This is a genomic window from Blautia sp. MSJ-19 (assembly GCF_018918125.1).
Lineage (GTDB): Bacteria > Bacillota > Clostridia > Lachnospirales > Lachnospiraceae > Blautia_A.
This window is the reverse complement of record NZ_JAHLQA010000035.1, coordinates 1-178005: the sequence shown is the minus strand read 5'-3', so window position 1 is coordinate 178005 and position 178005 is coordinate 1. Positions and strand designations below refer to the sequence as shown.

Sequence of the window (178005 nt, the reverse complement as noted above, 5' to 3'; positions counted from 1 at the left end):
CAACGCTCGATTCCATCCAACTTTTCATAATAAGAATTATCCCGTCTATAAATGATAGATTCTTGCTTATTTCGCTTGATTTTTCCTTCTTGAATCAGTCGCTCTTTTTCTGCTCGAATACGTTCCAAAAGGATAGAAGCTGGTTCATCTGACGGATCTTGTGGAACAAGTTTCCCGCGTATTGCCTCTTGTAAAATTGATTTCTTTAAAAGTTCAGGGAAAGACTTATTTAATAGAGATACTGCGGAATAAACTTCTTCATATTTTTTTATAAGAGGAAGTAATTCTTTGATTTTTGTAACAATACGATGCTGTTCGGTTAATGAAGGCATGGGCATAAGGGTCGCTACAATTTTTTCTTTTGATATATTGGGCTGTGCACCACCTTCACCTTGTTTTACGAATGCAGCTCTTTGAGACATTAAAAAATAAAATAAGTATTCATTGAAAATCTCAATAGGTAAACATGCACAACAAGCTTGATTTGTGGCAGCAGGAAATGTCAACATTCCTACTTTACCAATCGTTGCACCATACATAGCAATTAGAACAGAACCCGCTGGATTCAGCCTGACAGATGTTTTTTCTAATGCAAGTTTACTTATATTTTCTGGAATATAATTGATATAGCTATCATTCAAATCACCAGTTTTTAGCCAAGGAATATCTCCATCATAATATTCTGGAACAGATCTACTTGGTGTAGCACCTGAGCTCCAATTACCAATACTTCCTAATCGTACCCACTCCCAGCTTTCTGGAATCTCAAATGGCACATCATCCGCTATGCACACAGGCTCATTCTTGCCGACTTTCTCATAAGGCAAGTTATCGGCAGTAGCAGTATCTTTTTTGTGTCTATATTTAGTAATAAATACCACAAAATTAATAACTTCTCCAAATTGAAAATTCGGGAAATTTATCCTTCACCTTGCCATTACTAAGGGCAGATGATAAGATAAACATAACGATCTTTTGAAAGGAGCAGGACCATGACATATGGAAAAAAACTTCCCATTGGTGTGGATGATTTTGAGAAGCTGATACGAGAAGATTTTTACTATGTAGATAAGACTGGGATGATCGCAGACCTGTTGAGAAACTGGGGTGAAGTGAATTTTTTTACCCGTCCGCGTCGTTTCGGAAAAAGTCTTAATATGAATATGCTTAAATCTTTTTTTGAAATTGGCTGTGATAAAAATCTGTTTCAGGGTCTAAGTATTTCAAAAGAAAAAGAACTATGTGAAAATTATATGGGTCAGTTTCCTGTGATTTTTATCAGCTTGAAAGGCGTAGAAGGATTATCTTTTGATGCTGCCTGTAAAGGTCTGGCAAATATCATAGGTATGGAAGCACTGCGTTTTTCTTTCTTGAAAGACAGTCAGAAACTGACAGAAGATGAAAAAGCACTGTATTCCGGATATACAAATGTAAAAGAAGGGAATTTCGTAACTGCTTTTAATATTGACAGTTTGGTGACCTCTCTTAAGAGACTTTCCGCATTATTAGAAAAGCATTATGAAAAAAAAGTTATTCTTCTGATTGATGAATATGATGTTCCGTTGGATAAAGCTTTTCAGTATGGTTATTACGAGGAAATGGTCTCTCTGATGCGAAACCTGCTTGGGAATGTACTGAAAACCAATTCCAGTCTGTATTTTGCAGTGTTGACAGGCTGCCTTCGTATATCAAAAGAAAGCATCTTTACAGGACTTAACAATTTAAAAGTGCTGTCCATTACCAATGCTCAGTTCGATGAGTATTTTGGGTTTACAGATTCCGAGGTAAAAGAAATGCTGGAATATTATGGCCTTTCGGAGCATTATGATTCTGTGAAATCCTGGTATGATGGATATCGATTTGGTAATGAAGATATTTATTGTCCCTGGGATGTAATCAGCCATTGCGATAATCTGCGGGCAGATCCGAATGCCAGACCGGAAGATTATTGGTCAAATACGAGCAGCAACAGTATTGTGCGTCGTTTTATTGATAAAGCAAATGGAAAAACAAAAGATGAAATTGAAAGGCTGATTGCCGGAGAAACTATCGTCAAGGAAATCCGCCAGGAACTCACATACAGTGAACTGGACAGTTCTATAGATAATCTGTGGAGTGTACTTTTTACAACAGGCTATTTGACACAACGAGGAACAGTTGGAGATGATAAATATTATCTGGCAATTCCAAACTATGAAATCAGAAAATTATTTATCCGTCAGATTAAAGAATGGTTCAGCAAAAAAACCAGAAATGATGGAAAAACACTGGAGCAGTTCTGTAATGCATTTTCAGATGGGAACTCTGCAATAATAGAAGAAATGTTTAATGATTATTTGTGGAATACCATCAGTATTCGAGATACCGCCACACCGGAAGAAAGAAAAGAAAGTTTTTATCATGGACTTCTTCTGGGGCTTCTGGGATACAAAGATGACTGGATTGTGAAATCCAATGCGGAATCCGGTATCGGATACAGTGATATTCTGATTGAAATACGAGAGAATCGAATTGGTATTGTTGTTGAAATGAAATATGCGGCGAATGGTAAATTAGAGGCTGCATGTCAGGAGGCTCTAAGCCAGATTGAAAACAGGAAATATGAAGCCAGATTAAAAGAAGACGGTATGAAAAACATCATAAAATACGGAATTGCATGTTATAAGAAAGAATGTAAAGTCGAAAAAGGAGATGCGTGAGCACCTCCTTTTTTACTGTGGATATTATAAACTTTATCTTCGTTCGACGATATGATAATACGATCTTGCAGTCATAAGATAGATCAGGCCATATACCAGTGCAAAGATCAGCACCGTACCGGCGGTACAGCCGATGAACAGCCTGGTATTTGTCATGCCGAACAGCAGGAGCATCCGGCGGATCAATGGAAATGCCATGGAAATATGAAGCATTGCCATAAGCAGAGGAAGGAAAAATACCATCAAGATCTGACGACGGATCGAACTTTTGACTTCGCGGTGGCTCAGTCCTACTTTCTGCATAATCTCAAAACGCTTCTGGTCTTCGTATCCTTCGGAAATCTGTTTGTAGTAAATGATCATGGCAGTTCCCAGAAGGAAAAGTGATCCCAGGAAAATTCCAATGAATAAAAGTGATCCATTATCTGCGTAATAGGAATCGTATTCCTGGGCACGGATTCCGGAAGTAATCCAGGAATTATCCGACAACTGTCCATTATCTTTCAATCCACGGATTGCTTCCAGAACCGGTGTGCCGTAGGCAGTCTTGGTTGAATCAGAACCTGTGATATCCAGACCGAGATGAACGGTCAGATCCTGTCCGGCAGGAGCAGATGAGGTATCTTTATACATTTCTGTTCGCATCTCATCGAATTTTTCAAAATCAGAATCAGTGACAACAAATACTGCATTTCCATAGACAATATCACGACCGCAGGTCAGAGGAGAATCCTCCAGCCATTTTTTTACAGAAAAGACGGAATCATTGACTGTGAGGGAATCTGATTTTTGAGTCATGTTTGAAGCCCATGCAAGGATTTCTCCATCCTGCAAGGCAGGATCTGTTCCGGTAAGTTTCGCATATTCAGATTGCCGCAGAAGGGAAAGGGTCAGTACAGAACCGGAATCACTTAAGGTGTTTGGCTCTGCAATCTGAATCTGTCCATGATCTATATGACTGATGATCGTCAGATAAATTTCTTCTGCTTTTTTATCTACAGGGACTTTGTTATCGGAAACTGCTTTTTCGAATGTTTTGATAGCAGTCTGACATTCTTCTTCGTTGACACCGGTAATGGAGATATCGGTATCGTATGGGTAACGGTTTACCATAATATCATTCATACCAAAATAGATTGAAACCGTCATAGAGATCATCAGCAGAACACCGGTACTTAAGATACAGATACTTGCCAGACCGATGGCATTCTGTTTCATTCTATAAAGCATACCGGAAATACTGATAAAGTTGCCTGTTTTGTAGTAAAAGCTTTTTCTGTGACGAAGGAATTTCAGTATTACGATGCTGCCTGCAGTAAAAAGCAGATAAGTTCCTGCCATAACAAGGATTACAGCAAGAAGAAAAATGGAGATCGCACTGATTGGAGATTCCGTTGTAATGGCAAGGTAATAACCGATACCAAGACAAACAAAACCAACCAGTGCCATAAGCCATTTGGCTTTTGGTTCTCGTTCTCCCGTGTTGTTACCATGAAGTAATTCTACCGGACGGCTTAAGTGAATTCTTCTGAGATTCAGGAGAAGGATCAACAGGAAGATGCCACCAAACATTGCCAGACATACAAGAATTCCTTTTACAGAGATATAGAATCCGAGTACTGCGGGAATATGAAGTAATCTCAGTAGAAGTAAAAGTGCCAGTTTGCTGGCAAGTATTCCGGCTGCGATTCCACCGGCAAGAGAAAGAATCGTTGTAAGGATTGTTTCAAGAAATAAAACAATGCTGATATGATTTCTTTCCAGTCCAAGAATATTGTAAAGACCGATTTCTTTTTGCCTTCTTTTCATCAGGAAACTGTTGCTGTAGATCAGGAAGATTATACAGAAAATTACAACAACAACTTCTCCTGTGGAGAGAATCATTCGTACTTCTGCGGCATGGCGAACAGCCTGATCCAGTGTCGGACAGTCGCGTAAAAATTCCATCATATAGATCATGGCAATGCAAAAGATACAGGTGATCATGTAAGGAATGTAGGTGCTTTTGTTATTGCGGATGTTCTGAACTGCCAGTTTTGAGAAGATTCCTTTACGCATGATATTCACCGCCTGTCGTCAGTATGGTAAGTGTATCTGCGATCATCTGATACATCTCCTGGCGGGATTTACTGCCTTTATAAATTTGGTGAAAGACTTCTCCGTCTTTGATAAAAAGAACTCTGGATGCGTGGCTGGCAGCCTGTGCACTGTGCGTGACCATCAGGATCGTCTGGCCTTCGTCATTGATCTCGCCAAACATGGAAAGCAGGGCAGATGCAGCCTTGGAATCGAGTGCTCCCGTCGGTTCATCAGCAAGAATCAGTTTCGGATCTGTGATCAGAGCTCTGGCAACAGCTGCACGCTGCTTCTGTCCGCCGGAAACTTCATAAGGATATTTATCCAGAAGTTCTGTGATGCGAAGAGCCTGTGCGATTGGTCTGATTTTCTGCTCCATCTCCCGGTAATCTTCACCGGCAAGAACGAGTGGAAGATAAATATTATCTCTTAAGGAAAAGGTATCCAGCAGATTAAAGTCCTGAAAAACAAAGCCGAGATTCTTTCTTCGAAAAGCTGAGATTTCTTTTTCTGTAAGGTGTACGATGTTTTTTCCTTCGAGGAGAACTTCTCCGGAGGTCGGACGATCCAGAGATGCCAGAATGTTGAGTAATGTGGTTTTTCCAGAACCGGATTCTCCCATGATCGCGACAAATTCCCCTTCTTCTACAGAAAAAGTGACATTGGAAAGTGCCTGCACTTTGTTTCCTCCGAAACGGGTACTGTATATTTTTTTGATATTTGTTACTTCTAGTAAAGCCATATCCGGGCTCCTTTCTTTTAATTGATAAGGTAAGTATAGAAATTTTTCCCGGCTTCTGCCATCGAAGCAGGTTACAATATACGAAAAAACCTTACATTTCTGTAAGGTCGTTTCGAAGAGCACCATAAGCTACTCGGATATTTCGTTTAATACATTGTCAGGTCATTCTGGGAAAATTCCAGAAATACTTTTGTTCCTTTGCCTTCTTCGGAGGCTACATAGATGCGATGCCCGAGACGGTTCATGATCTTCCTGCAAAGATACAGGCCGATTCCGGTTGCACGGTTGCTTTCCCGTCCATTGACTCCGGTGTAGCCTTTTTCAAAGATACGTGGAAGGTCTTCTTCGCGGATACCGATGCCGGTATCTTCGATTATAAGTGTAACGGGAGATGGGCTTATCATGTTTGAAACATCCTCTGTACTTTGTGAGTTACCGGGGACATCTTTCAAAGAAATACGAATCCCGCCGGTGCGGGTGTATTTGAGTGCGTTTGACAAAATCTGTCCAATCACAAAACCAAGCCATTTTTCATCGGTCAGGACATTCTCTGAAATTCCTTCATAAGTCAGGGACAGTTTTTTTGAAATAAAGATTCCGGCATATTTATGTATCTGTTCACGGATGATCGAATCAAGTGCACAGCGTGAAAGTTTCAGATCCGAGGACATATCTTCTGTGCGCAGATAACCCAGAACCATTTCTACATACTGTTCAATCTTAAAAAGTTCAGTGAGAGCTTCTTTATTCACTGTCGGATTTTCCTGAAGGAGCAGACGCAGAGCAAAAATCGGTGTCTTGATCTGGTGAGCCCACATCGTGTAATAATCAGTCATTTCTTCCAGTGTCTTCTGGTTAGCAGTTTCAGCATCTATTCGCATTCGGTTCAGGCTGTGCATGATCTCCTGCTGAAGAGCGGCGGCTTCGTTGGAAGGAGCATCCATACGGGACAGATTAATATCCGGTGCTGCAGAGATAATCTGAAGATCACGAATGGTCTTCTGGTAGTTATGAAAGCCGAAAGCACACGCACCAAGCCCGGTCAGAATCCAGAGGACCGCAATATACAGAATTGGCTCCAGTGGAAGCTGATACAGAAGGAAGATGATTCCTGTAAGTATCGTCGGAAAAAGCATCAGTAAGATTTGTAGTTTTATTTTGTTCAGATAATCCAGAAATAATTTCATAAAACAGTCCTTTGTATGAGGGATTTCAGATCACATATCATACCATGTAGCCAAGTCCTTTTTTGGTAATGATAAAGTCTTTCAGACCTTCACCTTCCAGCTTTTTGCGCAGACGGGTGATATTTACAGTCAGTGTATTGTCATCCACAAAGCTGTCGCTTTCCCAGAGTTTTGTCATGATTGCATCTCTGGAGACGGCTTTCCCGGCATGTTCCAGAAGTATCTCGAGAATGCGGAGTTCATTTTTCGTCAGATCAATATCATGGCCGTTCCAGGTCAGGGTACAGCGGGAAGGATTCAGGACAGCACCCTTATGTTCCAGTACATTTCCGGGAGTTCCAAAGGAATAGGTGCGGCGCAGGATTGCCTGAATCTTGGCTGTCAGTACATCCAGGTCAAATGGTTTGGCAATGAAATCATCAGCACCACGGCTCATTGCCATGACCATATTCATGTTGTCGGATGCAGAAGAAATAAAGATGATTGGCACCTGGGAGATCCGGCGAATCTCCTCGCACCAGTGGAACCCGTTATAAAAAGGCAGCTTCAGATCCAACAGGACAAGCTGTGGATCGAGACGGGCAAATTCCTGTATGATATTGGAAAAATCTTCTGCACAGGATACATCATATCCCCAGGAACAGAGATTCTTTTTCAGAAGGTTGGCGATGATCTCATCATCTTCTACGATAAAAATACGGTACATGGAAAGTCCTTTCTGGTGGGGATTACAAGTTATGTTAATCATAACATGTCTTTGAAAGATTGCAACAAAATTCACTTTGTGGCATTATAAGAGCAGGAAATTATTTGATGTGTATAATAGAAGACTATGAATAACAACAGAAGGGAGATTTTTATATGGATCTTGTGAAAGAGGCAATTTTCCTGGGATTTTCGGGAGCGGCCGTTATGGATACAAAAGAGCTTGTTTTTGTGCCGGAATACAGGATGTTCTGTGAAGAAAACTTATGTGGCTGTTATAATGTAAATCCAGCCTGTCCGCCTGAGAGTGGCACGGCAGAAGAGATGAAGCAGCGTGCACTGCAGTATGAGAAAACACTGGTGTTGCAGACCATGCAGGAAGACACTCACGATTCCGCACAGTACAAGAAAGACAAGCTTCTGCAGAACAAAATGACAGAAGAACTTGCAGAAAAAATGAAAACAGAGGGCAAAACAGATATCCTGATCATGAGTGCCGGACCGTACAAGCATAATTCCTGTATGTCTGCATATTGCGTGGATGCACAGAAGATGGCGGATGCGGCAGGGATGCTCTGCTGGACGGATGACGGAATGGTACGGTATTTTTCGCAGATTCTGTTTCATGAATGAAAGAACTTTTAAAAAGATATGACAGGTAATATTTTACCGTGAATCAAATTGTATTACGAATGCAGATGTGATAAAATCAGTATCAGAAAATTTGATTTTATAAAACCAGGTGGAAAGCCTGGCACAAACACATATGACAGGAGGTTTTTTTATTATGGAGAGACATGCATTTGCAATGAAAGTAAAAGCCGGCAGAATGAATGACTACCGCAAAAAACTTGGAGAGATCTGGCCGGAACTGACCGCATTTCTTGATCGTAATAAAGTAAAGAATTTCAGTATCTGGAATGCAGAAGACCTGATTTTCGGATACTATGAAAACGAAGACGGAGCGAAATTAAGCACTGAGGAAGATGCAGCAAAAGATGCAATCACAGCAAAGATTGATGATACATTTGACTGGATTTCCACACCGGGTAAAGATATGCGTCTGATGTACCACAACTTTGGTATCGTAAGAGAAAACAAAGAACTGATCCGTCACAGAATGTTTATGACCAAACTGAAAGATGGATGCGAAGAAGAATATAAAAGACGTCATGATGGACTGATCGCGCAGAGAGGCGATACTGTGGATCCGGGTCCGGACAGCAACTTCAGCATCTGGTGTGCTGGTGGATATATCTTTGGATATGACGAGATTGATACAACGATGGAAGTAGAAGAGACAATCGAATCAAGAGAGCAGACGGTTGAATGGGAAATGCGTCAGCTGGGAATCATGGACTGGATCACAAATGATGTAGACTGGATGACGGGAGATGTTCATGCAGATGTAAAACGTCTGGCATGGCATAACTGATTCAGATATATTAAAATAGAACCTATATAAAAGAGAACCCTGTGGATTTCGACAGAGACAGAGGAGATAACTGAAAACAGATCATCTCATCTATCTCTGCAGAGTCATACAGGGTTCTTGTGCGTATAATCGTATTATATAAGATTTATTTCTGCATGTCCAGATATCCCTGTGTAGTATCTTCGATCAGACGATAGGTCAGTCGTGCAATCTGTTCAGGAGAGTCGGTTTTCGGACTGGAGAGCCATGTCCGGATAAGTCCTACACATCCATTCAGAATAAAGGCATAAGGATATTTGATATTTGGGTCATTTTTTGGAAAACGGTTTGGAAGCTGTTTCAAAAATGTCTCCGCAAGAAGGTTTTCAATCTGTTCTACAAATGCCATATCTCCGTGTGGACCTAAGAGGGCCAGACAAAGATCTCTGTCATTATCCATGATAGAAAAGAACTGGACAATAAATTGCAGTATAGAATCCGGGTTGTCCGGGTCAATCGGATATTTTTTCAGAACATTTGTAATGTTCTGCATTGCATCTTCTTCAATCTTCTGCAGCATCTGGTAGATATCCGCGTAGTGAAGATAAAAGGTGGAACGGTTGATGTCGACTTCATCTACCAGCTCTTTTACGGAAATTTCTTTGATACTTTTCTGTTGCATGAGTCGGGCAAGTCCCTCCCGAAGCTGCGCTTTTGTTTTTCGGACGCGTCGGTCCATTTTTTCTGCCATGTAAAAATCCCCCAATCTTTTTACCAAAAACAAACAGGTTTTATATAAAATGTCAAATTTTGACATATAATAGACAAATCCCTCTAATGTGTCTATTAATATACAAAATACCAAATGTTTGTCGCTTGTAACTGTTTCATGTGTTTAGTATAATACGGACTGCAAAGAAAAGCAACATGATGTTGAATAATAGAAATGAAAACTATTAATAGAACATTGTCTATTGTTAATATAATGTTTAGTTCAGAGATAGAATTCATTTAAATCAGCATGTTACGATCATATTTACATTACAGAAAAGAAAGGGGCACAATTATGATCAAAAATGAGTGGAAAAGCTTATGGAATAATAAGATTCTGATCATTGTCGTGATGGCGATCATTGTTATTCCGGTGATCTATGCGGGACTGTTCCTGAAATCCATGTGGGATCCATATGGAAATCTCGATAAGCTTCCGGTAGCAGTCGTTAATAATGACAAATCAGTAGAATATAATGGAAAGACGTTGAGTGTCGGTTCGGATATGGTAGATGAACTGAAAGACAACGATTCACTGGATTTTCATTTTGTAGACAGTGAAGAGGCAGAGCAGGGGCTGAAAAACGGAACTTACTATATGGTAATTACGATTCCGGAAGATTTTTCCTCAGATGCCTCTACACTGATGGATGAAAATCCAAAAAAAATGGAACTGAAATATGAAACAAACCCGGGAACCAACTACATTGCATCTAAAATGAGTGAGAGTGCTCTGGCAAAGATTCGAGAAGCAGTTGCTTCCAAAGTAACAGAAACCTACACACAGACAGTGTTTGATCAGATCGGAACAGTAGGAGACGGTATGCAGGAAGCCGCAGACGGATCTACAGAAATCAAAGATGGTTTGACAAGTGCGTCTGATGGAAACAAGACGATTACCACTAATTTGAAAAAACTTGCAGACAGCACACTGACTTTCAAAAGTGGTGCAGAAACACTGACTGAAGGGCTGAAAGAATACACCGACGGCGTCTCACAGGTAGACAGCGGTGCAGCGCAGCTTGATGAAGGTGTCAGTACACTTACAGATAAAGTTCCGACACTGACAAGTGGTGTGAATACATTAAATGACGGAGTCAAAAGTTATACAGATGGAGTTGCAACACTGAATGCCAATTCCGCACAGATCACATCCGGTGTCAGCAGTCTGGCATCCGGGGCAGAAAGTCTGCAGACGGGTCTGGAGACATTAAAGAGTGGTACAACACAGTATGTCAGCGGTGCAAATACACTGGCCGATGGAGTAACACAATATGTTGCCGGAGCAGAGCAGCTTGCGGCAGGGGCGAAACAGTTGTCCGCTTTGGAAAACCTGGATCAGGTTTCCGCAGGTATTTCTCAGTTGAATGCAGCTGTCTCTGATGGAAGCAGTTCTCTTACAAGTGGAACACAGCAGTTGGAGGCAGGACTTGGACAGTTATCCACTCAGTTAAATACGCTGGCAGAAAGCACAACGTCAGAGAGTATCAAACAGCTTGCAGCTGGTCTGAATACGGCAAAAGCAGGAATGGAAAATGCAAGCAGCGGAATGACAAGCGCTGCAGATGGTATGAATCAGGCAGCAGCCGGAATGAACACTGCGGCTGATACGATCAGCACAGTCAGTGCAGGAATTTCTCAGGCAGCATCCAGTCTGCAGGGAGCAACGCAGCCAGTAGCGGCAGCAGCGAATAGTATGACAGAGATTGTTCAGCAGTGTGCACAGGATGCCAATAACCAGATCGGCGCAGCGAATGCACAGGTGCAGGCTGCCAATGACCAGACGGCAGCAGCGAATGCGACAATTGCAAATGCCGCCGCAGCATTAAGTGCACTGCAGGGACAGGCGGATGAGAATGGAATGATTTCCGCAGAAAGTCTCAGTGCAGTAATCGGTTCTCTTTCTCAGGCAGATGCAGGAGTGTCTGGTGTTGATGGAATCAGCGCAGACAGCTATACAAGTCAGGCACAGGCAGTTGTCAGTGCAGTTTCTGATCAGCTGGCATCTGCACAGACAGCTCTGAATGATACAGCTTCTCAGCTGGATCAGGCAGCAGCCGGTCTGAACAGTGGAGCAGATACATTAAAGACAAAATCTTCTGATATGAGTAATGGGGCTTCTCAGATGAGTGCCGGAGCAAAACAGATGGAAGCCGGAGTTTCTTCTATTCCGGAAGTACCTTCTGATCCGATCAATACGGTAACGGCAGCTGTGAATCAGCTTTATGCCGGGGCACAGAAGGTGAATGCAGGAGCGGGAAGCGTTTCTTCCGCACTGGATACGCTGGAAGCGGGAACTAAAGATTTTCCGAAGGCAGCAGCCGGTGTAAAGGCATTAAATGCAGGGTTTGAAACTCTGACAGCAAATGATGAAACTCTGACAGCAGGAGCAGCAAGTCTGAAAGCTGCCGGAAGCAGTGTGACATCTGGTATCAGCCAGTTAAGCGCCGGTGGTAAGACACTTGCATCCGGTGTGACAACGCTCAGTACCGGGCTGAAAACTTACACAGACGGAGTTGCAACTCTGGCCGGAAATAACAAGGCGCTGACAAGCGGAACACAGCAGCTTGCAGATGGAGCAAAAACACTTGCAGATGGAGCCGAACAGCTTGCTTCCGGTACACAGACACTTCATGAGGGAACACAGAAGCTGGTTTCCAACAACAGCAAGCTTAACAGTGGTGCTGACCAGCTTGCAGATGGAGCCGGACAGATTCAGGATGGTTCATCCAAGCTTTATGATGGCTCCAAAGAACTTGGTGATGGAATCACAAAACTGGAAGATGGTTCCAGTACACTTGCAACCAGTCTGAATGACGGTGCAAAAGAGGTAAAAGAAACAAAAGCATCTGACGATACGGTCAGTATGTTTGCGACACCGATCACAGATGAAGAAACAAAGATCACAACAGTAGAAAATAACGGTCATGCAATGGCACCATATATGATGTCTGTAGGTCTCTGGGTCGGATGCCTGGCATTCTGCCTGATGTATCCTCTGACTGAATATAAAGGAAAACTGAAATCCGGATTTGCATGGTGGGCAAGCAAGGCTTCTGTTCTGTATCCGGTGGCAATCCTTCAGGGCGTACTTCTGATTCTTCTGCTTCATGTATTTGATGGATTTACTCCGGTAGAAATGACGAAGACGATCTTGTTTGCAGCACTGACAGGTGCTTGCTTTACATCTATCATGTATTTCTTCAATATTACCTTTGGTAAGGTAGGAAGCTTCCTGATGCTGATCTTCATGGTCGTTCAGCTTGCAGGATCTGCCGGAACCTATCCGGTTGAGATCTCACCGTCCTTTGTAGCGAAGATACATTATTACCTGCCGTTTACATATACAGTAAACGCATTCCGCAGCACGATCTGTGGAGGAGAGAGCATCCGCCAGGCAGTGATCGTTCTGATCGGACTGACGATCATCTTCTCGATTCTGACAATTCTTCAGTTCAGCCATATGGCAAGAAGAAAGAAACAGGGTAAACTGGTTCTTCTTGACTGGCTGGAAGAAAAAGGGGTTGCATAAAACAAGTTTTACATGCATACTTAAAGAGTGTTCTGATTATATAGGAGTCACATCTGCAAAAGCAGGTGTGGCTCTTTTTAGATATGGTTACTGTCAACGGAAGATGAAGTTTCCAGAATTAACAATTTCATCACATTTTTCCCACAAAGTAAACACAAATCATCCCTATACTCTTAAGCATAAAAAGAAAACAGAAACAGAGATAGCTATTCACGGGAATTGATTTATGAAGTGAACAGTAATGATCCTAAGGAGGGGATTTTGATGAGCGATAAAAATAACAACGTAATGATGAACAATGATATGAATAATAACGATAACGATCCAAAAGAAAGAATGAGAAAAAAAGTAAAGAAAGCAGCAGGTATCGCCCTTTGTGCAGTACTTGCCGGCGGACTTGCCGCAGGTTCTTTTGAGGGAATCAATACACTGACCGGATGGAACAGCAGTACAGTAGAAGCTGCATCCAGCAAAGATAATACAACACTTCTTCAGACAAAGGCAAAGAAGAACAAAGACAGTTCCGATGAAAAATCAGAAGACAGTACAGACGAATCTGATTCAAAGACGAAAGGAAGTCTGGATGTTTCTGATATCGCAGCAGAAGGAATGAAATCGGTTGTATCTATCACAACAAAATCAGTTCAGGATGTACAGAACTATCTTGGATATTATGGATTTGGCGGAAGCCAGGGATATACCACACAGCAGGAAGTTGAAGGAAGCGGCTCCGGTATCATTGTCGGCAAGAACGATGACAATCTTCTGATCGCGACCAACTATCATGTAGTAAGTGGTGCAGATACTGTATCTGTTACCTGTATTGATGGAGAAACTTATGCAGCAACTGTAAACGGATATGATGAAGATAAGGACCTTGCAGTTGTTTCCGTTCCGTTGTCTGATATTTCAGATGATACGATGGATCAGATCGAGGTTGCTACGATTGGAAGTTCTGATGATCTGAAAGTCGGTGAACAGGTTGTTGCCATCGGTAACGCTCTTGGTTACGGACAGTCTGTAACAACCGGTATCGTCAGCGCAAAGAACCGTAAAATGAATGATCAGGGTATCGAGCAGGATGAAGATTCTGATGCTACAAACCTGATTCAGACAGATGCAGCGATCAACCCTGGTAACAGCGGTGGAGCTCTTCTGAATATGGACGGAGAAGTTGTTGGTATCAACTCTGCAAAACTTGCCTCCACAGAAGTTGAAGGTATGGGCTATGCAATTGCAATCTCTGATGTAACAGATACTCTGGAACAGCTTATGAACGAAACACCTAGAGATAAAGTAGATAACCATGGTGTACTTGGTATCACAGGTATGTCTGTAAGTGATGAGGCTTCTCAGTATTATGGAGTTCCGGAAGGCGTTCTTGTTTCAGAAGTAACTGAGGGCGGAGCAGCAGATGAGGCCGGAATCAAAGCAAAATCTATCATCACAGAATTTGATGGTAAGAGAGTTCGCAGCATTGATGAACTGGTAAGCCGTCTTGAGTACTATGAACCAGGTGAAGAAGTTGAAGTGACACTGGAAGTTGCAAATGGCGATTCCTATAAAGAAAAGAAAGTTACAGTAACACTTGGTGAAAATCCAGATGCAGATTCCAGCGATTCAAAAGACAGCTCTAAAGATGCATCCGGGGATGATGCACAGGAAGATACAGAGGATCAGGGAGATCAGAACACAGACAGTCTTCTGCAGGATTTTGAAAATCAGCAGGCTGATGGAACTGCATATGAACAGTTCTTTGGATTTCTTAACTGATCGTTATTAAAACAGGTTTCTTACGGAAATCAGTATTCCGTAAAAATATAATAAGTATAAGCAGAAGAGACCGGTACAGAGAATTGTGCCGGTCTTTTTCTGCTTATATTGAAAGAAGGGGAATGGTCTGTTATACTAGACAACAGAGTAAAATCAGACCGTTATCGTATCGAAAAGAAAAAGAAGGAAATACTGTATGAACTATATTGTTTTTGACCTGGAATGGAATCAGAGTCCCGGTGGAAAAAAGTATTCCAACAGTCGCCTGCCTTTTGAGATCATTGAGATTGGTGCAGTAAAGATGAATGAGCAGAGAGAAGTGGTGGATGTTTTTCAGAGACTTGTGAAACCGCAGGTATATAACTGGATTCATGACAGCATACACGAAGTGATCCATGTAGATTACAAGGATCTGGCAGACGGCATCTTTTTTCAACAGGCAGTCAGAGAATTTCTGGAATGGTGCGGAGAGGAATATGTTTTCTGCACCTGGGGAAACCAGGATGTGATGGAAATCCAGCGGAATATGAAGTATTATGGAATGCTTTCTTTGCTTCCGGGACCGGTTACGTATTATGATGTGCAGAAAATTTATGGAATCTGTCACGAAGAAGCAGGTGGACGCAGAAGTCTTGAATTTGCCATTGATCAGATGGGAATTCCGAAAGCACAGGATTTTCACCGGGCACTGACAGATGCACGTTATACCGGAGAAATATTTAAAACAATGGATTCTGCGACAGTTCGTGTAAATTCATCTATCGATGTTTATCAGAATCCAAAAAGCAGAAAAGAAGAAATTTTCATTTCTTATCCAATGTATGATCAGTATGTATCGCGTGAATTTGCAGATAAAGAAAAGGTAATGAAAGACCGTGAGGTAACGAGTACCCGCTGCCCGGTCTGCCATATGCCGGCAAAACGTAAGATTCGCTGGTTTATGAACAATTCCCGCGCATATGAAAGCGTTTCACTTTGTCAGAAACATGGATATATAAAGGGAAAAGTACGAATCCGTCATACAGATGAAGACGGATATTATGCGATTAAGACACTAAAACGAATTGAAGAAAAAGATGCGGAAGAAATCCATGAAAAAAGGGATTCCCTCCGCAAGAAAAGACAGGCGAAACGTCAGTCAGAGAAGCTGATCTGAAAGAGACCGTGTCTGATAATATCTGGCAGTTCCAACCGGATGATCGTTGTACGTATAAGTGACGGTCACGAGGGGAAGACCTGCCGGATTTTTTGTTATAGAATAAGATTTTTTGAGGGTACTGAGATCTTTGCCGGATGGAAGAGATACACTTGCGGTCCGACGGGTTTCAAACAGTGAAGAATCTCTGTAATCTCTGATCAGATATTTTTCAGCAGGCAGATAGGTGGCTGAAATTTTGTCAGGAAGATCTTTAACTGCAGTTCTGGAGAAATTGTCAAATCCGTAATCCAGAAGACTGGCAGTATCTGCATAAGCTCCGTTTACAGACTGCAATACGACTGCGACCAGATAGGTGTTGTCGTTCTTTGCATAGGTGACAAGCGTATTGCCGGCAGCTTCGGTGTAACCGGTTTTGCCGCCAAGGACACCGTCATAGGCATATGCCTGACTTTTCATCATCTTGTGGTGATTCAGAAGATAACGGGTTTCGGCAAATTTGTTGGTTGGTGGAATCTCATAATAGAGAGTCGAGGCAAATTTGCGAAATGTGGGATTGAACCATGCAGCACGGGCAATCTTCGCCATATCAGAAGCAGTTGTATAATGTGTTTCATCCGGAAGTCCGTTTGGATTGTTAAAATGTGTATTGGTGCATCCAAGCTGGCGGGCCTTGAGGTTCATCTGTTCCACAAATTTTTTGGCGCAGCCGGAGGTCAGTTCGGCGACTGCCAGAGTCATTTCATTAGCAGACTGGAGCATAACAGCCATCAGGGCCTGTTCGATCGTGAATTCTTCTCCTGTATCAGCATAAATACTGGAACTGTTAGAATCAGAGATTCCGTAGGCAGCCGATTCTGACATGGTGAATTTCTGGCTTGGGTCCAGGTTCTCACATCCAAGGAGTGCGGTCATAATCTTGGTAATGCTGGCAGGATACTGTGCTTTGTCTGCATTTTTGGAATAAAGGACTGCACCTGTAAACATATCGACAAGGATTGCGGATTCTCCCTCAATCTGAGGCCCTTTTGTCCAGTCTTTGATGGAATCCGTGTCTGCCGGCTGTTTATAGTAAGCAGTATGCGGATCCGGCGTCGGGGTTGCTGTTACAAGAGGTGCACCATATTCATCCGTGGCGAAAACGGGCACAGCCTGTGTGACGATTACAGCGGAACAGAGAACACCGGTCAGAATCCGCCGGAAAAATTGTTTCTTTTTTATATTCATGTAGTTACCTTTCTGCGCATATTTTCTTACAGTATATCATTCTTTACAATTATACTGTAATCATTTTTCTCATACAAGGGTTAAAACGGTGCAAAATCCGTATAAAACCTTGTAATTCTGGCAAAAAGACCTTGACATATGGAAAAATATAACCTTATAATAAAACAGCACATATAGAAATAAGTAAAAACTTTGATGGAGACAGTAGATCGGAACAAAATCCGCAGAGAGCCGGGATAAGGTGGGAGCCTGGTGAGAGTAATTTCGATGGAAGATCACTCCGGAGTTTCTTTCCTGAAATTAAGTAAGGGAGGACGGTGTTTCCGCCGTTAAAGGGAACATGTATCGGCGTTTTATTACTACCGGCCCGTACAATGTAACAGGTGGTGCGAATGTGGAAATTGCTTTCGTCCTTTTACAGGACGGAAGTTTTTTTATTTTTATGGAAAATTTTCCCGAGAGAATTTAAAGGAGGAATTGTTGTGTATCAGAAAGTAGATACGAACCTGAATTTTGTAGACCGTGAAAAACAAGTAGAAAAATTCTGGAAAGAAAATCATATCTTCGAAAAAAGTATGGAGGACCGCAAAGACGATCCTACTTACATGTTCTATGATGGACCGCCGACAGCAAACGGCAAACCGCATATCGGTCATGTACTGACACGTGTTATCAAAGATATGATCCCGAGATACCGTACTATGAAAGGTTACATGGTACCTCGTAAAGCTGGATGGGATACCCACGGACTTCCGGTAGAGCTGGAAGTAGAGAAGAAACTTGGTCTGGACGGCAAAGAACAGATCGAGGAATATGGTATGGAACCATTTATCCAGCAGTGTAAAGAGAGTGTCTGGAAATACAAAGGAATGTGGGAAGACTTTTCTTCAACCGTTGGTTTCTGGGCTGATATGGAGAACCCATACGTTACTTACCATGATGACTATATCGAATCAGAATGGTGGGCACTGAAAGAAATCTGGAACAAGAAACTCCTGTATAAAGGATTCAAGATCGTTCCTTACTGTCCGCGTTGTGGTACACCACTTTCCGCACAGGAAGTTTCACAGGGTTATAAAACAGTCAAAGAACGTTCTGCAATCGTTCGTTTCAAAGTTGTCGGAGAAGATGCATACTTCCTGGCATGGACCACAACACCGTGGACACTGCCATCCAACGTTGCACTCTGCGTAAACCCGGATGAGACATACTGCAAAGTAAAAGCAGCAGACGGCTATACTTACTATATGGCAGAAGCTCTGCTTGACAAAGTCCTTGGCAAACTTGGTTCCGAAGAGACACCGGCATATGAAGTTCTTGAGAAATATGTTGGTAAAGATCTGGAATATAAAGAATATGAGCCACTTTTCGCATGCGCAGGAGAGGCAGCAGCAAAACAGAAAAAGAAAGCTCATTTTGTTACAGCAGATAACTATGTAACTATGAGTGATGGTACTGGTATCGTTCATATTGCACCTGCATTTGGTGAAGACGACAGCCGTATCGGACGTAATTATAATCTTCCGTTTGTACAGTTTGTAGATGGCAAAGGTGATCTGACAGCAGAGACTCCATATGCAGGAATCTTTGTAAAGAAAGCTGATCCGCTTGTACTTCAGGATCTGGACAAGGAGGGCAAACTCTTTGATGCTCCGAAATTCGAGCATGATTATCCACACTGCTGGAGATGTGATACACCACTGATCTACTATGCACGTGAGTCCTGGTTCATCAAGATGACGGCAGTTAAGGATGACCTGATCCGTAACAACAATACTATCAACTGGATTCCGGAGAGCATCGGTAAAGGACGTTTCGGCGACTGGCTGGAAAACGTTCAGGACTGGGGTATTTCCAGAAACCGTTACTGGGGAACACCACTGAACATCTGGCAGTGTGAATGCGGACATATGCATTCCATCGGAAGCCGTCAGGAACTGTTCGAGATGAGCGGTGATGAAAGAGCCAAGACAGTGGAACTTCATCGTCCATATATCGATGAGATCACACTGAAATGCCCGGAATGCGGTGGAACCATGCATCGTGTACCGGAGGTTATTGACTGCTGGTTTGACTCAGGAGCAATGCCTTTTGCACAGCATCATTATCCATTTGAAAATAAAGAACTCTTTGAAAAACAGTTCCCGGCAGACTTTATCTCTGAAGCTGTTGACCAGACAAGAGGATGGTTCTACTCCCTGCTTGCTGAGTCCACGATCCTGTTCAACCAGGCTCCATATAAGAACGTTATCGTTCTCGGACATGTACAGGACGAAAATGGCCAGAAGATGAGTAAGTCCAAAGGAAATGCAGTTGATCCGTTCGATGCACTTGAGAAATACGGTGCAGATGCGATCCGCTGGTATTTCTATATCAACAGTGCTCCGTGGCTGCCGAACCGCTTCCATGGAAAGGCTGTTCAGGAAGGTCAGCGTAAGTTCATGGGTACTTTGTGGAACACTTATGCATTCTTTGTTCTTTATGCAAATATTGACAATTTCGACCCGACAAAATATACTTTAGATTATGACAATCTTCCTGTTATGGATAAATGGCTGTTAAGCAAGCTGAATTCTGTAGTGAAGACTGTCGATGACTGCCTTGCAAACTACAAGATCCCGGAAAGCGCAAGAGCTCTTCAGGAGTTTGTAGATGAGATGAGTAACTGGTATGTAAGAAGAAGCCGTGAGCGTTTCTGGGCTAAGGGCATGGAGCAGGATAAGATCAATGCTTACATGACTCTGTACACTGCTCTGGTAACAATTTCCAAAGCAGCAGCTCCGATGATTCCGTTCATGACAGAAGAAATCTACCAGAACCTTGTAAGAAGCGTTGACAAAGACGCAATCGAGAGTATTCATCTCTGTGACTTCCCGAAAGTCGAAGAAGCATGGATCAACAAAGAGCTGGAAGACGATATGGAAGAACTTCTCAAGATCGTTGTTCTTGGACGTGCAGCAAGAAATACTGCAAACATCAAGAACCGTCAGCCAATCGGTACAATGTACATCAAAGCTGACAAAGAAATGGGTGAGTTCTATACAGATATCATTGCAGACGAGCTGAATGTCAAAGAAGTGAAGTTTGCAAATGATGTAGAGTCCTTCATCTCCTACAGTTTCAAACCGCAGCTCCGTACAGTAGGACCGAAATACGGCAAACTCCTGAACGGTATCCGTACAGCACTTGCTGAGATCAACGGAACAGAAGCGATGAACGAGCTGAGATCCACAGGTCTTCTGACACTGGATATCAATGGAAACAAGGTAGAACTTTCTGAGGAAGACTTATTGATCGAGACCGCACAGACAGAAGGTTATGTAACAGAAGCAGACGGTGATATTTCTGTAGTTCTTGATACAAATCTGACACCAGAGCTGATCGAAGAAGGATTCGTCCGTGAGATCGTCAGCAAAGTACAGACAATGAGAAAAGAAGCTGGTTTTGAAGTTATGGACAAGATCCATATCTATGCAAAAGATAATGACAGGATTCTTGAACTCATGAAGAACCACAAAGAAGAAATCATGTCTGAAGTACTGGCAGAGGATATGACTCTGGGCACAACCGATGGCTATGTAAAAGAATGGAACATTAACAAAGAGCCAGTTGTTCTTGGTGTTGCAAAAATGTAATGAGCTCATGCCCGGTAAATATACCGGGCATGATTTGCAAAAATTGGGGTAATTAAAGATGCACAGCAATACTGTGCGATTAAGGAGGAAACGCGATGATCGACAAGCAGTTCAAAAAAGAAGCTTTCAAAGAGAGCGTAAAGGAAAACGTTAAATTCCTTTATCGTAAAAAACTCGAAGAAGCTACACAGGAGCAGATTTTCCAGGCTGTATGCTACACTGTAAAAGACGTTATCATTGATAACTGGCTTGAGACACAGAATGCATACAAAGAGCAGGATCCGAAAACCGTGTACTATATGTCCATGGAATTCCTGATGGGTCGTGCACTTGGAAACAACCTGATCAACCTGACTGCATACAAAGAAGTAAAAGAAGCTCTGGATGAGCTCGGACTTGATATCAACGCAATTGAGGATCAGGAGCCGGACCCGGCACTTGGAAACGGTGGTCTGGGCCGTCTGGCAGCATGCTTCCTGGATTCTCTTGCAACGCTTAACTACAGTGCATATGGATGTGGTATCCGTTATCGTTATGGTATGTTCAAACAGCAGATCAAAGACGGATATCAGGTAGAAGTACCGGATAACTGGCTGAAAAACGGATATCCATTCGAACTTCGTCGTCCGGAATACGCAAAAGAAGTTCACTTCGGCGGATATGTTGATGTTGAATATGATCCGGCAACAGGATCCAATAAATTTGTTCACAAGGGATATCAGGCAGTAAAAGCTGTTCCGTTTGATATGCCGATCGTAGGATATAACAACAAGATCGTAAACACTTTAAGAATTTGGGATGCAGAACCGATCGTAGACTTCGAGCTTGATTCCTTTGACAAAGGTGATTACAAAAAAGCAGTTGAGCAGGAAAACCTTGCCCGCAATATCGTAGAAGTTCTTTATCCGAACGACAACCATATGGCAGGTAAAGAGCTGCGTCTGAAACAGCAGTACTTCTTCGTATCTGCAAGTCTCCAGGCTGCTATCGACAAATACAAAAAGAACCACAAAGATATCATGAAGCTGCACGAAAAAGTTACTTTCCAGATGAACGATACTCATCCGACAGTAGCTGTAGCAGAACTTATGCGTATCCTTATGGACGAAGAAGGACTTGGATGGGATGATGCATGGTCTGTAACAACCAAATGTGTTGCTTACACAAACCATACCATCATGGCTGAGGCTCTTGAGAAATGGCCGGTTGAGCTGTTCTCCAGACTGCTTCCACGTGTATACCAGATCATCGAAGAGATCAACCGTCGTTTCATTCTTGACATTCAGGCAAAATATCCTGGAAACTATGACAAGATCAAGAAGATGGCAATCCTCTATGATGGACAGGTAAAAATGGCTCACCTTGCAATCGTTGCAGGCTACTCTGTAAACGGTGTTGCAAAACTTCATACAGAGATTCTTAAGAAACAGGAACTGAAAGACTTCTACGAAATGATGCCGGAGAAATTCAACAACAAGACAAACGGTATCACTCAGAGACGTTTCCTGCTTCACGGAAACCAGCTGCTTGCAGACTGGGTAACAGATCATATCGGACCGGAATGGATCACAGATCTGTCTCAGATCAGCAAACTGAAAGTTTATGTGGATGATGAAAAAGCACAGCAGGAATTCATGAACATCAAATATCAGAACAAAGTCCGTCTGGCAAAATACATTCTGGAGCATAACGGAGTAGAAGTAAATCCACGTTCTATCTTCGATGTACAGGTTAAGAGACTTCATGAGTACAAACGTCAGCTTCTGAACATCCTGCATGTAATCTATCTGTATGACCAGATCAAGAAACATCCGGAAATGGATTTTTATCCAAGAACATTTATCTTCGGTGCAAAAGCATCTGCAGGTTATGCACGTGCCAAGAAGATCATCAAACTGATCAACTCTGTAGCAGATGTTGTAAACAATGATGCATCTATCGAAGGCAAACTGAAAGTTGTATTCATCGAGAACTATCGTGTATCCAACGCTGAGATGATCTTTGCAGCAGCAGATGTTTCTGAGCAGATCTCTACTGCAAGTAAAGAGGCTTCCGGTACAGGTAACATGAAGTTCATGCTGAATGGTGCACCGACTCTGGGAACCATGGATGGTGCGAACGTTGAGATCGTTGACGAAGTTGGTAAAGAAAACGCATTTATCTTCGGTCTGAGCGCAGATGAAGTTATCAATTACGAAAACAATGGCGGATATGATCCGAGAGTCATCTACAACACAGATGATGAGATCCGTCAGGTACTGACAGAGCTTGTCAATGGAACATTCTCTTCTGATACAGAACTGTTCCGTGACCTGTACAACTCACTCCTCAACCAGAATGGTGGAGAGAGAGCAGACCAGTACTTCATTCTTGCAGACTTCCGCTCCTATGCAGCAGCACAGAAGAAAGTAGAAGAAGCATACAAAGATGAAAAAGGCTGGGCTCGTATGGCTATGCTGAACACAGCATGCGCAGGTAAATTTACATCTGACAGAACAATTGAAGAGTATGTAGAGGATATCTGGCATCTGGACAAAGTATTCATCAAATAAAAACTTTCATCAAATCGTTCTTTATGATTTATGCAGATGGGACGTGATTCGTCCCATCTGACTCTGAAAAAGCTCATGGCAAATGCTGTGGGCTTTTCTTATTTTTTCCTTTAATGGCCAGCGGGCATCGTGCTGGATAACTATGCTGTTTCTCGATGTCTGATATGCCTATTATATTAAGCCGTCAGCATCGATTTATGGGGATGCTCTATTCCCGGTGCTGGAATCAAGTGTTATGTCAACTTATTGACATCGAATCTGACGTACAGTACATTTTTTCGATGCAGAAAAAGAAGGTGTTGAAGAAAACATGACAGGCATAAAATGGAATAACGGTGTTTGCTAAGAGGCGGGAGTATGACATATCTCTGGGGTGGAATGATCATAATTGGAATCATATATGGGACGCTGACGGGAAATTTGGATGGGGTTTCAAAGGCATTAGTCTCGTGTGCGGGGGAGGGAGTGAATCTCTGTATTTCGATGGCAGGAATTACTGCGATGTGGACCGGCATGATGAAGATTGCAGAAAATTCCGGACTTGTGACGGCTCTTGCAGGACGGATGAGGTGGATCATTTGTTTTTTATTTCCGGAACTGGAGACAGATTCAAAAGCAGCGCATTATATCTGCCTGAATTTTCTTTCAAACATGCTGGGACTGTCCTGGGCAAGTACGAGTTCTGGATTGTGTGCAATGGAGGAACTTTCTGTTCGTTCTCCTGGCAGTACTGCAAGTAATGAGATGTGTACATTTCTTATCATTAACGTCTCTTCGCTGCAACTCATTCCAGTCAACATGATCGCCTATCGTGCGAAATACGGAAGCACAGATCCGACGGCGATCGTTGGCCCGGCAATCCTTGCCACTGCCGTAAGCACCGCAGTGGCAGTGATTTTCTGTAAAATCATGCAGAAGATAAAAATGCAACAAGGATGACAGGATTCGACAAAAATAAAGTACGATATGTGCTATCCTGAAAATGTTACCGCTTCCCACAGGTGCGGGAAGGAGGGAAAATATGGACAGCATTATAAGTTTTATAATCGCCGTTATGGCTGGTGTAGTGTGTCACTGCATCAACAAATGGTTGGATGGCGATAAATAGTTGGTGACCAGCCTGTGGTATAAGCCATCACATAAAAAACGGAATAGAAAAACCCTCGGATGGCACTCCGAGGGTTTTTCGTTTCTTTTAGGTACTTGGACAGTATCATTATAAGTTTCTGATGACATTATAGCATATGCATGTATTGCTTACAATATACAAAAACAAGAATCGTTTGACAGGATTCGACAAGATATGACAAATTGTGTGTATATTAAATCCATTCACACCCCGGCGCATTATGAATAAACTCTGCAAGGTGAGTACGAATCTGTTCCATCTGTTGCTGGGTATCGGGATTGCTGTATGGAATCCGGTCGATAATCTTGTTCAGGTAATCGTGTTCCTCGATGATGTCGAAACTGGCACGGAAATAAATATCGCAGAAATATGCGACATAGGATACCCAGTAATCCATCCTGGTGATGCGGTCGGGGGAATAGATACACTGGTTTTTGAAAACCGTATCATAAACAACTGGAGTGATCTCCTGTGCACCGATTTCTTCTCCGGATGCACCCATAAAGACCAGGAGGTCGTCATGTAGTTTGACACGGCAGTTGTCCAGCTTATCGGCATCACGGATCAGGCGTGCATGAAGCAGAGTACGGGAATCGTTGATTCCCTCCAGTTTGAAATCACTGTGTTTTGCAATTGCTGTGAGGATAATTTCATCCCAGGTATTTTCAGGGACGAAACGGCGGATCATGCCTTCGTCAAATAAGACTTTTACACCATAAGCTGCATGGTCCATGGTTGTCGGTTCAAAACTGTCAAAGCGTTTTAACTGCTCGAAACGTCCGATATCATGAAGCAGAGCAATGATGCGTGCGAGTTCCGTATCTTCTTCTGAGAGATGCATACGGTGGCAGATTTCTTCCATGGCATGCACAACTCCATAAGTATGGATGATTTTCAGACGGACTTTGTCGTTTGTGCGGTCATAACCGTCCAGATAATTTTCAAATTCTTTTTTGGCATCTTTATAATTCATAGAGCGTTATCTCCTTAAGTTTTCTTTTTATATATAAAGATTATTTTAACAGATTTTTCCGGTATTCTCTCGGGCTGCAGCCCTTTATCCTTGCAAATACTTTGGAATAGTAATTTGAATCGGAAAACCCTGTTTTTTCGGCAATATTGCTGATGGATTCTCTGGTGCTCAGATATTCCAGGCTTCGTTCGATACGATATTCCTGAAGAAAGGAAAAGAGCGTTGTGTTCATATGCCGTTTGAACAGCCGTGTGCATTCACTTTCGCAGAGATGAATATGCTCAGAAATATCTGCAAGTGAAATCTGATTCATATAATTTTTTTCCACGTAGGAAAGGATTTTGCGGATCCGTTCGTATTCTGTAAGGTCAGATGCGGACGTGATTGGCTGATGCGGAAGATGTTCTGCCAGCAACTTCCACATGATCTGCATGCGTATGGAGATGTCCAGCTCATAGAAATCAGGCTGCTTTTTGTCGAGATCGATAACTTCCAGCATTCGATCACGAAAAACTTTGTGCCAGTCTTCGCTGTAATCAATATGTACAGCACATACGGCAAGATTCTGAATGACAGGCTCCACGTACTTGGTGCATATTGTGCTCTGAAAGAATCCGTAGATCAGTTTGGGATCAAATGTAATCGGAATATAGGAACAGTCCTTTTGATTTTCCATTTCACCGGAATGCAGTGCATTGGAATTACAGAAAACAATGTCCCCTTCTTTCAGATGAAAGGAGCGATTGTTGACCCGATAATGCATACAGCCCTTTTTTACATAGGTGATCTCGATTTCCGGATGACAGTGCCACAGAAAAGAATTGGAATCATATTCCGACAGACACTGATAGCTGACCAGAAATGGAAAATGGTCGCTGCCATGCTTTTTTAATTCTTTCTGAAACTGATTTGTGATAATCTGCATAAAAAAGCCTTTCTATAACAAATAAAACATAGATAGTAGATCAAAATGTATTGCGTAAAATTTTAAACGCAGAAAATTACCTTTATTATACATGAAAAATCAATAAAAACGCAAGATTTTACCTGTTTTTCGCAGATTTATCAAGGTATTTTATTGAAAAAGCAGTATAATGAAATTATCAACAGCGTACGGGCAGTGAGATAATGTATAAATATAATGTAAAAGGAGAACAGGGGCATGAATTTACCAGAAACAGCAAAACTTCAGGAAATCTACGGTGAAACAGAAATCAGCGGCGCACGATTCAAAAATCTTGCAGATAATTTTGTAAAGATTTACAAACAGGATAAAGCAGAGTACTTTACTGCAGCAGGAAGAACAGAGATTATCGGAAATCATACAGACCATAATGGTGGAAAAGTAATTGCAGGAAGTATCAATCTGGATACGATCGGAGCTGCGTATCCGAATGGAACACAGGTGATTCATATTACAAGTGAGGGATACAGAGATGAGATCGTTGTAGATCTTACAAAACTCAGCAAAAACAACTACAAAAAAGGTACTGCAGCCCTTGTAGCCGGAATGATGGAAGGTGCTCAGAAGAATGGATTCAAGACAGGTGGATTTGATGCATATGTAAGCACCAATGTAATCGCAGCAGCAGGAGTCAGCTCTTCTGCATCTTTTGAAATGCTGATCTGTACCATCGTGGATTATTTCTTCAATGAAAGCAAGATGTCCTTTAATGATTATGCAAAAGTTGGCCAGTACGCAGAGAACGTATACTGGGACAAAGCCTCTGGAATGATGGATCAGATGGCATGTGCGGTCGGTGGTCCGGTGCTTTTCGATTTTGCGGACAGAGATAATCTGGAGTACAGCAAACTGGATTTCTCTTTTGGTAAATTCGGTTACAAACTGGTTATCGTAAATACAGGAAAAGGTCATGCAGATCTCAGCCAGGAATATTCTGAAATTCCGGGTGAAATGAAAGCAGTTGCGAAAGTACTTGGGGTAGAACTTCTTCATGAGACAAATGTGGATGCGCTTCTTGAACATTGCAATGAGATTGAAGATGACAGAGCAGTTCTGCGTGCCCTTCATTTCTTTGGTGAGACTTCCCGAGTAGAAGAAGCAGCAGATGCAATTCATCGTGATGATTATGATAAATTCCTTGAACTGATCGATGAATCCGGAAGATCTTCATGGGAACTTCTTCAGAACTGTTATACTATGAAAGATTTCCATGAGCAGAAGATTACAAGAACTCTTGCACTGACACAGCTTTTCCTTAAGAAGATCGGCGCAGGTGTATGCCGTGTCCATGGTGGTGGATTTGCAGGTGTGATTGCAGCGATCGTACCGGAAAAAGAGCAGGACAACTATGTAGAATACATTTCCAAATTTGTTGGCAGAGAGAATGTTTATCCGATGGATATTCGTGCAGTCGGAGCTACACATATCGGCTGATAACAGAATAAACCAATATGGACAGAAGAAAAACGACAGTAGTTGTTTATGGCTGATTCTAATTGGCGGGAAATTAAATACGATTCATACATAAATCAGGTATGAAAAAACATAAGGTATCATAAATACAGATTTCAGGAGAATCAGATGAAGATTATTTCCTATATTTCTGTGTTTATGATACCTTTTTTAATTCTTTATGTGATTGGATATGGACTGTCAACCAGAAGGAATATTTACAGTGACTTTCTGGAAGGTGCAGAAGAGGGGCTGAAGATTATCTGGAAACTGATACCGACGCTGATCGGACTTATGACAGCAGTAGGTGTTTTGCGGGAATCCGGGTTTCTGGACTTTCTGGGAAGGATGCTTTCCAGAGCATCCGGACTACTGGGAGTTGATCCGGAATTATTTCCACTGGGACTGATCCGACTGTTTTCTTCCAGTGCGGCAAATGGGCTGTTGCTGGATATTTTCAAACAGTATGGAACGGATTCGCCAACAGGACTGATGGCAGCATTGATGCTTAGTGCGACTGAGAGTGTCTTTTATTGTATCAGTGTGTATTTTGGAGGGGCAGGAATACAAAAGCCCCGCTATACATTAGCGGGGGCTTTACTTGCATCACTGGCAGGGATGGCAGCATCCGTCTGCATTGTGAAATTTCTGTTATAAATTATACCAGTGTTTTATTTTTTTCAAGCATCTCATGGATAATATTTTGGGTATATGCTCCGAGATGTTTCTGATCTTCTCTGGAAAGATCTTTTACATAAATCGGTTTGCCATATTCCAGAACAACGTGAGTAGATTTTATTTTTGGCATATGTGCTTCAAAGATTTCCTGAGTATTGTTCATTGCCATCGGAATGATCGCACAGCCGGATTTGCTGGCAATCTTGAAGCTTCCCTCATGGAAAGGCAGAAGTTCCAGCTCATCCTTGTTTTTGTTTCGTGTACCTTCCGGGAAGATACAGATGGAGATGCCGGATTTTACCTTCTCAATCGCAGTGAGGATGGTCTTCAGGCCCTGTTTGATATCCTTACGGTCAAGGAACAGACAGTGCAGGTAGCGCATCCAGTTGGAAAGAAGCGGGTAACGTTCCATTTCTTTTTTGGCAATATAGCCGGTACGGATTGGACAGCGGCTGTAGGAAAGCACGATGTCAAAATAACTTCTGTGGTTGCCGATATAAAGAACGGGTGTATCTTTTGGCACATTTTCTTCACCAATTATGGTAACTTTTGTACCGGCTTCCCAGAGAATAAGCTTGAATACCGCCTGAATAATGCGGAGAGAACTGATTTCTTTGGTTCTGGGAGAGAATTTTCCGATGATCCATTCCACAAAAAGGACAGGGATGGATAAAATCAGAAATCCAATGACCGTAACAGCAACGATAATTAAACGAATCATGATGAATTCCTCTTTCTTTTAAATTAAAGATCTCCTGTAAAACAGGACTCTGGTACAAGTATAAGTGATTTTTGAAATACATGCAATAAATCTTTTGGGGGCTGCATAGAATACATACTGAGGAAATGAATTATCGGGAAATGAGACTGGATTTATGAAAAAAATACTTGCTTTGCTGGGTCTGGCGGTACTTTTTTTTACACTTTGCGGATGTCGTGCAGTGCGGATCGAGGAGGGAAACAGAACACCGCTTTCTTATACGGTTGCAGAATTCTCTCAGATTCCAGAAGAGGCACAGGAGCTGATCAGGGAAAAAAAGGAATCAGAATTTCAGCTTGCCTATCAGAGAGGTGAGGATTTGTTTCTGATCAAAGGATATGGCAGACAGATGAGTGGCGGATACAGCATTCAGGTGAAGGAGCTTTCAGCATCATCGAATGCCATTTTTTTTGAAACAAAACTGATAGGTCCATCCGAAGAAGTTCAGGGAGGAGAACCCTCTTTCCCGTATATTGTTATAAGGACAGAGTACCGGGATGTGCCGGTACAGTTTCAGTGAGACAGGAGGCAGAACTTTGGAATTAAGAAAAGAAGATATTCAGATGCTGCGTACAAAAAGCAGGGCGTCCAGTCAGGTGACTTTTGATACCGATTATAATGTGCCGGATGTAAAGCCGGATATTGGACGTATGATACAGAGCAAAGGCGATGTGACGGTAGAAGAAGTACGGTTGAATGACGGGCATGCATTCCTGAAAGGAAAACTTCAGGCAGATCTTCTTTATGTCGGAGAAGAAGATGGCAGAGTGTACAGTCTTTCCGCAGTACTTCCTATGGAAGAGACATTGAATCTTGATGGAATTGCAAACGGGGATAAATTGAGGCTTCGATGGGAAATTGAGGATCTGAGCATTCATATGATCCATTCCAGAAAACTGAACATCAAGGCAGTGGTGACTTTTTTTGCCTCAGTTGATGAACTGGCAGGAATCCGGCTTCCGGTATCGACGGATGATGAGTCCGTGTCCGTACAGAAAAAACAAATGCGGCTTTTGAGTCTTGCGATACATAAAAAAGATACTTTGAGGCTGAAAGAGGATATTACATTGGTATCCAATAAACCGAACATTGCAGAACTCATCTGGTATACGGTGGAAGTACGGGGGCTGGATCTGCGGCCGGAGGAAAACACAGTAAAGGCAAAAGGTGAAATCTTTGTATTTGCACTTTATACCGGGGATGATGAAGGTGGAACGCTGCAATGGATTGAACATTCAGTGCCCTTTAATGGGGAAGTGGAATGTGCGGGCTGTAGTCCGGATATGATTCCGAACCTCGAGGCATCTGTGCTCAATCAGACATTGGAAGTAAAACCGGATGTTGACGGCGAGGAAAGACTTTTGCTGGTAGATATGGTATTGGAGTTGGATATGAAACTCTACCAGGAGGAAGATCATGATGTGCTCATGGATGTCTATACACCATTTCGGCAATGCATTCCAAAAGGAAAAAATGAAACGCTGGAAAGTCTTCTGATCCGGAACTTTTCAAGATGCAGACTGTCTGACAGGATTGAGGTAAAAGAGACGCAGGGAAAGATTCTGCAGATCTGCCATAGTCAGGGACGGATCAAAGTGGATAAGACCAGAATCGTCAGAGACGGAATTCAGGTAGAAGGAATCGTGCGGCTGAAAGTTCTTTATATCATTGGAAATGATGAGATGCCATTTTATTCCATGGAAGCAATGCTGCCGTTCAGTCATGTGGTGGAAGCACGAGGAATCACAGAAGAGAGTGTGTATTATCTGCATACAGATCTGGAACAACTTTCCACAACGATGGCAGACAGCAATGAGATTGAGGTCCGGGCGGCAATAGGGTTGAATGTACTGGTAATCCAGTGTATGCCGGAGATGATTCTGGAAAAAATAGAAGAGCAGCCGCTTGATCAGGAAAAAATCCGCAGTATGCCGGGAATCACGGTTTATATTGTCAAACCGGAAGATACATTGTGGAACATTGCAAAAAAATTTTATACAACGGTGGAGGAAATCCAGACAATGAATGAGGTGGAAGGCGATGAACTGACTGCCGGAACTCCGCTTCTTCTGGTAAAAAAAGTGGAAGAATGAGTCTTGAAATTCATTGTAAAATCGGATAAAATATAGCCATATCAGTTTTGTATACAAAGTACAAAGAGAACAAAAATACAAAGGATGGAAGGTGTATATATGCGTTTACGTGCAATGGCCAAAATCAATCTGGGGCTGGATGTGCTTCGCAAAAGAGAAGATGGATATCATGAAGTCCGGATGATCATGCAGACAATTCAGATGTATGATCTGCTTGAGATCCGCAGGAAAGCAGAGCCGGGAATATCATTGTCCACCAATCTTCCATATGTGCCATCAGATGAAAGAAATCTGGTATATAAAGCAGCAAAGCTTCTGATGGATGAGTTTGATGTCAGAGAAGGAATTACCATGAAACTGACCAAATCTATTCCGGTAGCTGCCGGTATGGCAGGAGGAAGTTCGGATGCTGCAGCAGCATTTGTCGGAGTGAACCGTATGTTTCGGCTGGGACTGAGTGAAGAAGAGTTGATGAAACGTGCTGTTCAGGTAGGGGCGGATGTTCCGTATTGCATCATGCGTGGAACTGCTCTTGCAGAGGGAATCGGAGAAAAACTGACCAGACTTCCGGGGCTGCCGAAGTGTTATATACTGGTAGGAAAACCGGGAATCAATGTTTCTACAAAGCTGGCTTATGAAAATCTGCATCTGGATCAGATCCAGACACATCCGGATATAGATGGAATGTTGAGAGATATCGAGAATCAGGATCTTATCAGCCTTACATCCCGGATGGAAAATGTCTTTGAACCGGGAATCATCGGACAATATCCTGTCATTCAGGAGATCAAAGATCTTATGGAATCCAAAGGGGCTCTCAAGGCCATGATGAGTGGAAGCGGGCCAACTGTATTTGGAGTCTTTGATGACCGGAGTAAGCTCAGAGAGGCTACAGAGGCGTTGCGTGCGAGTCGTCTGGCAAAAACTGTATTTGCTACGCAGATTTATAATAACAAAGAGAAGAACAATGCATAACAGATGATATGTGCAGGAAAGGGGAAGATACTTATGATAAATGATTTTTCTGTAGATATGAATGAATATCTGCCGCTGCGAGATGTTGTATTTAATACACTTCGCAAAGCAATCTTAAAAGGAGAACTGAAACCAGGAGAAAGACTTATGGAGATCGCTCTGGCAGAACGACTTGGTGTAAGCCGTACACCTGTGAGAGAAGCAATGCGTAAGCTGGAACTGGAAGGTCTGGTTGTTATGATTCCCCGCAGAGGTGCACAGGTTGCAAACATCACAGAGAAGGATCTGAATGATGTTCTTGAAGTTCGGATCGCACTGGAAAATCTTTCTATCGAAAATGCATGTGCACGGATGACAGAAGAGCAGCTGGAGGAATTATGGAAAGCAGCCAAGAATTTTGAGGCAACTATGGCAGAGGGAAATCTGGTAAAGCTTGCAGAAGCTGATGTGGCTTTTCATGAGGTAATCTATAAGTCTTCTGACAACAGAAGACTCAATCAGGTGTTAAATAATCTCCGTGAGCAGATCTACCGTTATCGGGTAGAATATCTCAAAGATGAAGAAACAAGAAATCTGCTGGTCAAAGAGCATGAAGAACTTTATGAAGCAATCCGTAATCGTGACGTGAAGCGTGCACAGGAAATTTCCTATCAGCACATTGAAAACCAGCGTGAAGCAATCATCCGTTCCATCCGTGAGGAAACGCAAAATCGTCAGAACCATAAATAATCTGATAAAAATTGGTTATTCTAAAAGAGATGCATGATATATGTGTCTCTTTTTTTGTACGAAAAAATCAGGATGTATTTTGTGGAGGGAAGGAAAATAATGGAAGAAATAAAAAGGATTTCAGCGAATTTGCGTGACAATGAAAAATATATCAGGAAACGATGTGAAGACTGTGCTGATATTCTGATCCGCCCTATGCGTCTTGGTGAAGAACGCAAAGCTGACTGCCTCATGGTTTACATTGAAGTTGCAGTTTCAAATATGATGCTGGATGATTCCGCTTTGGGTAAGATGATCAATCATTTCTGGGAAATTTCTCCTGAAAAGATTCCGGAATTCCTTCGAAACAACAGTCTGGGAATCGCAGATGTGCAGCAGCTGCAGACGATGGATGAAGTATTTGGTGCAATTCTTTCCGGAAATGCTGTGTTTTTTATAGATGGCTATGACCGGGCAATGAAGATATCCAGTAAGGGTTATCCGGACATGGGGGTATCGCAGGCGGAATCCGAGAAAGTTCTGAGGGGATCCCGGGAAGGATTTTCGGATTCTGTAAAGACAAATTCTGCATTGGTGAGAAAAAGACTCCGGGATACCAGAATGAAAGTAGTGGAGAGTCAGAGTGGCGTTCGTTCTAATACGGTCGTACAGGTGCTGTACATGGAAGATCTGGTACAGGAAGAACTTCTGGAACAGGTAAAAAACAGACTGAAAGAGTATAAAGTGGATGGCATTCTGGACAGTGGAATGTTGGAGCAATTGACTGAGGAACCATGGTATTCTCCTTTTCCACAATATCAGGTGACGGAGAGACCTGACCGGGCAGCGCAGGAGCTGCTGAACGGGAAAGTAGTGATTTTGTGTGATAACTCTCCGTCGGCATTGATTCTGCCGGGTGCATTCAGTGGGTTTATGGAAAGCAGTGAGGACTGGTATCATCACTTTGAAATGGCTACATTTCTCAGAGTGCTTCGCTATCTTGCGTTGTTGACAGCAACATTGCTTCCGGGACTTTATCTGGCGGTGATACGGTTTCATACACAGATTCTTCCGACGAATCTTGTGCTTTCTTTTGCAGAGGCCAGAGGAGGCGTACCGTTTTCGAGCGTGGCAGAACTGATTTTGCTGGAGCTTGCTTTTGAACTGATCAGGGAAGCCGGAGTGCGGGTACCAGGAGCACTGGGAAATGCAATCGGCATTGTGGGAGGACTGATCATCGGTGATGCTGCAGTCAGTGCAAATCTTGTCAGCCCGATCGTGGTTATGATCGTTGCTCTGACAGCTCTGGGATCCATGGTGATTCCAGATGAAGAATTTGCTGCTGCATTTCGCCTGCTGAAATACGGTTTTTTGTTGTTGGGAGGTTTTCTGGGAATTTACGGAATTGTTTTGGGAATGTATCTCACTGCGGCTCATCTTGCAGGACTGCTGAGTTTTGGCGTACCATATCTGGTTCCATTCGTCCGGAAACAGCCAATTCGCAGGGTAGGAGACGGTATGATCCGCATTCCTTTTAAAACCAGAAAATATCGTCCGGTTTATGCCAGAAAGGAGCAGAGTCTGCGCTTGAGAAAAACGCGGGCATTTGAAGCGGGCAGTCAGAATAAAAAGGAGACGGACAGATGAAATACGCAGAAAATAATCGTATATCGCACAGACAGCTATATCGTCAGATCGTGCTTTCTTTTGCGGCACCATTTCTGATCTGCATTCCCGGAAAAAATGGGGTGCAGGGAGTGAATGGAGCGTTGGGGATTGGAATGGCGGTTTTGATCCTTCTGGTGTTTGTATTTTGGATGCTGCGGAGTACAGGTGGCTACACGGATCCGGTAAAATATCTCGGGAAGACTGGTGGAGGGATCCTTGGGCTATTTTTTATGGTGTATCTGATCATGAGTGGAGCATATCTGCTTACACTGATCGAACAGATCGTTCCGATATGGCTGATTTCCGGTATCTCGGGGAAATGGCTCTCTTTTCTGGCAGTGGCGGTATGTGCTTATGGAATGGATCGTGGAATGCAGCGCAGAGGACGGCTGGCGGATGTATCTGGAGGAATGTTTCTTCTGATCATTCTGCTTATCCTGCTTCTTTGTATTGGACAGGGAAAGACGGAATATCTGCGGGAGACATGGAACGAAGCAGGATTGGACGGAACGTATATTATGAGGGATGCGTATGGTTTTCTGTGTGCTTTTTCCGGTATAGGTTTACTTCCCTTTGCAATGAAGGATATTGAGAAAAAAGGAAGTACCGGAAAACCGATTTTTTACGCGATTTTGACAGTTGGGGGAATTCTGATGTTTGTGCTTTTCCTTCTTCCGGCTGTACTTGGGTGGAAGCGTATCCAGAAAGAAGTATATCCAATTCTTCCGCTTCTGGCAGGAGCGGATCTGCCGGGAAATGTACTGGCAAGATTTGATGTTCTGTGGATGGGATTTTTATTATACGGAATTCTTTTTGCGCTGGGAAGTCTGTTTCACTATGGAAATCAGATTCTGGATGCAGTACATCTTGGAAGTGGAAAATACTGGATGCCACTGGTGGTTTATCTGTTTTTTGCTGTTTCATGGAAAGGAATGCGTCCGGTGGATTTTTACGGAAGATATCTTGGATATATTTTTGTGCCGGGACTGCTTCTTATACAGATCTGGATGTATCTGAGGGGAAGTCACAGGAGGAGAAAAAAAGCTGCCGCAGCCATCGGCCTCCTGTTGGTCCTCACTATGAGTGTCAGTGGATGTGCCGGTATTGAACCGGAAAAAAGGATGTACCCACTCGCTATGGGAATAGATCTGGAAGAGTTGAATTATGTGCTTTCCTATGGAATGCCCAATCTGCCGCAGGCAACGGGACAGGGGAAAGATACAGAGGAAAATGCAGAGGTGCTGACACTGCGTGGGAACAGTTTTGAAGAGATGCAGGCACTTTATGAGCGTTCGCAGGAAAAGTATCTGGATATCGGACATTTGCAGATACTGGTTGTGGGGGCTGCATTACTGGATTCTGACAGATGGGAGGAGTTTTTGGAATATTTGAAGAAGGAGCCACTGGCGGGGGAAAACATTTATCTGTTTCGGGCGGAAAAGGCAGAAAACATCCTGAACTGGAGCAACAGCGATACCTCCCTGGGAGAATATCTGACCGGTCTTATGGAAAACCGGACATCCGGACAGCAGAAAAAGGGAGTGACACTGAGAGAGGTGTACCATCAGTGGTATCAGTATGGAACAGTACCAGCTCTGCCGGAGATTATTCTGACAGGAGAAGAAATCCAGGTTTATCTGAATGAAACGGAAAAAAATGTCAATACTTCTGGTGAGATGCAGACACCGGACAGAATGGGATGACTGACCGGTACTGGAACACAGGAGGCGAAATGATATGATGAAACGATTAAAAAAGGCAGAACACAGATTTTTTCTGTCTGTACTGATGGGGATGGTGGCAGGAACTTTGCTGATCGGATATCCGACGGGAACGGGACAGGGAAACGTGCTGGCATGGTGGGGCAGTATTTATCCGGAATTTTGTTTTTCTGAAAAAGTAGAAACAGGAGATGATTTCGGAGTCGAAAAAAATCAGACAGTTCAAAAACCAAAGATCTCCTTCTGGCTTGCGAAAGCCTTTGAGAGGTGGTAAGATGTTAGATAAGTCTGGAAAGGCGGTGCTTTTCCGGATACATAACACAGAACTGGAGAGTTATATATGAAGATAGATAGAGATGCACCTATTGGTGTGTTTGATTCCGGAGTAGGAGGTCTGACGGTTGCCCGTGAGATCATGAGAAATCTTCCTTCGGAAAAGATCGTTTATTTTGGTGATACTGCCAGAGTGCCTTATGGAAGCAAATCCAGAGATACGGTAATCCGCTACTCCAGACAGATCATTCATTTTCTGAGGAACCAGAATGTCAAGGCGATCGTGATCGCCTGCAATACAGCAAGTGCGTTTGCACTGGATGCGGTGAAGGATGATCTGGATATTCCTGTTCTGGGTGTGATCGGAGCAGGGGCCAAAGTTGCCGCACAGGAAACAGTAAATAAGCGGGTTGGTGTGATTGGTACTCTTGGTACGGTAGGAAGTGGAATCCATGAAACATACCTCAAGAAACTTGATCCGGAAATCACAGTGATCGGCAAGGCATGTCCGTTGTTTGTTCCTCTTGTAGAGGAAGGATGGCTTCACGATCCGGTAACGCTGGAAGTTGCAAACAGATATCTGCAGGAAATGAAAGACAAAGAAGTGGATACGCTGATTCTTGGATGTACGCATTATCCACTGATTCGTTCCACGATCAGGGAAGTTATGGGAGAAAAGGTTCGTCTGGTAAATCCGGCATATGAGACGGCACTTGAGCTGAAAAATCTGCTTGAACAGACAGATATGCTCAGTACCGGCAAACAGCAGGAAGAATTTCCTTATCGTTTTTATGTCAGTGATCTGGCAGATGAATTTAAAGAATTTGCAAATTCGATTCTTCCGTATGATGTGGAGATGACAAAGAAGATTGATATTGAAAAATATTAGGAGAAACAGATGAAAAAAGATGTGCTGATACATGTACGGGGACTTCAGATGATGGACCCGGAGGAAGAGCAGGAACCGATTGAGATTGTTGTTCCTGGACAATATTATTTTCGAAATGGGAGCCATTATCTCCGTTATGAAGAAATGATGGATGACACGGCAGTACCCACGGTTAATTATATCAAGATGTCCGCACAGGGTGTAGAAGTCCGGAAACAGGGGCAGGTAAATGTACATATGGTTTTTGAACAGGGAAAGAAAAATATGACTTTTTATTCCACACCGTTCGGAACACTTCAGATGGGTATCGCAGCGACCGGTCTGGAACTCGAGGAAGAGGATGATAATATCCGGTTAAAAGTAGATTATGCCCTGGATATGAATGAGGAACATGTGGCTGACTGTTATCTTACCGTGCAGGCGCAGTCCAGAGATTCTGAAGATTTTATTTTATAAATAAAACAGATCTGAAAAAATGCCCGGAAGGAGATCAAACCTTCCGGGCATTTCTGCATTGCGATATTATTTGTTGCGTAATCTTTTGAAGAAGCCTTTTTTCTTAGGTGCCGGTGTTTCAAGGGAACCACGGATACCTTTTACACCAACGATGTATAAACCGCTGACTTCGGCTTTTACTTCTTTTTTGACAGGAATCAGATCAAAGACTTTTTCGTCTGCGATCAGAATGGAAATCTTTGGTCCGACCTTTGCTTTAACGATTGGCAGTTTGGAACGACGCATAAGCTTTGGAGCCTGGTCGATCACCATCTGTGGAAGACCGGATTCTTTTAACGGAAGCCGTTTCTTATCAATGATCAGCATGGAAACTGTCTGTTTAGCTGCTTCAATCTGGGCCTGCTGTTCTTCTTGCTTTTTCTGAGCCTTTTTTCCAAAGAAATAAAGAGCGATCAGGGCACCGATCAGAATGACCAGAATCACAAGAAGGACGATGGTAAGTGTACTCATAGATACCCTCCTCAATATGTAATTTACAAATATTGTTATGCGAAATATATTCTAACATCATTTATTACAAAAGGCAAACAAATTCAGGAAAAATCACTAAAGAACAGGAAAAGCAGTGGCAAAGATTAAAGGAAATCGGTATAATAGAGAGAGGTTTTTGTACAAAAGATGTAATAAAATAAGAATGTCCGTGGGTACACTAAGAATTACAGAAAAAGATACATGGAGAGTTAGTATGGAAGGGAAAAACAACAGAACAAAAGAAGCAGAGAATAAACGAATGTATGGGGATGAAATAGAAAGAACAGAAGCCGAGGAACGGGAATTTCAGGAGCGTCGGGAACGTCGTCGCCGGAGAAGGATTGCGAGACGCAAAAGAGAACGCCGGAGAAAGATGATGATTCTTGGAATGACTGCAGTTATTACAGTTGTTGTGGCAGTCGGCGCAGTCAATGGAATCGTTCGTCATTTGGGAAACAGCAGCGGGCAGAAGAATTCCGGAGCAGTCAACAAGGGAAGTGAAAAAGCTTCCCAGGAAAATGCACAGAATGGCGAAAATACGCAAAATGCAGACAACAGTGCAAGCCCGTCTGATTCACAGAAGGATGTTCTTGCGCAGGCTTCTCTTCTGGCAGCGCAGTATGATTATGATAATGCTATTGAACTGCTTAAGAAGCAGAGCGGATTCAGTGAGAATGCAGATATGCAGAGCGCAGTAAAAGAGTATGAGAAAGAACGTGATTCCTGCCAGTCCTGGCCGCTGGAAGAAGTTACACATGTTTTTTATCATACGCTGATCAAAGATACTTCCAAGGCCTTTGACGGAGATTATAAAGAGGCTGACTATAATCAGGTCATGACAACGATTGATGAGTTTAACAAGATCACGGAGACTATGTATGAAAAAGGCTATGTCATGGTAAGCATTTATGATATGGCAACCGTGAATGATGACGGAACCATGACACCGGGGGAAATCCTTCTTCCACCGGGCAAGATTCCTTTTGTACTGTCACAGGATGATGTCTGCTATTATCATTATATGGATGGCGATGGATTTGCGACCAAGCTGGTTGTTGATGAGGATGGTAAGATAAAAAATGAATACGTCGAGGATGATGGAAGTGTGTCTGTAGGAGATTATGATATGGTTCCGTTGATCGACCGATTTGTAGAGGAACATCCTGATTTTTCATACAGAGGAGCAAAAGGAATCGTAGCACTGACTGGATACAATGGAATTCTTGGTTACAGGACTGACCAGAGTTATGAGACACGTCCGGCAGATCTGGACGCAAATAAAGTAGAATGGCTTAATGCACATCCGGATTTCAGCCTTGAAAAAGAGCGGGAAGGTGCAAAGAAAGTGGCCGAAGCAATGAAAGAGGATGGCTGGTTGTTTGCAAGCCATACCTGGGGACATCAGAATGTGGGACAGATTTCACTGGAGACATTGCAGGCTGATACCCAGAAATTTAAAGACAATGTTGATCCGCTGATTGGCGGCACAGATATTATTATTTTTGCATTTGGAACCGACCTTTGTGGAGCAGAAGATTATTCGGGAGATAAATTTGAATATCTGAAGAGTGTTGGATACAATTATTTCTGCAATGTGGATTCCAGCAAATATTATGTGCAGATCAGAGACCGGTATTTCCGTCAGGGGAGAAGAAATTTAGACGGATACCGTATGTACTATAATCCGGAGCTTCTGGAGGATCTGTTTGACGCGAAGAGCGTATTTGATCCGGCCAGACCGACACCGGTACCGCCGATGAGCTGAATGATTCAAGAGGGGAATAAAATATGAAAAAACGAACAATGATACTTACAGCCGTGTTCACGGCAGCAGTTCTGACTGTGGGAAGCAGTTATCTGCCTGACACGGGTGTGATAAAAGAAAAACTGGTGCAGACTGTATCAGCAGATACAAAAAATGCGAAGGATACAGAAGAAGATGATGTGCTTACCCAGGCAACGATCATGTACCAGCAGTATAATTATGATGAGGCAATCAAATTACTGAAGAATCAGGATGATTTTACAAAGAACAAAGACTATATGGATCTTGCTGCGAAATGTCAGATTGCGAAGAAATCGCTGGTAGAGTATCCTCTGGAACAGATCACACATGTGTTTTTTCATACACTGATCGAGGATACTTCCAGAGCTTTTGACGGAGATGCAAAGTCCGGAAATTATAATCAGGTTATGACGACGGTCAGTGAATTCAATAAGATCATCCAGATTATGTATGATAAAGGATATGTGCTGGTAAGTCCGCACGATATGGCAACAGTCAACAAAGATGGAACAATGAGCCGTGGTAAGATCATGGTGCCGGAAGGCAAGATTCCTTTTGTACTGTCACAGGATGATGTCAGTTATTATCATTATATGGATGGTGATGGATGTGCATCCAAACTGGTGCTCGATGAAAACGGGGATGTAAAGACGGAATATGTCGAAGCTGACGGAAGTGTATCGGTCGGGGATTATGATCTGGTGCCGCTTCTGGATTCTTTTATCAAAGAGCATCCGGATTTTTCTTATCATGGTCGTAAGGGAATCCTTGCAATGACCGGATATAATGGAGTATTAGGATACAGAACAGATATAGCCTACAAAACAAAAGAGGACCTTCAGGATGATCAGAAGAAGTTCCTCGAAGATAATCCGGATTTTGATTATGATCAGGATGTAAAAGATGCAACGAAAGTGGCAGATGCCATGAAGGCAGAGGGCTGGGAGTTTGCCAGTCATACCTGGGGTCATATGAATGCGACAGAGCGTTCAGCCGAAGATCTTCAGACAGATGATAAGAAATGGAAATCTTATGTGGCTCCGATTCTTGGAGACACTGATATGATCATTTTTGCATTTGGTGCAGATATTGGAGACTGGGAAGGATATTCGTCTGATAATCCTAAATTTGAGTACTATAAGAAAGCAGGATATGATTATTTCTGCAATGTAGATTCCAGTCAGTATTTTGTGCAGATCACGGATCAGTATTTCCGCCAGGGAAGAAGAAATCTGGATGGATACCGTATGTATTACAATCCGGAAATGCTGAGTGATCTTTTTGATGTATCTGAAGTCTGGGATTCCTCCAGACCGACACCGGTACCACCTATGTAACAGATGGGTACAGCTCACAGATTCGAAAGGAGTTTATTATTATGAAGAAAAAAGTAGTTGCTGTAATGCTGGTAATGTGTATGGCATTTTCCGCAGCAGCATGTGGAAAGGCAGCAGAAGATAACAAAACAGAGACAGCGAAAGATACAGAAGAAACCAAAGAGACTTCTGATGACAGCAAAAAAGATACGAAAGCCTCTTCTTCTGAAACAAGACTTGTTTCTGTTTCTGATGTTTCCGATTATATTACCATTGGTAAATATAAGGGTCTTACACTCAACAGAGTTTCACAGTCTGTCACAGAAGATGATATTCAGGCAGAGATTGATTATGAACTTGAAGATAAGGGGACAGAGGTCAAGGATGGAACGGTAGAAGAAGGGGATACAGTAACGATCAATTTTACCGGAACTATAGATGGAAAAGAATTTGATGGTGGTTCTGCAGAGGATTATGATCTTGTGGTCGGAGACGGTGGCATGATCGATGGGTTTGAAGACGGAATCATTGGCATGAAAAAGGGAGAAACGAAGGAGTTGGATCTGACTTTCCCGGAGGACTACTATGAAAGCTCCGTTGCGGGAAAAGATGTTGTTTTTGAGATCACACTTCAGAAATTTACCCGCCCGGCAGAGCTGAATGATGTCTGGGTCAAAGCAAATACGGATTATAATACCGTAGATGAGTATCGGGAGGCTGTAAAGAAGCAACTGGAGGATTCTGCGGCTGAATCTGCAGATTATGATCTTTACAGCAGTGCATGGAGCGAGGTACTTGCAGCTTCGGAGATAAAAGAATATCCAAAAGAAGATGTAGAACAGGCAACAGAAACATACAAAAAATTTACAGAAGATTATCTGAAACAGGCGGATATGGAACTGGCAGATTTCCTGGAAGCGCAGGGAATGACAGAGGATGAGTATAATGAACAGTGCCAGCAGTATGCGGAATCCAAAGTAGAACAGAATCTGATCGTGCAGGGAATCATGGATGCAGAAAATCTCAGTCTTGACAGTGACGATGCACAGAAAATCCAGGATGAACTGCTTCAGGAGTATGGATTTACCAGTCTGGACGAGATGATTGAGGCATATGGAGAACAGGAAGTGCAGGAATCACTGGGACTTCTGATGGTAGAACGCTATATTGTTGATCAGGCAACTATTAACGAAACAACAGGCACAGATGGCGAAGTTGCGAACGAAGACGCAGCGGGAGAAGATCTGGAACTGGATTCTGACGAAGAACTCGAAGTAACAGAAGAACCCGGAACAGAGGAAAGTGAGGATGCTGCAGCAGAGGATGACTCTGACGTGGCAAATGAAGGATGATAATCAAAAACGGAAATGTTTTTCAGGAAGATGGGACTTTTAAAAAACAGACACTTTATATAAAAAATCATAAGCTGGTTTCTGAGAATGAGATGACAGGAAAAGAGGAAATCCTGAATGCAGAGGGACTTCTGATCCTGCCTGGACTTGTGGATATCCACAGTCATGGAGCATATGGAAAAGATTTTTCAGATGGAGATGTGGACGGGTTAAAAGAAATCCTGAAATATGAGAGGCGTTCGGGAATTACATCCTATTGTCCTACTTCTATGACACTTCCAAAGGAACGGCTGATAAAGATTTTCCGGAGCATTGAGGAAGCACAGACAGCAGATGGAGCCTATGTGGCAGGCATCAACATGGAAGGGCCGTTTCTGGATCCTGCAAAAAAGGGTGCACATGTGGAAGAATGGATTGCAGAGCCGGATGCTGACTTCATGAAAGAGCTGAATGAGGTTGCAGGAGGAAAGATCCGTCTGGTTACGCTTGCACCGAATGTAAGCAGGGCTATGGACTTTATCAGAGAAATGCATGAGGAATTCTGTATTTCTCTGGGGCATACTGCGGCAGATTATGACTGCGCGAAAGAAGCTATGTCTCTGGGGGCACATCATGTGACGCATCTTTATAATGCCATGCAGCCACTGGCACACAGAGAACCAGGGCTGATCGGGGCTGCTATGGATGATCCTGACTGTATGGTAGAGCTGATCAGTGACGGATATCATATTCATCCATCAGTAGTAAGGGCAACCTTCCGGATGTTTGGCCCGGAGCGTGTAATCCTGATCAGTGATTCCATGCGCGCGACCGGAATGGAAAACGGTACATATGAGCTTGGTGGTCAGGAAGTTACGGTAAAAGACCGTAAAGCAGTGCTGAAAGACGGAACTCTGGCCGGTTCTGCGACGAATCTTTTTGACTGTATGTGCAAGGCAATAGAGTTTGGGGTACCGGTGGAACAGGCAATTTTTGCAGCCACACGAAATCCGGCAAAGAGCATAGGCATCTATGAACGGACAGGTTCTGTCTCCACCGGAAAAGAAGCGGATCTTGTACTGGTGACACCGGAGTTTGAATTGAAACAGGTTATCTGACATCTACATGCGTTCTGATGATTGTAAGCAGACAGACTTATTATTTCGGATTTAGTTCAGGAAATGTCATTGTAATTAAGAATTAAATGCGTTATGATAGTGAGTAAGAGACAAAAGTTATAGAAATACGCAGGTGGAATTAATGGATAAGAGAGTACTACGCGAACGAATGCGTAAAAAACAGCAGCAGCTGAGACGACGACAGATGATGAAAAAGGGTGCATGTGTCGTTGCAGTGCTTTTGGTAGTGATCTTTGTGATCCGGGGGATCATCCTTCCGGTGATCAATCGTGTCGGAGGCAAAAATGTGGATAAACCTTCACAGGTACAGGCAGAGGTTGAGACAACGAATGGTACAGATACAACAGATTCAGGAACGACAGATTCAGATGGAACGGATCAGAGTGAAGTGCAGACGAGTACCAATGCAGCAATCCGTCAGCCGCTGAAGGGCAAGAGCGATCTGACAAAGGCATCACAGCTTACTGCAGGATGGCATGATGACGAAAACGGCAAATGGTATCAGAATGCCGATGGTACATATTTTGCAGGCGGCATGCAGGAAATTGACGGTTCTACATATTATTTCAGCGATAATGGTTATGTCCAGACAGGATGGATCAGTGTTGGATTTGATGATTATTATTTCAATGATGATGGTACTTATGATCCAAGTCAGCACAAGACCAGAATAGCATTTACCTTTGATGATGGTCCTGGAGAATATACGGATGCACTTCTGGATTGTCTGGAAGAAAACAATGCACATGCAACGTTCTTTATGCTTGGACAGAATGTAGAGAACTGGCAGTCAGAGGTACAGAGAATGGTGGATATCGGCTGTGAGATCGGAAGTCATTCCTGGGATCACCCGAATCTCTTTAATCTGGATATTGACAGTGTGGCGAAACAGTTCTCTGATACAGATGCGGCACTGGAAGCAGCATGCGGACAGAAAGCAAGTGTTGCCAGGGCTCCATATGGAAACTGGAACGATGATATTGTTTCTACAGTAGGCAAGCCATTTTTTACATGGTCACTGGATTCTCTGGACTGGAGTTATAAGGATGTCAGCAAGGACTATGATGCGGTCATGAATGGGGATCTTACAGATGGTTCCATTATCCTGATGCATGATATTCATGAACCTTCTGTACAGGCTGCGATCCAAATGATTCCGGAGCTTGTCGCAAAGGGATACAAGCTTATGACAGTCAGCGAACTGGCAGCAGCCAAAGGGGTTACCTTACAGAATACGTGCTATTCTGATTTCTGGGACAGCTCCCTCAACAACGGACTGGTTGCCGGATATAGTGGAAACAGTACTTCTACAGATGGAAGCACAGACAGTACAGACGGATCCGATGCAGCTTCTTCTGACAGCAGTTCATCTGATTCAGGTAGTGGAAGCACGGATAGTAGTGACATCAGCGATGGAAGTTCCGACAGTGACGGATCTTCGGATGAGGATACGTCTTACGATGATGGATCTTCAGATGATGGGTCTTATGATGACTCGTCAGGAGATGACGGAGACTATTATGATGACAGCTCGTATGACGGCGATTATTCGGATGAAGAGTACTGATTAAAATGATTTTACAAAAGAGGACAGATTTGACGAAAGAAAGTCAGACTGCCCTCTTTTTTTCGGATTCAAGAGGGTTATTTTAATTGACGGAGGCAATACGGATTGGTATAATGTGACTATAAAATTCAAAAATATCAGCATCATAAATGTGCATAATGCTGATGAATGGCACGGGGAAAGCAAGAGTGCCGGAATCAAATAACGGTTAAGGGAGGTACGTTTGAATGGGAGAGAAGTTGCAGTTTACAGAACTGGATCAGTATCTGTTCGGACAGGGAACCCATTACGACATCTATAAGAAATTAGGGGCGCATCCAACTACACAGAGACGTAAAAAAGGTGTGTATTTTGCAGTGTGGGCACCGAATGCAAGATCGGTTTCCGTTGTCGGTGATTTTAATAACTGGGATACACAGGCAAATCCAATGCAGAAGACAGGTCCGATTGGAGTATATGAGACGTTTATACCTGGAGCAAAGGTTGGAGATCTGTATAAGTTTTATATTATTGGCTATCATGGAGAAGAATTATACAAAGCAGATCCATATGGCAATGAAGCAGAGTTAAGACCTGGAACAGCATCCAGAGTAGCAGATATCACAGACTACAAGTGGAAAGATACTACATGGATGAAGAAACGTCCGGAATTTGATGAGAACAGAAGTCCGATGGCAATCTATGAGGTACATCCGGGTTCCTGGAAAAAACATGAAGCAAAGAATGAGGATGATCCGGGATATTACAATTATCGTGAGCTTGCTCATGAACTTGCTGCCTATGTGAAGAAAATGGGCTATACACATGTAGAGCTTATGGGAATCGCAGAGCATCCGTTTGATGGATCCTGGGGATATCAGGTAACTGGCTATTATGCTCCGACCTCCCGCTATGGAACAGTTCAGGATTTTAAATATATGATCGATTATCTGCATCGAAACAAGATCGGTGTCATTTTGGACTGGGTACCGGCACACTTCCCGAAGGATGCACATGGACTGGCAAATTTTGACGGTACTGCGGTTTATGAACATGAAGACCCGAGACAGGGAGAGCATCCGGACTGGGGGACCAAGATTTATAATTATGGCCGTCCGGAAGTCAAAAACTTCCTGATTGCGAATGCTCTTTACTGGGTTGAAGAGTGTCATGTAGATGGCCTCCGTGTAGATGCTGTAGCTTCTATGCTGTATCTGGATTATGGTAAGAAAGACGGCGAATGGGTTGCCAACAAATATGGCGACAACAAGAACCTGGAAGCAATCGAATTTTTCAAACATCTGAATACAGTAGTTCTTGGCAGAAATCATGGAACTGTTATGATTGCAGAAGAATCCACTGCATGGCCGCAGGTTACAGGCAAAGCTGAGGATGGGGGACTTGGATTTTCACTGAAATGGAATATGGGTTGGATGAATGATTTTCTTGAGTATATGAAACTGGATCCGTATTTCCGTAAAGATAACCATAATAAGATGACGTTCTCTATGACTTATGCATACAGTGAGAAATATGTGCTTGTCATTTCTCATGATGAAGTTGTACATCTGAAATGCTCTATGGTTAATAAGATGCCGGGATATCCGGAAGAAAAGATTCGTAATCTGAAAGCCGCTTATGCATTTATGCTGTTCCATCCAGGAAAGAAACTTCTGTTCATGGGGCAGGAGTTCGGGCAGCTGCGTGAATGGAGCGAAGAGAGAGAACTTGACTGGTATCTTCTGAATGAAGAACCGCATCAGGATCTGCAGGAATTTGTGAAGACACTGTTACATATGTATACCAAGTATCCTGCCCTGTATGCCGGCGATAATGATCCGAATGGTTTTGAGTGGATCAATGCAGATGATGCATACAGAAGCATTTTCAGTCTGGTAAGAAAATCACCGACAAAGAGAAACAATCTTCTGTTTGTGGTTAACTTTACCCCGGTTGATCGTCCGGATTATCGTGTAGGCGTTCCGAAGAAGAAACAGTACAAGCTGATTATGGATGAACATGGACTTCTGGATAAACCGAAGGTATTCAAGGCAGAAGCACAGGAGTGTGACCACAGAGAGTTTTCATTTGGCTATTCACTTCCAGGCTATGGTGTTGCAGTATTTACTTATTAATATGTATTCCTGTGAATAATTACAAATATTCATTGGAATCGTCATATAATTTTGACAGTAAAAGTCATTGCAATTTAATAAGATATGGTTTATACTGAACGCGACTGAGGGAAAGAAATCAATAAGTACCCCAGTATGTAATGAAATGCAGTAAATTGACAATAATAATAAAGATTCCGAAAGGAGAATTACAATGAAAGTATCCAATATTAAAGACATCGAAAAGTTTTTTGAAGTAGTAGACAGCTGCCAGGGAAAAGTTGAACTGGTAACAGGTGAAGGCGACAGACTGAACCTCAAATCCAAACTGTCTCAGTATGTATCTCTTGCAAATATCTTCTCCGGCGGAGAAATTCCGGAACTTGAGATTGTAGCATATGAGAAAGAAGATATCGACAAACTTCTCAGCTTCATGATCAACGGTTGATTTCAGCAGATATTGAATGGGGGCGTGACTGGTTCATGTCCCCATTATCCATATCAAATGGGATAACAGTTACTGTGTAAGATGAGCAGTAGCGGATAATAACCAGGGGGTATGTTATGCCTCCTGGTCAAATTACGTTATAAGTTAGTGATAAATAACAAATAATATAAGCATGATCTTGCCTTCGGGCAGAAAGAGAGGAAATGCAATCATGGAAAAAACTAAAATTGATATTATCTCCGGTTTTCTTGGAGCCGGTAAAACAACACTGATCAAAAAACTTCTGAAAGATGCTTTTCAGGGTGAACAGGTCGTTCTGATCGAGAATGAATTTGGTGAAATCGGTATCGATGGAGGATTTCTCAAAGAAGCAGGCATTCAGATTCGTGAAATGAATTCCGGATGTATCTGTTGCTCACTGGTTGGCGATTTTGGGGCATCTCTGAAAGAAGTTATCAGCAAATATCATCCGGACAGAATCCTGATCGAGCCATCTGGCGTTGGTAAATTATCTGATGTCATCAAGGCTGTGCAGGGAGTAGAAGAAGAGACCGGACTGGTTCTGAACAGCTACACAACTGTTGTTGATGCAAAGAAATGCAAAATGTATATGAGAAACTTTGGGGAGTTCTTTAATAATCAGGTTGAATATGCAGGTGCGATCATCATGAGCCGTACAGATATCGTTGATGAAGCAAAAGCACAGGCATCTCTGGAACTGCTTCGTGAGATCAACTCCAAAGCAGCAATCATCACAACACCGATTGAGAAACTGGAAGGAAAGAAACTCCTTGAAGTTATGGAGCATCCGGTATCTCTGGAGCAGGAACTTCTGGCAGAAGAGGAAGTTTGCCCGGAATGTGGACATGTGCATGAACATGGGGAACATCACCATCATGATCATGAAGAGCATGAGCATCATCATCACGACCATGATGAAGAATGCGGATGCGGACATGACCACGATCACGAAGAGCATGAGCATCATCATCACGACCATGATGAAGAATGCGGATGCGGACATGACCATGATCACGAAGAGCATGAACATCATCATCACGATCATGACCATGAATGCGGATGTGGACACGATCATCATGACCATCACCATCATCATGCAGATGAAGTATTCACAAGCTGGGGCCGTGAGACAATTAAGAAATATACAAGAGAAAATCTTGAGAAGATGCTGGAAGCTCTTTCTGCATCTGATGAATATGGAATCATCCTTCGTGCAAAAGGAATGCTTCCTGCAGAAGACGGAACATGGATTTATTTTGACATGGTTCCGGAAGAAACAGAGATTCGCGAGGGTGCACCGGAATATACAGGACGCCTCTGCGTAATCGGATCCAAACTGAAAGAGGACAAACTGGCTGAACTCTTTGGCCTGTAATCATAGAGGAGAACACAGACAATGGATGAAATCAAAGTACCGATTTATTTAATGACCGGTTTCCTGGAAAGCGGCAAGACTTCTTTCCTGAGTTTTACCATACAGCAGGATTATTTTCACACCGATGGAAAAACTTTGCTGATTCTCTGCGAAGAGGGCGAGGAAGAATATGATCCGGCGATGCTGGAAGCGAATAATACAGTTGTTGAAGTTGTAGAAAACGAAGAAGATTTTACAACGGACAGACTGGTTGCAATGGATATCCTTCATCAGCCGGAACGTGTCATTATTGAATATAATGGCATGTGGCTGGTAAGCAACTTCGAAAAAATGCAGCTTCCAAAAGGCTGGGGAGTAGAGCAGCAGATTACCTGCGTAGATGGAAGTACGTTCCAGATGTATATGGCAAACATGAAATCCATTTTCATGGATATGATAAAAAATACAGATATGGTTATCTTTAACCGTTGTAAACAGGATGATCCGCTTCCGACGTATCGTCGTGGAATCAAAGTGGCCAATCAGAGAGCGGAGGTCATCTTTGAAGATGAAGAAGGCGAGCTGGGAGATATTTTCCAGGATGAAATGCCATTTGATATGGATGCACCTGTCATTGAAATTCTTCCGGAAGACTATGGTATCTGGTTCGTAGATGCAATGGATCATCCGGAAAACTATGAAGGAAAAACTGTCAAATTTAAGGCAAGGGTCATGAAACCACGTGGAATGGGAAGTAAATTCTTTGTTCCGGGACGTACTGCAATGACCTGTTGTGCAGATGATACCACATTCCTGGGATATGTATGCAGGAGTGCCTATGCACCGAAGCTGACACCTGGACAGTGGGTAGAGGTCACAGCAAAAGTAAGTGTTGAAAGACGTAATGAATATCAGGGTGAAGAAGGTGTCGTACTTGACGCAGAGTATGTGGAACCATGTGAAGCCCTGGAAGATGAAATGGTTTACTTTAATTAATACAGCGAGGAAATTCTGATGTATCTGATCGTAGGTTTGGGAAATCCCGGAAGGCAGTATGAAGCCACACGCCATAACATGGGATTTGATGTAATAGATAAGCTGGTGGAGGAATATGATATTCCACAGGCAGGCGTGAAATTCAATGCCATGTACGGAAAAGGAAGAATCGGAGGACAGCCGGTCATTCTGATGAAACCGCTTTCCTATATGAATCTCAGCGGAGGTCCTGTCCGGGATATGGCAAACTACTTCAAAATCGATCCGGAGACAGAGATGATAGTCGTTTATGATGACATTGATCTGGAACCGGGACAGCTTCGCATTCGCAAGAAGGGCAGTGCCGGAGGACATAATGGAATCAAGCATATCATCCAGCAGTTAGGCACACAGACATTCGTTCGTATCAAGGTCGGAGTCGGTGCCAAACCAAAGGGCTGGGATCTGGCAGATCATGTGCTCGGAAGATTTAGCAGTGATGAGCGCAAGCTGGTGGAAGAAGCGCAGGACAGAGCCTGCAAAGCTGTAGAGATGATCCTGGCTGACAGTGTAGACGCAGCTATGAATGAATTCAACAAGAAAACGGGGAATGTATGAAGACATTTTTGCAGCCTCTGCAGAATCTTGCAGAGATGGAAGAAATACAGAAACAGGCAAAAAAGAATCATGGAATTCTGGAGATCAGTGGTTGTATAGAGTCCCAGAAAGCTCATTTTATGTATGGGCTTTCCGGGCTTTTTCCATGTCATCTGGTAATTGCAGCAGATGAAAAATCCGCAAAAGAATTATATGAAGATTATCGTTTTTATGATAAACAGGTATATTACTATCCCGCAAAGGATTTTTTATTTTTTCAGGCAGATATCCATGGGAATCTGCTGATCCGTCAACGTATGCAGGTGATCCGTGCACTTCTGGAACGAGAAAATGAAATTACGGTTGTTACCAGTATTGATGGATGTATGGATTATCTTGCACCATTGGAAAAAATAGAAAAGCAGCTGATTCATTTTCGTAATGACAGCAGTCTGGATATGGATAAACTGATGGCAGCACTTGTTCATATGGGTTATGAACGTGTAGGACAGGTGGAAATGCCGGGACAGTTTTCGATTCGAGGCGGAATCATTGATATCTATTCTCTGACGGAGGAGAATCCCTGGCGCATTGAGCTTTGGGGAGATGAGATCGACTCGATCCGCAGCTTTGATGCACAGAGTCAGCGTTCTCTGGAAAATCTGGATGAGATTACAATTTATCCGGCGTCAGAACAGCCAATGGAAAAAAATGGAGTATCTTTTCTTGATTATTTTGAGGATAAAGATTCGATTATTTTTCTGGATGAACTGAATCATCTGGAAGAGAATGCAAAGGATGTTTCAGAGGAATTTCAGCAGAGTTGTCGTAATCGACAGGAAAAAGGGGAGGCGAATCTTTCCATCAACTGGATGTGCGACTGGGAAGAACTCTGTCATAAACTGAACAGCCGAAATTGTGTTGCCATGTCTCTGCTGGATCCGCGAAGATCTGGGTGGAAGATATCCGGATTGTTTAACATCACCGTGAAATCTATGGGTTCTTATCAGAGCAGTTTTGAACTTCTGGTAAAAGATCTGAAACAATACAAAAAAGACGGATACCAGATTGTGCTGCTGTCAGGATCCAGAACCCGTGCAGAACGTCTGGCAAAGGATCTGCAGGAAGAAGGCCTGAGTGCTTTTTACGGACAGGATTCAGACCGTATCCTGCAGCCTGGGGAGATCATGGTGGCTTATGGTCATGCACGTAAAGGATTTGAATATCCGCTGATTAAGTTTGCGGTCATCACAGAAACGGATATTTTTGGTAAAGAGCAGAAGAAGTGCAAAAAGAAAAAAGAGTATAACGGAAAGAGGATTCAGGATTTCTCGGAACTTTCGATAGGAGATTATGTGGTTCATGAAAAACATGGACTTGGCATCTACAAAGGTATCGAGAAGGTTGCAGTAGATAAAGTTGCAAAAGATTATATCAAGATCGAGTATCGTAATGGAAGTAATCTGTATATCCTTGCAACCCAGCTGGATGCATTGCAGAAATACTCCGGTGCGGAGACGGCAAAACCGCCGAAGCTGAACCGCCTTGGCGGACAGGAATGGAAAAAGACGAAGTCCAGAGTCCGTGGTGCGGTACAGAATATCGCCCGGGAACTGGTAGAGCTCTATGCTGTCCGTCAGGAAAAAGAGGGATATGTCTGTGGACCGGATACTGTATGGCAGCGAGAGTTTGAGGAAATGTTCCCGTATGAGGAAACCGAGGATCAGCTTGCAGCGATCGAGGACACCAAAAAGGATATGGAAAGCACCAAGATCATGGATCGTCTTGTGTGCGGGGATGTTGGATATGGCAAGACGGAGGTGGCACTGAGGGCTGCCTTTAAGGCCGTGCAGGAGAGCCGGCAGGTCGTATATCTTGTACCGACTACGATTCTTGCACAACAGGTCTATAACACCTTTATCCAGCGAATGAAAGAGTTTCCGGTGAGGGTGGATCTGCTCTGCCGTTTCCGAACAGCAGCGCAGCAGAAAAAAACAATTGCGGATCTGAAAAAGGGCCAGGTGGATATTGTTGTCGGCACACACAGAGTACTTTCCAAAGATGTGGAATATAAGAATCTGGGACTTTTGATCATTGATGAGGAGCAGCGTTTCGGTGTCGTTCACAAAGAAAAAATCAAACAATTGAAGAAGGATATTGATGTGCTGACGCTGACAGCAACGCCGATTCCGCGAACGCTTCATATGAGTATGATCGGTATCCGCGATATGAGTGTTCTGGAAGAGCCTCCAATGGACCGTGTACCGATTCAGACATACGTTATGGAGTATGACGAAGAAACAGTAAGAGAAGCAATCAATCGTGAACTTCGAAGAGGCGGGCAGGTATATTATGTGTATAACCGTGTCAATGACATTGCGGATGTGGCGGCAAGGATCGCAAAGCTTCTGCCGGATGCAAGGGTGGATTTTGCACATGGACAGATGAGTGAGCGTGAACTGGAAGCTGTCATGTATGCTTTTATCAACGGAGAAATCGATGTGCTGGTTTCTACGACGATCATTGAGACCGGTCTTGATATTTCAAATGTGAATACCATGATCATTCATGATTCAGATCGCTATGGTCTTTCGCAGTTGTATCAGCTCCGTGGAAGGATCGGGCGTTCGAACCGTACTGCCTATGCATTCCTGATGTATCGCCGGAATACGATGCTGAAAGAGACTGCAGAGAAACGTCTTTCTGCGATCAGGGAATATACGGATCTGGGAAGTGGATTCAAGATTGCGATGCGCGATCTGGAACTTCGTGGTGCAGGAAATCTGCTCGGGGCGGAACAGCATGGGCACATGAATGCAGTTGGATATGATCTGTATTGTAAGATGCTCAGTGAGGCGGTCAAAGAGGCAAAAGGAATTCATATCATGGAAGATTTTGAGACAACGATCGATCTGAATATGGATGCATTTATTCCGGATTCCTATATCAGTAACGAATATCAGAAGCTGGATATTTACAAGCGAATTGCGGGAATCGAGACGCAACAGGATTATGATGATATGCTGGAAGAGCTTCTGGATCGTTTTGGAGAGCTGCCGAAGGCTGTGTTGAATCTCTTGTCGATTGCCCGTATGAAAGCGCTGGCGCACCGCTGCTATGTGGTGGAGATCAAACAGCTTGGAAAAGACCTGAAGATCACGTTGTATGAGCGCGCAAAACTGAATCCGGCCGGAATTCCTGTACTGATGCAGAAATACAGAAGAGGTTTACAGTTCAAGAATGAGCAGGAGCCGAAATTTATCTTTACGCCGGAGGGTGTCGGAAATCTTCTGACAGCACTGACGGGTTTCCTGACAGAACTGGAAACACTTGTGGAAGAGTAAGGCGGAAGATTATTTCAAAAAACCTTTATGAAGAGAATTTAATATAAGAAATATATGGGGAGAATCTGTGAAATATCCGTGAAAAACGGCTATTTTTATGATTCTCCTTGCTCTTAAAGGGAAAAAAGTTTATACTCTTATTTATATGCTGTACTAGAATTGTGAAGCAATGGAGGAAGAGATGAAAACAATGACAAAGAGAACAGCGGTTGCAGCTCTTGCGGGCGTAGTGGCAGCAGGAATGCTTACCGGCTGTGGTGAGAAAAAATTAGATGGAAGCCAGACAGTTGTTACAGTAGATGGTACAGAGGTTCCTCTTGGAATACTGAGTCTTTCTGTGAGAGAAGGTCAGGCGCAGACAGAGGCTATGTATAAGAGCTTTATGGGCGGCTCTGATTATTCTATCTGGAGTATGGATGCAGAGGACGGCAAGACCTATGGTGAGCAGGCTGTAGAGCAGTGTCTGGAAGATATAGAGCTGATGTACATCATGAAAGAAAAAGCTGCTGATTATGATGTGGAAATTACGGAAGATGACGAGCAGAAGATTGCTGATGCAGCAGCTGCATTTATGGAAGCCAACAGTGATGAGACGATTCAGGAGCTTGCAGTTACAGAAGATCAGGTTAAGACATACCTGGAACTTCAGACATACAAGAACAGAATCCATGATCCGATCATTGCAGATGTAGATAAGGATGTTTCTGATGAGGAAGCACAGCAGTCCTCCTTTGATTATGTAAGCATCAGCACAGCAGATCTCAGTGATGATGAGATTGAGCAGAAAAAAGAAGATGCACAGACAATCCTTGATGATCTGAGTGCAGATCCGGAAGCAGATTTCAGTGAAATCGTCAAATCTGTAGATGATTCTTATTCTGTTTTAAGTGGTTCATTTGATGCAAATGAAGATGCTGCAGAGGAAGACTCTGATGAGGAATCTGACAGCAGTTCTGCAAGTACATATCCGGATGAGGTTATGGAAGTGCTCAGAACTCTGAAAGATGGAGAAGTCGGACCGGATGTCATTGAAACAGACTCTGCTTACTATGTAGTGAAACTGGATAAAGTAAATGACGAAGAAGCTACAGAAACAAAGAAAGAATCCATCATTTCTACAAGAGAGAGCAATCTTTACACAGAGACAACAGATAAATGGCTGGCTGATGCTGACATTACGGTAGAGAAGAAGGTTCTTAAGACTCTGAAGGTTACAGATAATCACAAATTCTCTTTTGCAACTGCTACACCAGAACCGACAGAAGAGGCTGCTGAAGAAGTAACAGAAGATACAGAGGATGCAGAAGTTACTGAGACACCAGAAGTAACTGAGTCTGCGGATGCAACAGTTACACCGGAAGTGACAGAAGCAGCTGAAGCGACAACAACACCAACTGTCACAGAAGCACCTTCTTACAGCACAGATTCTTCCCTTGAAGTAAAAGACGGTGATACTGTAAATATTGATTATGTAGGTAAGATCGATGGAACTGCTTTTGATGGTGGAAGCACAGATGGCAATGGAACAGACCTTGTGATCGGTTCCGGAACCTATATCGATAACTTTGAGGATCAGCTTGTAGGAGCTCATCCAGGGGATGAAGTAAAAGTAACTGTAACCTTCCCGGATGACTATGCTGCAGAAGAACTGGCAGGAAAAGAAGCAGTATTTGATGTTACTGTAAATGGAATTTACGAATAAAAAATAACATAAAAAAGGATGACAGATTTGTTTCTGCCATCCTTTTTTGTAGTCTGTGATTAAAATTCTTCTGTATCAGATGCAGTGGTTTCGCCGCTTCCACTGGAAACATGGATCCCATTGATCTCAACATCGCCCTCCATCGGAATGACGATGCATTTGCGTCCGTCAATGATCTGAGTCTCGATCAGAGCGGCACGGTCCGGGTCAACATGGATCACAACATCCGGTGTTTTGATCTCTGTACGCCGGGTATTGGTGATATTGTTTGCCATGAGAGAGGCGTTCTCTCCGGCGATTGCTTCGTAAGTCTGGTCAAAAGTTTCGAGTTTTTCATCTTCGACACCGCATTCTTCAAAAAGACGCTTTACTTCCGGTTTGGTCAGTACAGCCGGATCCGGGGAATCTTTCTGTGATTCGACCCATTCGTTTAATTTTTCATGAATGTTCATGACGGTATCGTAAGCACAGTCTTCACCGAGGGTTTCCTCAACCAGTGCATTGAAGGAGTCACGCTGTCCTCCGGCAGAAAGCGGAGTAGTGCAGCCAAACATCTCATCTACAAAGGTGCTGCGAAGCTGTTCTGCGTTTTTGGAGTAGTAGAGAAGTCCGTGGATATCCGTACTGCGGTCATTAAATACCGGGAACAGGAATCCAAGATCTGGCATTTCTACGATCCAGTCACGGATGCGGTCCTCGATGTTGTTGGTCTCTGCGTTGTAGCACAGACCGGCTTTGGAAAGGTTGACCGGACAGATGCTGCAGAGGATATGGTCGTAGATTTCATCTGATGCATCGAACATTTCCTGCCCGTCAGAAGACTTTCCGGGAATATCATAAACCGCGTGAATCAGGATAATGTAGTAATTCTCGCCATAATCATAGTTTTCAATAATTTTATCGTAGAACTCCTCAAGGATGGTATTGTCCTGCAGTTTGCTTCCACGGAGTTTCATGAGAAATTCCTGTGTGCCGCCTTCTTTTTCCTGTTCAAGCGGAAACTCCATGTTGATCAGGTTTTTGCCGATCGTTCCGGATAAAGTTTTTTTGAAGATTTCAAAATACTTGAACATTTCTTCTTCAGAAAGAGAAAGAAATGCTTCTTTCAATTCTGTTTTTTTATTTTTTTCTCCGTCCACATAGCAGCCGCAGATTCGTGTGATCGCGCAGTTGTTCGGAGAAAACTGTTTTTTGATTTCTGAGATTTCTTTTTTGTTCATTATGTATGACTCCTGTTTACAGAATTTCTGTACGGAAAGCTTCTGCAATTCCGCTCAGGTTGTAACGTTCAGCAAGATCCTGAATGCCCATCATGATCTCTTCGCGGCTGAAGTCATTGGCTTCCAGAAACTCATCGTTTTTTCCATTGAGGTGGTAATAAAACAGAAGGCCGATTTCGAGATTCTGGCGGTCTCCGTCACAGGTCATCTCATATAACTGGTTTTCTGCTTCATCAATTTTGCCGTTGTCTGCCAGGTTTGTGAGGTCTGTAAGAGTCTGCCGCGCGTCAGTATCTTCGATAACTTCCGGGGTCAGTTCCGTTGCACTTACCTGGAATAACATTTTCATGACAGCATGTACCATTTCGCGTATCTGACGCAGTATATAATCATCCTGAAGCATTTGTATATCTCCCTTCCGGATTCATGATCCTATGTGTAAATTTGTAAATATGTACCTACCTAGAGTACCACAAAAAAAGAGTTTCTTCCAGAAGAAAAATTTATGGTATTTCATCGACTGATAAAGTGAAAAACAACAAAGTATATCAGACAAATTAAATTGACGGGATGGCAGAGATTCAGTAAAATAAAGAAAGATATACAGAAGCTTTGTGAGTATAAGATATACAAAAAGAAACGTTAAAATAAAAGGACAAATCTATGAGTACAATTTTTGATGTAGCGAAAGCGGCCGGTGTTTCCAAGTCGACGGTCTCCAGAGTTCTGAATGGAGAGAGTGGAGTAAAGGAAGCCACACGTGAAGCCGTAGAAAGAGCGATACGTGATCTTAAATATACACCGAGTTATCTGGCACAGGGAATCCGTACAGGCAAGACAAAAACGATTGCTATGGTCGTGCCGGAATATACAAATATCTTTTACAATGAACTGTTCAGAGGAGTAGAGGATATTGCATTAAAATACGGATATATGGTGTTTGTCTGCAATACTGAGAGAAGTCGGCGTTCCGAAATTGAATATACCGAAGAGATCCTGAAGAGAAATGTAGATGGGATCATTTATAATACATATTCCAACAGTGAGGAAATGTTAAATTACCTGAGGAAACTTTCACAGAAACTGCCTGTAGTTTATACCAATCATCTGTTTCAGGAGGATGAACCGGTTTCTTATGTTTATACAGATGGATTTGAAAGCAATCGTGAAGCTGTGCATTATCTTTATGAAAAAGGACGTACAACGATCGGCTATATCAGGAATACAACAGACATCAGTGTCATAGAGGATCGTTATGAAGGGTATCTGCAGGGATTGAGAGACTGTGGACTTCCATTCCGTGAAGAATATATTTATCAGGCCAGACAGAGCAGTGAGCCGGATTATATTGCACTTGGAGCTGATGCAGCGAAATATTATGAGGGACTGGATGAAACTCCTAAGGCAGTGATCGCTGCAATCGATGCACTTGCAATTGGATGTGTGCAGCAGTTTCAAAAAGATGGGATCCAGATACCGGAGCAGGTGAATGTAATTGGATTTGATAATATTTCACTCAGTTCGCTGATTCAGCCGCCGCTGACGACGATCAGTCAGCCGATCAGACTGATCGGACAGAAGGCAGCTGAGATCATTATTGCGAAACTGGATGGCAAGGAAATAGAGGACAAAGTCGTATTTCCGGGAAATCTTATTTTCCGTGAGACGACAGATCGTTGATCTGTTCAGAAATCCAGCGGCAGATATGCTTTACTGATTTTTCTGCAAGTTCATGCTGTCGATGCGTGATCTGCATTTTGGTGATAACCGGAATATATGCATAATTAAAGTGATTTTCAATAAAACCATGAAGAGCTTCCCGTACATAATAAAATGTTACGGGAACTTTTGCTTTACGTAAAAGAAGTCCGTATTGTTTGCCGCCTTCATTCAGATTATCCCGACCGCACAGCAAAATGAAAGTACGTGGCATATCCGTAAAGGTCTCAGCAGGGAAAAGAACCGGAGAGATCAGGACATTTCTGAGTTCTTCAGGTGTGGCTGTATAGTAGTGTGCAAAAGTATCCATCAATTTGCCGGAAACGGAGTTTTTGATTGGCTTTCGCTCGGCAGAACTGCGATATGGATCCATATACGGATAATCCAGAATCTGCATACATGGAGTAAAGTCTGTTCCGTTTTTGGCCATATAAGTGACCCCGGCAGCCAGGTTTGCACCGGCACTGTGTCCCCAGAGAATGATCTTATCCGGCTGAGCGTTTAGTTCTTTTATAGAAAGTGCATGGAGAATGCAGTCATAGACATCTTCCAGACCTGTTGGAAATGGAAATTCCGGTGTAAGACTGTAATCACATGCAACTACCGGAATGCCCAGGGTCTGATGGAGCGTATGGCAGAAATCGTCGTCATCAGCAGCTGTATTGTACATGAAGCCACCGCCATGAACTTCTACGATAAGATATCCGGGGTGAAGATTCCGGGTATTATAAATAAGTGCATGCATGGAACCGTTTCTTGTCGGAACGGTTATTTTTTCTCCGTATAAATGCGGACGGCAGGCCCGTTTTTGCATACGGGCCTGCTCTCTTTTGATAACTTCTTCAGTATGAAACTGTTTTTTCAAAATAGATTCTCCTTATCAGTCATTTGTGTGTTTCCAAGGGATAGAAACTGTTTTTCCGGAAGGAATCTGATATGGTCTGCCATCGATCATAAGCCATACATCAATACAGGTTGGATTAAAAATGTAATCTCCGGTAGAAGAATATACAAGATTTCTGACTGCAAGCATGTACTGACAGATTTCTATGTTTGAGGCATACCAGATATCCTCTTTATTTCCGAGTTTTGCAAAGAAGTTCTCAATTCCTTCCCAGTCATGGTAAGCATCTAACTGGTAAGCATGCCCCCATACATAAAAGAGAGAAGGTGAAAGATATTCTTCCTCTGCATTTTTCTCCAGAAATTTCTCTGCAAGTTCCATACGGTTGTCTGCACAGTAGTGACACGTAGGATGCCATGTGAGAAAGTTCTCAGGCAAACGGAAATCATCAGTAGTAATGACTGTTCGGGAGTAAAGTATTCCACAGATTCGTGCCGTTTCCAGAACGGAATCATTATAGGTTCCAAACGGATATGACATACCCTGGACAGGATGTCCGGCAAGTGTTTCCAGATCTCGCTTATTTTCTGATATTTCCCAGGCCGCCATGGAAGAGGGAACAGTAGTCAGATCGGGATGTGTCATTGTATGAACTGCAATTTCAAATCCGTCATAGACTTCCTGTATTTCATCCTTCCTGAACTTGTAATGGCTGGCATCGATACCCGGCTGTATCAGCCAGTCACGATCACCCATCAGCCCGGAGTTTAAATGAAAAGTTCCCCTGATTCCGTATTTTCGCATCAGTTCCGTAAGACGTCTGTCCTGTGTGACTCCATCATCTGAACTTAATGTAAAAGCTTTTTTTCGTCCGCCTGGAAAAAGCGGAATGTCCTGTCTTAATCTCAACATATTTACCGCCGCCTGTTTGAGTATAATCTGATTTTAATAAACATCTTTCCATTCGTCAATATTGGAAGGATCGAAACGGTATGGAGGTCCTAAGATAATTTCAGAACCACCGTCAGAGCATTCCTGAATAGTGTATGGACTGTTCTCCATATCGCCGGCATCAAAAGTATCTCCAACAGCACCGGTGATCGTTCCGTCAACGAGTGCAATAGCGGTGTATGCGGAAAGTTTTCCTACATCTTCCGGGTTCCACAGGAACATATACGGACACGGTGAGCTGTCGTCATCGCCAATATATGCAGACATTTCGGAAGGAAGTCCAAGACCGGTCAGTTTAACAGGAGATTCGCTGTCCTGAATAACTTTGGCTGCTGCGTTGATACCAACAGTAGTAGGTGAACAGATGACTTTCAGATCCGGATATTTGGAAAGAAGAGCCTGTGTCTGGTCTGTAGATTTCTGTGGTTCATCATCACCGTAGGCAACTTCAACAAGATCCAGATCTTTGTATTTATCTTCTTCCATAACGGATTTCATTGCATCGATCCAGGAGTTCTGGTTTGCAGACTGGCTGCTTGCAGAAAGAATTGCGAATTCACCGGAGCCACCGGAGATATCATATACAGCATCAGCAAGAGCCTGACCGATCTCTGCAACACCTGCCTGGTTTACAAAAGTCTGACGTGCTTCCGGAACAACGTTGGAATCCAGAGATAATACTTTAATTCCTTCATCCATAGCATCCTGAAGGCAGGCTGTTAATGCATTTACGTCATTACTTGCGATGGCGATGGCATCAACTTCCTGAGAGATCAGAGACTGAATCAGAGGAATCTGAGCATCAGCAGTTGCTTTTTCTGGTGATTTGATGATGCATTCGCCTCCCGCTGCTTCGATGACCTGTCTGAAACCGTCAGCTTCTTTTTCTGCATATGGGTTTCCGGAGTTACGGATTACGATTGCAAATCTTTTTCCGGAAAGATCGCCCTCGGAGTCTGCATGAACAATGAGAGCAGTGCCGCTTACAACTGTAGTTGCCATAGCAGCGGTGAGAAGGATAGAGAGTAATTTTTTCTTCATAAAAGTTCTCCTTTCTTAAAAATGGGAACATTCCCAAAAAATCATAAAAAAATATTTCCATGTTTAAATTGGAATGGTAAATCAGAAAATATTTTTATGGGAACATTCCCAAAAACATCTTAATTCATTTATACACTTGTTTACAGAAAAAAGCAAGTAGAATTTCATGAAAAATGAAAATTCGTACAAAAATGATAAAAATAAAATTACTATTTTGTATATAATTAACATAACAGGATTTAGGAAAAATATATCGAAGAACAGTCGGAGGAATGTACTTTTTTAGTCGTTGTTGTGAATATTAAACTTTACGGGGAAATTGTAGAATGTTATAATAAGAATATTAAATTGCGTGAAGAGATAAGTAAAACTAGCAAGGGCAGGGAAGTGTCTGCCTAAGGGAAGGATATATAGAATGAATAAAGATACTGCAATGACAAAGCAGGAATCAGAAGTGATGATCGAACAATTAAAAAAAGTATTTGAAGTTGTTCGGGTGCTGGATGCGGAGACACTGGAGACAGGAGACCTGAAAACAGATGCAGATGGATTTCCGTGTAAATGTTATTCGTTCTGGAAGAGAGGGACGCGTTGTAAAAACTGTACTTCCAGAGAGGCATTACAGAAAAAAGACGAGCTGCTGAAGCTGGAATACCTGAACTCCAATATCTATCAGGTAATATCGAAGTATATAGAGATTGACGGAAAACCGTATGTCATGGAACTGATCAATGCGATGAATTCCGATGCGATCATGGACGATGACGGACGGACAGAACTGATCAAACAGCTTTCTGGTTATAACAGAGAATTATATACAGATGCGCTTACAGGAATCTATAATCGTCGTTATTATGAAGAGCGAATCAAAAATTCTGATATGTCTGCCGGTGTGGCAATGATCGATCTGGATGACTTCAAAATTTATAATGATACTTTTGGACATGATGCCGGTGATCTGGCACTTACTACGGTTGTCGGGATTATCAAGGATGATATCCGCCGTACGGATATGCTGATCCGAATGGGTGGAGATGAGTTTCTGCTGGTAATGCCTGATATTACAGATCAGACTTTTTCGGACAAACTCAAACAGATTCAGGAAAAGATTCACGAAACAAAAGTTCCGGGATATTCACAACTTCGTCTTTCTGTAAGTATCGGTGGTGTGCTGGCTGGACCTGGCAGCACTGTAGAGAAAGCAATACGCAAGGCTGACCAGTTTATGTACCAGGCAAAAACATGCAAAAATATGGTTGTGACAGAGCATGACGAAGAAGCAAATGGAAAATCTTCAAATGGAGAAAATTCCAAAACATATAAATACAGAATTCTGATCGTAGATGATTCAGAAATGAACCGTGAGATTCTGTCGGAGATCCTCAGCGAAGAATACGATATTGTGGAGGCTGAGAGCGGAGAAGCCTGCATAGATATGCTGAGACGCTACGAGACCGGAATTTCACTGGTATTGCTTGATATCGTCATGCCGGGAATGGATGGTTTTGGTGTTCTGAATTATATGAATCGACATCATTATCTGGAAGATATTCCGGTTATTATGATTTCAAGTGAGGATTCTACAGAGATTGTCAGGCGTGCATATGAAATGGGTGTTTCAGATTACATCAACCGCCCGTTTGATGCAGGCGTTGTACATCGCAGGGTTTATAATACGATCAAGCTTTATGCGAAGCAGAGACGTCTGATCACGCTGATCACAAACCAGGTATACGAAAAAGAAAGAAATAACCGTATGATGGTTGGAATTCTCAGTCAGATCGTAGAATTCCGTAATGGAGAGAGTGGAAGTCATACACTGAATATCAATGTGCTTACGGGAATGCTGCTGGAGAGTCTGGTTCAGCGGACGGACAAATACAATATCACCTGGTCTGAACGCCTGCTGATCTCTACCGCATCTGCATTGCATGATATTGGTAAGATTGGTATTGATGATAAGATCCTGAACAAACCAGGCAGACTGACTGATGAAGAATTCAAGATCATGCAGGATCATACGATCATTGGTGCGTCTATTATCGAAAACATGGAAGGCTATCAGGATGAGGAACTGATGAAAGTTGCATATCAGATCTGCAGATGGCATCATGAGCGATATGATGGCAAAGGCTATCCGGATGGACTGAAAGGCGATGACATTCCGATTTCGGCACAGGTGGTATCTCTGGCGGATGTATATGATGCGCTTGTCAGTGAACGTGTATACAAAAAAGCATATTCCCATGAAAAGGCGATTGAGATGATCCTGAATGGTGAATGTGGTACCTTTAATCCTGTTCTTCTGGATTGTCTGCTTGATATTCAGGACAGAATCAAACGAAAAGTAAAGGGCAGCACACCTGAGGGAAATCCGCTTCTTAAGAGAGAAAAGGGAGCAGATCTCAAAGCGTTTGAGCATGCAAAAGAAGATTTCATGGATTCAGTTTCCAAAAATATGGAAAAAGAATACTCAGCTCTTGGAAATGATGAAAATTCCGGTTTTTCCAGGGGGGGGGCAATCCCAAAATTCTGATGAATGAAATACAAAAGAATTTTTTTGATTAGAGGAGAAGAAAAATATGACAGTCAGAGAATGCTATGAAGAATTAGGTTCCGATTTTGACAAAGTACTGAGCAGACTGGTAAGTGAAGCTCTGGTAAAGAAATTTGCACTTAAATTTCTGAATGATCCAAGCTTTGGCCAGCTGAAGACTTCAATTGAAGCAAAAGATGCAGAAACCGCATTTCGTGCGGCACATACACTAAAAGGAATCTGCCTGAATCTGGGATTTGACAACCTTTTTGCACCAAGTCAGGAACTTACCGAAAAACTTCGTGGAGCAGACAGTGTAGATGGTACAGATGAGCTGCTTGCAACTGTAGAAAAAGAGTACAACAGAACCTGTGATGCACTCCGCAAGGTCGATTAATAAGAGCAAAAAATAATATATAAAACAGAAGCTCCCTGTAGCCTGTCATCATCAGACAGCCTACAGGGAGTTTTGTAATTGGAGAAAGCCTTTAAAAAACTGAGAAATTGAGGGAAATCTGATGGAACTGTTTTTAAGATTTTACAGTAAATCTTGTTTTGTATTCAGAAGGACTTACTCCCTCATATTTCCGAAAAATAGAAGAGAAATAAGTGGCATCTTTATATCCTACGGCTTCTGCAATCTCGTAAGTCAGCAGATCTGTGTCCTGCAGCAGTTCCTTGGCTTTGTTGAGGCGTTCTTTGTTGATATATTCGGTCAGTGAGCCGGAAGTTTCTTTTTTGAATGTGCGACTCAGATGAGAGGCTGAAATATGCAGCTCCTGCGCAATGGCATCCAGTGACAGGTTTCCGGCAAGGTTCTGCGAAATATAGCGGATCGTGTTTTCAATGATATAGTTCGGAACAGTGTGTGCGGAAATACTTTTTTCTCTGGTGTATTCCATGATTTCCGTAATTGTGTTTTCCAGCGCAAAAATATCCCGGGACTTTCGAATCTTCTCCAGATAGTTAAGCGGAACTGGTTCCAGTTCTTTTTTTACCAGAACACGGCAGCAGATGTAATAAATCTGTGAGCAGATATTTTTGGCATCCTGAGAATTGGTAAAACTGCTTTTGAATTTGGAGAACATATGGCTGGCGGTGGAGCTGGTCTCTGTGAAATCCCAGCTATTCAAACTGCTTTCAATCTGATAGAGATCCAGAGAGTTTTCAACGGAAAGTTCTGCGGATTCATTCGCGTCATTGCTTTGAAAAACAGAGATATTCTGTTCACTGTAAAAATTGTGAGTCAGTGCCTGGATTGCTTCGGAGACAGCAGTCTGAAAGGTTTCCGGGGACTGATGAAGCAAGCTTATGCCGGTCAGAATTCCGGAAGCACTGAAGGTGCTGACAATGTCTGATATCTCATGACAGTTTTCCAGAATAAAAGCCAGAAGATCCGAAGTATTTTTCTGTTGAAAATAAATATTGATGATCAGGTTATTATAGCGATAACAGTAGGAATTCTGTTTTTCTTCGATGACGATCTTTTTCAGAGCAGAAAGATCCGGATCATCGGCAACTGGTTTGAATGCTGCCACATAGTAGGAATCCATATTAAGACCGAGAGAATGAAGCTTTTCTTTAAGCTGTTCAGTGCAGGGATGATCGGTAAGTTCCTGCATCAGCTGGTCTTTCAGAAAAAATATACCTTCTTTGGCAATGCTTTCCTGCTGTTGCGAGATGATCAGCTGCTTCTGGGCTTCCTGAACTGCCGCAAACAGCTCTTTTTTATTGGTTGGTTTCAGGATAAAAGAAGTAACATGATATTTGATCGCTGTCTGTGCATATTCAAAATCAGCATATCCTGTCAGGATGATAACCCGGGTCTGTGGATGATGCTCATGCACATAACGGGCAACTTCCAGACCGTCGGCTGCCGGCATTTTGATATCGGTGATAACGATATCAACTGGTTCTTTGCGGAGAAATTCAATTGCTTCCATGCCATCGGAGGCACTTCCGACAACCTGGCAGTCGATGGAAGCCCAGTTCATATAGTTGGAAATGCCTTTTCGCATGGTGACTTCATCATCAACTACAAGAAGTTTAAAGATCATGAGATGCCTCCTTTCGTGGAATGTGGAATGAAACGGTTGTGCATTTGTCTGGAATGCTGGTGATCTTTATGTGGGCATCCGGCCCATAAAGCAACTCGAGTCGTTTATCTAAGTTCTTAAGACCAATATGTGTGTGGCTGTCTTTATCAGAGTGTGCGATCTGCTGTATATCTGGAATTGTCTCAAAACCGATTCCATTATCTATGATGCAGATTTCAAGCATATCGTTGTCGCTTTCTATAATCTGGATGATCAGATGTCCCTTGCCTTTTTTGGGCTCCAGTCCGTGTACGATTGCATTCTCAGCCAGTGGCTGGATGGAAAGGCACGGAATCTGACAGGAAAGTACCTGCTCCGGAATCTGAATGTCGCAGGAAATTTTATCTTCAAAACGCATCTGCTGCAGATATACGTACAGACGTACATATTCCATTTCTTTGGAAATGGAAGTAAATGTATGATTGCGTGAAAGTGTGTTCATTTTCAGCATACTTCCAAGAGAAATGACCATTTCATAGATTTCTTCATTATCGATCATCTGGGCTTTCCATGCAATCGTATTGAGCACATTGAACAGGAAATGAGGGTCCATCTGAGACTGAAGAGCACGGATCTCTGCATTCTTTATCAACAATTTCTGCTGATAAATATCTTTGTAATAGGTATCAAGCTGCTGAAGCATCTGGTTAAAGGATTGTGCCCATACATGAAATTCCTGATAAAATCCTTCCGGCGGAAGGGTACTGCGGTTTCCCTGCGAAATTTCATTGATATATGCGATCATTGCGTCTACCGGACGTGTAACGGCACGGGAGATGATAAATGCAGCAATCAGGGCAATAAATGCAATTGCCAGAGTGACCAGCAGATAAGACTTCAGCGTACTGTTGAGATTCTGCAGAAGTACATCACGGGGGGCGGCGACAGCGGAGGTAAGTCCAAGTTGTCCGAGTGGCTGGGATGCCATGAAGTAGTCTCTGTCATTGAACCTCAGTTCTTTAAACAAGATTGAATTGCTTGCAGAAGTCAGTTTCGGATAAAGAGCCTGGAGTTTTTTTCCAGATGTCCCAAGATCAGAGCTGAGAGAAAAATCATCATCAAACAGCATAATGAACCAGGAAGGATCGATCATTTTGGCACAGTATTTGATCCATTTCCGGGCATTGATGTTGATGACGATCATCCCGATGCGGTTTCCGGAATTGCTACTGTACAGGTTACGGGCAAAGTACATATTCTGATCATGAAGCGATGAGGCATAACACATCAGATGTGGATCGGAGGGATCAACGGTATTTTGCAGAAATTCAGACGTATTTGTGATATTCTCCAGGATTCCCGATGTATATGTATGATATACAGCATTATCATTTCCGTAGATATAGATAGAATCTGTAAAATTCTTCTCGGAAAGGGCAGAACTGTTATAGATGTAGGACATCTGCCGTTCTACAGAAAAGGGATAATTGATGCCGGTTCCCGGATTTTCCAGTGCATCCTGAATGATCTCGTTGGACATAAAAAGAGGAATCACAGAATCAATTGTTTCTACCTGATCCTGTATGATATCATTGACCTGATTCAACTCCCGCACGATTGAGTCGCGGGAGGTTTTTCTTAATATAGAAGATGTTTTGATATAATAAAATCCCACAGAAAGTAACAAAACGAAAGCGACGATGATCATGATCGTAACTGTGATAAAAAATCTAAGGGAAGGATATTTCTTTGCGGAGCGTTTGGTCAAGGTACAAAAACCTCCTTTTTTGATAGTCACATTATCCCACATTTAAAATAGTACATCAATCAGATTTGGGGGAATGTCATGTTTTTTAAAGAAGAGGACAAGATTTTTAAACAAAGGAAAAAAAGCACATGGATTGTCAAAAAATCAAAAAAATATGCCGGAATTTCAAAGGAATACCACAAGGTCTTTTATTAAAAAAAGTGTTTGAGTCCGATATAATACAGTCATCAACCAAACAAAAGGGAGGAACATCATGAAACGTAAAATAATCTCTAAACTTCTGGCAGTGGCACTGATCGGAACAATGTGCACAGGAATGGCTACAACTGTAATGGCTGCCGATGATGAAAAAGTAACTTTAAGTGTGATCAATTATCATGTAGGAACTGACTATGCGGCTGAATATTATTCTTATCTGTTCGATGCTTTCCAGCAGACAGAGGAAGGAAAGAACGTGGAATTCAGCTTTGAGGAAATTCCTACCACAGACGCATTCAACCAGAAGATCAAACTTCTGATTTCCAGCGGTGACCTGCCGGACATCGTATTTAATGGTGGAAACAATATCATTGAACTGGCTGCAAAATCAGGTAAAGTGGCTGACCTGACTCCATATTTTGATGCAGATGAAGAGTGGAAATCTCTGTTTGATGAAACTTCACTGGATTTTAATACTGTTGATGGCAAGATCTACGGCGTACCGGTTTCCAAAGAAGTTTCCTATATCTACTACAACAAAGAACTGTTTGAGCAGGCAGGGATCGAAGCACCGGAAGTTGCTTATTCTACATGGGATGAATTCTTTGAAGCATGCGATAAGCTGAAAGAAGCAGGAATCACTCCACTTGGAATGGACAGTGCAGACTCCGGATGGCTGACAAACCTCTGGATGAGTGCTCTTATCGGAACAAACGGTGATGCAGGAAACGAGTGGATGAACACCATGTATCCGACAGACTACAATACACCGGAAGTCATCTCCGCAGCAGAAACTGTACAGAAGATGTTCCAGGAGTACACTACACCGGATGCAGTTGGCGGTAAATATGATCCGATGGCAACACACTTCTTCAACGGCGAAGTTGCAATGTTCCCGAACGGACCATGGATGATCCCGGATTTCTCCGAAACAGAAAAAGCACCGGAAGGTTTCTATGACAAAGTTGGTATCATGCTTCTTCCTGGAAACGGAATGGAAATGGTTCCGACACCTGGAGATATGGTAGGTGCAACCGATCCTGCAAAGATTGAAGCAGCAGTTGCTTTCCTGAAATTTGAGACAACACCGGAAAATCAGATCAAAGCTCTGGAAATGACAGGCTTACAGCCGGTATCTGACAATCTTGAAGTTCCGGACACACTTTCTGAAAGTGATCCTCTGATGGCACAGGCTCTTGAGATTCAGGGTAAAGCGGAAGTGACATATGGACAGAACCAGGCATACTGGTATCAGAATACCATCGATACATTCTCAACAGAGCTTCCGGAACTGGCTTACGGAAACATCACAGCAGAAGAATTCTGTACAAAACTGTCAGAAGCAGCTGCTAAGAACGTAGAATAAAATCTGAATCAAGAATCAGAAATAAAGATTTGAAATAGTGAGAGAGGCCTGTCACCGGCACCTGATACGGCTGTGGTGACAGGCTGTTTTTCTGCAAAATTATGGTTGTGAACAACTGTATAAAAAGTGCAACGGCATATCGAAAACGAGGAGAGGAAGAATGAATACAAAAAATAAAAAGATATGGATTTTTTTATTTACGATTCCCTGCATGATCTTATTTGCACTGGTATATGCAGCACCGATCATCACTGTGTTTTACACATCTCTGTGTGATTACACAGCATTTTCGGCTCCTGCATTCCAGGGGATTAAAAACTTTATTACAATTTTCAGCGACAAAGAGTTTATGACTTCTATCAGAAATACTCTGGTGTGGGTAGTGCTGCAGTCTACGCTGCATGTTGGAGTGGGGCTTACAATGGCACTGGTCCTTCGAAGAAAACCAAAGGGATGGAAGTTTGCAAGAACTGCGTATATGATTCCGAATATCATCCCGACCGCAGCAACAGGGGTGATGTTTACCCTGCTTCTCAATCCGGCATTTGGTATCGTGAAACCATTTCTGGACTTCCTTGGAGTAGACTATGCGATGGTTCCAAACCTGTTTGGAAACTCTCGCTATGCGTTCTGGACTGTGACTGCGACATGGATCTTCTATTCCGGATTTAATACAATTATTTTTCTTGCAGAAATGGGTGCAGTCGATAAACAGATTTACGAAGCAGCAGCAATCGATGGGGCAACTCCGTGGCAGGCAGACCGCTACATCACACTGCCTCTGATGCGAAATGTATGCGGAACCTGTGTTACCCTGGCAAGCGTAGCTATGGTATCACAGTTTGACATTATTTATATGACAACAAAAGGCGGACCAGGAACTTCTACTCTGAATCTTCCAATCTACCTGTACAAAGCAGCCACACTGGAAAATAACTATGGAAAAGCCAATGCAGTCGGTGTGGTACAGATTATTATCGGAATCACGCTGGTTATTTTGATCAAAGGTCTGTTTCGTGAAAAGAAGGAGGCGGCATAATGAAAAAAACAAATAAAGTAAAAAAAGGGGTCGCATCCTTTGGAAAATACTTTTTTATGATCCTGATGATCTTTATCTCACTGGCACCGATCATCTGGGCATTCTTAAGCTCCTTTAAATCTTATGCGGAGATCAACTCCTCTGCATTGTCACTGCCGTCACAATTCAATCTGGATAACTACAAAGCGGCATTACAGTATGCGCCGATTCTGAAATATTTCATGAACAGTGTCATCATCGTAGGAATCAGTGTACTTGTAACAGTGGCGTTGGTTGCAATGTGTGCCTATGTTATTTCCAGATTTAATTTTAAGCTGAAAACACTGATCGTGCTTCTGATCTCTGCGTCTTTGATGCTGCCGGCGCAGGCAATCTCTCAGCCGTTATTTGCAATCTTTCAGAAACTGGGTATTTTTGATACAAAGCTGGGACTGATCATTGTGTATTCTGCAATGGGAATTCCGATGTCTTTCTTTGTCATGGTCAGCTACTACAAAACAATTTCTACGGCACTGGAAGAGTCTGCGTATATCGATGGTGCGACTTTTATTCAGACCTTTACCAGCATTATTCTTCCACTGGCAAAACCGGGACTTGTTACGATTGCCATGATCCAGTTTATCAATATCTGGAATGAATTTTATTTTGCATTGATGCTGACCAGTGGTGACCGTGCACGTACCGTGCCGATCGCACTGAATTATTATATGGGAACTTTTGCCAATAACTATTCTGCACTGTTTGCGGCGGTGGTTATGACGGTATTGCCAACAATTGTTTTATTTATACTTCTGCAGAGACAGGTTATGGAAAGTCTTACTGCAGGAGCGGTGAAAGGATGACATTATGGATATCAACAAAAAAGCAATCTATCCGGTAGAAGCATGGAACATCACAGAGACGGAATTTTCCATGACGACAAATTATCGGAATGAAACAACATTTGCATTGTCTAATGGATATATTGGAACCCGTGGAACCTTTGAAGAGGGCTATGATTTTTCTGTTGACGAAGGACTGGAAGGGAACTTTATCAACGGATTTTATGAGAGTGTAGATATTCCATATGGTGAGTGGAATTATGGATTTCCGACCAGAAGCCAGTCACTTCTGAATCTGCCGGATCTTAAGAAAACGGAGATTTATGTAGACGGGGAACTCTTTGATATGCGAACCGGCAAAGTAGAAGACTACAGCCGTGTGCTCCATATGAAAGATGGTTATGTGGAAAGAAAACTAATCTGGATTTCTCCAAGTGGAAAGAAAGTGCAGTTTGTAATGAAGCGTTTTGTTTCGTTTGTACATAAGAACCGGATGTATCAGCAGATTCAGGTTACACCGCTGAATTTCTCCGGTGAGATCAAAATCCGTTCTATCCTGACCGGAAATGTGGAAAACCATACAAGGAAAACGAATCCGCTGATCGGATATGGACCATTTGGAAGTCGTCTGCATGTCAATAAGCTTATGGCAGATGATGGGGTGCTGTATTACGAAGGCAATACCCTGGGCAGCGGCATGACCATGGCATGTGCAAGTTGTTATCAGATTACCGGAACTGGTGATGGAGAGATCGTTACTGTTTTTGGAACCGATGATGAAGAGATCAGTGCGGCCTGTGAAAGTACTCTGGAAGTTGCAGAAAATACAACGATCACCTGTGACAAATTTATTGTTTATACATCCAGTCAGGATATGGATGCAGACAGCCTGGAAGCTTTTGCAAGGAAAGAACTGTCGGAAGCAGCAGAAGATGGATGGAAGAAAGAACTCCTTGCACATCAGGAAAAAACACATGAATTCTGGAATATTTCTGATGTAGAAATTTATGATGACGAAGCTCTGCAGCAGGGTATTCGTTTCAATCTGTTCCATATCATGCAGTCTGCCGGGCGAGACGGATATACGGGAATGGGGGCAAAAGGTCTTTCCGGAGAAGGCTACGAAGGACATTATTTCTGGGATACAGAGATGTATGTGCTGCCTGTATTTATTTACACGGCGCCGGAGCTTGCAAAGAAACTTCTGGAATATCGTTTCCGCACATTAGGACCGGCACGTGACCGTGCAAAGGTTCTGGGACATCCGAAAGGGGCACTTTATCCGTGGAGAACGATCAATGGAGAAGAAGCGTCCACTTATTTCCCGCTTGGAACGGCACAGTATCATATCAATGCAGATATCGCCTATGCATTCTGGCTCTATGTCAATGTGACCGGAGATATGGAATTCTTTAAGGATATGGCGGCAGAGGTACTTGTGGAAACTGCAAGAGTCTGGGCAGATGTCGGATATTTTGCAGAATGCAAGGGTGGAAAATACTGCATCTGTGCAGTGACCGGACCAGACGAATACAATGCGATCACGGACAACAACTTCTATACAAACCTTATGGGAAGAGAAAACATCCGTTATGCGCTGAAGTCTCTGGAGATGCTGAAAGAGCAGGGACAGGAGGTATACGAAGCGTTCATCCGCAGAATGGAGATTACAGAAGAAGAGACTGCATACTGGCAGAAGATTGTGGACAATATGTACTTCCCATATGATGAAAAACGCCAGGTCTATGCACTGGATGACCGTTTCCTGATGCTGAAACCGTGGGAAGATTCCAAAATCCCGCCGGAAAAGAGACATCTGCTTTACGAGAACTATCATCCGTTGTTTGTATACAGACAGAGAATGTGTAAACAGGCAGATGCGATTTTTGCGCTTTATCTGCACAGTAACTTCTTTACACAGGAAGAGCTGAAACGGAACTACGATTTCTATCAGGAAGTGACCCTGCATCATTCTTCTCTTTCGAACTGTGTATTTGGTATGCTGGCTTGCCAGATCGGTAACTATGAGGAGGCGTACGAATATTTTGCACAGTCTGCACGTATGGATCTGGATGATTATCATGATAACTTCTATGCGGGAATCCATGCCGCAAATATGGCAGGAACCTGGCAGGCGATCATAAACGGATTTGCCGGTGTGCGTGTCAATGCAGGAAAACTGGAACTTCATCCGTATGTGCCAGAGAAGTGGAAAGGCATGCAGTTCCATATCCTGTATCGTGGAAGAAAACTGAATATTCAACTGACACATGAAATGACAAGGATTGAACTGGCAGCGGGCGAACCACTGTCACTTGTATTAGGAGACAAAGAAATCCATCTGGAAGAGGGAAAAGCTTATGAAGAAGAAATATAAAGCGATATTTTTTGACTGGGACGGCACCGCCGTTCTCAGCCGCAAAGCACCGGTAGAAGACATTGTAGCGGCGATGCGTCCGCTGTTGGATGAAAAAGTCAATCTGGTCATTGTAAGCGGTACAACGATTGAAAATATAGCCGGAGGAAAACTGGCGGAATATTTTACGGAGGAACAGCTGAACTATCTTTATCTGGGACTTGGCCGTGGAACGTTCAACTACAGATATGAAAATGGACAGGAGTTGGTTTTCTCTGATATGCTTCCGGATGAGAAGCTTCTGGCAGATATTCACAGAATCTGTTTTGACATTCATATGGAACTTCTGGAAAAATATGGATTGAATACGGATATTGTTTTCTCCAGACCGAATTACTGCAAGATTGACCTGATGGTGGCAAACCAGAGAGGCGACAATCTGTTTATGCAGGAGAATGAACTGGATATGCTTAAAGACTGCCTGAAAAAACATGGCGTGGAAAATGGACTGCAGGGACTTCTGGATATTTCTGTGGCGGCAGGAGCGAAATATGGCATTCAGGTAAAACCGACCTGTGATGCCAAATATCTGGAAGTAGGAATTTCCAGCAAAAGTGATAATGTGGATCAGATCCTTGGATACTTACAGGAAAAATATGAAATTTCAGCAGAAGAATGTAGCTTCTGGGGAGATGAGTATGTCGGGATTGAAGAAGGAATCTACGGAAGTGACAGCTTCATGAGAACGGACAAAACAAAATCCGGATACTTCTTTGATGTGTCAGAAGTACCCGGAAAACGCCCGGAAGGAGTCGAGCAGCTGGGGGGCGGCGTAGACCGCTTCCTGGGATTCTTGAAAGAGCAGGTGTGAGGGTATCCTGCGGGAGGTCAAGCGGATATTCGCAATCCGCTTTGCTACTTGCTCATAACCAAATAACTGACGATTACTCATGGGGAAAGTTACTGCATCTGCTTCATGGCTTCATGGAGCAGTGCCAGACTTTCCGGTGAAGGATCTACATACGGAGAATCAATCAGATAATCTTCCAGTGTTTTCAGATTCTTTTCTGTACATGGAACGCCAAGCTCTTCGAGGGTAAGTGGCATATCCATTCCGCGCATGAATTCTTTGAGCTGCTCTTTCTGTTCACTGAGTTTATTGTAATATAACTGCGTGAACAGAGCGACAGCTACGATTTCACCGTGGAGTGCATCTTTGGCCTCCTGTGTAAAGAAGGTACGGACACCGTCATACATCATGTGACCAAGTGCGGACTGGCTGAAACTTTTTGTGATATTGGCGATCACACCGGTAACAGCGATGTTAATGAAAGTGACGTCTTCCAGTGCTTTTGTCACTTTGTGATGTCGGTTGTCTTCGACAGCAGCAGGACCGTATTTTTCGAGAACATCATAAGTATATTCTGCCATTTTGTAGGCAGTAAAAAGATCGAATTTGTTGTCATCGAGTGTCATGACAGGTTTGCCGTTCTGGATCTCGATCTTTTTGGCCATGGCATCGAGGATTCCGGCAGCAGTGTAACGGATCGGACATTTGGCGATGACATCCATATCTACCAGAACGGCATCAATTTCATGTTCGAATCTCCAGCAGGTTTTCTTGGCACCTTCCGGAGTGTACATGACACTCATGGTTGTAAAGGCTGCGCAGGTGGCGATGGAGGTAGGAATATTGACGGTTCCCAGACCGGCTGTCTCCGCGACTGCTTTGGAAAAGTCCATGATCTTGCCGCCGCCGATGCCGACAACTTCATCACAGCCGGCTGCGAGGCATCTGTCCGCATATTCTTTTGCCGCTTCAAAACTGCATACACCTGTGTATATATCTACAACATAATCTACACCAGCTGCTTCCAGACTCGGGAGCAGCTTTTCTTTTACAGCATCAAAAGCTCTTGGTCCCGCAACAAGAAATGCTTTTTTGCTGAATCTTGCAATTTCTTTTCCGCATTCTTCCAGAAGTCCTTTTTCCTGGCGGTAACGTCCTGCTCCGAATTTAATAGCACTGTCCAATACGATCTTTTCCATGATGAGTCATCCTTTCTCTATGTAAAAAATAAGTGTTTTCTTTGGATGACAACATCATAGCAAGTGCAAAATCCTGCCGCAATAAGACCTGTGTTTTTAGAATCAATTACACCCCGAATAACAAAAAAACAGACAAATTTGTCTGCTTTTTTGGAGGGTATAGAAGTAAAATTATTTATCTTTCAAAATTCTCTTTCGGATACTCAGAAGATGATATTCCATCGCATTTCTTGCATCAATTCCTCTGTGTTCTGAAATGGCAAGTGCGATCTCACGATGTTCCGGGACGGTTTCTTTGGGGCGGCGTGTGCCGGAGACGCTGTCGTATAATGCCTGCATCTGATGGATGTACGGAATCAGGTTGTGAACAGCTGTATTGCCACTGCAGTTAGCCACTGCCTGGTGGAATTCCATATCCTTTTTTATGTAGTTTTTGCCGGATTTTACAATGTCATCAAGTTCATCACATAATGTGAAAAGAAGTTCGTGATCTCTGCGGGTAGCATTTTGGGCTGCCAGAGCTGCCGCATTTGGTTCTATCATGATGCGAAGTTCCAGCAGATCTCTTGCCAGTTTCTGCTTATCATAGATCAACGAGAAGCCAAGTGGATCATCGGAGACACCAAGCTTGTGGGAAACAAAAGTTCCGGCGCCTCGCTGAATATCCAGGATATCTCTGTCTGCCAGAAGCCTTTCGGCCAGACGGATGGTGGAGCGGCTGACTTCGAAACGCTGAGCCATCTGGATTTCATTTGGAAGTTTGGCACCAGCTTTGTAGTTTTCCATATGGAGCATGGCAACGATTGCGTCCGCGGTACGCTCCGGAAGAGATTTTTGATTTACAGTATTTATTTCTTTCATATTGAACTTCCTTTCAGTTGAAGTTCTCCTAGCGAAAAACGGTCTGGACCAGTACCATATACAGGACGGTTCCGCCGCCGATACTCAGAAGAGTACTTTTTTTCCATTTGTGGAGCAGTACGATGAAAACAATTGCAATTGCTTCAGGAAGTCCATGTGTACTGCTTGCAGGGACATCTTTTAGACAATAGATAACGAGAAGCCCGATTGCTGCATAGGGGAGGACCGTTCCAAGGTACTTGACGAATTCCGGTGGATTTTTGCCCTCCGGAAAAATAATGAATGGGATAAAACGTGTTGCCATTGTTCCAAGGACAACTGCCGCAATGGTGATGATCGCCTGTGTTGTTGTCATTGTCATTTCGCAGCCACCTCCGGTTTCTTTGAGAGTTTACGTTCTGCTGTAAAGCATACGATGATGAAGATCATGGACGGAACGATGAAATTGCTGCTTCCGAAGATCAGAAGGCAGACAGCGGAGCAGATCAGCCCTACCAGTGCAGGACGATGGTCTTTGGCTTCTTCCCACTGGTTCAGAAACATTACAACAAACAGGGCGGTCATGACAAACTCGATTCCTGTTGTATCGAAGTGGACCACATATCCGAGAAGTGCTCCCGCTGTAGCAGCAGATACCCAGTAGATCTGGTTCAGCAGATTGACAAAGAACATGAACCATCCCCTGTCTACATCATCCGGCGGCGTTACTGTACAGTTGACGGTGAAAGATTCATCGCACATGCCGAAGATCAGGTAGAACTTTTTCCAGCCGGTATTTTTGTACTTATCCAGCATGGAAAGTCCGTAAAATAAATGTCTGGCGTTTACCATCAGTGCCAGAAAGAAAGCTGCGATCGGACTGAATGCCGACAGCAGAAGGTTGGCTGTCACGAATTCCATGGAGCCCGCAAAGATAAACATACTCATAAAGAATGGATACCACACGGAAAATCCCTTGCTTTGCATCATAAATCCGTAGGACATTCCCAGGAAAAGGAAACCGATACCGATAGGGATCGTGTATGGAAATGCGGCTTTAAATGCTTTTTTCTTCATTGGTTAAAAACTCCTTGACTTTTAGAATGAATATGTATATATTTTATATATAAAATTTTTATATATAATTATTTTACATATTATTTATGGAGGTGATCGGATGTATTATCCCGTATCAGCGTTACTTATAGAGTTTCTGATCCTGTCCGTGGTAGAATCACAGGATTCCTACGGATATGAGATCAGCCAGACCGTCAAGATCGTGGCTGATATCAAAGAATCCACTCTATATCCCATCCTGAAGAAACTCGAGAAAAACGGTTATCTCACAACCTATTCTCAGGAATTTCAGGGACGTAAACGCAAGTATTATTCTATCACCGATTCCGGCAAAGAACAACTGGTGCATCTTCACAAAGAATGGGTTTCTTACAGAGATACGATTGACGGAATCATTGAAGGGAGGATCAGAAATTGACCAGAGAAGAATATATGGCGAAATTGCAGAAATATCTTCGTAAACTTCCAAAGCAGGATTATGAAGATGCAATTGAATATTTTAATGAATATTTCAGTGACACGGATGAAGAAGGCCAGCAGAAACTGATGGAGGAACTGGGAACTCCGAAGGAAGCGGCTGCGGATCTGATGTGTAATCTTCTGGATAGAAAGTTACAGGAACAGGACACAGATATTGAGGAGAAAAAGGGTAAAAAAGGAATTATCACGCTCTCGGTTCTTGCAATCCTGTCAACGCCTGTGACAGTGCCGCTTTTTATCGCACTGCTTGCAGTGCTCTTTGCAGTCGCAATCTGTGTTGTCAGCGTGATAATCAGTGATTTTATTGCTGCATTTGGTGTGTTACTGATTGGTGGTAAACTGTTGCTGAGAGGACTTGTTTCCTTCCCGTATTCGTTATCAGGCGCGTTGACTATCACAGGATGCGGACTCCTTGGAATCGGATGTGCGATCCTTCTGTATATCCTCGGAATCTATCTTTGTAAATGGACAGGCATGCTTCTTGTCAAGCTGGCCCAGGTATTAGCCGGAAAGAGAGGTAAGAATCATGAAAAAAACAAATAAGCGTTTACTGGCAGCCGGTGGCATCTTTTGTGCAGTGGGTATTCTGTTCTTTGGTGTTGGTGTTGCATCAGGCGGCAGAAATTATATAAAATCAGCAGACCTGAACAGAATCAGCGGGACTGCAACGATGGATTCAAGCGACAGTCATGCGATCTTGAGCAAGACAAAGATCGATGCGTTTTCTGCCGTGAATATCGATCTTCGGAATCTGGATCTGGACGTGAAAGAATCGGATGATGATAATTTCTATATAGCCTATAATATTGAAACAAATGACGGAATGCTTCCGCTTTCCTATCAGGTTCAGGGAAATACACTGAATATTGTGGAGAAAAAAGGACATGAGTCATATTCGTATATCCATATTGATGTTAACTTTCTTCAGGAAATGCTCGGCCAGAGCCATGTGATTGAGAATTCAAATAAAGTAACGGTGTATATTCCGAAGAAAACCGACTTAAGTGGTTTTTCCTGTAAGATGGGATATGGAGATCTGGATATGGAGTCTTTGGTAGTAAAGAAAGCAGTGATCTCCTGTTCAGATGGTGATGTGAAGATGAAAGACAGTACATTGAATTCTCTTGAGATGGAAATGGAACTCGGAGATCTGCATCTCAAAAATATTTCTGTCACAAACAGTCAGATTACACTGGATGACGGAGATGTAAAAGCCGAAAATACTGTATTCCAGGGCAAAAACAAAATCACATGCAGTCTGGGAGACATCAAACTTAGTATCCCGAAAGAAGTGGTTGAGGGTCTTTCTATAGAGGCAGAGGCAAGTGATATCGATATCCCGGAAACTCTTGGAAAAGTAATGACAGATGAGGACGATGAGCAGGTACTCACCACAGAAAATAAACCACAGGATTCCCTGGAACTTAAGAGTGAGGATGGGGATATTAAGATTACTGCTGAGAAATAATATTGGAAATTGTTATTGAAAATTATGGTTTTATAGCATATAATATGCTTAACAAGGGAGCTGGAAGGTGAGTGCAGGTCACCCAATCCGGCGAAATAAGATTAGTAAAAAATAGCTGTCATCTCGCCAAAGATTAGGACGGCTATTTTTTATGTGCATATGTAAGTATAGCTATAATTAAATTAGCAGTAGTTAAAATAATCATAAATGTCTCGTAATCGCTCATAAACTTCACCTCCTCCGTAAAGGTGTCCGGATTAGGAGAAGAGCACGTCCCCCAGCTGCCTAGGTAAGTATATTAAATTACGAAAAGTATAGCACATACAGTTCTCAATGTTTGTCGAAAATAGTCGACAGATAGCAGGGGGCTGTGAGATAATTTTATTTCAGAAATAACTGGAAATCTGTTATAATGAGAAAAGATAAGGAGAATATTATGCAAATCGATGAAGTTATAGCAGAAATTACACAAAGATGCAGAAACTATGGCGCACAGAAAATAATCCTGTTTGGGTCCAGAGCAAAAGGTACCGCAACAGAACGCAGTGATATTGATATTGCAGTGTCAGGCGTGGCATCATGTGATATTTTTGAACTGGAGGAAGCTCTGGAAGATATTCCAACATTGTATACGATTGATCTTGTTGATCTTGATACCTGTAAAAATCAGTTATTACTGGAGGATATTAAACAATATGGACGAGAAATTTATAAGAAGATTTGAGTCATTTCAAAACTCCCTGGATTCGCTGGCAGAAGCCAGAGAGCGCGACTTATCAGATTCGTTTGTACTCAGTGGAACCAGTGCAAAATTCAGTATTACGTTTGATCTGGCATGGAAGGTTATGAAAGACATTCTGGTACAATATTATGCAATTACCGGATTTGTTACAGGTTCTCCCAGAGAAGTACTGAAACAGTCTTTTCAGGCGAAGCTGATCACAGGTGATGAGTGGATTGATATGCTGAAAATACGAAATCAACTTGCACATGATTATGATGGTGTGATTGTGAAAGAGCATTGCCAGACAATCATTCATCTGTATATTGATAAATTATATGATTTTAAAACAGTAGTTGAAGAACTATTAGGAGAAAATATTTAAAATAAGGAGGAACATCAACATGAATTTTCAGTTTGCACACTACAACTACAACGTTATGGATCTGGACAAGTCCATCAAATTTTATGAGGAGGCACTTGGCCTTAAGGAAGTGAGACGTAAAGAAGCCGAGGACGGAAGTTTTATTCTGGCATATCTTGGTGATGGCAAGACCGGATTTGAACTGGAGCTTACCTGGCTGAGAGACTGGGAAAAGGATCATTATGATCTGGGTGACAATGAGATCCATCTTGCATTTACCACAGACGATATGGAAGCATCTCACAAGAAACACGAAGAAATGGGCTGCATCTGCTTCGAAAACCCGGCAATGGGAATTTATTTCATTAATGATCCGGATGGATACTGGCTGGAGATCGTACCGGAGAAAATGTAAATAAATCGTAACTGTTCAGTAGCTTCACAGTTACAATAAATCTCACATCAGCACACATGCCACATACGCAAGCGTATTCGGGCCATAATAGTATTTCAGGTTATTCTTCTGACATACTTCCGATACCAGCATACCGCATGCTTCCATCGAAGAAATCCTTTTTCGCGGGAAGCGGCAGGGTGTATCCGGGTAGGTGCAGGTTTTGCAGAGCATGCAGCAGCCGGTTCCGAGTGGCAGGAAAGGAAAATGCGAGGCGTGGAGTTTTTCGAGGAACGCAAGGAAATGTTCCTGGTGAAGATTCTGCGCCTTCATCATGCCATCCCAGTCAAATTCATCTTCTAATTTTGTGACAGTCTGTACAAGAATTCCCTCTTTATAACAATAAATACTTCCGCGAAGCTGTTCCAGAGTTCCACATCCGGGAGGACAGCTCCAACGCTTGGCATACTGCTGGCATCCCTGGGCACACATGTCCCGGACATCCTGTTTTAATTCGATGGTTGCAGTATCCAGCGGTGCTGTATGAGTAAATCCTGATTCTAAAGCCAGGCTTTTAAGTTCTTCGTAATTCATTTCTATTCTTCTCCAAACATTAAATGATCAATATAACAGTCCTGAAATTCCGGACAGGATGCCAGCTCCAGAAATTCTGTTTTGGCAGCAAGAAACTGGCTGTAAGCAAATTCATGGCGATTTAAGGCACAGAGCTTTGCACCTTCTCCGGCGGCGTTTCCAATCGTTTCAATGCGATCAAGAAGCACAGGAGGTATCATACCGATCCGGCATGCAGAGACTGGGTTCATGTAATTTCCAAAAGCTCCGGCAAGATATACTTTACGGATATCTCCTACAGATACCTGCATCCGTTTGGCGAGAAGTTCAATACCGGAGCGGATGGCAGATTTGGCAAATTGAACTTCGGAAATATCTTTCTGGGTCAGAGTGACCGCAGAAGTACCGATTCGATATTCTGGAGCCTGCATCAGACCGGCTTCACTTAAGAATCCAGTATCCAGAAGGGCGGCGGTCAGATCCAGCAGTCCGGATCCGCACAATCCCCTGATCTCAGCATTTCCGATGGTATGATAAAAAACTTCTTCATTTTTTACAGAAACGTGATCGATGGCTCCGGAAATTCCCCGCATGCCGCAAGAGATTCTGGCTCCTTCAAAAGCCGGCCCGGCAGCAGTGGAACAGGCAATCTGACGGTGGCGGTCCCCCAGGACCATTTCCCCATTTGTACCAATGTCGATCATAAGAGTCAATTCATCAAGCTGGTCAAAATGAACAGAAGTCATACATGCTACGGTATCGGCACCGACAAAACCAGCTATATTGGGAAGGATACGGATACGTCCCTCCGGATGAAGAGGAAGCAGCGGGGCGGCAGGAATCTCCATGGTGTTGGAAACCTTTGGCATATAGGGCGGCACGGTCAGCGGCAAAGGATCGATACCAAGAAAAAGATGATGCATGGCAGTGTTACCGACAACACAGGCGAGAGTGATCTCAGCCGGAGAGATACCTGCTCTGGCAGATACAACATCCGCAAGTTCTGAAAGTGTGCGAACGATACAGTCCTGAAGTTCAGAAGTTTTGTTACGCATAACATATTCGATACGAGAGATCACATCGGCACCGTAAGCAGTCTGAGGATTCAGGATACTTTCTTCAGTAAGTTTCTCACCGGAGATACCGTCCAGAAGATAACAGACAACAGTTGTGGTTCCGATATCGTATGCAAGGAGATATCTGTCACGGCCATCGGGCTGTACGGAAACAGAAGTGCCATGTTTCAGGATCTGCATGTCAGATTTTTCAGGAATACGGACTGTGATATTGTCCCGGATCACAGTCTGGCAAGCCAGAGATTTCCTGCCATTTATATAAACGATGCATTTACCACATTTTCCATTGCCGCCGCAGGGAGCATCCGGGGCCAGTGCGTTTTTCTGAAGAATCCGAAGCAGATTTTCTCCCTCGCAGGCCTGGAGAATTTGCTGAGATGGTAAAACTGTAACGGAGTATGTTTTCATTTTGATGCTTCCCTTCTGCCGGAGTTTCTGAAATTCCGGATGACTTTTTTCTTACAGTCAATATAGCATTGCAAAGAATGAAATACAATATATAGAGAGAACAGGTGTAACAAAACATAAAATCACAGTAAGATAGTATATACGAATCGGAAAATAACAGACGCAGACTCTCTGTTCTTTGATATAGAATAGCATTAACAGATAAGGATTTTGCGGAAAAAACTTATCGGAGGAAAAGCAAAAATTATAGCAAAAGCTATAAGCAGGAGGGAACGAAATGATTATAATAGGAGAGAAACTGAACGGATCTATTCCGTCAGTTGCCAAGGCAATCGCTGAGAAGGACGCGGACCTGATCAGAGAGAGAGCCAGAATGCAGGCAGAAGCGGGTGCCACATTTCTGGACGTATGTGCGTCTGTAGAAGAGGACGTAGAAGTAGAAACACTGAAATGGATGATCGATCTTGTACAGGAAGTAACAGATACACCGATCTGCGTAGACAGCCCGAGTGCAAAATCCTGCGTAGCAGCGATTCCATTCTGCAAGAGACCAGGTCTTATCAACTCTGTATCTCTTGAAGGTGATAAAATTGATACCATTTTCCCGGTAATCGCAGACACAGACTGGGAATGTGTAGCACTTCTGTGTGATAATGATGGTATTCCGGATTCCGTAGAGCGACGTATGAAAATTTTCTTCGGAATTATGGAAAAAGCAAAACAGTACGGCATTGCACCAAGCCGTTTACATATTGACCCACTGGTTGTAACTTTAGGAACAGATCAGACTGCATTAACTGTATTTGCAGACTGTTGCAGAAGAATTAAATACGAATATCCGGACATCCACATCACAAGTGGACTTTCCAATATTTCTTTCGGTCTGCCTACAAGAAAAAATATCAACCAGGCATTTATGGTACTGGCTATGAATGCCGGTATGGACAGTGCGATCGTTGACCCGACCAACAAGAACATGATCGGTATGATCTATGCGACAAATGCACTGTTAGAGCGTGATGAATACTGCCTGCAGTATATTGAGAAATTCGGAAACAAAGCTGCTGAAGAAGTACAGCCGGCACCGGCTTCTCCACTCGATGAGAAGATGCAGAAAGTTTTCAAATTAACTCAGGATGGTAAGAATAAAGAAATCGGACAGGCTGTTCAGGAAGCACTTGATGCAGGCTGTGATCCGACTGCTATCTTAAATGATGCAATGATCGGAGCTATGGCCGTCGTAGGTGATAACTTCAAGAAAGAGATTATCTTTGTTCCACAGATGCTTGCAGCAGCACGTGCTATGAAAGCCGGCGTGGATGTACTGAAACCATATCTTGCAACAGGTGAAGCAGGAAGCGCAGGAACTATTATCCTTGGTACTGTAGCAGGTGACCTTCACGATATCGGTAAAAACCTTGTAGGCATGATGTTTGAGAGTGCCGGATTCGAAGTTATCGACCTTGGTGTTGATGTACCGATACAGACATTCATTGATGAGGTAAATGCACACAAAGAAGCAAGTATCGTAGCTCTTTCTGCTCTTCTTACAACAACCATGCCGTCTCTGAGAGATACCGTTGCAGCACTTCTGAAACAGCCGTTCCGTAACCGTATCAAGATCATGGTTGGTGGTGCTCCGATCAGTCAGGAATTTGCAGATGAGATCGGTGCAGATGCTTATACAGAAGATGCAGCTTCCGCAGCAGAGCAGGCTAAGAAATATGCGGAATCCGGGTTCTGTGCAAAAGCAGCAGCCGGTGAATTTGATGATCTTCCGGTAGAAGGTGCAGAACCGGTACAGGAGGAAGTCAAAGAAGAAGCTCCAAAAGCAGAAGAAAAAGTTTCTGAAACACCTAAATTTGAAAAAGGCTCTGTAGATTTAAGCAAGATCCAGCTTCCGAAACCGGGAGAAGGATACAAGCTTAACTGGGAAGCAACCAAAGAAAAATTTGCAAATTACTGGCAGCACAAAAACACCGGAAGACCGCTGATGTGCGTCATTGCAAGAAGACCGGAAGTAGAGCAGTATTCAGACGGAACCCCTGTTGAAGGTGGTTATCTGGATCAGATCTGCCAGGGTAAATATTACAACATGCCGGAAGAGCTGAAATGGAAAGACATGGAAGACAAATACCAGAATGCACAGAGGATCGTAGACCGTTATCGTTATTTCTGTGATACACATGCATTCCTTGGAGAAAGTTTCCCGAACCTGAACATCGACTTTGGACCAGGATCTGTAGCATCTTACCTCGGATCTGAGATTGGATTCAAAGAAGATACCGTATGGTTCAACAAATGTCTGGATAGCTGGGAAGGCGTGCCGAAACTGGAATTCGATCCGGAGAACAAATGGTTCAAGAAACACATCCAGCTTGCAAAAGACTGTAAGGAACTGGCAGGAGACGATTTTGTTGTAGATATGCCTGACCTTATGGAAAATATCGACGTACTTGCTTCTCTCCGCGGCGCACAGGATATCCTGTTTGACCTGTTGGATGAGCCGGATATGATCGGTGAGAGAATTCAGGAAGTAACGGATATTTACTATGAATACTATGATCGTTTCTATGATATCATCAAAGACGAAGAAGGTGGAAATGCTTACACGGTGTTCCAGATCTGGGGACCTGGAAGAACTGTAAAATTACAGTGCGACTTCTCCGCAATGATGTCACCGGAAGACTTCAGAAAATACATTCAGCCATCCTTACGTGAGCAGAGTGAAAAAGTAGACCATGTCCTGTATCATCTTGATGGACCGGCTGCGATCAAACACATGGATGCACTGATGGAAATTGATGGAATTGACGCTCTGCAGTGGACAAGCGGAGATGCAGGCCCGGACGGAACACTTCCGGACTGGGATGTGATCTACGACAAAGCAATTGCAGCAGGAAAATCCATCTGGGTAAAAGTTTACTCAGGAGAGTTCGAAGACTGGATCAAGAATGTAGACCGTATCGTTAAGAAATATGGTTCTCACAGCTTATTCCTTCTGTTCCCGGAAATGTCTCTGGAGCAGGCTGCATATCTTCTTGACTATGCAGATAAGAACTGGAGCGATGTAAAAGGAACTTATGTAGAGTCCCTGGGCAGATAAATCGTTACGGTGAACAGTTATATAAAATCTTATATTAATACGTTGAATCCCAAATTCAAATAAACGGAAGCCGTCAGGTAATGTCACGACCTGGCGGCTTCTTTTATCATGCAAGAGGCTGGTTTGCGAACAAAAATGAAATCTGCTATACTGTCTGTATTACAGGGCAGAGATAAAAAGACATCTGTCATCTGTATATTGGACAGGAGGCAGATCATGAGACTTGAACGAGACAATATTCCACTTGATAAAGAGTTCCCTTTTCAGATTGCGGAGGTGCGTCTGACGCCGGAGAACAGTAAGCCGGGAACCTGGCACTGGCACAGTTATTTTGAAATCACCTGTGTGCTGGAGGGTAAGGGAAATTATTTTGTCAATGGACAGGAATACACGATGGAAAAAGATGATGTGATCATTTTTAATAATGTAGAGCCTCATGGATGGAATCTGATCGGGGATGACATGAAACTGCTCGTAATGATTTTTTCTCCGGAATTTGTGGCAGAGAAGATCAGTGTGTTTGATACCAGATACCTGAAACCATTTGTAGAACGTGGAAGTAATTTTAAGAACCGTATCGGCAGAGAAGATGAGATCAATCCGGAAATCCGTGCCGGTATTCAGGAAATTTATAAAGAATGGCAGGGACGCAAAGAAGGATATCAGCTGATGATCAAGGCCAATGTCCTTCGTATTCTGACTATGCTGATCCGCACTTATCAGGACGAATCAAAATCAGATGAGATGCTGAAAGAAAAGAAAAATGCCATGAAACGTCTGGAGCAGGCATTTGCATATATAGATGCACATTACTGTGAGAGAATTACGCTGGAGGATGTGGCTGCATCGGTATATATGAGTTCGAATTATTTTTCTTCATATTTTCGAAAGGTCACAAATATAAGTTTCAGCGATTATGTGACCAGAATGCGCATCAACCATGCAAGAGAATTATTGCGGGAGGGCAGGTTGAATGTGACAGACATTGCGATGGAATGTGGATTTAATAATATTTCCAATTTCTATCGACTTTACAAAAAACACGTTGGAAAAACCCCAAAAGATGAAAAGAGTAAAAATAGTTAAAAATCAGAATCAGATATGTCATAGACCATAAAAGGACTGTCATGTTAGGATAAAAAGATCAAGTTGCTGTGAACGGAGTGAACAGTAACAATGTTATCCTGGCATGACATTTTTTTGTGCAACATTATCAGGGGTGAAAATGTTACACAAACAACAGCAGGAGAGCTTATATAAAGGAGATTGGGGAAATGAAAAGAACGGAAAGATATGTAGAAACTTCTGCAGCAGGTATGAAATATCGCCTGATACCGATGACAGATGAAATCATCCGCTGCGTGATCGCAAAAGATGAAGTAAAAACAGAGCAGGAATCTCTGATTATCGAGAAAAAAGAGTATCCGCAGGTTCCATTTGAAGCAGCAGAAGCAGACGGGGCAGTTACAGTAAAAACATCCGCAGTGCAGGCAGAATTGAATCTCAAAACAGGAGGGATCACCTGGAAACATGCAGATGGAAGTGTGTGGCTGGAGCAGAACAAAGCGGATCTCACCAGGATTGATGTCGTACACTATAATACAGGCGGCGAAAAACCAATCATCAACCGTGTAAAGACAGTAGACGGTGAAAGAAACTTTATCCAGAACCTCAAAGCAGAAAAAGTCAGAGACGGATACCGTGCAAGAGTTTTCTTCGACTGGAAAGAAGACGAAGAGATCCATGGACTTGGACAGGCAGAAGAAGGTATCTACAACTACCGTGAACATACACAGTATCTGTATCAGCACAATATGCGTATCCCGATGCCGATGTTCGTATCTACCGAGGGATATGGAGTCCTGTTTGACTGCTGTTCATTGATGACTTTTAACGATGAGGGTAGAGAATCTTATCTGTTTCTGGATACGGTAGACCAGATCGATTATTATTTCCTCGGTGGAAATACAATGGATGGGATCATTCATGACTACCGTTATCTGACCGGTAAAGCACAGATGCTGCCGAAGTGGGCATATGGTTATATCCAGTCCAAAGAGCAGTATTACACAGCAAAAGAACTGGCTGAGATCGTGCGTCATTACAGAGAGATTGGTGTTCCGATCGACTGTGTCGTTCAGGACTGGAATACCTGGGAACCAGGCAACTGGGGCGAAAAGATCTTGGACAAAGAACGCTACGGTGACAACAAAGAATGTATGGAAGAGATCAACAAAATGCATGCACACAGTATGGTTTCTGTATGGCCGAACATGAATGCGGGCGGCAAAAATCATCAGGAATTTTTTGACGCAGGATATCTTCTTTATGATTATGCAACGTATAATGCTTTTGATGAAAAAGCCCGTGAAATGTACTGGAAACAGGCAAAAGAAGGACTTTTTGATGAAGGATTCGAATCCTGGTGGTGCGATTCCACAGAGCCTTTCTCCGGTCCTGACTGGAATGGTGGCGTGAAGAGAGAGCCATGGGAGCGATATGAACTGGTCGGTGGCGAGCACAAGAAATATCTGGATCCGGCTGTTGCCAATGCATTTGCACTGATGCATGCAAAGGGCATTTATGAAAATCAGAGAAAAGACACCGAGGACAAACGTGTCCTCAACCTGACCCGTTCCGGTTATGCATCCGGACAGAAATATGCGGCAATGCTGTGGTCCGGCGATACCTGTGCTTCCTGGGACAACTTCAAGATCCAGATCGTAGAAGGACTGAATATGGGACTGAGTGGTTATCCGTACTGGACACTGGATATCGGTGCATTCTTTACGGTAGCTGATAAATGGCAGAATCGTGGCTGTGGCTGCAATACAGATCCGGAACCGAAGTGGTTCTGGCAGGGCAAATATAATGAAGGCGTGAAGGACAAAGGATACTGCGAGCTTTATACCAGATGGCTTGAGATGGGAACTTTCCTTCCGATGTTCCGTTCTCACGGAACAGATACTCCGAGAGAGATCTGGAACTTCGGTGACAAAGGAACGATGTTCTATGATGCAATTGAGAAATCTATTAAGCTGAGATACCATCTGATGCCATATATCTATTCTCTTGCAGGAGCTGTTCACTTCAATGATTATACGATCATGAGAAGCCTTCTGTTTGATTTCCCGCAGGATAAGACTGCAAGAAAGATTGAAAATGAGTTTATGTTCGGACCATCATTTCTGATCTGTGCAGTTACAGAGCCAATGTATTACGGACCGGAAAGCACAGAACTTGACCGTGAAAAAACATGGGACTGCTATCTTCCACAGGGAGCTGACTGGTATGATTACTGGACCGGAAAGAAATATGAAGGTGGTCAGTATGTAACCGTAGATGCTCCGATCGATCAGATGCCGATTTTTGTAAAAGCAGGAAGCATTCTTCCGGTTGCAGACGGACTTACTTATGCATCTCAGAAACCGGAAGGACCGGTGAAACTGATGGTTTACCCGGGAGCAGATGCAGAGTTTGCTCTTTATGAAGATGAGGGAAATAACTATAACTTTGAGAAGGGTGCATACGCAATCACGAAATTGATATGGAATGATCAGAAGGGTGAACTGACTGTGGAGGAAAGACAGGGAAGCTTTGAAGGTATGGAAGAAGCTGTTTATGAAACGGTTGTGATTGGACAGTAAAGAAAAATAAAAGACAGTAGTTGGATAACTGTATTTAAGATTTGAAATGAAAAATATAACGCCTGAACTTACAGGAATTCCCTGTAGGCTCAGGCGTTTGTTCTGGGAAAAATCTGGATATTTAAATTTCGCTGGCAACCACGGTGTCATCATTTTCACCACGAAACTCAAGTGGACTTTTGCCGGTATGCTTCTTAAAAATACGGCTGAAATACCCCTGATCATGATAACCGCACATTTCACTAATCTGCCGGATAGAAAGCGTAGGTTCATGAATCAGCAGTTTTTGTGCCTGATCCATCCTCAGGTTGAGCAAATATTTTGTGGGTGTACAGTCATAGGCCTGACAGAAAATCTTGGTCAGATAACTCGGACTGTAATTCATGTTATCCGCGATCAGATTCAGATTAATATCATCTCCATAATTTTTTACAATAAAATCCTTCAGGATGGAAGCAATTTGAGATGGTGTTTTTGCAGCGGTTCCAGCGTTGAATACCGATTCATAGTCTTTTTGGGCAATCTGAAAGTCGCGTTTGATTTTCTGGAGTGCTTCCTGAAGTTCATCCAGATCGACGGGCTTCAGAAGGTAATCGGATACTTTCAGAGTGATTGCTTTTTTAGCATATTCAAAGTCTGAAAATCCACTGGTAATGATAAATCTGATAAAAGGAAACTGACTTCTGACTCTGGTGAGCAGAGCGATTCCATCCATGACCGGCATCCGGATATCTGTAATGATCAGATCCGGATGAAGTTTTTCAACCAGTGAAAGTGCCTGGTCACCTGTCTGGGCAGTTCCTACAACCTGGAAGTCCGGATCCGCTTTTCCGACTTTTTGAACCAGATTATTTAACAGCAGTTCCTCGTCCTCCGCAACGATTACTGTATAATTCATGATTATTCCTCTTTCTTAAATGGCTTATTGCTGAATTGCTTCTTTTTCCGCTGATATGTATCGTCCTATGGAAACGATTCCGTGTCCATCTTCGGTGTTTCCATATTCAAAAATAATATTTCCTTTACAGAAGATTTTCCACCTTAAGTAAACATTTATGGTTCCAAGTCCATTGATTCTGAGTTCCGGAAGTCCTGGATTCTGATCAGCCTTGGCGAGATTTTGTGCAATTTTTTCACAGGCTTCTTCTGAAAATCCCGGACCGGTGTCGCTGACGGAGATCTTCCAGCTGTTATCCGTGAGGACACTGCGTATGGTGATCGTCCATGGCGGCGCACAGTCTGAGCCGTATTTGATCGCATTTTCGACGAGCGGCTGGATCAGCAGCTTGGGAACTTCTTCTGAGAGGAGATTTTCATCCACATCTATGCTGTAATTCAGACTGGACTGGTATCGTACTTTCATACAGTAAAGATATTTTTTTACATAATCCAGTTCGTCAGCGAGAGTTACAGTCGTACTGCTTGTATCTGTAATATAACGCATGATCAGAGACAGATTCCGGCACATTTTTGCAACTGTGTCATTATCACCGTTTTCCGCAAGAACCATGATACTTGACAGAGAGTTGTAATAAAAATGTGGATTGATCTGTGTCTGAAGAGCCATATTTCGGGCTCTTATTTCCTGCTCTTTTGCCTCTGTAACTTCCTGCATTGAAATTTTAAGGTTTTCACTCATAAGCTGAAATGCCTGGTAAAGTTCTTCAAGCTCGTTGACAGAAACCGGATAGGAAGTGACTTTTTCCTGACCCAGAGTATCCAACTCCATTCTCTGGATGATATGTTTCAGGTGTTTGACCGGTTTTACGACGGAACGGGAAAGCCGGTAAGAGACAAGAACAGAAGCCAGAAGAAAAGCTGCAACAACTGCCAGAAGAATCTGGAGCATTTTGTAAACAGGCTCGAGGATAAAGGACTCTGGCTGGATCGTGAGATAAGCATATCCGGTATAGCTGGAATCTGTTCGCGTAGCGTACTCTGTCTGACCGTTCAAAGGACTGGTCAGTTTGGTGGAAGGTTCGGAAGCATCTGTGAGTGTAAAGTATGGCCTGATCTCAGCTGCATCTTCCTCTGAGATATCATAGGGATAGATCAGATCCCCCGCCTGATTAAATACATAGACATTCGCAGCTGTAGTTCTGTTTTGTTTCTTATAAGAAATAATGCTTTTAAAAACAGATTTGCACTGCTTGACCGTTTCAACTACGCCGACTTTTCGACGATACTGATTGGTAAAGGAACGATAGTCGGAAATCATCCATTGAGCATATTTGGCTGATTTGGAATATTCATATGTAGGATAAGGCTTTGTAAGTACTTTTCTGCCGTCTGCATCAAGCGCCTGCTGCAGCCAGTCTGAACGAGACTCATCGGCTTTTTTGACTATGGTAGAAAGCCCTGCCTGGAGGACATACCCGGAAAAATCATACAGATTTACCTGATCTGCTTTTAATTCTGTTCCGCTGAGAGAAATAAAAAGATCAGACATGTCAGAAAGCATATTATCAGAAATGTTAAGATCGAATTTCTGGTCGAGAATACTTTTGGATATATTACTGTAGTTGATATTTACGGATACGGTATCCAGGTCCATAATGGAGGAATCTACCTGAGCTTTAAAACTGGAGTTCAGTGTATTCATGGCGCTGAGCTGGCTGTCTTTCAAACGGGCTGATACAAAAAGATAGAAAAAGCTTGCAAAAGCAAAAAGAATAAGGCTTGCCATACCGAGGTAAGCAATAAAAAGTTTTGACTGAAGGCTTCTGGTTTTCGTATCTGAGCTCCTCCTGTGTAGTTCTAATCTGTAAATAACATATCAAAGTATATCATGTTTGTGAAAAAAGTACAAACGTAAAAAGACTATATAGTAAGACGTTGACAAAAAAGAACCATCATTCATGTGTAAAATGCATAAAATATGTGAAAAAAGTATAGAAAACAGTGAAAAAAGTACAAATACAAGGTAAAAATATCCATGGATAAAAAAACGTCTTACTGATAAACTATATTTAACAAATGCGGAACACATGAAATTATAAGGAGGGTTTTTTCATGAAAAGAAAGAAATTATGGGCGGTAACTTGTGCAGCGGCTATGCTCGCATCTATGACAGCAGGTCTGAGTGTGAATGTTTATGCGGATGACAACACCAAAGACTTTGCAGGAGAAGAATTAAGTATTCTGGTTTCCACAGGCTGGATGGATAACCGTTATGATGAAACACTGGAACGTTTTGAGGATACTTATGATGTAACTGTTGATCTTCAGACAATCCCGGCAGATCAGTATTCTGATCTTCTTCAGTCAAAACTGGCAACAGATTCCTGTGCAGATGTTTTCTGGATTCAGTCCAATCCGTTTGCAATTGAATCTACCATCGTTGATCCGGAGAAATACTGTATCGACTTTACAGGAGCTGAGTGGGAAAGTCTGATGCCGGAAACAAGAAAAGCATCCTGTACATACAATGATAAATTATACGGACTTCAGGTATGGAATAACTCCCCTGAATATGTAATGGTTTATAACAAAACTCTGTTTGAAGAAAACGGCTGGGAAGTTCCAACTACCTATGCGGAGCTGAAAGATCTCTGCGCTGAGATCGCAGATACAGGAATCACACCATGGTTTATGCCAGGAGCTGACGGATGGCAGCATCAGCTTGCATTCTTCCAGATCGGTGGAGTTTATGAAGAAGCAACACCAGGACTGTATGATGCACTGAATACAAATCAGGCTACATTTGCTGATAACGAAAAAATGCTTGAAGTACTGAATGAATTCAAAGAGCTTTCTGATGCAGGATACTTCGGAGAAGACTGGATCGGAACAGACAGCACAAACATGTCAAACGAATATGGTGACAGAACATGTGCAATGGCAATGGCAAACTCCAGTTTCATCAAACAGATCAAAGAAGATACTGGTACAGAAGATGAATTCGGAATGTTCCTGATTCCACTTGGTGACAATACATGGTATCCGACAAGCCCGGCTGGCCCGACAATGTTCGGATACAAAGGAACAGAACATGAAGACCTTGTAAGAGAATTCTTCAACTTTGTAACAACAACAGAAAGCCTTCAGGAAATCCTTGACAACTCACCGGCTTACACAAACCTTGATGTAACAGACGAAAATCTTGAACAGCACTGGCTGCCGGAAGAGGAAGAATTCCTTGCTACAGTTGACAAAGACAAAATGAACGTATCTGTTCTTCAGAATGGCACAAAATATACAAACGACTACTGGATGCAGTTCGGACAGGATATGATCGCATTCTGCCAGGGTGAAATGGAAGCAAACGATGTTCTTGCAAATATGGATACCAACCGTGCAGAAGCTGCAAAGACTGTCGGAGATGCAAACTGGGAATAAAATCCAGATAAGAAACGCTGTAAAATAAGGGTAATTCTTCAGTGCGAGGGAGTAAAATCCTTCGCACTGTTTGGTAGAAGACAGAAATTCTGAAGACTGCCCTATAGACTAATCTGCTTGCTGAAAGAACAGGAGGTAACTTCAGTGAATAAGAAAAAAATATATCCCTGGTGGTTTGTAATCGTACCACTGGCACTGTATGTAATCTTTTTCCTTCTGCCGAGTGCAATGGGCGTTGGTTATTCCTTTACTGACTGGAATTCCAGAAGCGTCCTGAATGGTACACATTTTGTGGGACTGCAGAACTTCAAAGAGATTTTTACATCAAATAAAGGCTACTTAAGTGGAATCGGAAATACACTGAAATTTACGATTATTTCCAACATTGTAAAACTGATTCCGGCACTTATGATCGCGATCATGCTTCAGGAAGGTTTACGTGGAAAAGGACTTTACAGAACTTTACTGTATTTGCCATCTATCCTTCCATTTGTAATCATTGGTCTGATCTTTAAATCCATCCTGAATTACAATACAGGACTTCTGAATACTATTCTGGATGCACTGCATCTCGGAATCCTGAAACAGAAATGGCTCTCTGATCTGGGAGTTGTATGGAAATCAATTTATGGCGTGGATGCATGGAGAGGTATCGGTTATGTCATGACGATTTTCCTGGCAGGTCTGAATACCATTCCGAAATCTTATTATGAAGCAGCACAGATTGACGGTGCAAACTTCTGGCAGCGACTTCGCTATGTAACACTCCCGATGTTGACAGGCTCTATTATGATCAACCTGGTGTTTGGTATTACATATGGTTTGAAAGTATTCGATATCGTTTATGTTCTCACAAACGGTGGTCCTGGACATGCAACAGAGGTTCTTACAACTTATGCATTCCAGCTCTACTCCAGAGGACAGTATGGAATGTCTTCGGCATTAAATACGATTCTTCTGATTATCACTGCGGTTATTGGCGTATTGATTGTTAAGACGATGAGTAAACAGGAGGTGCAGCAGTAATGAAAAAGAATGTTCAGACAATACTGAAACATGTCGTATGTATTCTTCTGTGCCTGACCGTTGTCCTTCCATTTTATATGGTACTAATCAACTCCTTTAAGAACAAAGGTGAGGCAGCACGAATGAGCCTTGCACTTCCGACAGAATGGGTATTCTCAAACTATGCGGAAGTTATCAAGAAAGGTAATCTGATCCAGGGATTTGCAAACAGTTTGATCTATGCACTGGTAGCTACCACTCTTGGCGTTACGCTTTGTGCAATGGCAGCATTTGTTATGTGCCGTAACAGAACGAAATTAAATACATTCCTGTATTACTTTGTCCTCTGCGGACTGTTTTTCCCGGTCAACTATGTAACTCTGGTACGAGTTCTGACAGCACTTCATCTGAACGATACCCGTGTTGGTATTGTACTGGTGTTTACAAGTGCGATGATACCGTTCTGTGTATTTACAATCCGGAACTTTGTTATCTCGATTCCGGTAGAGCTGGATGAGGCAGCGGTCATTGACGGAGCCGGTCCTTTGAGTCTGTTCTTCAAGATCATCATGCCGCTTCTGAAACCTACCATGGTAACCTGCTTTATCCTGCAGTTTATGACAGTATGGAGTGATTTCCTTACACCTCTGTATCTGTCCAGCAAGGGTAAACTCTTCCCGATGACGATGGCTGTATATCAGTTCTTCGGAAAGAACAAGAGCTACTGGAACTACATTTTTGCAGATATCGTACTTACCTGTATTCCGGTAATCATTGTTTATATGATCGGACAGAAGTACATCGTTGGCGGAATGACATCCGGTGCGGTAAAAGAATAAAGATTTTGTACAAACACATATTCATAAAAAGAAATGTCGATGGACGCAATGTCTGTCGGCATTTCTTTTTTATGTCTTATATCAAAAAAATGACATCCTTTTATAACAGAGTCAGTTGGTGTATAATAAAAATATTGACAGGAGGGTATTTAATATGGAAGAAATTACGGTAAAATCAAAACTGAACGAGATAGAAAGTCTTAAGGAATACAGAGGTCTGTTGCTGTACAGATCAGAAGTAAACGGGAAACCTTCTGAGGCATATTCCCTGGAGGGACTGCAGCAGGGAATTTCTGCATGGAACGCAGAAAGCGCTCTGGCAGGGCTGAAAAGACTGCAGGAATTATCTGCGAAACAGCAGGTGCTTTACTCGGTATATACCGATGAAGAATGCCAGGATGACGAGCAGAAAAAGAATGTAAAAGTTATGCATTTTCCACCGGAAGAAGATAAGAAAGCTCCGTTTCTGTTCGTAATAGCAGGTGGTGCATACTGCAGTGTATGCTCAGCAGTGGAATCCATTCCGACAGCTGTTCATTTCAATAAACTGGGATATCATGTATTTATATTGAACTACCGTGTAGGAACCAATAAAGTACTGCCGAAGCCTCTGGACGATCTGGCAGCAGCATACAAATTTGTTGTAAGTCGAAAGGAAGAATTCGGACTTGTAACAGAAGAATATGGTGTATGTGGATTTTCAGCCGGTTCAAATCTGACAAACCTCTGGGGAACAAAGGAAAAAGGTTATGCACATTACGGACTGCCAAAACCGAAGGTATTGTTCCCGATTTATACGTTTGTATCTGTTCCGGGTCCAAGTCTGGAAAGTGAAAGACCAATCTGGAACATTATGTGTGGGAAAGACGCATCTCAGGAAGAGATTGAAAAGTACAAAGTTTCCAACATGATTGATGCAGATTATCCCCCATGTTTTATTGTTCACTGTAAGGATGACTCAACAGTGCCGTATCAGAACTCTGTTTATTTGTATGAGCGATTAAAAGAATACGGAATTAAGACCCAGCTGAAACTGGGTGAAAAAGGTGAACATGGTTTTGGAGATGGCCGTGGCAGTGATGTGGAAGGCTGGCCGGAAGAAGCGATTCAGTTCCTGGAATCACTGTAAATAGCGAGAAAAGACAGCATATCCAGCGGGATTGTCTGATTAGAATTTATAAAGCCTGTTGTATGATCAGTTAACGTAATCATGCAACAGGCTTTTGATCTGTAAAGAGATATTTTCGGGGAAAGTTCCTTCGGCTGTGTGGGGAACTTTGAGCCAGAAATCGAGATTTTTGTATCGGCTGGAATTACGTGATTTTTTCTGTTGCTGCTCTTTTGCAATGCGGATCTTTACCTGTGCCCTGTGCTGTTCAAAAAGAGGAATGACGATGTAGTACAGGCGGTCGTCATGGAAAGAAAGATAACCGGCGTTCTGGCTGTCGGATGATTTCAGGTACAGGCGATGTCTGGTGATGGCAGCAGGATAAAGCGTAGCGCCGGCAGGCAGGGCAGGTGCCTGTAAAGATAACTCCAGCATTGCAGGAATCTGATAAATACTGCAGGTTTCTTTGACAGATGGCTTTACCAGAAGTTTCAGAGTCTCAGAGGCATCAATAAACTGCTGGGCAAGGAGATAGACCAGTTTTGCCTGAATATCTGCACGACGGGAGGGATTTGGAGTATATCCGGATTCCTGCTCAGCCTGATCGAGGAGTTTTTTGCTGCATTCCATGATACTTTTCAGGAAAAGCGGAAAGTCTTCTTCTGGTTGCCAGAGAAATTTGCCGGTGTCGAGTACGATGCTTCCGATAATGCTGCAGTCATAATCTTCTACATAATGGTAGATGTTACGTTCCGTGTAGGCTGTGGGGTTAAGTGGAGCATTCCAGCGTTTTTTCTTCGGTGGAGTGGAAGAAGCACTTCTGGTGCGGGTGGAGCTGGAAGCATTTGAGGTTTCTCTGGAATAAGAGGATTTCCTGGAAAAATCGGTGTTTTTGGAGAAGGCAGATTTTGCCTGTGTATTGCATGCCTTGCATAGAAATGCATACGCTTCGTTGATTTCCTGCGCAGTGTAGTCATATTTTATTGTATGAAAAGCATCTGTATCTGGATGCACCTGATGCATCAGTTGGCGGTAGACTTTCTTGATTTCTGTCATATCCGTGTTGATGGCGATGCCAAGAATCTGGCAGGCTTTTATTCTGGTCATAAGCATTCTCCTCTGATAGAATAAGGTTATCATAGCATGAAAGAAACTATCGTTCCAGAGAGAAAAGATTTAGAAGGAGAGAAAATAAATGTCTAAAATAAAGATTGCAGCAATACAGATGCCGACAGTGACTGACAAAATGGAAAATGTAAGAACAGTTGGAACATATCTCGAAAAAATAAAAGATGAAAAACCAGATTTTGTAATTCTTCCGGAAATGTTCTGTTGTCCATATCAGACACCAAACTTCCCAGTTTATGCGGAAGAAGAAGGCGGCCCGGTATGGCAGCAGTTATCTGTATACGCAAAACAGTATGGAATCTATCTGATCGGAGGATCCATGCCGGAAAAAGATACAGAAGGAAATGTTTATAATGCATCCTATGTTTTTGACCGTGAAGGAAAACAGATCGGGAAACACAGAAAAGCACATTTATTTGATATTGATGTCAAAGGTGGCCAGACATTCAAAGAATCAGATACGTTAACTGCGGGAGATAGTGATACGGTATTTGATACAGAATTTGGAAAAATGGGAGTCATGATCTGTTTTGACATTCGTTTTCCGGAATTATCCCGCATGATGGTAAATGATGGTGCGAAAGTGATTTTTGTTCCGGCGGCATTCAATATGACAACCGGTCCTGCACACTGGGAACTGTCTTTTAGGACCAGGGCGTTGGACAATCAGATTTATATGGTTGGATGTGCTCCGGCACGTGATGTGGCGGCAGGCTATATTTCATGGGGACATTCTATTGTTACAGATCCATGGGGTAGCGTTATAAATATGTTGGATGAAAAAGAAGGAATTCTTCTGGCAGAACTAGATATGGACTATGAAGAGCAGGTAAGAGAAGAATTACCATTATTGAAGAGCAGACGTAAGGATATGTATCAGTTAGAAAAGGTTTGCAAGTAAACAGCATGATAAAAAGGGTCAGGGGAATTTTTTTTAAAAAATTTTCTCTGACCCCATTTTTTATCCCAAAGTGTCCGAATTATATAGTGTCGGAGGAAATAAAGAGCAATATAAAACAAACCGACAGACAACTGAAGCGAGATATCGAATATGCAAAATGCATAACATGAAAGGAGATTTTTATTATGATGAACAAAAGAATTTTACTTGCAGGAATGGCAGCAGCACTTTCAATTTCAGCAGCAGGAGTACCTGCTTATGCAGCTACAACACAGCAGAACCAGAGTACAATAGAGCAGAACGGAGAGAAACCATCTGATGATCAGAAACCGGCAGATGGACAGCTTGGAAGAAAATCTGATGAAGAGGCTATGAAAGAAGGCAACCCGACACCAGATCTTCCAGATGGTGTGACTACTGATGATTTCGATGCTCCAATGGAAAGACCGGATGGTGACGATACTCAGACACCGCCGGAGAAACCAGATGGGGATGAGACACAGCGACCGGCAGGAGATGACACTCAGACCCCACCGGAAAAACCGTCAGATAACGATGACGGCAAGGGACCTCAGGGCGGACAGCAGGGCGAACTTGGAAAGAAATCCGACGAAGATGCTATGAAGGAAGGCAATGAAAAACCAGATCTTCCACAGGGAGTAACCGTTGACGGATCTGACAACGTAGCATAAAATTATTTCAGTAATATACACAGGGCTCCGTTTTCGGACGGAGCCATTAATCGGGAGTACATATGTTTATACTGGCAGCATTCAACGATGCTTTTTCTCCGGTAAAAAAAGCACAGCAGGATGAAAAGTATCTTAATCAGTTCATATTGGAAAATAAAAGATTTATCAAAAGCAGCGCGTCCCGTGCAACAGGCCGTTTTGTCACAGAGAGCGATGATGAGTGGTCGGTAGCCCTGATCGCTTTTCATGAGGCAGTACGCTCTTATGATGACACAAAGGGAAGTTTCAAATCCTTTGCAGCGCTGGTGATTAAAAGAAGACTGACTGATTACATGATTTCACAATCGAGGCATCAGTCTGAGATCAGTCTGGAGCCTGAAACGATGGATGGAAATGTAGAAGATGAAACGGCATCTCCACTTGAACTCGAGGTGCGCTCAAAGTCAGCTGAGATTTCTGAAGTACAGGAAAGTACTGCGATAAAGGATGAAATCGAGGCAGTCCAGCAGCTTCTTGCAAGATATGGATTTTCCTTTTTTGATCTGACAGAATGCTCGCCAAAAGCAGAAAAAACCAGGAGTGTCTGCGCAAGAGCCGTAGCCACCCTGTTAAAAAATCCTGAGCTTTTTCAGAAAATGCGTGACAGCAGGAGCCTTCCGATGAAAGAGCTTCTGAAAATTTCAGGGCTGTCAAGAAAAGTTGTGGAGAGGCACAGGAGATATATTATTGCAGCAGCAGAAATCATGAATGGAGAGTATCCGTTGCTGAAAGATTACATGGAGTACATAAGAGAGGCATTGGAATAAGATTATGAAAGCAGTTGTACTTGAAATCAGAAAAAATGAAGCGGCAGTTCTCTGCGAAGACGGACAGATTGTAAAGATCCGTCGGAATGGCCTTGCGGTTGGTGATTCTATTGACATTTCGGATGCAGAAATCTGTCCGGATAAAAAAGTAGTATTTTACAAAAAGCTCAGACAGTATGGAAGTGTGGCAGCTGCCGCAGCCCTCCTTCTGGGCTTTGGTGGAAGCCATGTTTATAATACTGCAATTGCCTGCTCCTATGTATCTCTGGATATTAATCCGTCAATTGAATACACTTTAAACAGGCAGGATTGTGTATTGGATGTAACTGCAGTAAATAAAGATGCCGAAGAAATTGTAGAACAGCTTAAAGAGCAGGGGATAAAAAAAGAACCTCTCGCAGACGCAATCTCCATGACCGCAGAGATCCTTCAGGAGAATGGTTATATTATAGAGGATGAGACGGATTATATATTGATCAATGTAGCTTCCGACAGTGATAAGAAAAGCGAATCACTGAAAAAAGAAGCACAGGGTGTGTTTGACAAAATGAATATAGATAATGAAGAAAATATACATCTTACCATGACAGATTCAACTGTTTCAGAGCGAAAAGAAGCCAGAGAACTCGGCATTTCTGCAGGAGAGTACAAAGAAATCAAGGCGATTGGTGATGAAGATGTTTCAAAATATAAAGATATGAAAGTAAAAGAGCTTCTGGAAACTTCCGGAGAACTGCCGAGTTCTTCCGCGGATTCAAAACAGGCAGAAACTTCCGAGAAAGAACCGAAATCCAACTCTGACAGCAAGTCAGAGAAAAAGGATGAAAATTCCCGTCAAAGCAACAGCAGCAAAGCAGATACAAACGATGATCAGAAGAGCAGCCGACAGGAATCACAGCAGAACGATCAGAGCAGTACGAACAATAATACAGAAGCAGGCCAGAATTCCAGAGCAAAACAAACTACAGAAAACCAGTCTTCCCAGAATATAGATCAGAACAATATAAACCAAAACGACACAGGGGATGATACAGGAAACAACGCAGGACAGACTCGAACAGAACAATCGAAGACAGACAACAATACAGGGAATTTCGGACAATTGTCCGGTAATTCCCATGTGGAGGATGCACAGAATTCTGTACCGCAGCAAAATCAGGATAATGGCGGTGCAGGTGTAAGCCGGCAGGAACCAGATATTTTAGAATAAGAGTCAGGCAAAAATCAATGTGCAGAAAAGTGTCAGGGAAATTTTTAATAGAATTTCTCTGACACTTTTTTGGTTAGCGAAGAATTTCTTCAATAGTGGAAACTGTGCTGAAAGTTCCTTTGTTTTTTGAAATGATTTTTTTGATCTGCTGTAGTTCAAAGTAATTCACATAACAGATCAGTGTCTTGTTGTCTCCGGCGATGACACCGGAGGAGTTGATGATGGTACATGTCTTATTCAGGTCTTCTTTTATTTCTCGTATGATCTCATCAGGATCCTTAGTGATAATTGTTACCTGCTTGATGGCTTCATAGTGATCGGTAAAGTGATCAATGATGGCTGTAGCAATGATATATACAAGAAGACTCAGCATTGCTGCATCCCGGTTGACCAGTACAAATACAGCAACATATACACAGATATTGAATCCAACCAGCAGATAAGAAATACTGTAATCTTTTCCGGTACGGTTATAGATATGTTTTACAATGATATTGGCAAAAATTTCCGAACCATCAATACAGCCACCATTACGCAGGATAAGTGAAAGTCCGATTCCCAGGATCATTCCGCCGAATGCGACAGCCAGAAAATGTTCTGTATTAAGTTCAAACGGGATTTTTTCAAAATAGGCAAGACCAAGAGTATATACGATAAAACCGATAAAAGTTTTGGCGAAAAAATGTTTTCCAAGCAGAAAAATGCCGGCAGCAAGAAATGGGAGAAAGACGATGAGAACGCAGAGCGACAGATTATAACCGGTAAGTCTGCTTATGATGATTGCGATTCCGGCAGTTCCATAATCAATTGCATCATTGGGAAGTAAAATGCAGGCAACCGAGAAACTGGCAATAAGTGCACCTGCCATGATTGCAAGATACGAGAATAATTCTTTGAATTTCTTGTTCAATAGTCACCATCTCCTGAGCTGTTTTTATTTTGTAATAGTAACAGAAAGCATTAAAAATGTCTATTGACTCAGAATATAAAAAGAGAAGAAATTTTCTTCATTTGTTGACATATTTTTTTATAGATGATACAATACAGTTCTTTGATGAAACAAAATGTAACATATATGAACTAAACTATAACTATCCAACATAACCACGCTGACAAGATCAGAGAAGGACAGGCTATGAACAAAAAAGAAAATCATTCTGCAAAAAGTGAAATAGAGCAGGCATTTCTCCGCCTTATGACACAGAAATCCTACCTGGATATCACAGTAACAGATATCGTACAGGAGGCGAAAGTTGCGAGGGTTTCTTTTTACAGAAATTTCGCGTCCATTTCGGAAGTACTGGACAGCATCGCAGATGCGACTGCAGAGAAACTGAATATTGAATTTCTGCCGCTGCTTGATACGACAGATGAGCGCAAGCTGCGAGAATATCTGTTTAATTATTTTTATCAGATCTCTTTGAATTATAAGGAGATGTGGGCAATCCGGGGACTTAATATGGATCTTTTTACGAAACGTCTCGGAGAGAAGATCCATGAAAGACGTAAAGCAGTAGAATCCGCAGATCCGGATATGCCTGAGAAATATGGATGGGTCGTAAAGCTCTGCGTGCTGGATGGCGTATCCAGACGCTGGATCATGGATGAAATGAAAGAAACACCAGAAGAGATGATCGATTATGTAATGCCAATCATCAAAGTATTATAGGAATACAGGTTAAAAAACAGAATACGGGGGAAAAATATTATGAAGAAAACAGGAATCATGACAGACAGCCACAGTGGGATTTTGAGCGAGGAAGCGCAGAGGCTTGGAATTAAAGTACTTTCGATGCCATTTTATATCGGAGAGAAGCTGCATCGTGAAGGCGTAGATCTTTCCAGGGATGAATTTTATGACATGCTCCGAAAGGGTGTGGATGTGTCTACATCCCAGCCGTCACCGGCAGAAGTCATAGTTATGTGGAAAGAAATGCTTAAAGAATATGAAGAAATTGTCTACATTCCACTCAGCAGTGCATTAAGTGGTTCCTGCATGGCAGCAGAAGCAATGGCAAACGAAGACGAATTTACCGGCAAAGTATTTGTTGTAGACAATGGTCGTGTGGCGACACCGATGCATCGTTCCGTCCTTGATGCAGTGGAAATGGCAGAAAAAGGATACAGTGCAGCCGAGATCAAGAAGATTCTCGAGGAGACCAGAGAAAAGATGACGATCTATATCGGGCTCAGCACTCTGGAATACCTCAAAAAAGGTGGAAGAGTCAGCTCCATGACAGCATTGGCAGCAGATGTCCTGAACATCAAACCTGTCATGCACTTCAGCACAGGCACACTGGACACTTACCAGAAATGCCGCGGCATGAAGAAGTCTCGCAAAGTCATGATCGATGCAATGAAACATGAACTGGAAACCAATTTCCGTGAAGAATACGCTGCCGGTAAAGTATATCTGATGGCGGCCTCAAGCAGCACTGATGAAGTGACTGAAGAATGGGTAAATCAGATCAAAGAAAGCTTCCCGGGAATGGAAGTCATGTGTGATAAACTGTCTTTTGGTTTGTCCTGCCACATTGGTCCGGATGGACTTGGTATCGGATGCACCTGTAAGCCGGTATAAAAATCAATTCAGATAAGACAATACAGCAAAAAAGATGCCGGCAAGGAAGGTGGCCAGGCATCTTTTTTTAACTATGATTTGGTGTATGTTCAGTATAGTACAGGGATGGGAGAAAAAATATATCATCTCTGCCGTCATATATCGTGATTCTGCCATTTTTGGCGATACTCCGATGGTGTGCAGTTCATAGCTTCCCGAAAAATCTTACCGAAGTGGCTGCTGTTGCCAAGACCACAGGTATGGCTGATGACAGTAATGGAATCTTTGCTTTCAATCAGCATCTGACATGCCATTTGCAGGCGGTAGTTGCGGACATATTCCATAGGGCTTGTATGCAGACAGTCGTGGAAGAGACGGAAACATTCACGTTCACTCATGAGAGCATTTGAAGAAAGCTGCTGTACGGTGATCTTTTCGGAAAAATGTTCATGTACATAGGTCATTAATTCCTTTAAACGACTACTGTCCAGTATCTCATTTTCGGATTTTTCAAGCAGAGGAAGAGCTTCTCTGTAAATACCAAGCCAGATTTCCGACAAAGCAGATCTGAGTCTGAGTTCATAGCCCAGATCCTGCTCAGATATGAGGAAGGAATCACGGAGCAGATTCAGCAGTTGTGTATGCCGGTGATTATCTGGTGATAAAACAAGCAGTTCAATCCGGGATGCAGTGATGACAGGTGTAATATATTTTTGCTCGATCCGACTTCCATGTCTGCCACCGATAAGGGAAGTATCAAAGATGTGCAGTGTACTTCTGACTGTGCCGGATGTGGAAAGGGCTCTGGTCATATGGAGTACATTAGAATTTACGATTCCACCACTGCCTTCGGGGATGACTGTTCTGCCACTTGAAGTATAGTATTCTATGGAGCCTTTTTCCATATAAAACAATTCGACTGCTTTGTGCCAGTGCCACGGGGCAGAACGGTCGGGATATTTATCCAGTTCGGAGCAGGAGCAGATATATGGAAACTCCTGTGAAAAACCAGGAAGCAGTTCCTCGCGACTTCCCGGCTGAAAGATAACAGCGTCTATTTTTTTCATGGTTTGTATATTCCCTTAGAAATTTTTGGCTGAAGATTCAGAGTTCTTCCCACACAGGCAGTGCCAGATTGTTTTCCAGAGCATGTTTGATCGCTTTGTAATGAGCTACTTTATGATGAACATGTGCAGAGTCCTTCTGAAGCTGCCTGAGTTTTTCATCTACTTGTTTTTCCTGATCTTCCAGAAGATGAATGATGTCATCAATGTGTTGGGCTTCGTCCGTCTCATATTCAAAAAATTTCCGAAGCTGTGGAATTGTCATACCGGTACGCTTAAAACAGTTAATGCAGTTGAGGCGTTCAATATGTTCTTCCGTGTAGATTCGCTGACCGGAAGAAGATTTTTCCACACAGGGAAGTAATCCCTCGCTTTCATAATAACGGAGTGTGGATGCCGGAAGGGAAAAAAGTTCAGATATTTCACGAATGCTATAAGTTCTCATGTAAAAACCTCCTTGACTTCAAGTATACTTGAAGTGCTATTCTTTTGTAAAGACAAATCGTAACTGTAAGGATACTGAACAGTTACGATAAATCATCTTCAGGAGGGATTAAAATGGAAAAATCGACGGTTTATTTTACAGATTTTCGTTGTCCAGTGGGAACAAGCCAGCTTGATAAGTTAAAAAAACTCTGTATTGTGGCTGGTATCAAAGATATTGATATGGATGGAAAATTTGTAGCGATCAAAATGCATTTTGGTGAGCTGGGAAACATGGCTTTTCTTCGCCCGAATTATGCAAAAGTGGTTGCTGATCTGTGCAAAGAGCAGGGTGGTATGCCGTTCCTGACAGACTGTAATACATTGTATCCGGGAAGCAGAAAAAATGCACTGGAACATTTGGATTGTGCAAATCTGAATGGATTCAACACGATCACAACGGGCTGTCAGATCATTATTGGAGATGGACTGCGTGGAACAGATGAAGTGGAGGTTCCGGTCGTAAATGGAGAGTATTGTAAGACAGCGTTGATCGGTCATGCAATTATGGATGCAGATATCTTTATCAGTCTGAGCCATTTCAAAGGCCATGAGGCAACCGGATTTGGCGGGGCACTTAAGAATATTGGTATGGGCTGTGGAAGCCGTGCAGGAAAAATGCAGCAGCATGCAAGTGGAAAACCGGCAATTAATGAAGAGGTCTGTCGTGGCTGCCGCCGCTGTGCAAAAGAATGTGGAAGTGATGCGATTACTTATGTAAACAAAAAAGCCATAATTGACTATGATAAATGCAAAGGTTGCGGACGCTGCATCGGAGCCTGCAGTTTTGATGCTGTATATAATCCGAATGACAGTGCCAATGAGCTTCTTGATCGAAAAATGGCAGAATATGCACAGGCAGTCTGTCATGGCCGGCCACATTTTCATATTGCACTGGTTCAGGATATCAGTCCGAACTGTGATTGTCATGGAGAAAACGATGCGCCGATTCTCCCGGATATCGGAATGTTCGCAAGCTTTGACCCGGTTGCACTGGATCAGGCATGTGCAGATGCCTGTCTGAAGGCAACACCGATCGAGAACAGTCAGCTTGGAGAACATCTGGCAGAACCTGGCTGGCATTGTCATCATGATCATTTCAAAGATTCCAATCCAAATATTGAATGGAAAGCAACTCTGGATCAGGCAGAGAAGATCGGACTTGGAACCAGAGAATATGAATTAAAGAGAATTAAATAACAGACGTACAGAGTTTGTATAAAATCATGATGCAGGTCCATAAAGAACAGGATCTGCATCTTTTTATGTGTGGATTGTGGCATACCATACATTGATATATCATTTGCCTAAGCTGCGAAACCATGGTATTATTATAAGAAGCTGAAATGGAAGAGCAATGGGGAAATTTGAGCGAAAATATATGGATGGGGAAAGGTAGATTTTATGGAACAGCATCATCATGAGAGAAGTACGTTTTCCGGTAAGCTGGGATTCGTACTGTCGGCTGCCGGTGCATCGGTTGGCCTCGGAAACATCTGGAGGTTTCCGTATCTTGCCGCCAAATACGGCGGCGGAATCTTTCTGCTGATCTATATTATCCTGGCACTTACGTTTGGATATTCTATGATCATGGCAGAGACAGCTCTTGGACGTATGACGAAGAAAAGTCCGGTAGGAGCATTTGGTAAATTTGGCAAATCAAAATGGTTATCTTTAGGCGGATGGATCAATGCGATCATTCCAATTCTGATAGTACCATATTATTCGGTAATTGGCGGATGGGTAATCAAATATCTGGTTGAATATGTAAAAGGAAACAGCCAGAAACTGGCAACAGACGGGTACTTCTCAGAGTTTATCTCAAATGGAGTTTCGACAGAAGTCTGTTTCCTGGTATTTGCATTATTTACAATAGGAATCATTTATGCCGGAGTTCGAAATGGTGTAGAACGTGTATCAAAATTTATGATGCCGATGCTGGTATTTTTATCTGTACTGATCACAATTTATTCTGTGACCAGACCGGGAGCACTGGAAGGTGTGAAATATTTCCTGATTCCGAACTTTGAGAATTTCTCCTGGATGACAGTAGTATCAGCCATGGGACAGATGTTTTATTCATTATCGATTGCAATGGGTATTCTGGTGACATTTGGTTCGTATATGAAAAAAGATGTCTCTATTGAAGGTTCTACAACAAATGTTGAGATCTTTGACACTGCAATCGCAATTATGGCAGGTCTGATGATCATTCCGGCAGTTTTTGCATTCTCAGGTGGAGATCCGGATACACTGCAGGCTGGTCCGGCATTGATGTTTATCACAATCCCAAAAGTTTTTGCAAGTATGGGACTTGGAACACCGGTAGGAATTCTGTTCTTTGTGCTGGTGCTCTGTGCGGCACTGACAAGCTCCATCGCACTGACAGAGAGTGCGGTATCCACATTCCAGGATGAACTGAGATGGTGCAGACAGAAATCTACACTGGTTGTAGGCGCAATTATGATCGTTCTGGGAAGTCTTTCTTCATTGGGGTATGGACCGCTTGGGTTTGTAAAGATCATTGGAATGCAGTTTCTTGATTTCTTTGATTTCCTGACGAACTCTGTAATGATGCCGATTGCGGCACTTGCAACCTGCCTTCTGGTATCCAGAGTGATCGGTGTGAAAAAAATTGAAGAGGAAGTGATGCTTGAGGGTGGATCTTTTAAGAGAAAAAAAGTCTTCAATTTTATGATTAAATACCTCTGTCCGATCTTTGCAGTTATCATCCTGCTCAGTTCTGTGGCAAATGCATTTGGATGGATTTCCATGTAAGAGGATAAATAGTAAAACCGCAGTATCCTGTATGTATAGAAATGATGTACAGGAACTGCGGTTTTTTATGTACTTAGAAGGTCAATGCAGGTTTTACGTTGAATCACATTTTGGGCTGGTAGCGCATATCGGATACATTGTAAACAGTGATAAATGCGAGAGGATCTTCTTTGTTGATGAAGTTCATCAATTTCTGATACTCTGTTTTATCTACGATCGTGATGAGCTCATTTCGTTTTTGCATGTTGTAAGCCCCGTAGGCTTCATAAACAGTAGCTCCGCTGTGCAGTTCATGGATAATGAAATTTCGAAGCTCTTCTTCTTTTTTTGTAATGATACATACACGCCTTTTGATGTTGTGGTCAAAGATAAAATGGTCGAGCACAATACCATTGAAATAGGTTCCAAGAATACTTAAAACAACGGTCTTTTTGTCATAAACCAGTGCCGCAGAAAGTGCTACGCACATACCGGAAAGTGACATTGCTTTTCCAAGTTCCATATGCAGGTATTTGTTCATGATCTTTGCAACAATATCCAGTCCGCCAGAAGATGCATTTCGGTTAAAAAGGATACTCAGCCCGACACTGACAACCAGAATGTAGCAAAGTACATCCAGTTCCTGGCTGCTGGTCATGGAGCTGAAATCAGGAAAAATTTTTTCAAACAGCCCAAGAAAGACCGGAAGCATGATGCTGGTGTAAACAGTTTTTACTCCGAATTCTCTGCCACAGGTAAAGAATCCAATGATCAGAAGTACGACGTTCAGAATCATGGTAATTGCGGACAGTGGCAATGGAACAAAGTTGGACAGCACGATACCGAGACCGGAGATACTGCTGACCGAAGTATGGCTTGGTACGAGGAAAAAGTATACTGCGGCAGCGATAATTGCAACGGCAACGGTCAGGATTACTGTTTCCATAAAGATTTTTGCATAATTCAATTGTGTTTTCATAGAAGAAAATCCTTTTCTGTATTTGGATTATTTAGAAATACCTGACTCAGGCTTCCGGATTTGGGAGATTTACCATGATCGGTTCATGTCCGAGAGCCGGAATGATCTTTTCCCTAAGGTCTTCTGTCGTGAACTTGAGACTTGAAGTATTGATGCATGGATGGCATCCAAAATAAGGATCCTTCATGACATCCTCATCGATCAGCAGCTGCACTTTCTTTTCATGGTCGTTCATCAGCCCCATGACACTGACAGATCCCGGAGTAATATCCAGATATTTTTCCATGTATTCTGGTTTGGCAAAGGATAATCTGGCAGAGTTGATCTGTGCAGAAAGATCTTTGGTCTTGAATGGTTTATCGCCAGGCATCAGAAGCAGGTAAAAGTTTGTTTCCTGGCGGTTGCAAAGGAACAGGTTCTTGCAGATTGCGGTGTCATCACCGAGTGTCCGGTCAATCTCTTCACAGGCTTCCATCGTCATAGCTGCTTCGTGATCTACACGCTGATAAGCTACGCCCAGTTTATCGAGCAGATCATAGACACGAATTTCTTTATCAAGTCTCCCTGAGGTATTTTCAGGTCTTCCATTCTGTAATTCCATTGTTACGACTCCTTTTCTTATTTCATATCTGTGAGTGTACCCCTTTCGTATAGTTGTTGTCAATAAAATGTGGTTTTGTGATAATTTTTTGAAAAAGGGTCTTTACAAACCACAAAAAACCATATATAATGCAGACAGAAACAAAGAGAAACCACAATAAAAGCAATGATAAACAACATAAAACCACAAACGCAATAAGTCTGCCCATATACAGACAAGAGTTAGAGATCAGAATCGGAGGAATAAATATCATGAAAATTTTAGAGACAAAATTCGTACAGGGATTTATCAAAATGGCAAATGACGGTTATCTGCAGGGATGGCATGAAAGAAACGGTGGTAACTTAAGCTACCGCCTGAAAGCAGAAGAAGTTGAAATGATTCGTCCACGTCTGAATGCTCCGGGAGAGTGGACTCCGATCGGAACAGAAGTACCTGGACTTGCCGGAGAATTTTTTCTTGTAACAGGAAGTGGCAAGTATTTCCGTAATATCATTGTTGACCCGGAAGTATGTCTGGCGATCATTGAACTGGATGAAACAGGAACCAATTATCGTATCCGCTGGGGGCTGGTAGAGGGTGGAAGACCGACCAGTGAGCTGCCGACACACCTGATGAACCATGAAGTAAAGAAGAAACTGACAAACGGAAAACACCGTGTCATCTATCATGCGCATACGACCAACACAATTGCACTGACTTTTGTTCTTCCGTTGGATGACAAGGTATTTACCAGAGAACTCTGGGAATCTGCAACAGAATGCCCGGTCGTATTTCCGGATGGAGTCGGAGTCGTTCCGTGGATGGTTCCTGGTGGAAGAGAAATTGCAGTAAAGACTGCAGAACTGATGAAAAAATATGATGTAGTCATCTGGGCACATCATGGAATGTTCTGTTCAGGAGAAGACTTTGACCTGACCTTCGGTCTGCTCCATACAGTAGAAAAATCTGCAGAGATTCTGGTAAAGATCCTGTCCATGTCACCACATAAGCTTCAGACGATCCAGCCGGACAATTTCCGTGCCCTTGCAAAAGATTTCAAAGTGACATTGCCGGAAGAATTTCTTTATGAAAAAGAATAAATAACGAACAGATAACGAAGGAGAAGTCTTTTCAGGCTTCTCCTTTTAAGATGCATTTTCTTTACACCGGGTTCTGCGATAAGTGAAGATCTGATAAAGCACAATCACTGCCCAGCCAATTCCGGTTGCCAGTGCGACTGCTTTAAGTCCCAGCCTGTTGATCAACAGGTAAGAAATCACAACACGAATGGAAATCTGGATGATCGTTCCAATCACCGGAACTTCTACTCTTCCGATTCCTCGGAAAAAGCCCACAAAAGAGCTTCCGGTGAAGCAAAGGAAGTAGAAGAACGAGATAATTACAATATATTCATCTGCATTTTGCAAAACGCTGGAAGATGGATTTCCCATTAACAATATAACGGCTTTTTTTGTAACTAAAATCATCAGAATGGACAAAGTGACTGCCAGCGTAAGCATGACTGTCAGTCCCTGTCGGAGACCGGCCCTGACTCTGCCTTTCTTCCTGGCACCGCGATTTTGAGCGGTAAATACGGAAATTGCGACAGCACCACTGTCACTGAATGAGTTGGCAAATCCCTCAATACGTGTAGTTGCAGTATATGCCGATATCATATCCGTACCACCTGTGTTGACGGCTCCCTGTACAAGGAGTTTTCCAATATAGAGGCTTGACTGATGGAGTGCTGAAACGGAGCCATATTTTGCCGTCTTTTTTATCAGTCCCGTATCCATGACCAGATCTTTTCGCCCGAAAAAGAATTCCGGGTGCTTCTTTTGCATAACTGCCATACAGATAACAGAGGCTGTAAATTGTGCAGTAACTGTGGCAATGGCAGTTCCTGCGGTTCCCATATGCATTTCCGCAACAAAAAGAAAATCCAGCACGATATTCAGAAGCATTGATATCAGCAGAGTATACAATGGTATTTGGGTATCTCCTGCGGCTTGCAGGACTGCCGCACACCAGTTATAAAAAAATGTGACTGGAAGTCCCAGAAGAATGATCCATAAATAATCCCATGCATAAGGAGATACTTCTGCCGGTGTTTTTATCACGTTCAGAATCTGAGAAAGCAAACTCAGGCTTATGAAACTCAGTCCAAGTGTTGCGCCTCCACCCAGTAACAGGGATAAAAAGCTTTCTCTTCGCAGCAGTTCCCATTTCTTCTGTCCATATAATTCCGCAAAAATAACGGATATCCCATTACACCCGCCATTTAACATAAAAATGAACAGGTTCATGACACTTCCGGCGACCCCTACTGCCGCAAATGCGGTGCTTCCCACATAACGTCCAACAATCATCGAATCAATTGTATTATAAAACTGCTGCAGGATATTTCCCATGATCAGGGGAAGCATCAATGCGATCAGTTCTTTCTTTATATTTCCATGAAGTAAATCTTTTGTTTTTTCCATATCAATCTCGTTTTTACTTTCATCTGATCTGACAGTACCATATTTTTTCTGTATATTGTGTCGAAAAAATAGCAGTTATTTTCAAGTTACTATTCACAGGTAATATCCCGAGACATACTTTCAACAAGTATTAATATATGGAAAATCAAATACATTGTAAAATGCATATTTAATATGTATAATATAAGCATTATTTTATATTTATTTCAGGACAGGAGATGAGTGCGATGACATATTCTGAGATTGAAGCGTTCTTTGAAATTATAAAACATGGCTCTATTTCTGCGGCTGCGGACAGTCTTTTTGTCACACAGCCTGCTCTTACCCGCCGCATTCAGGCACTGGAAACAGAACTTGGATATTCTTTATTTCAACGAAAAAAGGGACAGAAACGCATTGAATTAACAGAAAGGGGAACTGCCTTTATTTCTGTCGCACACAGACTGGAAGACCTCTGGCAGGAAGCGAAAGATATTAAAGAAATGGATTCTTCGGATCTTTTGAAAATTTCAGCGATCAACAGTGTCAGCAGCTATATTCTGCCTGAGGTTTTTCGAAGTCTTTCCAACGAACCGGAAAATATCAGGATCTGTTTTCGACATTGTCATTCTTTTGAAGCTTACGATTATGTTGCGAATGGGATGGTTGATCTGGCACTGATATCCGATGACCGTTATTATCCGAATCTTGAAACGATTCCGCTGTTTCAGGAACCGATGATTCTTCTGGTCAATTCTTCCTGTTCTTATCCGGATGTTGTCTCGACGAAATCTCTGGATCCGCGCAAAGAAATTTTTCTTCCGTGGAATCCGGAGTTTCAGACATGGCATGATTATTGGTTTGGTTCTACAGTTCAGTATCATGCTTTTATGGATCAGATGAGCCTGCTGGAATATTTTCTTTCCTGGAAAGATACCTGGGCGATCGCACCTTTTTCCGTCGCAGATACAGTCAGCAGACTTCCTTATGTTTCCACACGCAAACTGGATGTGCCTCCATCTGACCGAATCATCTATTATGTAAAAAAAGTTAACCGTGAAATACGTTTTGAACGGACTTTTTTACGTATCCTGCGACACGAACTGAGTAAATCACCGGAATTTACGATTCTTTCAGACAGCGGATTTTATGACTGATCCTGGACAGTGGTATTTTTATGTGCAAATAAAAACATATACTATTGAAAAAATTTGCGTTATCATCTAACATAATTAAGTTAGAGGGGAAAGGAAGTATTATCAGCTTTTTCCAAATGATAATTGAAGAGGTTTCGTAATGGCAAATGACAAAAAACAGATATTAGGGCATGTCCTTGCATGTGGAACGCAGATCATGTGGGGAGCAACCTTTGTATCCACAAAAGTACTTCTGAAATATTTCTTACCTGTAGAAGTATTATTTACACGTGCAGTGCTGGCCTTCCTGGCATTGCTTATATTTTATCCACATCATCTGAAACTGAAGAATCCCAGACAGGAACTGGCTTTTGCGGGAGCAGGACTGTTTGGGATTGTGATGTATTTTATGCTGGAGAATACTGCCCTGACAATGACGTATGCATCCAATGTAGGGATCATCGTTGCGTGTGCACCGTTTTTTGTGGCGGTAATAGCAGGAATCTTTTTTAAGAATGAAAAGTCAGGGATCTATTTCTACATAGGATTTGTAGTTGCGATCGCAGGAGTCATTCTGATCAGCTTGAATGGACAGAAGAATTTTCAGCTTAATCCAATGGGAGATGGCCTGGCATTTATTGCAATGATCTCATGGGGATGCTATTCTACGTTGATTAAGAAGATTGGAGAATGGGATTATCCGACAGTTGCAGTTACCAGGAGAATTTATTTCTATGGAATTCTCTTCTTAATCCCGGTGCTGATCCAGCAGAAGGCTTCCTGGAAGCCGGAACTTATGATGAAACCGGAAGTGCTTTCCAACTTCCTGTTTCTGGGACTCTTTGCAAGTGCGGTAGGATTCCTGCTCTGGAATCTTTCCACGAAATGGATCGGTGCGGTGAAGACAAGCGTGTATATTTATGTTTCACCGGTAGTGACGGTAGTACTGTCCATGCTGGTGCTTCACGAAAAAATGACCGTAGTATCTGTGATCGGATCTGCGCTGATCTTTGTGGGACTGGTGATCTCACAGAAAAGAAAACCCACCGGGGACGGAGTTTGATGGCATTCAACTCCGTCTCCAGTGGCTTTATGGACTATTTTATGGGCAGCATGAGTGCGATCGTGCTGCCTTTCGCATTACTTTCGAGTACTTTTACCTGTCCGCCATGCTGCCTGGCAATTTCGGTTACGAGGGCGAGTCCAAGGCCGGCACCGCCCATGGCACGGCTTCGGGATTTGTCTACGCGGAAAAACGGGGCGAAGATTTTTTCCTGATATTCAGGCGGGATACCAATGCCGGTGTCAGAGATTTCGACGAAAGCACAGTCTGCCGGATGAGGCTGTGAAGCAGCAGCCAGAACAGCTTTTCCCGGATGGATATTTACCGTTACTTTTCCCGAAGAATGGTTATATTTGATCGCATTTTCCACAAGATTATACACAGCACGGTAGAGCAGAAGATAACTTCCGGTAACAGTACAGTCACCATCTCTCTGAATCAGTTCAATCTGTTTCTGCTCAGCCACTGAAGCCAGATCGCAGAAAACCTCTTCTGTAAGTTCTGCCAGAGAAATTGTCTCAGAGCGTTCAACTGTCTGAATACCGGTCATATCGAGAAGAACTTCTGCCAGATGAGAAAGCCGTCCGGTCTGTTCCTGAACCATGGAAAAAATTTCCCGGTATTCCTCTGTAGAAGGTTCTTTTTTTCGGGCAAAAACCTCTAGATTTGTCTGCATGACAGCAAGAGGTGTCCGAAGCTCATGTGCGGCACTGGCAGAAAACTGCTTCTGAGCGGTAAATGCATCATCCAGACGGGAGAGCATTTCATTAAAAGAAGCAGTCAGATGAGAAATCGCATCGTTGCTCTCTGGGATTTCCAGAGATTCTGAAAGATTCTGTGCCTGTATTTTCTCAATTTTCGTACTGAGCTCATGTAAAGGAGACAGCGCATGGCGGCTGATAAAATAAGTTCCGATACTGCTCAGGAGAATGATGATCCCGGTAGCAATTATGCTTCTGATGCGGAACAGGTCTTTGGTTGACTGTACCTGATCAGAAAGATCCGGGAATAATACGGCCGGGTCTACATGAAAAGTAATCGGCTCGGAGCCGGTTTCATCGACCTGTACGATATAATTTTCCAGATTTTCCATTCCAGTGACTGCCGAACGACTGATAAAAAAGTACATCAATATGCAGGTGACGCTTACAAGCAGGGTGATGACCAGTGTCAGCCGCCACTGCAGGGAAAGTTTTTTTGAAAAATTTTTCATTGCATGTCCTCCATCAGAATATAGCCCTGACCAATTTTGTTCTGGATAGGATCGAAGCCAAGGGCAGTACGAAGTTTTTTGCGAAGAGAAGAAATATGGACACGTATGGAATTGCTGAAGCTGTTGACACTTCCGTCCCAGAGATGTTCGATCATTTCTTCCGGGCTGATGATCCGGCCCTGGTGGAGCAGAAAGTATTCCAGAAGAGCACCTTCTTTTCGTGTCAGGGAAAGTGGTGTGTCGTCTGCACTGGCTTTTCGGGTACGGGTGTCGAAGGTGATTCGTCCGCATTTCAGGCAGACATCTTCCTGGATAAATTTTCTCCGGGTGAGGCTTCGGATTCTGGCTTCCAGCTCTTCGAAGTGGAATGGCTTGGTGAGGTAGTCGTTGGCACCAAGGTCCAGTCCTTCTACTTTGTCCTGAATCTGTCCGCGGGCAGAAAGAATCAGAACAGGAGTTGTACTGTCTGACATTCGAAACTGCCGCAGGATTTCCAGTCCGTCAATTCCCGGAAGATTCAGATCAAGAAGGATCAGGTCATAGCTTTCTGTCATACATAATTCCAGACCTTCGTTTCCGTCAAAACAGGTGTCTGTTTCATATCCATTCATACGAAGTCCTTCTGCGACAGAGAGGCAGAGCTGCTGTTCGTCTTCTATTATTAATATGTGCATGTAAAATCTCCTTTTTGTGTGGTGATACTTGAGAATTGTCTGCTTTGTATCAGATGCTTTTATAATTTTATCTGATATTATCATATCATATCATGTCACATATAAAATTCCTGTAAAAAAATCACTTATTTAATTGAAATCATTATTTGGATTAAAAAATTTTATTTTCGTATTTTCTTAACACCAATTTTATAGACAGTATGGTATAGTTCTGTCTGTAGTAATCGCAGTGAGCACAGCTCATACAGTAAAAAAAGAGAATGGAATCAACTGAAGGGAGAATATAGATCATGAAATTCAGAATGCAGAAAATCACAGCACTTATGGCGGCCGCAGTATTGGGGATTTCCTCATTTGGCAGTGTATCGGTAATGGCAGCGGAAAGCACAGAGACAGAAATCGCAGATACAGAGGGAGAAGTGATCACAATGGACGGAGATGCGATCTCATCAGATCTGATCGCAGGAACATTTAAACCATCAGAGACAACTGTACCGGTGCAGGATTCTTATGAATATGGTTTTATGGGACTGAAATTTTCACTTCCGAAAGATCTGCTGAAACAGATGGAAGAGCAGAGTATTGCGATGGTTACGAATGAAGACTGGACAGCCAATGCAGATGCAGTAAAATATGCATATTTCAGTTGGTGTGAGATGACAGAGGAACAGAAAGAAGCAGAAGTTGACAAGATCGGAACCGGATATGATGAATGGAGAGACAGTCTTGTAAAAGTCGGCGTGCTCGGCATGTATGACGAAGAGTCTCAGGAAAAACTGGACGAGATCACAGGCTGCACAGATCACAAAGAACTGGGGAGCAGCAGTGACGGAAAATACAAATATTATCTGAGCATCAACAAAGATGCGGATGAAACATTGAGAAATGAAATCGAAGAAATTGATGCAACGATCACAGATATGACACCGTTCCAGCAGATTTCTGTATTTGAAACACCACAGGACACAAACGGCAATTCAGCAGATGCCACTTCTGTAGGAAGTTTTGAAACAACCGGAATCGGTGGCGATACCTATACAGAAAAAGTGTTCAGCGACTATGACCTGACACTGGTGAATATCTTTACCACCTGGTGTTCTCCGTGCGTCAATGAAATCCCGGAACTGGAAAAACTTTATCAGGAAATGAAGGACAGTGGAATTGGAGTTGTCGGAGTAGTTCTTGATACAGTAGATGCAGATGGCAATCAGGATGAAGATACAGTGAAAAAAGCAGAAATCCTCAGGGAAAAAACAAAAGCTTCCTATCCGTTCCTGATCCCGGATTCTACGATGATGAACGGACGCTTAAATGGAGTTGCCGCATTCCCGGAAACTTTCTTTGTGGATAAGAACGGAAACATCGTGGGTGATACTTATACAGGAAGTCACAGCCTGAGTGAGTGGGAAGATATTGTAAAAAAGGAATTTGATAAATTATGATAAAAAAGTTAACAGAAACAAAATGGACAGGAGTTGTTTTAATGATCTGTGGAATCCTTCTGATGATTTTTGGAATCCACAGAGGTGAAATGTCTGTCGTTTTTACAAAAGCAATCAATATCTGCATGGAGTGTATCGGAATTGGATAATAAGAAAATGAAAATAAATGAGTGGCCGCGTCATGGAATCCAGGCATTATGGACCTTGCTGACAAACAGTCATCTGTCCGGATTTGTGACCGGCAAGATTTATACCGGAAAATTAAAAAATGCCTGTGTTCCGGGGCTGAACTGCTATTCCTGCCCCGGAGCGACAGGAGCCTGTCCGATAGGATCTCTTCAGGCTGTGATCGGAAGCTGGAACTTCAAAATGGCATATTATGTAGTGGGCTTTCTGATCTTTGTCGGAGCATTACTTGGCAGACTGGTCTGTGGATTTCTCTGCCCATTTGGACTGATTCAGGATCTGCTCAATAAGATTCCATTTCCAAAGAAGATTCGGACATTTCGCGGGGATAAACTGCTCCGCAGGCTGAAATACATAATCTTTCTTGTATTTGTGATTTTACTTCCAATGTTTGTGGTAGATATCATGGGACAGGGAGCACCATATTTCTGTAAACTGATCTGTCCGGCAGGAACTCTGGAGGGCGGACTTCCGCTGGTATTGCTGAACAAGTCCATGCGAAGTGCGGTAGGATGGCTTTACATATGGAAAAATGCGATTCTGGTAATCACTGTCATTCTTGCCATTATGATATATCGACCATTCTGTAAATATATCTGCCCGCTGGGAGCTTTTTATTCAGTATTCAATAAAGTGTCTGTTTTTCGCTATCGCGTAGATCAGGACAAATGCGTTCATTGTGGAAAATGTGCAAAAGCCTGCCAGATGGAAGTCAATCCTGTGGAAAACCCGAACAGTGCGGAGTGCATCCGCTGTGGAAGATGCAGAAAAGCCTGTCCGACACAGGCAATTCAGTGTGGAATAAAGAGATAAAAATGAATGCAGACGGGTCAATATTAATCCCGTCTGCATTGGCTGAGTATTTTCAGTAATTTCTGAACATCGACAGGTTTGGCGATATGCTCATTCATACCGGCATCCAGTGCTGCCTGCCTGTCTTCGGCAAAAGCGTTGGCAGTCATGGCAATGATCGGAATACTGGAACGAACCGGATCTTTCATGGAGCGGATTTGTCTGGTAGCTTCATACCCGTTCATACCTGGCATCTGAATATCCATCAGAATCAGATCATATGTGTCTCCGGCTGTACTCTGTATTTGGGAGACAGCTTCTATGCCGTTGAAGGCGGTATCTACAGTAAATCCATTATCTGCAAGGATTGATTCTGCGATTTCTCTGTTCAGTTCATTGTCTTCTACAAGAAGAATCTTTTTACCTGTAAAATCAGGGGCTGGATCCGGTGAAGTCTGGATTATGGTATCACAGACAGCGAAGCGGAGGAATACAGTGAATTCAGTACCTTTTCCCTCTTCACTGTCAACTGTGACAGAACCATTCATAAGATCAATGAGATTTTTGGTAATGGACATTCCAAGACCAGTTCCCTGTATCCTGCTGACTGTGGCAGTTTCTTCTCGGGAAAATGCTTCAAAAATGTGCTTCTGAAATTCCTTACTCATGCCAATTCCGGTATCACGAATATGAAATTCATAGTCCGCATAACCGGAAGGTGCAGTGTCTTTTTCGATGATGGTAAAGCTGACTTCACCTCCGGCTGGAGTAAATTTAACAGCATTTCCGATGATATTCAACAAAATCTGATGAATCCGAAGACTGTCTCCGACAATTGTATCATGAACAACCAATTCTGTATTGATCTTAAAATCCAGTTGTCTGGAAGAAACACCAGCCTGACTGATCGTTTGAATATCATGAACGAGTTCAGAAAGACTTAAAGGTTTTTCTTCGATTTTTACCTTACCGCTTTCGATGCGGCTCATATCAAGAACATCGTTGATCAGCGAGAGAAGGTGCTGACTGGATACGGAAATTTTGTCAAGATAATCGCTGACCAGCTCCTGATCATCTATATGAGTTTTAGCCAGGGTTGTAAAACCGATGATCGCATTCATAGGAGTTCTGATATCATGAGACATACTGTTCAGAAAGGAAGTTTTTGCGCGATTTGCATTTTCGGCAGAAACAAGAGCTTTCTGGAGTTCTCTTCGGTTTGCATCAAGTTCGATGTTCAGTGCTTTGATCTCTTCTGCACGTGCACTCATATAAGTGCTGTAAATACCGGAAATTTTTCTGTTGGTCATATAAATACCGAGCAGGAGTCCTGTAATGGCAAAAAACAGGGAATTGCCTTTGTTCGTTGCATATACAGCATAACCAGACTGATATTTACCGATCAGAAGCAGATAAATGATTTCAGCAGGTATTACGACTACAGCGATCTCCAGTGCGTTCAGCGCAAAAAGCATTGGTGCAACAACGATAAATACAAGATATAAAGTAGTGCGCTCACGGATGCTTCCTTCACCAATAGAAGAAAGAATTCCTATACCAAGATAAAAGGTCATAAAAAGATATGCAGATATATGAACCAGGTATGGAGCATTTTTTATAATGGTATTTGCCAGAGCAAGGACGCCGAATAAAATAATGCCGGCCATAAATACAATTTGATTGCTGTCAGGCACCCTGGAGTATTTCAGACATAAGCGCAGAGCAAAGACAAGCAGGCAGGCAAATGAGAGGACAGATATACTTTTGCGGTTTGCTTCTGTGATTTCGGCAGAGATCAGTTTGTACTGCTCTCTTTTCAGTCCTCCGTACAACAGAAGCTGAGCGGATTTTGATAAGAGTTTTTTCATACGGTTTTATACCTGCTCAGAGGTTTTTCCTTCCTGAATATTTTGGAATTGTATGTGCGGGCTAATGAAAAATAAGTCTTTTTCCTGTCTCTATTATATCTTTTCCAGGCAGAAATTTCATCTATATTTTTACCTTACAGAAATCTGAAATAAAATTTGGAGCAAAATCAAATGCGTTTGGACCGTTTATCTGATATAATGAATCTACTTGCATTAAAAAATAGAAGAGGAGGAGTAAGCAATGATCTGTGGAATGACATATTTTCAGATATGCCTGTATTTTTTGTTTTATTCTTTTGGAGGATGGGTCGTTGAAGTTATTTTCCATGCGGTAACTCTTGGAAAGGTTATAAACAGGGGGTTCCTGAATGGTCCGGTCTGCCCGGTCTATGGATTTGGCGTGCTCTCTGTTTTTGCACTGCTTAATACGATCCAGAGTGGCGGACACCAGATGAGTGAGGGCATGATCTTTGTTTTTGGATTTGTCCTTGCAACAGCAGTAGAGCTGATTGCCGGATGGCTGCTTGATGTTTGCTTCCATGCAAGATGGTGGGATTATTCAGATAAACCGCTGAATTTTCACGGATATATCTGCCTGGAGTTTTCACTGATCTGGGGACTTGCAATCGTTATGGTCGTAAAAGTTTTCCAGAAATATGTGGAGAATCAGGCATCACATACACCTGCAACATGGGAATGGGTTGTGATGGCAATTTTGTACGCTGCGTATTTTGCAGACTTTGTTGTGACGGTAGCAGTGATCCGTGGACTGAACAAGAAACTTACCAGGCTGGATAAAGTCAGCTCAGATCTTAGGATCGTAAGCGATAAACTCAGCAATACTCTGGCGACAACCACGATCGACACCGCACAGAAAGTCGGCGAAGGTAAGGTACAGGCGGCACTTGCAAAAGCTGAATTACGAGATGCTACGATCGCCCAGAAAGACAAATCGATTGAAATGCTTCGCATGAAAAAAGCAGAACTTCAGGCACAGTTTGATGAACTGTCCGGTTCCATCACAAACCATACTGTATTTGGTCAGGGTCGAATCATCAAAGCTTTCCCTGAGATGAAACACAGAGATTACTTTGAACTGATCCAGGAACTGAAGAAGAAACTGAAATAAATAGTAACAGAAATGTGAAAACCTTATGATTTTTCCTGAAAGCGAATAACTTTTTAAGGAAAATCTAAGGTTTTTTTCATATAATCGTGTCCGTAAAGAAAAGTGACGATCGTAATATTCGAGAAAGGACATTAATATATGAAAAGAAAGCAGATAACCGCAATAATATCAGCAGTAACAATGCTCATGGGAACCACAGTATATGGAGTTGGAAATGTAAGTGCAGCACAGGTGAGTGAAACAGATCAGAGTACAATTGAGAGTACTTTGAATATGGCCAACAATGATGAAATTACGTGGAGCTATGACAGCCAGTCTGATTCCTGGACCATGTCTGTGACAAGTGCAGTTGCAAATCCGGAGCTGCCGGACTATCAGGGTGTTTCTGTAAATGTTCCCGGTGCATATGTAAAAGGAATTGACACAGACGGAGACGGCACGGAGGATGTGACAGGAGAAACATATTCTGAAGAAGTAAAGGGTCAGCTTGTTATAGATGATACCGCAGAAATTACAAACGCGAATGGACAGACTTATACTGCATCAACTGCCCCGGTTATTATAAACACAGGAGCAGCAGGGTACAGTGCACAGGAAAATCAAAAGGCATCTTCCAGTAATGCCGCATATGGCTATATAAATGTAGCGTGCGGAAACCGTGGAAAACAGAGCACAGCAACAGATGAGGATGGAGAGGAATATTACACAGGTGATGCACCGCTCTGTCTGGTCGATCAGAAAAATGCAATCCGTTTTGTAAAATATAATATTATCCTTGGAAACCTCCCGGGAAATACAGAGTATTTTGTATCTACCGGAGGTTCCGGCGGAGGAGCTCATGCAGCAATGGTAGCTGCAACTTCTGACAATTCGGATTATTTTCCATATGAGGCAGAAGCAGGGGCTGTTGGTATTTATCAAAATGAAGATAGAAGCTATTCTGAGGCACTGGAATCCGTAGATGCTGAAATTTCAGATGGCGTCTGGGGATGCGTGGCATACAGTGCGATTACTTCTCTGCAGGAAGCAGATATGGCGATGGCATTTGAGTATTATCTCGACACAGACTATGAATTCAACACAGATTTCCAGAAAAAAATGGCAGAATATCTATCAGAAGAATATATGGATTATATTAATGCACAGAATCTGAGTATCAGTGAGTCAGCAGTAAACATTGACATAAATGAAGACGGCGACAAAGATGATGTAGTAGACCTGACGATAGAATATGATGAAGAAAAATATGCAGATACCAACGGATACGGCGGAACTTATCTTACTCTTTATCTGAAAGAATTCGAAAAAAATCTGGAGTGGTATCTGGAAAATCTGGATTATGCAGATGACTGGACATGGTTTGACAGTGATGGAAATGCGCTCAGTGATGAGAGTGTGGCACAGATGACAACAGAAGAAAAAGCCCAGGCATTTCTGGAAGGGCGATATGCCAAAGGAGAGTCCGGGCAAAATGCGGGTCCTGGCGGCGGAATGCCAGATGGAAACGGACCGGCTGGAGAAAAGCCGGAAGGAGCACCGGATGGAAACGGCCCAGATGGAGAAAAACCGGACGGAGCACCGGATGGGAATGGACCGGACGGAGATATGCCGGATGGAAAAACTCCTGACGAGAATAAACAGGAGGATGAGCTGGTCACAAGTGGAATGGGAGACGAAGTCGGAACTCCAGATGCCGGAACAACGCAGTCAGCAGATTCAAAAACAGATTCCGTGGACTACAGCAGCTATGAAGAAATGCTGGAGTCTTATGAAAGCGATATTGCCTCTATCGAGGATGGCGATAAATACGGAAATAATATTGTAGATCTGTATAATCCGCTTAACTATATTGGAGACGAAGACACAGAAAGCCCGACATGGACCAGAATTGTAATGGGTGCATCCGAAGGCGATATGTCGCTGTTTGCGTCCATGAATATGCAGATTGCATGGCTTAACAGCGGAACAGATGCAGAACTCGAATGGCAGTGGGACGGCGGACACGTTCCGTCTGAAATCTTCGGAGAATCACTGGCACTTTATGTTGACGAAATGTATGGAAAATATGTAGAAGGAGCAGCAGAAGTAACAAAAGCAGAGGCACAGACCCAGACACAAAACGGAACTGCCACAGAAGCAACAGGAACAGATATCAGCAGCTGGGCATCTTATGAAGACGGAGAGGTGAAATTTACCCTGGCAGATGCCGCTTCCTATAGAACAAAAGGAGCCAGCAAAGCGACACCAGGTTTTGATGTTATAGATTACGGTCAGGAAACTTACGAATTCGGCTCCACAACACAGGACGCAAGACATTTTGACAAGTACGTACTGAAAGTACTGCAGGAGGAGAAAGAAACTCTGGAAGAACTATTCAACAGTGCACAGGAACAATAAAAGAAAATTTGATTTTTGAAGATCATTAAAAAGTGTGTGGATTATCAGCATAAGTCCGGCTTATGTGATAAACTGCACACTTTTTTGTCGTTCGCAGTTCATATCATGGCAAAAAAACAGAGTAAATAATAAGAAAATATATAAAATAATTGATATATGAATGCTATACTATAAGAAAAAACGTAAGGTGGGAGAGTATGAAAATCAGAAACAAAATCTTACTGGTTGTTTTGATTGTTTTATTGTCAAATGGAATTCTGATCAATCTGGCATGGTACAGCAGTACAAATCGGATGACAGACAAGTATCTGGATGATATATCGCAGAGTGCCATGAAAGATGCCTATCAGGCATTTGAGTATCTGCTGGTAGATACGTCTTATATGGCGACGATGATTTCTCTCAATGAAAAAAATATCATACGTCCTGTTCAGAATCTGAAGAATAAAGAAATAAAAACAGAAAGCGGCCAGTGGAATCAGGAATATCTGAAAAATAAACGTACAATTTCGGATTTTATAGCCGGTATGAACGGTTATAAATATTACATTGTAGGAATTACGATAGTAGTAGATTCAGACTGTGTTTTTTCAACATCTTATTTAATGCAGGACCATAATGAAATATACCAGAATATCCTGCAGCTGGATCAGGAAGATTTAAAGACAAATATAATTCTGATGGATCCGATTCATGTTGAAGGTGGGAAATCAACTCTTTCGAGTGATTATGTTGTGCCTGTGGTAAGGGCAATACTTGATCATAAGAGACAGCCTGTGGGATATGTAGTACTGTATTTTGATTATGGCGTGATTGAAAAGATGTTTGCATCCAATCTTCCGGAAGGAAGTCATTTTCAGGTTATTAATGATAACCAGTCCATTATTTTTTCAAATTGTGGAGATGCGATCCTGGATGCGGAAAATCCTGAGAAGGGTTTTGTATATAATACTTCAGAAGCCGAAAATGTCGACTGGCGGTTTACTATGGCAATTCCGTCTGCTTATTATTTGAAAGATATCAATCATACGGTTTATATGACGATGATTCTGATGGTAGTTGTTTTGATCGCGGCAGCGATACTGGCAGTGATTGTTGTGTCCAGAATGACTGTAGAAATATCGAATCTGCGGAATATGATGCATGAGGTTTCTGCGGGAAATCTTGAAGCACATTATGAAATCAAAAGTAAAGATGAAATAGGACAGATGGGGCGTACTTTTAATCATATGGTGGAACATATACGGCGTCTCATGGAAAAAGTTGCTGAGGAAGAAGAACAGAAGAGACTGGTAGAGATTGCTTTTCTGGAAGCACAGATTAATCCTCATTTCATTTCAAATGTATTAAATAATGTTGTATGGATGGCAAAAATACAGCATGCCGATAATATTGTGCCGCTGGTACAGTCTTTGAACTGCATGCTGCAGAATGTCATGCACCAGGAAGAAGATATGATACCGTTGAAAGATGAATTGAATTATCTGGATAATTATCTGAGAATCGTTGAATACAGTGGAAGTTATGATTTCACTATAGAAAAGGACATAGAAGAAGGAACAGAAAAACTGCTTGTCCTTCGTTTCATTTTGCAGCCAATTCTGGAAAATGCAATTTATCATGGACTTCCAAATGGATTTGATAAAGAGGGAAAAATTAAAATATCTTCACATCTTTCGGAGGAAAAACTTATTTTGACGATAGAAGATAACGGAGATGGAATGACGGATGAAGAAATCTCAGAGATACTGGAAAAACAGGTAAAGGACAGAAAGCATTTTAATGGAATTGGTATTCCAAATGTAAAAGAGAGAATTCAGCTGTTTTTTGGAAAAGATTATGGTCTTACTTATGAGAGTGAACTGGGCAAATATACGCGGGCTGTTTTTACTTTACCAGTGATATATGCAGAAAGAACAGAAGAGAAAGATATAATGCTTATGAAAATGGGGGATCATACATATGGCAAAAATTAAATTGGTTGTAGTGGATGATGAACTGACAAGCAGAAATACGATTAAGAATTTTATAGCCGACAGTTCAGATTATGAAATTGTAAGTGATTTTTCAGATGGAAAAACAGCACTTGAATGGCTCAGAAATAATGAAGCGGACATTCTGCTGTGCGATATGCAGATGCCGGAAGTGAATGGCGTAGAGCTGATGAGAATGGTACATGTTATCAATGAATTTATGCCGGTGATAGCAATCAGCGGATTTGATAATTTTGACTATGTAAGAGGAAGTCTGGTTAACGGAGCAGCAAATTATCTTCTGAAGCATGAACTAACGAAAGAAGGATTGTTAGATACGCTGAATCAGGTAAGAGATAAGTACAGAATTATACCAAACGAAGCAGCAGTATGCCGAAGGACGGGATATTGCATCTACGACAAAAGAGATTTTACGGTGGAAAATATAGAAAGATTATGCGAAGAAGGGAAAATTGCATTCGAGTGCTCAAATGTTGCAGCACTGGCAATCAGCCCGGATTTTCACCTGTCAGAAAATGTAAGACCTTCAGAATATAAAAAAGGTATAGTCGGTGCGATAACGGATATACTGGCACAGCTTTTAGGGCAGGAAATTCCATATCTGGTATATATGACCAAGGAATATCATCTTGTTATTCTGCTTTCTTTTTATAAAATGAGGAGCAGCTTACAGATGATCAACACAATTAAAAATTTTATCAACAGGCTGCAACGTCAGATCATCAGGATGCTTGATCTGACATGTACCATGCTGATCGGAGAAGTACATATCAAAATGGAGAAAGCAATTCAGGAAGGAAAGGAAATGGAAGATCACCTGAAAGATAAACTCTATCTGGGTGGAAACAGAATTGTATTTTATGCTGTGAATAACAAAATTATTTACAGTGATGAAGCGATTCCACAGGCAATGTGGAATCAGTTAAAGTATGAACAGGAAAATCAGATCGTCGGCGAAATAGATACGGTTCGAGAGCTTTTTGACTATATGGAAGAGAAAAGATATCCAATAGAAAAAGTCCGGGAAGTATGCAAAAAATTTATAAAACTTCTGTGTGACAAAAAAGAAGAAAACTCCTGTCTGGAAAATCAGATTGAAGAATATGAGATTTATGAGGAATTCAGAGGAAGGATCATGGAAGTTTTTCATAATCAGGAGATTGGAAAGTTATCAAAAAGAAAAGAGTACTCGAATATGGTATCAAGTACGCTGGATTACGTGGATAAGAATTATACACAGGAAATTTCTCTGGAAAACTGTGCAGAGGAAACAGGAAGCAGTTATACATACCTGAGCAAAGCTTTTAAACAGGAAACAGGTATGCGGTTTATAGAATACCTGAATCGGAGAAGACTTGGTAAAGCCAAAAGTTATCTGATAAGAAACAATCTTTCAATGAAAGAAATCGTAGAAAAATCCGGATTTCGAAATTACAATTACTTTTTTAAAGTATTCAAAGAGAGTGAGGGAATGACTCCAAGTGAGTTTATAGCAAAAAACAGTAGTATTTCTTAAAAAATTGTTATCTTTTATATGCCGCCGGTTTTCTATAATAATCCTAACGGAGGTGGAGAAGTTATGAACAAGTTAGGAAAAAAGAGTAACCGGGCGGCATATTTATTTATCCTGCCACTAATGATCCTGTCCTTTGTGCTTATCTATTATTGCATTATAAGGACTGTAATCACCAGTTTTACAGACTGGAATGGAATGTCAGACACCATGAACTTTGTAGGGCTGAAGAACTACACAAAACTGATGAAGGACAAAACGTTCTGGACGGCCGTTGTAAATAATATCATCTTTTTCTTTGGAACGGTATTTGTACAGGCCGCAGTAGGTTTCCTGATCGCAGTACTTCTGAAAAGGAAACTGCCGGGGGCTAATCTTTTTAAGGCAGTTTATTTTATGCCTATCGCAATGGCTACGTCCATTACGACAGCTATTTTCAAAATTATCATGGATCCGACGAATGGAACCTTAAATAATTTTCTCAGAGCGATAGGTTTAGACATGTTTGCAGTAAGCTGGCTGGGTGATAAACGCTATGCGTTACTTTCTGTGATCATTGTAAATATATTCCAGTGGATGGGATTTTCGATGATCACATATTATGCAGGACTTATGAGCCTGCCGGATGATGTCTATGAAGCGGCAAAAATAGATGGAGCAGGATTCTGGCGAACAACAATATCTGTGACATTCCCAATGCTGAAAGGAACGACAAATGTATTACTGATTCTTGGTATTGTTGGTTCTTTAAAGACATTTGATATTGTAAAACTTCTTACAGGCGGTGGACCGGGACGTTCTACTACGGTGCTGAATACATATTTGTATGAAAAAGCATTTAAGGATTTCAATGCGGGTGGAGCAGCATCAATTGGTGTGGCGATTCTGATCATAGCAATGATCATGTCATTCCTGCAGATAAAGCTTGGAAAGGAGGATTAAGGTCAGATGAGCAGTAAAAAAATAAAATCCAGCATACTTGTGTATCTTGTGCTGATAATATGTGCCGTGATTTGGCTGTTTCCAATTGTCATTGCTTTTGTAAAATCTTTTAATATCAATGGACTGGGAAATTACAAATATGTACTTTCCTATGAAAAAATAAGCTATTTCAGGGTAATTGCAAACAGTATGTTTATTGCGATTATGACAGCAGTAGTTGTAGCACTGATCACAACACTGGCAGCATTTGCCTTTTCAAAAATGAAATTCAGAGGTCAGAAAATTATTTATGGAGCAATTCTTGCATGTCTTGCAGTCCCTGTAGCAGCAGTTACAAGTCCGTTGTTTGATACGATCAAGCGCCTGGGACTTCTGGACAGTAAATTTGGTGTTATTGTACCACTTGTAGCGTTTAATGCGCCAATGATGCTTTTGATGATCAAGAACTATTTTGATACGATTCCGGACGAACTTCTGGAAAGTGCAAGAATGGATGGTGCATCAACACTTCGTATCTGGCTGGAATTTATGCTTCCATTAAGTGTTCCGATGATTGCAAATGTGCTGGTTCTTACGTTTATTTATTCATGGAACGATTATCTGGTGCCGTTACTGGTCATGCGTTCAGAAAAGAACTATACAGTTACGCTCGCAGCGCAGTACTTTATGTCCAGTACTTATCAGAGTCCGGAAGATGTGGCACGTATTTATGCTGTCATGATGCTTTTGACATTACCATCAATCATTGTATATCTGTTCAGCCAGAAATTCCTGGTAGCAGGTATTACGGCAGGATCTGTAAAGGGGTGATATCATATGGCTGAGAAATTTTGTAATCCAGTGTCATTTACGGATGGAAAAAGACATACAAATCCAGATCCGTTTGTGCTGAGATGGTGTGGGAAATATTATTGTTATGCGACAGATGAATTTGGTGTAAAAATCAGTGTTTCCGATGATCTTACAGAGTGGAGGTACCTGGGATACGGTATTTCGGAAAAAGAGTATCATCATTACTGGGCTCCATCAGTTCTGTATCTGAACGGATTGTTTTATATGTATTATTCAAATATACCGGCAGATGAACCGGACTGTCATCAGCAGCATCTGAAACTGGCAGTTTCTCATAGTCCGGAAGGACCGTTTGTATACCAGAAAACGTTCTTTGACCAGTTTTCTATAGATTCTCATCCGCTTATGTGGAATGGTGAATTATATATGTTGTATTCTGTCAATGACTGGCTGGGAACAGAAGATAAAGTATCTGGTACCTGCATTCTTATGGATAAGATGAAATCACCGTGGGAGTTTGAGGGAAATCCCAAGCCGGTAATCTTGCCGACCAGACCACAGGAGATTTACGCTGCAGATCGTTTTGGTGACGGGCGTGACTGGTATACGATTGAAGGTGCCTGCACTGTCGTAAGAGACGGAATGTGCTGGATGTTATATTCTGCAAATGCATATGAGAATGTTGACTATTTTGTTGGTACAACTGTTGCAATGATAAAAAAACATGCTTCCAAAATGAAATGGGAGAAGTATCCGGATGAATATACCTGGGTTCCGTTACTCAGAAAGAACGCACTGGTTGAGGGAACCGGACATAACACAGTTGCAAAGGCACCGAATCTGGTAGACGAATGGATCGTATATCATGGAAGAAGTGCATTGGAAGAACTGAAACCTGGAACAGAGCAACGGGAAATGAGAATTGATCCTTTGTATTTTTCAGGAAAAAAGATGTTTTGCTTTGGCCCATCAGCAGAGCCATGTCATGCACCGGAAAAACCAGAGATAAAGATACAGAATAAACAGGTTTATTCCAGAGAAATATTATGTGACGGAGAACTGTTTTACAGAGCAGAATTCTGGATTTCAGGAAAAAAAGAACATACGGGCTGCCGGTATGGGATTTATCTGGATTATCAGGATGAAAAGAATTATACGGAACTGCAGATATATACCGGACAAAACAAAATTCGAGTTATGAATTGTATGGATGGAATTCTTGTAAATATAAAAGAAGAAAAGCTTCCGAAGCAGTATGATTATACGGTACCTCACAGGATCAGTATTCAAAGAAATCTGACAGACTACAGAATAACAACAGATGAGGAAAAAGAGATTCTGTTTTCGGTGGAAAGAAGACAGGAGAATGCCGGAACAATAGGCATATGTCCATATTTTTCAGAAATTTCAGTACATGATTTTACCATGACCTGTCATGGAGAACTTGCAGGAAAAGAGCTGAGAAATCTCAGTGCATTTTATAATGTGGCGGGAGTAACAGCAGATCAGAATGGGCTTTCATCAGCAGATGGAAAAATAAGACTTGAGAAGAAAGCTGTTTCCTATTATGCTGAAAATTATACAGAGGAGTTTTCTCTTGAAGTTACAGCCGAAAAAAACAGGATTTCTTTTGAACAGGGTGAAGAGAACTTTTTGGATGTTAAAAATAAAAAACAGGTATATTCTGTTTACCATAAGATACGGAATGGGGAAGAATATTTTATAGTAGACGGAAAACTGCAAAAAAGAGAGAAAATAAAAGATACAGGTATAAACAGTGTTGATATCTGTGGATTGAAGCTGATCTCATACAGATATACAAAAAATTGAACAGAATAGCAAAAACTTATAGTAAGAAGAAAAAATAAATGAAGTAAAATGGATTCATAAAGTAAAGGGAGGTAAGTAGTATGAGCAACATGAAAAAAAGGATTTCTGTAATTATGGCGGCAGCAATGGCAATGTCACTGGCAGCAGTACCGGTGCATGCAGAAAGTAACGACCAGGTTACCTTAAGTTTCTGGTCATGGCTTCCTACAACTGATCAGTCGGAGGAAATGATCGCAGTATTTGAGGAGCAGAATCCGGATATTAAAATTGAATACACAAGAACAGAGCAGGATGATTATTTTGAAAAATTGCAGGTGGCAATGGCTTCAGGTACAGGTCCGGATCTGTTTGGACTGACGACAGGTGCAATGAAAGAGCAGTATGCACCATTCGCAGAGGATATGAATGGACTGGCAGATGAATACTGGGCAGAATGGAAAGATACGATCAGTGATACCGCTGTTGAACAGTGTACAACAGAGGATGGTACCGTTGTAGGAATGCCGCTTCTGGTAGCCGGAATGACGGACCTTTTGTATAATAAGACTCTGATGGATGAATGTGGAATCGAAAAAGTGCCTACTACATATGAGGAATTAAAGGATGCAGCAGCCAAAGCAAAAGAACATGGTTATGTATGTGTGGCAGCAGGTGCAGCAGATGACTGGGTAAACTCTGACTGGTTTGTACAGATTTCCAATGAGTTTGAAGAGGGTGCTGTTTATGAAGCAGAAAAAGGCGAGAGATCTTGGACAGACCAGTGCTTTGTTGATACAATGACAGCATGGCAGAATCTGTTTAATGATGGTATTTTCGAAGATGGAGCATTAGGTGTTGCAACTTATCCGGATGCACGTGACCAGTACTTCTTTGCAAGAAAATCTGTATTCTTCCTGACAGGTTCCTGGCATCTCGGACCAACATCTCCGACGAACAGCGAGATTCAGGGAACAGAGATCGCAAATCAGAATGATACAATTGGAATGTGCGTATTCCCATCTATGACAGAAGATGGCACAATCTGTGGAACATCCGGTGTAGATATCATGATGGCAGTTAATAAAGACTGTGAAGAAAAAGAAGCAGCTATGAAATTTGTGGAATTTATGGCAAATGGTGATGGACAGCAGTATTGGGTAAATCAGCTTCAGGGAGCTCCGGTTTCCAAAAACATTTCTTATACAGGAACTGTAGACGGAGACCTTCAGCAGCAGTCAATTGATGAAGTAAACAGCTATGTGTCGAATGCAGTTGGAAACAGAAAACTCTCTAACAGCGAAGTAGAAACTGCTATTCAGGTTGCTATGCAGAACGTAGCAGCAGGTGCAGATCCGGCAGAAGAACTCCAGACAGTACAGGATGTGCAGGACGCACAGTGACCAAAATAATACAGATAAGAAGGCCGTTCTTCTTTATCGGATCATAGGATTATAGCAAGATTACTTTCAGCGCAGGTCTGATTGCAGAGTGAAATTTTACTTTGCAGCAGATATGCGCTGAATTTTTTTGGGAATTGAATTTCCATTTTTGCAAAGCATCATTGTGGAATCTGTAGTAAGATAGTGCCTGTGAACAGCAATAAGATAGCAGCAGATCAGCATAAATGATGCGAAGAAATGGAGATAAAATATGTATTTGTGGTTTATTGCAGCAATAGCTGCATATTTCATTAAAGGACTGTGTGGATTTGCAAATACACTGGTATTTACATCTATTTTGAGTTTTGGAACCGTGAATTCCAATATTTCACCTGTCGATTTGTTGATGGGGTATCCAACAAATCTGATTCTTACGTGGAAAAACCGAAAAAAACTGGATCCAAAGGTATATCTGCCTCTTGCCGGGCTGGTTCTTGCCGGAAGCATACCAGGAGCACTTATGCTCAAAAATGTAGATACCCGTGTTATTAAAATAATATTTGGAGCAGTAGTGATCGGTCTGGGAGCAGAAATGCTGCTGCGAGAATATGGTAATAAAAATGTTAAATCATCTAAAGTGGTGCTGGGCATTATTGGTGTATTATCTGGTGTGCTTTGCGGTCTGTTCGGCGTAGGGGCACTGCTGGCAGCATACGTCAGTCGTGTAACAGAAGGAAGTGAATCCTTCAAGGCAAATATCAGTGCTGTATTTATTGTAGATAATACATTTCGCATTATCCTTTACAGTACTATGCATATGCTCACTTTTGATACCGTAAAAATGAGCATATTGCTTCTTCCTTTTGCTTTGTGCGGGCTATTTGCAGGAATCAGATTCAGCAGTATAATAGAAGAAAAAAAGGTACGCAGACTTACCGCTGTGCTGTTGGTACTTTCGGGAATTTCACTTATTCTGAAAAATCTGTAACCAGAAAGGACAATATAATGAATGAACAGGAAATGTGGGAAGCAGTTCAGCATTCAGATGCTGATTATGATGGAATATTCTTTTATGCTGTAAAAACAACAGGAATTTTCTGCCGTCCTTCCTGCAGATCAAAAGTTCCCAAAAAAGAAAATATCTGCTATTTTCACTCGGCGAAAGAAGCAAGAAATGCAGGTTTTCGTCCCTGTAAACGCTGCCGCAGTGACCTGCTGGAGTATCAGCCCATGCGTGAGATAGCAACAGAAGTAAAACAGAGGATTTATGCGGCTGTGAAAGAAAACAGTCAGCCGGTACTGGAAAATGTAGGGCTGACAACACGACGGCTGACAGACGTTTTCAAGCAGGAATATGGAATCACACCAAAAGAATATATGGATTCCCTGCGGCTTCATGCAGCAGAAAAAATGCTGACACAGACAGATAAAAAAATAATAGATGTGGCATATGAAGCAGGATTTTCAAGTCTGTCGGCGTTTAATCGCTTCTTTAAAAAGTATGTTGGAAAAACACCGTCAGAGTATCGGAAGGAAGTTTCCTCTTAAGGCAGAAAAAAACCGGAAAGTCTGTAAAAAAATACAGGCATTCCGGGTTTTTACTTTTTATTTCACTTTAACTGTAATGGTAACTGTTTTGGAGGAAGCGCCATACTGTCCTTTAGCAGAAACATTGACTTTTACGACTGCTTTATAAGTGCCTTTGGCAGTACCTTTTTTTACCGTGATTTTTCCGGTAGTTTTGTTGACGGTTAACTGTTTGCTGCCGGATAATTTCTGGTAAGAAAGTTTTCCCTTGCTGTTTACGGAGGCATTCAGTGAGAAACTCTGAGATTTCTTCTTGACAGTGGCTTTTTTAACAGACTTAGAAGTTGTCTTAACTTTTATAGAAGGTACTTTCTTAGTGACTTTGATCGTGACCGTTTTAGTAGTTTTATTATATTTGGAAGTTGCTGCGGCTGTAAGAGTAATCTTTGCAGTACCTACTTTTTTTACGGTAACTTTACCTGTCTGGCTGACGGAAACAATGGAAGAATTACTTGATTTATAAGTGATTTTTCCAGGAGCTTTTGCATTCAGTGAAAAAGCTTTGGAGCCAATTGCCTTGGTATAGGAAGAGGATACGCCTGTAAATTTCTGTGTTCCTTTACGGACTGTTATGCTTACTGTTCTGGAAGCACCTTTATAAGCAGCTGTTTCAGTGGCTTTAATCGTGATTTTTGCAGTACCGATTCCGGTAACTGTTACGATACCGTTTGCATTCACTGTAACAACAGAAGGTGCATCGGACTGATAGGTAAGTGAAGTATTAGCCTTTGCATTAAGAGAAAAGCTGGAGGTTCCGTAAGCTACAGAATAGGAAGTTTTTCTAACAGATATGCTCTGCTCAACCTGCGTTTTTACAAGAGCATCAACAGCGGCCTGAAGATCAGCCTGCATAGTATCGACAGCAGACTGTTTCAATCTTTTCATTGTCAGAAGCTGTTCGGCTTCAGCGAGTTCATCCTGAACCGTTTTCCAGCTTTCTGGAGTGTAAGAGGAAGAATCCAGAGCTTTTACCTGATCGATGAGTGCCTGCAATGCTGAGGTATCGGCTGGTTTTCCCTCTTCACCACCATTGTGTCCACCGCCGTTATTTCCACTTTCTTCTTTTACCTTTACAATAGCCTCATCAATTCGGGAAATTAAAAGCCCCTCTTCGGTTGCATTTACAGAAGACGGGTCAGCAGCCTTGGCAGCACTCATATCTACAGCCTGAAGATAAAGGGAATAGAGGGTTTTCCATGCTTCGCTTTTTGAATCAACTTCTTCCTGCGTTGGGAGAATGATGTTGCCATCCGCATCTTTATTAAAATTAAGGAAGTTAGCAGCTTTTTTTACAGAATCGTCAATACCGAGTTCGCCATTTTTTCCCTGGACGAGACTTCCATTTGCAGCAGTTAAGTCAAAAGATTCACCTAAGGCGTTAGCCAGTGCCTGCTTAATACCATTGGAACTGAGTGTTGCACCGGAAACGGTATCAATTTCCTGTACGCTTGAAATACCGCCCCTGGAAGAAATCTGTTCCTGAATTCCTTCCATTGCAGTTTCAGCGTATGCGATATTCTGATCCCCAATTGTGGAATCTTTTGAATATGCAGCAGAAAGTATTTTTCCGTTTTTCATACTGCAGTCTACAGAAATATAATACATAAAACGCTGAACAAGGCCAGACTGCGTAGAAATGTAAGTATCATCTGTCTGGTCAGAGGGGGCATCTGAGCTAAAAAGAGTAGCTCCGCTTGAAAAATCATCAGTTTCCTCAGAAATATCATAAGATGAAAACGTATTTGACGCAAAAGAATCAGTTACATCATCAGATGTAATTTCAGAATCTGCCGTTTCTGTTTCAGATTCAAATTCGACATTAGCAGCATCTGCAAAAGCTGTCAGAGGCATGTTGCCTGCAATTACTGCAGATGTAAGAAAGATAGATGCAAGTTGTTTGAAATTCATAAAAATCTCCTCTCCTTGATAAAATATGCTATAATGGTTAGAAATAGCTAATTGAGGTTGGAAGAACCTAACAAATACATTATATATTTTTGGATTAAAATTACAGTCATCAGAACGATTAAAAAATAGTACTTTTCGCTTATAAAAAGGAGAACAGGAGATTATGGATTATAGTGAGCTGCCATTACAAAAAAGAGGTCGACATAATACGGAGGAGAAAACATTATGTGCTGCTTTTTTGCATTCGATTGCATTTGTAAGGGAAATTTATCAGAAAGCAGAAAAATCACTGGCAGATGATTTTTCCTGCGACATACGTGGTAACGTCAGTTACATGATTCCGCTGGTTGAATTTCCTGATGAAGCCTATAAACTGGTATATCCACATTTATTTATGCTGATAAATATGAAAAATAATTCTTTTATAACCGGGTGTAATTATCCGGTGTATCGCATTATTTTTACAGTAAAGGGAAAAGGAAAACTTATTTATAAAGAAAAGGAATTCTTACTGCCGGAAGGAACGGGGTGCTTTATTGACTGCAGGTATGCATGGAAGATTAAAAATATAAGCCAGGACTGGGAGTTTACAATCCTGGATTTGACTGGAGAAGCAGTTCAGAATATTTATGAGCATTTTGCGAAGTATGGAGTGGTTTTTACAGAAATGCAGTTCCCGGATTATGAGGCAAGACAGTATTTCATTCTGGAGCATTTTAAAGATAAAAATATGTTTACAGGATATGATCTTTCCTGTCATACATATTTTTTGTTGACTAAATTTTTACATTCAATACAACAAAAAGAGTCCGAGAAAAGGGCACACAGTCAGACGGTGATCATGCGGATCGTATCATATCTGCACGATCATTTTAATGAAGATATAGAAATGAGTGCACTGGCAGAGACCTATCATTTCAGTTCCTCGTATTTTCGATATTACTTCAAAAAATTTATAGGAGTATCACCACAGAAGTATCTGATACAGTTGAGGATTACGCAGGCGAAATTTTTGCTGAGAAATGAAAACCAGACGGTTGAGGAAATTGCTGTAAATTGCGGCTTTCATACTTCCGGTCATTTTATTCAAATTTTCAAAAAATATGAAGGAGTGACGCCGCTGCAATACAGGTTGCGGGCCGAATATAATAGAAATTTATGTGATAATGTCTAAAAAAAGATATTGTATTTTTGGTTAAAATCGCTTTTGAATTAAAATCAAAACAGTTTTATAATAAAAATAGTAGCAAGCAGCGTATTGGTCTGGAATAAACGACACGTATGCTGCTTATTTTTGTAAAATCAATCAGAGGAGGGATTTCTGTGAAATATGAGATTGGAGATTTCGTCAGTAAGCCAGTTACAGGTATATGTAAAATAGAAGATATCGTATCAATGGATCTGACTGGAAAAAAAGAGAACAAATTATATTATCTAATGAAATCGATAGAAGATGAAAAGGGAAAACTTTATGTTCCTGTTTCAAACTCAGATGCGATATTAAGATTATGTCTGACAAAAGAAGAAGCATGGAAGTTGATTGAACAGATTCCGGACATCCCAACAGCATGGATTGATAATGAAAAAATGCGGGAACAAAAATACAAAGCAGCAGTAAAATCAAATGATCCGGAAGCATTAGTTTCTATCATAAAAATGATTTATCAGCGGAAAAAGAAAAGACTTGCACAAGGGAAAAAATGTACAACAACAGATGCAAAATATTTTCAGATAGCAGAAAACCTGTTATACATGGAACTTGGAGCAGCTCTTGGAAAACCGAAAGAGGAAGTTTGTGAAACAATCATTGAGTATATCAACAAAAGCAGACAGGAAGTGTAAGAGAAATCCAGAAACGTAGTAAAAAGTGCCAATATATATAGAGGAAAATATTGTAAAAAATGTCTTTTGCGCTGAGTAAAAAAAGTTGATAAAATAAACCTCGCGCAAAAGGAAACGATATTTATGGAGATATGACACAAAGGTGCATGTCTCCTTTTTTGTGCCTTTTTATTAAATACAAGGATGGTGAAAGAATGAACAGTAAAGTAAAAGTACCAGTGAAACTCACACTTGCGGTAATTGCAGCCTGTCTGGTTTCATTTTGTGGGTTGATCACGGAAACTGCGGTAAACATTGCATTTCCGGCTGTGATGAATACGTTTGGTGTATCTACAAAAACAGTGCAGTGGCTTACAACAGGGAATCTTCTGGTTGTGGCAATGATCACGCCATTATCAGCATTTTTGCAGAAGCGTTTTAAATTAAAGCAGTTATTTGTTTTTGGAACATTATGCTTTCTGGCAGGAACAGTGGTGGCAATAGTTTCTCCGAATTTTGGATTTTTGCTGCTGGCAAGACTGATTCAGGGAGTCGGAACAGGCGTTGGAGTACCGATTGCATTTTGCATTATTCTGGAACAGATTCCATTTGAAAAAGTGGGAACTTATATGGGATATGGTGCATTGGTATCGGCCGCTGCACCGGCACTCGGACCAACATATGGAGGTATTGTAAATCAGACTTTAGGATGGCGATATATCTTTGTAATTTTGATTCCCGTATTGATTTTAACATTGGTACTTGGAATTAGTACGATCGAGGAAAAACATGAACCTGAAAAAGTTCCGGTTGATATCTGGGGGATTATCTTTATCATGCTGACTTTCTTCGGCTTGGTATATGGTTTTGCTAATATGGCATCTTTCAGAGAAAATCCGGCTGTAGAGATTGGGGCATTTGTAATTGGCATTGTTGCTCTGGGATTGTTTGTAAAACATTGTAGCAAATGTGAAAATCCGCTGATTGATATCAGTATTTTCAAAAATATCCCTTTTACATGTCATTTGGTAGCATTTTTCCTGATCAATGCGATCATGCTTGGAACCAGTTTCCTGCTTCCGAATTATTTACAGGTTGCGCTTTTGTGTGAATCTATGGCAGCCGGATTTATGCTGCTTCCAGGTGCAGGACTGAATGCGATTATGGGACCATTCAGTGGAGCTGCACTTGATAAGATTGGGGCAAAACTTCCGATACTTACCGGTACAGGCCTGATGACGTTAGGAATTTTGTTATTCACTGTATTTGGAATGAAATTAAATGCAGGAATGATCATAGGCTTCTATATTATTTTTGGAATTGGCTGTGGAATTGCTTTTGGAAATACAATGACAATTGGAAATTTAAGACTGCCGGTTCAACAAAAGGTATATGGAAATACCAGTTTCAATACCTTGATGCAGTTTGCCGGTGCGGTTGGAACAAGTGTCTGTGCTGCACTGGTAGCTTCCGCACAGAACCAGAACAGTGGAGTGAGTTATGAAATGAAAACCGCAGCAGGATCTACACATAGTTTCATATTTTTACTTATTCTTGCAGTGATATGTCTGGTACTTCAGATAACTGGTTTTAAAGCATATGAAACAAAGGAAAAACAGGCTTAAGTGAATGAAAGGGCGTGAATCTACTGTCGAATTCATGCCCTTTCACTTATGATTATGAAATTGTTTTCAGTAATTTATGCGACATGCAATAGCTGTAAATGCAGGCAACGATTTCTGCAATCCAGAATGCATACCAGCCATGTGAAATGCCAGAGATTTTTATGAAAATCAAGAGGCAGGGAACTAATAAAATAAGTTGCCTTATAGCAGCACTGATCATATTAATGATACCGTTTCCGAGTCCGGAGGCAAAATATCCGCACAGAATTGTAATTGCAGCCATAACAAAGGATACGGAGATGATTCGCAGTGCCGGAATACCGAGAGTCAGCATTTCCTGGCTTGCGGAAAATAATTGCAGTAACTGTCCTGGAAAACACCAGAATATAACGGTTGCGCATAGGGCAATGACTGCTCCGGTAGGAAGTAAAATTTTCCATGTATGCTGTACCCGCTGATATTTTTTATCGCCATAATTATATCCGACAATAGGAATAGCAGCCTGTCCAAGACCATTGATCGGCATCATCAGGAAATTTTGCAATTTATAGTAGACACCGAAAAAAGCAACTGCTGTTGCAGAAACAGGCAGGAGAATACTGTTTACGGCAAATGTCATAATGCTCCCGATAGCCTGCATAATAATTGTTGGAAGCCCAACCCGGTAAATATCAGCAACATCCTGCCATTTGAAATGATAGTTCTTTAGATGTACATGAATGATCGGATTTCGGAAACGGTTAAACAATAAAGCAGCGATGGCACCAACCATTTGTCCAATGACAGTTGCAATTGCTGCACCACGGATTCCCATTGCAGGACAGCCGAGCAGACCGAAAATCATAATGGGATCAAGAATAATATTCAAAACCGCACCTATGATTAGAGAAATCATAGACAAAACGGTATCTCCAACAGCCTGCAGCAGTCGCTGCCCATAAGTTTGCAGAAAGATTCCCCAGCAATATACAAGATTGATGGAAAGATATTGCTTACAGAGAGCCTGCAGTCCTGGATTTGCAGCCATTTTGGAGGCAATCGTATCGGACAGAAAAATACCAGCAATAGAGAATATAAGGGACGTAAGGAGCATCAGGAAAAGTCCGGTTGTGGCAGCCTGACATGCTTCTTCGGTTTTATGTTCCCCAATTTTTCTGGAAAGCAGGGCATTTAAGCCTACTGCAGTGCCGACACCTACGGCAATCATTAAGAACTGAATGGAATATACCAGAGATGCAGCGGTCAGGGCCGTTTCAGACAGTTTGGCTACAAAGATACTGTCAACAATGTTATAGAGTGACTGTACAAGTAAAGACAGCATCAGGGGAACTGCCATCGTGTACAGTAAAGGACGGATTGGCATTTCTGCCAGTTTGTTTCTGGAATTCATAAGACCTCCTTATGGCGTTGCAAAAAAAATAAGCGTGAAATCTGTAAGGACAAGCAAATCCTCATGATTTCACGCTTTTACAAGCCGGCTTTTGTTACGATTTTTATTTTCTTCTGGCATATTATAAACGAAAAAGAAGAGAAAATGCAAGAAAAATTTTGTTTGACTTTTTGAACCTTGACTTTTTGAAAAACAGGAAATATAATGATTGCAAACGAGTAGCAAGTAAGCGTAAATCCAGTTTACCTGCTGCTCGTTTTTCTATTTTACAATTTTATATTTGCCATAAAAAAGTGTGTAGCCTGCCAGCGTAAGTCCAGCTTATATGACAGAGCTGCATTTTTTTGTGTAGAAAAGGGAGGAATGAAAACAAAATGGCAGAGAGTAACAAGATGAAAGATATGCCAGTGAATAAGCTGATGATCCAGATGGGAATCCCGATGATCTTATCTATGGCACTGCAGGCAGTCTATAATATTGTAGACAGTGCATTTGTAGGAAATATGAGAGTGGGCAGTGAAGCGGCATTGAATGCACTGACACTGGTATTTCCGGTTCAGATGCTTATGGTTGCAGTAGGAATTGGAACTGGCGTAGGAACCAATGCACTTCTTGCAAGGACACTGGGACAGGGAAACAGTAAGAAAGCGGCGAAGGTAGCAGGAAACAGTTTGTTCCTGGGAGGGATCATTTATGTGGTCTGTTTACTGTTTGGCATCTTTGGAGTGAAAGCATACATTTCATCACAGACGGTAGATGCAGAAGTACTTGAGATGGGTGTCAGTTATCTGAGGATATGCTGTGTGATTTCTTTTGGAATCATCTTCTTTTCCTTATTTGAGAAATTATTACAGGCAACAGGACGTTCTTTATATTCCACAATCGGACAGGTGGTCGGAGCTGTTGTGAATATCATTCTTGACCCAATCATGATCTATGGCATTGGACCGGTTCCGGAAATGGGGGTAAAAGGTGCGGCATATGCAACAGTAATCGGTCAGGTGGCATCTGCAGTTTTACTGTTCATTTTCCACATGAAACTGAATAAAGAATTCGAGCATGGTGCGAAATATATGAAACCGGATGCTGGCATTATAAAAGAAATCTATGCAATCGGACTTCCAGCCATCATTGCGCAGGCGTTGATGTCCATTATGGTTTATGTGATGAACTTGATTTTGAAGTTTAATCCGTCTGCGCAGACAGCCTATGGCCTGTTTTATAAGGTGCAGCAGTTTGTTCTGTTCCTTGCTTTTGGATTGCGAGATGCGATCACTCCGATCATTGCATTCGCTTATGGAATGCGAAGTAAACAAAGAATTCAGGATGGAATCAAATATGGACTTATTTATACGATCGCATTGATGATCCTGGGTATTGCGATCACAGAAATCTTTCCGGCTTCGTTTGCAACCCTGTTTAATGCAGGACAATCAAGGGAATATTTTATTAGTGCGATGAGAGTGATTTCCATCAGCTTTCTGTTTGCGGGAATCAATGTTGCTTATCAGGGAATCTATCAGGCACTGGACGGTGGCATAGAATCACTGGTTATTTCTCTTTTGAGACAGCTTGTACTTATTTTACCGCTGGCAGGAATTTTTTCCATATTTGTCAGAAACGGTCAGATGGGAGTTGCATTGATCTGGTGGGCGTTCCCGATCACAGAAGCAATTTCATGTCTGGTAGGATATGTATTCTTAAAGAGAATCCGAAAAAATAAAGTAAGTGTTTTGAAGTAAGGAGGAAGAGAGATGGCAAAAAGAATCATTACGATCAGCAGAGAATTCGGAAGTGGTGGACGTTTTATTGGGGAAGAAGTAGCAAAGAAGCTGGGAATTGCCTATTATGATAAAAACATTATCAGTCATATTGCAGAAGAGTCCGGTCTGTCACCGGATTATATTCAGGAAAGCGCAGAGCTGTCTCCGAAAAAAGGCCTTTTTGCATATGCACTTGCCGGGCGTGATATTACCGGAAAATCTGTAGAAGATATGGTGTATGAGGCGCAGAGAAAGGTTATTTTGGAACTGGCAGAGAAAGAATCATGTGTGATTATTGGCAGAAATGCAGATTTCATTCTGAAAGACAGGGAGGATGTGCTGAATATTTTTATTCACGGAAATATGCCTGAGAAAACAGAGAGAATCTGTCGATTATATAATGTCAGTGAAAAGGAAGCTGTAAAAATGATGGCAGATACAGATAAAAGACGTATGACAAATTACAATTTTTATGCGGATCAGAAATGGGGAAAAGCCAGTAATTATACGCTGTGCCTGAACAGTTCACAGCTTGGATATGATAAGTGTGAGAAAATAATTATGGAGTGTGCAGAATAAGATATCTTTTAAAGTGACCTTTGCGTAAGCCTGGATACAGACTTATGTAAAGGTCATTTTTGTCCGACAGATAGAATAGAGAGATTTTTTACATGGAAAGCTGGACTGCTCCAAGGAGTCGATCGCGATGCTTTCCGAATGTCCGGGTGATGATGCCGACCAATGTGCCAACCAGAACTGCGGCGATGATGGTACCGATACCTACGCTTCCAAGACTGTGTAAAACAGTAAGGCAGGTAATGGCTGACACGAGAACCATTGTACAGTCAAATGCAATTTTGACTCTGGAAAATTCAACATGTGTGACAGTGGAAACTGCCTGCATACATCCCTCTCCGGCAAGCGGGATCAGATTGGTCGGTAAATATAAAAAGATACCAAAGGCGATAAATGCAGCACTGGCAAGTGCCAGGAAAATACGAATGCCCCAGTTGTCTGGTGTCGGGAGAAAAGATACCATATAGTTACAGAAAGTTGTGAAATAACCGAATACAATACCTACCGGAACCTGCAATAACTGAACGAGTTTGAAATTTTTACGCAAAAGCAGAATCTGGATCAGTACAAGTATCACATGGAAAAGAATCGTGGCTTTTCCCATTTCAAGCCCCCAGACGCAGGTTATTGTATAAGGAATAGAACTGACGGGAGATACGCCGAGATTGGATTTTACGGAAAGTGCAATGCCGATCGTCGTCATAAACAGTCCGATAAAATACATAGGAAGTCTTACTTTTAAATTTTTCATTTATCTGTGCCTTCTTTCTTCTGAAAGTTTACCATATTTTTGTATACACGGCTGAGTAGCTCGTGTAACTGTTGTGCTTCTGTCTCACTGAATCCGTTTAATGCCTCAGATTCAATCTGGTTAAATTCAAGGTTGAGCCGGTCGGCATATTTTTTTCCTGTTTCTGTGAGGTATACATGAAGCGATCGGCGATTGTTTTCGCTGGTTTTTCGTTCGATATAGCCTTTGTTTTCCATGCCATTTAAAATGGCGGTTAAAGATGCCGGTTCGATATGACAGAATATAGCGATCTCTTTCTGTATAGCTCCGTTATGATGGAGCAGATAATCAAGTACTTTGGGCTGCCCCGGGGTTAAGCCGGTGTCCTTAACACTCGATACAAGAGCCTTTTGGATCATCTGATGATCTGACATCAAAAGATAGTGAAGCGTTTCCTGCATGACATTCTCCTTTGTTAGAAATCTAATTATTAGAAACCTAAATAAATATACACCGTGGGAAAAGGATTGTCAAATGCAGGGCGAAATAAATTATACCCGAACGGGGGTAGTTTGTAAGAAATATGCTGAATTATACCCGCTCGGGACTATTTTTGCTACCAGGACTTGAAATTATACCCGAACGGGATTATTATGATTAATATGAGTAGAATTGGAAATTATATAAAAGAGGAAAGAAAAAAGGCGGGTCTGACTCAGGAAGAGTTTGCGATGCGTTCTGGTCTGGGACTCAGATTTATAAGAGAACTGGAGCAGGGAAAAGAGACTGTGCGTTTGGACAAAGTAAACCAGGCACTGGCAATGTTCGGAAAAGAAGCTGTACCGGGAGAGAGGGAGGAGTGAAAGAATGGGTAGTTATTTGAACCCTGGAAGCGGTCTTTTTGAGATGGCATTGAGATCACAGATCTTTGTTGATAAGAGCGGCTTGATAGAAAAAACAAACCACTGCGTGCGGACGCTTCAGAGATATATGTGTGTAAGCAGACCAAGAAGATTTGGAAAATCTATGGGTGTGGATATGCTGGCTGCTTACTACGACAGAAGTGTTAATACAAAAGAATTGTTTCAGAATCTGAAAATCAAAAGTACCAAAGATTATGAAAAACATTTGAATCAATATGATGTTCTGAAAATCAATATGCAGGAATTTCTCAGTGCAACAAATAATATTGAGCATATGTTGAAAATGCTGAATGAATATCTGATTTTTGATCTGAAAGAGCAATATGGGCAAGTTCGATTTCGTGATGAAAAAAATCTGGTTCAGGTTATGAAGGACGTCTATAGTTACACGAAGCATCCATTTGTGATTTTGATTGATGAGTGGGACTGCCTGTTTCGTGAATATCAGCAGGATCAGGAGGCACAGAAAAAATATCTTGATTTTCTTAGATTCTGGCTTAAAGACAAAGAGTATGTTGCATTGGCCTATATGACAGGGATTCTTCCAATAAAAAAATATGGCTCACATTCAGCTCTTAATATGTTCACAGAGTATTCAATGACAGACCCGGGAAATCTTGCAGAATATTTTGGGTTTACAGAGACAGAAGTTCAGAAATTATGTGAAAAATACGAAATGAACTTTGAAGAGGCGAGAGCATGGTATAATGGCTATCATCTGATTTCGCATGAAGGTGGGACTAGAAAAGTTTATTCCATGTATAGTCCCAAATCTGTAGTAGAAGCAATGCAGAAGAGAAAGTTCGGAACATACTGGAATCAGACAGAGACTTACGAAGCTCTGAAAGTATACATTCAAATGAATATGGATGGGTTAAAAGATGCAATTGTTCAGATGCTGGCGGGAAGTAATATAAGAATCAATACAGGAACATTCAGTAACGATATGACAACTTTTGCGACAAAAGATGATGTGCTGACATTACTGGTTCACCTGGGATATCTGACTTATGATAATGAAAAAGAAACTGTAGAAATCCCGAACAGGGAAGTATCCCAGGAATATGTGAATGCAATCAGCACGATGGACTGGACGGAAGTGATTCGTTCCGTACAGGCATCCAGAGAATTACTGGAAGCACTGTGGCAAATGGATTCCGAAAAAGTAGCAAAGGGAATCGAACAGGCACATAAAGAGGTTTCGATATTAACATATAATGATGAAAATTCATTGAGCTGTACAATTAACCTGGCATTCTATTTTGCAAGAGAATATTATACAGTAATCAGAGAATTGCCGGGTGGTAAGGGATTTGCAGATATCTGTTTCATACCCAGAAAGATCCATATGGATAAACCAGCTGTTGTGATCGAATTGAAATGGAACAAAAGTGCAGAAGGTGCAATTCAGCAGATTAAGGACAAGCAATATGTAGAGGCACTAAAAGATTATCATGGAAATCTGCTTCTGGCAGGAATTGATTATGATAAGAAAACAAAACAGCATAGCTGCATTATCGAAAAGTGGAATATGAGTTAAATACTATGAAATTTAATAGCAACTTATAAATTTGCTAATATCTTCCAAATCAAAAGCAGATTCGCTAACATGAATACATCAGGTAATTATTATAGAAAGAAATCTGGAGGGATATGCAATGTTAAATGAATCTGTGATCAAAGTATTAAAGAATGGTATGTGGGATCTTGCTACATGTGCGAATGGGGAACCAAATGTAGTGCCGGTAGCTTTTAAAGATGTCACTGACGATGGAAAACTGGTTGTAGGAGATGTTTTCTTTGAAACAACCTTAAACAATATCAAAGCAAACGGTGGAAAGATTGCCATTTCTGCATACGATGCACAGAGCCTTGAGGGATATCAGATTAAAGGAACTGCTGAACATGTAACAGAAGGAGCAATTGTAGATACATTTAAAGCTATGGTGGAGAAGATGTTCAATGGAGCGGCAACCGCAAAGGGAGCACTTGTTATTACACCTGCGAAAGTGATTGTTACAACACCAGGTGCTGAGAATAAGAAAGAGATTTAAAATTCGGCCCACTAATAAATTTCATAGTAACTTCAAAAGAAACCACCTTCGGGCTATAATAAAACCATGAATAGCTTGAAGGTGATTTTTTATGGCGAAATATAAGAAAAAATTAGAGGATGATATACGATGTCCGCTGGAATATGGACTGGCAATCTTTGGTGGAAAATGGAAATCACGCATTATATGTGTGTTGGCTGCCAATGAAAGATTGCGTTATAGTGAACTCCGCAGAGAAATGTACAATATCACGGACGCTGTGCTGGCAGCAACGTTAAAAGACCTGATCGAAGATGGAATCATAGAAAGGAAATCTTATGATGAAATTCCACCTCGTGTCGAGTATTCACTGACACAGAAGGGAAATTCCGTTGTCCCTATTTTACAGAGTATATGCCAGTGGTCAGATATTTTTTACAAAGAAGATGTCACAAACGAAATGGTACAGTGCCAGAAATGTGATCATCACAGATAAGGAGAAACAGATTATGCTTAAATATACAGAAGAAAAGATTTTTACACAGGAACAGGTGCAGGAGTTGTTTTTATCTGTTAACTGGATTTCCGGAAAATACCCGGAGCGTTTGTATAAAGCTCTTATGAATTCATCAACGGTACTTACTGCGTGGGATGATGCGAAACTGGTTGGACTCATAAGAGTGCTGGATGATACGGAGATGCTGGCACAGATCCATTATGTTCTTGTACATCCGGATTATCAGGGAAAGGGAATTGCCGGGAAAATGCTGGAGCATATAAAGGAAAAATATAAAAATTTTTTATATCTGGAAGCAATGCCGGCAGAAAAAAAGAATGTACCGTTTTATCAAAAACATGGATTTGCGGTTATGGAAAATGGTGCGGCAATCCAGATCTGTAATTATGGCGATATGCGATAGTGGAGTTCGAATATGGAAGAGAAAAAAGAGAATGATCTGTTGGCTGAGATGTCTGTACCAAAGGCTTTCCTGAGACTTGCACTTCCGGCAGTAGCGGCACAGCTGATCAACATTTTATATAATCTGGTAGATAAAATGTTTATCGGGCATATTCCAGGAGTTGGGAAACAGGCTCTGGCAGGCGTTGGCGTAACAGCACCTGTGATTCTGGCTGTTTCGGCTTTTGCTGCACTTGTAAGTATGGGTGGTGCACCAAAAGCATCTATTTTTATGGGAAAAGGTAACAATGAGCAGGCAGAAAAAGTCATGGGATGCTGTACCTGGATGCTGATCATCCTATCTGTGGCATTAACAGGAATCATGTTGATTTTCGGAAAAACGATTTTGCAGCTGTTTGGTGCAAGTGATGATACAATTACCTATGCAACAGATTACATGAATATTTACTGTCTGGGAACATTGTTTACTCAGCTTACATTAGGCTTGAATGCGTTTATTACTGCACAGGGAAAAACACTGATCAGCATGTGCAATGTTGCTGCTGGCGCGGTGACGAATATTATACTGGATGCGATATTTATTAATGGATTGGGTATAGGAGTAAAAGGAGCAGCATTGGCAACCGTTATTTCACAGGGCGTGTCAACCTGTTTTGTTGTCCATTACCTTATGAAACCTGAAAGCAAATTGAAACTTCGCTTAAAAAACATCCGTTTTGACAAAAAGCTTTTGCTGCCTTGTGTTCTGCTTGGCACATCACCGGCATTGATGCAGCTGACAGAAAATATGGTTGCGATCAGCTTTAACACATCTTTGCAAAAATATGGCGGTGATATGGCAGTAGCTTCCATGAGTATTCTGAACAGCATTATGCAGTTTGTCATGCTGCTTTTGCCGGGACTGGTGCAGGGAGCGCAGCCATTGCTGAGTTACAATCTTGGTGCAAAAAATATCCACCGGGTAAAGAAAACATTTCGATTATTACTTGTATGCTGTGTCGGTGGATCATTCTTGATTTGGCTTGTGTGCATGACAGCACCAGCGGTTGTTGCAGGTGTTTTTACAGATGATGTGGATTTGATTGCTTATACGGAAAAGAGTCTGCGGGTGTATCTGGCAATGCTTTTCATATATGGAGTACAGGTCGCATGTCAGTATAGCTTTGTAGCACTGGATCAGGCAAAGAAAGCAATTTTTCTTACCATATGGCGTAAAATTATTTTGCTTATACCTTTGATCTTTATTCTTCCACGGATTTTGTCCGGTTCGGTAATGGGAGTTTATCTGGCTGAACCGATTGCAGATACAATTGCAGTTTGTACTACAGCACCGATGTTTTTCTGTTATTATCGGAAATTAAAATGAGACAATAGTTTCAGTGGCATCATAACGATGCCACTATTTCTGATATTGCGACCAGTGTGGCTTCGCCGCTGATCGTGATCCTGTTCTGTTCCTGGAGTGTGCAGTGCAGGTAGCCGCCACGGCGGGATGCCTGATAGGCGTAGATTTCTTTTTTGTTTAATTCTTCGGACCAGTATGCTGCGATCTGGCAGTGGGCGGAGCCGCATACCGGATCTTCCGGGATGCTGAGTTTCGGACAGAAACTGCGTGAGACACAGTCGGTTTCCTTACCCCTGGCAGTGGCATTCTGGATTCTTCCTTCGATTCCTTTCAGAAGTTCCTGATCTGGATTCATGTTTCTTACAATCTCTTCGGATTCAAATACACAGACGAGATCCAGACCAAGCACGGCTTTTATCGGACGAACGCCAAATGCTTTTTCCATCGCATCTGTAACAGGGATTTCCTGCAGTTCGTAAGTCGGGAAATCCATTTCATAAAGATTTCCTTTTCGGTGAATCGTAAGTTTACCGCTCAATGTATTAAAAGTTACTTCATCGCTGTCCGGTTCATAATAATTCAATATGACGTAAGAAGATGCCAGCGTAGCATGTCCGCAAAGCTCTACTTCCGTACCCGGTGTGAACCAGCGAAGATGGTATCCCTGTTCTTCTTTTACAATAAAGGCAGTTTCGGAAAGATTATTTTCCATTGCCAGTTTCATCATGGCCTCTTCTGATGGCCAGCTCTCCATGACACAGACGGCAGCAGGATTTCCCGCGAATGGTTTGTCTGTGAATGCGTCTACGATATATTGTTTCATTTGGTTTCTCCCTTCTTCTACAAAAAGCTTATGAGGTAATTATTTTTTCCATTTCAATATCTGCTTTTTCTGATTTCCAGTAGTCTTTTCGGTATGGTACTTCATGAAAACCATTTTTCCTGTACAGGTGAATGGCGGCTTTGAGTCCGGTGCAGGAGATCAGAACAAGACGTTTGGCCCCATGTGAGACTGCGTAGCTCATGCAGGCACAGAATACAGAATTTCCTGCACCTGTTCCGGTATATTGATTCCGTGCTGCCAGTTTGCACATTTCCCAGGTGTCATTTTCCAGAGGCACGGTCATGCAGGTAGCCAATACCTCACCGTTTTCGACAGCAAAATAAGCCATTGCTCCTTTCTGGATCAGTTCATCTACGTGATCCATTGCATTCTGATCGAAATCTTCAATCCAGTAAAAACGTTCCAGCCATTCTGTATTCAGCCGGATAAAATCTTCCCGATATTTAGATTCATATGGAATTATTTTCATAAAAAGTAAGACTCTCCTGTGTGATTTTATTAAGAGCTCTTGACTGTATTATAGTGTCCTTTTTATAATAAGTAAAACAAATATTTCTTATAATCATATAAGGAGAATAAAATTGAACAGATATATTGCGTTGCAGAAAATCATATCTCTTGGAAGTTTCTCCAAAGCAGCAGAAGAAATGGGATATTCTCAGTCAGCAGCCAGTCAGATGATAGCTTCACTGGAAAAAGAACTTGGTGTACGTCTGATTCATCGCTCCCGTTATGGTGTCACTCTGACACTGGAGGGAAAAAAGCTTTATCCTAAAATAGAGCAGCTTATTGCTGCATATCAGTCTGTAATAGAAAAAAGTAATGAAATAAAAGGTCTGGAAACAGGGACTATACGGATGGGAACCGTGTCAAGTGTTTCAGCTCACTGGCTTCCCGGAGTAATAAAAGAATTTCAGAAAGAATATCCAAAGGTGGAGTTTGTGATTCATCAGGGGGATTATAGTTCCATTCAGGAATGGATCAAGAATGGGACAGTCGATTTTGGATTTATAAATCCGGTGGCATCGAAAGACATACAGACGGAAGAAATCAAGAGAGGTGAAATGGTGGCTGTCCTGCCGGAAAATCATCAACTGGCAAAAGAAAAGATTCTGACATTGGATCAATTAGCAGAAGAACCATTTATTTTGCTGGAAGAAGGAAATTATTCAGAGCCGTTGGAGGCGTTTCGGAAAGCCGGACTCAGACCGGATATTAAATTTACGATACATGATGACTATTCGATTATGGCAATGGTGGAAGCCGGTCTGGGGATCAGTATGCTGGCAGAGCTGATTTTACACAGAACAAATTACAAAATTGCTGTCCGGCATACTGATCCACCGGTGTATCGTACGCTTTCTATTGGATACAAAGACAAGACTCTCCTGCCTGTTGCGGCAAGAAAGTTTATAGATTGTATTAAGAAGCAGAGTGCTCAGTTTCTGTGAAAAATAATTTATGATTTTCAGTATTATAAATCTGTATTTGCAGAATAAAAAGGTTGAATTGTCCCAGACAGACACAGATGAATCTGGATTATATCCAGATTCATCTGTGTCTGTTTTTGGATATGTTAAAAGCAAGATTTAAGAATCTGGGCGAATTCTTCAATGTAATACCCGGAATTGTCTTTTTTCCAGAAAGCGCAGTAAGTCTTCCACTTCCAGGGTGCTCAATTTGCTGAGTGGATTTTTTGCAGAAAGTTCAATATAAATCTTACTTTCTGTGAGAACTTCATTATGATAAGCATCAGAAAAAGCCCGCCTCTGATCGTTAACTGCAAGGTCAACAGAGCCGTTTTCCATGGCGTGATACAATTCTTCATGACTTCCAACTATGATTTCCACATTTACAGTAGGGTATTTTTCGGAAAACAGGGCAATCGCTTCGGAAAGTTCATTTCCATGGTAGCCTTTGTAGTATCCGATTCGTAAAGTGGCGTGATCGTTATCTGTAATTCTTTTTGTTTCGCAGATGAGCTGTTTCAGATGTAGCAGAACTTCTGATGAGCGATAAGGGCGCATTTATTACAGGATCCACCTTCCTGATGGATGGCGGCGCAACAGCATCATACTATTATGGACCACTGAAACCTGAAAATGAATAATTGGGGGATTTACGGTACTATAAAATAAAAAATACATAAAATAGTACCGTGAATAACGAGATAATGAAATAATTTGTAGTATCATTATATTGTGTATAAATTTTATAAGCCTGGGAAAACTTAAAATAGAATAGATTCCAATAAAATAGTAAAAATCAATAGTTTTTGGACTATAATCCCAAAACTATTGATTTTTTTGATGTTATTGGAATATAATTAATAAAAGGATAGAAAGGAGCATTGTTATGGTTATAGAAAGAAAAGAATATCTAGAAAAATTGATAGCCTGGAAAGATAAGCAATTGATTAAAATTGTTACAGGTGTACGACGTTGCGGGAAATCTATGCTTCTGGAAATTTATCGTAATTATTTAAAAGAGAATGGAATCGAGGATGCTCAGATTATTTCTGTTAATTTTGAAGATCTTGATTATGAAGAACTGACAGATTACAGGAAATTATATAAATATTTAAAGGAACGTCTGCTTGATGGAAAAATGACCTATATTTTTCTCGACGAGATTCAAAATGTAATAGATTTTCCGAAAGTATTAGACAGCCTTTATATTAAAAAGAATGTAGATATTTATGTCACCGGTTCCAACGCATATATGTTGTCCAGTGAAATTGCTACTATGATTTCAGGAAGATATGTTCAGATTGAAATGTTGCCATTGTCTTTTCTTGAGTATATGGAGAGTACTGGCAGTATGAATGACAGAGGAATTAAATATGCGGAGTATTTGCAGAATAGTTCATTTCCATTTACATTGGAATTAAAAAATCAGCCGGATGAGATCAGAGATTATCTGGAAGGGATTTACAATACGATTGTTGTAAAAGATATTGTAAACAGAAAAAAAATCACAGATACTATGATGCTTAAAAGTGTCTTAAGATTTGTATTTGATAATATAGGAAATCCATTGTCATCAAAAAAAATTGCAGATACAATGACTTCAGAAGGACGAAAAATTGATACAAAAACAGTAGAAAAATATTTAGAGGCTTTTAGCGAGAGCTACATTATATATCAGGCGAAACGTTATAATATAAAGGGAAAACAATATTTAAAAACTCTTGAAAAATATTATGTAGTTGATGTCGGAATGAGGTATATGCTTTTAGGATCAAGACAGGCAGACGCAGGACATATTCTGGAAAATATAGTTTATTTGGAATTGCTACGTAGAGGATATGATGTGTATGTTGGAAAAATAGATTCATATGAAGTAGATTTTGTGGCACAGAATAAAAAAGGAACAATATATTTTCAGGTAGCATTGACTGTACGGGATGAAAATACACTTCTGAGAGAATTAAGACCATTGCAGGCGATACGAGATCATTATCCGAAGATTATTTTAACAATGGATGAAGAACCTGAGGAACAATATGAGGGCATTCGACGTATTAATGCCAGAGACTGGTTACTGGGGATTGTAGATTAAGAATGTAATTCTTATGGAGGATGTAGGATGATACAGATTGCGATTGTAGAAGATGAAGAAATCTATGTAAAACAGTTGACGGAATATATCCAGAAATATCAGAGCGAAAAAGGAAAAGCAATAAAGATTACAGTATTTGGTGATGGAGAAGACATAACTGAAAACTACAGCGGTGGTTTTGATATTATTCTGATGGATATTCAGATGCAATTTATGGATGGTATGACAGCAGCGGAAAAAATCCGTCAGATGGATCAGAAAGTAATTATCATGTTTATTACTAATATGATTCAATATGCAGTACGGGGATATGAAGTAGATGCAATGGATTATGTAGTAAAACCTGTAGAATATTTTTCGTTTTCGCAGAAGCTGGATAAGGCAATTGGACGTATTCGTTCCGAAACAAAAGAATTTCTTACAATTCCAATAGGGGAAGGAATTGTAAAAACAGATATCGCAGATATTTATTTTATTGAAGGACAGGGGCATAATGCAGTTTTTCATACTGCGAAGGGAGATTACACTTCCAGGATTACATTAAAGGAACTGGAAGAGAAACTGACTGTACATAATTTTTTCCGATGTGCCAAGGGATATCTGGTGAATATGAATCATGTAGAAGGAATTGTCGGTTCTGATTGTGTGATTCATGGGCTTCATATACCAGTCAGCAGAACCAGAAAAAAAGAATTTATGAATCTGCTTTTGCAAAATCTGAACATGGATTAATTTTGCAGGACAGATAGGGGGAAAGTTATGTTATACCAGGATATTCCAAGAATCTATACAGCAATTGCAGAGTGGGGAGCGTGTCTGGTTTATCTCTATATGTTGAAAAGGGAAAAAATGAAATCTGCACATTTTCTTATTGGTGCTTTGCTTATGCTGACAGTACAGTGCGTTTTTCTGACTGTGACAGGTAATGTATCGGAGGTTTTATGGATTCCCTGTATGGCGATTGCTGTTGCTATGATGTATGTATTTCTTCTGTTGGGAGGAAATATGAAGCCTCTTGGAGCGGGTTACTGTTGTGCTAGGGCGTTCGTACTGGCAGAGTTTGTTGCTTCGTTACAGTGGCAGATTGTATCTATTGTACAGGCACAGGGAACTCAGAGTATCTGGGTTGAAATTTTGATTACGATAGTTGTTTTTGGTGGCTGCTTTGCTATTGATATTTATCTGGAAAAAGATTTTCTGAAGCAGGACTATCTCCAGCAGATGACCGTGAAGGAAGTTGCAGCGGCGGCAATCATGGCAGTTACGATTTTTTCATTCAGTAATCTGAGTTTTCTGAATGAAAATGCGCCATTTGCAAGTAAGGAACGGGCAGATATTTTTTCAATGAGAACGCTGGTTGATTTTGGAGGGATTGCAATTCTGCATGCTTATCAGAGCAGAATCAGTGAGTATGTTGCTGAAAAAGAACTTTCAGCAATGAATGTGATTCTGAAAAGTCAATATGATCAGTATCGCAACTATCAGGACAGTCTGGATCTTATACAGATGAAATATCATGATCTGAAGCATCAGATCACAGCACTTCGTGCCGAATCGGATGAGGAAAAACGTAAGAAGTGGATTGATGCCATGGAAGAAGAGGTTTCTGCATTTGAAAATATGAGCAAGACAGGAAATCAGGTACTGGATACAATTCTGGCAGCCAAAATTTTTCACTGCCGAAAAAATCATATACAGATTACCTGTGTGGCTGACGGTAAGTTACTGGACTTTATGCATGTGACAGATTTATGTTCTGTTTTCGGGAATGCACTGGATAATGCAATTGAACATGTCATTATGATACCGGAAGCTGAAAAAAGACTGATTCATCTGACGGTATCTGCAAAAAAGAGTTTTGTTTTTATTAAAATAGAAAACTATTGTGAAGATAAAATTCAGAAAAATGAAAATGATCTGATCACAACAACAAAAGCAGATCGGCAAAACCATGGATTCGGATTAAAAAGCATTCGCACAGTTGTGGAAAAATATAATGGTTCTGTGGACTTTGGAGTGAATCAGAACTGGTTTGAACTAAAGATTCTTTTACCCAGAGCGTTGTAATGCTCTGGGTGTTTTTTTGCATTTCATGCCGTATTTTTGCATCTTGTGCCAAAATCGGCACGATGAAAAAGATATGATATAGTAAGGTCAACAGGAAACAGTTCCTGAAATTGCAGGACAGATAAAAAGGAGGAGAAGAGAATGATCAGTGTTGAAATGGAAGATGTTCTGGCGGTACTACAGTTGTGCAAACCGTATATTATCGGTATTATTGCTGCACTTGTAATCGGAATTGTAATTATGGTTGCATGCCGTAAAATGTCCCGGGACAGAAAATTTCTGGTAAGGGGAGAAGCTGCGATTGCAATGTTTCTTGCAGTCGTTACCTGCGTGAACATGATCTGTTTTGGACCAATGTCTACGTTGATCGGACTGGCAACAGGAAATGGAACTTTAAGTGATGAAACCAATGCAGAAACAGCAGAAGTAGCAGAAGAGATTATGGAGGATGGAATTGTTCTTTTGAAGAATGAAAAACTTCTTCCATTAAATGAAACGAAAAAACTGAATATCTTTGGATGGGAATCTATTAACCCGGCTTATGGTGGAGCCGGTTCAGGAGGAATCAATGATCTGTATGATATTGTCAGCCTGAATCAGGGACTTGAAAATGCAGGATTTTCCATTAATCAGGATCTGGTTGATTTTTATAATAATTACGGTGCAGATAATCCGGAAATGTCAATTCAGAAACAGAGCTGGACATTACCGGAGCCACCGGCAGATACATACAGTGATGAACTTATTGAAAATGCAAAAGAATATTCTGATGTAGCAGTTGTGGTTCTTTCAAGAAAAGCCGGAGAAGGTCACAATGATATTCCTATGGATGTAAGCAAAGCAGCATATGACAATAATTCTGGCGAATATGACGACTTCCCGGAAGGAGAGCATTATTTACAGCTTTCCCAGACAGAAAAGGACATGGTAGACATGGTTTGCGATAATTTTGATGATGTTATTGTCATTTATAATGGTGCAAACCAGTTTGAACTTGGATTTACGGATGATTATCCGCAGATTAAATCTGTTGTATGGTGCCCAGGAACTGGAAATGTTGGATTTAATGCACTTGGAAAAGTATTTTCCGGTGAAGTAAATCCTTCTGGAAAAACACCGGATACATTTATTTATGATATGACAACTGCTCCATGGTGGAACAATGGAGAAAAGATTGAATATACCAACCTGGCAGATATGGCAGTTGAAGGAATGAATGCAGGAACTCCACAGGTGTATGCTCCGGCATTTACAAACTATGTAGAAGGCATCTATGTAGGGTACAAGTATTATGAAACAGCAGCACAGGAAGGCTTTATCGATTACGATAAAACAGTACAGTATCCATTTGGATATGGCCTGAGTTATACAGAATTTGAACAGAAGATGGGAGATCTGGAAGAAAAAGACGGACAGATTTCTGTTGATGTAGAAGTAACCAATACCGGAGATGTTGCGGGAAAAGATGTAGTAGAAGTGTATTATAATCCACCGTATACGAATGGTGGAATTGAGAAATCTTCTGCAAATCTGATCGAGTTTGCAAAAACAGATCTGCTTCAGCCAGGAGATTCTCAGACAGTCACAGTTACATTTGATGTAGAAGATATGGCATCTTATGATGAGAATGACGCAGAAGCGTATGTCCTCGAAAAAGGAGATTATGTGATTTCTATTAACAGCGATTCACATACTGTGTTAGATCAGAAAACTTATACTGTAGATGACACTGTGGTATATACAGGCGAAAATAAGAGAGCATCTGATGACACTGCAGCAACAAATGTATTTGAAGATGCAAAAGGAGATGTGACATATCTGTCACGTGCAGATCATTTTGCAAATTATGAAGAGGCAACAGCTGCACCGACATCTACAGACCTTGGTGAACCATATGTTTCAGAATATCACCTGAACAGCAATTTTGATAAGACCACATACCTTAATGACGACGATGTAATGCCAACAACAGGGGCAGATAATGGACTTACATTAGCTGATATGCGTGATGCGGATTATGACGATCCGCGTTGGGAAGAACTTCTGGATCAGCTTACTGTTGACGAAATGGCAAATATGATCGCAATGGCTGGTTACCAGACAGCAGCAATGGATTCTGTTGGAAAAGTGGCCACACTTGATTTCGATGGACCGGCAGCAATTAATAACAATTTTACAGGAGTTGGTTCTATTGGTTTTCCGATTGAAGTTGTAATTGCTTCAACATGGAACAAAGACCTTGCACAGACCTGGGGTGAATGCATGGGCAAGATCAGTCAGGAAATGGGTGCAGAGGGCTGGTATGCACCAGGTATGAATACTCACAGAACTGCATTTGGAGCAAGAAACTATGAATATTTCTCAGAAGACGGAGTTCTTGCAGGAAATATGGGTGCAAAGGCAGTAGAAGGTGCAAGAAAATATGGAGTTTATTCTTACATCAAGCATTTTGCACTGTATGAAGGAAATGCAAAGATGGTAAGTGTCTGGTCAAATGAGCAGGCAATCCGTGAAATTTATCTGAAACCATTTGAAATTTCTGTAAAACAGGGAGGCGCAAATGCAGTTATGGTTTCCTGGAGTTTCCTTGGAGATAAATGGACTGGAGAATGCAGTAATCTTATGAATACTGTTCTCAGAGATGAATGGGGATTCAGAGGAATGGCGCTTACAGATTTCTTCCGAAATAATGGACATGGATTTATGAATGCAGATGCAGCTCTGGCAAATGGTGTAGATGCAATGCTGTCTACTTTCAATGGAGATGCAAACAATGTAGCAGATCCAAATCATCCGACTTCTGTACTTCAGATGAGAAATGCATGCAAAAATGTTATGTATACAGTTGTCAGCAGCTGGGCTTATGACGGTGAGCATGAAGATGCAGGTATGGAAAACTGGAAAAAGGCAGGAATTGGTATTGATATTGTAGTGGCACTTCTTGCAGTAGGAATGGAAGTACTGGTTATCAAAGGATATAAGAAAAGAAAAAATGCAGAATAAAAGATGAAAGCGGGATGGAAGACAGTTATGAAACAGCAAAAACTGGTTGAAAAGATGACAATAGAAGAAAAAGCGGCTATCCTTAGTGGAAAAACTGTCTGGCAGACCAGAGAGATTGACAGACTTTCCATTCCGTCCATCTTTCTTTCTGATGGGCCTCATGGGTTGAGAAAACAGGCCGGAGCGGGAGATCATCTGGGCTTGAATGCTTCTTTGAAAGCAACTTGTTTCCCTACGGCAGCAACGATTGCAAACAGCTGGAATCAGGCACTGGGAGAAGAAATCGGACAGGCACTGGGAGAAGAAGCTGCAAGTATGGATGTGAATGTTCTGCTTGGACCAGGACTGAATATTAAGAGAAGCCCATTATGTGGAAGAAATTTTGAATATTTTTCTGAAGACCCGTTTCTTTCCGGAAAAATGGCAGCAGCGTATATTCGCGGAATTCAGAGTAAGGGAGTTTATGCATGTCCAAAGCATCTGGCAGTAAACAGTCAGGAACTTCGAAGGATGGCAATGGATGCGGTTGTTGACGAACGAACATTAAGAGAAATTTATCTGACTGGCTTTGAGATAGCTGTTAAAGAGGGACATGCAAAGGCAATCATGAGCAGTTATAACCAGATTAATGGAGTTTATGCAAATGAGGATAAGCATCTCCTGACAGACATTCTGCGGAAAGAATGGGGATTTGATGGAATTGTTATAACAGATTGGGGTGGCAGTAACGATCATGTAAAAGGCGTTGCCGCCGGTTCCAATCTGGAAATGCCTGCCTGTGGATATGATTCTGCAAGAGAAGTGATTGCTGCTGTTCAGAGTGGAAGTCTTACAGAACAGGAACTTGATGAAAGAGTTGATGAACTGCTGAACGCGATAATAGAGCTGGCATCTGAAAAGACATATGCCAGTCAGGGATTTGATCAGGAAGCACATCACAGACTTGCGCGGAAGGCGGCAGCAGAGAGTATGATCCTTCTGAAAAATGAAGATCAGATTCTTCCGTTGAATCATAAAAAATCAGTTGCGATTATTGGCGATTTTGCTTTTGCACCAAGATATCAGGGTGCTGGTTCCTCAATGGTAAATCCAACCAGAGTTGAGGACATTTCACTGATTTCTCAACGTTATGATCTGAATATTCTGGGGATGACAAGAGGATATCAGAGAAATGGAGATTTTGATGAGAACGACAGGAAATTTACTTTGAATCTGGCGACAAATGCAGATGTTGTGATTTTCTGTTTTGGTCTTGATGAGATCAGTGAATCAGAAGGACTGGACAGAACACATATGAGAATACCACAAAACCAGATTGATCTTCTGCAGGATATCAGCAAAGTAAATGAAAATATCATTGGAATACTCAGTGCAGGATCTGTAATAGAAATGCCATGGCACACTTGTTGCAAAGCAATTCTGCATGGTTACCTGAACGGACAGGCAGGTGCTTCAGCAACATTGGATATTCTGACCGGAAAAGTAAATCCATCAGGAAGGCTGGCAGAAACATATCCTGTATCTTATGAACATACACCGGCATTTCGCTATTATCCAGGTAATGAGAGAACATCAGAATATCGAGAGAGCATTTATGTTGGATATCGTTATTATGATACCTCAAAAGTGCGGGTGCAGTATCCGTTTGGTTTTGGACTTTCTTATACGGAATTTACGTATTCTGATCTTGTAGTGGAAGAGGATGGAATTAAAGTTACGATTACCAATACAGGTGACAGAGATGGTTCTGAAGTTGTTCAAATGTATGTGGGACTTCCGAATGCAATTGTGTTCCGACCGGAGAAAGAGTTGAAAGGATTTGCAAAAGTTTATCTGAAAGCAGGAGAAAGTAAGCAGATTCGGATTCCATTTGACGACAAAACTTTTCGTTATTGGAATATAAAAACGGGGCAATGGGAAATTGAAACAGGAGTTTATCAGATTATGATAGGGACCAGCGTTGCGGATATTCGTCTGACAGGTATGATTGAACGCACAGGAAATAATGTGGGATATCCGTATAATCCGGCAAAAATGCCCTATTATTATACAGGAATCATACAGAAAGTATCAGATGAAGAATTTCAAGAGCTTCTTGGACATGAGATACCGGATGGAAAATGGAGTGGAAACCTGGAAATCAATGATGCAATCTGCCAGATGTATTATGCGAAAAGTCGTCTTGCGAGACTGGTATATAAATACCTTACAAAAATGAAAAAGAAGAGTGAAGAGCAGGGAAAGCCGGATCTGAATATTCTTTTTATCTATAATATGCCATTTCGTGGGATTGCCAAGATGACTGGTGGAGCAGTGAGTATGGAAATGGTGTACGGTATGGTTGATGCTGTGAATGGTCATATGCTGAAAGGCCTGCGAAAAATAATAGGTGGCTATTTCAGAAACAGGAAGAATAACAAAAAGTATGAAAAAATGCTGAAAGAAGCCGGGAGGGAAGCATAGATGAGCAATATTAAGAAATTCTGGAGTTGCTTTGAAGAAAAGCATCCATCACTTGCCAAATGGCTGTATCAGATTTTTTATTTTGTTGTATTCAGCATGGGAGTGACAATATTCCAGTATCTTGTGTTTACGTTTTTACCGGGGCTTCTTGGAACTGGGCTGGCAGGAACAGAATTTATGTGGCCGAAAGTTTCAACGAATCTGTTTGGAGTAAAATTTACATGGAGTCTTCTGGGATATAATGTACTGTATGACACAGCAGGTAATGTCCTGATCGGTGGTGGTCTGGGATACTTTATCAGCTATGAATTGGGCTCATTTCTTGCACAATGTATCAATTTTCCGCTTCAGAGAAATATTACATTTAAAAGTCATGGAAATCCAGTATATCAGGCAGTATGGTATTTTATTGCATGGGTGGTGATCTCACTGATCTGCAATGGCTTCAATAATCTGTGGATGCCGATTGCATCTGCCTATGTAGCACCGGCAGTTTATAATCTGCTGGTAACAGTAATCACCGGTGGAGTGTCCATGGTAATCTTTTTCTTTGTTTTTAAGATTATCTTTCCAGAAGGCGAAGCGAAATAAAATAATACAAAACAAAATAAAATAAAATAACTCTCCCCCTTATGATCCCGAACGGATATATACGCTATGGTATATGTGTCTGTTCAGGATCTTTAGCTTTATAAAAAGTGTTGTCGGTAAGTAAGAACAGGGAGATGGTATTTTTATGAAGCAGGAATTGAAATCTTGGAATGATAGAGTAAGAGAATGTCGTTTTACTAGAGCATTTCGTAATCAATACCGGGATAATCTTTCTGCAGTGCTGTCTGATATCCTCTACATTATTCAGTCTTGTGATCATTGAACCGATCATTTTGTTTCAAACAGGCTTTTCTGGGCTGTTTTCGACGGAACCAGAGGTTATCCAAAATGCATGTACCCGTATCATGTGCATTCCGCATTATCTGGATCTGCACAGTTTTTCGTATACATACGAAACCGGAAGTTCTGTACAGTGCATTTCCGATTTCGCGGGTGATCACGATTCTGTTGATTGCAGGCAACTTGGTTGCAGTCAGACCATTCAAAAAGAAATGATGACAGTGAAAAGAAAAAGACGGCATATTATCAAAAGTATTATCTGATAACATGCTGTCTTTTGTATTAAGAGAAAATTTGGGAATATAAATTTACACAATTACCTCCAGTATTCGTTTACCATTATACTCTAATTCCTGAATACCACTTTGCTTGTGTTTATTAAAATTAAAGCTCAATAAATAGCCTTTTTCTTCTTTGTAATAATCAAGATACTTAAACAACTGTTGTTCACCACGCATATGATATTCATTTCCACGCCATATTTTTAGTTCAATGATAAAGCGTTTTCCTTTGTAATCTACAATGATATCTGTCCGGCGATTATCTCTGGTTCTTGATTCTATATAATAATTTCCCGTTCCATTGATAATAGGTTTCAGGTAAAGTAAAAACAGTTTTCTGCCATTTTCTTCTATGAATTTCTGATCATTGTCGGCATATATTTCTTCGTAGTATTCATAAAATTTCTGCATGACCAGATCCATCTGCAGCATACCTGATACTACAAACTGGCTACGATTGGTAGATGCTTCCATGTACAGTTTATTATTCACAGCCATTTCAGCAAGAAACATATCATAGAGCTGAGTTTCGAATATTCTGTTGGAAACGGCGACGATTCCGTTTTTATCTTTCAAAAATCCAAATGTAACGCCCAGGTCGATGATAGGAGTTTCTCTTTTGTAAGGAAAATCTATCCCGCCAAAAAGGATGTTCTGGAGCATTTCTTTTAACTGAGGATGATCCAGTAATTTTTTTGTCAGATCGTCAAACAGGGTATTTGGTTCTTTTAACAGGATTTTTATTGCAGTGAGTACACCACTTCTTGTCCAGGCAGATTTATTGGTAAAAGTATCTGTACCTGCCAGTCTTTCATCGATGATCTGACATATTCTGGATACCAGATATGGATATCCGGAGGTATAATCATATATTAATTCAGAAACTTCAGAAATATTCATTCCTGTATGATATTCAGATTCATACTCTTTCAACATAGATGAGATATCCTTACAATTGAAATTCATATCTATCTGAAAATCAGCAGCTATATTCCATGGACTGTTATATTTTGTTTCCTCCTGGGGATGAAGCTTTAATTTTAATGTTTTTACATCATAAACACCAGCCAGGATGACTGACTGAAATGTTTCGTCTTTTCCCTGTTGCCATTTCAGATATTTGTCCCTTAATAATCCCAGGAAAGATAAAAAAATCTGATTATCTGAGCTTTTATCAACTTCATCGATCATAAGAACAATTTTTTTGTGAGAAGATCTGCATAAAGTACTGATTTTCATACCTAAAGAACGCATCGGAAATTTTTCTGATAAAGGTCTGTTCCATTCTGCAAGAATGTCTTCAGAGACTCGCTGGTTTTGCAGACATTCTCCTATATCTAAAACCAATCCCTCAGCCAGAGTTTCCAGAGAGTGGAAATATTCATCAGCGGCTTCAAAACTCAGACTCAGAACAATATAGTCCTTCTGAAGCCGACGCTCCAGTAGATAAAGCGTAGTTGTTTTTCCATATTGACGTGCACGATTAATTGTAAAATACTTGCCGTTTTCAATGTAGTCCTGTATGATTCGGTCAATTCGATCAGAAATATCTACCATATAATTTTTTTCCGGGATACAGGTTCCTGTAATACAAAAACGCTTTGGCATCTGGCATCCTCCCTCAATATATTAGAATGTACTCATTTCATTTTAGCATTCGGGTATTAGAAGTACAATATGCTAAATGAAGCATTTTACGAAAATGATATAATCAAATTTTTCATTTGCACGCATGAAAAAAATATGCTACAATCAGTTTCGCTGATTCAAAAAAATTAAATATTGAAATAACAAAACGACATTAAATATTGTCGCGGCTCCTGTCTGATAGCTGCGACGGATTTAATGTCGTTTTTTATTTCGGAAAAGAGGAGAGAGTATTATGCCAAAAACAAAATTTCAAAGTAGTATTTTTACCGCAATGATGGTATTCTGTATGGTGTATTGTATGACCGTTTACACGATTGCCATGAAATTCGGTGGATTGGGCTATAGCGTATTTGCCCTTGCGATACGGGAAATGTGGGTGGAATATGTGATCGTCTTTCTGCTGATCTTTTTTGTGATCACACGACTTGCGCAGAAGCTTGCTTTTCGGATCATTACGCCTGGTGTGGACAAACCGATTTTTCTGGTTCTGGCAATTCAGTGTTTCACAGTCTGCCTGATCGTGCCATGTATTACCCTTTTTGCTACATTTTTTCATAATGGATTTACGTCCGCATGGTTCTGTCAGTGGATACAGCTTGCATTCCTGTGTTTCCCGGTGGCACTCTGCCTGCAGGTGTTTTTTGTCGGACCGCTTGTAAGACTGATCTTCCGAATAATTTTCAGAGAAGCAAACGCCTGACGGGGAAATTATAAACATCAAAATCAACGGAGGAAAAATCATGACTTATAAAATCGTATTCAGTGATGTCGATGGAACTCTTCTTAACAGTGAACATCAGCTTTTGCCAAATACTCTTGCTTCGATCAGAGCACTGCAGAAGCGGGATATTCCATTTGTTATTATTTCAGCCAGGAGTCCTTCTGGTATCTATCCGATCCAGGAAGAATATGATTTTAGATCGCCGGTTATCTCTTACAGTGGGGCATTGATCCTGGATGAAAACAGGAAGGTTCTTTACTCCAAAGGAGTTTCGCGCAAGGTCGCAAAAGATGTTATTGACTTTATAGAAAAAAACGATTTCGACTGTACCTGGAATATTTATTCTATGGATACCTGGATTGTAAAAGACAAAAAAGATCCGCGAGTTATACGGGAAGAAAACATCGTACATGCAATGGCAGTGGAAGGGACTGTTGATATGCTGGACGATGATGCAGACATCGGAAAGATTCTCTGTATGTGCAATCCTGACTGTATCCTTGATATTGAACAGAAATTGAAAGAAGCATTTCCTGCCTTATCTATCGCAAAATCTTCGGATATCCTGCTCGAAATCATGCCAACAGGTGTAACCAAAAGCAGTGCAGTAAAGACTTTGTGCAAGCTGTGGGATATCCCGCTGGAGGCTACCATTGCATTTGGGGACAACTATAATGATATCGAAATGCTTGAAACAGTAGCCCAGCCATTCCTGATGGGAAACGCCCCGGAAGAACTACAAAAACGCTTCCAAAATGTAACGGCCAGCAATGATGAGGATGGTATTTATAAAGGACTTATCAGGGCAGGACTCATTGGAATAGAGGGATAGTCTGGATATTTTAGGAAAGTTTCAGTTGTTCCTTCAAAATCTCCATGTTAAAATAAAACTGTAAATATCTGTAACTATTCAGTAGGTAGTATCCCGCGAGGCGTTTTGGCATATTTTGCCAAAATCCCGAGACATACAAGACAAAACGCTATCACCAAAGGTGCTTTGGAATGCATTTTGTCTCGTAACTGTGAGGGGACTGAACAGTTACAAATATCTTTTGATCTGTGATTTGTTTCCAGCGAGGAGGCAGAATGGAAAAAGCATCACAGGACAAAAGAGAAAAGAATACGAGCTACCAGCCGGAAATGCATGTCAGAAATGCAAACAGCCGGGAGATTTTTAAGAACGACATGTTGACGAGCCAGTTCTTAAGAAACTATACGAATATTCCATTATTATCCAATGTAATGCCAGAGGACATTGAAGATGTGTCTCAGAAATATCAGGCATTTCTGGGTGTAGAATTTGAAGCGGATACAATCAAGAAGGTATATATCCGTAGAATGGATGGCACAATAGAAAGAGAAGTATACGTATTGTCATTGATTGAGCACAAAAGTGATATCGATTACGATGTGGCGATGCAGTTGCTTCGATATATGTGTGTGATCTGGCAGGAGTATAAAGCGACTCAGAATAAAATCCAGGAGGGAAGCAGTCGACGGAAAAATTTTCGTTATCCACTGATTATTCCAATTGTATATTATGAAGGGGAGAAAGAGTGGACAGCAGGGCTGCATCTGAAAGACAGGATTGATTTTTCTGAGGAAATGGCTGAGTATATTCCGGACTTTACATATCAGGTAGTGAGTTTGAACAAATATACAAATGAGGAACTCAGCAAGAAGCATGACGAAATGTCACTGGTAATGCTGACCAATAAAATACAATCTTCAGAAGATATTGAGGGATTTCGAAATGTTACTGAGGCAATGGTGAATTCTCCTTATGTGGATGCATCAGATGAGAAAAAGGAAGTCTATAAGAAGATACTGTGGTATTTACTAATGAAGATGAAAGTACTGAGTGAGAATTCCCGAAAGATGAGGGGCGGAACAGGAGAAAATGCCAGGGGATATCTGTTTGAGAATATGGAAGAAATAGATATAGGGGCTTTAAAAAGAAATACTGCGAGAGAAAAACAACGAGCAGAGGAAGAGAAACAGCGCGCAGATGCACTCGAAGAGGAAGTTAAGCGTCTCAGGAAGCTGTTAGAAATTCAGGAACAGAAGTAATATAGAAACACCGTATCATATCAACAAAGCTAAAAATGGAAACAAACCGAATCAAAAGATGTAAGTAAGGAAATATCGTTTTGCTGTCTAAGTGATGGTAAAGCGATATTTTTTTGCTCGATAGTTCTTGACAAATCCTCAAATCCCTATATAATTATCAAAGGTAATTAACAGAGATAACTATATAGGGAGAATGTAACATGACCAATAAGAAAATCAAGGAGATGCTTGATGCATGTTATCAGGCGAAGCGGATCAGGGAGATGCTGCCGCCGCTGCCTCAGGGTGTGATGCCGTCTTATATTCAGTATCTGGATGTGATCCAGTCGCTGGAGAAACAGGATGTTCATGTAAAAGTATCTGATATCAGTGATGAGCTGAACATTCCGCGTCCGGGAGTGACCAGAACAGTCAAGGAGATGGAGAAAAAAGGCTATCTCCGCAAGATCGCATCCCCGGATGACGGACGTGTTACTTACATATCCATCACAGAAGAGGGCTGGAATCTTTTCCGTAAGTATGATAAGAATTACTTCGGGGTATTGTCTGTGGAGCTGAATGATATTTCAGAGGAAGATGCAGACTGTATGATTCGTACCATCGAGAAATTTTACCAGATCATGTGCGAGAGGAGGAATCATTATGACAAATGATAAAGCAGATTTTACGCGGGGAAGTATTTTGAAAAAACTGGTCGCCTTTATGATGCCCGTTCTTGGTGCATTGATCCTGCAGGCGGCATATGGTGCAGTTGACCTGCTGGTAGTAGGAAGGTTTGGTTCAACATCCGGACTTTCGGCAGTTTCAACAGGAAGCCAGGTGCTCAATCTGGTTACGTTCGTAGTAATCCAGTTTGCAATGGGTATCACAGTTCTGATCGCCCGTTACTTAGGCGAAAAGAGACCGGAACAGATCGGTGCAGTCATCGGTGGAGCGGCGATCGTGTTCACCATGATCTCCGTTGGACTTTTTGTTGTAATGGTATGTTTTGCACGTCCGATTTCCGTGCTGATGCAGGCACCGGTAGAGGCCGTTGACCTGACATCCAGTTATGTACGGATCTGCGGAAGTGGCATCTTTTTTATTGTAGCTTATAACCTTTTGTCTGCGATCTTCCGTGGACTGGGAGACAGCAAATCACCGCTGTTGTTTGTCCTGGTGGCATGTATCGTCAACGTGATCGGTGACCTGGTGCTGGTTGCAGGACTTCATATGGATGCAGCAGGTGCAGCGATCGCAACTGTTTCTGCACAGGCACTCAGCGTTGTATTTGCGGTTATCCTTCTGATCAAAAAAGATCTTCCATTTAAGATCACAAAGAAAGATTTCCGCCTGAATCCACAGTGCAAAAAATTCCTCAAGATCGGTCTTCCGCTGGCATTGCAGGAATTTCTGACACAGGTTTCTTTCCTGGCACTCTGTGCGTTTGTCAACCGACTCGGACTGGAGGCTTCTTCCGGTTACGGTGTTGCCTGCAAGATCGTAAACTTTGCGATGCTGGTACCAAGTGCGCTGATGCAGTCCATGGCATCTTTCGTTTCCCAGAATGTAGGAGCGGGCAAGACAAAACGTGCGAAACAGTCCATGTTTACAGGAATTGGAGTAGGACTGGCTGTCGGCTGCTTGGTATTCCTTCTTGTCATGTTTAAGGGAGATATGCTGGCAGGATTTTTCTCAACAGATGCAGCCGTTATCCAGAATGGATATGACTATCTGAAGGGATTTGCACCGGAAACAATCGTGACAGCGATCATGTTCAGTATGGTTGGTTATTTCAATGGAAATAATAAGACAGTCTGGGTTATGGCCCAGGGTTTGATCCAGACACTTCTGGTACGTCTGCCGCTGGCATATTTTATGAGTATCCAGCCAAACGCAAGCCTGACAAAGATTGGTCTGGCTGCGCCGATTGCAACAGTGACAGGAATTATTCTGAATGTAGGATTTTTTATGTATCTGGATCATGCTGAGAAGAAAAGGGCAAATTAGATTTTGAAATCATTGACAGCTTTTTCTATGCATGATATGATAGATGCGATTTTGAAAGACGAAGAAGCAGAGTACTAGACAGAGTCTTTTCAAAGCAATTGATTTGGACCACCCCGTCTGGGGTTAAGGCCATACGGACAGCCGGGTCCACTGCCGAGAATGGTAACTTTGGTTACCTTATTGATTGAGTTAGAAGCTCAAATTTTATAAGTAGGTTCCTTTGATAACCGAGATGCGCCAGATGCGCAGACTTGTGAAACGGTCAATAAGAGTAGTAAAAGTATGATTGCTATATAGACTCTGACATGCATAATCCAGAAGTTTTATTGTAAAACTGACAGAAGGGCAGCGGCTTTTCTGCTACAGTCAGAAATAAAACAGATGAATACAGATCGAAGCAGGTTTGTGGCTTAGTGCCCGGCCTGCTTTTTTTTACGTTATAGGAAATTACTCCGTAATGTTCCAATAACGCAAAAAAACGCTCCGCGGGGATGCGACTAGATGCATTTGGAATATGTCTGCTAAAGCAGACTGCATCTAGCGCGCAAAGCGTAGCAAGTCCCTCAAAGATTGAGGGATTCAGGGAGTTTGAAGCGGACTTGTCCGCTTTGTTCTTCTGATCAGTCTGTAAAAGTGTCGATTATGGGTTGAGACAAAGGAAACTGGAAATGGAGGAATAATGAACGGAAGTCGTTTTAAGATGAACCAGAATCATGCACCAATCCATGAGGCTCTGGAGACTTTTCGACGGATGAGGGTGGTACCATTTGATGTACCTGGTCATAAACGTGGAAGGGGTAATCCGGAACTGACAGAATTTCTGGGACAGAAATGTGTAGGGGTGGATGTTAACAGTATGAAGCCTCTGGACAATCTCTGCCATCCGGTGTCGGTAATAAGAGAGGCAGAGGAACTGGCTGCGGATGCGTTTGGGGCTGCACATGCATTTTTGATGGTAGGAGGCACAACAAGCTCAGTCCAGACAATGGTACTGACTGCCTGTAAACGTGGTGATGAGATCATATTGCCGCGAAACGTTCACAGAAGTGTCCTGAATGCACTTGTTCTGTGCGGGGCAATACCGGTCTACGTAAATCCGGAAGTAGATCAGAGACTTGGAATTTCTCTGGGAATGCGCCGGGAGCAGGTGGAAAAAGCAATAAAAGAGCATCCAAAGGCAGTTGCAGTGCTGGTAAATAATCCAACCTATTATGGAATATGCAGTGATCTAAGAGCAATTGTAAAAATGGCACATGATGCAGGAATGCTGTGCCTGGCAGATGAAGCCCATGGGACACATTTTTATTTTGGAGGAGGCCTTCCGGTTTCTGCTATGGCAGCAGGTGCGGACATGGCATCTGTATCCATGCATAAGAGCGGAGGCAGTCTTACACAGTCAAGCCTTCTTCTGACAGGACCGGCAGTTCACGCAGGTTATGTGCGTCAGATCATCAATCTTACCCAGACAACTTCCGGAAGTTATCTTCTGATGTCAAGTCTTGACATTTCAAGGAGAAATCTTGCACAGCGCGGCCGCCAGATCTTTCATCAGGTTGCAGATATGGCAGAATATGCCAGAGAAGAGATCAATGCCATAGGCGGCTACTATGCATTTGGAAAAGAGCTGGTGAATGGAAATTCAGTTTTTGATTTTGACATTACAAAATTAAGTGTACATACCCTGGATATCGGACTTGCCGGAATTGAGGTTTATGATATTCTCCGGGATGAATACGATATTCAGATTGAGTTTGGTGATATTGGAAACATTCTGGCATACCTCTCCATCGGAGACCGTGCACAGGAAGTAGAACGACTGGTGAGTGCACTCGCAGAGATCCGCAGACGCTTCCAGACAGACGGCTCGGGACTTCTGAGTCAGGAATATATTGATCCACAGGTAGTGACCAGCCCGCAGGAAGCTTTTTATGCTGAAAAATGCAGTCTGCCGCTCAGGGAAACGGAAGGAAAGGTCTGTAGTGAATTTGTGATGTGCTATCCGCCGGGAATCCCGATCCTTGCGCCGGGTGAACGGATCACGGCAGAAATTCTGGACTATATTGAATATGCAAAAGCGAAGGGCTGTAATATGACCGGTCCGGAAGATCCGGATATTTTGAAACTGAATGTTCTGACAGGGAGGTAATGACAATGGAAATGTGGTTTTCAGAATTTCATACACCGGATGTTAAGCACAGCATTCGAGTAAACCGTCAGCTTTATTCGAAACAGAGTGATTATCAGAGAATTGATATTTTTGAGACTCCGGAGTTTGGCCGTGTACTGACACTGGATGGAAATGTAATGCTTACAGAACGTGATGAATTTATTTATGATGAAATGATCACGCATGTACCGATGGCTATTCATAAAGAAGCAAAAGACATCCTTGTGATCGGAGCCGGAGATGGAGGAGTTGTCCGTGAACTGACCAGATATGACAGAGTACGGCATATTGACCTGGTAGAGATGGATCCAATGGTTGTAGAAGCCTGCCGGGCATATCTTCCGGGGAATGCATGCAGACTGGATGACCGGAGAGTACATCTTCATTACGAAAATGCACTGCGCTTTATCCGGCGCTGTGAAGCAAAGTATGATCTTATTATCGTGGATTCTTCTGATCCGTTTGGACCATCTGAAGGATTGTTTACCCGTGAATTTTATGGTAACTGTTATAATGCGCTGAAAGAGGATGGAATTATGGTCAATCAGCAGGGAAGTCCGTTTTATGCAGAAGATGCACATGCCATGCAGCGCAGCCACAAGAGGATTGCAAGCACATTCCAGATCAGCCGGGTCTATCAGGCACATATTCCGACATTCGCCGCAGGTTATTGGCTGTTTGGATTCGCAAGCAAAAAATATCATCCGGTTGATGATCTGGATCCGGAGGCATGGAATGCATTAAATCTTCGTACACGTTACTATACAACAAGACTTCACAAAGGAGCATTTTATCTTCCGGCATTTCTGGAAGACATGCTGAAGGAAGTAGAGGAGTAATCAATGATCTTACCAAATATAGAGACTTTTATCGGCTGTGAGAGCAGCTTTGAGGAAGCATCCATTGTCCTTTATGGTGCGCCTTTTGATTCTACAACAAGTTTTCGTCCAGGTGCACGTTTTGGCCCTTCTGCCATGCGGCATGAAAGTTTTGGACTGGAAACTTACAGTCCGTATCAGGACAGAGACCTTATGGATATCCAGGTATTTGACAGCGGGGACCTGGAACTTTGCTTTGGCAGCAGCGAAATGGCACTTGCAGACATCGAAGCGAGAGCAAGGGAGATCCTGGAAGCCGGTAAATTTCCGCTGCTTCTGGGAGGGGAGCATCTGGTGACACTGGCAGCAGTGCGTGCCGTAGCTGACAAATATCCGGAACTTCATATCATTCACTTTGATGCACACGCAGATTTGAGAGACGATTATCTGGGTGCAAAGTTAAGCCATGCCTGCGTTCTTCGAAGATGTCATGAACTTCTGGGAGATAATCGTATTCATCAGTTCTGCATCCGAAGTGGAGAACGGGAAGAATTTCAGTTTGCCGCACAACATACAGATATTCATCCGTTTACATTCGATGGACTGAAAGAGACAGTCAAAGAACTGAGAGAAAAACAGGTTCCGGTATATTTCACCATTGATCTGGACTGTCTGGATCCATCAGTATTTCCGGGAACAGGAACACCGGAGGCTGGCGGCGTAAGTTTTACAGAACTTCTTGGGGCCATCCGTACAGTATCCACGGCAAATGTGGTAGCAGCAGATGTCAATGAACTGGCACCTGCGCTGGATACAAGCGGCGTTTCGACTGCAACAGCATGTAAGGTGCTTCGGGAGCTGCTTCTGGCAATTGCAGAATAATAAAACGACAGTAGTTGGAAAACAACTGATATAAAAATAAAAGGAGAAAAATCATGAGCAGAGTACTTGTAATCGGCTGCGGAGGAGTAGCCAGTGTAGCAATTCAGAAATGTTGTCAGGCAGATGAGGTATTCACAGAACTGTGCATTGCAAGCCGCACAAAAGAGAAATGTGATGCACTTGCAGAAAAACTGAAAGGAAAAACAAAAACAGTTGTTACTACAGCAAAAGTTGATGCAGACGATGTAGATCAGCTGATCGAACTGATCAATAGTTATAAACCGGATCTGGTAATGAATATTGCACTTCCATATCAGGATCTGACCATTATGGATGCGTGCCTGGCATGTGGAGTAAACTACATGGATACAGCCAACTATGAACCGGAAGATACGGATGATCCGAAGTGGCGTGAAATTTACGAAAAACGCTGCAGGGAAGAAGGATTTTCTGCATATTTCGATTATTCCTGGCAGTGGGCATATCGTAAAAAATTTGAAGATGCCGGTCTTACAGCTCTGCTTGGCTGTGGATTTGATCCGGGTGTTACACAGGCATACTGTGCATACGCATTAAAGCATGAATTTGACCAGATAGAGACTATTGATATTCTGGACTGCAATGGTGGAGATCATGGATATGCATTTGCAACGAACTTTAACCCGGAGATCAATCTCCGTGAAGTAAGTGCACCGGGAAGTTACTGGGAAAATGGACACTGGGTGGAAATCCCTCCGATGACGATCAAGCGAGAATACAAGTTTGATCAGGTGGGGGATAAAGATATGTACCTGCTTCATCACGAAGAGATTGAATCTCTTGCAAAAACAATCCCGGGTGTAAAACGTATTCGTTTCTTTATGACATTTGGACAGAGCTATCTGGATCATATGCGCTGTCTTGAAGATGTGGGAATGCTTTCTACAACACCGATCCAGTACAATGGACAGGAAATTGTCCCGATTCAGTTCCTGAAAGAACTGCTTCCGGATCCGGCAAGCCTTGGACCGCGTACCAAGGGAAAAACAAATATCGGATGTATCTTTACCGGAGAAAAAGATGGTAAGGAAAAAACTTATTATATTTATAATGTATGTGATCACCAGGAATGCTATCATGAAGTCGGAAGCCAGGCGATCAGCTATACCACAGGTGTTCCTGCAATGTGTGGAGCACTCATGATGCTGACAGGGAAATGGATCAGACCAGGTGTATATACAGTAGAGGAATTTGATCCGGATCCATTCCTGGATGCACTTGACCGTTATGGTCTTCCGCGCAGTGAAAGCTATGATCCGGAGCTTGTAGACTGATGGAAGGACCGGATAAAAGAGCTCCATTTGCATCTACCGGGGGATACATTCCCCCGGAATTTCAGAATATAAAAACGCCCTGCTATATCCTGGATGAAAAAACTCTTATAAAAAATGCAAAACTGCTCGGAGAAATAGCAGAACGAACGGGATGTCGCATGCTTCTTGCACAGAAGGCATTCAGTAATTACGACTGTTATCGCTTTTTTGAGCCATATCTTGCGGGGACAGAAGCCAGTGGACTGTTTGAAGCAAGACTTGGTGCTGAGGAAATGCCGGGAAAAGAAGTTCATGTGTTCTGCGCCGGATACCGGGCAGATGAATTTGAGGAACTGCTTCGCTATGCGGATCATATTGTATTTAATTCTCCGTCTCAGCTTCTTCGCTTTGGACAGATGGCAAAAGATGCCGGAAAGAGCGTAGGACTTCGAATCAATCCGGAATGTTCAACGCAGGAAGGGCATGAGATCTATGATCCCTGTGCACCAGGAAGCCGAATGGGTACGACAAGGGCACAGTGGGATGAAGCGTACAAAAAAAATCCGGAACTTCTGGAGCTTCTGGACGGACTTCATTTTCATACACTGTGTGAGCAGGATTCAGATGCTCTGGAGACAACACTTGTTTCTGTAAAGGAGCATTTTGGTGATCTGGCTTCCAGAGTAAAATGGATCAATTTTGGAGGCGGGCATCATATTACAAGACCAGGTTATGACATTGAACGACTTGAACACTGTATTCGACTGGCCCAGAAAGAATGGAATGCAGAGGTTTATCTTGAACCGGGAGAGGCATGGGCATTGAACGCAGGTTTTCTTCTGACCAGTGTGTTGGATGTTTTAAAGAACGGAGAGAGATGGATCGCAATTACAGATGCCAGTGCAGCCTGCCATATGCCAGATGTTCTGGAAATGCCGTATCGCCCACCTCTCCTTGGAGCAGATGAACCAGAAGCAGGAGAAATCACAGTTCGTCTGGGAGGTCCGACCTGTCTGTCCGGGGATGTGATCGGAGACTATGGATTCAGACGGCTTCCAGAGTATGGTGATCTCCTTTTGTTTGGAGACATGGCTATCTATACAACCTGTAAGAATAATACATTTAATGGAATGGCACTTCCAGATATCTGGCTCCGACACGCTGACCGCAGTATGCAGAAGCTGACAGATTTTGGCTATGCAGATTTTAAAGCAAGGCTCGGAAGCCGCAGATAACAGTCTCATCCATATCACCTTTTTTAGTTAAGAACAAAAGGTTGTATCTGAAGTGTATAAATGATAATATAACTATATATAATATATTATCCAATTCTGATAAAAAACAAATATTTTGGATAAAATATTAGCAGTAAAGAGGTGGAGATATGGAACAGTTTGTATGGGAAACAGCAGAGGAACTTGATCAGAAACTTGCACAGAGAGTAAGGAATATCAGGAAGCGTCGTTCTATCTCTCAGGAGAAACTGGCCTCTATGAGTGGGGTAAGCTATGGCTCAATCAAAAGATTTGAGACTTCAGGACAGATTTCACTGATATCCCTCACAAAGATTGCTATTGCACTGGATATAGCAGATGAACTCAGAAATCTTTTTACGGTAGTACCTTACAAGGACATTCAGGAGGTCATAAATGAGACAAGGTAATGTACTACAGGTATACTATGACGAAAGACCTGTAGGAACACTGGCAATGACAGCTGATCATAAGGCGGCATTTCAGTATGGTGATGAATGGCTGAAAAATGGATTTTCAATCAGTCCTTTTTCTCTGCCATTGAAAAAGCAGGTATTTGTTCCTCAAAAGGATTATTTTGACGGACTTTTTGGAGTTTTTGCAGACAGTCTTCCTGATAACTGGGGTAGATTATTATTAAATCGATTGCTTCGAGCGCATAAGCAGAATCCAGATGAATTGACAGTTTTGGACCGATTGGCAATAGTCGGCAAGTCTGGAATGGGAGCATTGACATATTATCCGGAAAAAAGTCTTTCGCAACAGCATGATCATGTAAATTTGGATGAGCTGGCAGAAGAATGCGAAAAAATATTAAATACGGAATACTCAGAAAAACTGGATGAATTATATCGACTTGGTGGCACCAGCGGCGGTGCCAGACCAAAAATCATGACGACAATTGATCAGAAAGACTGGATTATAAAATTTCCTGCACATGTAGATGGAAAAGATGCGGGGAAGATGGAATATGATTATTCCTGTTGTGCCATAAAATGTGGTATTACAATGAGTGAAACGAGATTGTTTCCATCTGAAAAATGTAAAGGATACTTTGGAATCAGACGATTTGACAGAGAGGCTGATGGAAGAAGAGTTCATATGCTGACGGCAGCTGCACTTCTGGAACTGGATTTTGAACAGCCGAGTTTGGATTATCACAGTCTGATGAAACTTACAAAGATTCTGACCAGAGATAATAATGAAGATGTGGAGAATATGTTTCGACGCATGTGTTTTAATGTGTTTGCACATAACCGAGATGACCATTCAAAGAATTTCACATATTTATATGACGAAACAAATGATCAATGGAGACTAAGTCCGGCGTATGATCTCACTTACAGTAATACTTATTATGGAGAGCATACAACCACAGTTGACGGAAACGGACGAAATCCAGGCAGGAAAGAACTTCTGGCAGTAGGTATTGCGGCAGGAATGAAAAAGAGCGATTGTGAGAAAATTATAGATACGATACAGGCGTGTGTTTTTCAAATGCTTGGGGAGTATCTGTAAAAATATTTAACAAAAATTGCGAGATCACAAAAAAACTAAAAAGGTTATATGAAAAGGTAACTTCCGCATCTGACATATTTCTTATATTTGCATGGGTTAATGCCGTTTTGGGGAGTTGCATTTTTCGCTATAACCGATATAATAAGTTTGTAATTACCTGT

The 178005-nt window shown here is 41.9% G+C and carries 151 protein-coding genes; 107 read left to right on the top strand and 44 right to left on the bottom strand.

Going from position 1 to position 178005, the window contains the following annotated elements:
- Positions 1–881: restriction endonuclease subunit S (locus tag KQI91_RS13005; RefSeq protein WP_216393207.1), on the bottom strand; the 881-nt coding region annotated here is incomplete at its 3' end.
- A gap of 111 nt (positions 882–992) precedes the next feature.
- On the opposite strand from KQI91_RS13005, the gene KQI91_RS13000 reads away from it, so the two are divergent.
- Complete coding sequence (locus KQI91_RS13000; RefSeq protein ID WP_216393206.1) at positions 993–2699, top strand: AAA family ATPase; 1707 nt, start codon at positions 993–995, stop codon at positions 2697–2699.
- 33 nt (positions 2700–2732) lie between these two features.
- Here KQI91_RS13000 and KQI91_RS12995 read toward each other — a convergent pair whose 3' ends face one another.
- The 4 genes from KQI91_RS12995 to KQI91_RS12980 all read right to left on the bottom strand — a co-directional run bounded on the left by KQI91_RS12995 (position 2733) and on the right by KQI91_RS12980 (position 7410).
- A complete protein-coding gene (locus tag KQI91_RS12995; protein WP_216393205.1) occupies positions 2733–4757 on the bottom strand; it encodes an FtsX-like permease family protein in 2025 nt (674 codons plus the stop codon).
- Positions 4750–5517 carry an ABC transporter ATP-binding protein gene (locus KQI91_RS12990; RefSeq protein ID WP_216393204.1) on the bottom strand — a complete coding sequence of 256 codons (768 nt, stop codon included), beginning with the start codon at positions 5515–5517 and terminating at the stop codon, positions 4750–4752. The genes KQI91_RS12995 and KQI91_RS12990 overlap by 8 nt, the downstream gene beginning before the upstream one ends.
- A 146-nt stretch (positions 5518–5663) precedes the next feature.
- Positions 5664–6704 carry a sensor histidine kinase gene (locus KQI91_RS12985; protein ID WP_216393203.1) on the bottom strand — a complete coding sequence of 347 codons (1041 nt, stop codon included), beginning with the start codon at positions 6702–6704 and terminating at the stop codon, positions 5664–5666.
- 37 nt (positions 6705–6741) lie between these two features.
- Positions 6742–7410, bottom strand: a complete 669-nt coding sequence (locus tag KQI91_RS12980; RefSeq protein WP_216393202.1) for a response regulator transcription factor — start codon at positions 7408–7410, stop codon at positions 6742–6744.
- Positions 7411–7565: 155 nt separating this feature from the next.
- On the opposite strand from KQI91_RS12980, the gene KQI91_RS12975 reads away from it, so the two are divergent.
- Positions 7566–8042, top strand: coding sequence for a DUF2284 domain-containing protein (locus KQI91_RS12975; protein WP_216393201.1), 477 nt, complete (start codon positions 7566–7568; stop codon positions 8040–8042).
- A 154-nt stretch (positions 8043–8196) separates the two neighbouring features.
- On the top strand, positions 8197–8844 hold the full coding sequence (locus KQI91_RS12970) for an L-rhamnose mutarotase (RefSeq protein WP_216393200.1): 648 nt from the start codon (positions 8197–8199) through the stop codon (positions 8842–8844).
- Between the two features lie 145 nt (positions 8845–8989).
- Here the strand turns inward: KQI91_RS12970 and KQI91_RS12965 are convergent, their stop codons facing one another.
- Positions 8990–9574, bottom strand: coding sequence for a TetR/AcrR family transcriptional regulator (locus KQI91_RS12965; protein ID WP_216393199.1), 585 nt, complete (start codon positions 9572–9574; stop codon positions 8990–8992).
- A 315-nt stretch (positions 9575–9889) separates the two neighbouring features.
- Here KQI91_RS12965 and KQI91_RS12960 point away from each other — a divergent pair, with 315 nt between their 5' ends.
- The 3 genes from KQI91_RS12960 (at position 9890) to KQI91_RS12950 (ending at position 16055) form a co-directional block, all read left to right on the top strand.
- On the top strand, positions 9890–13126 hold the full coding sequence (locus KQI91_RS12960; RefSeq protein WP_216393198.1) for a YhgE/Pip domain-containing protein: 3237 nt from the start codon (positions 9890–9892) through the stop codon (positions 13124–13126).
- Between the two features lie 264 nt (positions 13127–13390).
- Positions 13391–14899: a S1C family serine protease gene (locus KQI91_RS12955; protein WP_216393197.1), complete on the top strand. Its 1509-nt coding sequence runs from the start codon at positions 13391–13393 to the stop codon at positions 14897–14899.
- 196 nt (positions 14900–15095) lie between these two features.
- Positions 15096–16055, top strand: a complete 960-nt coding sequence (locus KQI91_RS12950) for a 3'-5' exonuclease (protein WP_216393196.1) — start codon at positions 15096–15098, stop codon at positions 16053–16055.
- Here KQI91_RS12950 and KQI91_RS12945 read toward each other — a convergent pair.
- Positions 16038–17282, bottom strand: a complete 1245-nt coding sequence (locus KQI91_RS12945; RefSeq protein ID WP_216393195.1) for a D-alanyl-D-alanine carboxypeptidase family protein — start codon at positions 17280–17282, stop codon at positions 16038–16040. The genes KQI91_RS12950 and KQI91_RS12945 overlap by 18 nt on opposite strands.
- Before the next feature lie 482 nt (positions 17283–17764).
- On the opposite strand from KQI91_RS12945, the gene ileS reads away from it, so the two are divergent.
- From ileS to KQI91_RS12930, 3 genes are all read left to right on the top strand, one after another.
- The gene (gene ileS, locus KQI91_RS12940) at positions 17765–20917 is read left to right on the top strand and encodes an isoleucine--tRNA ligase (protein WP_216393194.1); all 3153 of its coding nucleotides are present in this window, start codon (positions 17765–17767) and stop codon (positions 20915–20917) included.
- A 95-nt stretch (positions 20918–21012) separates the two neighbouring features.
- Positions 21013–23469 carry a glycogen/starch/alpha-glucan phosphorylase gene (locus KQI91_RS12935; protein ID WP_216393193.1) on the top strand — a complete coding sequence of 819 codons (2457 nt, stop codon included), beginning with the start codon at positions 21013–21015 and terminating at the stop codon, positions 23467–23469.
- Positions 23470–23826: 357 nt separating this feature from the next.
- Entirely contained in the window at positions 23827–24408 is a 582-nt protein-coding gene (locus tag KQI91_RS12930; RefSeq protein ID WP_216393192.1) for a nucleoside recognition protein, read from the top strand.
- 383 nt (positions 24409–24791) lie between these two features.
- Here the strand turns inward: KQI91_RS12930 and KQI91_RS12925 are convergent, their stop codons facing one another.
- Together KQI91_RS12925 and KQI91_RS12920 are read right to left on the bottom strand one after the other, a co-directional pair.
- Positions 24792–25571 (bottom strand): HD domain-containing protein, encoded by a 780-nt coding sequence (locus KQI91_RS12925; protein ID WP_216393191.1) that lies wholly within the window; start codon positions 25569–25571, stop codon positions 24792–24794.
- A 40-nt stretch (positions 25572–25611) separates the two neighbouring features.
- Positions 25612–26496 (bottom strand): AraC family transcriptional regulator, encoded by an 885-nt coding sequence (locus KQI91_RS12920; protein WP_216393190.1) that lies wholly within the window; start codon positions 26494–26496, stop codon positions 25612–25614.
- A gap of 237 nt (positions 26497–26733) precedes the next feature.
- On the opposite strand from KQI91_RS12920, the gene KQI91_RS12915 reads away from it, so the two are divergent.
- Together KQI91_RS12915 and KQI91_RS12910 are read left to right on the top strand one after the other, a co-directional pair.
- Positions 26734–27969, top strand: a complete 1236-nt coding sequence (locus KQI91_RS12915) for a galactokinase (protein WP_216393189.1) — start codon at positions 26734–26736, stop codon at positions 27967–27969.
- Between the two features lie 147 nt (positions 27970–28116).
- The gene (locus KQI91_RS12910) at positions 28117–28644 is read left to right on the top strand and encodes a nucleoside recognition domain-containing protein (RefSeq protein WP_216393188.1); all 528 of its coding nucleotides are present in this window, start codon (positions 28117–28119) and stop codon (positions 28642–28644) included.
- A 1-nt stretch (position 28645) separates the two neighbouring features.
- Here the strand turns inward: KQI91_RS12910 and KQI91_RS12905 are convergent, their stop codons facing one another.
- The gene (locus KQI91_RS12905; protein WP_216393187.1) at positions 28646–29386 is read right to left on the bottom strand and encodes a lysophospholipid acyltransferase family protein; all 741 of its coding nucleotides are present in this window, start codon (positions 29384–29386) and stop codon (positions 28646–28648) included.
- Between the two features lie 154 nt (positions 29387–29540).
- Here KQI91_RS12905 and KQI91_RS12900 point away from each other — a divergent pair, with 154 nt between their 5' ends.
- The 9 genes from KQI91_RS12900 to KQI91_RS12860 all read left to right on the top strand — a co-directional run bounded on the left by KQI91_RS12900 (position 29541) and on the right by KQI91_RS12860 (position 38208).
- Entirely contained in the window at positions 29541–29945 is a 405-nt protein-coding gene (locus KQI91_RS12900; protein ID WP_216393186.1) for a protease complex subunit PrcB family protein, read from the top strand.
- 16 nt (positions 29946–29961) lie between these two features.
- Positions 29962–31518 (top strand): DUF3794 and LysM peptidoglycan-binding domain-containing protein, encoded by a 1557-nt coding sequence (locus KQI91_RS12895; RefSeq protein ID WP_216393185.1) that lies wholly within the window; start codon positions 29962–29964, stop codon positions 31516–31518.
- A gap of 99 nt (positions 31519–31617) precedes the next feature.
- A complete protein-coding gene (gene ispE, locus KQI91_RS12890; RefSeq protein ID WP_216393184.1) occupies positions 31618–32493 on the top strand; it encodes a 4-(cytidine 5'-diphospho)-2-C-methyl-D-erythritol kinase in 876 nt (291 codons plus the stop codon).
- A gap of 33 nt (positions 32494–32526) precedes the next feature.
- Positions 32527–33222, top strand: coding sequence for a GntR family transcriptional regulator (locus tag KQI91_RS12885; protein WP_216393183.1), 696 nt, complete (start codon positions 32527–32529; stop codon positions 33220–33222).
- Positions 33223–33321: 99 nt separating this feature from the next.
- Complete coding sequence (locus tag KQI91_RS12880; protein WP_216393182.1) at positions 33322–34848, top strand: spore germination protein; 1527 nt, start codon at positions 33322–33324, stop codon at positions 34846–34848.
- Positions 34845–36572, top strand: a complete 1728-nt coding sequence (locus tag KQI91_RS12875) for a GerAB/ArcD/ProY family transporter (protein ID WP_216393181.1) — start codon at positions 34845–34847, stop codon at positions 36570–36572. The genes KQI91_RS12880 and KQI91_RS12875 overlap by 4 nt, the downstream gene beginning before the upstream one ends.
- A gap of 34 nt (positions 36573–36606) precedes the next feature.
- Complete coding sequence (locus tag KQI91_RS12870) at positions 36607–36864, top strand: hypothetical protein (RefSeq protein ID WP_216393180.1); 258 nt, start codon at positions 36607–36609, stop codon at positions 36862–36864.
- 66 nt (positions 36865–36930) lie between these two features.
- Positions 36931–37752 carry a glutamate racemase gene (murI, locus tag KQI91_RS12865; RefSeq protein ID WP_216393179.1) on the top strand — a complete coding sequence of 274 codons (822 nt, stop codon included), beginning with the start codon at positions 36931–36933 and terminating at the stop codon, positions 37750–37752.
- A gap of 9 nt (positions 37753–37761) precedes the next feature.
- Entirely contained in the window at positions 37762–38208 is a 447-nt protein-coding gene (locus KQI91_RS12860; RefSeq protein WP_216393178.1) for a DUF1934 domain-containing protein, read from the top strand.
- A 66-nt stretch (positions 38209–38274) separates the two neighbouring features.
- Here KQI91_RS12860 and KQI91_RS12855 read toward each other — a convergent pair whose 3' ends face one another.
- The gene (locus KQI91_RS12855) at positions 38275–38718 is read right to left on the bottom strand and encodes a hypothetical protein (RefSeq protein WP_216393177.1); all 444 of its coding nucleotides are present in this window, start codon (positions 38716–38718) and stop codon (positions 38275–38277) included.
- A 235-nt stretch (positions 38719–38953) separates the two neighbouring features.
- Here KQI91_RS12855 and KQI91_RS12850 point away from each other — a divergent pair, with 235 nt between their 5' ends.
- The 12 genes from KQI91_RS12850 (at position 38954) to KQI91_RS12795 (ending at position 56412) form a co-directional block, all read left to right on the top strand.
- On the top strand, positions 38954–40504 hold the full coding sequence (locus tag KQI91_RS12850; protein ID WP_216393176.1) for a polysaccharide deacetylase family protein: 1551 nt from the start codon (positions 38954–38956) through the stop codon (positions 40502–40504).
- 23 nt (positions 40505–40527) lie between these two features.
- Positions 40528–41862: a polysaccharide deacetylase family protein gene (locus tag KQI91_RS12845; RefSeq protein WP_216393175.1), complete on the top strand. Its 1335-nt coding sequence runs from the start codon at positions 40528–40530 to the stop codon at positions 41860–41862.
- Between the two features lie 41 nt (positions 41863–41903).
- A complete protein-coding gene (tig, locus tag KQI91_RS12840) occupies positions 41904–43193 on the top strand; it encodes a trigger factor (protein WP_216393174.1) in 1290 nt (429 codons plus the stop codon).
- Positions 43190–44290 (top strand): N-acetylglucosamine-6-phosphate deacetylase, encoded by a 1101-nt coding sequence (gene nagA, locus KQI91_RS12835; RefSeq protein WP_216393173.1) that lies wholly within the window; start codon positions 43190–43192, stop codon positions 44288–44290. The genes tig and nagA overlap by 4 nt, the downstream gene beginning before the upstream one ends.
- Before the next feature lie 142 nt (positions 44291–44432).
- Entirely contained in the window at positions 44433–45878 is a 1446-nt protein-coding gene (locus KQI91_RS12830; protein ID WP_216393172.1) for a polysaccharide deacetylase family protein, read from the top strand.
- A 227-nt stretch (positions 45879–46105) separates the two neighbouring features.
- Positions 46106–47992, top strand: a complete 1887-nt coding sequence (glgB, locus tag KQI91_RS12825) for a 1,4-alpha-glucan branching protein GlgB (protein WP_216393171.1) — start codon at positions 46106–46108, stop codon at positions 47990–47992.
- Positions 47993–48185: 193 nt separating this feature from the next.
- Entirely contained in the window at positions 48186–48419 is a 234-nt protein-coding gene (locus KQI91_RS12820; RefSeq protein WP_022387919.1) for a hypothetical protein, read from the top strand.
- 211 nt (positions 48420–48630) lie between these two features.
- Positions 48631–49815, top strand: a complete 1185-nt coding sequence (locus KQI91_RS12815) for a CobW family GTP-binding protein (RefSeq protein WP_216393170.1) — start codon at positions 48631–48633, stop codon at positions 49813–49815.
- A gap of 21 nt (positions 49816–49836) precedes the next feature.
- Entirely contained in the window at positions 49837–50790 is a 954-nt protein-coding gene (locus KQI91_RS12810) for a TIGR03943 family putative permease subunit (RefSeq protein ID WP_216393169.1), read from the top strand.
- A gap of 18 nt (positions 50791–50808) precedes the next feature.
- A complete protein-coding gene (gene pth / locus KQI91_RS12805; RefSeq protein ID WP_216393168.1) occupies positions 50809–51387 on the top strand; it encodes an aminoacyl-tRNA hydrolase in 579 nt (192 codons plus the stop codon).
- Complete coding sequence (mfd, locus tag KQI91_RS12800; protein ID WP_216393167.1) at positions 51384–54710, top strand: transcription-repair coupling factor; 3327 nt, start codon at positions 51384–51386, stop codon at positions 54708–54710. The genes pth and mfd overlap by 4 nt, the downstream gene beginning before the upstream one ends.
- A gap of 181 nt (positions 54711–54891) precedes the next feature.
- Complete coding sequence (locus KQI91_RS12795; protein ID WP_253288589.1) at positions 54892–56412, top strand: FKBP-type peptidyl-prolyl cis-trans isomerase; 1521 nt, start codon at positions 54892–54894, stop codon at positions 56410–56412.
- 59 nt (positions 56413–56471) lie between these two features.
- Here the strand turns inward: KQI91_RS12795 and KQI91_RS12790 are convergent, their stop codons facing one another.
- Both KQI91_RS12790 and KQI91_RS12785 read right to left on the bottom strand, forming a co-directional pair.
- On the bottom strand, positions 56472–57632 hold the full coding sequence (locus KQI91_RS12790) for a DUF4317 domain-containing protein (protein WP_216393165.1): 1161 nt from the start codon (positions 57630–57632) through the stop codon (positions 56472–56474).
- 16 nt (positions 57633–57648) lie between these two features.
- Positions 57649–58035, bottom strand: coding sequence for a DUF6483 family protein (locus tag KQI91_RS12785; protein ID WP_216393164.1), 387 nt, complete (start codon positions 58033–58035; stop codon positions 57649–57651).
- A gap of 260 nt (positions 58036–58295) precedes the next feature.
- Between KQI91_RS12785 and KQI91_RS12780 the strand changes: the two genes are divergently transcribed.
- The gene (locus tag KQI91_RS12780) at positions 58296–59312 is read left to right on the top strand and encodes a LacI family DNA-binding transcriptional regulator (RefSeq protein WP_216393163.1); all 1017 of its coding nucleotides are present in this window, start codon (positions 58296–58298) and stop codon (positions 59310–59312) included.
- Here the strand turns inward: KQI91_RS12780 and KQI91_RS12775 are convergent.
- The 3 genes from KQI91_RS12775 to KQI91_RS12765 are packed head-to-tail and all read right to left on the bottom strand — an operon-like array spanning position 59284 to position 62187.
- Positions 59284–60216, bottom strand: coding sequence for an alpha/beta hydrolase fold domain-containing protein (locus tag KQI91_RS12775; protein ID WP_216393162.1), 933 nt, complete (start codon positions 60214–60216; stop codon positions 59284–59286). The genes KQI91_RS12780 and KQI91_RS12775 overlap by 29 nt on opposite strands.
- A gap of 15 nt (positions 60217–60231) precedes the next feature.
- Positions 60232–61107: a polysaccharide deacetylase family protein gene (locus KQI91_RS12770; RefSeq protein WP_216393161.1), complete on the bottom strand. Its 876-nt coding sequence runs from the start codon at positions 61105–61107 to the stop codon at positions 60232–60234.
- A 33-nt stretch (positions 61108–61140) separates the two neighbouring features.
- Positions 61141–62187 carry a substrate-binding domain-containing protein gene (locus tag KQI91_RS12765; RefSeq protein ID WP_216393160.1) on the bottom strand — a complete coding sequence of 349 codons (1047 nt, stop codon included), beginning with the start codon at positions 62185–62187 and terminating at the stop codon, positions 61141–61143.
- A gap of 415 nt (positions 62188–62602) precedes the next feature.
- On the opposite strand from KQI91_RS12765, the gene KQI91_RS12760 reads away from it, so the two are divergent.
- Together KQI91_RS12760 and KQI91_RS12755 are read left to right on the top strand one after the other, a co-directional pair.
- Positions 62603–64723, top strand: coding sequence for a diguanylate cyclase (locus KQI91_RS12760; protein WP_216393159.1), 2121 nt, complete (start codon positions 62603–62605; stop codon positions 64721–64723).
- Positions 64724–64769: 46 nt separating this feature from the next.
- Positions 64770–65120 (top strand): Hpt domain-containing protein, encoded by a 351-nt coding sequence (locus KQI91_RS12755; RefSeq protein ID WP_216393158.1) that lies wholly within the window; start codon positions 64770–64772, stop codon positions 65118–65120.
- 133 nt (positions 65121–65253) lie between these two features.
- Here KQI91_RS12755 and KQI91_RS12750 read toward each other — a convergent pair whose 3' ends face one another.
- Both KQI91_RS12750 and KQI91_RS12745 read right to left on the bottom strand, forming a co-directional pair.
- The gene (locus tag KQI91_RS12750; RefSeq protein ID WP_216393157.1) at positions 65254–66780 is read right to left on the bottom strand and encodes a response regulator transcription factor; all 1527 of its coding nucleotides are present in this window, start codon (positions 66778–66780) and stop codon (positions 65254–65256) included.
- Positions 66770–68527 carry a cache domain-containing sensor histidine kinase gene (locus KQI91_RS12745; protein WP_253288588.1) on the bottom strand — a complete coding sequence of 586 codons (1758 nt, stop codon included), beginning with the start codon at positions 68525–68527 and terminating at the stop codon, positions 66770–66772. The genes KQI91_RS12750 and KQI91_RS12745 overlap by 11 nt, the downstream gene beginning before the upstream one ends.
- 253 nt (positions 68528–68780) lie before the next feature.
- Between KQI91_RS12745 and KQI91_RS12740 the strand changes: the two genes are divergently transcribed.
- The 5 genes from KQI91_RS12740 to KQI91_RS12720 all read left to right on the top strand — a co-directional run bounded on the left by KQI91_RS12740 (position 68781) and on the right by KQI91_RS12720 (position 75178).
- A complete protein-coding gene (locus tag KQI91_RS12740) occupies positions 68781–70091 on the top strand; it encodes an ABC transporter substrate-binding protein (RefSeq protein ID WP_216393155.1) in 1311 nt (436 codons plus the stop codon).
- Positions 70092–70251: 160 nt separating this feature from the next.
- The gene (locus KQI91_RS12735; protein WP_216393154.1) at positions 70252–71130 is read left to right on the top strand and encodes a carbohydrate ABC transporter permease; all 879 of its coding nucleotides are present in this window, start codon (positions 70252–70254) and stop codon (positions 71128–71130) included.
- A complete protein-coding gene (locus tag KQI91_RS12730; protein ID WP_216393153.1) occupies positions 71130–71972 on the top strand; it encodes a carbohydrate ABC transporter permease in 843 nt (280 codons plus the stop codon). Before KQI91_RS12735 ends, KQI91_RS12730 begins: the two co-directional genes overlap by 1 nt.
- A gap of 4 nt (positions 71973–71976) precedes the next feature.
- Positions 71977–74328: a glycoside hydrolase family 65 protein gene (locus KQI91_RS12725; protein ID WP_216393152.1), complete on the top strand. Its 2352-nt coding sequence runs from the start codon at positions 71977–71979 to the stop codon at positions 74326–74328.
- The gene (locus KQI91_RS12720; RefSeq protein WP_216393151.1) at positions 74312–75178 is read left to right on the top strand and encodes an HAD family hydrolase; all 867 of its coding nucleotides are present in this window, start codon (positions 74312–74314) and stop codon (positions 75176–75178) included. The genes KQI91_RS12725 and KQI91_RS12720 overlap by 17 nt, the downstream gene beginning before the upstream one ends.
- 89 nt (positions 75179–75267) lie before the next feature.
- Here the strand turns inward: KQI91_RS12720 and KQI91_RS12715 are convergent, their stop codons facing one another.
- The 4 genes from KQI91_RS12715 to KQI91_RS12700 form a co-directional block, all read right to left on the bottom strand.
- Entirely contained in the window at positions 75268–76356 is a 1089-nt protein-coding gene (locus KQI91_RS12715) for an iron-containing alcohol dehydrogenase family protein (RefSeq protein ID WP_216393150.1), read from the bottom strand.
- 171 nt (positions 76357–76527) lie between these two features.
- Positions 76528–77217 carry a FadR/GntR family transcriptional regulator gene (locus KQI91_RS12710; protein ID WP_216393149.1) on the bottom strand — a complete coding sequence of 230 codons (690 nt, stop codon included), beginning with the start codon at positions 77215–77217 and terminating at the stop codon, positions 76528–76530.
- 28 nt (positions 77218–77245) lie between these two features.
- Positions 77246–77572 (bottom strand): branched-chain amino acid transporter permease, encoded by a 327-nt coding sequence (locus KQI91_RS12705; RefSeq protein ID WP_305855866.1) that lies wholly within the window; start codon positions 77570–77572, stop codon positions 77246–77248.
- 2 nt (positions 77573–77574) lie between these two features.
- Positions 77575–78273 (bottom strand): AzlC family ABC transporter permease, encoded by a 699-nt coding sequence (locus tag KQI91_RS12700; RefSeq protein WP_216393147.1) that lies wholly within the window; start codon positions 78271–78273, stop codon positions 77575–77577.
- A gap of 100 nt (positions 78274–78373) precedes the next feature.
- On the opposite strand from KQI91_RS12700, the gene KQI91_RS12695 reads away from it, so the two are divergent.
- From KQI91_RS12695 to KQI91_RS12670, 6 genes are all read left to right on the top strand, one after another.
- On the top strand, positions 78374–78691 hold the full coding sequence (locus KQI91_RS12695; RefSeq protein WP_216393146.1) for a PadR family transcriptional regulator: 318 nt from the start codon (positions 78374–78376) through the stop codon (positions 78689–78691).
- Positions 78688–79296, top strand: a complete 609-nt coding sequence (locus KQI91_RS12690) for a DUF1700 domain-containing protein (RefSeq protein ID WP_253288586.1) — start codon at positions 78688–78690, stop codon at positions 79294–79296. The genes KQI91_RS12695 and KQI91_RS12690 overlap by 4 nt, the downstream gene beginning before the upstream one ends.
- Positions 79280–80221, top strand: a complete 942-nt coding sequence (locus tag KQI91_RS12685) for a DUF4097 family beta strand repeat-containing protein (RefSeq protein WP_216393145.1) — start codon at positions 79280–79282, stop codon at positions 80219–80221. The genes KQI91_RS12690 and KQI91_RS12685 overlap by 17 nt, the downstream gene beginning before the upstream one ends.
- A 436-nt stretch (positions 80222–80657) precedes the next feature.
- Entirely contained in the window at positions 80658–80945 is a 288-nt protein-coding gene (locus KQI91_RS12680; RefSeq protein ID WP_216393144.1) for a nucleotidyltransferase family protein, read from the top strand.
- Positions 80917–81327, top strand: coding sequence for an HI0074 family nucleotidyltransferase substrate-binding subunit (locus KQI91_RS12675; protein ID WP_216393143.1), 411 nt, complete (start codon positions 80917–80919; stop codon positions 81325–81327). Before KQI91_RS12680 ends, KQI91_RS12675 begins: the two co-directional genes overlap by 29 nt.
- Before the next feature lie 19 nt (positions 81328–81346).
- Positions 81347–81721, top strand: a complete 375-nt coding sequence (locus tag KQI91_RS12670) for a VOC family protein (RefSeq protein WP_216393142.1) — start codon at positions 81347–81349, stop codon at positions 81719–81721.
- A 42-nt stretch (positions 81722–81763) separates the two neighbouring features.
- Here the strand turns inward: KQI91_RS12670 and KQI91_RS12665 are convergent, their stop codons facing one another.
- Together KQI91_RS12665 and KQI91_RS16315 are read right to left on the bottom strand one after the other, a co-directional pair.
- The gene (locus tag KQI91_RS12665; protein ID WP_216393141.1) at positions 81764–82294 is read right to left on the bottom strand and encodes a DUF2284 domain-containing protein; all 531 of its coding nucleotides are present in this window, start codon (positions 82292–82294) and stop codon (positions 81764–81766) included.
- 2 nt (positions 82295–82296) lie between these two features.
- On the bottom strand, positions 82297–83763 hold the full coding sequence (locus tag KQI91_RS16315) for an ASKHA domain-containing protein (RefSeq protein ID WP_330654572.1): 1467 nt from the start codon (positions 83761–83763) through the stop codon (positions 82297–82299).
- A gap of 271 nt (positions 83764–84034) precedes the next feature.
- Between KQI91_RS16315 and KQI91_RS16140 the strand changes: the two genes are divergently transcribed.
- The 3 genes from KQI91_RS16140 (at position 84035) to KQI91_RS12635 (ending at position 90510) form a co-directional block, all read left to right on the top strand.
- On the top strand, positions 84035–86863 hold the full coding sequence (locus KQI91_RS16140) for a cobalamin-dependent protein (RefSeq protein ID WP_330654570.1): 2829 nt from the start codon (positions 84035–84037) through the stop codon (positions 86861–86863).
- Between the two features lie 216 nt (positions 86864–87079).
- On the top strand, positions 87080–87949 hold the full coding sequence (locus tag KQI91_RS12640) for an AraC family transcriptional regulator (RefSeq protein WP_216393139.1): 870 nt from the start codon (positions 87080–87082) through the stop codon (positions 87947–87949).
- 188 nt (positions 87950–88137) lie between these two features.
- Positions 88138–90510 carry a glycoside hydrolase family 31 protein gene (locus KQI91_RS12635; RefSeq protein ID WP_216393138.1) on the top strand — a complete coding sequence of 791 codons (2373 nt, stop codon included), beginning with the start codon at positions 88138–88140 and terminating at the stop codon, positions 90508–90510.
- A 121-nt stretch (positions 90511–90631) separates the two neighbouring features.
- Here KQI91_RS12635 and KQI91_RS12630 read toward each other — a convergent pair whose 3' ends face one another.
- Both KQI91_RS12630 and KQI91_RS12625 read right to left on the bottom strand, forming a co-directional pair.
- Entirely contained in the window at positions 90632–91408 is a 777-nt protein-coding gene (locus KQI91_RS12630) for a response regulator transcription factor (RefSeq protein ID WP_216393137.1), read from the bottom strand.
- Between the two features lie 24 nt (positions 91409–91432).
- Positions 91433–93196, bottom strand: coding sequence for a sensor histidine kinase (locus KQI91_RS12625; protein WP_216393136.1), 1764 nt, complete (start codon positions 93194–93196; stop codon positions 91433–91435).
- Positions 93197–93522: 326 nt separating this feature from the next.
- On the opposite strand from KQI91_RS12625, the gene KQI91_RS12620 reads away from it, so the two are divergent.
- The 4 genes from KQI91_RS12620 (at position 93523) to KQI91_RS12605 (ending at position 97821) form a co-directional block, all read left to right on the top strand.
- Complete coding sequence (locus KQI91_RS12620) at positions 93523–94848, top strand: ABC transporter substrate-binding protein (RefSeq protein ID WP_216393135.1); 1326 nt, start codon at positions 93523–93525, stop codon at positions 94846–94848.
- Positions 94849–94992: 144 nt separating this feature from the next.
- Complete coding sequence (locus KQI91_RS12615; RefSeq protein WP_330654568.1) at positions 94993–95874, top strand: carbohydrate ABC transporter permease; 882 nt, start codon at positions 94993–94995, stop codon at positions 95872–95874.
- On the top strand, positions 95874–96692 hold the full coding sequence (locus tag KQI91_RS12610) for a carbohydrate ABC transporter permease (protein ID WP_216393134.1): 819 nt from the start codon (positions 95874–95876) through the stop codon (positions 96690–96692). The genes KQI91_RS12615 and KQI91_RS12610 overlap by 1 nt, the downstream gene beginning before the upstream one ends.
- Positions 96693–96846: 154 nt before the next feature.
- Entirely contained in the window at positions 96847–97821 is a 975-nt protein-coding gene (locus KQI91_RS12605; protein WP_216393133.1) for an alpha/beta hydrolase, read from the top strand.
- Between the two features lie 66 nt (positions 97822–97887).
- On the opposite strand, the gene KQI91_RS12600 is transcribed toward KQI91_RS12605, so the two are convergent.
- Positions 97888–98907 (bottom strand): J domain-containing protein, encoded by a 1020-nt coding sequence (locus KQI91_RS12600; protein WP_216393132.1) that lies wholly within the window; start codon positions 98905–98907, stop codon positions 97888–97890.
- Between the two features lie 88 nt (positions 98908–98995).
- Here KQI91_RS12600 and KQI91_RS12595 point away from each other — a divergent pair, with 88 nt between their 5' ends.
- From KQI91_RS12595 to KQI91_RS12580, 4 genes are all read left to right on the top strand, one after another.
- Positions 98996–99829: a carbon-nitrogen hydrolase family protein gene (locus tag KQI91_RS12595; protein WP_216393131.1), complete on the top strand. Its 834-nt coding sequence runs from the start codon at positions 98996–98998 to the stop codon at positions 99827–99829.
- A 185-nt stretch (positions 99830–100014) separates the two neighbouring features.
- Positions 100015–100521 (top strand): hypothetical protein, encoded by a 507-nt coding sequence (locus tag KQI91_RS12590; protein WP_216393130.1) that lies wholly within the window; start codon positions 100015–100017, stop codon positions 100519–100521.
- Between the two features lie 62 nt (positions 100522–100583).
- Positions 100584–101327, top strand: coding sequence for a sigma factor (locus KQI91_RS12585; RefSeq protein ID WP_216393129.1), 744 nt, complete (start codon positions 100584–100586; stop codon positions 101325–101327).
- A 4-nt stretch (positions 101328–101331) separates the two neighbouring features.
- Positions 101332–102537 carry an anti-sigma-I factor RsgI family protein gene (locus tag KQI91_RS12580; RefSeq protein ID WP_216393128.1) on the top strand — a complete coding sequence of 402 codons (1206 nt, stop codon included), beginning with the start codon at positions 101332–101334 and terminating at the stop codon, positions 102535–102537.
- A 73-nt stretch (positions 102538–102610) separates the two neighbouring features.
- On the opposite strand, the gene KQI91_RS12575 is transcribed toward KQI91_RS12580, so the two are convergent.
- Positions 102611–103447 carry a YitT family protein gene (locus KQI91_RS12575; RefSeq protein WP_253288584.1) on the bottom strand — a complete coding sequence of 279 codons (837 nt, stop codon included), beginning with the start codon at positions 103445–103447 and terminating at the stop codon, positions 102611–102613.
- 225 nt (positions 103448–103672) lie between these two features.
- Between KQI91_RS12575 and KQI91_RS12570 the strand changes: the two genes are divergently transcribed.
- Both KQI91_RS12570 and KQI91_RS12565 read left to right on the top strand, forming a co-directional pair.
- Positions 103673–104206, top strand: coding sequence for a TetR/AcrR family transcriptional regulator (locus KQI91_RS12570; protein WP_216393127.1), 534 nt, complete (start codon positions 103673–103675; stop codon positions 104204–104206).
- Positions 104207–104245: 39 nt separating this feature from the next.
- On the top strand, positions 104246–105118 hold the full coding sequence (locus KQI91_RS12565) for a DegV family protein (RefSeq protein WP_216393126.1): 873 nt from the start codon (positions 104246–104248) through the stop codon (positions 105116–105118).
- A 134-nt stretch (positions 105119–105252) separates the two neighbouring features.
- Here the strand turns inward: KQI91_RS12565 and KQI91_RS12560 are convergent, their stop codons facing one another.
- Complete coding sequence (locus KQI91_RS12560; RefSeq protein WP_216393125.1) at positions 105253–106164, bottom strand: AraC family transcriptional regulator; 912 nt, start codon at positions 106162–106164, stop codon at positions 105253–105255.
- 37 nt (positions 106165–106201) lie between these two features.
- Positions 106202–106606 carry a MerR family transcriptional regulator gene (locus tag KQI91_RS12555; protein WP_216393124.1) on the bottom strand — a complete coding sequence of 135 codons (405 nt, stop codon included), beginning with the start codon at positions 106604–106606 and terminating at the stop codon, positions 106202–106204.
- A gap of 113 nt (positions 106607–106719) precedes the next feature.
- Here KQI91_RS12555 and KQI91_RS12550 point away from each other — a divergent pair, with 113 nt between their 5' ends.
- The gene (locus KQI91_RS12550) at positions 106720–107844 is read left to right on the top strand and encodes a DUF362 domain-containing protein (RefSeq protein ID WP_216393123.1); all 1125 of its coding nucleotides are present in this window, start codon (positions 106720–106722) and stop codon (positions 107842–107844) included.
- 204 nt (positions 107845–108048) lie between these two features.
- Entirely contained in the window at positions 108049–109422 is a 1374-nt protein-coding gene (locus KQI91_RS12545) for a sodium-dependent transporter (protein WP_216393122.1), read from the top strand.
- Between the two features lie 103 nt (positions 109423–109525).
- On the opposite strand, the gene KQI91_RS12540 is transcribed toward KQI91_RS12545, so the two are convergent.
- Positions 109526–110380 (bottom strand): YitT family protein, encoded by an 855-nt coding sequence (locus KQI91_RS12540; RefSeq protein ID WP_216393121.1) that lies wholly within the window; start codon positions 110378–110380, stop codon positions 109526–109528.
- Between the two features lie 46 nt (positions 110381–110426).
- Positions 110427–110981 carry a prolyl-tRNA synthetase associated domain-containing protein gene (locus KQI91_RS12535; RefSeq protein ID WP_216393120.1) on the bottom strand — a complete coding sequence of 185 codons (555 nt, stop codon included), beginning with the start codon at positions 110979–110981 and terminating at the stop codon, positions 110427–110429.
- 251 nt (positions 110982–111232) lie between these two features.
- Here KQI91_RS12535 and rhaD point away from each other — a divergent pair, with 251 nt between their 5' ends.
- The gene (rhaD, locus tag KQI91_RS12530; RefSeq protein ID WP_216393119.1) at positions 111233–112063 is read left to right on the top strand and encodes a rhamnulose-1-phosphate aldolase; all 831 of its coding nucleotides are present in this window, start codon (positions 111233–111235) and stop codon (positions 112061–112063) included.
- A gap of 45 nt (positions 112064–112108) precedes the next feature.
- On the opposite strand, the gene KQI91_RS12525 is transcribed toward rhaD, so the two are convergent.
- Positions 112109–113446 carry an MATE family efflux transporter gene (locus KQI91_RS12525; protein WP_216393118.1) on the bottom strand — a complete coding sequence of 446 codons (1338 nt, stop codon included), beginning with the start codon at positions 113444–113446 and terminating at the stop codon, positions 112109–112111.
- 227 nt (positions 113447–113673) lie between these two features.
- On the opposite strand from KQI91_RS12525, the gene KQI91_RS12520 reads away from it, so the two are divergent.
- Together KQI91_RS12520 and KQI91_RS12515 are read left to right on the top strand one after the other, a co-directional pair.
- On the top strand, positions 113674–114582 hold the full coding sequence (locus KQI91_RS12520; RefSeq protein WP_216393117.1) for a LysR family transcriptional regulator: 909 nt from the start codon (positions 113674–113676) through the stop codon (positions 114580–114582).
- Positions 114583–114721: 139 nt separating this feature from the next.
- Positions 114722–115624, top strand: a complete 903-nt coding sequence (locus KQI91_RS12515) for a DMT family transporter (RefSeq protein ID WP_216393116.1) — start codon at positions 114722–114724, stop codon at positions 115622–115624.
- Positions 115625–115658: 34 nt separating this feature from the next.
- Here the strand turns inward: KQI91_RS12515 and KQI91_RS12510 are convergent, their stop codons facing one another.
- Together KQI91_RS12510 and KQI91_RS12505 are read right to left on the bottom strand one after the other, a co-directional pair.
- Positions 115659–116837: a sensor histidine kinase gene (locus KQI91_RS12510; RefSeq protein ID WP_216393115.1), complete on the bottom strand. Its 1179-nt coding sequence runs from the start codon at positions 116835–116837 to the stop codon at positions 115659–115661.
- The gene (locus tag KQI91_RS12505; protein ID WP_216393114.1) at positions 116834–117511 is read right to left on the bottom strand and encodes a response regulator transcription factor; all 678 of its coding nucleotides are present in this window, start codon (positions 117509–117511) and stop codon (positions 116834–116836) included. The genes KQI91_RS12510 and KQI91_RS12505 overlap by 4 nt, the downstream gene beginning before the upstream one ends.
- A gap of 290 nt (positions 117512–117801) precedes the next feature.
- On the opposite strand from KQI91_RS12505, the gene KQI91_RS12500 reads away from it, so the two are divergent.
- From KQI91_RS12500 to KQI91_RS12490, 3 genes are read left to right on the top strand one after another with little or no spacing between them, the layout of a single operon-like run.
- Positions 117802–118953 carry a TlpA family protein disulfide reductase gene (locus KQI91_RS12500; RefSeq protein ID WP_216393113.1) on the top strand — a complete coding sequence of 384 codons (1152 nt, stop codon included), beginning with the start codon at positions 117802–117804 and terminating at the stop codon, positions 118951–118953.
- A complete protein-coding gene (locus KQI91_RS12495; RefSeq protein WP_216393112.1) occupies positions 118950–119102 on the top strand; it encodes a CD1871A family CXXC motif-containing protein in 153 nt (50 codons plus the stop codon). The genes KQI91_RS12500 and KQI91_RS12495 overlap by 4 nt, the downstream gene beginning before the upstream one ends.
- Before the next feature lie 7 nt (positions 119103–119109).
- A complete protein-coding gene (locus KQI91_RS12490) occupies positions 119110–119952 on the top strand; it encodes a 4Fe-4S binding protein (protein ID WP_216393111.1) in 843 nt (280 codons plus the stop codon).
- A gap of 23 nt (positions 119953–119975) precedes the next feature.
- Here KQI91_RS12490 and KQI91_RS12485 read toward each other — a convergent pair whose 3' ends face one another.
- Positions 119976–121799: an ATP-binding protein gene (locus KQI91_RS12485; RefSeq protein WP_216393110.1), complete on the bottom strand. Its 1824-nt coding sequence runs from the start codon at positions 121797–121799 to the stop codon at positions 119976–119978.
- A 241-nt stretch (positions 121800–122040) separates the two neighbouring features.
- Between KQI91_RS12485 and KQI91_RS12480 the strand changes: the two genes are divergently transcribed.
- The 10 genes from KQI91_RS12480 to KQI91_RS12435 all read left to right on the top strand — a co-directional run bounded on the left by KQI91_RS12480 (position 122041) and on the right by KQI91_RS12435 (position 135302).
- The gene (locus KQI91_RS12480) at positions 122041–122928 is read left to right on the top strand and encodes a putative ABC transporter permease (protein WP_216393109.1); all 888 of its coding nucleotides are present in this window, start codon (positions 122041–122043) and stop codon (positions 122926–122928) included.
- A 138-nt stretch (positions 122929–123066) separates the two neighbouring features.
- Complete coding sequence (locus tag KQI91_RS16135; RefSeq protein ID WP_253288582.1) at positions 123067–125325, top strand: hypothetical protein; 2259 nt, start codon at positions 123067–123069, stop codon at positions 125323–125325.
- A 197-nt stretch (positions 125326–125522) separates the two neighbouring features.
- Complete coding sequence (locus KQI91_RS12470) at positions 125523–127301, top strand: sensor histidine kinase (protein ID WP_216393108.1); 1779 nt, start codon at positions 125523–125525, stop codon at positions 127299–127301.
- Positions 127288–128835, top strand: coding sequence for a response regulator transcription factor (locus KQI91_RS12465; RefSeq protein WP_216393107.1), 1548 nt, complete (start codon positions 127288–127290; stop codon positions 128833–128835). Before KQI91_RS12470 ends, KQI91_RS12465 begins: the two co-directional genes overlap by 14 nt.
- A gap of 63 nt (positions 128836–128898) precedes the next feature.
- On the top strand, positions 128899–129774 hold the full coding sequence (locus KQI91_RS12460) for a carbohydrate ABC transporter permease (RefSeq protein ID WP_216393106.1): 876 nt from the start codon (positions 128899–128901) through the stop codon (positions 129772–129774).
- Between the two features lie 6 nt (positions 129775–129780).
- Positions 129781–130584: a carbohydrate ABC transporter permease gene (locus tag KQI91_RS12455; protein ID WP_216393105.1), complete on the top strand. Its 804-nt coding sequence runs from the start codon at positions 129781–129783 to the stop codon at positions 130582–130584.
- Between the two features lie 6 nt (positions 130585–130590).
- Positions 130591–132396 carry a glycoside hydrolase family 43 protein gene (locus KQI91_RS12450; RefSeq protein ID WP_216393104.1) on the top strand — a complete coding sequence of 602 codons (1806 nt, stop codon included), beginning with the start codon at positions 130591–130593 and terminating at the stop codon, positions 132394–132396.
- Positions 132397–132476: 80 nt separating this feature from the next.
- On the top strand, positions 132477–133775 hold the full coding sequence (locus tag KQI91_RS12445) for an ABC transporter substrate-binding protein (protein WP_216393103.1): 1299 nt from the start codon (positions 132477–132479) through the stop codon (positions 133773–133775).
- A gap of 250 nt (positions 133776–134025) precedes the next feature.
- Complete coding sequence (locus tag KQI91_RS12440; RefSeq protein ID WP_216393102.1) at positions 134026–134742, top strand: sulfite exporter TauE/SafE family protein; 717 nt, start codon at positions 134026–134028, stop codon at positions 134740–134742.
- Positions 134743–134759: 17 nt separating this feature from the next.
- Entirely contained in the window at positions 134760–135302 is a 543-nt protein-coding gene (locus tag KQI91_RS12435; protein ID WP_216393101.1) for a bifunctional transcriptional activator/DNA repair enzyme AdaA, read from the top strand.
- Positions 135303–135359: 57 nt separating this feature from the next.
- On the opposite strand, the gene KQI91_RS12430 is transcribed toward KQI91_RS12435, so the two are convergent.
- Positions 135360–137249, bottom strand: a complete 1890-nt coding sequence (locus tag KQI91_RS12430; protein WP_216393100.1) for an FMN-binding protein — start codon at positions 137247–137249, stop codon at positions 135360–135362.
- A gap of 163 nt (positions 137250–137412) precedes the next feature.
- Between KQI91_RS12430 and KQI91_RS12425 the strand changes: the two genes are divergently transcribed.
- The 3 genes from KQI91_RS12425 (at position 137413) to KQI91_RS12415 (ending at position 140695) form a co-directional block, all read left to right on the top strand.
- The gene (locus tag KQI91_RS12425) at positions 137413–138423 is read left to right on the top strand and encodes a helix-turn-helix transcriptional regulator (RefSeq protein WP_216393099.1); all 1011 of its coding nucleotides are present in this window, start codon (positions 137413–137415) and stop codon (positions 138421–138423) included.
- 149 nt (positions 138424–138572) lie between these two features.
- Entirely contained in the window at positions 138573–139091 is a 519-nt protein-coding gene (locus KQI91_RS12420) for a CarD family transcriptional regulator (protein WP_216393098.1), read from the top strand.
- A gap of 194 nt (positions 139092–139285) precedes the next feature.
- Positions 139286–140695, top strand: a complete 1410-nt coding sequence (locus tag KQI91_RS12415) for a DHA2 family efflux MFS transporter permease subunit (RefSeq protein WP_216393097.1) — start codon at positions 139286–139288, stop codon at positions 140693–140695.
- A gap of 52 nt (positions 140696–140747) precedes the next feature.
- On the opposite strand, the gene KQI91_RS12410 is transcribed toward KQI91_RS12415, so the two are convergent.
- A complete protein-coding gene (locus KQI91_RS12410; RefSeq protein ID WP_216393096.1) occupies positions 140748–142085 on the bottom strand; it encodes an MATE family efflux transporter in 1338 nt (445 codons plus the stop codon).
- Between the two features lie 374 nt (positions 142086–142459).
- Here KQI91_RS12410 and KQI91_RS12405 point away from each other — a divergent pair, with 374 nt between their 5' ends.
- Positions 142460–143827: an MATE family efflux transporter gene (locus KQI91_RS12405; RefSeq protein WP_216393095.1), complete on the top strand. Its 1368-nt coding sequence runs from the start codon at positions 142460–142462 to the stop codon at positions 143825–143827.
- A gap of 12 nt (positions 143828–143839) precedes the next feature.
- A complete protein-coding gene (locus KQI91_RS12400) occupies positions 143840–144427 on the top strand; it encodes a cytidylate kinase-like family protein (RefSeq protein ID WP_216393094.1) in 588 nt (195 codons plus the stop codon).
- Positions 144428–144515: 88 nt separating this feature from the next.
- Here KQI91_RS12400 and KQI91_RS12395 read toward each other — a convergent pair whose 3' ends face one another.
- Together KQI91_RS12395 and KQI91_RS12390 are read right to left on the bottom strand one after the other, a co-directional pair.
- A complete protein-coding gene (locus KQI91_RS12395) occupies positions 144516–145175 on the bottom strand; it encodes a YczE/YyaS/YitT family protein (protein ID WP_216393093.1) in 660 nt (219 codons plus the stop codon).
- The gene (locus KQI91_RS12390) at positions 145172–145615 is read right to left on the bottom strand and encodes a MarR family winged helix-turn-helix transcriptional regulator (RefSeq protein ID WP_216393092.1); all 444 of its coding nucleotides are present in this window, start codon (positions 145613–145615) and stop codon (positions 145172–145174) included. Before KQI91_RS12390 ends, KQI91_RS12395 begins: the two co-directional genes overlap by 4 nt.
- A gap of 192 nt (positions 145616–145807) precedes the next feature.
- On the opposite strand from KQI91_RS12390, the gene KQI91_RS12385 reads away from it, so the two are divergent.
- From KQI91_RS12385 to KQI91_RS12360, 6 genes are all read left to right on the top strand, one after another.
- Positions 145808–146017: a helix-turn-helix transcriptional regulator gene (locus KQI91_RS12385; RefSeq protein ID WP_216393091.1), complete on the top strand. Its 210-nt coding sequence runs from the start codon at positions 145808–145810 to the stop codon at positions 146015–146017.
- A 4-nt stretch (positions 146018–146021) separates the two neighbouring features.
- Positions 146022–147617: an AAA family ATPase gene (locus KQI91_RS12380; RefSeq protein WP_216393090.1), complete on the top strand. Its 1596-nt coding sequence runs from the start codon at positions 146022–146024 to the stop codon at positions 147615–147617.
- Positions 147618–147735: 118 nt separating this feature from the next.
- A complete protein-coding gene (locus KQI91_RS12375) occupies positions 147736–148131 on the top strand; it encodes a pyridoxamine 5'-phosphate oxidase family protein (protein ID WP_216393089.1) in 396 nt (131 codons plus the stop codon).
- A gap of 91 nt (positions 148132–148222) precedes the next feature.
- A complete protein-coding gene (locus KQI91_RS12370; RefSeq protein WP_216393088.1) occupies positions 148223–148606 on the top strand; it encodes a winged helix-turn-helix transcriptional regulator in 384 nt (127 codons plus the stop codon).
- Between the two features lie 13 nt (positions 148607–148619).
- On the top strand, positions 148620–149030 hold the full coding sequence (locus KQI91_RS12365) for a GNAT family N-acetyltransferase (RefSeq protein WP_216393087.1): 411 nt from the start codon (positions 148620–148622) through the stop codon (positions 149028–149030).
- 12 nt (positions 149031–149042) lie between these two features.
- Positions 149043–150395, top strand: a complete 1353-nt coding sequence (locus KQI91_RS12360) for an MATE family efflux transporter (RefSeq protein WP_216393086.1) — start codon at positions 149043–149045, stop codon at positions 150393–150395.
- Positions 150396–150414: 19 nt separating this feature from the next.
- On the opposite strand, the gene KQI91_RS12355 is transcribed toward KQI91_RS12360, so the two are convergent.
- Both KQI91_RS12355 and KQI91_RS12350 read right to left on the bottom strand, forming a co-directional pair.
- A complete protein-coding gene (locus tag KQI91_RS12355; RefSeq protein WP_216393085.1) occupies positions 150415–151197 on the bottom strand; it encodes a PhzF family phenazine biosynthesis protein in 783 nt (260 codons plus the stop codon).
- 28 nt (positions 151198–151225) lie between these two features.
- The gene (locus tag KQI91_RS12350; RefSeq protein WP_253288578.1) at positions 151226–151687 is read right to left on the bottom strand and encodes a GNAT family N-acetyltransferase; all 462 of its coding nucleotides are present in this window, start codon (positions 151685–151687) and stop codon (positions 151226–151228) included.
- Positions 151688–151799: 112 nt separating this feature from the next.
- On the opposite strand from KQI91_RS12350, the gene KQI91_RS12345 reads away from it, so the two are divergent.
- Positions 151800–152669, top strand: a complete 870-nt coding sequence (locus tag KQI91_RS12345) for a LysR family transcriptional regulator (protein WP_216393084.1) — start codon at positions 151800–151802, stop codon at positions 152667–152669.
- Positions 152670–152828: 159 nt separating this feature from the next.
- On the opposite strand, the gene KQI91_RS12340 is transcribed toward KQI91_RS12345, so the two are convergent.
- A complete protein-coding gene (locus KQI91_RS12340; RefSeq protein ID WP_216393083.1) occupies positions 152829–153245 on the bottom strand; it encodes a LysR family transcriptional regulator substrate-binding protein in 417 nt (138 codons plus the stop codon).
- 328 nt (positions 153246–153573) lie between these two features.
- Between KQI91_RS12340 and KQI91_RS12330 the strand changes: the two genes are divergently transcribed.
- The 6 genes from KQI91_RS12330 (at position 153574) to KQI91_RS12305 (ending at position 162903) form a co-directional block, all read left to right on the top strand.
- Entirely contained in the window at positions 153574–154779 is a 1206-nt protein-coding gene (locus KQI91_RS12330; protein WP_216393082.1) for an ATP-binding protein, read from the top strand.
- A gap of 27 nt (positions 154780–154806) precedes the next feature.
- The gene (locus KQI91_RS12325) at positions 154807–155511 is read left to right on the top strand and encodes a LytR/AlgR family response regulator transcription factor (protein WP_216393081.1); all 705 of its coding nucleotides are present in this window, start codon (positions 154807–154809) and stop codon (positions 155509–155511) included.
- A 27-nt stretch (positions 155512–155538) separates the two neighbouring features.
- Positions 155539–156846: an ATP-binding protein gene (locus KQI91_RS12320; RefSeq protein WP_216393080.1), complete on the top strand. Its 1308-nt coding sequence runs from the start codon at positions 155539–155541 to the stop codon at positions 156844–156846.
- 141 nt (positions 156847–156987) lie between these two features.
- On the top strand, positions 156988–159849 hold the full coding sequence (locus tag KQI91_RS12315) for a glycoside hydrolase family 3 C-terminal domain-containing protein (RefSeq protein ID WP_216393079.1): 2862 nt from the start codon (positions 156988–156990) through the stop codon (positions 159847–159849).
- Between the two features lie 27 nt (positions 159850–159876).
- Positions 159877–162312 (top strand): glycoside hydrolase family 3 C-terminal domain-containing protein, encoded by a 2436-nt coding sequence (locus KQI91_RS12310; protein WP_216393078.1) that lies wholly within the window; start codon positions 159877–159879, stop codon positions 162310–162312.
- Positions 162313–162903 (top strand): hypothetical protein, encoded by a 591-nt coding sequence (locus KQI91_RS12305; protein WP_216393077.1) that lies wholly within the window; start codon positions 162313–162315, stop codon positions 162901–162903.
- A 608-nt stretch (positions 162904–163511) separates the two neighbouring features.
- Here the strand turns inward: KQI91_RS12305 and KQI91_RS12300 are convergent.
- Positions 163512–165092 (bottom strand): GxxExxY protein, encoded by a 1581-nt coding sequence (locus tag KQI91_RS12300; protein WP_216393076.1) that lies wholly within the window; start codon positions 165090–165092, stop codon positions 163512–163514.
- A gap of 274 nt (positions 165093–165366) precedes the next feature.
- Between KQI91_RS12300 and KQI91_RS12295 the strand changes: the two genes are divergently transcribed.
- The 12 genes from KQI91_RS12295 to KQI91_RS12240 all read left to right on the top strand — a co-directional run bounded on the left by KQI91_RS12295 (position 165367) and on the right by KQI91_RS12240 (position 177844).
- A complete protein-coding gene (locus KQI91_RS12295; protein WP_216393075.1) occupies positions 165367–165834 on the top strand; it encodes a DUF2798 domain-containing protein in 468 nt (155 codons plus the stop codon).
- 40 nt (positions 165835–165874) lie between these two features.
- Positions 165875–166687: a Cof-type HAD-IIB family hydrolase gene (locus tag KQI91_RS12290; protein WP_216393074.1), complete on the top strand. Its 813-nt coding sequence runs from the start codon at positions 165875–165877 to the stop codon at positions 166685–166687.
- A gap of 254 nt (positions 166688–166941) precedes the next feature.
- Positions 166942–167925 carry an Rpn family recombination-promoting nuclease/putative transposase gene (locus KQI91_RS12285; RefSeq protein ID WP_216393073.1) on the top strand — a complete coding sequence of 328 codons (984 nt, stop codon included), beginning with the start codon at positions 166942–166944 and terminating at the stop codon, positions 167923–167925.
- A gap of 200 nt (positions 167926–168125) precedes the next feature.
- Positions 168126–168578: a MarR family winged helix-turn-helix transcriptional regulator gene (locus KQI91_RS12280; RefSeq protein WP_216393072.1), complete on the top strand. Its 453-nt coding sequence runs from the start codon at positions 168126–168128 to the stop codon at positions 168576–168578.
- Positions 168568–169914, top strand: coding sequence for an MATE family efflux transporter (locus KQI91_RS12275; RefSeq protein WP_216393071.1), 1347 nt, complete (start codon positions 168568–168570; stop codon positions 169912–169914). The genes KQI91_RS12280 and KQI91_RS12275 overlap by 11 nt, the downstream gene beginning before the upstream one ends.
- Before the next feature lie 679 nt (positions 169915–170593).
- On the top strand, positions 170594–172060 hold the full coding sequence (locus KQI91_RS12270; protein ID WP_216393070.1) for an aminotransferase class I/II-fold pyridoxal phosphate-dependent enzyme: 1467 nt from the start codon (positions 170594–170596) through the stop codon (positions 172058–172060).
- A 5-nt stretch (positions 172061–172065) separates the two neighbouring features.
- Complete coding sequence (speE, locus tag KQI91_RS12265) at positions 172066–172920, top strand: polyamine aminopropyltransferase (RefSeq protein WP_216393069.1); 855 nt, start codon at positions 172066–172068, stop codon at positions 172918–172920.
- Between the two features lie 3 nt (positions 172921–172923).
- The gene (speB, locus tag KQI91_RS12260) at positions 172924–173781 is read left to right on the top strand and encodes an agmatinase (RefSeq protein WP_216393068.1); all 858 of its coding nucleotides are present in this window, start codon (positions 172924–172926) and stop codon (positions 173779–173781) included.
- Positions 173782–173834: 53 nt separating this feature from the next.
- A complete protein-coding gene (locus KQI91_RS12255; protein ID WP_216393067.1) occupies positions 173835–175094 on the top strand; it encodes a saccharopine dehydrogenase family protein in 1260 nt (419 codons plus the stop codon).
- On the top strand, positions 175094–176308 hold the full coding sequence (locus KQI91_RS12250; RefSeq protein ID WP_216393066.1) for a carboxynorspermidine decarboxylase: 1215 nt from the start codon (positions 175094–175096) through the stop codon (positions 176306–176308). The genes KQI91_RS12255 and KQI91_RS12250 overlap by 1 nt, the downstream gene beginning before the upstream one ends.
- Positions 176309–176457: 149 nt before the next feature.
- Entirely contained in the window at positions 176458–176736 is a 279-nt protein-coding gene (locus KQI91_RS12245; RefSeq protein WP_216393065.1) for a helix-turn-helix domain-containing protein, read from the top strand.
- Entirely contained in the window at positions 176723–177844 is a 1122-nt protein-coding gene (locus KQI91_RS12240; protein WP_216393064.1) for a type II toxin-antitoxin system HipA family toxin, read from the top strand. The genes KQI91_RS12245 and KQI91_RS12240 overlap by 14 nt, the downstream gene beginning before the upstream one ends.
- The last annotated feature ends 161 nt before the right edge of the window (positions 177845–178005 follow it).

Excerpts from the sequence above, each read along its gene's own strand:
- KQI91_RS13000 (WP_216393206.1), top strand. The coding sequence starts at position 993 with ATGACATATGGAAAAAAACTTCCCATTGGTGTGGATGATTTTGAGAAG.
- KQI91_RS12995 (WP_216393205.1), bottom strand. The coding sequence starts at position 4,757 with ATGCGTAAAGGAATCTTCTCAAAACTGGCAGTTCAGAACATCCGCAAT.
- KQI91_RS12990 (WP_216393204.1), bottom strand. The coding sequence starts at position 5,517 with ATGGCTTTACTAGAAGTAACAAATATCAAAAAAATATACAGTACCCGT.
- KQI91_RS12985 (WP_216393203.1), bottom strand. The coding sequence starts at position 6,704 with ATGAAATTATTTCTGGATTATCTGAACAAAATAAAACTACAAATCTTA.
- KQI91_RS12980 (WP_216393202.1), bottom strand. The coding sequence starts at position 7,410 with ATGTACCGTATTTTTATCGTAGAAGATGATGAGATCATCGCCAACCTT.
- KQI91_RS12975 (WP_216393201.1), top strand. The coding sequence starts at position 7,566 with ATGGATCTTGTGAAAGAGGCAATTTTCCTGGGATTTTCGGGAGCGGCC.
- KQI91_RS12970 (WP_216393200.1), top strand. The coding sequence starts at position 8,197 with ATGGAGAGACATGCATTTGCAATGAAAGTAAAAGCCGGCAGAATGAAT.
- KQI91_RS12965 (WP_216393199.1), bottom strand. The coding sequence starts at position 9,574 with ATGGCAGAAAAAATGGACCGACGCGTCCGAAAAACAAAAGCGCAGCTT.
- KQI91_RS12960 (WP_216393198.1), top strand. The coding sequence starts at position 9,890 with ATGATCAAAAATGAGTGGAAAAGCTTATGGAATAATAAGATTCTGATC.
- KQI91_RS12955 (WP_216393197.1), top strand. The coding sequence starts at position 13,391 with ATGAGCGATAAAAATAACAACGTAATGATGAACAATGATATGAATAAT.
- KQI91_RS12950 (WP_216393196.1), top strand. The coding sequence starts at position 15,096 with ATGAACTATATTGTTTTTGACCTGGAATGGAATCAGAGTCCCGGTGGA.
- KQI91_RS12945 (WP_216393195.1), bottom strand. The coding sequence starts at position 17,282 with ATGAATATAAAAAAGAAACAATTTTTCCGGCGGATTCTGACCGGTGTT.
- KQI91_RS12935 (WP_216393193.1), top strand. The coding sequence starts at position 21,013 with ATGATCGACAAGCAGTTCAAAAAAGAAGCTTTCAAAGAGAGCGTAAAG.
- KQI91_RS12930 (WP_216393192.1), top strand. The coding sequence starts at position 23,827 with ATGACATATCTCTGGGGTGGAATGATCATAATTGGAATCATATATGGG.
- KQI91_RS12925 (WP_216393191.1), bottom strand. The coding sequence starts at position 25,571 with ATGAATTATAAAGATGCCAAAAAAGAATTTGAAAATTATCTGGACGGT.
- KQI91_RS12920 (WP_216393190.1), bottom strand. The coding sequence starts at position 26,496 with ATGCAGATTATCACAAATCAGTTTCAGAAAGAATTAAAAAAGCATGGC.
- KQI91_RS12915 (WP_216393189.1), top strand. The coding sequence starts at position 26,734 with ATGAATTTACCAGAAACAGCAAAACTTCAGGAAATCTACGGTGAAACA.
- KQI91_RS12910 (WP_216393188.1), top strand. The coding sequence starts at position 28,117 with ATGAAGATTATTTCCTATATTTCTGTGTTTATGATACCTTTTTTAATT.
- KQI91_RS12905 (WP_216393187.1), bottom strand. The coding sequence starts at position 29,386 with ATGATTCGTTTAATTATCGTTGCTGTTACGGTCATTGGATTTCTGATT.
- KQI91_RS12900 (WP_216393186.1), top strand. The coding sequence starts at position 29,541 with ATGAAAAAAATACTTGCTTTGCTGGGTCTGGCGGTACTTTTTTTTACA.
- ispE (WP_216393184.1), top strand. The coding sequence starts at position 31,618 with ATGCGTTTACGTGCAATGGCCAAAATCAATCTGGGGCTGGATGTGCTT.
- KQI91_RS12885 (WP_216393183.1), top strand. The coding sequence starts at position 32,527 with ATGATAAATGATTTTTCTGTAGATATGAATGAATATCTGCCGCTGCGA.
- KQI91_RS12880 (WP_216393182.1), top strand. The coding sequence starts at position 33,322 with ATGGAAGAAATAAAAAGGATTTCAGCGAATTTGCGTGACAATGAAAAA.
- KQI91_RS12875 (WP_216393181.1), top strand. The coding sequence starts at position 34,845 with ATGAAATACGCAGAAAATAATCGTATATCGCACAGACAGCTATATCGT.
- KQI91_RS12870 (WP_216393180.1), top strand. The coding sequence starts at position 36,607 with ATGATGAAACGATTAAAAAAGGCAGAACACAGATTTTTTCTGTCTGTA.
- murI (WP_216393179.1), top strand. The coding sequence starts at position 36,931 with ATGAAGATAGATAGAGATGCACCTATTGGTGTGTTTGATTCCGGAGTA.
- KQI91_RS12860 (WP_216393178.1), top strand. The coding sequence starts at position 37,762 with ATGAAAAAAGATGTGCTGATACATGTACGGGGACTTCAGATGATGGAC.
- KQI91_RS12855 (WP_216393177.1), bottom strand. The coding sequence starts at position 38,718 with ATGAGTACACTTACCATCGTCCTTCTTGTGATTCTGGTCATTCTGATC.
- KQI91_RS12850 (WP_216393176.1), top strand. The coding sequence starts at position 38,954 with ATGGAAGGGAAAAACAACAGAACAAAAGAAGCAGAGAATAAACGAATG.
- KQI91_RS12845 (WP_216393175.1), top strand. The coding sequence starts at position 40,528 with ATGAAAAAACGAACAATGATACTTACAGCCGTGTTCACGGCAGCAGTT.
- tig (WP_216393174.1), top strand. The coding sequence starts at position 41,904 with ATGAAGAAAAAAGTAGTTGCTGTAATGCTGGTAATGTGTATGGCATTT.
- nagA (WP_216393173.1), top strand. The coding sequence starts at position 43,190 with ATGATAATCAAAAACGGAAATGTTTTTCAGGAAGATGGGACTTTTAAA.
- KQI91_RS12830 (WP_216393172.1), top strand. The coding sequence starts at position 44,433 with ATGGATAAGAGAGTACTACGCGAACGAATGCGTAAAAAACAGCAGCAG.
- glgB (WP_216393171.1), top strand. The coding sequence starts at position 46,106 with ATGGGAGAGAAGTTGCAGTTTACAGAACTGGATCAGTATCTGTTCGGA.
- KQI91_RS12820 (WP_022387919.1), top strand. The coding sequence starts at position 48,186 with ATGAAAGTATCCAATATTAAAGACATCGAAAAGTTTTTTGAAGTAGTA.
- KQI91_RS12815 (WP_216393170.1), top strand. The coding sequence starts at position 48,631 with ATGGAAAAAACTAAAATTGATATTATCTCCGGTTTTCTTGGAGCCGGT.
- KQI91_RS12810 (WP_216393169.1), top strand. The coding sequence starts at position 49,837 with ATGGATGAAATCAAAGTACCGATTTATTTAATGACCGGTTTCCTGGAA.
- pth (WP_216393168.1), top strand. The coding sequence starts at position 50,809 with ATGTATCTGATCGTAGGTTTGGGAAATCCCGGAAGGCAGTATGAAGCC.
- mfd (WP_216393167.1), top strand. The coding sequence starts at position 51,384 with ATGAAGACATTTTTGCAGCCTCTGCAGAATCTTGCAGAGATGGAAGAA.
- KQI91_RS12795 (WP_253288589.1), top strand. The coding sequence starts at position 54,892 with ATGAAAACAATGACAAAGAGAACAGCGGTTGCAGCTCTTGCGGGCGTA.
- KQI91_RS12790 (WP_216393165.1), bottom strand. The coding sequence starts at position 57,632 with ATGAACAAAAAAGAAATCTCAGAAATCAAAAAACAGTTTTCTCCGAAC.
- KQI91_RS12785 (WP_216393164.1), bottom strand. The coding sequence starts at position 58,035 with ATGCTTCAGGATGATTATATACTGCGTCAGATACGCGAAATGGTACAT.
- KQI91_RS12780 (WP_216393163.1), top strand. The coding sequence starts at position 58,296 with ATGAGTACAATTTTTGATGTAGCGAAAGCGGCCGGTGTTTCCAAGTCG.
- KQI91_RS12770 (WP_216393161.1), bottom strand. The coding sequence starts at position 61,107 with ATGTTGAGATTAAGACAGGACATTCCGCTTTTTCCAGGCGGACGAAAA.
- KQI91_RS12765 (WP_216393160.1), bottom strand. The coding sequence starts at position 62,187 with ATGAAGAAAAAATTACTCTCTATCCTTCTCACCGCTGCTATGGCAACT.
- KQI91_RS12760 (WP_216393159.1), top strand. The coding sequence starts at position 62,603 with ATGAATAAAGATACTGCAATGACAAAGCAGGAATCAGAAGTGATGATC.
- KQI91_RS12755 (WP_216393158.1), top strand. The coding sequence starts at position 64,770 with ATGACAGTCAGAGAATGCTATGAAGAATTAGGTTCCGATTTTGACAAA.
- KQI91_RS12750 (WP_216393157.1), bottom strand. The coding sequence starts at position 66,780 with ATGATCTTTAAACTTCTTGTAGTTGATGATGAAGTCACCATGCGAAAA.
- KQI91_RS12740 (WP_216393155.1), top strand. The coding sequence starts at position 68,781 with ATGAAACGTAAAATAATCTCTAAACTTCTGGCAGTGGCACTGATCGGA.
- KQI91_RS12735 (WP_216393154.1), top strand. The coding sequence starts at position 70,252 with ATGAATACAAAAAATAAAAAGATATGGATTTTTTTATTTACGATTCCC.
- KQI91_RS12730 (WP_216393153.1), top strand. The coding sequence starts at position 71,130 with ATGAAAAAAACAAATAAAGTAAAAAAAGGGGTCGCATCCTTTGGAAAA.
- KQI91_RS12725 (WP_216393152.1), top strand. The coding sequence starts at position 71,977 with ATGGATATCAACAAAAAAGCAATCTATCCGGTAGAAGCATGGAACATC.
- KQI91_RS12720 (WP_216393151.1), top strand. The coding sequence starts at position 74,312 with ATGAAGAAGAAATATAAAGCGATATTTTTTGACTGGGACGGCACCGCC.
- KQI91_RS12715 (WP_216393150.1), bottom strand. The coding sequence starts at position 76,356 with ATGGAAAAGATCGTATTGGACAGTGCTATTAAATTCGGAGCAGGACGT.
- KQI91_RS12710 (WP_216393149.1), bottom strand. The coding sequence starts at position 77,217 with ATGAAAGAAATAAATACTGTAAATCAAAAATCTCTTCCGGAGCGTACC.
- KQI91_RS12705 (WP_305855866.1), bottom strand. The coding sequence starts at position 77,572 with ATGACAACAACACAGGCGATCATCACCATTGCGGCAGTTGTCCTTGGA.
- KQI91_RS12700 (WP_216393147.1), bottom strand. The coding sequence starts at position 78,273 with ATGAAGAAAAAAGCATTTAAAGCCGCATTTCCATACACGATCCCTATC.
- KQI91_RS12695 (WP_216393146.1), top strand. The coding sequence starts at position 78,374 with ATGTATTATCCCGTATCAGCGTTACTTATAGAGTTTCTGATCCTGTCC.
- KQI91_RS12685 (WP_216393145.1), top strand. The coding sequence starts at position 79,280 with ATGAAAAAAACAAATAAGCGTTTACTGGCAGCCGGTGGCATCTTTTGT.
- KQI91_RS12680 (WP_216393144.1), top strand. The coding sequence starts at position 80,658 with ATGCAAATCGATGAAGTTATAGCAGAAATTACACAAAGATGCAGAAAC.
- KQI91_RS12675 (WP_216393143.1), top strand. The coding sequence starts at position 80,917 with ATGGACGAGAAATTTATAAGAAGATTTGAGTCATTTCAAAACTCCCTG.
- KQI91_RS12670 (WP_216393142.1), top strand. The coding sequence starts at position 81,347 with ATGAATTTTCAGTTTGCACACTACAACTACAACGTTATGGATCTGGAC.
- KQI91_RS12665 (WP_216393141.1), bottom strand. The coding sequence starts at position 82,294 with ATGAATTACGAAGAACTTAAAAGCCTGGCTTTAGAATCAGGATTTACT.
- KQI91_RS16140 (WP_330654570.1), top strand. The coding sequence starts at position 84,035 with ATGATTATAATAGGAGAGAAACTGAACGGATCTATTCCGTCAGTTGCC.
- KQI91_RS12640 (WP_216393139.1), top strand. The coding sequence starts at position 87,080 with ATGAGACTTGAACGAGACAATATTCCACTTGATAAAGAGTTCCCTTTT.
- KQI91_RS12635 (WP_216393138.1), top strand. The coding sequence starts at position 88,138 with ATGAAAAGAACGGAAAGATATGTAGAAACTTCTGCAGCAGGTATGAAA.
- KQI91_RS12630 (WP_216393137.1), bottom strand. The coding sequence starts at position 91,408 with ATGAATTATACAGTAATCGTTGCGGAGGACGAGGAACTGCTGTTAAAT.
- KQI91_RS12625 (WP_216393136.1), bottom strand. The coding sequence starts at position 93,196 with ATGGCAAGCCTTATTCTTTTTGCTTTTGCAAGCTTTTTCTATCTTTTT.
- KQI91_RS12620 (WP_216393135.1), top strand. The coding sequence starts at position 93,523 with ATGAAAAGAAAGAAATTATGGGCGGTAACTTGTGCAGCGGCTATGCTC.
- KQI91_RS12610 (WP_216393134.1), top strand. The coding sequence starts at position 95,874 with ATGAAAAAGAATGTTCAGACAATACTGAAACATGTCGTATGTATTCTT.
- KQI91_RS12605 (WP_216393133.1), top strand. The coding sequence starts at position 96,847 with ATGGAAGAAATTACGGTAAAATCAAAACTGAACGAGATAGAAAGTCTT.
- KQI91_RS12600 (WP_216393132.1), bottom strand. The coding sequence starts at position 98,907 with ATGACCAGAATAAAAGCCTGCCAGATTCTTGGCATCGCCATCAACACG.
- KQI91_RS12595 (WP_216393131.1), top strand. The coding sequence starts at position 98,996 with ATGTCTAAAATAAAGATTGCAGCAATACAGATGCCGACAGTGACTGAC.
- KQI91_RS12590 (WP_216393130.1), top strand. The coding sequence starts at position 100,015 with ATGATGAACAAAAGAATTTTACTTGCAGGAATGGCAGCAGCACTTTCA.
- KQI91_RS12585 (WP_216393129.1), top strand. The coding sequence starts at position 100,584 with ATGTTTATACTGGCAGCATTCAACGATGCTTTTTCTCCGGTAAAAAAA.
- KQI91_RS12580 (WP_216393128.1), top strand. The coding sequence starts at position 101,332 with ATGAAAGCAGTTGTACTTGAAATCAGAAAAAATGAAGCGGCAGTTCTC.
- KQI91_RS12570 (WP_216393127.1), top strand. The coding sequence starts at position 103,673 with ATGAACAAAAAAGAAAATCATTCTGCAAAAAGTGAAATAGAGCAGGCA.
- KQI91_RS12565 (WP_216393126.1), top strand. The coding sequence starts at position 104,246 with ATGAAGAAAACAGGAATCATGACAGACAGCCACAGTGGGATTTTGAGC.
- KQI91_RS12560 (WP_216393125.1), bottom strand. The coding sequence starts at position 106,164 with ATGAAAAAAATAGACGCTGTTATCTTTCAGCCGGGAAGTCGCGAGGAA.
- KQI91_RS12555 (WP_216393124.1), bottom strand. The coding sequence starts at position 106,606 with ATGAGAACTTATAGCATTCGTGAAATATCTGAACTTTTTTCCCTTCCG.
- KQI91_RS12550 (WP_216393123.1), top strand. The coding sequence starts at position 106,720 with ATGGAAAAATCGACGGTTTATTTTACAGATTTTCGTTGTCCAGTGGGA.
- KQI91_RS12545 (WP_216393122.1), top strand. The coding sequence starts at position 108,049 with ATGGAACAGCATCATCATGAGAGAAGTACGTTTTCCGGTAAGCTGGGA.
- KQI91_RS12540 (WP_216393121.1), bottom strand. The coding sequence starts at position 110,380 with ATGAAAACACAATTGAATTATGCAAAAATCTTTATGGAAACAGTAATC.
- KQI91_RS12535 (WP_216393120.1), bottom strand. The coding sequence starts at position 110,981 with ATGGAATTACAGAATGGAAGACCTGAAAATACCTCAGGGAGACTTGAT.
- rhaD (WP_216393119.1), top strand. The coding sequence starts at position 111,233 with ATGAAAATTTTAGAGACAAAATTCGTACAGGGATTTATCAAAATGGCA.
- KQI91_RS12525 (WP_216393118.1), bottom strand. The coding sequence starts at position 113,446 with ATGGAAAAAACAAAAGATTTACTTCATGGAAATATAAAGAAAGAACTG.
- KQI91_RS12520 (WP_216393117.1), top strand. The coding sequence starts at position 113,674 with ATGACATATTCTGAGATTGAAGCGTTCTTTGAAATTATAAAACATGGC.
- KQI91_RS12515 (WP_216393116.1), top strand. The coding sequence starts at position 114,722 with ATGGCAAATGACAAAAAACAGATATTAGGGCATGTCCTTGCATGTGGA.
- KQI91_RS12510 (WP_216393115.1), bottom strand. The coding sequence starts at position 116,837 with ATGAAAAATTTTTCAAAAAAACTTTCCCTGCAGTGGCGGCTGACACTG.
- KQI91_RS12505 (WP_216393114.1), bottom strand. The coding sequence starts at position 117,511 with ATGCACATATTAATAATAGAAGACGAACAGCAGCTCTGCCTCTCTGTC.
- KQI91_RS12500 (WP_216393113.1), top strand. The coding sequence starts at position 117,802 with ATGAAATTCAGAATGCAGAAAATCACAGCACTTATGGCGGCCGCAGTA.
- KQI91_RS12495 (WP_216393112.1), top strand. The coding sequence starts at position 118,950 with ATGATAAAAAAGTTAACAGAAACAAAATGGACAGGAGTTGTTTTAATG.
- KQI91_RS12490 (WP_216393111.1), top strand. The coding sequence starts at position 119,110 with ATGAAAATAAATGAGTGGCCGCGTCATGGAATCCAGGCATTATGGACC.
- KQI91_RS12485 (WP_216393110.1), bottom strand. The coding sequence starts at position 121,799 with ATGAAAAAACTCTTATCAAAATCCGCTCAGCTTCTGTTGTACGGAGGA.
- KQI91_RS12480 (WP_216393109.1), top strand. The coding sequence starts at position 122,041 with ATGATCTGTGGAATGACATATTTTCAGATATGCCTGTATTTTTTGTTT.
- KQI91_RS16135 (WP_253288582.1), top strand. The coding sequence starts at position 123,067 with ATGAAAAGAAAGCAGATAACCGCAATAATATCAGCAGTAACAATGCTC.
- KQI91_RS12470 (WP_216393108.1), top strand. The coding sequence starts at position 125,523 with ATGAAAATCAGAAACAAAATCTTACTGGTTGTTTTGATTGTTTTATTG.
- KQI91_RS12465 (WP_216393107.1), top strand. The coding sequence starts at position 127,288 with ATGGCAAAAATTAAATTGGTTGTAGTGGATGATGAACTGACAAGCAGA.
- KQI91_RS12460 (WP_216393106.1), top strand. The coding sequence starts at position 128,899 with ATGAACAAGTTAGGAAAAAAGAGTAACCGGGCGGCATATTTATTTATC.
- KQI91_RS12455 (WP_216393105.1), top strand. The coding sequence starts at position 129,781 with ATGAGCAGTAAAAAAATAAAATCCAGCATACTTGTGTATCTTGTGCTG.
- KQI91_RS12450 (WP_216393104.1), top strand. The coding sequence starts at position 130,591 with ATGGCTGAGAAATTTTGTAATCCAGTGTCATTTACGGATGGAAAAAGA.
- KQI91_RS12445 (WP_216393103.1), top strand. The coding sequence starts at position 132,477 with ATGAGCAACATGAAAAAAAGGATTTCTGTAATTATGGCGGCAGCAATG.
- KQI91_RS12440 (WP_216393102.1), top strand. The coding sequence starts at position 134,026 with ATGTATTTGTGGTTTATTGCAGCAATAGCTGCATATTTCATTAAAGGA.
- KQI91_RS12435 (WP_216393101.1), top strand. The coding sequence starts at position 134,760 with ATGAATGAACAGGAAATGTGGGAAGCAGTTCAGCATTCAGATGCTGAT.
- KQI91_RS12430 (WP_216393100.1), bottom strand. The coding sequence starts at position 137,249 with ATGAATTTCAAACAACTTGCATCTATCTTTCTTACATCTGCAGTAATT.
- KQI91_RS12425 (WP_216393099.1), top strand. The coding sequence starts at position 137,413 with ATGGATTATAGTGAGCTGCCATTACAAAAAAGAGGTCGACATAATACG.
- KQI91_RS12415 (WP_216393097.1), top strand. The coding sequence starts at position 139,286 with ATGAACAGTAAAGTAAAAGTACCAGTGAAACTCACACTTGCGGTAATT.
- KQI91_RS12410 (WP_216393096.1), bottom strand. The coding sequence starts at position 142,085 with ATGAATTCCAGAAACAAACTGGCAGAAATGCCAATCCGTCCTTTACTG.
- KQI91_RS12405 (WP_216393095.1), top strand. The coding sequence starts at position 142,460 with ATGGCAGAGAGTAACAAGATGAAAGATATGCCAGTGAATAAGCTGATG.
- KQI91_RS12400 (WP_216393094.1), top strand. The coding sequence starts at position 143,840 with ATGGCAAAAAGAATCATTACGATCAGCAGAGAATTCGGAAGTGGTGGA.
- KQI91_RS12395 (WP_216393093.1), bottom strand. The coding sequence starts at position 145,175 with ATGAAAAATTTAAAAGTAAGACTTCCTATGTATTTTATCGGACTGTTT.
- KQI91_RS12390 (WP_216393092.1), bottom strand. The coding sequence starts at position 145,615 with ATGCAGGAAACGCTTCACTATCTTTTGATGTCAGATCATCAGATGATC.
- KQI91_RS12385 (WP_216393091.1), top strand. The coding sequence starts at position 145,808 with ATGATTAATATGAGTAGAATTGGAAATTATATAAAAGAGGAAAGAAAA.
- KQI91_RS12380 (WP_216393090.1), top strand. The coding sequence starts at position 146,022 with ATGGGTAGTTATTTGAACCCTGGAAGCGGTCTTTTTGAGATGGCATTG.
- KQI91_RS12375 (WP_216393089.1), top strand. The coding sequence starts at position 147,736 with ATGTTAAATGAATCTGTGATCAAAGTATTAAAGAATGGTATGTGGGAT.
- KQI91_RS12370 (WP_216393088.1), top strand. The coding sequence starts at position 148,223 with ATGGCGAAATATAAGAAAAAATTAGAGGATGATATACGATGTCCGCTG.
- KQI91_RS12365 (WP_216393087.1), top strand. The coding sequence starts at position 148,620 with ATGCTTAAATATACAGAAGAAAAGATTTTTACACAGGAACAGGTGCAG.
- KQI91_RS12360 (WP_216393086.1), top strand. The coding sequence starts at position 149,043 with ATGGAAGAGAAAAAAGAGAATGATCTGTTGGCTGAGATGTCTGTACCA.
- KQI91_RS12355 (WP_216393085.1), bottom strand. The coding sequence starts at position 151,197 with ATGAAACAATATATCGTAGACGCATTCACAGACAAACCATTCGCGGGA.
- KQI91_RS12350 (WP_253288578.1), bottom strand. The coding sequence starts at position 151,687 with ATGAAAATAATTCCATATGAATCTAAATATCGGGAAGATTTTATCCGG.
- KQI91_RS12340 (WP_216393083.1), bottom strand. The coding sequence starts at position 153,245 with ATGCGCCCTTATCGCTCATCAGAAGTTCTGCTACATCTGAAACAGCTC.
- KQI91_RS12330 (WP_216393082.1), top strand. The coding sequence starts at position 153,574 with ATGGTTATAGAAAGAAAAGAATATCTAGAAAAATTGATAGCCTGGAAA.
- KQI91_RS12325 (WP_216393081.1), top strand. The coding sequence starts at position 154,807 with ATGATACAGATTGCGATTGTAGAAGATGAAGAAATCTATGTAAAACAG.
- KQI91_RS12320 (WP_216393080.1), top strand. The coding sequence starts at position 155,539 with ATGTTATACCAGGATATTCCAAGAATCTATACAGCAATTGCAGAGTGG.
- KQI91_RS12315 (WP_216393079.1), top strand. The coding sequence starts at position 156,988 with ATGATCAGTGTTGAAATGGAAGATGTTCTGGCGGTACTACAGTTGTGC.
- KQI91_RS12310 (WP_216393078.1), top strand. The coding sequence starts at position 159,877 with ATGAAACAGCAAAAACTGGTTGAAAAGATGACAATAGAAGAAAAAGCG.
- KQI91_RS12305 (WP_216393077.1), top strand. The coding sequence starts at position 162,313 with ATGAGCAATATTAAGAAATTCTGGAGTTGCTTTGAAGAAAAGCATCCA.
- KQI91_RS12300 (WP_216393076.1), bottom strand. The coding sequence starts at position 165,092 with ATGCCAAAGCGTTTTTGTATTACAGGAACCTGTATCCCGGAAAAAAAT.
- KQI91_RS12295 (WP_216393075.1), top strand. The coding sequence starts at position 165,367 with ATGCCAAAAACAAAATTTCAAAGTAGTATTTTTACCGCAATGATGGTA.
- KQI91_RS12290 (WP_216393074.1), top strand. The coding sequence starts at position 165,875 with ATGACTTATAAAATCGTATTCAGTGATGTCGATGGAACTCTTCTTAAC.
- KQI91_RS12285 (WP_216393073.1), top strand. The coding sequence starts at position 166,942 with ATGGAAAAAGCATCACAGGACAAAAGAGAAAAGAATACGAGCTACCAG.
- KQI91_RS12280 (WP_216393072.1), top strand. The coding sequence starts at position 168,126 with ATGACCAATAAGAAAATCAAGGAGATGCTTGATGCATGTTATCAGGCG.
- KQI91_RS12275 (WP_216393071.1), top strand. The coding sequence starts at position 168,568 with ATGACAAATGATAAAGCAGATTTTACGCGGGGAAGTATTTTGAAAAAA.
- KQI91_RS12270 (WP_216393070.1), top strand. The coding sequence starts at position 170,594 with ATGAACGGAAGTCGTTTTAAGATGAACCAGAATCATGCACCAATCCAT.
- speE (WP_216393069.1), top strand. The coding sequence starts at position 172,066 with ATGGAAATGTGGTTTTCAGAATTTCATACACCGGATGTTAAGCACAGC.
- speB (WP_216393068.1), top strand. The coding sequence starts at position 172,924 with ATGATCTTACCAAATATAGAGACTTTTATCGGCTGTGAGAGCAGCTTT.
- KQI91_RS12255 (WP_216393067.1), top strand. The coding sequence starts at position 173,835 with ATGAGCAGAGTACTTGTAATCGGCTGCGGAGGAGTAGCCAGTGTAGCA.
- KQI91_RS12250 (WP_216393066.1), top strand. The coding sequence starts at position 175,094 with ATGGAAGGACCGGATAAAAGAGCTCCATTTGCATCTACCGGGGGATAC.
- KQI91_RS12245 (WP_216393065.1), top strand. The coding sequence starts at position 176,458 with ATGGAACAGTTTGTATGGGAAACAGCAGAGGAACTTGATCAGAAACTT.
- KQI91_RS12240 (WP_216393064.1), top strand. The coding sequence starts at position 176,723 with ATGAGACAAGGTAATGTACTACAGGTATACTATGACGAAAGACCTGTA.